The organism is Pontibacter brevis (assembly GCF_054779655.1).
Genome location: NZ_BAAGXV010000012.1, coordinates 1 through 168,704, shown reverse-complemented (window position 1 = coordinate 168,704; position 168,704 = coordinate 1). Strand labels below are relative to the sequence as shown.

The following is a 168,704-nucleotide window of genomic DNA, read 5'->3' as shown; positions in this document are numbered from 1 at the left end:
TGGTCAGAAAAACAGCCTGCTTCTCTAAAAAAGAGCAGAATCACTACAACGCCATGAAGCTAATATTCTATTACCGAAACCATCATACATTCTAGACCACAACCGACTTTTAACGCCTGGTTCCGTTATAAAATCAACTGTTGTCCGTTTGTCAACCTAATGCCGGGTGCGTTAGCGGTTCAAGGTGAGCCGCTGAATTTGATAGTTCTTCTTTCGGGGCAGGAGTTTCCTGCCGGATATTTTTTGTTCTTTCGGAAGGCAAGTGTGAGACAAAAGTTCAGCGTTGTATCTAACTTATAGCGTTTAAATAGCTGTACTAACATAAATTATGGAAATTGGAATTACCACCTTTGTAGAAAACACCCCTGATCCTGCTACCGGGAAACTGCTTAGTCCTCATGAAAGGATGATGAACCTGATGGAAGAAATAGAACTTTCAGACCAGCTGGGCTTGGACGTTTTTTGCGTAGGCGAGCATCACAGGCCTGATTTTATTGTTTCTTCCCCGGCCGTTGTACTAGCAGCTGCGGCTGTTAAAACTAAAAACATCAAGCTCTCCAGCGGGGTTACGGTGCTGAGTTCTGATGATCCGGTTCGGGTTTTCCAGGATTTTGCCCATGTTGATCTGCTTTCGAAAGGCCGTGCTGAAGTGATGGCGGGCCGAGGTTCATTTATAGAGTCTTTCCCGCTTTTTGGCAACGACCTCAAAGATTATAATTCCCTCTTTTCCGAGAAACTCGAACTGCTCCTCGAGCTGAACAAAAGCGAAAAGGTGAGCTGGGAGGGCCAGCACAGGCCAGCCATTAACAACCTGGGCGTTTACCCAAGGCCTTACCAGGAAAAACTGCCTGTCTGGGTAGCAGTAGGTGGCACACCTGAATCAGTGGTGCGGGCAGCAAACTACGGCTTGCCTATGGCCCTGGCCATTATCGGGGGAATGCCGGACCGCTTTGTGCCCTTCACAGACCTATATAAAAAAGCTTACCAGCAGGCGGGGCATGCGCAGGAAAAACTACAGTTGGCCATAAACTCGCACGGGTACATTGCAGATGACTCGCAGCAGGCTGCAAATGAATTTTATGGTCCCTATGCCTATGTCATGAGTAAAATTGGACGGGAACGGGGTTGGTCTGGCATGAACAGAGGCCAGTATGAGGCCATGCGCGCACCGGAAGGCTCATTACTGGTCGGCAGCCCACAGCAGGTGATAGACAAGATCCTCTATAACTATGAATTATTCGGTAACACCCGTTTCCTGTTACACATCAGTGTGGGCACTTTGCCACATGCCAGTGTCCTACGGGCCATCGAATTACTGGGCACTGTGGTGGCACCGGCAGTAAAAAAGGCGGTCGCGAAAGCTCCATAAATGGAAGTGCAGGACAGAAGCAATGAATTTCTTTGTAATTTAGCCTATCACTTATAAGCAATTACTATTTAAGAAAACTTAAACCTTATTACACCATGAAGAACTCTATCTACAAATTACTGTTCGTGCTGTGCCTGCTAACAGGTGTTTCCTGCACCCAGGAGGAGGCAGCCACAACAGAAACTCAGAACGAAACAACTGCTGAGACTGACACTACCGCTACCACAAACGATGATGTTCCCGAATCGCTCATGCATCACTAAATCATATCACAAATCCCCGGTTTCAACAGCCGGGGATTTGTTCGGTTACAGAAGCAGCTTATTCATCTTAGCGCGTTGCCTTGACTGTGGCTCTCGCTTAGGCTTCTTCCTTCCGGTTTCAATGCCTGCATAGCGCTTAAACGGCATACACTTCTCTTAATCATCTCACCATGCCAGAAGGCCCTCAGATGGCTTATTTAAAGGAGCAGACAGAGCAGTTTATTGGCCAGCCTGTTTTAAACGCAACTGGTTCTGCCAGGCACATTCCTTTTGATTTACTTATTGAAAGTGTTTTAACCGATATAAAAACATTCGGAAAAGAGATACTGTTCTGCTTTTCAGATTTCACCATCCGGGTTCACCTGATGCTTTTTGGCAAATATGCCATTAACGGAGCGCTAAACAGGGAACTGCGCTTTGGACTGGAACTGGATACAGGAGAAATCAACTTCTACGCCTGTGATGTCCGCTTCATCTACCAACCGCTGGATCTGGTATATGACTGGAGCACCGATGTCATGCACCCCACCTTTGACAGCAGAAAAGCCTTGAAAAAGCTGGCTGGCAAACCGAAGCTGCTCATTTCAGAGGCGCTGCTGGATCAGGGAATTCTGGCAGGAGTGGGTAACATTATCAAGAATGAAGCTCTGTTTCGCAGGCGTATACATCCGGCAAGCCAGGTGGGAGAAATCCCGGAAAAGGAACTCCTGAACCTGATTACTGAATGTGTCCGGTTTAGTTTTGAATAACTGGAGGGTATACGCGAGGGAGCAGACAAGCTGCACTGGCAGGTATACAGGAAAAAAGTATGCCCGAGAGACCTTATTCCCCTACAAAAAGAAAAGTTTAGTAAGGCAGGCCGGTCCTGCTACTTCTGTGACAAGTGCCAGAGGCTTTATCACCCTGATAGTATTTAGCCTAAACCAAAAATTAACATACTACGCAGAGCGTCACAGCCAGGGGCAAACTATGCGGGAGAAAACAGGCTTAGCGTTGAAAAAGCCATCAACGAAGGACCAGTCAAGCACTTGCCACGCTAGTTAAAAAAACCAGTTCCCCCTTCTCTTCAAAAACGGAAGCATCGAATACCTGTCCAGCACTTCCGGTTCTTTGTTTAAATGTTCAGGCAATTGTTTTAATCTGCAATCGGTTTATCTCGTTTAAGATGGAGTAACAAAACAAACGCGCTTAACTTTCTACCGGCTATGAAATCAGGATATCAAAGCTTCAACACGACAAAAGGCATCGAGGAACAACATTCCACAGAAACGCAGGAAAACCCTTTACCAAGGGCCGTACTACGCCCTAACACGCATTACCTCCTGGACGGGCAGTGGCACTTTGCCCTGGACAATGAAGACCGGGGACTGCAGGAAGCCTGGTACCTGGGGCACCGGTACGAGCACACTGCCCACTGGCCCGGCTCTGTGGAAGCGCATATGGCCGCAGCAAAGGGGCAGCAGTACCAGGCACAACCCTGGCAGGACAAGGTGATTGCCTGGTATGAGCGGGAGTTCCCCCGGCCTGAACGAAGCCCCTCCTCTCCTTCTATGTTTCAGATAACGTTTGGCGCTTGCGGCTACGAGACCCGCGTGTGGCTCAACGGCCGGCTCCTGAGGACTTTAGAGGGAGAAGAAGTGCACTACGGCGAGTATACTTCTTTTACTTACGAAATAGATGAGGAACACCTGCTACCGGTAAACTACCTGACGGTGCGCATTGCCTCGTCTATGGACGCCGAAGTACCCCGTGGGAAGCAGGAATCGCATGTGTACAAGCGCGGCGGCATCTGGTACCAAACGTATACAGGGGCTGTGCGGAGCGTGTGGCTCGAAACAATAGAGCGCAACCGCCTGCGCTCCAGGGTAGGTGTTATCAGTGTGATAGAGGACTCCCTGGTACGGTTTGGCCTGACCACCCGCATCCACGACCCGGGCCTCTACACTGTGCGGCTCAATATCTATGAACGCGATGGCGAGCAGTCGGAGCCAATTTCCTCCTCTGATTTCACCTTGCGCCTGGAGGCAGGGCAAAAGCATCAGTATCTGGTCATGCGTATGCCAGACGCAGAACTGTGGTCTCCGGACAACCCACACCTGTACCGGCTGGAGGCGCAGTTAATCGATGAACAGGGATATTCTGCTGCAATTGAAGCTCACTTTGGTTTAAGAAAATTCGAGGCAAGAGGCCGGCACCTTTACCTGAACAACGAGGAAATCTACATTGACGGCATTCTTTACCAGCCCGGCACAGCCACCTACGAAGAAATGAGGCGCCACCTGTATGCCATGAAAGAACTGGGCTGTAACCTGGTGCGCGTGCATATTGCCGGTGTGGACCCCCGCATCTACAACCTGGCAGATGAGATTGGGCTCCTGCTCTGGGTAGAGGTGCCCAGCCCCCACAGTTCGACCCCGCTTAGCCGTCAGAACCACCGGGCGGAGCTGCTCCGGATGCTGGCTTTAATTGAGACCAATCCCTCTATTGTTATCTGGAGTCTCTATAACGAGGACTGGGGAGCCCAGGACATAGCCACAAATCCGCAGACCCGCCAGTACATCATGGATGCCTTCCATTACATGAAAATCAGGTACCCGCAGTTCCTGGTGGTAGACAACGACGGCTGGCAGCACATTTCTTACGAGGGAAAACTGAAATCTGACTTATTAACGGCTCACCTCTACACCCCGGAACTCCACCGTTGGCAGGAGCTGCTTGATCAGCTAACGGCTGGCCAGATGGAAGGTGTGGCCGCTTTCCCGCTCGTGGTAGGTGACCCTTACTTTTACCGCGGGCAAACCCCGTTAATTGTAAGCGAGTGGGGCGGCTTTGGCTTCTCAGACTACGGTGGGCCGCAGGGCTTAGAAGAACGGGCAGAACGAATACGATTGTTTAAGCAGGAACTTCGCAAGCGGGCTATTGCCGGCGACATTTATACACAGGCCACCAACATAGAAGATGAACGCAACGGACTCATTGATCCGCATACAGGTGAATTATCGGTACCGGCAGGTTTATTAAACTCCCGGGGAGAGGGGGAAGGGTAAGTTTGATGGTACCTGCAGTCGAAATATCCTGCAGATAAGCTTTAGAGTTAACTTCCTGTCACAGAACCCGTTCCTGAAATTAAGTATAACAGATTAAGCACCTGGCGGATCGCTGATACAGTTGTTCTGCCCGTTCCGACTTCGCACATTAAACATTCTAGGTATGCTTCTCCCGGTTTCTATCCTGTTCTGGTTTTTTCTGGTTTCCCCTCCTGTTCAGGAGGATGTTTACAAGGAGAAAAGGGAGGAAATGGTGCGCCAATCCATTGAGGGAAGGGGCATCAAAGACAAAGCGGTGCTACAGGCCATGCGCTCAGTAAAGCGGCACCTGTTTGTTCCTAAGGAGGAAGTTGATGAAGCCTATGCTGATAACCCCTTGCCCATTGGCTCTGGCCAGACCATTTCACAGCCTTATATCGTGGCTTACATGACGGAAATGCTGAAGCCTACCCCGCAGATGAAAGTGCTGGAAATAGGCACAGGTAACGGGTATCAGGCGGCTGTGCTGGCAGAGATTGTGAAAGAGGTTTATACCGTTGAAATTATCCCTGAACTTGGAGAGTCGGCTATCAGGAGGTTGAAGGCATTAGGTTATGACAACGTACAGGTGAAGGTAGGAAATGGCTACCACGGCTGGCAGGAACATGCCCCTTATGATGCTATCATTGTCACTGCTGCTGCTGAAGCCGTTCCGCCTCCCCTGCTGGCGCAGTTAAAAGAAGGAGGCCGGATGGTGATTCCCATTGGCTCCCCAAACAACACACAAACCCTGATGCTGGTAGAAAAAAAGAAAGGCAAAGCTGTGTCCAGAAAACTGATGCCGGTCATCTTCGTTCCTTTCACAGGCGGTGAGAAGTAGTGGCAGGGATTGCTGTCGCTGCTGTCCCTTACAATGCCAACCAAGTGAAAAGCAGACCCGGTGTAGCCCCTCGTGAACTCGCCACACCACAACGTGCCGGATGATTTAAATTATCTCTATTTGGTTGTCTTTTCTAGGCCGCAGGCCCTCAGGCTAAGGCAAGAGATGTTAAAGTGGCAGCATTGCTTTTGTTAAAGTATATCTGGAAAGTTGTTCCTTTGTTCACCTCACTCTGGACTTCTATTTTGCCCTCGTAGTTGTCTATAATGCGCTTGATAACATAAAGCCCTACGCCGCTTCCTTCCACGTGGTCGTGCAGCCGTTTGAAAAGCGAGAATATCTTTTTCCGGTGCTTTGCCAAATCGATGCCTATGCCGTTGTCCTCCACCGTCAGCACCACATACTCCTCTGTTTCCGCTGTACTTAATTTAACATATGAATCCCTTTCAGGAGACCGGTATTTAATGGCATTGGTCAGCAGGTTTTGCAGGATGCTCTGCAGGTGCTGGGGAACAAACCACACAGAAGGCTGGCGGCTGAAGTCTGTTATCACTTTCACCCCTGACTCCTGCACCATGTTCTGTATACTGCCCAGTACCTCTCCCAGCAGCTTCCCAAATTGTATCTCTTCCATTATCTCGTTTTCGGCCCGCCGCTGTATTTTACTTACATCCGACAAGTCCTGGATGGTACGGTTTATTTTATGGACAGAAGTTTCCAGTCGCTTCATAATCGGTTCTACCTCGCCATCCGGAGCTTCCATTTCCTCCCGCAAAGCCAGCAGCAAGCCTTCAATGTTCGACACAGGCGACTTTAGGTCATGGGAGGCACAGTATACAAAGCTGTCCAGATCGCCGTTTATTCGAACCAGGTCGTGGTTTCGGTCCAGCAGGGCTTTCTGGGCCTTTTTCCGCTCCTCAATTTCCGCTTCCAGGTCCAGGTTTACCTTATAGAGTTCTGCTGTACGCTCCTGCACCCGTTTTTCCAGTTCATCTTTTGCCCTGTTCAGCTCAGCCTGTGCTTTTTCCCGCTCCTCTATCTCCTGCTTCAGCTGGCGGTTGGCAGCCTCCAGTTGCACGTTGCTCGGTATTGCCAGCATGGCCGGAATCGATTTGTACAGTACCACTGCCGTGGCAATGGAAACAAGGCCAGTGACCATTTTCACCACTCCCGCCAACCGGTAAGTCGGCACCCAGGCTGTCCAGATGTCCAGCACGTGCGTGGTACCGCACAACAGGATAAATGCCGCAAAGAGAAAAAAGACATGCCTGTGCGCCAGGTCCTGCCGTGTCTTCGCAAAATAAAACAGCATGAGCGGGATAGAATAGTAGGCGGCTGCTGTCAGGGCATCCCCTCCTACCGTCAGCCATAAAATTTCAGGCTTCCAGAAATAGCAATGCCCATGAGGCATGAAGTCAGATTGAAATAACTTTTGTATAAACTCCACGGTTCAGGCTCTCAAGTAAAATTGGGTTCAAAAGTAATCAAATCCTGATGCATAATGCTCAGGTTCCTACGGATAAATTAAGAGGTTAAAAAGGGTAGCGTTACGATACAAAAAGCCAAACGCCTCCTGTACAATGCATGGCAGAAAGAAAAAGTTTTGTCTGGCTCCCATAAAATTTCTGAAGATTTAAACGTACGTTCCTTCCCCGAATTAGTAGATTCCTGCAAGTGTAAAACAGCATTTCCAGGCAGAGAACTTATGCTGTCACCACCCCCTGATCAACACCAGGTGGTACCAGCTTTTAAAATTTACCATTCCTTTTTCCCCTTGATTTTTCTTCCTGTGCCGTATATGTTCTGATAAAAGCAGCGCTAAGCGTAATTCCGGTTACGCATCATATAGTTCCTTATAATAGCACATTATAACCCTGAGATGAAAAAAACAAAGTCTTTTCCTACGCTGACAGAGAAGCAGATAGCCATATTCGAAAAGGAAGGAAAAATCAGAACATACAAAGCAAATGACATCATCATTGATGAGGGAGAGCGGGGGTTTGACTTTTTTATTGTGTTGGAGGGGGAGGTCGACATAGTGGACCCTTTCGATCAGGACAAGCTCATTGCGACGCATAAAAAAGGAGAGTTTACAGGCGACAGTGACATGCTCTCTCAAAGAGCCTCTGTTTTTGAGGCCATCGCAAAAACAGACTGCAAACTGATACAGGTACCGCACGAAAAGCTGACCGAAATACTGTCCACCTACCCTGACCTGAATGATACTCTTATCACAGCTTTTATCTTAAGGCGCAAAGAACAGCTGAAACGGCACAATTCCGGCTTCACATTACTTGGCTCCCGTTATTCCCCTGAAACATACACCATCCGCGAGTTTCTTTCAAAGAATCACCTGAGGTTTATGTGGCTGGATTTAGAAAAAGATAAAAAGGCAGAAGAAATACTGCTGAACTTTAACATCAGGCAGGAGGACACGCCCGTACTGATAGATGCCGATTACAAAGTGTACCGGAAACCCTCCCTGAAGGACATTGCCTACCACACCGGCCTGAGCGCCAGCATACAGGATGATAAATACGACATCCTGATAGTGGGTGCCGGCCCCGGCGGACTGGCGGCCAGTGTATACGGTGCCTCTGAAGGCCTGAAGACCATGACCATTGACAAAATTAGCCCGGGAGGCCAGGCCGGGAGCAGTTCTAAAATAGAAAATTACCTCGGCTTCCCCACTGGTATATCTGGCAGTGAGCTTGCCAACCGGGCTTACACACAGGCTCAGAAGTTTGGCTGCACCATATCAGTACCCGTAGAAGCGCAAACACTCATACGCCACAGAAACCACTTTGAACTGAAGACCAAAGACGGAAAATCTATTTTTGCCAGTACTGTAATTGCCGCTTCCGGGGCGAAGTACCGCAGCCTGGTAGTAGACAACATTGACTTCTACAAAGGCAGGGGCGTGTATTACGGTGCAACCACCACTGAAGCAAACACCTGCCAGAAAGAAGAAGTAGCCATTGTGGGTGGGGGAAACTCAGCTGGGCAGGCGGCCATCTTCCTTTCTTCCTTTGCAGCCAAAGTGCACCTGATTATCAGGGGCGACTCGCTGGAGAAGAGCATGTCTTCCTACCTCATCAAGCGGGTAGAAAACGAGCCTAAAATACAGGTGCACACCAATTCTGAGGTTACTGCCCTGGAAGGGGAAGAGCATCTGGAAAAGGTTATCCTCACCAACAGCAAGACACAGGAAAAAAGCAGCTTACGCCTGCGGAACCTGTTTCTTTTTATTGGTGCTGTGCCGGCCAATGATTGGTTAAAGGATTTAGTTTGTATGGATAGAAAAGGATTTATCCTAACAGGAAATGAGCTTAGCCATTACGACCTGCAGTGCTATAACTGGGATTTGGATCGCCCCCCCTACCCCCTGGAAACCTCGCAACCCGGCCTGTTTGCCGTTGGCGACTTAAGAAGCGGCTCCACCAAACGGGTAGCCTCCAGTGTGGGGGAAGGTGCCATGGCCATCAGCTTTATTCATAACTTTTTCTCCTGACAACCATGGTTTGCGTAGCCCCGGCAGGAAAAATTCGCGTGCAATCCCCAGGAGAAGCATTTATCAGCCAACCTTGTTTCTGGAAGTGTCCGCTCAAACCTTAGCTGCGTAAACCACAGTAGGACCTGTCTTCAAGCACTTTTACATAAAATAAAGTTTGACAAGGAGAAACAGGACAGAATTTTTATACAGGAAACTGAGAGAAAGCTGAAGGAAGAAATATGCGAAAAAAATTAATAAATAAGCAAGATGAGCAGCTAACTGCTGCTGAAAAAAACGGGCTGGACCTGGAAAGTATTGCCCGGGTTGAACTGAGTTCTGAAAGCGAAGACCATCCTATAGAGGCTGCTTTTACAGCTGACACGGAAACAGGCTGGAGAGCGGCACAACCCGGTAAGCAGACAATACGGCTGGTGTTTGATGAACCGCAAAGCATCAGGCGGATTAAGCTTTTGTTCCGGGAACAGGAACAGGAGCGCGCACAGGAGTTTCTGTTGCGCTGGCAGCCTGCCGGTGACAGTTCATACCGGGAAATAGTACGGCAACAATATAACTTTAGTCCTCCGCAAACTACAGAGGAAGCAGAGGAGTATGCTGTTGAGCTAAACGAAGTAAGTACGCTGGAACTGACCATTAACCCAGACACAAACGGAAATGAAGCCTACGCCTTGCTAACGCAGCTGCAACTGAGCTAATGGCTGAAACAGGTGTTTGGTCACAAAGAAGCCCCTGAGATACCAGGGGCTTCTTCTTTTGTAGAATGTGTCCGAATTCCGGTGCGCTTTTATCTCAGCCTTTTTCCTGCACCCAGCCAACCCTGGCAATCTGATGATAAATCAGGCCTATACCTGGAGCTGTTGCATATAAGATGCGCCGACAGGCACGCAGTGCCCTTGTACACACACCTGGTGACGCTCAATTTTATCTATTCTTTCTTTGGCAACAATATAAGAGCGGTGCACACGGGTAAATCTTTCCGGGGGCAGCAGTTCGCTTAGTTCGTTGATGGTCATGCGCGAAAGCAGTTTTTTATCCTCCAGCACAAAGTTCACGTAGTTGCCGGCTGCCTCCATGTAAAGAATCTCATCGTAATGCACCTTTACCTGCTCATAGCCGGTCTTCAGAAACACGTAGTCTTTTTGAGGAATATTATGATGGCGTAGCAGCAACAGCTCCTGGGCTTTGTTGCAGGCTTTCACAAATCTGGCCAGCGAGAAAGGCTTCAGCAAATAATCAATGGCGTCCAGCTCAAAACTGGTGACGGCGTGTTCAGAATAGGCGGTGGTAAAAATCACGAGCGGCTTTTTCTGCAGGCTGGTTACAAACTCCAGCCCCGTAATATCGGGCATCTTGATATCCAGGAAGAGCAGGTCCACCGGCTCCTGCTGCAGGTACTCCAGCGCCTTAAAGGCATCCGTAAAACTGGCTACCAGTTCCAGGTAAGGCACCTTGGCCGCATGAGAGCGCACCACCTCCAGTGCCATTGGTTCATCGTCTATTGCTATCGCCTTCATGGTTAAATTTAGTTAACTGATGGAAGATACTTTTTCCTGAGGAATTTACCATGTTACAACTGGATGGTCAGGTGCACGAAGTAGTCTTCCAGTGTTTCCCTTATAACCAGTTCATGCTTCCCAGGATATAACATTTCCAAACGCTGCCGTACGTTTTCCAACCCGATGCCAGACATTTCTTTTTCCGGGTCTTTCTCCTGCTTCGGATGTGTGCTGTTGTACACGTCAAAAAACAGCTTGTCCTGCTTGTAGTGCAGCATTACTTTAATCCAGGACTTATGCTTCAGGCTGATACCGTGCTTGAAAGCATTTTCTACAAAAGGGATGAGCAGCATGGGTGCTATAAACTTATCTGCCACCACATCTTCAATTTTTGTATGGATGACAATATCAGGTGAGTTCGATATCCGCAGCGACTGCAGCTCAATGTAGTTGCGCATATACTCTATTTCCCGCGACAGCAATATTTTGTGCTGGTGGTTCTCGTGCAGCATAAACCGCATCATGTCGCCCAGCATCTGTATGCCCTGTGCCGTACGCTCGCTGTTTTCCTGAAGGGCAGTGCCGTAGAGCGTATTCAGGGCATTAAACAAAAAGTGTGGGTTAATCTGGGAACGGAGAAAATCTAGGTTGGCATTAGAGCGCCCCAGTTCTTTCTTCAACACATACAATTCTTCATTTCCCTTTAGATGCCTTTTGAAAAGCACCCAGGTCAGCGGCACCGTTATCAGCAGTTGAAAGGCCACGTTAAACAAGGCAATACTTATTGCAGCATCTTCATCTTCTGTCAGGATCTGTATCAGCAAAGCCACGATAGGTATGGAAATAATCAAAACAAGAGCAGACTTCAGGAGGTAATTCCTGAAAGGGTGTTTTTTAGGGAGCGACTTAGGTATAAAAGCATAAAAGGAATAACTGTACAGGAAGATACCAGAAGGAATAACAATTCCCCAGGCTACAATAAGGTCTGTAGGCGCATTCACCATCAACATTAAGAACATACTAATCATCCACAGCACAAAAGCTGTAAGCCCGCCCGGCGTTACAAAACGGTATTTGGTCTGGATCGCTTCTGAGTTAGACAGCAGGTAAATGCCAGCATATTTCAGGGAGGTGTAGAACCCGAACATAAACAACAGCCACAAAGCGTACAGAAAGCTGTTATGGAATATCACATTATATGCTTCCTGCAAAGTGTTGTACCGGTTGAGCAGGTAACTTTTTGTATAGGTGTCGGTAACCCCGAACACAACACCCACCACCAGGAATACAGCAAGTATCAGCAGCAGGCTCTGAAACAGCGCTTCTTTACGAAGCAGGTTTGGGACTACAATAAAATTCAGTAGCAGGAATCCCACATAATAAATAATGTACCTGATTAGCTGAGGAAAGAAGAGGTTTTGGTAGTAATTAAAAGAAACACTCTCTTCATCAAAGAGGCTCTTGTCTGAGCTTACAGCGGACGTAATCAGGAAAAATACCGCAAATACAAAGATGGTGGTCGCTGCCCAAAACTCTACTTTGTTTAAATAAGCGGGCTTGTTAGCAAAATCTTTCATTGTATCATCTTTATAAAACAATGATAATTTAAAGCTTTGATGAAACATAGTGGATAGTATGAAAGGGTAAGAATATATGACAAATGTGGCAGAACAGGGTACTGTTCTCTGATACCGGCCTTCAGGCTCTTACCAGGTGCCGCACGCGCTGCTTCGGCTACGGCTTCCGTTTTGCAGGAAATACCTTCCAGCGCCCCTCATGGTGCTTATAGCCTTCAGCACGTCCGTTCACCATACTGAACACAAGGCAATCATCGTCATCTACCTCCGGGATAAAAGCATGCTCCCCCTGGTAAAGGAGCCGGAAAGGTTTCCCCCCGACAACCTGTGCCTTCAACTGGCCATTCTCGCTGAACACCCGCATAGCACGCGTTCTTTTTTCAGACTGATAGGTATAGGTGCCCTCGTAGCGGACCATCTCTTCTGCCGCAAGGGGCAGGTCCAGTAACTTTACTTTTAGCGCCTCCCGTGCCAGCGCTTCCTCCACCTTAAATGGGTTTGCCTTATTTGAGTTTGTAAGTACCGCAATGGTCAGTCCCTCTTCCGAATAATGAGTGAGAGCGGCCGTAAAGCCATTTGCGCCCCCGCCATGACCGACTTTAGTGTTGCCGCCCAACGCATCGAGGTACAGCCCGAAGCCGTAGCCGATGGTATCGCCGGCAGGAATTATTGTCGGGGTCATCATCTGCTGCAGCGACTCCTGAGAAACCACTTGCCAACTGTGCAGGAGATGAGTCCAGCGGATAAGGTCATTTAACGTAGAGGAAAGAGCACCCGCAGCACCGCCCACCTGCATGCTGATATAGCGGGCGTTTACAAGCCTTCCTTCCTCGTACTCGTATCCTTCTGCCCTGTTCGGAATAATGCGACGGCTTTCACAGTAGAGGGTCTGTTTGAGACCAAGCGGCTGGAGCAACTCTTTCTCCACATAAGTAGACCATGGTGTTCCGGTTACCCTGCCAATGATCTCCCCGAGCAGGTAATAGGCCATGTTGTTGTACTCGAACTTTTTCCCGGGCTTAAAGTCGAAGGGCTGCTTTCCGAATAAATCAACCATCTCCTCATAAGTGAGGTCGAGTCTGAATTTTTGCCGGTTCTCCTCATGCAGTATTCTGAAGCCTTTGATACCAGAGGTATGGTTCAGCAGGTGGCGCACTGTTACATGATGGCCCTGCGAGGGGTAATCCGGAAGGTGTTTCGTAATAGCGTCGTCAAGTGAAATTTTGCCTGCTTCGGCCAAACGCAGGATAGTGGCAGCTGTCATTTGCTTTGTAATAGAGCCAATCACGTAAGCTGTTTCCGGCCCGGCAGCCACTCCCATTTCTACATCTGCCTGTCCATAGCCTTTCGCAAACAGGACTTCACCATACCGTGCTACCGCAACGCTCATACCCGGCACACTACCCGTCTCCAGCTGCGTCCTTGCTGCAGAATCTGCTATCGCCTCCAGGCGCTGCAGGTCAGATGGCGGGGCGGTAGAAGGTTTCTCTGCCAGCTGCGGCACGTCTTCTGAGACATGTGCCTTCGGTGTGCAGCCTAATGTCAGGAGTGCCCCGACCAGGAGGCAGTGAATACTGCCCCTGATGGGTGCGTAAAATAGTGCTTGGAACACAAATCTTTTCATAGTTTTATTTTTTAGTGCAGTTGTTAACTATGACAAGTTTCGGCAGGATTTAACGGACTTTAAACTAAATGTGATGAACGCTGAAAAAGATGTGACGAAACAACGATTGGGGTTTAAGTATATCCATTCATTGCAGCCACAGCCCTGTTAATTGCTAAAAAGCAAACCGTTTATACTCTGACACCCCTGCCCCACCCTGGCAGCCGACGAAACGGCGACTTGTGTCATAAATGTGTAACAAACATGCAGGGAAACAACATCTGCACATTATCTTTGTGCTTGTCCCGGTCCACCAGTGGCAGCCGCGGATAAAGTTTAAGCTGCTCTGCCCAGCGAAGCATGGCGGCTCAAAGTGAAGTATCCAGCACATGTACGATATAATAGGAGACATACACGGGCATGCAGACGCGCTCGAACAGTTGCTGCAAAAACTCGGGTATGAAAACAGCAAGGGCTATTACAGCCATCCCGGAAGGAAGGTCATCTTTGTGGGTGATTACATTGACAGGGGACCTAAGATTAGGGAAACACTGGAATTAGTACGCGCCATGGCAGACCACCAGACGGCTATCGCCCTAATGGGAAACCACGAACTGAACGCTATCCTGTACAATACCCGGGGAACAGACGGCAACTACCTGCGCGAACACTCAGCGCGTAACAAATCGCAGCACGCCAAAACGATGGAGCAGTTTAAAGGAAGAGAAGCTGCCTATCATGATTACGTGGAATGGTTTAAGACGCTCCCGCTTTTTTACGAAGAGGAACACCTGCGGGCAGTACACGCCTGCTGGGATGAGGCACATATCCAGGTCCTGCGGGAACACCTGACAAATGACCGGCTAACGGACGAAGTGCTTCTGCATGGCTACCAGAAAGACTTCAGACTGACCGAGGCCATTGAGGTCACCCTGAAAGGAAAAGAACTGCCGATGCCGCAGGGACTCACATTCCAGGACAAGGACGGACATCCCCGTTCTGCCCTGCGGATAAAGTGGTGGCTCAGCCCGAAACGCATCACATACAGGCAGTACAGCGTCGGCACCTATGACTCCTTAACAGATGAGGTGGTACCGGAAGTACTGGTGGGGAGAAACAAAGCATACCCGGAAACAGAGAAACCCGTTTTCTTTGGCCATTATTGGCTTCCCGGCAACACCGCCACCAGCGTGTACGGGAAAAACGTGTGCTGCGTAGACTACAGCGTAGCAAAGGCAGGCAAACTGGTGGCTTACCGCTGGCAGGGAGAGCAGTGCCTGGACCGCGCGAACCTGCACCAGGTCACACCTCCGGGTTTTTAAGGCAGGTCAGGGAAGGAACAGCGTATTTTAAGCGGATAGTACAGCACATCGCCTGCCCCTGCTTTTGATAATCAGGCAGGAGGTAGTTAACTTGCCGCACACCAATACCACTCTCCTTAAATGAGTCACTCTTTTACCGCCATTGATTTTGAAACGGCGCAAGGCAAGCGCTGGAGCATCTGCCAGGTTGGACTAGTCCGTGTAGAGAACGGGCAGATAACACAAAAGATAAACAAACTGGTTTGCCCGCCGGATAACTTCTACTTTTACCGCAACACAGAGATACACGGCATCACAGCAGCCGATACCTGCCATGCCCCCACCTTCGATGCGGTATGGCAGCATATAAAACCGTACATCCAAAACCAGACGGTGGTCGCCCATAATGGTGCTTTTGATTTCAGCTGCCTGCGCCATACGCTGGATTATTATAAACTGCCACAGCCAACTTACGAGCAGCAGTGCACTTACAAAATTTTCAAAAAAGGGCTGGCTCAGCTTTGCCAGGAATTTAAAATACAGCTGAACCACCACGATGCCCTGAGCGATGCTCTGGCTTGTGCCGCTTTATATAAAAGGCACCTGCACAGTATGGCCTGATACAGCCTCTTATTTGCGGAAAGCTAGATCTGAAAATGACGGGCAGGTTCAAAGCCCCGTTGTGATTTTAAAGTGCTGTCTTTGCTGAAAGTCTGGGAAAGCCCCTTTGTGGCCATCAGGGCAAAACAGAAAATGAAGCTGGCGAACGGGAAGCATGCCTGCCAGGAGAAAAAGCACCTTAAATCATGGCTGAACTGTATGTTGACAAATATTCTCCTCTATTCAATATAAGAGAGAAGTGTTTTCAACTGAATCTGCAGCATTATTTAAAACCACCACATGACATTAGAAGAACGAATCAAACGCTCCGAAACCCGCATTTTTAAAGCGGTGTTTCCTAATACAACCAACCATTACGACACCCTGTTTGGAGGCGCCGCCATGCAGCTCATGGACGAAGTTGCATTTATCACCGCCACCCGTTTCAGCCGCCAGCGCATGGTTACTGTCAGCAGCGACAAAATTGATTTTAACAAGCCCATTCCGGCAGGCACAATCGTAGAACTCATTGGCACTGTGACAAAAGTGGGAAATACAAGCATCAAGGTTCGGGTAAATATCGATGTCGAACAAATGTATTCAGACCACAGGGAAAATGCCGTCAGCGGTGAATTTACTTTTGTAGCCATCGATGAGAACAAACAGCCTGTTTCTATTATAAAGTAGGTATTCCTCCTTTAAACGAGTTTTATTTCTCAATTCTTTCTCAGCTGCAGAAGAGAGGCATTTTACAGGCAGGTATTGGCGCAGGCTGCTGCCCTTCAGTTTTAAACCTATATCTTCATTCTGTGACACGGAGCTTTGGCTTCAAACTGTTACTGACCCAGATCAGATACTCCCTACTATGCCACCCCGGTTTAGTAGGGAGGTTTACCGTATCACATCCTTATAAATTACAGGTTTTTATTACACTATTTATATAAGTATACGTATGATAAACCTGTAGAAGGCAGCGCAAATTTTTTCTAAACCGGATGTTGCACGCTCCTGATTTAGCTAATGCCTGCCTGGCTGCTCCTTTAATGTTGTTGGTTATCTTCATAAAAAAGTTTTGATCAGTCCTAACATGCCGCTGCTTATTCTTGCAGTAATTCGGCAGTAATGGATGCATGTTTTAAAGCAAACGGCGGAGATCATGCCACTGCTATTGCGGTGGATAATGCCGGCGGTGTCTATGTCACCGGTTCGAGCAATGGCACTGACTTTGCGCCTGATTACGCCACCGTACGTTACAATGCCACCTCAGGGGAGCAGACTTGGGTGCAACGCTACAGCGGCGATGTATTTGATGTAGCCCAGGCCATTGCCGTTGACAACACAGGCGGCATCTACGTCACCGGCGCCAGTTACAGCCAAAGCACCTCTTTCGACTTCGCCACAGTACGCTACGCTGCCACCACAAGAGAGCAGACATGGGTTGAACGTTACAGCAGTGGAGGTTCCGCCACTGCTGTGGCAGTGGACACGGCATTGGACACCAGGGGAAACATCATCATCACAGGGTATACTTATGACTACAACGAGGGGGCCGATTTCCTGACCATCAAATACAGCCAGTGCCCTGCCTTTACTGCCGCCGGTATTACAGGTAGCGGCACCGCTGCAGTCGGCACTGCCCGCTCTGTATATACTCTTCCCGGTACAGGTGCCAACTCCTTCACCTGGAGCATCACAGACAGCGAGGGCATGCCCTACACTAATTTCACAGGACAAGGCACTGGTTCTGTTGCTGTCAACTGGCCTTCCGAACCGGATGTCTTCAAAGTGACCGTAACCTATGGCGGTGGCGCTGGCTGCCCCACACAAACAGCCGTTATGTATGTGCATGTGTTCGACGTGGAGGCTGGTTTCGTAACCGGGGGCGGCTGGATACAATCTCCGGCGAACCCGGCGTATGAGTTCATGCAGCAAGGAGGAACGGTACACTGGAGTTTTATGGCCAAGTACATGAAAGGAGCAGAAAACAGGGTAATGGGAGCAACGCAACTCCTGCTGGAAAACGGCTCCCTTGCCTTCAAAGGCACCACTGTTCTGGACAGGTCGCTCGTGATTACAGGTAACACTGCCTACTTCAGGGGCCTCGGCACCCTCACTTACAGGGACAACACAGGGCGATTTGTGACGGATCCGCGGCGGTTTGGCTATTCGGTAGCAGCTACAGACGGCCAGCACCTGAATGGCAACCAACCAGATGAACTTCGGATCATTATATGGGAGATAAACCAGGATGGCACTCAGGGACCGGTAGTCTACGACAACCAGGTCGCCTGCCTGTCTTCCAGCCTGTACGAAAACCTTGAACCCTGCTCAGCTATAGGTCAGGGTGCCATTGTCATTCACACACCGAACACCAGAAGTGTAAGCAGAAAATCAGTGATGGCTGCGGAAGGTGCTCCTGTTCATCCAGGTCTGGAGGCCTACCCTACCGCTTTCCATGACCGCACCACCATTGCTTTTGCTGTAGAGCAAAATGCTACGCCCTACACCCTGGACCTCTATGACCTGAAAGGCACTCTGGTGCAGCGCATTGCTTCCGGAACAGCAGAAACCGAAAGGCAATACGAGCATGAGCTGCTGGTTAGAAATCTCGCGAAAGGTTTGTACCTGGCACGCCTGACTACAGGCAGCAGGGTACAGACCGTGAAGCTGGTTGTACAGCGTTAGAAAAAGTCCCCCGGCTTCTGGTTATGAGAAGCCGGGGGACTTTTTACCTGTAGACTTGATTTAAGGAGAAGATACCCCTGGAAGCCGTTATCACCATGGATGCAAACGCTATTATCACTAGCTGGAGCAAGATAACCAACGGCTGAAAGGATATAGTGTCGGAGCAATAAGGGGCCAGTTCTACCGCACTTTGCTTCCCTATGAATAACAGCACACTGTCAGACCAAAGAGGGTATTAGAAACTCCCTCAAAAAAATGAAGGCTGGCGAAAACGGAAAGATAAATTCTTTTTTAGCAATGGTCTCCCTCACTCCTGTTTTTCTGCAGGGGGAAGCACGTCGGCTACTCAAAAATTACAGGCGATACTAGCGCAAAAAGAACTGCAGGACGAATTTACCGAACGGCAGCCACATACACTTAGAGCATAAAAACTATTAGAAAAGTAATTATAGGTAGCGCTATACATGTACCTGCGATGAACAGATGCATGTATAACGCTACCTACATAATCATAATAAAGCATGTACTCCTGCTAAGCAACACCAGCCATCTGCTTTCCTTTTATCTCTCAGACAGCCTTACTGCTTCAACAGCTTCACACTGACAGGCATATTGTTACCGTCCTGCAGGGTCAGGATATAAACCCCTTTCTTCAGCTGTGCGAGCGAAAGGTGGAGTTCTCCGCCCCTTGCCTCAGCTGTTTGTTCATATACAACCTTTCCTGCGAGGTCTGCTATTATAAGATGCTGTATGCCGCTTACCCCGGTAGGAAGATAAATGGTGACAGAAGTAGAAAAAGGATTCGGCACTACTACCAGGTCACTCGCTGCCAAAGGCTCTGCCTTTTCTGTCGTTGATCTTAAGGTTGCGGTTGCGGTTGCTGCCATATAGGCGGAGAGCCTGTTTCCGGGAATAGGCCGCTCCTGCGTGCCATCCGGCAGCTGCCACCCCACCGCCAGGTGGTCAGCGCCTGCCCCTTCCTTGTGCAGCGCCTCGATGTAGTACTTCCTGCCGGCCTGCAGCGAAACAGCGGCAGACTTCTGCGAAGGGTACCTGGTCCACTCCCTGCTGTTGGTGTGGCTCTCCAGGTAAGCTATCCTCCTTTTGTTTGCCGGGCTCTCGTCCGTGCTCAGCCACAGCTCGCTGTGGTCGTCGCTGGCAATCCAGAAGGTGTAGCTGCCGGTGGCAGGCGCGTGCACGTACGCCCTCACCCTGACGCCGTAGTTGTCGCCGGTGTACTTGGGTGACTCAAACAGGGTCAGCTGCGAGGTGGAGGTGGGCGCGGTGTGCAGCGGGATGTCGGCCACCCGCGTGCCGCTGACACCGGCCCAGAACTCCCTGACAATAGGTGTGCCCGTGGCAGTGGCCGGGTGCACCGTCACCGTGGCCTCATCGGAGGCACTGGCCCCGCCGTTATCTGTCACCGTCAGCCTGAAGACATAGCTGCCCTCCAGCAAGCCGCTGACAGTTGGGGCCGCTACCGTCCTGCTGCTGAAGGTGGCCGTATTCGGCCCGCTCACCTGGCTCCAGCTGTAGGTGCTGACGGTGCCGTCGCTGTCGGTGGCAGAGCCGCTGAGCTGCACGCTGCTGGTGGGCAGGGTGATGGCTTTGTCCGGGCCCGCGCTGGCCACAGGCGGCTGGTTGGTGGTGGTGCTGCCGAAGGGGGAGAGCCTGCCGCCGGGGACAGGGGCCTCTGTGCTCCCGTCGGGCAGCTGCCAGGCCACCGCCAGGTTGTCGNGCCGCTGACGGAGGCAATCTTCTGCTTGTCTGCCGGATTGTCGCTGGTGCTCAGCCACAGCTCCGAGTTGTCGTCGGAGGCAATGAAGAAGGTGTAGCTGCCCGTGAGCGGCGGGCAGATGTAGCCCCGCACCCTCGCCCCGTAGTAGCTGCCCAGGCCGCTGGGCGCCTCGAACAGGCCCAGCTGGCTGGTGCTGCTTGGGCTGGTACCCAGGGGAATGTCAGACACGCTGCTGCCGGTCACGCTGCTCCAGTGCTCCCGCAGAATCGTGCCCGACGCAGTGCAGGTGGTAGTAGGACCTCCTGTAAAGTTGGCTGTTACAAAAATATTGCTGTTCATGTTAAGTACCAGGGGGTTCGCAGTACTGGTTACTCCTCCGCTCCATCCGGAAAACTGGTAGCCCGAAGCTGCTGTAGCGGTAAGGCTGACGCTCGTGCCACTGGCATAAGAAGCCTGATCCGGGTTCTTGCTGACCGTGCCGTTGCCGTTAGTCGTCACCGTCAGGATGTAGCCGGAAGTAGCAGGCTTATCCGCTTTCAACAAGGTCAGGTAAGGACGGCCATCCCCGTTGCCGTCATAATACTCAGTCAGGTACAGATTGCCGGTTAAAATGTCCTCCACCACATCCAGGGGGTTTGAAAAAGGGCGGCGGAGGCCGGGTACTTCAATGCCAGGCGTCGCTTTGATGATTTCTTTGGAGGTGCCCCCTGTCTCCATCACCATCAGGTCATCGCCACCACTAAACCGGCACACCAGTAATTTACCTTTCAGCTTCCCATCAAAGGCGTTGCTTCTGTATTCAATAATGCCGTTTGGGGATATGTTTGGCCCGAAGTCATAGGAAAATCCGCGGTAGTTAGGCTCTTTGGGTGTGCCTGTGGCATACCCATGTGTTACACCATCCACTGTACCCACAACTTCAGCCGGGTCAACACCCGAGGTAGGGTTGCCACCGTTCAGGATGTACTCGTTTCTTTTGGTGTTCGGGTGCCCGTAATATCCCCCCTTCACTACCCTGTACAGGAAATCGTGCATGGTCAGACGCAAATCTGTCAAAGCAGGTATACTGGGTCCTGTATATACCTCGCCGTTAGACCAGACTGTGCCTGAGGGAAGAGCAGGCGTGTTGCCCCCCGCTGAGGAACCATTGGTAGGCACATACAGCTCCCCATTCGAATGCCATACCAGGTCGTAGGCATTCCGGATGCCCGTCGCGAAAATGGTGAGTGGCGCATTGGTTGCAAAAGGATTATAACTGCCACCATCTTCTGTTTTCGCATTCAGCGGCAGGCCCTGTTGCCGCGCCTTCGCAATATCGAGGCGTAAAACCGCGGCTGTCAGGAGACGTTCCGGCCTGTATCCCCAGGCAGCATCTGGTGCTCCAATGGCTGTGTTACTGCCTTGTAAAAAGTATAGGGCCCCGTCATGCCCGAAGTCGATGGAGTTTGTGGTATGATCTTTCTGGGAACGCGGCAGGTTAATAACATAATCCGTCACCTGCGGAGAAGATGGATTGTTCAGGTTGATGCTGGATATCTTGCCTGACCATTCCGGTGCCTGGTAAAAGGAAGGAGAAGAATGGCTCACCCAAACCAGGAGGTTGCTGCTGGTGGCTGCCGGGTCAAAGCGCAGCCCTATCAGCAACCGTTGTTCAACACCGAAAGGCGAAATGGAAACATGGTTCTGAAGCGTTCCGTCTGGTTTTATATCCCAACGCTCAATTTTTCCACCGGAGGAGGCAGCATAGAGCCTGCGGTCAGGCCCTATCGCCAGTGATGTAAAGCCTAAGGTGCCGAAACTGTGATCAACTAAGGTACGCTCGGTAAAGGACACTCCGCTCAGGTCTGTTGGTGTGTCTGTGCCAGTACTTTTAGTCGTAAACTGTGACGTAAACGGAACCAGGGCATATCCTCCCAGGTCTTTCACCTGATCCGAGATATAAAACTCATAAGTTGTTCCGGCTTTGAGCGCAGCCGAAAGCGTAATGGCATCCCCGCCGGCGGTGGAGTTCACAGCGGTGCCGGTCACCTCCGTTTTTACGCCGTTAACTACTGTATACAGCTTAACGGTACCAGAGTTGACAGTGCCGCCCTCCAGAGAATACCCGCTCGGGAAGGCCAACTCAACAGACACAGACTGGTCCAGCGCCACATTAGTAGCCCCGTTGGCAGGGCGCACAACAGTTACATATGGGCGTAGCACATCTGTGCTGGTAGCAGGTATAACAGAAAAATCATCGAAGGTATACGTGACTGGTGTCGTGCTGTAACGATGAGTAGCAAAAATACCGGCATAGGCTGTGCTGCCGGTAATGCCCGTGCCGGACAGGCTGAGGGTAGGTGTTCCGTATGTGGCTCCGACATCTATGAAGGTGCTCCCGTCAGTTGTGTAAAAGCCCTGCGCGGTATTTGTAGCAGGATCTATGATCAGCCGCAGGCGCACCGTCATGTTCTCTAAACCGCTGATGGTACCTGTAATGCGCTGATCAGACCAGGCAGAGGCATCGTTCACCTCCCGGCGCATCTCTATTTTGTTTCCCGTTACAACCAGCTTCAGGAAAGTTTTGTCGCTTAGCCCAAACCAAAGCCCGGCCTGTTGGGAAGAGGTGCCATAAAAAGGATTAATCAGCGTTGTCTCTACCTGCAGTTTTGTACGGGAATCTACCTTCACTCCCAAGGTGTTCAGCTGGTTGTTGTTCGTCTGGTACGCAATCCCGCGGTTACTCAGGAGTTGCAACCTCCCCGCGTTTAAGGCCAACCTGGAGGGCTCATAGCCCGGCACACTGGCATTTGAAGGACTTCCATCATCTGACAGGCGAGCGCCCGAGTACGTGTCCACCATAGTAAAACCGGTGCCCACTCCATTTTTATCAACGAGTGTTCCGGACACGCCCGCGTTAAAGGTAAGGTCTAGAGGCAGGGCTACCTGGAGGTTTTCGCAGGGCAGCGTACTTACAGGCGGACACCCGGCCATGTTCGGGGCTACGGATGCTTTCTTGAATTTCTGGTTGCTGGCACCCCACACTCCTTGGCTGGCATTCCCGTTATTTAAATAAAAAGGATAAGCGCCCAGGAAGAGGATGGCAAGCATAAATGGCAAAAAGAGAGGTTTCAACAAGTGCTGTTGCGGAAATGAATTAGCCAGGTATACCTTCATCTACAAGTTTGCTTAATATATTCTGATGTTTTTGAGCCAAAAAACTAACTGCTCTGGCAGTTCTTCCGGAAATCATGTAAGCGGTCAGGAACAGCCAGGGTTATTTGTTTGCTGTTCCTGCCGCTACATTCGGCCATAGCCTGATGACGTAAACTAATAAGCCATCACAGACTCAGGTTATCTATGCCTGTTATGAAAGCCGGCTTTAACTTCCTTTGCGCGCTTTCACTACTTTATACTGTTTCGCCTCTTTGCCCGCACGTACTATCAGCACATACACACCAGCGGCAAGCTCCTTTCCAATCACCAGCTTTTGGTCAGCCTCTACGCTCTCCAGCTGCCATACCTCCCTGCCCAGCATATCAAACAGTTGCAGGCTATACTTATCTTCTTTTCTGCCGTTCAGTTGAAGCGTGAGCTCATACTCGAAAGGGTTTGGATAATAGGAAATCAGCGGGTCTGTTATCAGTTCACCTGCCGCTATTACCTGCGCCGTAGCAGTCTGGCTCAGATTGTATGGCGAAAGGCGGTTTCCAGGAATAGGACGTTCCTGGGTCCCATCCGGCAGCTGCCATCCCACCGCCAGGTGGTCAGAGCCTGTATGCTCCTTATGCAGCGCCTCGATGTAATACTTCCGCCCTGCCTGCAGCGATATTGCAGCCGACTTTTGCGAAGGGAACCTGGTCCACTCCCTGCTGTTGGTGTGGCTCTCCAGGTAAGCTATCCTCCTTTTGTTTGCCGGGCTCTCGTCGGTGCTCAGCCACAGCTCGCTGTGGTCGTCGCTGGCAATCCAGAAGGTGTAGCTGCCGGTGGCAGGCGCATGCACGTATGCCCTCACCCTGACGCCGTAGTTGTCGCCGGTGTATTTAGGTGACTCAAACAGGGTCAGCTGCGAGGTGGAGGTGGGCGTGGTATTCACAGGTATTTCTGCTACCGTCATGCCTGTTACATTCGCCCAGAACTCCCTCACAATAGGTGTACCCGTGGCAGGTGCCGGATGCACGGTCACGGCAGCCTCATCGGAGGCACTGGCCCCGCCGTTATCTGTCACGGTTAACCGGAACACATAGCTGCCCTCCAGCAAGCCGCTGACAGTCGGGGCCGCTACCGTCCTGCTGCTGAAGGTGGCCGTGTTCGGCCCGCTCACCTGGCTCCAGCTGTAACTGCTGATGGTGCCGTCACTGTCGGTGCCGGAGCCGCTCAGTTGAACACTGTTGGCAGGCAATTCAATGGCTTTGTCAGGCCCAGCGTTGGCTACCGGTGGCAGGTTAGTACCGGAAGTGGTATAGGGGGTTAACCGGTAGCCGGGTATCGGGCGCTCCAGCGTCCCATCCGGCAGCTGCCACCCTACCGCCAGGTTGTCGCCGCCTGTAGCTTCTTTGTGCAGGGCCTCTATATAGTATTTTCGACCCGCCTGCAACGTGATGGTGCCGGATGTCTGGGAAGCGTACCTGGTCCACTGCCTGCTGGAGGTGTAACCTTCCACATAAGCTATCCTCCTTTTGTTTGCCGGGTTCTCGTCCGTGCTCAGCCACAGTTCGCTGTGGTCGTCGCTGGCAATCCAGAAGGTGTAGCTGCCGGTGGCAGGCGCATGCACATACGCCCTTATCCTGGCTCCGTAGTTATCGCCTACGTTGGAAGGTGCTTCAAACAAGGTGAGTTGGGAGGTGCTGCTTGGTGCCGTAGTGACAGGAATAGTCGAAACAGTTTTGCCGCTGACGTTCTCCCAGACTTCCCGCATGATATGCGTCGTAGAAGTCGGAGCCGGATGCACTGTAACAGAGGCATCATCAGAAGCGCTCGCACCTGCGTTGTCCGTCACCGTTAGCCGGAAAACATAGCTGCCCTCCAGTAGGTTACTTGCTGTTAAAGTGGCTGAACTTGCCCCGCTCAGGGAAGCCGAAGGACCACTCACCTTGCTCCAGCTATACGTGCTGATGGTGCCGTCGCTGTCGGTACCAGACCCACTCAGCGTCACACTGTTGGCAGGCAGCGTGACAGCCTTATCCGGTCCCGCATTGGCTGTGGGAGCTACGTTGGTAGTAGAGGGGCTGTAAGCAGAGAGCCTGTTGCCAGGGATAGGCCGTTCCAGCGTGCCGTCCGGCAACTGCCACCCTACCGCCAGGTTGTCGCCGCCTGTAGCTTCTTTGTGCAGGGCCTCTATATAGTATTTTCGACCTGCCTGCAACGTGATGGTGCCGGATGTTTGGGAAGCGTACCTGGTCCACTGCCTGCTGGAGGTGTGACCTTCCACATAGGCTATCCTCCTTTTGTTTGCCGGGTTCTCGTCCGCGCTCAGCCACAGTTCGCTGTGGTCGTCGCTGGCAATCCAGAAGGTGTAGCTGCCGGTGGCAGGCGCGTGCACATACGCCCTTACCCTGGCTCCATAGTTATCCCCCTGATAAGATGGCGCTTCAAAAGAAGTAAGCTGGGAAGTAGAGGTTGGTGTGGTGTTGACAGGAATGTCCGCCACCGTCATGCCTGTTACATTCGCCCAGAACTCCCTCACAATAGGTGTGCCCGTAGCAGGTGCCGGATGCACCGTCACGGCAGCCTCATCGGAGGCACTGGCCCCGCCGTTATCTGTCACGGTTAACCGGAACACATAGCTGCCCTCCAGCAAGCCGCTGACAGTCGGAGCCGCTACCGTCCTGCTGCTGAAGGTGGCCGTGTTCGGCCCGCTCACCTGGCTCCAGCTGTAACTGCTGATGGTGCCGGAGCCGCTCAGTTGAACACTGTTGGCAGGCAATTCAATGGCTTTGTCAGGCCCAGCGTTGGCTACCGGTGGCAGGTTAGTACCGGAAGTGGTATAGGGGGTTAACCGGTAGCCGGGTATCGGGCGCTCCAGCCCCCCATCAGGAAGCCGCCAGCCTACAGCCAGGTTATCTGAACCGGTGCTCTCTTTGTGCAGCGCTTCGATGTAGTATTTCCTGCCAGCCTGGAGGCTGATAAGCGCTGACGTTTGAGAAGCATATTTGGTCCATTCTCTGCTGTTTGTCAGGCCACTGACGGAGGCTATTTTTCGTTTGTTTGACGGGTTCTCATCTGTGCTCAGCCACAATTCACTGTCCTGGTCACTGGCTATCCAGAAGGTATAGTCTCCTGTAGTAGGTGCCTGCACATAGGCCCTTACCCTGGCTCCAAAATTATCCCCTGCGTTGGAAGGTGCTTCAAACAGGCTAAGCTGAGACATGCTGTTTGGTGCCGTAGTGACAGGGATAGCCGAAACTGCCGTCCCGCTGATATTCTCCCACACTTCCCGCACAATAGGAGTCGTGGACATATTACAGTCCGGAACAAGCTTTACTTCTTTCGTGGTGGAAAGGCCTGCCGCATCAGTTACAGTCAGCACAATACGGTAGTAGTATGTTTCTACCCCACACCCTAATGGAGAGACACTGATTGTAGGCTCCGGGGTTGAGACAGATGGTTCAGGATGCTGGTGGTCCTCATGGTGTAAAATGGTCTGCCACCTGTAAGTCAGCTGGCTGCCACTATGCTCCTGGTCGGTTACACTAGCCTTCAGCGTATAACTTGTCTCGCTTGTCATCGGGTACTTGGTACCATCGGCAGGACTGGTGATAGTCACCTGCGGCGGCGTATTATTCACTGAGATAGCAAATGCTGTCTGGTCAGTGGTACCTGGCGGGTCAGACACTGTAAGAGTAACATTAAAAGTAGTTGGAGCCGTGGTGGCCGCGGTAAAGGTGTGAGAAGGATTAACCTGTGTACTTGTTGTACCGTCTCCGAAATCCCACAGGTAAGATATACTCTGCCCGTCCGGGTCATAGGAACCGCTGCCGTTAAACTGCACTGTAAGGGGGCTGTTGCCGTACGTTTTATCAGAGGTAGCCACTGCAATAGGCGTACGGTTTTTGTAGGTCACTTTCCTGATTTCTGAAGGAAAGCTCACATAGTATATCCCGCCCTCAGAAGGATGCGTGGCCATCGACACCACAATAGCTCCGCTGCTAATAAAGTCTCTTACAGCAGTGGGTTTGTCGTTCCCGTCAGACGTGAGGCTGCGGATCCACCTGCCGGAATAATCGCCAAAGAAGAGGGTGTTCCTGAACTCCCTCGGAAAATCGTTGCGGGTATAAAAAACACCTGCCACTGCTGCGTTTCCACCAAACTGGGGCCCTGAAACAGGCGAGCCGGATGCCCCGATGTTTACTTCGGTAGCAGTTTCGCCACTGAAAGTACCTGTTCTGGAAGGCCCTGAAGAGCCATGCCTCCAATCAATAACAGGCCTGCTGTGCAGGAAAGTGCGCACGCTGGCCGGTATGGCCAACGATGTATTGCAGGGGTTTGTAAAAGAAGCCGTGCCACTCGCCGTCTCCTGTTTAATTAAGTCCTGGAAATAAAAGTACTGCTGCGTGCAGCCCCCTGAGCCATACTGCGGGTTTGGCGCATAATAGTTATAGGTTTTCTTGGTGGTGTATCCATTATGTGCAGTCAAACCCTCAAAAAGCGGCCACCCGAAGTTCATTCCCGGCCTGGTTACCACATTCAGGTCCTCCCATGTGCCGTATCCTACATCCCCCACATAGAGCACACCGGGCCTTGCATCAGCAGGATTGGTGCTGCCTGAGTTGGGCCTGAGCGTCATCCGGAACGGATTCCGAAGTCCTAAAGCCCATACCTTAGAGCGGACCGAAGCCGGGTTAGCAGACTCATAATAAGGATTGCTGGAAATACCGTTGCCGGTTTCCGGGTCGATACGCAGAATCTTGCCGTTGTAGCTTTCCAGTTGCTGAGAGCGGAAGGCACCTACGTTTTGCTGGTTGGAAATGATGCCATCAGCCAGAGCCTGTACATAATATGTTTCCGTGGCACTCCCTACATCGTCTGTGACATAGCTGGCGCCGTCTCCGGCAGAAACCAGCAGGGTGCCGTCAGTGCCGAATACAAGCGAGCCAACGCCGTGGCTTTGGTGCAGCACCGGAATACCCGTAGACCTGGTGGCCCCAATCAGCACCTTTCGGCTGCCATTGTTAATGGTATAGCCTGAGGCTGATTTAGAGGCCGTGTAGCGTGTGAGCCTGCCAATGGTCGCATTGAAATATTCATTTGTTGTGGCACTGTATCTGCTGGTGCCGTGGTGCATCAGGTGGTGTCTGTCTACGGTATAAAGCAGGTAAAAATAGCCGTTGGTGTCAAACTGCGGGTGGAGGGCAAAGCCAAGGAGACCAAAGTCCCGCCAGCCGCCCACCTCTTCACTGATGTCGATGAAGAGTTTTTTTTGTCCGTTCTCCACAACCCACACCACACCCGGCCTTTCCCAAACGAACATCTGATTACCGGTACTGTTGAAGGTTACCCCGACTGCCTCATTCCATTGTGTTGAAACTGTAACAGAGGAGAAGCCACTGGGAGGAGTTTGAGCAAGCAGCTGCACGCTGGTGCCTGCCGAGAAGAGCAGAAGTAGTATTAGCTTCAAAAACAGCGAAACCGACCGGGGACCCGACTTTCTTTGTAAATAATTTGCCGGACTACCAGACCTGAAACTGGTGCTGTTTTGGAAGTTTGAACACTGATAGAAAGGGGCAATACTCCCCTGGAACTTGTTAAGTTTGCGAACGAATAGCATAAATAGCGCCAAAATGGGTGAAACGAATAGAAAGAATGTGCATAAGTGCAGCGAATCTCACACTGGCGCAGTATTACGGTTTACCTTTATCCGGAACAAGCAATAAAGCTCTTCTTGCCAGCCTGAAAGGCTAACAGTTTTTTGCCAAAGCTCATTTTTGGTATAAAAGCTGCGCGTTTGTTTTAAAATAGTTAAAAGCAGCCTTAACAAGCGCACTTCAGCATGGCAAGTTTGAAGGTTTAAACATGCTCTTTATCTCCAGGAGCATAGAAAGCAGCTTCCTCCAATAGTAGTAGTAGTAGATAGCATGCCTCTGGACAGGTTCGTAAAGGGTTCAGGAATAATAAAACGCCAGGTGCTTCGAAAACAACGGGTGCATCCACCTCAAAAAAAGGGTGAATTAACAGCGGAGAGCAGAAACAAAATTCCAGAAAAATGGAATTTGAAGGTAATTGAGAATGGCAGGAAGAACACCAGGAAGTATGGTGCCTGCCATGGGTAGACTTGTTATGGGAAGCAACAAGGAAGCTTCAAAAAAATTGAAAATCAATTAAATAAAAGCTTTTCCGGGTATGTAGTTTTTCATCATATAGTTAGCTTTATAGTGGAACGATAGGTAGCCTTGGGAGTTTATGTTTTCACACTTATCTATAGCTTATACGAGCGGGTAACGAAGTTTGGATGAATGAATATTTAAAATATTTCACTTTTTTTTACCAGTATATTTCGTGTTAAACGAAAGGTTGAATCAAACCTGAAGGTATAGGAACATAAAAGATGATGAAACAGCAGGTTGAGACGCCGGCGTCCTGCTGTTGCCCCTTCATTATCCTCCTGAAACGGGCCTCCTGACTTGGGTACAATGCAGGTCGCACGGCAATAAAAGTGCATAAAAAACCTTTTCTTTTGTTACCTTGAGCTTTTTAAAGGTTTCCTTTAACCTAACAGCAATAAGCTTAAGGTGCTTTATAAGCTATGCCTAAAACAGTATTTTTGACATATAACGAAGGCTGAGGCTGATACAGATGCCGGTTCTAATCCCGGTTCATGCTTTGAAATTACGTATAAAATTCATCCAGCCTGTTGGCGTAGAGGGTTTGGAACCAAAGCTTCGAGTGTACTGCTGGATACGACTTTGGCGAACTGAATCTGCACTGTATGGAAGCTGGCTGTGCATGAATAGTATTGCTTCGGTTAAAGTACTTGAGAAAGATAGCATGACGGAAAAAAGAAGAAAAAAGTCAAGCACTTCCTCTGAAAGTTAACTGGTCTGATAATTAAAAGACATCATGCTAGAAAAAAGGCATTCATCTGTATTCAAAACTTCGGCTAAACTAACCTGCGAGGAAAACTGAACATAGCTATATGGAAAAAAATTTACCCACTGAAGACCACATGCATGGCTCCATGTTTGTTTTAATGCGGCGGTTTGTAGAGAATGCGTATGACTTCAGCACCTGGATAAAATTAGTGGAGGCGGCCGGCATACAGCATGCTTATTACCAGATGCATGAAGTGTATCCCACCAAAGAGATGTACGCGATTGTACATAAAGCCTCCGAACTTACGGGTATCCCGGTTTACGAACTGATGGAGAAATACGGGGAATTCCTGGTCTCAGATCTTCTTCTGGTTTACAACAGGTACATAAACCCTGCGTGGCGCACATACGATATGCTCCTGAACACAGAGGCCGCCATGCACGCCGCTGTGAAAAGAGAAGACAACAGGGCAAACCCGCCCATGTTGCTCGTTACGAAGAAAGGCAGTAAGCAGCTGATAGTCGATTACCACTCCCGGCGCAGGATGGCCGGAGTAGCCGTCGGCATCATAAAAGGTATAGCAGGATATTTCCATGAAAGAGATTTGGTGGAGATCACTCTCCTTACCCCTGTTGAAGAGGAAAGAGTACAAATCCGGGTTGATTTTTTAGGAGATGTATGAAATACAGGAAAGGGGGGTTAGTGTGTATGAAACCGCTGTAGCTTTGTAGTATGAATGCTTGTATGTTCCTGTAGCTTACATGGTTCAGGCAAGCGTTGAAATTCTGGCTACCTCTGAATGCAAAAGCTTGTTCTAAACGCAAACTTTGCGCTTCAAAATAAATTTAACAGGTTCACAAGGAAAGAGATACCCGCAGGCATCTAGTATTTTAAAGCTTAATAATGAAGGCCTGCGTAGAAGTTTGGATATGATTCTTTTTCAAAACGGCTTTGTAAAGCTGGACTACGATCCCACCACCGACATCCTGTATGTCGATATGCCCACTGTAGACAACCTTGTTTTGCCTGAGGTGAGGCAAGCGCTAAGAATTATTGTGGAGCATGTCCGTAATTATGATGTAAAAAGGCTACTGATTGATGCCCGGAAAACAGAGGTAGAAGTAAGCGAGGAAACGTATGCCACTATGCTTGCCGATTTCCGCCAGAACCTGATGGCTACCCGCCTCAAGAAGTTAGCTCGCATTGTGTCGGGTAGTACAATAAGGGAAAATGCTGTGAAGAAAGTATACGAGAAACAGAAGCTGACCATAGAAATTAGAAGCTTTACAGAAGTTGCCCCTGCAGTTGAGTGGCTTGTAAGTTAGCGGAAGGTGTTGGTATTCCACGCAAAGAGAGCATTGTAAAGAGACTTGACCAAGCTGTCACAAAAAAAGCTCCCGTATAACAGGAGCCTTCTCTAAAAACTCTTTGGAAGCTTAAAACAAATAATCAGCGGTAACTTCACTACCTATCTTGAGGCTGCCTTTGAGATAAATATATTTTGCAATTCAACGCCCTTGCCACAAAGGCTGGTCCAGCAGGCTGATGACAGCATCAGTAGTAACTCCCAATAAAATGTGCGCAAAGAAGCCCCTGGCGTGTGACTGCCACGGATAGGCAGCGGCCTCCGAGGCGTAGCCAAGAGAAGGCACTATCACTTCATCAAAGCTGATAAAAAGGGTAAAACTATACAGCGGGCCGCGCCAGAAACCGAGTGGCGCAACTCGGTGACGCCATATCGCATACAAAGCGCCAGGTGCAATGCCCATCAGATAATGGATGCTCCTGCCCACCACATACTGTTGTTTCTGAGGCAGGTTTATTTGCAAAGCGTCTGTTAACTGCTTGCCTGCTGTGTTCGGGGCATACCTCCCTCCTTTCATAGCGGCTCTCTCCTGTACTAAGGTTTCAGTGTCTTCGTGGCTATACCAGTACCAGGTAAACCTGTCCATTAACCACACCCCCACAGCGCCGGCAATAGCCCCTTTCACTAATCTGTAAATACCCCTTCCCATAGCAGAAACCGCTAGTTTAAGCTATACTTTGCACCACAAACTTCTGTCCAGCCGGACACACCTGATGCACCTGTTAACAAAGGCCGGCGCAAGGAGCCTGGCTATTCTGGTAAAGCATTATCAAGCAACCTCAGCGCTCCGTCTGTTACCAGCCCTACCGCAAGGTGACCTGCCAGCCCTCTCACGTGCGCCTGCCATGGATAGGCCATCGGGCCAGAGGCAAGGCCTAGTGCCGGCCCCATTACTTCATCCATCACAATAAATAAACCCAGTCCATAAAGCGAGCCATATCCTGCATCCAGGCCCTTCACCTTGTGCCGTAAAGCAGCATAAAGCATACCGGGGGCTATACCCAAAAAATAATGTACACCCTTCCCGGCATAAAAGTGCTGTTTATCCGACAGCTCTGTTCCGGTTGCATGGAGCACCTTATCGACAGCTACATGAGCCACATAATGGTTGTTAACCTGTGCTTTTTTCTCCTGCAGGTAAGCTTCCCTGTCTTCGCGGCTGTACATATACCAGGTTAACCTATCCATCGCCCATACTGAAACCGCTCCGGCGATGGCACCTTTTATCAATTCTGCAGCTATACTGACTCCTCTTTTCGCCATAATATTGTCTAATGTATATTTATCAATCTGTATCTAAGCAACTTATACTACGACAGCACCAGAAGGTAGTTCAAAAAATAGCAACACAGGCAGAGAATTAAAGGAAAACAACGACCTCTTCAACATAAAACTCCTCCGGCCGTTTCTTAGCATTGAATGAATGTACTTTTAACTGACAGACAGACCAGCTATGAAAAGAAAAGATAAAACCGGACAGGTGATGGTGATTACAGGTGCCACCAGCGGCATTGGCAGAGCTACCGCCCTGCAGTGGGCCAGCATGGGCGGAAGTGTGGTGCTGGCTGCACGCAGCAAAGAAGTACTACAAGAGGTTGCGGCGGCCTGTGAACACTCCGGAGGGAAAGCGCATGTTGTGCAGGCAGATGTCACCCAAGAGGATGAAGTGAATAATTTAGCAGCAGAAGCCGTAAGTGCTTTTGGCAAAATAGATGTGTGGCTAAACGACGCTGCGGTGCTGATCTTTGGAGAATTTACACAAATACCGACAGCAGATTTTCGCCGCATCCTGGAGACCAACCTCTTTGGTTTTATTTACGGAGCCCGCGCAGCTGTCCGACAGTTTTATAAACAAGACTACGGGATACTCATCAACATGGGGTCTCTGGCCGGAATCATCGGGCAGCCTTTCTCCACGCCCTACAGCATCAGCAAGGGAGGTGTGAGGAGTTTGAGTATTTCGCTTGGTCAGGAACTGGAAAATCACAAACATATCCATGTCTGCACAGTGCATCCCTCTATCGTTGATACACCCGTTTTTAACCAGGCAGCCAACTATACAGGCCGGGCTATTAACCCTCCTACTTCTGCAACTCCTCCAGAGGAGGTGGTGAAAGCCATTATCAAGCTTACGGAGAAGCCACAGAGAGAAGTATTTGTCGGGAAACTGAACCTGGAAATGCGCCTCGGGCGAAAGTTTACGCCCAAGCTGTTCGATAAAATCATGCGAAAGATCATAACGGAGTTTGAGCTGAAAGATGAGCACGCTCCCAAAACCAGCGGCAATCTCTTTCATCCCATGCCCCGAATGGCTGCCGTAAGAGGGGGTTGGCTGAAGCTGGAAAAGGAGGGCAAGCGAAAAACACTGCGGAAAAGTGCCGGTAAAGCAGCACTGGCAGCAGGCCTGTTGGTGGGAATAGGTTTATTGCTGACAAAGAAATAAAACCCGTGCAGCTTCTCGATAGCTCATTGGAGTGAGAATACTGCCCCCTGATTTTTAGTGTAAGGTTGCCATTTTCTACGTAAGAACAAGGCGGTTCTGCCAGCCATAGAAAAAGCAGGCTTCCTCTAAATTGTAGGGTATGGCAGATACTTTTTCCTGCAGGAGAACAGGAGAAAGAACCTTATATCTTTAATCCTTTTTTGCGCGTACACATAATCCTATTTTGTGCTTTAACTTAAAATTAAATGCGTCCTATAGTTCAAACCTTATGACGCTGAAATTCTTTTATATGTAATAAAGCATCATCGCTTTCTCTAAAACAAATTAGTAGAAGCACATGACATTCTATACAATTTCATCCATACATGCAAACATATATATGCGCCATCGGCACGGCCAACCCGCCACACAAATTACCGCAAATGCAGATTGCGGATTTTATGTCGGCAGCGCTGCAGTTTGATGAGGAAAACACCCGAAAGTTAAAAGCCTTGTACCGCGTTTCAGGTATTGGGCAGCGTTATACAGTACTGGAAGATTATACCCGCCGGAACGGGGAGTTTACCTTTTTCCCTAATACCCCAACCCTGGAGCCGTTTCCAACTGTGCAGCAACGGATGGAGCTATACCGGCAGCATGCGGCAGGCTTATCAGAGGAAGCTATTCGTAACTGTCTTAAGCAGGCTCCCGGTGTTTCCACAGATGAAATCACACACCTTATCACCGTTAGCTGCACAGGCATGTACGCCCCGGGGCTGGGTATTGAACTGGTAGAGCGCCTGGGCCTGCGCCCTTCTGTACAGCGCACCGCTGTCAATTTTATGGGCTGCTATGCCGCCTTCAACGCTTTAAAACTGGCTGATGCTTTATGCAAAGCCGATCCGAAAGCGAAGGTCATGATTGTGTGTACAGAAATCTGCACCATTCATTTTCAAAAGTACACGGAACAGGATCACCTCGTGTCGAACGCTTTGTTCGGGGATGGCTCCGCGGCTGTACTGGTACAGGCACAGCCAAACGAACAGGTGAGCCTGGAGCTGCAATCGTTCCATTGCCACCTGGCACCCGCAGGAAAAGCAGAAATGGCCTGGCATATCGGCGATACCGGCTTTGAGATGACACTCTCTTCTTATGTACCTGCTCTTATCAAAGAAGGCATTAAAGAGCTAACGGATCAGTTGCTGAAAAACCTGAAAACAAAACTCTCCCACATCGGGCTCTTTGCCATACACCCGGGGGGCAGGCGCATACTGGAGGTAATTGAGCAGGAGCTGAGCATGTCGCGCGACGACAACCGCTATGCTTACCAGGTGCTGCGCGATTTTGGAAACATGTCGTCCGCCACGGTGCTTTTCGTGCTGAAGGCGTTGATGGAGAGCCTGACACCGGACAAAAAAGACGAACCGGTACTGAGTTTTGCTTTCGGCCCCGGCCTTACACTGGAATCAATGTTATTGAAAGTACACTATGCTTAAGAAACGGTCTAACGAGCCCGAAATAATGGATGACCTTCAGCTGTCAGGAGATGATATGCGCCGGACGCTGGGAGAACTGGAGGTGATAAACACCCTCCTGGGTGGCCACAAGGTCGTGCTGGATGCCCTTGATAAACTTGTGGCAAAACATGGCAACAACCTGCCACAGCCCCTGCACATCGCAGATATTGGCTGCGGGGGTGGCGATACCCTTATTCATATTGCGAAGTGGGCCAATAGGCGGAAAATTACTGTTAAACTGACAGGTGTAGATGCCAACGATTACATTGTGCAGGTTGCCCGGCAGCGTTGCAGCAGGTTTCCCGCTATTCAGGTAGAACAACACGATGTTTTCTCAGAGAGCTTTGCCCGGCATCCATACGATGTGCTGGTGTGCAGCCTTTTCTGCCATCATTTCACAGACCAACAATTGGTACAAATGTTCGGGCAGCTACACCGGCAGGCCCGCTTGGCTGTCATTATCAACGACCTGCACCGCCACTGGTTTGCCTACCATTCTATAAAGTGGCTGACAGCCCTTTTTTCAAAATCTTACCTGGTAAAGAACGACGGGCCGCTTTCAGTGTGGCGGGCCTTTAAAAAAGGGGAGTTAAAAGAACTTGTACGCAAAGCAGGGATAAAAACGTACAGCCTGCGGTGGATGTGGGCGTTCAGGTGGCAGCTCCTGCTTGAAAAGACTTAAGCCCCGCGATAAACGGCGTGTTATGAAATTGTTCCGGCTCCCATTACGCATAGGTGATATCGGGTTCTTATATATGTTGTCGATCATGCTGTGCTTTCTTTAGAGAAAGATGAGGTAATTGTATTCGTGAAAAGGTCTTAAACGTTGGTACGTGTATATAAGAGGATATCCTCTTTCCCAGGTTTCTGCAGGTTTATAAAGAGGAAGCCTCTATCATTTTTTTCGGGAGAAAAGGGTTGAGCACAATTCCCAAGTACAAAAACTTGCGTATGAGAGAAAATGGCGATTTTAGTTCTAAACAAAGACACCAGCTTATATACTATAGTTTACCCGAATAACGGCAAAGAAACCGTGATTGTGCTGCACGGCGGGCCCGGCGTTCCTGAAAACCTGGACCCGGTCATAGGCTATCTCATGCAGGACTACCAGGTGATTTATTTCCACCAGCGTGGCACCCTGAACTCCCCCTGTTCCTCCGGCAGCTACTCCATGGACAGTTATATTTCAGACATCGACAGTATTGCCGCACATTTCAATTTAGACAGGTTTCACCTGTTTGGCCATTCCTGGGGTGGACTCTATGCCCAGGTGTATGCTGAGAAAAGACAGGGCAAACTGCTGAGCATGTTCGCCTGCAGCCCCGCCACCGGTACTGGCTGGCAATGGGCGAAAACAGTGTTTGAAGTAGGTAAATTTCACAAGAGAAAAAGCACCGGTCCTGAGTGGGCGGCCATGGTGAAGAATTCCACATTGGGGATGCTGGGAAGCTACAAGGCCTATGGTAAATTCTATACCCAGTTCTCCATCAACTGCAACCGGGATTTTCGGGTGAAAAACCCGGTACAGGTCATGGTGGATCATATCAATGCCAAACCTATCACCCGCACCTATTTCTCGCTGCTATTACACCCTGAGCTTCAGCCCTTGCCAGATCCGGGGTTCAGAATAACCGTTCTTTTTGGGGATGATGATATTTTCGGCGACAGCATTGTATATGTAAAAGAGCGGTACCCGACCAGCAACTTTATTATCCTGCCAGCCAGCGGCCACTTCCCATGGCTTCATAATGAGGAAGCATTTTTCAAGGTATTGGCAGATCATTACAGGGTAGAAAGACCTGCCAGCATCACTTTTAAAGAGTAGCGCAGGGAGCTAGCAATTCAAGGGGTTCCCTTACACTAACACCTCCATCCTGGGCATGTTATGCCGGGCATTAAAAGCCAGTTGAAAAGCCTCCAGGGAGGCCAAGATGTCCTGCGGATCCACAGCCCGCATGATGAAAACGAGGCTGGAAACATGTTCCGCTGCAGGCCATGCCTCGAGGTGGTCTGGTGGATGAATAATGTGCTGCACACCATTTAAAACAACGGGTCCGGGACCGCCGATATCCAGAAGCCCTTTCACCCGCATTATGTCCTCTCCCCTTGCATGCAGCAACATACTCAGCCATAAACCAAAGGCAGTCCAGTCCAGAGGGGCCTCAAACGTAATGGAAACGGAAGCTACATCCTGAGCGTGGGGGCTCTTCCCGAACACATCTCCTGACAAATGGCTAGCTCCATGCCTTCTGTTCGTATCTGCGGGTTTAAAGAAAATAGCGGCGTCGATGGCCCCATAAACAGCCGTATGAATTTCAGCAGAAGGATTTAATGACTGCAGTTCTTTTACCAGGGCGTCTGTTTCTCCAGGGGTAGCTAAATCTGTTTTGGTGATGATGATTTTGTCTGCTATCACCGCCTGCTTCACAGATTCTGGTTGGTGCTGCAGGTGGAAATCCCCATTTACAGCATCTACTGTCACAACCACATTTTCAATGTAAAAATGATGCTGCAGCATCGGGTGCGTCATCACGGTAAAGACAATGGGCGCCGGATCAGCCAGGCCGGTGGTCTCGATAAGTACTTTGCTTACTTCAGTGCCTTCTCCCCTTTCCAGCCTGTCCAGCACATTTGTCAATCCCTCTATCAAATCCTCTCGGGTGCTGCAACAAACGCAGCCTCCTCCTAACAATATGGTGCTTTCATCCAGCCGCTGCAGCAGGTGATGGTCCAGTCCTACCTTCCCGAACTCATTTACCAGCACGGCTGTATCCTTCATATCCGGTTCGCGGAGGGCCTTTTGCAATAATGTGGTTTTGCCACTCCCCAGGAAACCGGTGACGATGGTAACAGGCAGTTTATGTCTTTTGCTCATGGTATTTCCTTCTCCTCCCTTTCATGCAGTTGCTTTAATTTCCCGATCAACACTGGGTCCAGTGGGTCGAGCCTGCGGCCAGTTAGTTTTTCAGCAACTGGCCATAAGTCTCCCAGGTCCTCAATTATTTCCTGCCTGCCTTTCCGGTCACTTAAAAGAAACTTGCTCCCATTCCAATCCTCCAGCTTTAACCCGAAATGGCACAGGAGGCTGTTGGCCAGCTTTGCCCGGTACAGCCTGTTCCGCCGAAAGGAGCGCAGCTGCTCGCCTCCTACCACAGCGGCCTCCGTACTATCCCCTGCACCAGCTCTTTTATCGGTCCAGTGCACCCGCATGATAAACCCGGTACATAACACGCACATAAGCTATATTTTAATTAATGAAGAAGAGGAGAATTTCTGCATGAGTTTACATTCTACTTCTGTTCTGGCAGGAGCAATACGATGTTAGCTGAGCGTTTAGAAACTAATTGTTTTAAATCCTGCAAAAAGATAGACAACTACTTCTTTCTTGGATTGCGGCGAGCGAAATCATCGGCCATTTCGTCGCAGGTTGCCCAGCGGATTCCCTCGTGGCTGTTGATATGCTCAATCAGCCTTTCGAGCATGAGCAGGACCTGGGGCCGACCGCTTACGTCGGGGTGAATAGTCATTGGGAAAATGGCATAATCGTATTCCCTGTACACCCAATCAAACTGGTCGCGCCACATCTGCTCAATGTCTCGTGGGTTCACAAAACCATGACTGTTGGGGGCTTTCTTGATGAACATCATTGGCGGTAAATCGTCGAGGTACCAGTTGGCTGGTATCTCTATCAGGTCAGTCTCCTCTCCTCTTTCCAAAGGCTTCATCCAAGATTCAGCTGACTGTTCATAGTTTATCTTTGTCCACTTATCCCCCACGCGCACATAGTAAGGATGGAAGTCGTTGTGCATCAAACTGTGGTCGTACTTAATTCCGTTCTTTAGCAGCAGTTCGTTGGTGATTGGAGAAAATTCCCACCACGGAGCCACATAGCCAGTGGGGCGGCGCCCTGACACTTCTGTTACCAGGTCGATGCATTTCAGGAGCACGTCTTCTTCCTGCTTGGGCGTCATGGCAATCGGGTTTTCGTGGGAATACCCGTGTACGCCTATTTCATGGCCTGCCTCAACCACCATGCGTGTCTGCTCGGGAAAGGTCTCGATAGAATGGCCGGGTATAAACCAGGAGGTTTTAATGTTATACTTGTCGAAGAGTTTTAACAGCCGCGGTGTACCGATTTCACCTGCAAACAAACCCCGGGAGATATCATCCGGTGAGTCTTCTCCGCCATAGGAACCCAGCCAGCCGGCAACTGCATCTACATCTACACCAAATGCCACGAGAATTTCTTTTTTTGCCATGTCTTTTACTTTAACCTCTCTGAAATTTAAATGAAAATTGAGCGGGTGCTTGCATGGAGGTACGCAGGGCGCCATGGCCTTGTTCACAAATCAGCAGATGGAAAGGCTAAGTCAGCGGAAGAGTAGAAAGTATCTATGGTAATTTAAGCTGAACCCGGACAAAATTAATGCTTGTGAGCAAGCCCCCTTTTGAAGGGGACAAAAAAAGCTTCAGCATCTATAAATCCGGAAGGCAATTCAGGGCAGCATGAAAAGGCTTATTTGAACTCCCTGGCAATAAGGGATTTGTTCATATCGCGGAGGTATGGGAGCCGGCGACGCTGTTCCACCACTTCCTGCAAGTCAATCTCTGAAACAATAACCTCGTCATCTTGGCTGGCTTCGGCAAGCAGGTCGCCCCAGGGGTTTACAATGCAGCTTCCGCCACCGAATTCAGTTTCTTCTTTTTCTGTACCGGTGCGGTTAGAGGCAATCACGAAGGCGCCATTTTCCAAAGCGCGCGAGCGGGTGGCAATTTTCCAGGCATATTTTCGGGCCTTTCCGAAGGCAGAAGGATACAAAATGATGTCGGCGCCTTTCAGGGTCAGGATACGGGCACCTTCCGGAAAACCCACTTCGTAGCAAATCTGCAGGCCAATGGTGCCTAATGCTGTCTGGAATACAGGCAATTCGTCTCCTTTTGTAAAGCGGATACTTTCCACATCCCAAAGGTGCGTTTTCCTGTAAGAACCTATCAATCCTTCCGGACCTACAATAACAGCAGTGTCATACACCAGGCCTCTGCTAAGGCCTTGTTCCAGAATGGCAGCAACAAGAAACAAGTTATGCCCGCTGGCTAACTGGTGCATCCAGTCAACGGTGGGGCCCGGAATTGGCTCTGCCATTTCCACATCCCGTTCCTCTACACGGTAACCTGTATTGAACAACTCCGGCAGCACAACCAGCTGTGCTCCCTCCTCTACCGCTCTGGAAATAAGTTTCTCTGCTTTCTGTAAATTCGCCTCTCTGTCACCCAGAATGCAATCCATCTGAACCGCCGCCACTTTTACTTTTCTGTCTTTCATACCCAATGCTCGCTGTTTTCTTCCCTGTTTGTACGGAACAAAAGTAAGTAAGGGCCAAGGATAGTATTATTCACAATGGCAAAGCCTGCATGTTGCCTGGCTGAAGAAGCTGTATTGAAGGGAAAACAGCCTCCAATGATACCTCCATGCGACTGCTATTTTTGGGCATAGCGCTCCCTCGCCTCCACAATCTGGTGCATGTTCAGCTTTGCCCAATCGGCCAGGCTGAGCAATTGCAGCAGCAGGCTTTGCCCCAGCTCTGTCAGTTCATACTCAACTCTCGGCGGTATCTCCGGGTAAATAGTTCGCTTCACCAGGCCGTCCTCTTCTAAGGAACGCAGCGTTACAGTGAGCATGCGCTGCGATATACCTGATATAAGGTTCTTCAACTCGTTAAACCGCAGCTTCCCGTTACGGCCCAGCATCAGAATAGCATAGACAGACCACTTGTCGCCGAAGCGCCCTATTACATCTTTTACAGGGCAACAGGATGCGACCGTTGCCTTCTCATTCATGATTTTATCTATCTTCTCCTGAACCTTAACGTGCTGGTTCTCACCTTTAGTTACTTCCATGATACTGAGTATGTTTAAAGTGCCTTCTTGACTTAAACAAAGATACTAAATACTTTTGAGTTACCAAAAGTAACCTAGTGCTGAATCATTACTTAAACTTCATTGTTAAGCCTATATGAACAAAATAGTAGAATCACTGGAATGGCGCTACGCCTCTAAAAGAATGAACGGGCAGAAAGTGCCTGCCGATAAAGTAGAAAATATACTGGAGGCTATCCGCCTTGCCCCTTCTTCTATGGGACTGCAGCCTTACTCGGTGCTGGTAATAGAGGATGAGGAACTGAAGAAAAAAATACAGCCTATTGCCATGAACCAGCCACAGATTGTGGAGAGTTCGCACCTGCTGGTGTTTGCCGCCTGGGATGATATTACACCGGAACATATCCAGGAGTACATCAGTCACACAGCCACTGTCAGAAATATGCCGGAAGAGGCACTCAGCGATTTCAAAAATACTTTGCTGAACATCGCTCATAACAACACGCAGGAGCAGAACTTTACCTGGGCTGCCAAGCAGGCTTATATTGCCTTTGGTACTGCCCTGGTTGCCGCTGCCGCCGAAAAGGTAGATGCCACCCCGATGGAAGGCTTCGACAGCGCTGCCCTGGACGAATTGCTGAACCTAAAGGAGAAGGGCCTGCGAAGCGTGACCCTGATGCCATTAGGCTACCGTGATACAGAAAATGACTGGCTGGCAAAACTGCCGAAGGTGAGAAGGCAAAAGGAAAAATTATTTATTCTACAGTAAGCACAGCGGGTGCTCCGTAGAATAAAAAGGAAAGGCTGAATTAAAGCAAATAAGTAAAACAAAATAAGACACTGAATTATGACAAAGCAGAAAATAAAAATAGATATTGTATCGGATGTGAATTGCCCATGGTGCTATGTTGGCGAGCAGCGCCTGAACAAGGCCATGACAGAGGCAAACGACAAGTATGAGTTTGACATTAGCTTTAAGCCTTTTGAGTTGAACGCCCAGATTCCGCAGGAAGGCGTGGACAGGTTAGAGTATTTCAAAAACGCCTATGGTCCTTCTATTGTAGACCAGATAGAAGCCATGAACCAGCGCCTGCAGGATGCCGGTTCCCCGGAAGGCATCGAGTTCAACTTCGATAAACTAACGACAGTAAACAACACCTTTAATGGCCACAGACTTATCTGGCTTGCTGGCCAGGCAGGTGTACAGGAAGAAGTAGCTCATGCCCTGTTCTACAGCTACTTTACGGAAGGCAAAAACATGAACGATATTGCTTTACTAAAGGAAATAGGGATTGCCAACGGTATACCAGCCGAGCGACTGAAAGGCTTTTTTGAAGGTGATGAAGGTAAAAAAGAAGTACGTGAGCTGGAGCAATGGGCGCATGCCTCAGGCATTAAGGGCGTACCGGCTTTCATTATTAACGACCAGTACCTTGTAAGCGGCGCACAGCCGGCAGATACTTTCCACCAGGTATTCTCGCAGATAGCTCCTCAGGCGCCAAAGTTTGAGGAAATCTCTACAGAAGGACAAAGCTGTGGAATTGACGGAAATAACTGCTAATAGCGAGGAGAAACCAAATTAATATTAAAGCAAAAGGCCGGGCATGAGTCCGGCCTTTTGCTTTTGTTCCTGGTGGGAATTCTATTTATGTTTACTGCAACGGCAGCCCAATCTGCCGGGCCTGAGCCGCATGGTCCCTGGCACCCCAGCGCTGCAGTATTTTTCCATCCCTTATCACGAACCACTCCATGGCGGCAATCTCATATGTTTTGCCTGTGGGCTCGTTTCCCATAAACGGACCTTTAAAAGTGCCACGCTCTGTATAGCGCACTGCTACTGTATCTTTTTCTGCCACCATGCCCTCTATCGTTAGCTGCATCCCTAGCCCCTCCACCAACTGCCTCCAGACCGGGATGGCTTTGTCCATAAGGGCTTTCCCAAACACACCTTGGATCTCGGCCTTAGGCGCAAATAGTGCCCGTAATGCATCCATATTGCCCTCGTTGAAAGCCGCAACATAGGCCTCCACTATTTTTTTGTTTTCCTCTTGTTGTGTCATGATTTTGTCTTGTGAGGTGGGGTAGAATTTCAGGAGTAAAATAGCAAATTCGACCACACGCTGCAACAGCACATTGCTAATCAAGGTAATAGCAGCTACCTCAACTAACCTTATGAAACAACAGTATCAGTAGAAGAGCAGTTAACCAGTTTGTGAGCCAGTATTTTTGCTTCCTCACATGGATTAGAAGGCATTTTATGGAATCGAACTATACAACCCCACCCCAAACAAGAATTGGGCACGTTCATCTGAAAGTAGCTGACCTGGACAGTGCCCTGAAGTTTTACTGCGGCTTGCTGGGATTTGAACTAACCACCACCTATGGGAAAGACGCGGCATTTATTTCTGCAGGGGGCTATCATCACCACATCGGCCTGAACACATGGTACAGCAAGGATGGCTCCCCTCCTCCGGCAAGCACCACAGGCCTTTTCCATACTGCCATCCTATACCCTACCCGTAAAGATCTGGCTACCATCTTCCGGCGGCTCCGGGAAGCAGATTACCCGTTCACCGGGGCAGCAGACCACGGGGTATCTGAAGCGCTTTACCTGAACGACCCCGACCGCAACGGAGTGGAGCTGTACTGGGACCGCCCAAAGGAGATGTGGCCTACCAAGCCAGACGGGTCGCTGGAAATGTACACGCGCCCGCTGGACCTGGAAAGCCTTCTGAAAGAACTTGATTAGATAAAGCGTATGTTAACTTTCCTGGTAGCCTTTTACCTGCTGCCTTGCAGTTCCCAGTCCATCTATTCCCAGTTCCATCACATCGCCCGGCTTTAAGAAAACCGGTGGCTTTAAACCGTACCCCACACCGGAAGGTGAGCCGGTTGAGATGATATCACCCGGAAGCAGGGTCATAAACTGGCTCATATAGGAAACAATATGCGGTATCTTGAAAATAAAATTGGCGGTGGTGCTGTCCTGCATCAGTTCGCCATTTAGCTTCAGCCACAGGCGCAGGTTGTTTACGTCTTCTATCTCGTCTTTTGTAACCAGGTAAGGTCCCATGGGCGCGAAAGTGTCACAGCCCTTTCCTTTGTCCCAGGTGCCGCCGCGTTCAAACTGGTAAGCCCGCTCCGACACATCATTGTGCAGGCAGTAACCCGCCACGTAGTCCATTACCTCGGCTTCGTCCACATAGCTTGCCTTTTTACCTATCACAAAAGCAAGCTCAATTTCCCAGTCTGTTTTCTCTGAATTCCTGGGAATAATAATATCATCGTTTGGCCCCACCAGCGCCGTGGTAGACTTCATGAATAGGATCGGTTCTGTGGGAATCTCCTTTTTCATCTCTTTCGCATGGTCGGCGTAGTTCAGGCCGGTGCAAAGAATCTTAGAGGGGCGGGCAACCGGGCTTCCCAGGCGGCTGTTCTCCGGTATGCGCTCCAGCTTTCCCTTATTGAAGTCCACAAATTCCTGCAGGCGGGCAAGCCCATCTGTTTCAAAAAACTGCTCGTTATAATCTTCACCAAAAGCGGAAGTGTCATAAAAAGTGTTGTCTATCACAACTCCTGTTTTTTCCTTATTTGGTTCTCCGTATCGTATCAGTTTCATATTTTAAGAGTTTGGTTTATAGAGCAGGAAGAGCCATGATGCAAAAGTTTAGGCAGTAAATTCCTGCTCCTGAAAAAAATTAAGTACGGCAGGGGTATTCGTTTCGTTCAAACGTCTGCCTCCAACGAGCGTAAACAAAGGGCAGTTGCACGTTCAGTTTCAGCACAGCAGGCTTTTCGTACAGATTCAATGCGGCACCTTCTGCAGACTGTAAAAAGCAGTAGTTTAAATCTGACCATGCCAAAGGCACCTGTAAAAAGAAAAAAGGAACCAGCGTGATGTGCCGTTTAGCAGGAGAGGCAAAAGGAACAGCCTTTCGCCCTAAGAGCCTGTTCAAAAAATAAAAGCACCATAGAAGCACCAAATGGGAAAAAGTAGTCTTATTAAAACAGCAGCATACATAAACGGCCAATGGATTGAAGCCCGAAGTGGCAAAACCTTTGAGGTGACCAATCCTGCCACTGGCGAAGTTCTAGGTTCTGTGCCCGATATGAACCGGGAGGACGTGCGCAAAGCCATTGACGCAGCCCATGCAGCCTGGCCTGCTTACCGCGATATGACGGCCAAAGAAAGGTCTGCCATGCTGCGTAACTGGTTTCACCTTATCATGGAAAACAAAGAGGAGCTGGCCCGCATCATGACCCTCGAATCTGGTAAGGTAATGGCAGAAAGCCTGGGCGAAGTGAACTATGGCGCCTCTTTTATTGAATGGTTTGCCGAGGAAGCCAAACGTGCTTACGGCGATGTCATACCACCTCACACAAAAGACAGGCGCCTGGTGGTGATCAAACAAGCTATTGGTGTGACAGCAGCCATCACCCCCTGGAATTTCCCACTGGCCATGATTACGCGCAAAGTGGGTCCTGCACTGGCAGCCGGCAGCCCTGTTGTCATCAAACCACCGCTCGAGACACCCCTGACAGCCCTGGCCCTCTGTAAACTGGCTGAGCAAGCCGGCTTCCCGCCTGGCGTGTACAATACCGTCACCACGACAGACAGCAGCGAGGTCGGCAAGGAACTTTGCGAGAACCCGAAGGTCCGGAAGCTCTCCTTTACAGGGTCTACTCCTGTCGGCAAAATCCTGATGAGCCAGTGCTCCTCCACACTGAAGAAACTCTCGCTGGAATTGGGAGGGAATGCCCCCTTTATTGTTTTTGAAGATGCGGACATAGACGAAGCAGTGAAGGGCGCCCTGGCAGCCAAGTACCGGCACAACGGGCAAACATGCGTGTGCGTAAACCGCATCCTGGTGCAGGACAAGGTATACGATGAATTTGTAGAGAAATTTACCCGTGCTGTGCAGGGGCTTAAAACAGGAAATGTGCTGGACACCAATGTACAGGTAGGGCCGCTTATTAATGAAAAAGGGCTCAAGAAAGTACAGGAACATATACGGGATGCCGTTGAGAAAGGGGCAAAAGTCACAACAGGCGGCAGTGCTATAGAAGGCTTGTTCTTTCAGCCAACCGTACTGGCAGAAGCCACTGAAGACATGGTCATTGCAAAGGAAGAAGTATTCGGGCCTGTAGCCCCCATCTTCCGGTTTAACACTGAGGAAGAAGCTATCCAGATGGCCAACGACACAGAATATGGCCTAGCCTCCTACTTCTACAGCAAAGACGTTAACCGTTGCTGGCGTGTGGCCGAGGCATTGGAGTATGGCATGGTCGGCATCAACGAAGGCATCATCTCCACAGAGGTAGCGCCATTTGGTGGGGTAAAAGAATCCGGCTTCGGACGAGAGGGCTCGAAATACGGCATGGACTATTTCATGGAAATAAAATACATGTGCTTCGGCGGCGTGAATAAATAAAATAAATCTGCTTAACAACTGAAATACAGAACATAGAAAACAAACGACATGATGAAGAAAAGAACATTAGGAAAACATGGACCAGATGTATCCGCGATAGGTTTAGGTTGTATGGGCATGAGCGCCTTTTATGGCGACAGAAACGATGACGAATCAGTAGCAACCATACACCGTGCGCTGGAACTGGGAATCAATTTCCTTGACACTGCCGAACTGTACGGACCACATACAAATGAAATTTTAATAGGTGGAGCCATCAAAGGGAAAAGAGACCAGGTCTTTATTGCTACCAAGTTTGGTGTTGCCATTGATGAAAATGGGGTGCGGATAGACGGCAGACCAGAAACAGTGCGCAAATCTGCAGAGGGAAGCTTAAAAAACCTTGGAGTAGATACCATTGACCTTTACTACCAGCACCGCATGGACCCGAATGTTCCGATTGAAGATACCATTGGGGCCATGGCTGACCTGGTAAAAGAAGGCAAGGTGCGCTACCTGGGCATATCAGAAGCTGAACCGGAACTGATAGAAAGGGCGCACAAGACACACCCTCTGACTGCTGTGCAAACGGAGTACTCCCTTTGGACAAGAGACGTAGAAAACAACGGCGTGCTGGACACAGTGCGCAACTTGGGAATAGGATTTGTACCCTACAGCCCTCTTGGTCGTGGCTTCTTAACAGGTGCCATTAAAAGCCCGGATGACTTTGAAGAAGGTGACTTCCGCAGGCACAACCCGCGCTTTATGGGTGAGAACTTCCAAAAGAACCTCGACATCGTGGACAAGCTAAACAAGCTTGCAGCTGATAAAGGGGTTAGCGCAGCGCAACTGGCACTGGCGTGGGTATTAGCCAAAGGCGATGACATGGTACCTATTCCGGGAACAAAGCGCAGAAAATACCTGGAGGAAAATATCAAGGCGGTAGAAATACTGTTAAGCGTAGAAGAAGTACTTGAAATTGACAGCATCTTCCCTCCCGATATCACGGCGGGTGACCGTTATTAGCGTTAGCAGTGTAGCAGAGGGGCAAATGATGTACACCAGCAAATGTCAGGCAAAGTATTGCAAATTACCTGTTCCCTTCGAGCTAATCCACAACATGTATCATAGCCCTTTCCTGTCCCCGGTTAAATCACACTTACCAAAGGCGGGTCAGGGCTATTTTCAGAAGAAAAAATCTTAAGCCAAACAAGAACAGACAGATGAACCCTAAAAAACTTGCAGCAGGAAAAGCAGTAGCTTATGTACAGGAGGGAATGGTGGTCGGGCTGGGAACCGGCTCCACCGCCACCTGGGCCATAAGGGCATTGGGAGAAAAAGTGAAGGCGGGGCTGAACATAAAAGCTGTTGCCAGTTCTGTAACGTCAGAAAACATGGCAAAAGAATTAGGCATAACATTAGTTGATTTTTCAGAGATCCAGGTGATCGATGTAACTATTGATGGCGCAGATGAAGTGGACGCACAGTTTAACCTGATTAAAGGCGGTGGCGGAGCACTGCTACGGGAAAAAATTATTGCCTATAACAGCCGGCAGTTTATTGTGGTGGTAGATGAAACAAAACTGGTTGATACGTTGGGTAAATTTCCTTTGCCCGTGGAGATAGTGCCTTTTGCAGCTGAACTGACCTTAAAACAATTAAAGGATTTAGGCTGTGAAGCAACCATCCGGCAACAGGAAGGCAAAGATTTTGTAACGGACAATGGCAACCTCATTGCAGATTGTGCTTTTAAGCGGATTGAGGACCCTGAAAAATTGAACACAAGCCTTTTATTGATTCCGGGTGTGGTGGAGAGTGGCTTGTTTCTTCATCCGAAAGTCTCGCAGGTAGTTGTTGGTGATGCTGATGGGAAAGTAGAGGTTTTAATATAGAGTTGGCCTGTGAAGGTATTACCTTCTATCAAGCTATAACAGGGATGAACGTACTTCATTTACCTGGCCTCCCATTTTTAATTCAGGCAGATTTAACTTAGTTTAGTAACGGCTTTAGGGGTGTTCCCATACAGGAACTGAGACAATACCCTTTGAACCTGATCCAGGTCATGCTGGCGAAGGGAAAAGCACGAATGGCTGTTACAGCTATTCCCTCTTTTCATCTCACTCCTCCTCTCCGGGAAGCTCTTTAGCCGCCGTTTTACCATAAAAAGAGAAACCATGAAGGAGCAACTCTGGAATATTTTATCTGCCGTCAGGCAAAACGCACCGTTGGTGCACAACATCACCAACTACGTCGTGATGAATAATACCGCCAATGCTCTGCTGGCTGCAGGTGCGTCTCCGGTTATGGCGCATGCTCACAGCGAGGTAAGCGACATGGTGTCTATCGCCGGTGCCCTTGTTGTGAATATCGGCACGCTGGACGAGTATTGGGTGCAGAGCATGAAGCTGGCCGTAGAGCAGGCAAATGCGCTTCAAAAAGCGTGGGTCCTCGACCCGGTAGGTGCCGGCGCTACCCCTTACCGCAACCAGGTACTGGAAGAATTACTGCGTTACCGCCCCTCCGTTATCAGGGGAAACGCCTCTGAGATCATGGCGCTGGCGAAAGCAAGCTCTAATACCAAAGGAGTAGATAGTACAAACCAGAGCGAAGAAGCCCTTGAGGCCGCGCAACAGCTGAGCAACACCACGGGCGCTGTTGTTTGCGTTTCGGGTGCCTCTGACTTCATTGTTTTTAAGAACCACTACAACACTATCTCCAACGGGCATGCGCTGATGGCGCGGGTAACGGGCATGGGCTGCACGGCCAGTGCGCTGGTAGGAGCCTGCTGTGCCGTAAGCCCCGATGATCCCTTTGCTGCTACCACTGCAGCAATGGCCCTGATGGGTATAGCAGGCGATAAAGCCGCAGAAAAATCACCCGGCCCTGGCTCCTTGCAGCTCCACTTCCTCGACGCGCTATACCAGCTCTCTGAAAATGACTTCATGGAGCGCCTGAAACTAGAGAGAAAGGCATGAGCAGCTTCCCATACAGGCTGTACCTGGTAACGAACCAAGCGTCCTGCTTCGGGCGTGACTTAACCGAGGTGGTGGAAGCAGCAGTGAAAGGGGGCGTAGACCTGGTGCAGATACGTGAAAAGAATCTCACGGAAAAAGCTTTTCTGAAAAAGACGCAGCAGCTGAAAGAGTTGCTGGACCGCTACCAGGTTCCCCTGATTGTGAACGACAACCTGCAGGTAGCCGTGCAGAGCAAGGCGGCAGGCATTCATGTGGGCAACAACGACATGGCACCCGCTGCTATCCTGAAGGAATGGGCTGCCTGTGGCATTCTGGGCTACTCGTTGGAATACGAGGAGCACCTGCACAGCACGCATGCCGCCCTGGCAGACTACCTGGCGCTGAGCCCGGTCTTTTCCACGCCTACCAAACAAGACACTGTGACCGAATGGGGCCTGGATGGCATCAGCCGCATCAGAGCCTTAACAGCTAAACCGCTGGTAGCCATTGGCCGCGTTAGTGAAGCAAACGCCGCTGATATAGTGAAGGCAGGTGCCGACTGCCTGGCTGTGGTATCTGCCATTTGCTCTGCCCCGAACCCGGCACGGGCCGCTGAAAGAATCAGGAACGAAATAGAGAATGCCTTATGAAAAATTATAAATACCCTGCCGTGCTTACTATTGCAGGATCAGACAGTGGCGGTGGTGCGGGCATACAAGCCGACCTGAAAACGTTCTCAGCGCTGGGCTGCTTTGGCACCTCGGCCATTACGGCTATCACCGTGCAGAACACCTGTGGCGTCACCGGCATACACAGTATCCCAGCAGACATCGTGCAGGGCCAGATAAAAGCCGTGATGGACGACATAAAACCTGCTGCCATTAAAATAGGCATGGTGCACAGTGCAGATCTTGTACAGGCAATTGCCGAACAACTGAAAAACTATGCTGTACCGGTTGTTCTGGACCCGGTGATGGTGGCAACAAGTGGCGATAAGCTGATAGAGGACAACACCATTGCACTGCTTAAAAAGGAGCTCCTTCCACTGGCGGAACTGGCTACGCCGAACCTGGATGAGGCAGAAATTTTAGCCGGCAGGCAGATAAAGGATGTAGCCGGAATGAAAGATGCCGCACACCTTATTCTGGAGACAGGCTGCCGCTCGGTATTGGTCAAAGGAGGACACCTGCAGGGGCCACGGCTCTACGATGTATACCTGCATCAAAACGGCGACATGCGGGTATTCCAATCAGAGGCCATCGCCAGTAAGAACACCCATGGCACAGGCTGCACCCTCTCCTCCGCCATCGCCGCCTTTTTAGCAATGCGTGTGGAACTGACAGAGGCCATAGAGCAGGCCAGGGAGTACGTGCACCATGCCATTGACCAGGGTAAAGATGTTCAGACAGGAGAAGGACACGGCCCTTTAAACCATTTCTTTCAACCGCAAAAACTACAAAAACATGAGCTGGAGTAAGAATGCGTGGGAGGCAGGTGCTTCTATATATGAGCAGATAACCGGGATGCCTTTTATCAGTGAGCTGATAAAAGGAACATTGTCGAAGGAAAAGTTTAAATTCTATATTGCCCAGGATTCCCTGTACCTGGCTGATTTTGGCAAAGCCCTCTCTCTTATTGCGGCCCGGGCGCACACCACCGAGCATGCACTGGAGTTCATGCGCTTTGCGGAAGGTGCCATCGTAGTGGAGCATGCCCTCCACGCCGGGTATTTTCAGAAATTAGGCATCCAGGCGGGTACTTCCATTTCCCCTACCTGTCAGCATTATACGCGCTACCTGCTCAGCACTGCAGCACTCGACCAGGTAGAGGTTGCCATGGCGGCCCTGCTCCCCTGCTTCTGGATCTACAAAGAGGTAGGTGACTTTATCTACAAACAGCCGCAGCAGGAAAACAACCCGTACCAGGAATGGATTAACACCTATGCCGGGGAAGAATTTTCGGTTATAGTTGAAAGAGCTATAAAGATTTGTGATGAGGTGGCGCAAAACTGCACCCCTGCGCAGCAACAAGCCATGACAGATGCCTTTGTTACCGCATGCAGGCTGGAGTGGATGTTCTGGGACAGTGCCTGGAGAATGGAAGAGTGGCCGGTGTGAGTGCCTACGGCAGACTAGGCTGTTCTTTTATGGAAGGAGCTTAAGGGAATTTGTATAAGATTCTCCAGGAAATTCCTTCCGGATAAGGAGCAGAAAAATGCCTCCCGGCCTGACGGCCAGGAGGCATTTTCATTCATTCATTTATCTGGAAAACACAGCAGGTTCCATGTAACATAGCTTGCTAATAAGGGAAAAGCCACATCACCAATTTACCTTACTTACTCTTCTGTTCATCCGTCGTTTGCCCCTCAGAAAGTGGCTCCTTTGCATTAAGCTTATTTGTTTCGTCGCCTTTCATGCTCTTCAAAGCTCCTGATTTATCCTCATTTGTTATAATTCCTCCGACACCAACTTTCCCCATCGATTCTGCGCTGTTCTGTGAGGTGGTAGCACTGTTTTTCAAACCTTCTGCGTCTCTGTTATACGTGGCATCTGTTTTAGCAGTGCTTTCTTTCCCCTGGTTCTGATTTTGGTTTTGATTCTGATTTTTATCTGTATTCATAGCTTTCGGGTTTAATGTAAAAATGTGTATCCCTTTATAAAGGGCTACACATTTTTACGGGGCAGAAGCAGAGTGGTTGAAAACAAAGCCATATCCTGTATTCCTGGACACACCCCCTGGACTATTCTTCCATCAGCGAAAGCAGAAAAGCCAGAGAAGAAGATGTTCATTCAGTTAAACATATAGATAGGATGATTGTACCCAGCTTCAATCCGAATAGAACCTTCTAAATAAAAACAAGATGCACTTTTGGCACTTTTTGCTCTCAAAGCCTGAGATTACACCATCTTTGTAGCTGCAGGTTATCTCCAGGCAATTACGGCCGCAGTTCCATCGGCTTACATGTAAGGCATAGCTTGGGTTAAACAGGTCATTTTCTGCTTTCATCAAACGTTCCTCAGGCTTATTTCCAATAAACCCCGTAAATACCGTCTATGATAACACCAGAAGAAAAAATACAAACGCTGGGAATAACGCTTCCTGCTCCTGTTCAACCTGTCGCCAACTATGTTACGCATGTGCAGGCAGGAAACCTGTTGTACCTGTCAGGGCACGGCTACTGCGGGAGCCCGACGGCAGTGGACATCGGTAAACTTGGCCGTGACCTCACCGTGGAGCAGGGATATGAAGCAGCGCGCCATGCAGGCGTATGCGTGCTTGCCACTATCAAGCATGCTCTTGGTGAACTGGGCAGGGTAAAGCGCATTGTGCGGGTACTGGGGATGGTGAATGCCACTGAGGACTTCATGGACCACCCAAAAGTAATAAATGGTTTTTCTGACCTGATGATAGAAGTCTTCGGAGACAAAGGGAAGCACGTCCGCTCGGCTGTTGGTATGGGTTCCCTTCCTGGTGGCATTGCCGTAGAAATAGAAGTCACCTTAGAAATAGAACTATAAGCCGGTTGCCGGGCTATTTAGCATGAGCAGCAAAAGTGAAACACTAAACCGGCTTACTTGAAAAAACATCTCCTGAAAACATGCTGCGCCATGTCAATGGTCTAGTTAAAGCTTCCTTTAAAGAATAAAATACATGTATAGTAAAGAAACAGAATCCGTACGCAACCAGCAGCAGCACCAGGGAGTGAATACCCCTATCTACACTTCTACAGCCAACAGGTATAAAGGCTACGATGAAATACTCTATCCCAGGAACTTCAACACAGAAAACCAACTTGCCATTGTAGACAAACTCTGCAGGTTAGAACAAGGGGAAGACGGGATGATATTCAGTTCCGGAACTGCGGCCATCTCCACCACGCTCTTTGCCTTTCTTAAAGCAGGAGATCATGCCCTGTTCTCACAGGAAATATACGGGGGCACTGTGAAGCTTATTGTAGAGGAATTCCCCAAGTACAACATCGCATACGACTTTGTGTCCAGTGCCGATATGGGCCATATAGAAACCTTGATTCAGGAGAACACGAAAGTCATCTATACAGAAACGCCTTCTAACCCCCTGCTTTCTGTTGTTGACCTGGAAATGGTAAGTGCTGTTGCCAGGAAGCACAACATCCTGTCTGTTGTAGACAACACGTTTGCGACTCCTTTTAACCAGAACCCGATTCCGCTGGGCTTTGATGTGGTGGTGCACAGCGGTACCAAATACCTGGGAGGGCACCACGATCTATGTTTTGGTGCCATCATCACATCCAGAAGGCTGAAAGACATTATCTACGAAAGCGCTTTAAATTTTGGCGGCAGCCTGAACGGACTGGATTGCTACCTGATAGAGCGGAGCCTGAAGACGCTGGCCCTCCGGGTAGAGAAACAGAATGCCAGTGCCATGAAAATAGCTGAAGTACTACAGGAAGAAGCAGGAGTAGCAAAGGTATACTACCCCGGCCTGCCACAGCACCCGAACCACACCATTGCAGTGCGGCAAATGAAAGGAGGATTCGGAGGAATGCTGTCCTTTGAGCTGAAAGACCAGGCAAGGACAGAGGATTTTTTAAACAGGCTGCAGTTAATTATTCCTGCGCTGAGCCTGGGCGGCGTAGATACCACCATCTGCCAACCCTCCAGGTCATCGCATGCCAGTTTACCTGCGGAGGAGCGTTTGGCATTAGGCATTACGGACGGCTTGCTTCGGCTTTCCGTTGGAATAGAAAGCCCGGAGGACCTGCTCTATGACCTCAGGTCAGCCATGAAAAAGTAAAAGTTACAAGAGCCAAAGCGGTTCTTTTTGTAATTAAAAATAAAACAACCTGTCCTATATAGGACAGGCTGTTTTAAAAAGAATAAGCTGCTGTTTAGTAATTGTAGTTTCCGGTGATACGCCTGTCAGAGTTATGCGAAGTGCTGCCGCCGGAACTGCTTTGTCCGCCACCGTAAGTGCTAGCTCCCATAGAACCATAGCCACCGTAATTACCAGACGAATTGCCGTAGAGGTTGCCGCCGAACGAGCCGCCCCTGTTCCCAGTCTGATAACCTGTTCCAGGGCCATAGTTTTTGCCACCATAGGAGCTTCCCATCCCGGTGCCATAATTATCTGCAAAAGTCTGTACAGCGTAGTTCGGTACTCCCCTGTTTGAGTTAGGGAAAGCATCACCTGTACCACCGCCATAGCGCGAACTGCTCAGGTAATCTCTGTTACCGGAATAATAAGGTTGCTCCTCCTGCATATTGCCTCCGCGCTGGTCACTGTTCAGGGTGTTGTACCTGTCGGACGTGCCATCAAAGCTTGATATGCCGTAGCCCTGCCGGATGTCGCCCTGGCTGTTTTCATTGCCCCTGAAATTCGAGGCATAGCTGGTATCCCTGTCATCGTCACGGCTGCGATAGTTATGGTAACGATTTTCCCGCTCGTCGTTTCCCTGATAGCCCCGGTTATAGCGATCCTGTTGGTTGTAACGGTTATCGTTGTTTCTGTAACCGCTGTTCCGATAGTCTCTTTCAAACTGCTGTTTCAAATCCCTGCCTGGTCTCTCGTCGCGGTTGTACCTGTTCTCACGGTAGTACCCGTCATTCCGGTCATACCCATATTGGTTGTCCCGGTCGTAGCGGTTTCTGTTGTTATTGTTGTATTCGTACCTGTCTTCGTTATTGTAGCCACCTCTGTAGTAGCGGTCTCTGTCGTGCCGTTCCATAGCGTTTAATTAGGTTTGCGTTTTCTTTTTATTCTAACGATAGCTTCGCCCTGCGGTTTCCCGCTGCTGTTTTCGCCTCCCAAGGGCACGATATAAGAAAACAGTTCCTAATCTCACCGGTGAATCTGGCTATTTTCTGTTATTTATAGTTTTCCTGTGATGTCAGTCAAAGCATCACCCCCCTGTCCTGTTCAACTCATCCAGGTTGTTGTTGCGGCGTTTGGTATCAAACTTTTCTCCTCTGCTGAAGTTGTAGCGCAAGGTTAATCCAACGGTGCGGTTACGGAAGTATTGGTCAAAGTCATTTACGTTTCCGCTGATATCTGTCGTAAAAACCAGCCTGTAGGTTCTGAAAATGTCGTTGAAGTTCAGGCTCACATCCAGTTTGTCGTCCAGGATGCTTCTCTTGAATGCGGTATGGACCCACCACATCGGCGCAATGCGGTATAAGCCTGATGCCGCTGGCCCCCTGTACACTGCATTTATCTCCATCCTGAGCTTGAGGGGCAGTAGAATGTTGTGGTTGGACTGCAGCATGTAAAACACCTGGTCATTTACTATCAGCTCGTTATTCGCTACCATGCTGTACTCGTTGTAAGAGAGCACCAACGTGTTGTTGGTATCCCAGTTTTTCATGATGCTTAAAGGCACAATGGCGGTTAAACTGATGTTTTGCGCGTCGTCCACATTACCGGTTGTGTAAATGGTGGTGGCTGTTTCCTCCACCAGTATCGGTAACTCCGAAATCACATCCTGGAGGAGCTGATAGTTCAGCGTGAGGTTATAGGTTTTCTTGAACGTATTCGTAATGCCAAAAGCATGGGTAAACTGCGGCCTCAGCCCCGGGTTGCCCTGCACATAAGTATACGGATCGCGGTATATAATAAAAGGATTCATGCTTAAGTAGTTGGGACGCTGAATACGGCGGCTGTAACTGTAGCTGATTTCATAGTTATCCGTCACCTTCTGCTGCAGAAACAGGCTTGGGAACAGGTTCAGGTATTTCCTGTCATTTACCTGTCCTGTAGTAAGCGACTCTCCTCTTGATTTGGTATGTTCTGCACGCAGGCCTCCCTGTAAAGTATAACGCTCCCCCAGCCTGCTGTTCATGTTCACATAAGCAGCGTAGATATCCTCATCATACACAAAATGGTTTGTTCGGTTCAGGTCCAGTACCGGCTCATCCCCGTTGTTGAAGTAAAAGCGCGAATCATTATCAGATAAAACCCTGCTGGCCTTGGCACCCATTTCCAGCTTCCGGTCCTTTGTGAATTGTTTGGTAAAATCAATTTTAGCTGAATAAATGTCAAACTCATTTGGAGTATCGGTATACAGAAAATCCTGTACGGTGGGCGCAGTCGAAGTTAAATCATAAAAATAATTGTAGAAGTTGGCTTCCCCACGGTTCGTGATTCTGACATAGTCCAGGTCAGCCGTCAAACTGGAGCCCAGGGTGTCAAGCTTGCCCACATAATGCACATTCGACGTAAAGTTGGTGAACCGGTTCGTCAGGTAATTATTCGCGTCAATAAACTGCTCCGGCTCGTTTGGGCTGCTTCCGATGTAGGTGTCGGTCAGGAAATCTGTCTCAAGGAAGTTGGTGCCGTAATTGGCCATAAAGCCGACAGTGTGTTTGTCATTCAGGCTGTAGTCGGTACCCAGGCGCACAAACGGCGGTCCCTGCACCATATAATTCCCGGTGGCTACTTGGTCAAAATAGGTGGTGCTTGTTTCACCGTAAAACACTCTTGTAAAGGTTGCCTCGCGGCCTCCTACCCGGCGTGCCATATCCAGGTTCAGAAAAGAATTCCAGTCATTGCTTTTGTAGTTAATGTTGGCGCCTGTGGTATAGCCGTGCTGCTGGCCGTTGTAAGTGTAGCCGGCGTACACGCTGCCGTTCACCCCCTGTTGTGTATTTTTCTTCAGGTTGATGTTCAGGATACCGGAAGAACCCTCTGCATCATACCTGGCAGACGGATTGGTGATGATTTCTATGTTTTTGATGTTCTCTGCAGACATGCCCTCCAGCAAAGTGCGCAGATCCCTTGCCGACAAGTAAGTGAGCTTGCCATCCAGCATGATAGTAGCGCCGGATCGGCCGTTCAGCTGGATGTTGCCATCCTGGTCAATAAACACACCCGGCGACTTTGCCAGCACGTCGTAGGCGGTACTGCCAGCGGCCATAGCGGTGCCCTCCACACTGACCACCATCCGGTCTGCTTCCTGTGTTATGGCAGGCCGAAGCGTCTGCACATTTACCTCCTTCAGCTGGGTAGAGACAGGAGCAAGCACGACGGGGCCGGTCGCCACTTCAGGATTGTCTGCTGTTATAGAAAGCTGCCGGATGGTTTTAGTGTCGTAGCCGATAAAGCTAAAAGTAACGTCATAGTTGCCGGGTGCCAGACTGGTGAAAGCAAAGCGGCCCCCACTATCGGTGAGGGTTCCATTGATAGCCTGTGTGGAGCCACCCTGCAGCAAAGCCACCGTGGCAAATTCAATGGGCTTGCCCGTAAGAGAGTCCAGCAGCGTCCCGGAAATGGCACCAATCCCGTTGCTGGTGCCCGGCGCAGGTTTTTGAGACTGTTCCTGTGCTAACGCTGTAACGGTAAGGCTGAGGCATAGGCATAGCTGTCCCAGCAAAAAGAGGAGACTTTTTTTCATAGTTTATAGCGTAAGTGTTTATGTATTTTACCCGGTCAGCTGCTGCACCTTAAAGACAAGGGAAATTCCGAAGGTTGCACGGGGCGCAGCTTTCCTTAATTCATTTCTTCTCTGGTTATTGCTCAGGCAAGAGTTTCTAGGAGAAGAAAAAGCTGCATCCAAATCAATCAACGGGTAAAAAGTAAAAAGCCTGCCACTGATGTTTTCAGAAGCAGGCTTCAGTTTTGGCTGCGACGCCCTGGGTGCCAGATTTATAATGAAGCATCCTGCTGCATTTCATGCTATATGAAATGCAGCAGGATGTGGTAATGGACAAGTCTCTGTTCACGCAAGTGCTTCCTTCATTCAGGAAGTGAAGCAGCGGGCTTACCCGGCAAAGAAAGCTGCCGCAGGAACAGCAACTCCTCTCAGGCCATACCGGAAAAAAGGCTGTTGTGTGGCTGTTTTATTTTTTCTTATTCAGCGTCAGGCCATATACAATCAGTGCGGCTGCAGCCGCAAAAACCACATATTGTTTGTCTTTTGCGGTAAGGGACTTATAAAAGTCCAGCCCGTACTGCCCCGGATCTTTCATTACCGCATCTAACTCAGATGGATCTGTGAGAATTTTTCCTAAAGATTTAAGAGATTTAGATTCTTTCATTGCCTTAATTTTGTTTTGATTAGCGTACGTTGCTGAACACATTAAGATATAGGGATACGTTAAAAAAGCGCTTAATCTATATTTAACATGGGAGCGCCTGAGCGGGCAGCATATATCAGCCAGCTGCGCAGTTGAAAGAAAAAAAGCTGAGGCACCGGCAATTTTTCTTTTCAGATGCTGTTTCTCCTTAAATAATAAGACTATTACATGATTATCTTATTATTTATGGCTTAAGATCAAGAATTACCAACTTTATGTTGCATATTGTAAGATATAATGAACATATATGCCCGCAGATGTGTAGTAGGTATATAACAAACAAAACAATATGAATAACGGAACAGTAAAATTCTTTAATGAAACCAAAGGATTCGGATTTATTAAAGAAGCAAATTCAGATCAGGAATACTTTGTACATGTATCTGGCCTGGTACACGAGATCAGAGAAAATGACGAAGTTACTTTTGATCTACAGGAAGGTAGAAAAGGACTAAACGCAGTGAATGTGCAGCGTGTTTAGTTTTAAAATATAAGTAACATAAAAAAGCCTTACATGCGTAAGGCTTTTTTATTTGCTCGCACACAATTTCTCTTTTTTCCTCTCACATTCTGCTCCGTTTTCAGCTGAAACCGGGCTTTTACCTCACGCCAATGAACCGAAAATACTTAGTAGATACCACCACACGCGAATACCTGTGCGTTGCTTTGCAAAAAGGACAAGATTGGGAGCCAAACAACCAGGATTCCATGGACAGCTTTATGGGCTCCCGCGCCAATAAGAACCGGTCTGACTTCGAGCTAGTAACAGGCGAGTACAATGACAACACCTTCTTCGAGAAGTGGATACGTAACGGAACGAACTTTCTTTTCCGCTACTAGCAAGGCCGGATAGCCCCCATTTCCGTAGATATTAGAACATAACACCAAAATCCAAAAACTATATATGGGTAGATCTCAAGAAACATTTAGTAAAAAAGAAAAAGAAAAGAAAAAACTAAAGAAAAGACAGGACAAAGAGCAGAAGAAGGAAGAGCGTTTAGCGAATTCTAACAAAGGAAAAGGCATTGACGAAATGCTCGCCTATATAGATGACGAAGGAAACATTACGGATACTCCTCCGGATCCTACAAAAAAGAAGAAAGAGATAAAGCAGGAGGACATCCGGATTGGTGTACCAAAGCTGGAAGAAATTGATCCGGCCGATTTGGTCAGAAAAGGAACAATCACCTTCTTCAACACCTCGAAAGGCTACGGCTTTATCAAGGACCACGACTCACAGGAAAGCATTTTTGTTCACCAGAACAGCCTGGAAGATGCGGTGAAAGAAAATGACAAGGTTAGCTTCGAAGTGGAGAAAGGCCCTAAAGGTCTTAACGCTATCAACGTGAAGTTAGTAAAGTAGAAAATTTACGCAGCGTCCTGTTCATGCCCAATGTGCAACAATGGGAGTGCTGCGTTTTGCCATATAAGTACAGAAGTACTGCTGAAGCTCTGAAAGGCTTTGAACTTAACGCTGTCCGGCGCCAGGTTCAAAGCCTTTTTTTTGAGCCTGGCGCCGGACAGCTGCCTCTTACTCCCCTGCCTTGTCGCTAGCTGGACGTATCATTACCTGAGGCTGGCCGACACCTCAGGAGCCGAGAGGCAGGCTGATATGCACCAGGGTGCCTTGGCCTGGTACAGCATGAATGCGCATGGTGCCGTTCAATAGTTTCACCCGGTCCTGAATGGATTTGAGGCCGATTCCTTTAGTCTGGATGTGCGACGGGTCAAAGCCCTTGCCGTTGTCTTCTGCCAACAGCACCAGGGAGTTCTTATGCTGCCGCAAAAGCAGGCTGGCCTCGGTAGCCCCGGCATGCTTCACAATATTATTCGCCAGCTCCTGCGCAATGCGGTAGACACCTACCTGCAGGTGTTTTTCCAGCTGGCTGCTCAAATTGAAAACAAGGCACTGGAACTCCAGGTCACTTGTATTGAAAGCAACGCAAATCTCTTTAAAGGCCACCTCCAGGCCAAAATGTTCTAGTACAGACGGGGTTAACTCATGCGAAATGCTTCGGACCTGGTTGATGGCCTGCTCCAGCATCTGGTCCGTATAAAGGATAGAGGCCTTTAGGGCATGCTTATCCTGTGTTACCTCCTCGCGCGTAAGCTGGTCCAGGTTGAGCTTGGCACCGTACAGGAGTTGCCCGATACCATTGTGCAATGCTTCGGCAATGCGCCTTCTCTCTGTTTCCTGGGTTTCCATTATAGCCAAAAGCAGCTCTTTCTGCTGGTTTAGCCGCAGCTGAAGGTTTTCCTGCTCCAGTTTCTTTAAAGCCGAAACATCGCGGGCAATTACCAGCACGCTTTGTATACTTCCGTCTTCTGAAGACTCAGGCACCAGGCGGGAATAATAATAAGCCCTTCCATTCGGCAGCTCACAGGAATGATTGTAATCCTGTGTTTCACCTGTCTCGAACACCAGGCTCAGTTTCTCCTTCCAGGACATGCTGCAAGTTTCAGGCTGCTCTGCCTGGCTGTTGCCCTTTAAGTAAAGGAAAGAAACGGACATACCTGTAGCAGCCTCGAAAGCGTTGTTATTAAAGATAAGCCTCCGGTCTTTATCCCACCGGGTAATAATATCCGGCGTGTTATCCAGCAGCGTGCGGAAGTGCAGCTCGCTTTGCCTTATCTTTTCTTCTATCAGCTTCCGCTCGGTAATATCCTGTACAATGCCAATGAATGCCTGGGCATTGCCTTCGCTGTCACATTTCACTTTGCCGGAGCTGTGCATGTACCGCATCTCACCATCTGGCAGGTACACGCGCCGGTAGTACTCATAAGGCTGCTTGTTTCGGATAGCCTGCTCCAGCACCTGCCGGACAACCGGCACGTCATCCGGGTGCGACGCAGCGTCAATTATGTCCAGCGTAGGCGCAAAAGAATCAGGCTCAAGGCCCAACAGCCTGTACATCCCTTCTGAAAAACGAAAGGTGAGCGTGGCAACATCACCATAATAACTGCCGACACGCCCCACCTGCTCTGCCTCGCGTAGCAGCATTTCGCTTTCCCGTATTTTCTGCTGCGCTTTTACCTGCTCGGTAATGTCCTGCACAGTACCATTTACTTTTTGCGGGCTGCCCATCCCAACAAACTCGATCTTCCCCCTAATGTGCAGCACCCGTACCGCCCCGTCTTTCCGGATGATTCTGCAGATGTGATCGAGCTCTTTTTGTTCGGTGTAAAATGCCGCTATGGCTCTTTCATATGCTTCCCTGTCATCCGGATGAATGAGGGCTGCATACTTCTCGTATGTTATTTTCTCCTGCTGTGGCTCATAACCGTGTATGCGGTAGAGTTCGGCTGACCACCGGATGTTCTCATACGGGTATGCAGCCTCAAAACTACCAATATGCCCCAGGGTTTGTGTTTCTTCAAGCCTGCGCTGCTCTTCCTCTAATTTTTGTTTTGTATTGTGGAGCTGTTCAAGTGCAGCCTGCAGCACGTGGTGCTGATAATTTAGCTTTTCTACTTTTCCCTGGCTTTTGACCAGTTCAGTCACGTCAGAAACTTTATGAATGATATAGGCAATCTCTCCTGCCGCATTTAGTACCGGGGTGTTCAGCGGGCTCCAGTACTTTTGTTCAACCCCCCCTTCAGGGTGCGATGGCCTGGGCACATCGTATTGCTGGACAACCATCGTATCAGGTTTTTTGCTACTCAACACCCTATCAAAAGAAGCTTTCAGGTTCTTCACAGCGTTTGACTCTGGCATTGCAGGGTTCTCCGGGAAAACATCAAACAGGGATTTGCCAATGATCTCCTCCCGCCTGCTAAAGGTGGCCGCTAAATAAGCATCGGTGGCCATGCGTATTATCAGGTCCGGGGAGAGGATGAGATAGGCATCCGGAGCAGATTCAAGTATTTGCAGAAGGCAACTCAGATCCTGCCGCACATCAGGCTGGACTTGCGCAGTGGAATTCTCTGTACCGGAACTGGTGCCATTGTAAGGGGTTTTTTCAGTCATGCCTTTACTTTCTCCTGCAATCTCTGTTAAAGCTAAAAATGAGTTGTACCTGTCCCTTAGGTTTGAATGAAAGCGCAAAAAGAGCGCTGAGCAGGCTGACAAAAATCATTTGCTCCCGCTCATCTCTGAAAGCACATTTACTTGCCATGGTACCCACCTTGTGCAGGACAAACAGCAGTGTTGCTTAAGTAAATATAGAGATTTCGTACAAAAAGGACAACAGGTGCAGCTTGCAGGTAGAAAGCGGGGTTGCAGCTCACGCTCACCTGCAGCCCTCTCTTTCAGAGGGCCCTGCTACTTTTTAGGTATTCGGATATAAAAGGTAGAGCCCTTGTTCTCCTCGCTCTCAAACCAGATTTCACCCTGGTGCCAGTCCACAATCGTTCTGATAATGGACATGCCTAAACCCACAGATGGTTCGCCCTTGATGCCGGGTCTTCGGGCATTGGTAAACTTGTTGAACAGAGTATCATGGAACTTTGCCGGTATGCCTATTCCGTTGTCGGCCACTTTAAACAGCACGCTTTCCGCCTCTTCTTCCACACTGATCGTGATGACTCCACCGTCAGGCGAAAACTTAATAGCATTCGAAATCAGGTTGTTGAGGCACTGCATGAACTTGTTGTCGTCCAGTTCCATGTATACACTATCACTGGAGGTCACGAAGCGGAAGGTCTTTCCTGTTGCTTTTTCGTTCTGCTTATACTCCTCCATTACCCGATCTATCCGCTTTACAATGTCCACCCGCTTTTTGATCACATCCGTGGTGGTAGACTCCAGAAACTCCTGGTTCATGAACTCCTGGATCAGTTGTGTCCCCTGCTGGCTGCTTTGCCTGATCAGGTTAATAATATTGCTTATGTCCTTGTTGTTGCCCTGCTTTAGTTCATCCTCTACCATGGCCGACAGGCTTTCGATCAAGGCCAGGGGACCAGCCAAATCATGTGAGAGAATGTTGAGGACGGCATTTTTCTTATCGGAATACTTTTTCAAATAATTATTGTGTTCCTTAGCGGGCGTTATGTCGTCTGCAAAACCTACAATTTTCCCCTTCGCCGGCTCCTCCTCCAGCAGGTAAGGCGTCAGGCACAGCCAGCGCTCCGTATTGTTAGGCAACACGATGCGAAACTCTATGTTTTTGAGAACCTCCCCTTTCAGCACCTGAAGGCACTTATCTTCTACGTGCTGTTGGTCTTCCGGGTGCACCATCGCCAGCAACGATGGAAGATCAGTGGCCATTTCCCGCTTTCTCTTAAAAACCTGCTCAAAGGCAGGGTTCAGGTAGGTGAATGCACCCGTGGCGACATCATACGAAAAGACGATTTGGGAGGTACGCTCAATAAGTGCCTGGCATGCGTCGAAAGTACTATTTAAAGGGAGGCAAGGGGGCATGGCTTCGGGAAACGCTGTTATCCCGTGGGCCGCTTCTGTTTAAAGATACATTTTAAAAAGTATAATAGTTTACCCGGCTGTATTTCTTTGCAACCACAGATGGTTTTCCTTCTATGATCCTCTGAAAAAGTGAGAGAAGTACCAGGGCTGAGAAAGACGCTTACAGGGAGCCTTCCTTGTTCAGCAACCGGTCGAGCATGACCCGGGCATTTATAAAGCATTTGAGATTGGTATAGTCGTGGGAGTTATATGCTATTCTCCCGGCATCATAAAAGAAGGTATGAAGCGACTCATACATGTCCGGCTCAAGGGGTACCAGCTGTTCCAGGCCGGACTGACAGCCTTGCAGGCAAAGGCCATTGTTGCGGAAAGAAACCCAGAAGGAGGATAGTTTTCCATCCTTCACCAATGTCTCGAACTCTTCCAGTGCGCGTGTTATGTTGTTAACCATAAAAGTTTGTTTTCTTGTGCTGTTGTTCCAGAACACCTTCTCAGGACATAGTCTAGAACTATGTTAACCCCTTTGCTTCCGTAACGATTCAAGGAAAAACACTGATTTTTCCACTCCGTATTTCTATAGAAAGCATAAAATACGCAGCCCTGAACAGGGGAGGCAGCTAATTGGCAGCACGCAAATATGGTTATATCAGGAGATTATACGCTACTTCCGTGTTTATCCTTATCTTTTGGGAAAAACACTTAAAAGTAGCCTTCTCCGGCACCAACAACAGGTTTCCCCTGTATAAAGAACCAGGAACCTAAACGCGTGATCTTTTCTTCAAGCCAGCCAGCGATAAGCTACGGCAGGTAGCGGAGAGAATGATAGCAGAGCGGGAGCTATACCCCTTCCTTAGCGGAAACGGCTCACACAGAAGCGAAAAGGTACAGAGTTGAAGAAGTTGGTTTTAGAAATTTTATAATTAAATGGAATTTGTTGATTTAAGGACGGGATATCTGCTCACAGGATTTGGCGATTTCGAGTCGGCGCTTTCTGCCACAGAGCAGCTTTGCGGAAAGGGGTTCAAAGTGGCATACCTGAATGAGGCAAACCATGTACGGGACCGGGAGGTAAGCGAATATACCAGGAGCTTTCGTGAAACAGAAGGGAAAAAATACCAGAACTATCATTACATACTGCGGGAACAGGCAAAAGAAGAGGCCCTGGAGAGCCTGAAAACCGCCATGGAGGTTCTGGAGAAGAAGTGTAGCCAAAAAGCCAAGTTCATTATGGTGGTAAATGTAGTAAAGTAGGATCATATATGCTTATAAGATAAGTATAAGCCTGATAACAAGCGTATGTGCTTAGAAAAGGAAGCGTATGGTAGCAGTAATAACAGGAGCATCGAGTGGCATAGGACGTGCCACTGCTTTGGAGTTCGCCCGCAAAGGGCATGATGTGGTACTGGCAGCACGATTCAACGCCGGCCTGCAGGAGGTAGTAGCGGAGTGTGAGCGCCTAGGGGGCAGGGCGGTCGCAGTGCCTACCAACGTAGCCCTGGAAGAGGAGGTTGATGCCCTCGCAGTCCGGGCCAGGGAGTCCTTCGGAGGTTTCGATGTGTGGGTGAACAACGCCGCGGTCGGACTTTTCGGGCATTTTGAAGAAATCCCTACAGACGATATCCGGCAGTTGCTGGATATAAACCTGCTGGGCTACATCTATGGCGCGAGAACAGCCCTCCGGCAATTCCGCTTCCAGGGCCACGGCACACTCATCAATGTTTCTTCTATGGTGGCGCTTGTAGGGCAGCCTTTCTCTGTGCCATACTCCATTAGCAAGTTTGGCATCCGCGGCATGAGCATCAGCCTGTCACAGGAGCTTGCCGATGAGGAAAAAATTCATTCCTGCTGCGTGTTACCGGCAGTGATAGACACCCCTATTTTTCAGCATGCCGCCAACTACATGGGCAAGGCTATCAAAGCCCCTGATCCTGTTATCCCGGCTAAGCGCGTGGCCAGAACCATTTACAAATTAACCAGGAAACCAAAAGAAGAGGTTACGGTGGGCAACATGTCGCGCATGATGCGCTTTCAGCGGCTGGTTACACCGAACGAGTTGTTCGACAAATACATGCAGAAGATGATTGCCACGAACCACTTTAAAGATGAACACGCTGCGCCATACCAGGGCAACCTCTACGAGCCCCTGACAAACTGGAACAGGGTGAACGGTGGCTGGATACCGGATAACAAGCAAAAGGGCGGCAATACATTTAAAACAGTAGCCGGCATAGCCGCTGTGCTGCTTGCCGGCGTTCTCCTTGGTGCATCCGCTTTATCTGATAAAAGGAACAGGGACTAGCCGCTGCCGCAAAACCCAGGCTGAGGAACATTAAAACAACAAGCGCCCACTTTTAGACAACCTAAACAACTTAAAGCTATGGCAAACTATTTTGACAAATTCGCACAGGAAGGAAACGAATACCTCAACGAGCTGGCTGCTGACATGGGCCACCCGGAGGAACAAGGACAAACTTACATCCTGCTGCGGTCTGTGCTGCACGTCCTGCGCGACCGCATCACCATCAGCGAGTCTTTTCATGTGCTTTCGCAGCTGCCCATGTTCCTGAGGGGTATTTATGCAGAGCAATGGGAGTACAGGGAAACGCCCCTGAAAATCGACAGCCTGGAAGAGTTCAAGGATGCCGTAAAACAGGAACAGGCAAAATTCGGCGAGCAGCAGTTCGACTGGAGCCAGTCCACCGAAGACCTGATTGCAATGATTTTCACCTCGCTGGGCACCCGCTACCTCACAGAAGGACAGCTACAGCACATCGCCACCCAAATGCCGAAGGAACTACAGGGGCTGTTCCCGGTAGAGGCAGAAAACAATCGTTAAACCGGTCCGGATGGAGCGGGCAGCCCGCGGGCCTGAAGCCGGCCCCGCAGCAGGGCGTAAATATTCCGTTGAACCTTACAACAGCTCCAATACAAAATTATAGTATCTATTATGGCAGGAATTTCCTCAGAACTCACCATAGACTTAGCTAAAGAATATCATTCACTCCAGCATGCAGCAGACCTGGACCCGCTGATGGAACGTATCGGCGATGCGAAATATGTCCTGCTCGGAGAGGCCTCGCATGGCACACACGAATACTATACCTGGCGGGCAGCGATATCCAGGAGGCTGATACAGGAGAAAGGCTTCTCCTGTATTGCCGTGGAAGGCGACTGGCCCGATTGCTTTGAGATAAACCGGTGGGTAAAAGGGTACCCGGGGGCACCTGAAACGATAAAGGACGTGCTGAACAAGTTTGACAGGTGGCCTACCTGGATGTGGGCAAACTGGGAGATTGCAGCCCTGGCAGAGTGGATGCGGAACCATAACAGCAACCTGGCACCGGACAAAAAAATCGGTTTCTACGGCCTGGATGTTTACAGCCTCTGGGACTCTATGGAAATTATCGTGGATTACCTTGAAAAAGAAGATCCGGAAGCAGCGGAATACGCGAAAAAAGCGATTGACTGCTTTGAGCCCTACGGTGAGGAAGATGCTTATGCTTCTGCGCTAAGCTTGCTAAAACAAAGCTGCAAAGACGAAGTTCTGAAACTGCTGCAGGCTGTACGGCAGCGGGCCCCGCAGTATGACGGGGAACCGGAGGCAAGCCTCAATGCGGAAATTAATGCATTGGTGGCGGCCAACGGTGAAAAATATTACAGGACCATGGCCTCGTTCGGGGGTAACTCCTGGAATGTAAGGGACCTGCACATGGTGGAAACCCTGAACTCCATTATGAAGTACCATGGACCGGACGCGAAGGTGATTGTCTGGGAGCACAACACGCATATCGGCGACGCCCGCGCCACCAGTATGGCAGATGGGGGCCTGCTGAATGTCGGCCAGCTCGTGCGCGAACAGCATCACCCGGAAGAGGTTGTGCTGGTAGGCTTCGGCTCTTACGAAGGTTCGGTTATAGCTGGCAGTATGTGGGGCGCCCCGATGCAGGAGATGCCCGTGCCACCTGCCATCCAGCACAGCGTGGAAGAAATGCTGCATGCCATGTCCCCGGAAAACAAGCTGCTTATCTTCGACCAAAGCCCTGCCCTGCAGGAACATTTCAGGGGCTGGCTGGGGCACAGGGCAATCGGAGTGGTGTACAACCCGGAAAGGGAAAGAGGCAATTACGTGCCCACCAAACTAACCTCCCGCTACGATGCCTTCCTGTACATAGACAAAACGCAGGCCCTGCATCCGCTGCGCCTGAAACCAAAGGGAGATTTAACCCCGGAAACATATCCGTTTGGGATGTAAGGTATGAACACCTTCATGAGATGGAAAGCGATGGCTTCAGAAATTAATCATGTTGAGAACTGACATTCATTCAGGTCTGGATAAAATAAAGGGGGCAGGTCAATAAGACCTGCCCCCTTTATTTTATACGCTATTTTCGTCTGCCTTTCGGAGGAAAAGCTTTAAAATCCGCTTACATCCAGCCTACCCCCTGTTACTGTCTTGCCAGCTAAAGAAGCAGTAGGAACAGTGCTGCTAAGGATAGCATTTTTCATTTGCGCAGCTGTAGCGCCAGGATTTGAAGCAGCCCACAAGGCTACACCACCGGTTACATGCGGCGTAGCCATAGAGGTTCCGCTGTAAGAAGAGTAGGTATTGAAAGCAGTAGTGGAATAGACACCTGAACCAGGAGCACCTAAATCTACTGTTTTAGCACCGTAATTGGAGAAAGAAGACTTATCACCGGAAGATGTGATAGCGGCAACAGCAATGATGTTGTCCAGTTCATAGTTAGACGGATAACTTGCCGTTACGTCGTTATCATCACCAACACCATCACTGCCACCGTTTCCTGCAGCTGCTACAAAGAGAATTTCCTGCGCATTGGCGCGGCTAATGGCATCATAAAGCGCTTGTGAAAAGCCGCCACCGCCCCAGGAGTTGTTGCTGGCCACGATGTTCATATTGTGGCGCGTCTTCAGGTCAGTAAGGTAATCCACTGCTTTTACGGCGTTTGCGGTAGTACCTCCTCTTCTACCCAGGAACTTGCAGGAGATCATGGTCACGGTCCAGTTCACGCCTACCACACCTGCACCATCCATTTTTGCACCAATGGTGCCGGCTACGTGTGTGCCGTGGTCGTCCAGGCTGCCCCTGGAGCCACCATCATACACTTCATTGTCGTTGCCATCAAAGTCCCAGCCATGGATGTCGTCCACGTATCCGTTTCCGTCGTTATCCACTCCGTCTACCGGGTCATTCGGATTTGTCCAGATGTTTTTATCCAGGTCCGGGTGCGTATACTGTATTCCTTCATCAATGACACCTACCACTACAGAGGCTGACCCTGTATGGCCAGTTGCCCATGCCTCACCGGCCTGGCTGCCGTACTGGTTTGCAGGAGAAGTAGCATCTCCGTACATGCCCCACAAAGAACCGTTGGTGTAGTAAGGGTCGTTAGAGGCAGCATGATGCTGGTAGATATAGTTTGGCTCAGCAAACTCAATTTCAGCCCCACCTTTTATTTTGCTGATTGCCTCAAGAGCGGCCATGGGCGTGTGCACCAGCAGGAAACCTTCCCTGTCGCCGAAGCGCTCCATTGTCTTCGTCAGGATGTGCTCTTTTACCTTGCCGCTGATACGGGCCAGCGCAGCTGCTCTGGCCTCTTCCGACGTACCAGCTTTAAACTTTACCAGCACCTCGTTGGCCACAAACTCCTGGCCCCTGGAGGCCATTGCCTGCGACTCCTCTGTCAGTGCCAGTGTTTCAGTTTCTGAAAATGGTTCCTGCTCGCAACCTGTAAGAAAGGCTACTGATAAAGCCGCCACAGCTACGGCAGATTTGCCCGCTGTAAAATAATTTTTCTTCATGTTTCAATTGTTTAAGGTGAGATGTAACAATGATAAGTACGGGAAAAAAAATTCCGTTAAACAGGAAGGTTCGTACCTAACAGCAACTATGCTTTTAGCAGGAAAATAAATGAATAAAGAAACAGCTGTTACATTTTTACATCAAATGACTTAGGTTTTTTAAATAAAAGTGTTATAGGCCACTATAAAAAAGTAACAAAGCTGCTTAAATTTATTTTTTGCCTTGTTCAGAAAAGGTAAATATTGGAGCTAAAGGTACACGAAAAAACAGATTCCAGAAGAAATTACAACAAAAATTACCACTTTTAATAAAAACCCGGCTGACTGGTAGTTAAAAGCTTATTTTCTCTTCCATTCCATGAAAGAATAGAAATCAGTGGTCAACCAGCTGCAGGTGTTGTGTACCTCTACCTCCGTGCAGCACAGCACCTGTACCTTCTTGCTGAGGGAGCCATTCTTAAACTACAAGCCGAATAGCCAGACACTCGTATGAGCTGCGCACGCTGCGAGGTCTTTAAGCTCTCATTATTCAAGAACTCGTATTGTAGGGAAAACGCGGTTTCTAAACTTTTGTCATTCTGTTCAGCGTGTTGTTTGTATTAGAGGGTCTTTACCACCGGAGGTTAAGATTGAGCAGGAGTTATGTCAAATACTTAAGCTAAACTGTCATTTCGAACATGCCTGAGACGAGAGTAGAAAGGGACCTGCCTAGCAGTGAGAAATCTGTCATATTGTGTGGGGTCATGAAATAACTCAGATTTCTCACTGTGTTCGAAATGACAAAAAAGTTTTTTTGTTGACACTTGAAAGGCAAAGTAAGGTCACCTCTCCCACTCCACCTGCGGGAACACTACTTCCAGCTGGCGTTTGATAACGCGGTAGTTGCCTTTCCAGAACGTAGCCAGGTCAGCCACTCTGGTGATGGGCTTCAGGTCCGGGGTGAGCAGGTGCAGTTCTACCTTCATTTCCCCGGCATCTACTGTAGGGCTCTCTTCCCTGGCCAATATGTCCTGCAGGCGAATTTCCAGCCTGGGTTGTTCACCATCTGGCCGATACTCCAGATCAATCGGAGATCCATCCGGCAGCACCAGGCTGGCAGGAGCCAAGTGGTCTAGCCGGGCAAGTTGCGCCTCGTCCAGGTACTTTGCTTCCAGGATTGGCAGGAGCTCCAGTTCCATGAGTTCATCCGGGTGCTCGATGTCGTAGAGGTGTGGGCGCAGCCATTCCCAGTTGGTCAGGAGCAAGGTGGAGGTGCTCACGTCAGGCCAGCCTTCTGTGGGGCGCCACTTCCGCAGGCTGAGCACGCGGTGCTGCCATTGGGTCACTTCCTCATTAAAGTCCAGCAGGTGCTCGCCTTCCTGCTTAATAGCTTCAGAGATAGCCGGTACGCGGTGCTTCTCGTCGGGTGGTGGCAGCGGCTTGCTTTGCAGCACAATGCTGCCGATGCGGGTATCCAGGGAGGCGGTGAGTTCGCCGTCGTTCACGTCCCAGTGGTAAACCTCCTGCTGCTTTAAGAGCGGGGCCAGGTCGCGCGGGTTGAGCGGCGAGGCCAGGAAAATGCGGCCCGGGTTATCTTCGCCGCCGGCGTGCAGGTGCGCGATGGCCAGCCAAGGCTCGTGCGCCAGGTCGTCGCGGTGGCCGGCGGAGGCATACTTGCCATTGGCCAGCTGGAACTGCGCGTTGTTGCCGGGGCGGGCGTAGGCGATGCGCTCGGGGTAGCAGTGTGCCAGCAGCACCCCCGTTTCATACTCGTCAAAGGTGCTGTTGTCGGCCTCTACCTGGAACAGCTGGCGGTACGAGCGGGCCACCTTCTCTATCTTCCCAAAGCTCTTGCCTTTGCCCTGCTCTTTCCTGTAACGTCGCAGCGCTTCCACTCTCAGGTTAATGTCGATGCCGGCGTTGCGGTCCAGCGGGTCGCGCTCTTCCAGGACGGCGGCAATGTCGCTGGCCAGCGGCACCTGGCCTGTTTCTTCGGCTTTGAGCAGCATGTGCGCAATGCGCGGGTGGCAGGGCAGCGCATGCATGCGTTTGCCGTGTTCGGTGATGCGGCCATGCTCCAGCGCCTGCAGCTGGTGAAGCATTTCGGTGGCATATTGCAGGGCAGCACGCGGTGGCGGGTTCAGCCAGGTCAGGCCACGGATATCCGTGATGCCCCATTGCGCCATGTCCAGCACCAGCGAAGACAGGTCAGCTTCCAGGATTTCAGGGGTACGGTGCGGGGCCATACGCTCCTGCGTGGTTTTGCTCCACATGCGGTAGGCGGTGCCGGGGCCCAAACGTCCGGCGCGACCGGCACGCTGGTCGGCGGCGTCTTTAGAGATGCGCACCGTTTCGAGCCTGGACAAACCGGACTTCGGCTCGAAGCGGGAGGTTTTGCCAAAGCCTGTATCCACCACCACCGAAATGCCTTCTATGGTTAAGCTGGTCTCGGCGATGCTGGTGGCCAGCACCACTTTGCGCCTGCCCTGGCGGTCGGGCATGATGGCGGCGTACTGCTTGCCGAAGGGCAGCATCCCGAACAGCGGGTGTACCTGGAAACCGCGCAGCTGCCGGCGCAGCAGGGTTTCAACTTTCCGGATGTCGTTTTCGCCGGGCAGGAACACCAGGACATCGCCCTCCTGCTCTTTCGCTGCCTGCTCCACCACCTTGGCCGTCATTTCGGGCAGGTGGCGGTCGTCTGCGTCGCCGGTATAAAAGGTTTCGATGGGGTATTGCCGCCCCATGCTTTGCGCCACCGGCGCCTGGAGCAGGCTCGTGAGTTGCGGCATGTCCAGGGTGGCCGACATCACCATAATGCGCAGGTCCGGGCGAAGCGTACCCTGCGCTTCCCGGCTCAGGGCCATGGCGACATCGGCATGGATGCTGCGCTCATGGAACTCATCGAAGATGACAATGCCAACCCCCGTCAGCGAGCGGTCGCTGTGGATCATGCGGGTGAGGATGCCTTCGGTGACTACCTCAATGCGGGTTTGCGCGGAAGTGCGGTTCTCGAAACGGATGCGGTAGCCGACGGTCTGGCCTACCTCCTCGCCCAGCAGCTGCGCCAGGCGCTCGGCAATGGTTTTGGCCGCCAGTCGCCGGGGTTCCAGCATCACGATTTTCTGGTCTTTCAGCCAGGCCTCGTTTAGCAAAGCCAGCGGCAGCAAGGTGCTTTTACCGGCTCCGGGAGGGGCGTTGACAATCAGCGTGTTCTGCGCCGCCAGGTGCTCCCGCACGGCAGGCATAATTTCCCGAACGGGTAAGTCGATGGTAAAGGGGTTGAAAGGCAATTTTTTAAATTTTAGACACAGGTATTAGAAACAGGATTTCAAAATTACAAACTCTTCTTCATGCGAATGCCAGGTTAGGATGTATTAGTTTCTACCTTATGTTGTGCACAAAAAAAACACTAGCAGGAAAATTTACCCTTGGGGATACGGACTTAGATAAAGAAGTGGGACTTATAGACTGAACGGAAAGAAGCCTTCCGCCATGCAGCAAGCAAAAGATTTGATTGAGCTTTGCGCAGCTGAAGCGGGAGCGTGTACAGGTGCAGCAAGGGCAAAAAAAATCGGCAGGCCACTATATGACCTGCCGATTTTTTATTTCATGGTTCTTACCCTTTTTGCCCGACATATATGCCATAGCCTACCAAGCCTGCCGCAGCGGCAAAAAGCAGGTATTGCTTCTGCTTGGAAGGAAGCTTCTGGTAAAAATTAACACCCTTCTCGGCAGGGTCATTCATGATATCTTTTATCTGTGATGGCTCATCCACCAGGTTTTTAATGCTCGTTTTGCTGTTGTTATCCATAGCGTTTTCTTTTAGGTATTTAAAGTTGTATAACATTAGATACGAACCTACGCCTTATTTGATATGCTGTAATTACATTGACAGCTAAACCTGGCTTAAAAAAACAAGCGGCAGCAAGGTACTTTCACCGGCTCCGGAGGGAGCAATCAGCTTGTGCTGCGCGGCTAGGTGCTGCCGAACGGACAAATCAATAATGAATGGGTAACTGGAATGAAAGGCAAATTTTGTGTTTTTATGCTTCATTCAGCTTGGCAGGTCTACTGAATTGCCAGCCCGTAATTGGCAGGAAACCAGGTACGGCCTGTCCATACAGCAGCCTTCATTAGGTACCTGGTTACGCCCAGTGTCACATTCCTGATAATATCCTTAAATAACCCGTTGTTAAATGACTAACCTGCGTATAGTAAGTATGTTAGAAAACTTATTCCCGATTGGATCAGAAGTGTTCGCCAAAGTGAATCCTGATTTAAAATTAACCATCAGACAATACCTGAAACGTATTTACTACTGCACAGTAAACAGCAACCCTTCGCAGAAGGACCTGGTTTATTATGAGCGTGAGTTGATACCTATACCGGTGAAATAAAAAATAAAGCCCCTGCTCAACACAGGGGCTTTTTAATTAATGCCGTCAACATAAGAGAATGTTTGCTGCTACTGTCTCCCTACGCCCTTGCTGTGTCTTTTGACCAGCAAGTTTTGTTGGTGAAAATACACAACAACGGCAGCGTTATCCTTGTGTTAACGGCATGGGGCTTTTTAATTTTCAGCTGCTTCCGGTTTTACGTAGCACCTTTTCCTGTACCAGTTCCTCATAGTTTTCTGGCGTGGCAAGTAGGCTGCATTTTGGGTACAGCACCACACCCCGCCGTACAACCTTGCTTCCAGCTTCTATCTTATCGGCGTTCACTCCCATTGCGCCATACACATGTATCGTGAAGAAATGGTAATTCGTTTTCTTCGCATAGCCCTCTGCCGTAATTCTACCTGTGATGGTCCGCTCCCCCACAAACTCCGACACTTTCCCTTCCACGTAAGGCGTATATACCGACTCCGTCCATTCTACTTTACAACCGACCGTTAAATTCATACTATGTACTATGGTGGATTTGATTTAAGGTTGCGGGTAGTGTAGATGATAGCATGCTGTATGAAGCTCCGGAGCTGCAATAGCACGATTTATTGCCTGTCAACCAAGCTTTTTCCAGCAAAGGTAGTGGCGGCAAGGTGCCTTTATCGGCTCCGGAAGGGGCGTTTTCTCTTGTTTTATAACAGTTTGTTCTTTCATAAAATGAAGCGACTGATGCACTATTTCGATTTCTTAGATTATATAAATTCAGATGAACTTTTGAATCCTGATATTGACAAGTACTTGTATAATGAGTGCAAAATCAATGGCATAATCTATTCATCAATTATATTGAAATCAAAGGAAGAATTTTAAAAATCTGATTCTTATGAACAGAATGTAGATACTGCTGAAGCTGATTCCTCTATCCCACCAGAATAACACCAAAAATGGGTAACATCGCTTAAGTCCGCTAATGACTGCTACCACGATAGAGTGCTAAACAAGATTGGTGAAGGACTCAAAAATTAAATATTTCTATTCGCTATATCGCAGCTAAAATATTTTTAGGTAAATTGTATTGTTTTTAGTTATAAATACGATACAGAAGCTCCAAATATCTCCTGTGTCAGTTATTTAAGACAATATGATCAACTCTGAAAATGTTAAGTATTTTGACAGAATCCTGTCTCACATTCTAAGTACTGCTACAAAGCAACTCAAATTAAAAGAACTTACTGACCTTTGTGACCAGGACAGGGATCTTGCTTTAGTGATAGCCAAAGAATTCAAGGAAAGAGATTTGGTTTTAATCGCAGAAGCAAAAATGGAGTATGCCATCCTTTTAAAAAGGAACGGAGTGGCTGCTACCTTCTTTAAAAATGGTGGTTTTACTGCGGAGTTCGAACGACAACAGGCTGCGCTTAGGCCACCGAAAACGAGGGACGAAAAGATTAAAGATTTCCTAGAACAGATACAGGATAATGGCGGGCGGTACCTTCCAATAGAAGAAGAGTCGAGGGAGGTTTACCGTATGTGGAATACTTTACTTAAGGTAGATCTGCTTGAGCGGGATGGAATTTGGTTAGTGTTGTCTGATGAAGCGGTTGATATGTTAGATAGTGGTGAAACGTACAGCGACTACATCAGCAGAAAAAATACACCTCCGCCTCCTACCATTAATGTGAACGGTAACTATATTGGTGGCTCTAATTACAACTCACCGTTAACTGCTACTAATATTGTGGGTAGCAACAATGTGACTGGAAATATTGTTGCTGCCGTTACCAAAGAAGAAGGTAAAAGACCTCTGTTAGAGAGGCTGAATTGGGGTGCAGGTATAGTTGGCGTATGTTGGGCGATTTGGGAATTCATCGTAAAGAACTTTATAAACTAAATAAAAAGGGAGACTTTTTAGTCTCCCTTTTTATTTACACCTTCTTTATTGTCTGATTTGAAGCCAGTATAGACCTCCGCTGGCGCGAGCTTGTAGCTCGTGTCTTTTCTTTTTCACGCAGCTATACATTCAGCATTAGTAACAGTACGAGCTACAAGCTCGCACTAGCGGACGCCATTTTTATAAGTGTTGACAGGAACATGAGCAGAAAGTATAAGTTTCATAACAACAAAGGGATATACTTTGTCAGCTTCGCGGTAGTGTACTAGATTGACGTTTTTACGCGGGAGGAGGAGTCTTTTAACAGCTGCAAAGCGGCTAAAGCCTTACAACTGTCCCTCGATGGCACGAGCTTGTAGCTCGTGCCTTTTCTTTACCACGCAGCTGTACCTCCAGCATGAGTAATAGTACGAGCTGCAAGCTCGCACCAGCGTGTAACCTACACTAGCGTAATTATACTATAGCGCAAGTTTATACTAGCGCAACACCTCCACGGACAAACCATTATCCGGTTCAAAACCCGACCACCGCTGTTATAAGTATAAGCAGAAACATGAGCAGGAAGTATAAATTTCATAACAAGGAAGGGCTGTACTTTGCCTCCTTTGCGGTAGTGTACTGGATGGATGTGTTCACACGGGAAGAATACTTTGCCATCCTGACCCATAGCCTGGACTACTGCCGGAAAAACAAAGGCAGGGAGATTTATGCCTGGTGCGTCATGCCCAGCCACGTGCACCTCATCTTTCGGGCCAAAGACAACAACCCGAGCGTACTGCTGAAAGAACTGAAAACCTTTACTTCAAAGCAACTACAAAAAGCTATAGCGGAGCACAACCAGGAAAGCCGGAAGGCTTGGATGCTCTGGCTCATGGAGCGGGCGGGCCTGAAGAACAGCAATGTAAAGCACCGGCAATTCTGGCAGCAACACAACAAGCCTACCGAGCTGTGGAGCCACAGCGTGATAGATCAGAAGATTGACTACATCCACCACAACCCCGTGGAGGCTGGCTTTGTGTCGGAACCGCACCATTGGAAGTATAGCAGCGCGGTAGACTTTAGCGGCGGTAAAGGAGTGCTGGAGATGGACCTTGATTAGGAGAGGCACGAGCTGCAAGCTCGCGCCAGCAGTGGGCAGCAGTGGCAGCCAGCTCACACCAGCAGTTGCCAATGGAAAAAGCAAAACTAATAAGCCAGCAAAGGCCCGCAGGCAATCACGACAACCCATACCACCACAGCGCACACCGCCACCGCTTTCGCTCTTCGGGCTGTGTTGCCGTGCCCCCAGCCCGATACCGAACACAAGCTGTACAAATGACATAAACCTGCCTTTATACCTCCTACCCCAAGCCTGTTTGATTCCATACAGGAAGTGCTGCCTTCTTTTACTGAACCTATGGCTTCATGATGATAAATGTGACAATGCCAAAGACTTTCATGCTCATGGCTTCCGTCACCTCTATAGCAGGATAGGCAGCATTGGCAGCTTCCAGGAACAGTTTGCCTTCTCGTTTCCGGATGGTTTTTACAGTAAAGTTATTGTCGAGGTAACAAATCACGATACGTCCATCTTCAGGTTCCAGCAGGCGATCAATAATCAGTATAGCACCATCTTTGATGTTGGCATCTTCCATAGAATTTCCACGCACCTTCAACATAAAGGTAGCGGTGGGATTTTTCACCAGGAACTCATTCAGGTTAATACGCTCGTCCAGGTAATCATCAGCCAGCGATGGAAAGCCCGCTGAAACGCGGGAGGCATAATAAGGTACCTTCAGTACGTCAAACACTTCAATTTTGTACAATTCAAGTCCTTTGGATCGAAGGATATCCACGATAGCATCTTCTTTCATAGCGCAACAAAAACTAATATTTTTAGTATATAACAGTAAGTATAACTAATTTAATTAGTAAAACCAAGTTTACAAATTACCTTTCTATACTGCCGAAGCAGTGCAATTCCTATCACCCTACCGCTATGTTAGATAAGTTTTTAGACAAGATACCCACCGACAAAATTTATGAAGAGCTGCTGCAGCCGAGTTTTAAAAATGTGGGAGAAGCTTTAGGAACCTTGTTCAGTATGGGCAACCTTATTTTGTTACCCCTGAAGCTTTATGAGCAGAAATCCAGGATGAAATTTGAAGTAAATCTGAAGCGTTATGCCAAGAAGCTGGAAGACAGCGATGCGGAGGCTATTTGTGAGGTACCGCCCTATGTAGGCTTACCCATTTTAGATAAGCTGACTTATTTAGACCAACACGAACTATCTGAGGCTTTTATTAACCTGCTGACGAAAGCATCTACAAAAGCTACTGTTAATCTGGCGCATCCGTCTTTTATCAGCACACTAAACAACCTGTGCGCCGACGAGGCCCGGATCCTGTTTCATTATAAGCACAAAGAAAGTATACCCAGGATAGACTTATACATTAAAAAACAACAGCCTGCGGCTCCGGAACCTTTAATCTCACTTCATCCTGACCTAACGCTCCTGGAAGGAGAACAGCGTTTTACGCCGGCACAGGAGGTGCACACGAAAGTAGCCTGGAACCTGACAGGTGTAGAAGTTTTTGTAAAGATGGATTTTCCGGAAAACGTGGATGTATATATCGAAAACCTGGAAAATCTGGGGATTCTTGCACTTGAAACAGAGGTACAACTGAAAAAGGACATCGCTATCTTTAAGCAGTTGGAGCATGAAATTTACAAGACCAACATGATGAACTGCCGGGAATGGGTTGAAAAGCTGAATCAGGAGCGCCAGCACGTGCTTTACTCCTTGTATCCTAAAAACTGCTATTACTACTTTACAGAGTATGGCAAAATGTTTATGAAAGCCTGCATAAAAGAGCTCAACGAGGCTGGCGAATAAAACCAGGAGCCAAAGCAGTATTTCCTTTTCTCCCCCCAATCGTATTCACCCAAGCCATAGAAGTTGTACAAGATACATTTACTTCCCGAACAGCCTTACCCTGCACGAGAAAAGCCCGCTGCTCTTTAAGATTTGCAATCTGATCTGCAAAAAGCATGCTACCTACACCACCTCAGAAGCCCTCCCGAAACTCTTTCAGGTGGGCGTAGCAGGCAGGGCTGCTAAAGTTCCGGGGGTCGTTATTTTCAGAAGGTGCCTGAGCTGGCTGTGCCGGTGTATACTTTGCTACCAGCCTTTTCAGCTTTTCATCGACAGCCGTTTCTACAACTCCTCCATGGTAACAGATGATGCGGTCCACCTCCAGTTGCTGTAGCTTTTGAACAGAGGCTACCGCCTGCTCCAGGTCCATGGTAAAGTGGGGGTTCGCCAGTTCCAGTTCCCCCTGCACCACCACCACCGCATCGGCAGCCAGTAGCGTTTTGCGCTGCGGGAGGTAAACAGAAATATGGCCTGGCATGTGGCCCGGAGTCGGAATGATGTGAATGTCTCCCCATGAAGCCGGCACTTCATTTTTATCTTACCTATTCCACGTAAACATGAGTACTACAAAATCAATATTCCTGATATCCGGGGCTGTGGTGCTGGCAGCCATATTGTATATGGCCATTACATACCAGAGTTCTGACAAAGAAGTAGCGGACTATGTAGTGCCAGAATTACAGCTAGCATATGAACACAGAAATGGTGTTTGATTCGGAGGTGCTGGAAAACAGCGAAATAAGGTTAAATGCTTCAGGTAAACACCAATCTGCCATTGAAGCAGCTAAATCAGTGGCAGATGAAGAGTAGTGCAGGCTACTACTTAACCGGAAATCAGGGCGTAAAAGAGACTTTCCGGAAGTGCCCTACGTATGCAAACAAATGGATGTTTGTTTTATAAAAGGAAAATCAGATGCAAAACACTTCTAATAAACGACCGGCTTTGCTGCTCTTTGATGTGAATGAAACCCTGCTCGACATGTCTGACATGCAGAAGGCGGTGAACAAAGCTTTTAATAACGAACTGGCTTTCAAGTTCTGGTTTGCACAACTCCTGGAGTACTCCCTCGTGGAAAACGTGACAGGCACATACCATGACTTCAGCGAGGTAGGCCAGGCTGCCATGCGGATGACAACAGCCGTGACGGGCCAGGACGTATCAGAGGAAAAGCAAAAGGAACTGGTGGCCATGGTGAAGAGCACACAACCGCACCCTGACGTGATTCCGGGACTGCAAAAGTTGCAGAAGGCGGGGTTCAGGATGGCCACGCTTTCCAACTCCCCGGCCAAATCGAGCGTGCCGCACCTGGAGAAAGTAGGCCTGAAGGACTTCTTTGAAGCGACGCTGAGCGTGGATGGCGTAGAAAAATTTAAGCCGCACCCCAGCCCTTACCAGTATGCAGCAGACCAGCTGGGCGTAAAACTTGAAGAGGTGATGATGGTGGCAGCGCATGGATGGGACATAGCAGGTGCCTTACGCGCCGGTGCCCGTGCAGCCTTTCTTTCCCGCCCTGGCCAGGTGCTGTACCCGCTGGCTCCCACACCAGAACTGACCGCTCCTACCCTATCTGACTTGGCTGATACACTGGTTGCCATGAACGGAGGCTGACCTGCTGCACACGGCCTGGTGGATTCTGAGGAAGGCAATCGCCACAAAGCAAGGGGGCTTCGAAAATAAAGTAAACCGAAACAAAAGAAACATACTGCATGAAAAAGATGAAGAGAAACAAATGGGGCAGTTTTTTACTCCTAATGCTATGGGTTATTCCGCTCGGGTGCAGCCAGACACCGCGACAGGGAGGCCAAAAAGGCGAGAAAACGGTTACCCTGACAATACCGAACCACCCCCTCCGCACTGAAAAAGACCTCGACATCCTGATGCAGGAGATTGGCGATGCACGGGTGGTTTTATTAGGAGAGGCATCGCATGGCACCGCTGAGTATTACACCTGGCGTGCTGCCATCACAAAGCGCCTGGTCCAGGAGAAAGGCTTTGATTTTATAGCCGTAGAGGGAGAATGGGCCGACTCTTATCGGGTAAATAATTTTATCAAAGGAGCGCCGCAGGACAGCGCCGCCACTGTAGCCTTACTTGAGAACTATAACAGGTGGCCTACCTGGATGTGGGGCAACTTCGAGGTTGCCTCTCTTGTGACGTGGCTGAACGCGCATAACCAGCAGGTACCGGAAGCGTCAGAAGTAGGCTTTTATGGCCTGGATGTATACTGTATCTGGGAGTCGATGATGGAGCTGATGCCCTACCTGGAGGAACAGCAACCTGCTCTGGTGAAGGCTGCCATGGAGGTGCACCAGTGTTTTAAACCCTACAGTGCTGATGCGATGGAGTACGCCCGGGCTGTAGCCAGTGCCTCGGCTAATTGCAGGGCGCAAACCAGCCGCCTCTGGAGGGCCATTCAAAAACAAAGCAAAGCCGAAGGCGCAAGCAAAAGCGAGGCCCAGTTTGTGGCAGAACAGAACGCGCTTGTCGCCCTGAATGCAGAGCGCTATTACCGCACGGCCGTCAGCAGCAGCTCTGAGTCCTGGAACATCCGCGACAGGCATATGATGCAAACCCTGAAACGCTTGCTCGACTTTCACGGACCGGAATCGAAGGCAATCGTGTGGCAACACAACACCCACGTGGGCGACGCCCGTTACACCGACATGGCCAGCCAGGGCGAGGTGAATGTCGGGCAGCTGGCGCGGAAGGAATACGGGGAAGAAAATGTTTACATTGTTGGCTTTGGCTCTTACAGCGGCTCTGTGATAGCGGCGAGAGGCTGGGGTGCCCCCATGAAGACAATAGAGGTGCCGCCGGCCACGGAAGGGAGCTGGGAGCAGGTGCTGCATCAGCTCAGCCCGGAAAACAAAATCATTTTGTCAAAAGACATCCGCGATGAAAAGAACCTGAAGCGGCCTATCGGCCATCGGGCCATTGGTGTAGTTTATAACCCGCAGCTGGAACACCTGGGCAACTATGTACCCTCGGTTATACCCAAACGCTACGATGCTTTCCTGTACATTGACAGAACACACGCCCTGCACCCGATAGAGAAGATTACCGTCAGCAACGAGCCACCAGACCTTTTTCCTTTCGGAACATGAGGTGTGCGAACGTTTAAAGCTTATGTGTCATTTCGAACATGCCTGAGACGGGAGTTGAAAGGGACCTGCGAAGCAGAGAGAAATCCGGGATATTGCGGGGTCATGAAAAAAAGCAGATTTCTCACAGTGTTCGAAATGACACATAACTAAACTTCACAAAATAGCTTTACCATTGCTCCCGGATCCGGTCACACACCTGCTTCAGGTTACTTTCAGAAGTTGGATGTTGGCCGCAGGAGTGCGCCATTCAGAAGCCCTGACAGATTTTAGGATGAGCCTTAGAAAATAACTGGCAGGGCTTGCCAGCCGCTCTGCCAAAGCCGCAATTCTTTTGTCACGGTTTGCAATACATAAGTGGTAAGCATCACCTGCTTTCTGACTCAGTTCCCGGGCAAAGCACCAGGCACCCTCCCGGGCCACCACGATACTAAAGCTGGCAAGCAGTTCATCATGGGTTTTACTGTACATGTCCAGCAGCCCCATCAGGGGAGAAATTTTGCCAAGGTTGTCCTGCACCTTGTCCACCATTGCCTTTAAAATGGCATTTATCCTATCAAAGTCATCTTTAATAAGTGAAAGGTGCTGCCCTTTCATTGTCTCTACAGTTGCGATGCCGAGGTCGAGGTTGATGTGGGCGTTGACACCCAGAAGGAGATGCTGCAGGATAATGGGAGGCGCTAGCGCAGCACTTCTAAAGGCAACGCCCCAGGAAGCAGTGGGCTGCCTGCCCGCTTTCCAGAGATGCCATGCCTCCAGGTATCGGTTAGCGAAAAGCACATCAAGCTGCTCCATACGGGCTCCATCGTCAAACTCGTTCCTGAGAATTCCCTCCTTCACCCGGCAGGTCACACAATAGTAGAGCACGGCAAAATACCCTGCCCTGTCGTTGGTGAGCATGCACTGCTGGATAATATCATCCAGTGCAGCAATTACATCGTCCGTTGTTTTACATTCCGCCTGAAGAAGAGCCATTGTGCCCGCATTAAGTTCAAATCAAGTTTATAGCATGCAACAGCCTCTTCCCGCCCTCCATCATACTTCCCTCCGGGCGAAGCCTGCAGAACCTGTAAAGCAGGCCTGCTTAACGACGGCCTTCCGTGTTCACTCCTTCGTCTTTGATAAGTGTGCGGAGTTGTGCGGCCTGCTCTGTTGTTACGTTTACACCGTGCACTTCCCGGGCATGCTGGCTTGCCTGGTTCAGAACTTCTTCGTCACTCTCAGCACGAATGACACCATTACAGTCGAAACCGGCATCGCGGCAGTTTAATCTTTTCATGGTCTTGGATATTATAGGTTGAACTAGCTTTTCTTCTTAAATGTGTCGCTTCATACGAACCTGCCAGGGTAAGCATGCATAAGTGCCGGCAAAGCCGCAGGGTATTCACGGAATCTATGTTTGTACCCCAGACGGTGCTGGGTTTTACACTCCTCCTGCCTGTTAAGTGGCCAGGAGAAACTCCATATCCCGATGATACTCATCTACATATACCCGTTAAAACTTTTAAAAGTTATACTAATCAAATAAATATTTACACCGTACAACTTAACGCTATCAATAACTTGGCAATAGAAAATATTTTGAACGCGCTGCATCCATTCTCACAGTACAATAAAAAAGCGCCCCCCAATGCAAGGGCGGCGCTTCTGATTGTGAAACTGTGCTTTACCTTAATTTATTTTTATTGCTCAGACTGCTTTATCTCATCCAGTTCCTCCATGTCTTCCTCAGTCAGTGAGATGGAAAGCGCCTTGTAGTTTTCTTCCAGGTGCTTTACCTTGGATGTACCGGGTATCAGCAGGATGTTGGGAGACCGGTGCAGGAGCCAGCTGAGGGCAACCTGGTGTGCAGTGGCGTCATACTTCTGCCCTATCTCCTGCAGTTTCTCTACAGCCCCTAAATTACCGGCGTTGATCGGGTTCCAGGGAATAAAGGCAATGTCGTGCTCTGTACAGAACTCCACCTCATCTTCCCACTTCCTGAAATCGACACTGTACTTGTTCTGCACCGACACCACGTCAAAGTATTCCTGCGCCTGCTCTATCTGCTCTATCGTTACCTCTGAAAGGCCAATGTGTTTGACCAGCCCTTCTTCCTGCACCCGCTGCAGGAACTCAAGTGTTTTTTCATACGGTACATCCGGGTCTACCCTATGCAGCTGGTACAGGTCTATGCTGTCCACCTTCAACCGTTTCAGGCTACCTTCCAGTGCCTCCTGCAGGTAATCTGGGTCTGCTTTGATATGCCATTCATTCGGGCCGGATCGGGTTAGTCCTCCCTTGGTGGCAATCACCAAGTCCTTCGGGTACGGATGCAGCGCCTCGGCTATCAGCTCCTCCGAAACATGAGGACCGTAGCTGTCTGCGGTATCTATAAAATTGATACCCAGCTCTATGCTCCGCTTCAGCACACGGATCGCTTCGTCGTGGTCTTTCGGTGGGCCCCAGATACCTTCCCCCGTTATGCGCATCGCCCCGAATCCCATCCTGTTAATGGTGAGGTCTCCTCCGATTGTATATGTTTTTGAAATTGTTTGTTCGTTTGCCATAGTATATGTCGTGAATTTTAAGGTTGCCCCCTTTTGTACGGGTGCAGTGGCTGCTTGTTAAAAAATTTCCTTTCAGTACTGTCTCCCCCGGAGGATGCTGTGGGGTATCAGAAAAACAGGCAGGCCCTGCGCAAGAGGAAGGTTGTTGATGCAGTTCAACCGGGCAGGAACTAAAACAGGACTGAAGCAATAAACAATCTTTGCCATTGTATCAGCAAAGAATGTAGTGCATCTTGCATCTCCGAACATTTTCATATAAGACTACTATGCAATTCAAATACATCCAGTTTGCGGCAGCCTTCAGCCTCTTCTGCTTAAGCTGTACCTCCGTTAGAAACAACACAGGCAGTGCTGCCGAATTACCGGCAACGGCACTGCAGCCATACGGGAGGTACACGCTGAACGAGGCGCAAAACCTGGAGCTGATAAGTTCTGCCATGCATTTTGGCTATACATTTGAGGGAAACGAAAGTCAGCTGTATGCATCCATCCCTGGTGGCAGTGGGCATAACTACCTGCAGTACGAACTGGATGGGGTCTACCAGAAAAGAGTAAGAGTATCCGGCAGTTCGGCTGCGCCAATTATTATCAAAGCCCCTACGGGAGGCAGGCATACGGTGTGGGTGTACAAAGCAACCGAGGCCCATACAGGACCTGTTGCCATTGAAAAAGTAACTGGCCAGAACGTGCAGGCTATTCAAAAACAGGCTGCACCGGTCATTGAGTTTATCGGGAACAGCATTACCTGTGGGGCAGCAGCTGATCCGTCTGAGGTTGCCTGTGGCACCGGCGAATACCACGACCAGCACAACGCCCTGATGGCTTACGGCCCGAGGGTTGCAGCTGTTGTGGGCGCCAATTACATTATCAGCTGTGTGAGTGGCATAGGCGCATACCGCAACTGGAACAGCGACGGCCCCACCATGCCACAGGTGTATGAGAAAACCGATTTCCGGGACAACAGCACGCAACGCTGGGATTTTGGCACCTACACACCGCAGGTGGTGAGCATTGCGCTGGGCACCAACGACTTCAGCAACGGCGATGGCAAAAGAGAAAGACTGCCCTTCGACAGTACCCGGTTTATTAACGAGTATGTGAAATTTGTACAGCTGGTTAAATCAAAATACCCACAGGCTCAGATAGCGCTGCTGAGTAGCCCGATGGTAAAAGGAAATAACAGGCTTGTCCTCCAAAATGCCTTGGCAGCGGTAAAGGAACAGATAGACGCCAGGTATCCTTCTGACAAACCGGTGGCCTTGCATTTTTTCCAGCCCATGCAGGCAAGCGGTTGCACAGGGCACCCAAGCGTGGAGGAACATGCTGTACTGGCCCGGGAGCTGGTGCCTTTCTTTAACCAGCTCCTGCAGCAGGGCACGTAAAGCAGTTGGCTGTTTATGCATACAGGAGCCACTCTCTTTCCAGAGCGTGGCTCTTTTTTTGAAAGAGGGCCTGTTGGTTTACAACACTCTTGAAATAAGGAGCCTCAACCTTTTTTTCACTGTCTGTTCCGGTGTCACACCAAGGTGCCAGAAACACCAAACCTTCAAATAATTATAAACATACAAGCAACAACAGCTACAGCTTCTTCTTTTATTTATAATTAAAGTATTATATCGGTATATAACACTGCTTCTTTGGAATTTTGCCATATCCTTGACAATCCCCTCTTATATATGTAATTTAAAGAACTTTTAGATAGCAACTGTCGTTAATTTTAATATCTCTTTAATGTTTCTGGTATTTAGAGGTTGACTTTGCATTGGCGAAGTGTCAATTATAGACTTAGAAAAGTTATATATTATATCAACAAGCTTCATCATCCTGAAGTTTGTCCTCATATGACTTGTACAATACTGCCCGGTATCTGATTCTGTCCCGATTGACACCTCGTGCACAATCCTGGGAATCTCTAGAGCCTGATCAAAACCATACTATTCGACCATGAAGAACAAGACAAAGGCCTTACCTGTTAAACTTATCTTACTTGTTGCACTATTTATAGCGGGGTGTTCGGCCGAAAGTCAGGTGGTGAATCAAACAGAAACAAAGCAGGTACTGCCTGTTACCCAGATCATTTCGAAAGACACCGTGCTGCACCACGAATATGTGGCCGACATACAGGCCGTCCAGAATGTGGAGCTTCGGGCGCGGGTACCCGGCTTCCTTGAAAAGGTATATGTGGACGAAGGCCAGGAAGTAAAAAAGGGCCAGCTCCTCTTCAAACTCAACGACGAAGAATACAAAGAAGAACTGGCAAAAGCACGGGCAAACCTACAGAGTGCCCTGGCCGAAGCGAAAGGCATAAAGCTTGAAATTGACCGGCTGCGGATGCTGGTAGATAAAAACGTCATATCCAAAACAGAAATTGACGTAGCCAAAGCCAAGCTCGATGCGGCTAACTCCCGGATCGCAGCCGCTCGTTCTACTGCTTCCAATGCAGCCATCAATTTATCTTATACCAGCATTCGGGCCCCCTTCGACGGCATCATCGACCGCATCCCCCACAGAACCGGAAGCTTGATTGACCATGGCACCCTCCTGACCACTGCCTCTAACATCAGCGCCATCTTCGTCTACTTTAATGTTTCTGAAAACGAATACCTGCAGTATATCAAAACACGGGCAGAAGACCCTGAGAAAGAAAACAACAAAGTCAGACTGGTGCTCGCCGATGGCAGCCCTTACCCCTACGAAGGAAAAATCGAGACCGTGGAAAGTGAGTTCAAATCCGGTACAGGTTCCATTGCGTTCAGGGCCCGGTTCCCGAACCCTGACAAGACCCTGAAACACGGCGCCTCCGGTAATATTGTGCTTTCTAATGCAGTTGAAGATGCGGTACTGGTGCCGCAGAAGGCTGTATTCGAGATCCAGGACAAGAACTATGTTTTCCTGGTTGACTCAGCAAACCAGGTCAGCATGAAAAGTTTTGTTCCCCGCACCCGCTTCTCTACTTTCTACATAGTAGAGTCCGGGCTGAAGCCGGGCGACAGGATTGTGTTGGAGGGAATTCAAAGTGTAGAAAGCGGCATGACCATAACGCCAAAACCAGTGGGCATGGATAGCCTGGTAGCCGCCACCCTGTAATTGTTTAAAATTTAGAGAAGATAGCTTTAGAAGAAGATAGAATGTTTGATATTTTTATACGAAGACCGGTACTCTCCCTTGTCATCTCCCTGTTTTTTGTACTGCTGGGAGCACTTGCCTTTTTTACCTTGCCTGTGGCCCTTTTCCCGGATATCGCCCCGCCTTCTGTTTCCGTGAGGGCCAAGTACCGCGGTGCGAACGCCAGTGTGGTAGCCAACACAGTTACCACTCCGCTCGAGAAAGCCATCAATGGTGTGCCGGGCATGACGTATATGTCTTCGGTGTCCAGTAACAGGGGTACGGCCTCCATTAAAGTGTATTTTGAAGCCGGCAAGGACCCCGATCTGGCAGCTGTAGAAGTTCAGAACAGGGTAACTACGGTGGTAAGTGACTTACCGGAGGAGGTAATCAAAGCCGGGGTGACCGTGGAGAAAGAGGTGGAAGGCCTGCTGCTCTACATCAACGTGATGAGCGAAGACCCGGAGCTGGACGAGAAGTTCATCTACAACTTTGCCGACCTGAACATTCTGCAGGAACTGAGAAGAGTAGACGGTGTGGGCTTTGCAGAAATCATGAGTACCAAGGATTACTCCATGCGTGTGTGGCTGAAGCCGGACCGTATGACGGCTTACAAGGTTTCCACTGACGAGGTCATTAAAGCTATCCAAACCCAGAACATAGAGGCTGCCCCGGGTCAGCTGGGTATCAGCTCCGGCAAAGACCCACAGATGCTACAGTATGTGCTGCGCTACACCGGCAAGTTCTATGAGCCTGAGCAGTACAACAAACTGGTGATAAGGGCAAATGAGGATGGTTCGGTGCTCCGCCTGGGAGATGTGGCAGACGTAGAACTAGGTAACCTGAACTATGGCCGTATCTCTAAAACGGATGGCCGCCCTGCCGCCTCGCTCATGATCATTCAGCGTCCGGGTTCCAATGCCCGGGATGTCATTAACCGGGTAAAGGAGCGAATGGCAGAACTGAAGGCCAGCTCCTTCCCTCCCGGCATGGAATATAAAATCACCTATGACGTTTCCCGGTTCCTGGATGCCTCCATCGAGAACGTACTCACGACGCTCCTGGAGGCATTTATCCTCGTGTTCATCGTGGTGTTTATTTTCCTGCAGGACTTCCGCTCTACCCTCATTCCGGCACTTGCCGTGCCTGTGGCGTTGATTGGTACCCTGTTCTTTATGGAGCTGATGGGCTTCTCGCTTAACCTGCTCACCTTATTCGCGATGGTGCTCGCCATTGGTATTGTAGTGGATAATGCCATTGTGGTGGTGGAGGCGGTGCATGCCAAAATGGAAGAGGAACACCTGCCGCCGCGGCAGGCTACCTTTGCGGCCATGCATGAAATAAGCGGAGCCATCCTGGCCATTACACTGGTGATGTCGGCGGTGTTTGTGCCGGTGGCCTTTATGTCAGGCCCCGTAGGTGTTTTCTACCGCCAGTTTTCGCTCACACTGGCTGTGGCCATTGTGATATCGGGTATAAACGCCTTGACACTGACGCCCGCCCTCTGCGCCATCATCCTGAAAAGCACCCACAACGAAAAAAAGAAAAAGAACCTTTTGCAGCGCTTCTTCGGCGGGTTTAACCGGGGCTACAATGCCTTTGCCATGAAGTACAAAAACAGCATCGGCTTTCTGGCCGGCCGCAGGATGATTACGGTGGCGATGCTCCTTTTCTTCTTCGCCGCCACCTGGGGAATCGCCACGGTGCTGCCTACCGGTTTTATCCCGACAGAAGACCAGAGTGTGGTATACCTGAATGTGACTGCCCCGGCCGGAGCTACCGTGGAGCGTACGGAGCGCGTATTGGATGCTATCAACCAGAACACAAAAGATATCAAGGAAGTGAAATCGTTCACCTCCCTGGCTGGCTACAGCCTCTCTACCGGTTTGTCGGGCGCCTCCTTTGGTATGGGTATGGTGGACCTGGCACCATGGGACGAAAGGGAAGCTTCCATCCATGAAACCATCCGGAAGTTAGAAGACAGAACAAAGCATATTACCGATGCGCAGATTAGTTTCTTCCTTCCCCCAACCGTGCCGGGCTTCGGTAACTCTTCTGGCTTCCAGATGAAGGTACTCGACCGCACCGGCAGCGGCAACATGCAGCGGATGGACCAGGTAACAAAGCAGTTTGTGCAGGCACTGGAAGCTGCCCCTGAAATTACGGGCGCATTCTCGGAATTCGACCCGAACTTCCCGCAGTACATGCTACATGTAGACCAGGACATGGCTGCCAAAAACGGGGTGACCATTGAACAGGCCATGAGCACCCTGCAAACGCTGATTGGCGGTTTATATGTTTCTGATTTTGTGCGCTTCGAGCAGATGTATGATGTAATGGTGCAGGCTGACCCCAGCTACCGCGCAAGACCGGAAGATGTGCTGAAACTGCAGGTGAAAAACGACAAGGGGGAAATGGTACCCTACTCCACCTTCATCAGCATGGAAAGAGTGTACGGACCGGAGCAGCTCTCCCGCCACAACATGTATACCTCGGCTAAGGTAAAAGGTGGTCCTGCCCCCGGCTATAGCAGCGGTGATGCCATCGCTGCGATTGAGCGGGTAGCTGCCGAGACACTGCCACGGGGCTACACCTACGACTGGTATGGCATGACGCGGCAGGAGGTGTCGTCCGGGCAGGAGGCGATTTACATCTTTATCATCTGTCTTGTATTTGTGTACCTGTTGCTGGCCGCCCAGTACGAAAGCTTCCTGCTCCCCCTGCCGGTTATCCTTTGTTTGCCTGCCGGTGTGTTTGGTGCCTTTGCGGCCCTGCACCTGCTCGGGCTGCAAAATAACGTGTATGCGCAGGTGGCGCTTATCATGCTCATCGGTTTGTTGGGTAAAAATGCTATACTGATTGTAGAGTTTGCCGTGCAGCGGCGGAAGGAAGGCTTGTCGGTACTGGAGGCGGCGGTAGAAGGCTCTTACGCCAGGCTCCGCCCTATCCTGATGACCTCCTTTGCCTTTATCGCCGGTCTGATACCACTTTGTATGGCCACAGGTGCCGGTGCCCTGGGTAACAGGTCCATTGGTACGGCGGCTGCCGGAGGTATGTTTATCGGTACCATCGTCGGTTTGTTCCTGATTCCGGGGCTATATGTTCTTTTTGCAAAGATGATGGGTAAAAAGAAAGCCAGGCAGAAGCCGGAACCAATTACAGAAGAGATAGAAGAAGTATCCGTTTCCCATAATTAAGTTAAACCACTTTATGTCATTTGATAAATTTTTAAATAAAAACATATACTTCTTTTTCCTGCTGACGCTGATAACGAGCTGCAAGGTTTTTGAGCCACCGCAGCCATCACAGCTGCCGGCTACGGTGAAAACGCCGGATACCTTTATCGGCAACACTGTCGATAGCACCAGCCTGGGAGACGTCTCCTGGAAGACTTTTTTTAATGACAAGTACCTGGTTGGCCTTATTGACACAGCACTCCGCAACAACCCGGATCAGCTGGCAGCGATTCAGCGAATTGAGATGGCACGGGCCAACTACAACATTGCCAGCGGCGCGATGCTGCCCTCGCTCGATGCCCGCTTCAGAGCCCGTTCCGGCAACATCTATAATAACCTGCTCAGCGGCACTATATACGGTGACCGGAACACCGTAACCCAAACCCAGAACCACTTCCTGGGGCTGCAGAGCACCTGGGAAATTGACTTGTGGGGAAGACTGAAGAACCGTAAAAAAGCCGCTTATGCCCGTTTCATCGCCTCCGAGAAGGGGCAGCACCTGCTTACCACAACCCTTGTGGCCGAGATTGCCCGGCTCTACTACGAACTCCTGGGCCTCGACAATGAACTGGAGGCCATAGAGAAAAACATCGAACTGCAGGAAACAGCCTTGGAGATCATCAAGATCCAGAAAATTGGTGGCCGGGCCACCGAGCTGGCCGTGCAGCAGTTTCATGCGCAGTTGCTGCGCACCCAGAGCCTGGGCTATGAAAAACGGCAACGGATTACCGAAGTAGAGAACCAGATTAACCTGCTGCTAGGCCGGTACCCGCAGCCGATTGCCAGGGGCGAGTCAATTTTATTACAACATTTGCCTGTCGTTGTAGATGCAGGTGTTCCCTCGGACCTGCTGCTTCGCAGGCCCGACATACAGCAGGCGGAACTGGAGCTGATAGCGGCCAAAGCAGATTTGGAGGCAGCACGGGCAGCTTTCCTTCCTGCTTTTACCATCACGCCCTATGCCGGTGTGCATACCCGCCACCTCCCCTCCATCTTCAACACACCTGAGTCTTTGGTGATGGGTTTCCTGGGCGGACTGACAGCCCCAATCTTCCAGAACAGGGTTATCCGATCTGAATTTAACCGAAACGTAGCACTGAATAAAGAAGCCTTCTATGCGTATCAAAAGAGCGTTCTGACGGGCTACCAGGAGGTGGTCACTAACTTGCAAAGGATAGAAAACTATAAGAAAGCGTACGCGCTAAGGCAGGAGGAGGCAGAAGTGCTCATGAACGCGGTCAGCACCTCCAACGACTTGTTTATGGCGGGGTATGCCTCCTACCTCGAAGTAATTACAGCGCAGGGAAGCGTGCTGCAGGCTGAACTGGGCAAGGCGAATACCCGCAAAGAGATATTTCTTGCCGTCATTGATTTGTACCGCTCCCTGGGCGGGGGCTGGGAGTAACAGAAGCTGCGCACTATTTTAAAGGTTGGTGTTTCAGTTTCAGATAACTGAAAAGCTGTCGATTTATAATCTGAAACAGTTAAGCTGAGATTTCGCAGTCTGCACCAGGAAGCAGGGTAATCTGCAGTTCAGATTACCCGTTATGATAGGCATTGGTCGTATGATGACGGGTACCGCTTTTTCGGCGGGCAGCATCAACACTCCATATACCGGCACCATGCGCGGCAATGTAGAGGAACAGGAAACAGTACAGTACCGCCTTCTCCCCTTCGTTCGTGACGGGGTTCCAGCCCTGTGGGGCGTGCGCCATAAAAAACGCCACCGCCATCTGACCACTGGCAATAAAGGCAGCCCAGCTGGCAAATACCCCAAAGGCTATCATCAGACCGCCAACAAATTCTATGATTCCAGCCAGACCCATCATGGAGACGAGTTCCACGGTGTTGCCGTCACCTGGCCAGCCAAACAGTTTCTGAGAGCCATGCATGGCAAACATGATGCCTGCTACAAATCGTAAAACAGCAAAGAGGTGCGGGCTATAGTTTCCTAAAAATCTATCCATTCTTATATTTTCTTTTTACAGTTGAACAACTTAAAACATTTAAACAGCTATAAAGCAGGTATTTAAATATTGCATTTAACGTATACTTTTGTATAAAGTTAATGCCTGCCTGCCTCCGCCCTCCCACTGTTCTGGTAGCAAGAAATTTTGCTAAACCTAAGCGGAGTTCTGGCCCGGCATTGTGGTTTTTCCTGTCTCTCCACTATCTGAAGGTTCGCAACATCCTTTTTTTAAGGCCTGCCACTTACAACTCACCCCCTGCTAAACACAAAACCATCATCTCCTACGGCTACTCCTTTCAACCTGCATATCGGAAAAACCAAACTTTTACGGCCCAATATTTGTATATACAAGTATAGCCCCGTTTCAGAAGACACACATGATGCTTCATATTACGAACGAAGGTGTCGGGGCTTATACCAATAGAACCAACAGATAGAAAAACGGAATGAAAGATAAAACTTTACAATTACGCTTACCTCAGCTCCTTTCAAGTCTTATAGTACTGCTTTTGCCCTTACTTGCAGCAGCTAACAGCAACACACCTCCCATCACCGGCTACTCCTCCCCTACTGCCGACGGCAATGAGCCGGCCAAGTTCGACAGTGATTACATACAGCAGTACATCGGCACCGAACAGGAGTTCAGGCACCACCTGAGCCTGGTGAAACAGTTTTACAAGGACCGGGAGTACCAGCTGGCCTGGTTTCAAGACAACAAGCTGATTCCCCAGGCTGATAAGCTGATGCAGGCAATAGATAAGGCGCACAAAGAAGGCCTTAACCCTAGGGATTATAAAGTTAAAAACCTGGGCCAGATGTACCAGGCGTATGAGGCCATACCCGCATCGGACAATAGAAAGCAGCAAAAGAAGCAGGAACTCGACCTTGCCTTAACTGCCTCATACTTTAATTTCGCTTCCGATTTTTATAAAGGAGCCGTAGACCCGCATGATGCCGCTGCCATTGAATGGCAGGTAAAGCGAAATAAAATAAAGCTGAACAAGGCCCTGGAAGCAATTCTGCAGGAGAGAGAAAGCACTTATCCGTATTATGAATTTGAAGCCCTGCACGAGGGCTACCTGAAATTGCGTGACGCCCTGGTACAGTACCGCCAGATACAGGAACGCGGTGGCTGGCCGAAGGTAAACGGTGAAGGCATCGTGAAGCTGAACGATTCGGCCAAAGTAGTGCTGGATGTGCGGAGGCGCCTCTTGCCACAGCAGCAGGTAAATGAACAGGACTCGGTGCTTTATGTGTATGACCAGCAGGTAAAAGACGCTGTGATGAAGTTCCAGAAGCAGCACGGGCTGGTAGTAGATGGCGTCCTGGGTCCGCAGACCTACCAGGCACTCAACGTGCCTGTAGAAGAGCGCATCGACCAGATAGTGCTGAACATGGAACGCTGGAGATGGCTGCCAAAGCGCCTTTCGCCGGAAGGCAAACCTGACCGCTATGTGATGGTGAACATTCCTGCCTTCAGGGTAACGGTCATGGAAAACGGTAAGGAAGCCCTGCGTATGAAGGTCGTAGTCGGTAAAACCATGCATTCTACACCTGTTTTCAGCCACCAGATCCAATACCTCATGTTTGCGCCCTACTGGAATGTGCCAAACAGTATTGTGGAGGATGACATCAAACCGCATCTTCAGGAAAACATAAACTGGCTCGAGAGCCAGAACATGGAGATGGTTACCACATTTGGTCCTAACGCCCGGCGGGTACCTGTCAGCCGTGTAAACTGGAACACCATGACCCAGCATAATTTTGAATACCGTATCCGGCAGCGTCCGGGCCCGAACAACTCCCTGGGGCGGGTAAAGTTCATGTTCCCGAATGAGCATGCCGTATACCTGCACGATACCCCTGCAGACCATTTATTTGATGAGCGCGACCGTGATTTCAGCCACGGCTGTGTGCGGGTAGAACGCCCTGCAGATCTGGCTACCTACCTGCTTCAGAACAAACCCGGCTGGGACAAAAGCCGCGTGCTGCGTGCAATGAATGGCAGGCAGCAGCAGCGTGTAAACCTGGAGGAAAGCGTTCCGGTATACCTTGTGTACTTTACGACCTGGGTAGAGGACGACGGAACAGTACACTTCCGGGATGACCTGTACGGCCACGACAATGCCCTGGCACAACAGCTGTTTTAAGGCTGAAACATATTGAGCTTCCGGGGAATTTCATAGCCCCGGAAGCTCATCCTCATGAAGAGGCTACAGGATGCAAACCGAAAAATGAGGTGTCGACAATTGCAGGAGAATAGTGTAAAGGATATCTTAGTGGTTTCTCTGTAAAGGAAAGCATGGATATACCTCATGCCCATTGACCACTCGCTATCACTTAACCAACATACATGGACAAAAACATAAAGCAATACGCCATAGGAGTAGATATTGGCGGCACTAATACTAAGTACGGCATCGTAAACCACCGCGGGGAAATCAGGAACAGCGGTAGGATGTCTACCAGCGCATACGAGACAGCCGAAGCATTTGTAGAGGCCCTGTATGGTGCACTACTTCCAGCCATTGAGGAAGTAGGCAGAGAAAACATCAAAGGAATTGGTATTGGCGCTCCTAATGCTAATTATTTCACCGGGTCCATAGAACATGCCCCTAACCTGAACTGGAAAGGCATCGTGCCTTTCGCCAGCATGATTAGCGGGAAATTTAACATGCCTTGCGATATCACCAATGATGCCAATGCCGCAGCAGTAGGTGAAATGATGTATGGTGCGGCAAGAGGTATGAAAGACTTTATTGTGATCACGCTGGGTACCGGAGTAGGCAGTGGCATTGTGAGTGGCGGCAGCTTGATTTACGGCCATGATGGCTTTGCTGGCGAATTGGGGCATACCATTATCCGCCATGGAGGCAGAAAGCACTGGTCTACCGGGCTGGTCGGCACCCTGGAAGCCTATGCGTCTGCTACTGGCATCGTGATGACAGCAAGGGAGATGGCCGCGGCCTCAGAGAATACGTCGTTGCTGCACAGCTGTGTTCCGGAAGCCATTGATTCTAAAATGGTATTTGAGTGTGCCGAGAAAGGTGATGAACTTGCGCAGGAAGTATACCGCTACACGGGCCAGATACTAGGTGAAGCACTTGCCAACTTTGTGATGTTCTCCTCCCCGGAGGCCATTATTCTTTTTGGCGGTGTGACCAAAGCCGGCGACATGCTCATGCGCCCTGTGAAGGAACATATGGAAAAGAACTTACTGGCTGTTTTCAGGAACAAGGTGCTCCTAACGTTTAGTGAATTGAAAGAAGCCGATGCTGCTATCCTGGGCGCCAGTGCTCTGGTCTGGGCAATGAAACGGGGCTGATTCCAAACTATTGCTCTAACACCTGCTTCCTGAACAGGAGGCATGAAAGCAAATAAAAGCAAGCTGTGACAAGTTTAGAGGTGACACCAGGAATTATCCGGCAGCAGGTGCCCGCTTTGCCACAGCTTGCTTTCCTGTTTCCGCCAAGTGCTACTCCCTGGGCAAGCTCATTTTTCATATTTAAACCCCTACTCTGCGCGGCAAACTTCCCATACAGGAGCCTGAGGTTATGCTTTTCTAAATTCTGAGCACTGCTCTGAATCCCTGGAACCTCATCGCCAGCACTCTTTCTTTTTGAATTTCCGCCTTCAAAAATGAAACTTGAGCATGCGCTACATTGTAAATCATCCTTGCAGAAAGGCCTTTTAACTTATTTCAGGCGCTGCCGCTTTTACCATGAACCGTTTTCTTTCTAAAGACTTATCCCTCCGGTTACTCCGTACCATCCAAACAGGCTCCTACCCTTCGGTTTATGATCAGGAGAAACATCGGATTATTTTATTGGACGGAGCAGGAAACGAGCAAGTGTATTTCAGGCTGCCCATTGTGCTACCGCCTCCGGGCAAAGGCTCTTCAGAAGAAAAACAGCAGGTAAATTATGTTATTGTGCTTATCCAGTCCGGGAACTGCGCCCTGGGGTATTTCGAGAACGGCCTTAACCTGGACCATAAAGTGTTCCGCTCCTATATGGTGCGGAAAAAGCAAGGCAAAAGCCAGATAAAATACCTCAAAACCAAAGGCAAGTCGCGAGCCGGCTCCAGGGTTCGCTTAGGAGAAACAGTGGAATTTTTTGAGAACATCAACGAACGGCTGCAGGAGTACTTTGAAGAAAATGAAATTCACCGCATCGCCATCAGCTGTTCTAAAACGCTCATCCCTTACTTGTTTAACTCAAAGGTCTCCACTCCCTTCGGTAAAAGCGACCCACGGCTATTGAAGATCCCCAAACACATTCATACGCCTACCTACGAAGTGCTGCTGGATGCAAATAAATTCCTGCTGCGGGGCGAGTTGATTTATGAGGAAGCCCGGCAGGCTTTGGTAGATGAGTTACTGGGGGAATCCGGCGACCTGCCTTACGATGCAGATGATTTTAATGAGGATGATGACACGGATGACTTGCCATACTAACTCTATTCCTTCTCTTCCTGCCCCTTTTATTTTGAGTATTCTCAGTCGGGTTTCCTCCACCCACATGCTAAAGCTTTAAAAAGGCTCTTTTTTTTCTGATTTTAATATCTTTTTAAATTAAAAAAGTTATACTTTTATTAAATAACGTATAACAGGAATAAATTATGTTATCATAATTGCAGCAATGGATTGTTAAACATCTTTTTAACTCCTGTTTGTTATGGATAGCAACGTCATAGTAGCAATTATCAGTGCCATAGCGGGTATTATTACCGGCCTTGTTCCACATTTCCTGGATAAAAGGAAAGAGCGGAAAAACAAAGAGGAGGAAATTGAAAACAAAGACCAACTCTACAAATTTGTGTATGTAAAAGTTATTCACTTAACCCGCAAAAAAGAGGGGCGCTCTTCTGTATATGAAGCCTTTGTGAAACGTTTAAAGAAAAAAGTAAAGGTATTTGACGAATATCATTACTTCCGGCTCAATGTATTCCACACCCCCCAGAAAGAATATTATACTGAAAACAGGTCTAGCGGAGTGGTTGACTTACAAATACTGCACCCCTGGCAAAACAACCTGCAGTTCACAGACCAGGCAGCAGAAAAGGTAGAACAATATATATCGCAAAGTATACCCGGCCCATCCAGCGTGTTCTTCACAAAATGTATTTTCTATAATGGCCTTCAGCAGGAAAATGAAGACATTGGAATAAAGATGGAGCAGAATACGGATGAAGCCCGTATTATAGTGGATTTCTCTTCGCTGCCAAATTATGAAAGATTTTTGAAAGAGCGTCCTACAGCGGTACTGCGTTCAAAAGCACCGAATCTACAGGACAACAAGGAAATCAGTGTTCATACCGACTACCCCGGTTTTTTTTCCGTTCGGGAGACAAATCTAAAAAAGGAAGACGTTATATGTATGAGTTTCGTGTTCGACTGGAACGTGATTGATCAACCCCGTCAACTTGAGCCAGTATGAAAACTTACATATTCGGGTACGGCTCCCTAATCAGCGCAGCCAGTGCGGGCAGAGCGCTTCAACGTGAGATAACTTTAGAGGATATGGAGCCTGCGGTAGTAAAGGGCTGCAAAAGAACCTGGACACTGCGGGAACAGGTATTTTCTGAAAGTTTAGGTAAAACCATATCGGCTGCATTCCTGGATCTCACAGCAACACCATCGTCCTGGGTGAACGGAGTCCTGTTTGAGGTAAGTGAGGACGAACGGCTCTATTTACAAAACAGGGAAAAGAATTATAATGAAGTAGACATCACCTCCTCCCTTCAGGCACCCGGTATCGTTCCTCCAGGCCATGAGGTAAGGGCATTTACTTTTATTGCCAAACCAGAATATCAGGTAAAGCAAACCATGGATGATCTGTATGTCATGGAAAAATACCTGCAACTGGTAGCTGCCGCCTGCGTTGCATTTGGCCCTCAGTTCGAAAAAGACTATGCCGCTTCTACGGAAGAAATCAGGTTCCCCGTTTTAGCAGGAAACTACACCTTTGTTGATCTACAACAGCGCAAATATGTTTAGCAAAAAGCCCCGAAACAAAGTGTCTGTTCCGGGGCTTTTGATTTTATGCACAGAAGATTACTCAGTACCTATTGTTCTGGGTTTACCAGCGGGTTCAGCCTGGTGTAACCGGTAACTGAGGGTCAGGTTAACCTGCCTTCGCCGCCCCTGGTTTTCACTGCTGGTATAAAACGTCACGCCCTCTGCACTTTCGCCACGGAAAACAGACCGGTTGATGCGGGTGTTAAACAAATCCAGGGCATTCAGCGTAATGGTGCCATTCCTGTTCAGTATGGTTTTGCTGATGCCCAGGTCGAGGTAGTACAGGGCTTTCTGGCTACCCTGCGGTGTTTTCTGGGGAGCTTCGTAGTTGCCCCGCACCTGTACATCAATAGCCCTGGGAAGCGTAAACCGGGAGGTGTGGCGGGTAAACCAGCTGTAAGTGTCGGTACTGAAGTTTTCTTCGAAATTACTGCCATCGATAATGGCACGGAAGAAGTTAAAGCTATGGTCAAATTTCCACCAGGTGGTGGGCGTAAAAGAGCCTGTGAATTCAGCCCCGAAGGCATCTTCTGCTGCCAGGTTTTCCGGTCGTAAAGCCGCTACTCCCTCACTGTTTACCCGCCGGATAGTGGTTATTTTATCTGTAGAGCGCCGGTAGAACAAAGAAGAAGAAAGAGAACCTGTTTCAAAATACTTGATGTGCCCGAGGTCGAAGGCGTTTGTGTATTCGGGGTCAAGGTTAGGATTACCACCCATCACGTTCCTGCTGTCAGAAAAGGTAAAATAGGGGCTTAAGTCAAAATACACCGGCCGGCGCACTCTCCGGCTATAGCTGATTTGCACAGCGTTTTCCTTCGGTAAGTTGTAGGTGAGGTGAGCACTTGGAAATAAATTGGTATAGCGGCGCGGGTTCTCCTCGTTTGTTTCCTGAAGAGTGGTTTTGACATCGGTGTGCTCGGCACGCAACCCCACCTGGTAAGACAGCTGCTTCGTTTTATTTCCCAGTATTCCGTATGCAGCGTTAATGTTTTCATTGTAAATAAAGTAATTGTCCAGCCCGGGCAGTGGGGTTATTTCACCGGCGGCATTTTCATCGCCTACCAGGTAGTCGTTTACCATGTCCCGGAAACTGCTTCTTACGCCCACCTCCAGCTTGCCGCCCTCGCCGAAGGGTTGCACGTAATCCACCTGGGTCAGGTACTGCTTTTCATACTCATCGTTCAACGACCGCTGAAACAAAGCACTGGTGGCGTCATGTATGCCATCGGGTGAGAAGGTATTCTGTATGTAAACCTGGTTTGAGCTTTCCCAGTAATCCAGGAACCGGAAATCAGCATTCAGCTCCTGCCCTTTTCTGGCAAAGGTCTTTTTGTAGCTAAGGGCATACTCTGCATTCACTTCCTTTTCATCTTCATCCTGCTTGCGGGCAGTGTAGCTCTGTAACTGCTGCTGGCTGCCTGTATAGTCTTCGTAGCGGATATGGCGGATGCGGTTGCCATCGCTCCTCCGGAACATATAGGAGGCAGTCAGGATGCTGGTCTCTGTGAAAAAATAATCTGCCCCGCCCCGGATGTTGTTATTAAATCCCCGAAGCCGGGTATCATACGTTTGCCTCGAAACAGAGGTGGATGTGTCCGTGGTCAGTTCCTGGTAAAGTGATCCCCGGCTGGGCGTAATGCGGTAGGCCAGGCCGTAGTTTATGAAAAAGTTTATTTTTTTATGGCGGTAGTTTACGTTGGCCGCACCTCCGTAATTGGCAGGCTCCCCTCCAATGGCTTCAAAAGAACCGTTGAACCCGCTTTTACGCTCTTTCTTCAGGACGATGTTAATAATGCCTGACATGCCTTCTGCTTCGTAGCGGGCCGAAGGGTTGGTGATGATTTCAACTTTCTCTATCAAGCTGCCCTGTAACTGCTGCAGGCCGCTGCCTCCTTTAAAACTTACCAGTCCAGATGGTTTCCCGTCAATCAGAATACGCACATTGCCACTGCCGCGCAGCTTTACATTGCCTTCTCCATCCACCGAGACGGAAGGTATATTACTCAGGATTTCGCTGGCGGAACCACCGGCATTTGCCAGGTCCTGCCCCACGTTGAATATCTTTTTATCCAGCGACAACTCCATTGAGCTTTTTTCAGCCCGCACCACTACCTCTCCCAGGGCAGTGGCTTCTGCTGCCTGCAGCTTTAACACACCCAACTGGTGGCCTGGCTTACCGGATGACAGTGAGAAGGCCGGGGTTTTCAAGGCTTTGTAGCCCATAAACTCTACCAGTGTATAAAATTCGCCAAAAGGAGCATCCAGCGTAAACACCCCGGCCTCATCCGTAATATTTCCTGATACCAGGCCATCATCAGCGTTTTTGAACAAGCGCACAGTGGCGTAAGGCAGTGGCTCCCCAGTTGCAGCATCTACTACTTTTCCTTTCACTGCATTCTTTTTACCTACCTGCGCAAACGTCATGAGCGGGAATAGAAGGAAGAGCCAAAAAGTACATACAAAGAAGCGCAGGCTTCCTTTCCTCGAAAGTAAAGTTGATATCATCATGGTCAGCTGGTTAGGGATGCTGTTGTTTCCACCTCTTTATTACTCAGCAAAATACAAACTCTTCCTAATAAAAGTACTGCAATGGAGGAATTTATCTCAGGCAAACCTTTCAGCTTCAGCCGCCTTTAGTTGACTGAAGCCCTTGCGCTTACACAAACAGACCTGCTAAAGGCTTATGACCGCAGAAGGCGCTGCTGACGAAAAGAACAGCTGTTGACCTGACAAGCCTGATACTGGAGGTTGAGCGAAAAAAAAGCTTACAGGCTTGAGTGCCCGTAAGCTTTTATAAGATATAGCTTTCTTACTTAGAACAGAATTAAAACCTGCCCTGCCTGGTAACTTTTTAAAGGCTGAGCAGCAGGTTGGCCTGCAGAATGGACTCGTTCAGCCCCTCGATACCTACTACATTGTTCCAGTAGCGCCATTCAGAACCGAGGAATACTTTGCCGGGCTTGCCCCAGGTATTGCCCAGGTCCAGGAACAGCTGTGGTTGCGTTAAATACTGTGTGCTGCCAGGGCCACGGTCCCCGATAAAGTCCATAAAGCCCCGGAACCTTAGCTTTACTTTCTCTGAAACAGGCAAATTAACATCCCAGCTCGGGGTAATCTGGTAGGTGCCGTCGTACTCCTCGCCATGCTGCTTGTAATAATAGGTCTCGAGCTGCAACAGACCGGAGCCAAGAATTCTGAATTTGAAGGCAGGGCCCGCAGTGTACACAAAAAAGTCTTCGGTGCCTCCGAACAGCACGTTTATACCACCTGACAGCAGCACATCACTTATTGGTCCCAGCCTTACCTCCTTGCCGGTAGCGCGGCTCAGGCTCACTTTCGGGTACCACTCCATGTACAGGTTCGGGCTGGCCAGGCTGACATCGTTAAACAAATCCCCGAACACAAATTGCTCAAGGGCACCATAAGAGCCGAAATGCTCCACCGTGATTGTAGCCAGGTCAGCAGGTTGGTTCAGGCTGCGGCCATAAAGCAGCTGCACATTAGAGCCCCCCTGGTAAATTACCTGCGCCTCCGCCTGCCTGTTGACCAACAGTGTGAGGCCAAACAACACCAGCAACAGCGAGAATCTTTTATTGAAGGAAATACCAGATTTGGTAAAATTAGAATACATGTAGAAATGGATTGGGTTTTAAAGCTAAAATAAGCCGCAAAGGTAAATCCTGTAATCTACATCTGCTACTACCGCAAAACATTTCATCTGCATTCATCTTGTTTACACCTCTTAAACCTGGTCGAATGAGAAACAAACTGTCTGAATCCTCCCTCATTTTCTAAAATCACCTAAAATAAATACGTTTCAATTTCCAGCAAGGAAGCAGCCCCGATGGCAGATACTAAACACTGATAATTACGTCTTTATAAAATGACTAGCGTCATTTTATCGGCAAGGGCAATTAATGATTTTTGCAGAGAACAACCCAGGAAACAGACAACCTTAACCTTTATTAAAATGGCAAAAATCAGTCAAAACCAATTTGCTGGAAAAGTAGCACTGGTAACCGGTGCATCTTCTGGTATCGGAAGAGCAACAGCCCTGCAATATGCACGGGAAGGTGCGAAAGTGATAGTTTCAGACATCCAGCACCCGAAAGGAATGGAAGTGGTGGAAGAGATAAAGCAAAACGGTGGTGGCGCCATCATCAACAACTCCTCGATCTTAGGCCAGGTGAGCTTTGCAAATGCGTCGGCTTACGTGGCCTCCAAGCATGGTGTTGTCGGTCTCACCAAAACTGCAGCGCTGGAGTATTCCACGAAAGGCATACGCTTCAACGCCGTTGGCCCTGCTTTCATAAAAACACCCCTCTTAGCTGAGGCCGGGATCAACGACGATGCCCAGCAGATGTTAGCAGGCTTACACCCCACCGGCAGGTGGGAGAATCTGAAGAAGTGGCCGAACTGGTTATATGGCTGAGTTCTGACAAAGCCTCTTTTGTAACGGGCACATACTATGCAGTAGACGGCGGTTACCTGGCACAGTAAACACTTCACCTTCTGAATGTCAGCCATACCGCATTATCCTAATTGTTGTGCTGGCACAGCTGGGGCAGCAAAGATATTCTTATCCATTGCTCAAGGGTCTCTTAAGCACGCAACAACCCACAATTACTTGTAATAAAGCTTGTTTACACCGTAACCCGTAAAGTTATATGATTACGCTTGAAGAAAAAAAGTACACTGGTATGCCTGTAACAGAAGAACAGATAACAGACAAAGAGCCCTTGACAGCAGACGGGCAACACCCGTGGCACAGCCTGGAAGCAGCGGAAGTACTGGAACTGCTGGAGGTGTCTGCAGACAAGGGCTTATGTGACGGGGAGGTAGCAAAACGTAGAAAGCAGTTTGGGCACAACGTCATGACGCCTAAAAAGCGGCAGAGCGCCTTCATGCGTTTTGTGATGCAGTTTCATCAGCCTTTGATTTATATTCTGCTTGCTGCCACCGTGGTCACCATTTTTTTGGAGGAGTACACAGATGCCATTGTCATTTTCGCCGTGGTGTTCATCAATGCAATTATTGGCTATGTGCAGGAGTCGAAGGCGCTGGAGGCGATTGATGCACTGGCCAAAAGCATGACAGCCAAAGCGCAGGTAATCCGCAACGGCAGCAGGCAGGACCTAGACGCACAGGACCTGGTGCCCGGCGACATTGTCCTGATACAATCTGGCGATAAGTTTCCTGCAGATGTGCGCCTGGTCAGGGAGCGGGACATGAAAGTAGACGAATCGGCACTGACAGGTGAATCTGTGGCGGTGGAAAAGAATGCAGAACCAGTACCCGCCGATAACGTGCTGGGAGATCGGCTTAGCATGGGCTTTTCCTCTACTGTAGTTACCTACGGGCAAGGCAAGGGTGTGGTGGTAGCCACAGGAGACAGGACAGAGGTAGGTAAAATACAGCAATCCATTGCCGGTGCCCAGGACCTGGAGACACCCCTCACCAGGAAAATAAAGGAGTTCAGCCACCTGCTGCTGTGGGTTATTCTGGGGCTTTGCGTGGTGGTGTTTGCGGTGGGGCTGCTACGGGGCGAAGACCTGGGCGAAACATTCATGATAGCGGTTGCCCTGGCGGTGGGAGCTATTCCGGAAGGTTTGCCTGTGGCCGTCACCATCATGCTGGCACTGGGAGTATCTAAAATGGCGGCCCGTAAGGCCATTATTCGCAAACTGGTGGCAGTAGAAACACTGGGCAGCACCAGTGTGATCTGCTCTGATAAAACGGGTACCCTCACCGAAAACCAGATGACGGTGCAGCAGATAGTGGCAGGAGGCAAAGCTTACACAGTGAAAGGACTCGGTTACCGCCCTGAGGGAGAAATACAGGAAAATGATCAGATAGTGGATCTGGCGTCAAACAAAGCCCTGGAGCTTTGTCTTAAAGCTGGTATGCTCTGCAACGACAGTTCATTGAAAGAAAAAGAAGGCGCATGGACCATTGAGGGTGACCCAACAGAAGGCGCAATGGTGGTTGCCGCACGTAAAGCTGGCTTCGAGGCAAAGGAGCTGGAGCAGGAACATCCCCGTCAAGACGCCATTCCTTTTGAGTCGGAACACCAGTACATGGCAACCCTGCATGGCGGCACCCACCCCGCTATATACCTGAAAGGCTCTGTGGAAGCCGTACTGGAACGGTGCAACAAGGCCATGCTACCGGACGGTGAGCTAAGCGCGCTAAACAAGGAAGCTATTCAAAAACAGGTAGAAGAACTGGCAGGACAGGGACTGCGGGTGCTGGCTTTTGCCATGGCAGCGGCACCTGCAGGCATGTCTGGTATCGACCACAACGACACCAAGTCAAACCTCATTTTCCTGGGTGTTCAGGGCATGATCGACCCGCCCCGACAGGAGGCTGTGGAGGCTGTAAAGTTGTGCCAGAAAGCAGGCATCAATGTAAAAATGATTACTGGTGACCATGCTGTTACAGCCGCTGCCATTGCCAGCCAGATAGGATTAGAAGGCCGCCAGGAAAAAGGAAGGTTAGTGGCTGTTACAGGCAGGGAACTGCAACAGATGGAGGACAGGGAGCTGGAAGAAGTAGCTGAACAGACCTCTGTTTTTGCCCGGGTGTCCCCGGACCAGAAGCTACGGCTGGTAAAAGCACTGCAGGCCCGCGATAAAGTAGTAGCCATGACGGGCGACGGCGTGAACGACGGGCCGGCGCTGAAGCAGGCGAACATAGGCATTGCCATGGGCATCACCGGCACCGATGTCGCCAAAGATGCCTCCGACATGGTACTTACCAACGACAACTTCTCCTCTATAGAGGGTGCCGTAGAGGAAGGCAGAAGTGTATTTGATAACCTGACGAAGTTTATCGTCTGGACACTACCTACCAACCTCGGTGAGGGGCTACTTGTGCTGGCTGCGGTCATCGCAGGTACGCAACTGCCGGTGCAACCTGTGCAGATATTGTGGGTGAACATGACAACGGCCGTATTGCTGGGCCTGACGCTGGCATTTGAACCGAAAGAACCAGGCATCATGGACCGGCCTCCGCGCCCTTCTGGAGAACCTATCCTGACAAAGGAATTAATCATGCGTACCTTGCTGGTAGGAGTGCTCCTCTTGATTGTGTCTTTTGGCCTCTACCACTATGAGGTAAGACAAGGTGCTCCCACAGCAGAGGCACAGACAGTAGCCACCACCGTATTGGTCGTGCTGGAGTCTTTTTACCTGCTCAGTTGCCGCTCTCTTGTAAGGCCGATGAGGGAAATTGGCTACTTCACCAACCTGTGGGTCTTCTATGGCATTGCAGCCATGCTTTTTTTCCAGGCCCTGTTCATTTACCTCCCTGTCATGAATACCCTGTTCAGTTCAAGCCCACTGGACGTAATGCAGGTGCTGCGCATTTTTGGCGCCGGCGTTATACTGCTCCTCATCGTGACGGTGGAGAAATACTTCAGGTTTAAGAGCAATGCAAAACATGCCTGAGCCGTCACAAAGAAGAGAAAAGAAAGGACAATTACGAGCAACACATCGACACCTCACTTAATGGCCGCATGACCTGCTGCAGTTGTATCCCCGACAACAAGTGACACCCCTATAAGTGCTGCAGACGGAATGACAGGCCAATCATCGATACAGAACAAAACAGGAGGCACAGCAAAGAGAGCAAATAAACTTCTCATGCGGTGCCTCCTGCGTCATGTCAAAGACATGTACTGCCCGTACAGGCGAACTGGAAAGAGCATCTAGCTTTTTACTGTCATGTCGGTTATCAAATAAATCAAGAGGCGCAGCTGCATTCCCAGGTGCTTTTACCGCCGGTTCCGCTAAACCTAATCTTCTTCTTTCCGGAACAGCATTACGGCTGCGGTTACGACAACGGCTCCCACCACCAGGCTCTGCAACATGCCGGCTTTGTTGTACTTCCACTTGGCGTTCATGCCTTTCTCGGCCCATATATTGGGCATTCTTCCGCTCTTCAGGTCATCCACAACACCTTCTACCACGTTAACGCGGTCTGCCAGTAACAGGGGTAACCAATGGCCAAAACTTCCTTCTCCGTACCGGAAGGCATAACGCCGGAGCATGCCGCTCAGCCCTGTTGGCGGCATGGCCGTACCGAAGACGGCCGTCACGTTGGGGCGCTCAATAGAATGCAGCACTTCGATGTTTACCGGCTGCTGCGGCGGTCTCTTCCAGCTATAGCCGTCTTTGGTGTCGTTGCTGCGGTTGCGCATGGGGTAAGTCGGGTCGTTCTTCGGGTCTGCATCTATGCCCCAGCCTTTAATATGTGCGTAGTCTTTTGCCGTGGCAGGTGCCTCGATGCGCCATTCTTCTATGTTTGCGTTTTCTTTTGCTTTGTTATTCATGATAGTCCTCCTTTAGATTCTAGCTGATGGTGGAACAAGAACGGGTTTGATGCAATTGTCCAGTTTGTCTGAGAAAATGCGGTAAGCATCGGCCACTTCTTCTAAAGGGAAATGGTGCGTTATCATCTCCCTGGGGCTGAATACACCGTTTTGCACGTGCTCAATCATTTTAGGCAACAGGCGTTTCACCGATGCTTGGTTTCCGCGAATGGTAAGCCCTTTGTTCAGGGCGTTGCCAATCGGCACCAGGTTGAGCGTTGGGCCATACACCCCCACAATGGAGATAATGCCTCCTTTTTTCGCGGAGTTGATGGCCCATTGCAGCGCTGTGGCAGAACCCGCCTGCATCAGCGTTTTTCTGCCGGTAATTGTCTGCAGGGCGCTGCCCGCTGCCTCGGCACCAACGGCATCAATACAAACATCAGCTCCCAGCGAGTCAGTTGTTTTCTTCATGAACACCACCGGATCTTCTATCGACCTGAAATTGTATGCTTCACACTGCGCAAATTTCCGAACAAAATCAAGCCTGTACTCCTCCTGGTCAAACACAATGACGCGGCCTGCCCCGAACAACCAGGCACTTTTAGCCGCCATGATACCCACAGGGCCTGCTCCGAAAACAGCCACGGTATCTCCTTTCTGAATACCACCCATCTCGGCAGCCTGGTAGCCAGTCGGGACCACGTCCGTCAGCAACACCGCATCATCCGGGTGCATGTCCTTGGGCATCACAGTAGGACTGACATCGGCATAAGGCACCCGTACATACTCGGCCTGCCCGCCGTTATAACCGCCGGCAATGTGCGAGTAGCCAAAAATACCGCCAACCGCAGTGGCCTGTGGATTGGCTTCGTGGCAGTTTCCGTACATTTCCTGCTTACAGAAAACACACTGGCCGCACGCTATGTTGAAAGGCACGATTACCTGGTCTCCTACTTTGAGTTTGTGCACATCAGGCCCGATTTCTTCCACCACTCCTATGAACTCATGGCCAAAGGTCTCCCCTACCCGGGTATCAGGCACATTGCCATTGTACAAATGCAAATCAGACCCACAAATACAGGAGCGGGTAACCCGAACAATGGCATCCTGGGGATGCAGTATCTCGGGCATTGGTTTATCACGATCGAGGCGGACCCGCTGAGGCCCCCGGTAATTCATTGCCAGCATAAGTTTATTTTCTTAAGGTTAAGTGTGACATTATAAAATAATAAGTTTTCATTTCACTAAAGTTCTGCCTACTGCACAGGCTTTTTATCCTGCAAACAGGTGCTCTTATGCATACTCCCCTACGCAGCAACTGGTTTATGTAAAGGGAGGTTTGCGCTATTTTCTGTGGTGCCTCAAAAGAACCAGGGTAGTGTCTAAGGCCGCTCTCCTACCGTCCAGCCCACCCGCGCCACAGGATGGCGGTATGGCCCCTGAATAAGCATGTCGGCAACAGCGCCTGTGGCAAAGGCGTAAATTGCCTTGTGCAGCAAGTCAATTGCCTGCTCATCTTTTGGCCACGTCCAGGGAGGCGCTCCTACCCCGGTCGCATTCTCCAGGCTCTGGTCGCAGAGCAGGCGCAGGTTTGTGAACATAAAGGATCCCACCGGACCACGAAAACCGTTTTCAGCCATCAGCCCACGTACAGCTCCCATCAGGATGCCCTGCCCCCAGTGCATAGCCCAGTTAAAGCCCAGCCTTTCTGAGTCTGGTTTATGCGGGCGACCCAAAAGCCGCTCCAGTGTATGGGCAGGCACATAAGAGTCAGGCCTCTTTGTTAACTGCTGCTCTAACTTCTCTGCCAGGGTCATGGCGGCCACTCCCGCGGCTCCCGCCAGCATCCCATATAGTACTGCCTTTGCTGTCATGTCTGTTTTCTCCTTTCCCCGCTGCCTTCTGTCCGGGGCTTTTAAATGTTTTTGTATATACCGCACGCTGCTCCTGCAGGTGTTCTTCGCAGAAATTGATGCTATCAGTCTACGCTTTAAGAAGCCTGTGGTTCCGCCACCACCCGGCTGCCCGTGATGGCAGCAAGGCTTTTTGTCTTGTAAAGCAGGCTGCTATAACCGCTCTGGGCGGCCCGCCACAAGGCCGGTGTTGGATGATGCTCTGGTTAGATACTACCGGCTACGGCCTCATTCAGGTAAGAAAGGGCATCCTGCTCGCCAAAAATGAGCGGGTTAAACTGCAGCGTTTTATCGTCGGGGTGGTGAAGCGTGCGCTTTAACACAAAATCAAAAAGCAGTGGATTTCTGCTGTAAATTTCATTGAGCGGGGCCACGTGCTCCTGTTCCAGGTAGCCCATCTGCGCCAGGGCTTTGGTAGACACAACTGAATTGATGGCTGGCAAAGGGTAATCGGTCCCGTTGATAAGGCGGTGGTGGATATCCTGCCGCTCTAATATAGCTTTCAGCGGTTCACCAGAGCGGTTTATTTGCACAAGGCCTGATATGTCGCCCCACAGCTGCCCTACATACCGGGGCTCCTCCATCAGGCGGAGAAACAGCTTGTAGTTTTTTTCCATCGGCTTGTCCTCCCTGTCAAAGGCCTGGTTTGTACCCAGTCCTGCGCAATGCGCCATGATGATTTTAACGCCCATGTCCAGGGGTTTGATAAACAGCAGTGGGTTACCCAGGTGTTGCAGGCCCACCACTTTCAGGGCATCTTCATCTCCGGTATGCGTCAGCAGCACCATGTCCAGTTCCACCATTTTTTCAAAAAAGCTTTCGCATGCGCGACTGGAGGCATCAATCGCCATTTCATTAGGTATCCATTTCACCATTCTGACACCACGGTTTGCCCATTTTTCGAGCTCCTCCAGCGCATCTTTGCGGTAAGGGTGCACCGAAATGCAGGGGCTGAACACCCTGGGGTTCTGCTGGCAGACCTGCATCACGTACTCATTTGGCACATATGCCTTTGTGTTGTTCAGGTTTTCAGTGCCGTCTGTGTTATAGCTTTTATCCAGTGCCAGCACAAATGTTTTAGAAGGGTAAGGCAGGTCGCCGATAAGGTTCAGGAACCGCTGCAGGTATTGTTCGTCCGCCTTCTCCCGGTCTTCAATGCCGGAAGCGCTGATGTAAACGTGTAGCTTTGTTTTATCTTCCGGATGAAGAAAGCTGTCCATTTCAGGGTTCACCCAGATACCGGAACCGCTTGTTCCAAAGCCCAGCATATGAGCATGGTAATCAAAGATTATTCCGTCCGGCACGCCTTCATAGGCTTTCTGTATCAGTTCCTTCGCCTCCCCGCCCAGCACTACATCTGTTGGGTTCTTCTCAAAATCCCCGGCTAGTTTGTCTATTATTTTGTTTTCCATCGCTCTCCCGCTTTTTCTTATTGGCTTACGCACACGCAAAAACATAGGATTAAACCAGCATCTACAGCTACAGCAACAGCTCACAAAGTCCCTGAAGAGGGACAGGGCGGGTATCCCTTAACCTGCTATGAGAGTCTGCTGTACCGCCTCAGTGGGAGTTCTCCTTAACTTTACTTTCGGCACCACCTGAAGCCTGTCCATGTACTGCTTAAACCTGGACTGTATACCGGCACCTTTCTCCCGGTGATGCATTTCAAGTTTGTGCTGCAGGTGCTTTTTTTGACTGAAAAGAAAGGACAGGCTGTGCCATGTGCAGTTTAGCGGCAGCCTGCGGAATGCTTCTGCGCGCTCCCCCTCTCCAAAGATGCAGAACTGAAGAAACAAGAGTATCATAAACATTGCTTATGAATTGTATTAAAAGTATAAATAAAAACTAATATCAATAGCAGTTTATATTTGCACCATCAGGAACATACAATCAGTCTGTATTTTACAATTTCGTTTGATGGCTTCTAAAGGTAAAGATGTTTTAAATGCCAGTCGGCTTCTCTCTGAGGGAAATCTGGTGGCCATACCCACTGAAACGGTTTATGGACTGGCAGCAAATGCGCTTGATGCGACTGCCGTTGCAGAAATATTCAGGGTTAAAAACAGGCCGCACTATAACCCCCTGATCGTCCACATCAAACACAGGAACGAGTTAAAGAATTATGTAACTGCTGTGCCACCGGTTGCGGAGAAACTGATGGAAAGGTTCTGGCCGGGCCCCTTAACCTTGCTGCTCCCTAAAAAAGAGAACATTCCGGCAATTATCACGGCATCACTCCCGCATGTGGCCATCCGGGTTCCGGACCATCCTTTAACACTGGAATTACTGCAGGCGCTACCCTTTCCGCTGGCAGCACCAAGCGCGAACCCTTTCTGCTACATCAGCCCGACACGCGCTTCGCATGTGCAGCAGCAGATAGGAGATAAAATACCCTACATACTGGATGGTGGTCCCTGCCTGCAGGGAGTGGAGTCCACAATTGTAGGTTTCGAGCAGGGCCAACCTGTTGTCTACCGCCTGGGGGCCATTACGCCCGAGGAAATAGAAGAAGTGGCAGGCCCGGTTAAAATGCACGAGCAAGCCGGAAGCAGGCCTGCCACCCCCGGAATGCTGCCCTATCACTATTCACCCAGAACACCGCTCTACCTGACCGACAGGCTGGAGGCTTTACTGGAAAAAACAGACCCTGGATCAACAGGCATCATCACTTTTCACAAAACCATTGAGCGTTTTCCGGAACAGCATCAGGTGGTGCTATCACCTGCTGCCAACCTGCACGAAGCTGCCCGCAACCTGTACCACTCGCTGCACAAGCTGGATGCTATGAACCTGGATTTTATTCTTGCAGAGAAACTTCCTGACGTAGGCCTTGGAAAAACGATGAATGAGCGACTGAAAAAAGCATCCGGAAAAACAACGGCAGGGTCCTTTGCCCAGGCGGCTGAAAACTTAAATTTTTAGCACCCCCATAACCAGAAACCTAAAAGAAAAACAGATAAATGAACGAACAAAAAACAGCCCCTCTCGCCAGTGGCCTGGCTGGCCTGCGTGCAAACCTGAAGAGTGACGCCCTCTCCGGCTTCCTGGTGTTTCTGATTGCCCTGCCCCTCTGCCTGGGCGTCTCTATGGCCAGTGGCTTTCCGCCTGTGGCGGGCATTCTGACTGCCATTATCGGCGGCATGGTTGTCAGCTTTCTGGGTGGTTCTGAGCTGGCGATAAAAGGACCGGCTGCAGGACTGATTGTGATTGCACTGGGAGCTGTGGAAGAACTGGGCCAGGGAGATGCCCTGCTGGGCTATAAACTGGCCCTGGCCACAATTGTGGTGGCAGGCGTCATTCAGATTGTTTTCGGCCTGCTGCGGAGCGGCGTGCTCGGGGATTTTTTCCCGGCAGCTGCCGTTAGCGGCATGATGACCTCCATCGGTATCATCATTATTTCGAAACAGGTCTTCACTTTGGTGGGTGTGAAGCCTGCAGGCAAAGAGCCCCTGGAACTGCTGGCAGAAATACCCCACGGTTTAGCCAACCTCAACCCTCAGATAGCCATCATCGGCATCACCAGCCTGCTCCTCCTCTTTTCTTTCCCGCTCCTGAAAAACAAGTACCTGAAGCGGGTGCCTGCTCCTCTCCTGGTCATACTCCTGTCAATTCCGCTGGGGCACCTGTTTGACCTGGCACACAGCCACACTTACCTTTTCCTGGATAAGCACAACTACAGCATCGGGCCTGAGTTTCTGGTAACATTGCCTAAGAGCCTGCTGAGCGCGGTAACCTTCCCGGACTTTTCGCAGCTGCTGACAGGTACCTCAATCAAGTACATCATTATGTTTGCTGTAGTAGGTTCACTGGAAACTATCCTGAGCACAAAAGCAGTGGACATGCTGGACCCTTATAAACGCAAATCGAACCTGAACCGCGACATGGTGGGTGTGGGCATAGGCAACACACTGGCCGGACTGGTAGGTGGGCTCCCCATGATTTCAGAAATTGTACGCTCTTCTGCCAATGTGAACAACGGAGGCAGGACCCGATGGGCTAACTTTTTTCATGGGCTTTACCTGCTGGTTTTCGTGGCCTTTGCCCCTGGCCTGATTCATCAGATACCGCTTGCCGCACTGGCCGCGATGCTTATTTACACCGGCTTCCGCCTGGCTTCGCCAAGCACTTTTATTCAGACGTTTCACAAAGGCTGGGAGCAGCTGCTTATCTTCCTCATCACCATTGTTTTCACCCTTTCCACTGATTTGCTGGTGGGCATAGGGGCAGGTATAGCTGCTGAGTTGCTCATCCTGTTGTTGAAGGGACTCCCCCTCAAAAGTGTATTCAAGCCCGGTATTGTACTTCAGCAGCACGAAGATAACGACTATCTGCACGTTGCCTTTTCAGATGGGGCTGTGTTCAGCAACTACATTACCCTGAAGAAGTTTCTGGATAGCCTCCCCCGTCAGAAGCACCTGGTGCTCGACTTCTCTGAAACGGTGGTGGTAGACCATACCGTGATGAAGCACCTGCACCAGTACCGGGAGGAGTACATGGCGCAGGGAGGATGGCTGGAGATTTCCGGATTGCATGGCCACAAACCGAATTCACGTCACCCGCTCGCAGCCCGGGTAAAAGTGCAGCACCTGAGAAAAGAAAATGTAGCTGCTTAAGGCAGCAGAACAACAAACGCGAAGGCAGTTCTTCCTAAGAAGAACTGCCTTCGCGTTTGTTGTTCCAGCATCCCCCGCTCTGACCTAAAGAAGCTTCTCTTATGTACTCCCTATGTGTTTGATATTCTTTCTCCGTTCCCCCTGGTGTAAATGCTGAGTGCCCTTCCTATCACCTTGTTTTTTCCTCTCTACCGGCATTAACTCCTGAGAAACATGTTTCCCCGTGCCGAACCTGCCTTTGTTGGTTGAACATTGCTCCCGTTTTTGCGTTTCTTCTCTTCAAATATGCATACTAAAAACATCCATTTCGGCCGGTTCAATAAAAGTTTACTTTCGGTGCTGCTGATATGCCTCGTCCTGTACCTGGGTAAAACATTCCTTATACCGATAGCGATTGCTGCTTTTTTTGCCATGCTGCTCTACCCGATGGTACAAAGGCTACAGCGCTACAACCTGAAAGAGCCTACAGCAGCACTGGTTTCCATCCTGGTGCTGCTTTCTGTTATCGTGGCCCTGGGTGCGCTGGTGTCTTACCAGGTGGGGGTACTTGAGTCTGACCTGCCCCGCTTAGAAGAGCGGGTAGAGGAAAAAACAAACAGGCTCCAACGGCTTCTGTATCAGACCACAGATATAACGGAACATGAGCAGGAAGAAATAATAGAGGAGAAAAAGCCGGATATTGCAAAAGCCGCGTTCAAAAGTGCCCGTGATATTATAATGCAGGGCCTTTTCATCCTGCTCTTTGTTTTCATTGTGCTGACGTACACTTTCTTCCTGATGATTTACCATCGGCGGATTCAGAACTTTTTCGTCAGCCTCCGCTTATTCGAGAGCAGAAAGGAGTCGCGGGTAATGCTCGCCCGGATCTCCATCATCATACATGATTACCTGAAAGGCACCCTGACCGTTATTTCCACTTTAGCAGTGGTGTATGCGCTGGGCTTTTGGGCCATTGGTATTGAGCATGCCATCCTGTTTGCCATGATTACGGCCCTGCTGCGCGTGATTCCGTATTTCGGGTCTTTCCTTGGCATTGCGTTTCCTATTGCGTTCGCCTTCCTGACAAAAGACTCCCTCTGGTACCCGGTTCTGGTACTGATCTTTTTTATGGTAACACAGCTCCTGGAAGCAAACCTGCTGACGCCCTACATTACCGGTTCAAAAGTTAAATTAAACCCACTGGCTACTATCATGGTTATTTTACTGGGCAACCTCCTGTGGGGGGTAGCCGGTATGATCCTGTTTGTTCCTTTGTTCGCCAGCCTGAAAGTAATTTTTGACCGGATACCCCGGTTAAATCATTTTGGGTATATCCTCGGTAAAGAGGAAAAATCCAAAAGTCCCTCCGGCTAGCTTTCAGCTGTGATGATGTTTTGAAAGGCCCAGCCTGACAACCAGTACCTTTGCCTGTCTCTTCTCTACCGGACGTAAACCGCTCAGCTAGTTTAAAAGTGGCAGGAAAGGTCCTGTACCTGTTGCGATGAATTTCAAATTGCGCCCTCCATTCGCCCCATTGTTTTTGGTTTGACAGGCATAAAAAGCCGTAGTTCTATTCTAAAATAAAGCTAAAGGCATCAACCAACAGAATTGCACTCCGTTTTATAGCGTATATCAAAATACAAATGGCAAATGAAAGACACAAAAGGAAGAGCGGCCGAAAAACCTAGTGATATTCCCGGCAAAGGATGGAAAGAAGTGATGTTGAGGGTAAAAGACCAGTTGAGCACCGACAACATCAGCATAGTGGCAGCCGGGGTGGCATTCTACTTCTTCCTGGCTGTTTTTCCCTTGTTGACCGCCACTATCTCTATCTACGGCCTGGTGATGGACCCGGTAGAAGTAGAGCAGCAGATGGAGCAGCTTACCACGGTGTTGCCACAGGAAGCACAGCAAATCATCACAGATAGGTTGCGGAACATTGCAGAATCCTCTGGTACGGCATTGGGTTGGGGCGTCATACTGAGTATACTCCTGAGCTTGTGGTCTGCCAATAACGGTACAAAGTCGTTGTTCGAGGGAATCAACATTGCCTATGACGAAAGGAATGACAGAAGTTTCCTGAAACTGAACGGGATTACGCTACTCTTCACGCTGGGGGGCATTATATTCGGTACTCTTGCCGTACTACTGGTGGTTGCCTTTCCTGCCATCATAGACAGTCTGGGCCTTCCGGATGGGCTGAAAACTGTTCTCCAGCTAGGCAGATGGGTGATATTGGCAGCCATTGTGATGCTGGGACTTTCATTACTTTACAAGATTGCCCCTTACAGAGACAACCCGAAGTTCAGATGGGTGAGCTGGGGATCTGCCATCGCCACTGTTCTGTGGATTATTGGTTCGCTGCTTTTTTCGTGGTACGTGAACAACTTCGGTAGTTATGATGAGATGTATGGCTCTGTAGCTGCTGTCATCATCCTGATGCTCTGGTTTAACCTGACAAGCTTTATTATTCTGTTGGGTGCAGAAATCAATTCTGAGATGGAACATCAAACTGCCAAAGACACAACAGTTGGAAAGGAAGAACCGATGGGAAATCGCGGTGCCTTCCATGCCGACCATGTGGCAGAAGATGGCGAAGAGAAGTAAAGGACGCAGGCAAGCCTTCATTTTACAGGAAGCCGCAGCGGTTTTTGTACCGGCTGCGGCTTCTTTTTACCAGCTGTTTCAAAAGAACTGAAGCGCCTGTTCCCCTGGTGCCGGCTCTTACCTGGCTCCTTAACCACTAAAGAGAAGTGTTGCCACTCCCGGTGAACCATTCCGCAGCACTTTCAGAAATGTTAGTCGGAATTTCATGCCCTCCTTCAAACTCTGTATAGTTCACCTCCAGGCCCTGCCGCTGTAGTTGCGGTAAAATGCGCCTGGCACAGGGGTCGATGGGCAGTACAGCATCATGGGTACCATGAGACATAAATACGGCAGGTTTTCCGCTCTTTTCAAGGGTATAAGCAAAACCCGGTGAGAAGGCAATGATGTGCGTGAACAAGTCTCCGTTCGTCAAACCCAGGCACAGCCCATACGAAGCACCATCTGAAAAGCCCCCGATGGCCACGTGCGCAGAGTCTATTAAATAGTTTTCGAAAGCCAGGGCAAGCGCCTGGTCTATGAAAATAACATCAGGGCCAAAGGCATCGCTCGCAATTATGTCCCAGGAGTAAGACCGGGAAGCAGGTGCTATCAGAATGATGTTTTTCTTATCTGCGTACCGCTGAAGCAGGGAAAGGCCTTGCTCAGCAGGCGCTCCTGCACCATGCAGCATAACAGCAAGCGCGGCAGGTCGGCAGTTATCATACCCAGCCGGAATGTAAATAAAACCATCCTTCTTATTGTCGAGTCCCAGCCGCTGTACCCCCTTTTTGAATTCAGTTTGCCTGTCAGTCTGGACCGGCCTTGTGGTTAAACGTCCTGATTTATACTTCGCTCTTTCCAGCATCCTGCCTCCCTCCTCTTTTTTGTACAAGAAACATGTATACACTTACGGGAAAAAACATAAGAATGTGCGCCTATGGGCAAGGTACAAAACTTAAAATCCCAGAGATTTCCTTCGTTGTTTTAATTAGGAACAGTACCTGCTTTAATGAAACCGGCACGTATACTACACCACCTGTTACACCAAAATGATGTACGATCTTGCTTAAGTCTATCCTGTTTTGTGCCATTTTTCTTTTACTACTATATGTTTTGCTCATGGGCCTTTTATCTTTTCAGCAGGAACGAATGATTTTCTTTCCCCAGAAGCTACCCCAGGATTATGCTTTTAATTTCAGCCAGGAGTTCGAGGAAGTCTATATTCCTGCAAAAGATGGCACCAGGCTGCATGGGGTCCTCTTTAAAGTTGCTTCGCCAAAGGGTTTATTCTTTTATTTACATGGCAACGCCGGTTCTCTGGACTCATGGGGCTGGATAGCCAAAACCTATACTGATTTAGGGTACGATATTTTTATACTGGATTACCGTGGTTACGGCAAAAGTGAAGGGGAAATAAGCAGCGAAAAGCAATTGTACGAAGACGTGCAGGCAGCTTATGATGTCTTAAAAACAAGATATGCCGAAGAAAGCATTATCATAGCTGGTTACTCCATCGGAACAGGCCCGGCAGCCATGCTGGCCTCGGTCAACAAGCCCCGGCTACTACTTTTGCAGGCTCCCTATTATAGCCTCGGGAACCTGATGCAGAACCTGTACCCTTTTGTGCCGGGCTTCCTGCTAAAATATAAGTTCGAAACATTCCGTTTCGTGGAAAAGACAGAGGCTCCTGTTGTGATTTTTCACGGCATGCAGGATGAGATAATTTATGCCGGCTCCTCAGAAAAACTGAAAGCGCACCTGAAGCCTGCAGACAAGGTGATTCTACTGGAGAGGCAGGGGCACAACGGGATGAATGAAAACCCGGTTTATCAGCAGGAATTAGCCGCCTTGCTTTCCCGCATCGAGTAGCAGTCTTTTTCTGGAAGCCTCCGGGCGGACTAGTGAACATGTATTTGCTTTACCAGGGTAATTACTCCTAAAAATTACCATCTCCATTTCTGACGGCACGACCACAGATATAAAAAAAGAGGAGCACATAACTCCTCTTTTTTTATATCTGTGGTTAATTTCTCAGTACCTGTCTGACGTATCTGCCTCGCCCACTTCCTGAAAATGGGTAGCTTGCTTGATGGTTTTTTCTTTGCCATCTGCATCCTCGTACGAACGCTCCTCCACCTCTACCGACAGTGTTTTACCTTTCAGTTCTTTTGAATCCACTTCCGCTTTTTCAATACCCACTGCTTTCAGGAAAGAAGCCAGAATAGGCTGGCCAGGCTCACTCAGGTAAAAACGCTGGTTTACAAATCCATCTTCATTTTCAAGGCGGCAGTTAATAAAAGGCACCTCCTTGTTTTCGCTTTTGCCCTCCTCCACTTCTGTGATCTGTACCACATGACGGCCGTTAGGCAAAAAGGGCTTTTCATCTATCTTCAGTTTCATACTATTCAGGTTAAAGCTTATCAGTTAAACTATTTGCTAATTATTTACGCAAAAGATCCATAATAGTTACTTTAGCAGTATAATTACAGCAGATATTGCTAACTATATTAGCATATCAGGGTTCACTTTTTGCTTTTCTAACCTTAGTCCTTGTTTTGTCCGTACAACATAGTGCTTGCAAGCGCAGAAAGAAGCGGATGTAAGCATTATAACATGTATCAATAAAGACAAGAAGAAAACTATGGCAGACAATAAAGATAACATCAGCAACGAATTGAAAAGTCATGCAGGAAAAGGTGGAAACGTGAGCGGGCAGCAGCCAGGCGACATAACCGGACCTGTCGGTGGCAGCGCCGAAAACACACGCGGAGAAAACAAGCCAAGCCGTGAGGGCCATGGCGGTGGTGCAAAACCAGGAGGAGACAGTCCGGATAAAGAAAGCAACCAAACGAACCTGACAACTACATCCCGCGGCGCAGACAGCACTGACAAAGAGTTCCGTACGGACCAGCCAAACGCCAGCACGCTGAAAGGGCATAAAAGCAACGAAGGCTTAGGTAACGAAAAAGAGTAAATCTTTACAAGACTTAAAGCACATTAGGTTAAGGATAATAAGACCCGGGACATCCCGGGTTTTTGCTTTTCCGGCATTCTTAACACTTCTCATGCACACACCCTTCATCATCCGACAGAGAAATTTTCTCACCTGCTCAAATAAGAACTGCTGTTACTGCATTGCCTCCCCGCGAGGCATAGCAACTGAGCAGGCGCATGAATTCCTCCCGGGGAGGCCCATAAAATCCGGAATATTTTTATATTGCTTTAAATACTGCTTCGGACAAGCTTCGATCGGCTTAGCATAAAGCAGCATGAGCCAGCATAACCCTTGCAGGTTCCGGAATAACACAGAAATTACACTGACACATAAACTGTAATCAACCTTCCTACGCCATGCCATTTCTCCCAATCAACCGCCGAAGTTTTCTGAAAGGTGCAACAGCCACACTAGCCCTCACAGCGCTGGGTGCGCACGGAATAAGCTTTGCCAACCCGGCTAAAACACTGCGTGTCGGTTTAATCGGGACAGGCTGGTACGGGAAAAGCGACTTGTTCCGTTTGATGCAGGTTGCCCCGGTAGAGGTGGTGGCGCTTTGCGATGTAGATAAAAACATGCTGGCAGAGGCGGCATCTCTTGTAAACGAGCGCCAGAAGTTGCGCCGGAAGCCGCGCCTTTACGAGGACTACCGGAAAATGCTGGCCGATAACAAATTTGATATTGTGCTGATCGGCACCCCCGACCACTGGCATGCCCTTCCCACTGTCGCGGCAATAAAAGCCGGCGCACACGTTTACGTGCAAAAGCCAATCAGTGTGGATGTGCTGGAAGGGGAAGCCATGCTGGCCGCTGCCCGCAAATACAACCGCGTGGTGCAGGTGGGTACACAGCGGAGAAGTACCCCTCACCTTATCGAAGCTAAAAAGAACATCATCGATGCCGGGCTGCTCGGTAAAGTGTCGCATGTCGAGATGTACTGCTACTACCACATGCGCAGCAATGCCAACCCACCAGAGCAACCTGTACCTGATTTCCTGAATTATGACTTTTGGGCTGGCCCTGCACCGCTTCGCCCTTACGACGGACTGCCCCACCGCCGCTGGCGCAACTATATGGAGTACAGTAACGGGATTGTCGGCGATATGTGCATCCATATGTTTGATGCTGCGCGCTGGATGCTGCAGCTCGGCTGGCCAAAGCGCATCCACTCCACCGGTGGAATTTATGTTCAGAAAGAAGGGGCGGCAAACACGGCCGATACCCAGACCGCTACCTTCGAGTATGATGGACTCAACTGTGTGTGGCAGCACCGTACCTGGGGCACTCCTGTGAATCCTGATTATCCCTGGGGGCTGACCATCTATGGTGAGAAAGGCACTTTGTTAGCCAGCCCGCATCAATATGACTTTATTCCTGTGGATGAGAGCGGAGAAAAAGTACACCGCGATGCCCTCTATGAAAAGGAAACGTACCCGGAGGATTTAAAAGAAGAAGGTATCGAATTGCATGCCGCGCCGGCAACCAGGCGGCACATGCAGGACTTTCTGGCGGCTATCGATAAAGGCAGCCGGCCAGTAGCCGATATTGAAGAAGGCCATATCTCTACGGCCAGCTGCATCCTGGCCAACCTCTCCATGGCATTGGGCCGGCCCCTCGTGTACGACCCCGTTCGGCAGGAAGTAAAAGGTGATCCGGAGGCGACGGCCTTGTTGCAACGGCCTTACAGGCTACCCTGGGTTCACCCGGATGCAACAAAAGTATAGCGCCAGGTTCCATAGCCGGTCATCAGACAGCCCTCCTGCATGAACAGTTTCAAAGATTTCTGGCCCCTCGTCTGGCTTGCCGTAAAGGGCAAAGAACAGGACTATACCACCCTGAGTGTTAAAAGAAGCATTTTGTTGCTGGCCATTCCGATGATCCTGGAAATGGTGATGGAGTCTTTGTTTGCTGTGGTAGACATCTTCTTTGTGGGGAGACTGGGCTCCGATGCCTTGGCCACGGTAGGGTTGACAGAATCGGTGCTGATGATCATTTATGCTGTTGGCATGGGAATCAGCATTGCGGCAACCGCCATGGTATCGCGCCGCATCGGTGAAAAGAACTATCTGGAAGCAGGCAACATTACCTATCAGCTTTTAGTGACAGGGAGCCTGATAGCCCTGCTCATGGGTGTCCTTGCCACTTTCTTTGCGGCGGAAATACTGGCCCTGATGGGTGCTGCACCACAAATTATCAGGAGTGGCATTCGGTTCACTCAGATCATTTTTGCCGGCAACATCGCCATCATCATCCTTTTTATGGTAAACGGTGCCTTCCGGGGAGCAGGGCAACCACACCTGGCCATGCGCGCGCTTTGGATTGCAAACGGGGCTAATATTGTGCTGGACCCCATCCTGATATTCGGGATTGGCAACATCAACGGGCTGGGACTCGAGGGAGCTGCCTGGGCCACAACAGCCGGGAGAAGCCTGGGAGTTGTTTACCAGCTTTATCACCTGCTCAACGGCCGGCATTTGCTCCGGATTGGGAGGGAGAACCTGGTGATTCGCCTGGCTATGGTGAAGCGTATCCTGCAGGTCTCTTCCGGCGGAATGGGCCAATACCTGATTGATTCCGCCAGCTGGATCTTCCTGACAAGGATTATTGCCGAGTTCGGAAGCCATGCACTGGCTGGCTATACCATTGCTTTCCGTATCATCATCTTTACTATCCTGCCTGCCTGGGGCCTTTCTTCAGCGGCAGCTACCCTGGTGGGGCAAAACCTGGGAGCACAGAAAGCAAAGCGGGCAGAAGTGGCTGTTTGGCTGACCGCCCGCTATAATGTCAATTTCATGGCTGCCCTCACTGTTATTTTTGTTCTGTTCGGAGAGCACCTTTCGGGTTTCTTCACAACAGAGACCGAAGTGGTGGAAGTAGCCTCAGAAGCATTGAAAATTATTACCCTGGGCTATATCTTCTTTGGGCTGGGGATGGTGATGGTGCAGGCATTTAATGGGGCCGGCGATACCCGTACACCCGCCCTTATCAACATCGTGGTACTCTGGATACTGGAAATACCCCTCGCCTACCTGCTTGCTGTGTCCTTTGGTTTTGAAGCTACCGGAATATTCATTGCCATTGCCTTCTGTCATTCTCTGCACGCGCTGGTGAGCTGGTGGCTGTTCCGGCAGGGTAAGTGGAAGGTAATGAGTGTCTGATTGCTTTTATTACTTTCCGGTTAACTGAAACTGGTACGATTGCACCATCAGCTGTTTTCATGCACTCTCCTGACGTGATGTACTTTAGCTTAAATGCATTTATACCGCCTGCACCACCTTTAAATAATCAGTTTAGCCGCAACCTTTGCCAATTATCAGCTGTAGTAGAAAATCAACAAAACCAAGAGGAGTAGCAAATTAAATGGGAATCTTTGACAAAAAGTATACGAAAGCAACAACAGTTTCTTACACCCCCCAGAATGAGCAGGAAGCCTGGATTGCCATTATGCATGCGTGCATTGCAGTAGATGAAGATGTAGCAGACGAAGAGCTGGAAGAGCTGGCGCAGACGCTGGCTTACAAACCCCTGTTTGAGGGGCACAACGTGCGGGAGTATTATAAATCCGTTTTGCTGGCGCACGCCCGGATTGGCAGCAAACAGCTGATCGACAATAGCGTGGAGTACATATCGCCTGAAAAGAAATACGACCTGTTTGCCCTGACAATAGAACTGGTGCTTGCCGATGGTGTTTTAGCCAGCAAAGAAGAAGAACTCATCAGCTATATATCTTCTGCGCTCGATTTAGAGGACCCAATCGCGAAGACAATAGTAGACAAAAGGTTAAGCCACTTTAAAGACTAACCCGGGGCGGACCTCTGCCAGATTTCTATGCAGCCGCTTCACCTCCTCCCCCTCTGGCAGGCTGGTTTAGTCAAAGCGTATGCGTACCTTGCAACAGAATTCATCTTTCCGGCTTCCGGAAGCACAGCACCCGCCATGGCAACCATTTTGCCACGCTGTGACCGGAAGCGAAGGGAAAACATAAGCCCATGAAACTAACAGGCAACATACGCCAGATCAGGAACAGCAGAGACAGCAGGAACAGTGATGTGGCTGTACACCTTAACACGGTGGAATACATTACGCACAAAAAAGACGGCAAATACTACCAGCCTTTTGACTTTGTGGATGAACTGGACACGCCCCTCATTCTTACAGGCGACTGCCTGTCGCTTGCCAATGCAAAGCAGGTAGCGGAAGGAGAATACGAGTTTAACGTGTACGATAAAGTAGGCGACGAATACGAGTTCAACGAGAACAAACTCCTCACCCTCACCCTGGACTATGACTACGATGCCGGCATTACCATTCTAACGGAAGCAACCTATACGGTAACAGTCTCTAACGAGGAGTTCAAGCAGATAAAAGACGAACGGAATAAAGCCAGAAAGAAAAAGCAGGGAAAAGGGCGAAGGAGTAACTAAAAACAGCATGAGAGCCTGCTAATAGAGATCGTTCAAGGTTGCTTAGCAGGTGTGTACAGCGGGTAGCTTGATGGAATAGATACGAATCTTATATTACTTCCTCAGGTACAGCACAAGGTTGGTGTAGTCGATTACCCCTCTTTTGGCAGACAGAATATCGGCGCCAATAATACCGTCCACCTCCTCCAGCTTCATGTTCTGGAAAGCCTTGTTCACATGTTCCAGGCTGACCAGGTAAATGGGAGAGTTTTCGATTTCAAGCTGCCCTATCTCCATCTTATTGCCGACGGACAGCTGCATGCCCATGGCGCCACCTCCTGTTCCTGTCACCACTTTGTTTGATTTGCGGGACGTTAAGTGAAACGCAGACTTTCTTTTTTCCTCTAGTATGGTAGCTCCTGCGCCGGTGTCCAGAATAAAGTTCCCACGCACACCATTCAGGAAAACCTGCATTTGCAGATGTCCGGATGGCATTCTCTTCAACTGTATTCGCTCATACTCCTGGTGCTGCGTGAGTAACTCATCTAAACTGATATTGGTAGCCAAACTTGCCTCGCCTGGCGTATCGGCTGTAATGCCGGAGTCCGGCTGTGGTGCCTCGCAGGCTGCTAACACAGCAACCAGAGCCACTATAAAACAGAAGAAAGTTTTGCTCATATTATTCCTGTTCCAGACATGCTACTTGTTTAAAAGCGCGAGTTCTACTGGTTAAAAACCAGCCACATACTCACCACTATATGAAGCGCAACTGTACAGAAATCGTTTCAAAAAGGGGTAAATTCTATTGTAATGCTCAAGCTTCCGCTAAAAAACCACAAGAGCTACCTGTAAGTGTAGCTCTTGCGGAAAGTCCTTTACTCCATTTTCAGGTTCGTGACCGGGTTTGCTGCGGCGGCTTTCAGGGCCTGGTAACTGATGGTAACAAAGGCCAACAGAGCGGCTACTATACCGGCTGCCAAAAACACCCACACGGGTATATCAATGCGGTAAGCAAAATCCTGCAGCCACTCCTGCATGGCACACCAGGCCAGCGGAAAGGCAATAAGCGCGGCCACCAGAACCAGCTTCAGAAAGTCTTTTGACAGCAACGTAACGATGGAGGATGTTTCGGCACCCAGCACTTTCCGGATACCAATCTCCTTTTTCCTGCGTTCTGCCGCATAGGCCGCCAGTCCGAACAGGCCCAGGCAGGCAACAAAAATGGCAATAGCAGTAAAAATGGTCAGCAGGGTCTTTAACTTATCTTCGGCCCTGTACATCTTCTGGAAATTATCATCTATAAAAATATACTCTAAAGGATAGTCCGGCGAGAAGGTGTCCCAAACCTCCTTTACATGCTCTATGGAGCCCGCAATGTTTCCAGCGCCCATTTTCACGGCTACTTTGTGGTAAGCACCCGGGTAAATCTGCAGCACAGTGGGGTCCATTTTGTCATACAGGCTTTTGAAATGGAAGTCTTTTACAACACCTACTATCTTGCCTTCCTTTAAGGAATCAGGCGCATCCCATCTTGGCCACAGTAAGGTCTGGCCCAGCGCTTTCTCCGGTGTACCGTACCCCAGCTCTCTCACAGCCGTCTCGTTTATCATGAAAGCCTGATCAGCATCTGTTTTAAAGGCCCTGGAGAAAGGCCTTCCTGCCACCACTTTCACATCCAGCGTGTTAATGTAATCAAAGTCTACCATGAGCATGGCAGTAGAAAAAGGCACCTGATCCCCGTTTTTAGGCACCTTGATCCCGTCACCTGCCGTGGCATCACCCGGGAAACCGTAGCCAATCGACACACCCTTTATGCCTGGCCCTTTCAGCACTTCGTTTTTGAATGTCTCGTAGTTGCTGAACATATTTTCTCCCCTCATCTGGAAGAACATGATCTGCTCTTTGTTAAAGCCAAGGTCTTTGTTGTGCAGGTAAGTCACCTGCTTGTATACAACTCCGGCGCTGATGATCAGGAAGATAGACAGGGCAAACTGTACTACAATCAGCCCGTGTCGCAGCCACTGTATGCTTCCGGCTTTATTGTCCACCACAACCGCACTTTTTAAAACGGTTACAGGCTTGAAGCCAGACAAAACCATGGCCGGGTAAAGACCCGCCAGAATGCCGACAACCAGCGTCAGGAGCAGCAGCAAAACAAGGAGAGCTGGTTCCGCAAACACATTGAACCTCATTTCCTTGCCTGTAAACTCATTCAGCGACGGCAACAGCAAGGACGTGAGAGCCGCAGAAAAGATAACACTAATGAGCGTCAGCAGAATTGTTTCTCCCAGGAACTGCAACATTAACTGGCCCCGGCTGGCTCCTATCGCCTTTCGTACCCCCACTTCTTTTGCCCTTTTCATGGACTTGGCAGTAGCCAGGTTCACAAAGTTAAAGCAGGCAATAAGCAAGATAAAAACGGCGATGATACTGAGCGCCCGCACATACGTGATGTTGCCCTTGATTGACTGGTCGTGCTTAAACCCGGCGGAATGAAGGTACACCTCCTGAAGGGGTTGCAGAAAAGGCCGGTATCTGAACGGCTCATTTCTCGCCTCATCAATCTGCTGTGCAACAATGTCCCTGAATTTTGACTCGGCTGCAGCCAGGTTAGCTCCTTCTTCCAGTTTAACATAAGTATAAAACTGCTGCCAACCCCAGCTTTTCATCCTTTCTGCAGGTATCTGGGCGGCTGCCAAAGGAAGCACAAAGTTGACAGGTAAATGGAAGCGTTCTGTTGTACCGAATACCCCTCTTACAATAAAGGGTTCTTTGTTCACCGTTAACTCCTTCCCAACAGGGTCCGTGTCGCCGAACACACGCTTTGAAAATTCATCAGAGATAACAATGGAAGAAGGATCGGCAAGGGCCTTTTCAGGAGAACCGTAAATAAAAGGAAGCTGGAATATGTCAAAAAAGGTTGGGTCGGTATAGAAGCGGCCTTTTTCGTAAATGCTCTTATCCCCGGCCTCCACCAGGTTATTGGCATCAAACTGCAGCATCAGGATACGTACAACGGACTCCACCTCCGGAATACTTTGCTCTAACGTAGACCCGAAGGCGGGAGGCACTACTGCTAAAATGGTACCAGCCTCTTCAGCCGAAATATCGTTGTTGACACGGTATACCCGCTCCCCCTCCGGCAGAAATTTGTCGTACTGCAGCTCATCATACACGAATAAGCCAATCAGCAGGCAGGCTGTGATGCCCAGGGCCAGGCCGGCAATGTTAATAAAGGTAAACCCTTTGTGCCGGAACAGGTTGCGATAAGCGATTTTAAAGTAGTTTCTGAACATATAGCTGAAATTAAGTTTTAAGTCACAAGTAGCAAGGCCCCGGTACAGGAATTTATCTTTCAGAGCTGCCCTATTACCTTCCGGGCTTGCCACTTCAAGTGAAGGCTGCCCTAAAGGCTAATCACTGCTTTCCTGTGCCAGCTAAACAGAACAAGTGCCAAAACCCTATTTATTTGTTTTTCACCGCTTTACAGTTTAATAAGTGCTACAGGGTGTGCAAAAGCGCGCAGCAAGTGTGCGATTTTGCACACCTCCACATTCGCGCATCCTCCCTTCTGCTTCATATTCAGCCTGTTGTATAAATGGCATAATTATAGTTTCTTTCGCTCCTATAGCACATCCGTTTATGCAATTAAAGAAGGCTTCTGTTCTTGTCGTCGATGACGATCCCGATGTACTCACGGCTGTCCGCCTGTTGCTGCGGCCGCAGGTAAAAGAGATAGTAACGGAGAAAAATCCGGAGCACATCCCATCGCTGCTGGCGCACCATGCCTTTGACATAATTCTCCTGGACATGAACTTTGCCAGCTCCATCCATACCGGCAACGAAGGACTTTTCTGGCTTAAGAAGATAAAGGCGCTTAAATCGGGGGCTGCCGTTATCATGATCACCGCTTATGGCGACATTGACCTGGCCATCCGCTCCCTGAAAGAAGGGGCTTATGATTTTGTAGTGAAGCCCTGGCATAACGAAAAGCTGCTGTCCACCATCCAGGAAGCCATCAGCAAAAAAGGCAACGGCTCTAAACTCTCCTCCCCCGGCGAAAGTACGCCCGTGATAGGCTCAGAACTATTAGGCGAGTCTGAGGCCATGCAGGACATTTTCTTCAAGATAAAGAAAGTGGCTCCAACCGATGCCAACATCCTGATACTGGGTGAAAACGGAACGGGCAAGGAACTCATTGCCAAAGCCATTCACCAGTACTCTTTGCGTGCAGACAAACCCTTTATCAAGGTGGATGTGGGCGCACTGACCGAATCACTGTTCGAGAGTGAGTTGTTCGGCCATAAGAAAGGGGCCTTTACCGATGCACGCGAAGACCGCGCCGGGCGTTTTGAAGCAGCGCACAGGGGTACCATCTTTCTCGACGAAATCGGCAACATCTCGCTGCACCAGCAGTCGAAGCTGCTGAGTGTGCTGCAAAACCGCCAGGTGATTCGCGTAGGGGCCAACGATCCTGTAGACATTGATGTGCGCCTGCTGTGTGCCACCAACGTGTCGCTGACAGAAATGGCCAATGAAGCCCGCTTCCGCAAGGACCTTATTTACCGTATCAACACTGTAGAAATTATGATTCCCCCGCTCCGAAAACGCGGGGATGATGTACTCCTGCTGGCGCGGCATTTCATTACGGTGTATGCTAACAAGTACATGAAACCTGCTCCTGAACTGTCTAAACCGGCGCTGGAGAAACTGAAGGCATACCATTTCCCCGGCAATGTGCGGGAACTGCAGTATGCCATAGAGCGGGCAGTTATTATGACGGATAAGAACGTGCTGGAGGCAGGGGATATTATCTTCTCCCCCATAGAGGCAGCCCCGGCAACGGAAGTCATGCCACAGGAAACAAACCTGGAGGAGCTGGAAAAAACGACCATCCTGCGGGTACTGGAAAAACACAACGGCAACCTGTCCAGGGCCTCCAAGGAGTTAGGCATTACGCGCACAGCATTATACCGGCGACTGGGCAAATATGATATTTAGGAACTTTGAAGGAAAGCTGATTCTACGGGTAGTGCTGCTGTGCATCTCCCTAAGCGCCCCTGCCCTTGTGATTGTGAAGGGCTGGCCGGAAACGCTGGTTTTCCTGGTGCCGCTTATCCTGTACCAGGTGTTTGAGCTTATCCGGTTTCTGAAGCAGGCGCAGGAAGAACTGAACCAGTTTGTGGAATCGGTGCATTACCGCGACTTTTCGAGGTACTTTGCCGAGAAGCATGACTCTGCCCTGCTTGATTCGCTGCGGAAGGGTTTCAACGAAATCAACACCACCTTTAAGAGCATTAACCGGGAAAAAGAAACGCAGCACCAGCACCTGCAGAAGATACTGGAAGTGGTGGACACCGGCATCCTGACCTACGACCAGGACAGCGGAGAGGTGCTCCTGATGAATGAAGCCATCAAAAAGCTGCTGCATGTTCCGTTTATGAAAACGGTCCATTACCTGGAAAAAAGAGAGCAGCTTTTGTACGCGGAGGTACTGAACCTGCAGCCCGGTCAAACCAAAATAACCACTGCCCATACAGCCCAGCTGGACAAGAGCAACCTGAAATTGCTGCTGTCGGCAACAGCCTGGCAAAGCAACGGGAACAAATTCAAGCTGGTGGCTTTCCAGAATGTGAACGAAGCGCTGGACGAAACCGAGTCGCAGGCCTGGCAAAAGCTGCTGAACGTGATGACGCACGAAATCATGAATTCTATTGCGCCCATTTCCTCCCTGGCCGACACTCTGAAAAACCGCCTGAAAGAGGCTGTGGTAACAGGCGCCACCACCGAGGACTTCGAGGATCTGGAAGTGGGCGTTGGCACGATCAAAAGAAGAAGCGAAGGCCTGCTCAAGTTTGCCCAGACTTACCGCAACCTGAGCAAAATTACTACACTCAATTTAACAGAGGTTAACATCAGGGAACTGTTCGCAAACCTGCACCGCCTCATGCAGCCCACGCTCGCACAAAAGCAGATTCAGCTGCACATTGAGTTGCCGGACCAGCAAGTTTCCCTGCAAGCCGATCCCAATCTCCTGGACCAGGTCCTGATTAACCTGCTGGTGAATGCCATAGAAGCTGTAAAGGATACCCCTGAACCCGAAGTCACCTTATCCGCCCACATCGGCAGGGACGGCAGAATAGTGCTCAAAGTAGCCGACAATGGCGCAGGTATGTCCAGGGAAGTGCAGGAAAAAATCTTCATTCCTTTTTTCAGCACCAAAAAGCAAGGCAGCGGCATCGGCCTGAGCCTCTGCAAGCAAATTGTGATGCTGCACCGCGGCACCATCCAGGTGCAATCAGAAGAAGGTGTGGGCACCGTTTTTATCCTGCGGTTTCCTTAACAGCTGATCATGTTCACTTAATACCACACCTGGCGCTGTGCCCTGTTTTCTGCCTTTTGTGTGGTGAAAGCAGCGTGTTTTGAGTAGCGTTTGTATGATGAAGTGAAGCTTCTTCCCTATATTTACAAAGCCCAATATAGGTATAAAACGCTTTTTCTTCCTCTATTCAAACAGCTCATGAAAGCAGCTTTACTTCTCCTCCTTATCTTTCTGTCTTGCTTCTTAGCTGCTCCTGCGCAGACGCCAACATACGCTCCGGCTTATGCTTTAGGAAACACACTGAATGATCCTTTCGATCTCGTTATAGGCGATGATGGGCTGCTTTATGTGGCAGATTCTTACTCAACCCGTGTATTCGACTCTTTGGGTAATTTTAAAAATGAACTTTACCTGAATTATCCGGATAATACCCAAAACCAGAAGTACGATGACTACAATCGCCACTACCGGATCAGCCGCGACAAGGAAGGTAACACATACATCTTAACTTCTTTCAGCGGAACTGTCCAAAAATTAAACCCTGCTGGCGAAACAGTCCTGCATTTTGGCGGAAGAGGCAGCTTGCCGGGACAGTTTGAATACCCGGAAGGTATGGTAGTTGACCAGGAGGGATTTATCTACATTGCGGACACCAGGAGTCACAGAATCCAGAAAATCGACCAGCAAGGCAACGTGGTTTACGTGACAGGTTCCTTTGGTGCGGAACCAGGCCAGTTTAGCATGCCAACACAGCTGGCGCTTGATAAAGCGGGCAACCTCTACGTTGTAGATGCAAACAACGGCAGAATCCAGGTACTCAACAAGGAAGGTGGCTTTATCAGGCAGATTGTATCGGATGCTTCTACTATCTTCTTTCATCCATCTGATGTGGCACTTGATGCACAGGGCAATGTGTATGTAACCGATGTGAGTGCTTATAAAGTCATCAAGTTTGATGCAGCGGGCAGGCTGCTTTCCAGTTTTGGTTCTAAAGGCCGGGACAAAGGCCAGATGACGAGCCCGCAACTAAACCTTGCAGTAGACGCTGATGGTTATATTTATGTGGCTGAGGCCTCAGAGCCCTCCCGTATTCAGAAGTTCTCCCCAAACGGAGCCTTTGTACTTGAGTTTGGAGAACCCGGCACCGCAGATGGGCTGGTTCATTATCCTGTAGTAACTGAATCAGATGAAGTAGGCAACTTTTTTGTAGCCAACCATATAGCAGGGCTGGTAAAGAAATTCGATAAAAGCGGCCGGCATCTTTTCACTTTTGGGGGAAGAGCCGATGTAAATGGGCAGTTCAAGGATTTTATCAGTGACATGGCCCTCGACAGGAACGGCGATCTTTATGTGCTGGCACCGGATGTAAAGGGATCTGTTCAGAAATTTAACTACCGGGGTGAATTTATTTCCAGGTTTGCACCCAATACCGGCTCTGCTACAGCGCCGGCTAACCCGGTTCGTATGGCCCTTGACCCGGAGGGGAACATCTACCTCTCTGATGAAACCTTTTTATATAAATACAATCCCGCCGGTGTTTTTGTAACCAGGTTCAACCTCATTCATAACGAAACAGGAAGCCCTATTAACCTCACCCGTGACGCCTTTAACGGGAAGGTTAATTTTAACATCGACAACACGGGGCATATCTATGTTTTGCTGCTGAAAGGAATAAAAAAGTACGACCTGAACGGTCAGTTTGTCGGCGATTTTATACCGGCGGATCATCCTTACGGAATCACAGCACTGGACATAGATTTTGATGCGGAAAACAAGCTTTACCTGTCAGAAAGAGGGTTTATGATTAAGTGTGATCCGGAAACCGGGTCTGTCCTGGCAAGCACCCGCTTTCATGGTAACCTTATCAACTACCTGGGAGCCAGGCTTTCTGTAAATGCCTCCGGAACGCGGGTTTATATTGTCAGCCCTTTTCATGCTGTTACCTGTTTTACCCCGGACACAACAGAAGAATACGTCACAGGAAATCGTATCTCTGGCACCATTTATCATGACCAGAATGAAAACTGCGTAAAGGACAGCGGAGAAAAGGGAATGCCGGGTATCATCGTAGAAGCATCACCAGGCCCCTATTACGCACTTTCAGACAAAGACGGGAACTATACAATAGAAGTAGACACGGGCAGTTACACCCTTACACCACTCCTGCCTGCAAGTACAGGCACCGAAGGGAAGAAAACAGAATCCTGTACGCCGATGCAGCAGGTAAGCTTCTCTTCCATGGGCAACACTTCACGGGGGCATCATTTTGGCACCAAGGTCACCCTCTTCCCCTATCTCGCTGTCAGTGTTTCCTCCGACCGCCGCCGCCGTTGCTTTGAAAGCACCACGAAGATCACTTACTCCAACACAGGCTTTGCCCCTGCCAGCAATGCGAACGTGTATTTAAGGCTTCCGGAGCAGGTAGAACTGCTATCGGCAGACAAACCCTACACCCGCCTGCCCAACGGCACTTATGTTTTTGAAGTTGGCACCGTGGCAGCTGGTCAGAGAAACATCATAACGATACAGGATAGAGTAGTTTGTGGCGACGAGGGTATAAGAGGCATGACCGTCTGCACAAAGGCCTGGATTACACCAGGCAACGAAAGCACAACGGCACCTCCTGCTCCTGTTATTACGGTTACCGGCACCTGTAACACAGAAACAGGCAAGGTGCGCTTTGTGATAAAAAACACCGGCCAGGCAGATATGGAGGAAAGCGAGCAGTTCAGAAAGTACATCAACGGCCTGCTTTCAACGGTAGAGGATTACAGGCTGGCTGCCGGAGACAGTATGGTGCTCTGGGTGCCAGCTGGTGGCAGAACAGTGAGAGTGGAGGCAGACCAACCCGACGGAAACGGCGACAACACCATGGCCAGCAAGACAGTAGAGGCCTGCAGCACGGCTGCCACTGCAACCGCCTTTGATACCGGCTTTGTTAACGCCCTGCCCACCGATGACGAGGAAGCCGAAGTAGCCGAAGAATGCCTGCCCATCCTCGATTCCTACGACCCGAACGACAAGCTGGTAACACCTGCCGGACGCACGGAAGAAAACTACACCCCTACGGGCGTGGCGCTTAAATACAAAATCCGGTTCCAGAATACCGGCACCGACGTGGCTTACCGGGTAGTGGTGGTAGACACGCTCTCCGAACACCTGGACCTGGGCACGCTGCAAATCGGCTCCGCCTCACACAGCTACCGGTATGAACTGAGCGGCAAAGGAAACGCTGTGCTTACCTGGACGTTCGATAATATCATGCTGCCCGACAGCACCACCAACGAGCCAGGCAGCCATGGGTACATCCAGTTCAGCATTAAACCCAAAGCAGACCTGCCGGAAAAAACAGCTGTTGAAAATTACGCTGATATCTTTTTCGACTACAACTCCCCTGTCCGCACGAACGCCACTGTAAACCGCATCTACGACATGCCGCTGGTGATAGATGAATCGGTACGCATGAGCCTGGAGCAGATTGTCGCCAGCCCGGCTGTCAACAGTTTCGCTCCTGCTGCTGGCAAACAAGGCTCCGAAGTGACATTAAGTGGCAAATGGTTTTCAACTGCCCCGGCCAGCAACAAAGTATATTTTAACGGTGTGCCGGCATCCGTTATAAGCGCATCCGAAACTGAACTCAAAGTTTTGGTGCCGGCCAATGCCTCCACAGGTCCTCTTAAAGTCATCACCCTCGATGGCACAGCACACACAGCAGCCGCCTTTGAGGTATACCAGCCGCCTGTACTCAACAGCTTTAGCCCTGCAGAAGGCACGGCAGGTTCCACCGTTACCCTGCGGGGAGAACAGCTTAACGCCAGATTGTTTGAAAGTATCAGGCTTGGCACAAAGGAATGCGACATCATCAGCCACACAGACAATGAATTGGTGGTGCGGGTGCCAGCTGAAGCAGTGACCTCAAAATTTGAGGTAGTGACCAAAGGAGGAGAGGCAGAAAGTACAGTGGAATACGTCGTCTGGCATCAGCCTTCTATCAGTAGCCTGAGCAAAACCACAGGCGCTGTAGGAGCCACCCTTTACATGGACGGCGAGCACTTCGCCCCGGCTGCAGACCGAAACAGGGTGATGTTCGGACAGGCGCAGGCACAGGTTTTACAAGCCACACCAGCGCGACTGACGGTAAAAGTGCCAGCAGGTGCTGCTTCCGGGTTTGTTACTGTAGAAACACCCGGCGGTAAAGCCACAAGCGCTGCTTCCTTTGAAGTGATACCGGCCCCTGTCTTCGTCGCCATGGCACCCACTCAAGGAAGTGTAGGCACCGAAGTTGAAATAACAGGTGCGTATTTCGGCATGCTCGGTGTGCAGGACGAGGTTCATTTTAATGGAGAGAAAGCACTAGTCTTAGAAGCATCAGGTAGCAGCTATAAAGTACGGGTACCGCGTGGCGCCACTTCCGGAAAGGTAACGGTAACAGGGTACGGTGGCATAGCCCAAAGCACTGCTGACTTTGTGGTGGAGGAGCTCACACCGGCACAGGCCATTGCCGTGTATCCTAACCCTACCACTGGCCACTTTACCATCAATTTCCAACATGCCGACTTTGATGTGCAGGCCGTGCAGGTCTTCAGCACCGTGGGAAAGCTGGTACATACGGCAAGCCTTACCAGTCCTAGACCTGAAAAGCTGGAGATGCATGTCGCCTTTGCACAGGCCGGGCTGTACCTCCTCCGGATCAGAACAGACAAAGGCATTGTGATGAAAAAGCTAACGGTATTGTAACCATCCATGAAGATTAGCAAACGAGTTTTAGCGCCTGTTATCATGAATGATGTTATGCTCCTTTTGTAAGCATATTTTGCACCTGCCAGCACGAATTGAATCAGTTTCCAGTCTTTGGGTGGAGCGCCTGGGGGTAGGGGCAAATGAAGGTACGAGCTACAAGCTCGCACCAGCAGCAGTTCAAGCATATGGCTGCATTAAGGCTTAAATTATACCAGCACTGTTATACAAACTCCTTCACCCTATCAAATGGTACAATTATACTATGTTCTGTTTTGATTAAAATATAACTGTTCACCTTAAATCAAGGTTAAAAAGGAGGATAAAGCTGTCTGAACGGCTAAGGCCGACACAGTAACAACCTATTAAACCGGATACCTATGCAAAGCTTAAGCGCAAAAGAATATAAAAAGGAATTTGTCAGTACCTTCGACGGGGATGAAAGCGGAAACCTGCAGCCCCGTAAAACGCCGGGGGTTCTGTACAGCAAAGCCGTACCCACTCCTGTAGCAAAGCCTACCCTGCTGGCCTGGTCCGATGATCTGGCGGAAAAGCTGGGAATACAGAAGCCGGAAAGCCAGGAGGAAATTGACGTATTAGGGGGGAACAACATAACTGCCTCTATGCACCCCTACGCTGCCTGCTATGCGGGGCACCAGTTCGGCCATTGGGCAGGCCAATTGGGCGATGGCCGCGCTATCACACTGGGCGAGTGGGAAACAGCCGAAGGCAAAACCTGGGAACTGCAGCTGAAGGGAGCAGGCCCTACCCCCTACTCCCGCCGTGCCGATGGCCGTGCGGTGCTGCGTTCATCGGTAAGGGAGTATTTAATGAGCGAGGCGATGCATTACCTCGGTGTTCCCACTACCAGAGCACTCAGCCTTGTTTCCACCGGTGAGCCTGTGTTGCGGGACATGTTCTACAACGGGAACGCAGCCTATGAACCGGGCGCCATCGTCATGCGTGTGTCCCCGAGCTTCCTGCGGTTTGGTAATTTTGAGATACTGGCTGCCCGTAAAGAAACCGACAACCTGCGCAAATTGGCCGACTGGACCATCGACCGCTATTACCCGCACCTGCAGGGAGAAGACAGAATACTCCTTTGGTTTAAGGAGGTGATGGAACGCACGGCAGGTATGATTGTGGAGTGGATGCGTGTGGGCTTTGTGCATGGCGTCATGAACACCGATAACATGTCTGTTCTCGGCCTCACCATCGACTATGGCCCCTTCTCCTTTCTCGATGATTTTGACCCGGACTTTACGCCGAATACCACCGATTTGCCAGGCAGAAGGTATGCCTTCGGGAAACAGTCTGCTATTGCCTACTGGAACCTGGGCTGCCTGGCCAGCGCTATTGCACCACTACTGCCTGACACAAAAGAACTGATTGAGGTGCTGGAAGGCTATGGCGATGTGTTCGCAGAAAAGTACCTGGGCATGATGATGAAGAAGCTCGGCCTGGACCAGGTAAAGCAGGAGGACGTTGAGCTCATCGAGCAGTTTGAGGCAACACTCGCCACCCTGAAGCCTGACATGACCATCTTCTACCAGCTGCTCATTGACCTCCCACTCGACCTGGAGGAAGCGCAGGATGTTGTGAAGCATTTCGAGGAGAGCTTTTACCAGGATCCTTCACCAGCAGAAAGAGAAGCCCTTCACAAGCTGATAAGAAGCTACAGTAAGCGGATACAGGAGAATGCTATTTCACGCGAAGACTCCCGGCAACGCATGCGGGAAAGCAATCCCCGTATTATTTTAAGGAACTACATGCTGCACCAGGCCATAGAAGAACTGGCGCAAGGCAAAAATGAGCTGTTCTTAAAACTACAGGAGGCCATGAAAGAACCTTATTCACATAAGTTCGACGAGTTCTTCGCCAAAAGACCGGGTTGGGCCACCCAGAAAGCCGGCTGCTCCATGCTATCCTGCAGTTCATGATAGCAAGCAACACATACAGAAAAGGATAAACACCGTGGCTTGCAACAGGTAATACAGCTTGAGGCTTCTGTGCTTCCAGGAAACGTTCAGAACAGGGAAAGCGCATCTACTGCATAGAAATACAGGCTGCTCACGTAGTTATAAAAGCACCGGCTGCAGCACAGGAACCAGCAGCTGCTACATGAAATTCAGCACCAGCTATGATAGAAGATCTTTGGTACAAGAACGCCATCATTTACAACCTGAATATCAAAACCTATTTAGACGTGAACAGGGACGGCATCGGCGATTTCGAGGGACTTGCCCGCCGGCTCGACTACCTGGATGCTTTAGGTATCGACACTATCTGGCTGGCGCCTTTCCAGCCTACCCCTAATAAGGACAACGGCTACGACATTAAAGATTACTATGGTGTAGACCCCCGCTATGGCTCCAGCGGTGACTTTGTTGAGTTTATACACCAGGCCAAAAAGCACGGTATAAAAGTGCTCCTGGACCTGGTGGTGAACCACACCTCCAGGCAACACCCGTGGTTCCAGGAGGCCCGGAAAGGAAAAAACTCCAGGTACCACGACTGGTATGTGTGGTCCAAAAAAAAACCGGCTAACTGGAACGAGGGCATGGTTTTTCCGGGCGTGCAGAAAAGAACCTGGACCTACGACAGGAAAGCCAAAGCCTGGTACTTCCACCGCTTCTACGACTTTCAACCGGACCTGAACATGGATAACCCGGATGTGCGGACAGAGATAAGCCGTATCATCGGTTATTGGCTGGCACTGGGGGTATCAGGATTCAGGTTAGATGCTGTCCCTTTTATTCTGGAAAGCCCGAACCCGGGCATGGCAGAGCATGAAATGAAGTTTGAGTACCTGCGGGAGATGCGTCGTTTCCTGCAGTGGCGAAAGGGAGGTGCCATCCTGCTGGGAGAGGCAAATGTGCTGCCGCACCAGGCAGAAAATTACTTTGGCACAGAGGGAGACGGCATACACCTGATGTTTAATTTTTATGTGAACCAGTACATGTTTTATGCACTGGCCACCGCCGACACCGCACCCTTGGTGGAGGCGCTGGAATCAACCCGAAATGCATTCCCAACATCGCAGTGGGCGCACTTTCTGCGCAACCACGACGAACTGGACCTGGGCAGACTCACAGAGGAGCAGCGGCAGAAAGTATTTGATCGTTTTGGGCCGGAAGAGCACATGCAAGTCTATCACCGGGGCATCCGCCGCAGGTTAGCGCCAATGCTGGGTAGCAGGCAGCAGATTGAAATGGCCTATAGCCTGATGTTCTCTTTGCCGGGCACTCCCGTGCTACATTATGGCGACGAGATAGGCATGGGCGACAACCTTGACCTGGAAGAGCGGGATGCAGTACGCACGCCCATGCAATGGTCCGACGACCTGAACGCCGGTTTCTCCCAGGCAGATAAGCTGGTACTGCCGGTAATTGAAGAGGGTCCTTATTCTTATAAGCACGTGAACGTGGAGAACCAGCGCCGAAAACCGGATTCCCTGCTCAACTGGATGACCGCCCTGATACGCCTTCGCAAAGAATGCCCGGAAATAGGATGGGGCGAATGGGAAATCCTGGATACCGGCCTGCCCCAGGTACTGGGAATATACTATTGCTGGCGGGGAAATTCGCTGGTGGTGCTCCACAATTTTGAGGAAAAGCCGCATGAAGTAGCCCTGAACCTGAAGCAGAAAAAGGAAGGAAGGCTGATAGACCTGATGGCGCGGGAAGAAAGCACGGCCAATGCCAATGGCATTCACACCATTACCTTAAATGCCTACGGCTACCGCTGGTTCCGTGCAGGCGACCTCAGTCACCTGCTCAAGAGAAAAAAGAATGAGGGGGTTTTACAGGAAGGAAAGCCGTAACAGCTCAATTTCAAAACTGCTCCTTAGGGCTGCCCAGGCTTCTTCTATGTCAGTGCTTTTCCGCTGAAAACTGCCCGCATCAGACATTTCCAGGCTCACGTTCAGAACAGGTATAAAAAGAGCCGCCTCGCAATTTTATGCGAGGCGGCTCTTTTCTGTATTTCCCTTCACTCTTAAGCTTTGCGCTCTATCTCCCGCAGGTTCTCCATCTTCTTGTTTCTCAGGAAACCGTTGATGTCTTCGAAATGCTCTTTGATGCGTTTGTTGCCGAACTCAAAAACCTTGGTGGCCAGCCCGTCCAGGAAATCCCTGTCGTGGGACACGAGGATAAGCGTGCCATCGAAGCTGTTGAGCGCATCTTTCAGGATGTCCTTTGTCTTGATGTCGAGGTGGTTGGTAGGTTCGTCCAGGATCAGGAGGTTTACAGGCTGTAAAAGCAGCTTGATCATCGCCAGGCGGGTTTTCTCACCACCTGATAGCACCTTCACTTTTTTCTCTACCGTTTCGCCGCTGAACATGAAGGCCCCCAGCAGGTCCTTTATTTTAGTCCGGACGTCACCAACAGCAATCTGGTCTATCGTCTGGAAAACAGTCAGGTCTTCGTCGAGCAGGGCAGCCTGGTTCTGTGCAAAGTAGCCCACCATGCAGTTATGGCCCAGCTGCAGCTTTCCTTCGTAGTCTATCTCGCCCATGATCGCTTTTACAAGCGTAGACTTACCTTCCCCGTTTTTACCCACGAAAGCTACTTTCTCACCACGTTCTATGGTAAGCGAGGCATCTTTGAAAACGGTGTAGTCGCCGTACTTCTTTGTCAGGTCCTCCACAATAACCGGGTAGTTACCGGAACGAGGGGCAGGCGGGAATTTCAGGCTCAGGGCAGAGGAATCTACTTCGTCCACTTCTATGATTTCCATTTTCTCCAGCATCTTCACCCGCGACTGCACCTGCAGGGTTTTAGAGTAAGTGCCTTTAAAACGGTCGATGAAGGACTGGATATCGGCAATCTCTTTCTGCTGATCTTCGAATTGCTTCTGCTGCTGCTCACGGCGTTCTTTGCGCAGCTGCAGGTATTGGGTATAGTTTACTTTGTAATCGTAAATACGCCCCATGGTCACCTCTATGGTGCGGTTGGTGATGTTGTCTACGAAGGTTTTGTCGTGCGAAATGACGATTACGGCCTTGGCGTTGTTCACCAGGAAATCCTCAAGCCACTGGATGGATTCAATGTCCAGGTGGTTGGTAGGCTCATCGAGCAGGATAAGGTCCGGCTTCTGCAGCAGGATTTTAGCCAGTTCAATGCGCATGCGCCAGCCCCCGCTGAACTCTGTGGTCGGTCTGCCAAAATCAGCCCTCTCAAAGCCCAGGCCCTTCAGCGTCTTCTCTACCTCTGCATCAAAGTTGATTTCTTCTATGGAATAGTACTTCTCGCCCAGTTCCGACACCTGCTCTATCAGTTTGTAGTAATCATCAGAGTCGTAGTCGGTGCGTGTTTCGAGCTGGGCATTCAGCGCGTCCATCTGCGCTTTCATGTTGAGTACGTCGGCAAAGGCCTTGGAGGCCTCCTCAAACACCGTACAGTTATCTTCTGTTAGCAGGTGCTGGGGCAGGTAGGCAATAACAGCATCTTTGGGAGCCGATATTTTGCCCCGGGTAGGTTTGCTTACGCCTGCTATCACTTTCAGCAGCGTAGACTTGCCCGCGCCGTTTTTGCCCATCAGGGCAATACGGTCGTTTTCGTTAATGTTAAAACCAATATTGCTAAAAAGCGCCGAGCCATTGAACTCGACCGTAACTCCGTCAACTGAAATCATAAGGCTAAAAATAAAGGTGCAAAGATAAGACATTTTTCACCCTCATGCCTCAGATTTTGAAGTAAGATTGGCTGATTTGTATGCTGTTGATGAAGAGGTTGAGGTAATCCAAGGTTGACTAAAATGCCTTGTCCTTAGTAACTATGTCATTTCGAACATTCTTGAGGCGCGAGCCGAAAAGAGCCAGCGAAGCTGTGAGAAATCTGGGATATTGCCTGGTCATGAAAGAACACAGATTTCTCACAGCGTTCGAAATGACAGTTTAATTTATTGATACCGAAACAGGACAGGCAGCGTTGGGTTTAAGTTGTATGCTGCACCTGCCAATGCGCCAGCACCTATCCTTCCCACAGCCCGTTGCCTTAATATGTTTCGCTTTGCGACATCTGCGCCAGTATATTGCGCCGCTCCTCCCTTACAAAAAATAGTTTCACCACATTTTGGTAACTTAGCCGGAGGGAAAAGAAATGGCAGCAACTCACGTACCCCTTATGAAAGGACAGGACATGGCAGCATCAGCTAAACAGGAAAATGAACAACAGGCAGCAGGCAGCAATGCCCGAAGAGAGGCAGAACGGGTGGTATTAGTAGTAATAAGTGGAACTGCCGGTGGGTTGCAGGCGCAGGAAGCACATTTCCCAAACTTAGCACAGGATAACGTGGCGTACGTGATTGTGCAGCACACAGACTCTGATTACCGCAGCTATCTGAGCCAGTTAGTGAAAGAATATGCTCCCCTGAAGGTATTGGAAGCACAGCACAACATGCCTGTGGAGGCTAAGAAAGTGTACGTGATCCCTCATAATCATACATTCACTATAAAAAACAACCTCTTACAGCTTAGCAACAGTACTAACCTTGGCCGCTCCGGAACTGGGGATACGTTTTCCAACTCCCTGGCCGACAACAAAAACGGAGCCAGTGGCGTCACGTTGTCCGACACTGGCAGCGATGGTACGGAAGCTGCCAGTAAAAAGGGCGGGAAGGTTAATGAGCCGGTTCCCGATACGCAGCAGGAGGAAAACATCTCCAATGCAGAGCATTTTCGGATCCTGCTGGAAGCCGTGCCTCATATCACATGGACAAATAAGCCGAATGGCGAAAACATCTCTTTTAATGAGCTATGGTACGAGTACACCGGCTTAACAAGAGAAGAGTCAATAAAATGGGGCTGGAAAAGTGCAATTCACCCGTCGGATTTGGATAACCTGTTGTCAAACTTTCTGTCTGTATTAAGAAACGGGGAGGTTTTTAATACCGAGGCCCGGATTTTCAATAAGGCTACTAACCAGTACCGCTGGCACCTGATTAAAGATGTGCCCATCCGGCACGAGGATGGGGTAATAAGCCTGTGGATTGGCACCGCTACTGATATTCAGGACCAGAAAGATGCCGAAGAAGCTAACATCCAGTTCAGGCTTACGCAGCAACGAGAGATCTTAAGTGCCATATTGCAAACACAGGAGACTGAGCGTAGCCGTATATCAGAGGCACTACATAATGGCCTTGGCCAGATTCTGTACGCTGCCAAACTGAACCTGAACAATTTAGATGCAGCCGACGACAAACAAGAGAAGGGCATAGCCTCCATTGATAAACTGCTTTCAGAGAGTGTTACTATTACCCGAAATATATCGGCAGAACTGTCGCCTGCCGTTCTGAAGGACTTCGGGCTTAAAACAGCCACAGAAGAAGCCATTTCCCGCTTTAACTGTCCGAACCTAAAAATAACCAGTGAAATTAAGGGATTTGACAAACGCCTCGATTATAATGTGGAGCTGTCGTTATACCGGATTGTCCAGGAACTGCTGAACAATATTCTCAAACATGCACAGGCAACAGAAGCGAAGGTAACCATGGTCTGTACCGAAAACGAAATAACCGTGCGTGTGGAAGACAATGGCATTGGAATTAGTAAAGAAGATTTTCATAAGTTAAAGGGAATTGGGCTAAGCAGCATCCAGAACCGCCTTGAACTATTACAGGGAAAAATGGAGGTACAGGAGAGAAAAGGCGGAGGCTCTGTGTTTGAAATCAGGTGTAGCATATAGCCTCAGACACAGGGGTTGCAGCAGATAACTCCACAAGCTCAGCCAGTATTTTTTTAATATCAAAGTCTCAACATGCCTTTACACCACCATACAACTTATAAAGCGGCCCAGGCAGTAGCCAAAACAGTAGAAAACCACTTTGTCCGCCACCTAGCTTCGGCGCGCCAGCTTAGTGAACAGGAACTGGCACCCGAACCGGAGGCCAAGGCTATTGAAATACTCATTGACACAGCCTTCTGGGCAAGCCTGCGGCGCGAAGAGGGCCATTCTACCAGAATCTCGTTGGCCTTACTCCCCCCCGAACTGGCAGGTCAGCCGCTGCTGCTGGAGCACCGGCTCCCGCTAACACCCGGGGTGCTTGCAAAACTTGCCCCGGCCGTGGAGCGCCCCGGCATACACCTGGGCGTGTGGCAGGATGAGGATGCGCTTTATATATGGGGGGCTACCCGAAAAATACCGAGCCTGTGCCTGGTGCTGGATGTATCAGAACCGGGGCTGCTGGTGGTGAAATACCGTAGAACAGGTGGCTTAGGGAAATTTGCCAACATTGCAGTGCTAAAAGGCGATCAGGTAAAAGTGCTGGATGAGGAAAGCATCTTTCTGCAGGAGCGCCCGCCCCTCCTCTCCACCCTGCTCGGTTTTACATCACCCTCCGCCTGGGAAGACCCCGTGAACGTGCTCGTGCAGCTGGCCGTGTCGATGCGCGCCCACAAGCGCGGCGGCATTCTTTTAGTGGTACCTGCCGGCAGCCAGAACTGGCGAAACTCCATCATACATCCTGTGCTGTACTCGGTTTTCCCTGCCTTTGACAAGCTCACAGAGCTGATGCAACAGGATGAGGAACAGAGAACCGAAGGCAAGTGGCAAAGTTCAGTCAACAAAGTAGTGGAGGGCATTGCGGGTGTAACGGCAGTAGACGGGGCAACCGTTATCAGCGACCAGTATGAACTGCTTGCCTTCGGTTCTAAAATTGGCAGGCCACAGGGAAGCACGCCCATAGAAAAGGTGATGGTGACAGAACCGGTTGTCGGCAGCACCCCAACCATTGTTTCTCCCTCTCAGGCAGGCGGCACCCGCCACCTGTCTGCCGCTCAGTTTGTGCACGACCAGCATGATGCCTTCGCGCTTGTGGCATCGCAGGATGGTGCCTTCACCATCTTTTCCTGGTCGCCCCACGACCAGCTGGTGCACGCCCACCGCATCGACGCGCTGCTGTTGTAACTCCTGATGGCTGATTCAGAAGGCAGGCCCGCGCGGACACTATTGTGACCGCGGCTGCATCTTCTTTTAACTGACAGCCAGGCCTGTACCCGCTCCTGGATTTCTACTTATGCTGTTTTTCAGTATTCTCACGTATCCGGAAGCAGTATAAATTCCGGAATTTTACCTATCGGCAGTTGCGTTAGAGTACCTGACAGTGATAAGCAGCACTGTAACCTATGGAACAGATTTTCATGACAACGAAAGTTATCTCAGCACTTCAGGAGCACGAAGAGTTGGTAAAAGACGGCACTATCTCCTCATTCTCAGTTTTTATTCAGCAAGAAGGCATCCTGATAAAGCCGGCCGGATCAGCGGCCGAAAAAGAAGTGAAGCTTATACAGGAGCTGCACACCTCCCTCCGGATATTCTTTTACGGGGTAGATTGCATCGAGCACAATTCTTTTGACTATGCCACGCTCAAGAGCTTTATCAATGCCAGCGTGTGCACCAACAGGTTAGCATCGTAGTACGTCAGGACTTACGCAGCAAGCCCCTACAGCCAGGGCTGCACTTGACCTCCCTATAAAATAAAAAACAGGGCACTTGCAACCCTCCCCCTTGGTGTGAGGGTCTCTCCCATGTCAACACAATCCGGCTTAGGTGCTTGCTCACGTTTGCTGTGCTGGCAGAAAACACATGTTCTACTAACCCTTTAAAACTTTTATGAAAAAAACACCGGGAAAGCTTTTTTTAAGCAAGATCTCATTTCTTTTATGCATGCTGCTCACCTTTTCCTTAAGCTCCTGCCTCGATGTGCAGAACCAGGACAGCGATAACCTGAAGCCTGCTACCTATGTTTCCATTTATCATGGCGCACCTGATGCTCCGGACTTCGACATTTTTGTAGACAACAGCCGCATCAACAGCCAGGCCTTCCGGTACGCGGGGTATTCTGATTACTTTAACTTCATTTCTCCGGGAAACCACAGGATAAAGTTTACCCCGGTAAATGCGGCCAACGCATTCATCGACACCGCCGTAACTTTTGCGGAAGGCAAAATTTACTCCCTGATGGTGATGGACCAGCTGGCAGAAATGGAACTGCTGGTTTTAAAGGACAGCCTGATAACGCCAGGTACAGGCGAGTCAGCCCTGCGAATTGTACAACTCTCTCCTGATGCGCCTGCTGTTGACGTTGTCATGGTAAAAAACAGCACCAGTTCCTCCTTCACCACAAACATGGACTTCAAGGAGTATACGCCGTTCAGGAAAGTAGCAACCGGCACCTACACCATAAAACTGAAAAACGCTGCAAACCAGGAGCAGCTGCTGTCTGTGCCTAACATTACCCTGGAGCAGGGCAGAAACTATTCTTTTATTGTGCGTGGATTTGTAACACCTCCAACCGGCAACCTGAATGTCCTGAGCCTGCAGGTAATCCGGAATTACTAAACCTGCAGGAGGGGTTTCCTTCTCAAACCAGCCACTGTTGCTGACATCATTACCTGGTAAAAAAAGCCGCTTGACTGCAAGGTGAAGCGGCTTATTCATTTTCTGAAAAAGCCTTTTCCGTTGCGCCCCTCCCCTCTTGCACCTGATACCAACGCTGCCTGGCGTGGTAATACATTGGTTTCCTGCAAGGTCAACTCCCTGTGCGTATTTTCGTTCTACCTTAAAAGCCAATCTCCTGAAGCCATGACAACACTCAAAAGACTTTTCGGCCACAAGTTATTTTCCATGGGTTTACTGCTGTTGATGGGCTTTACGGCTCCTCCCTTAACACAGGAAAGGCAGGCCCCGGAAGCTCACACCCTGGTGCAGGCCGTTGAACTGGAAGGAGCCTGGCGGCTCAGCAATCCTGTTAAATTAGAAAAGGCAGCCTTCCCGAACGCCACCGCTGTTAAAATTATGGAAGACGGTTTTTTTTCTGTGGCCTACTATGACAAGGCAGGTAAAAAATTCTTGGGTACCTATGGTGGCACTTATACCGTTGAAGACGGGAAGATAACCCAGAAGTACGAGTTTAACACCTTCGACAGCACTGCTGTTGGAAAAACAGCAACAGGCTCCTACACCCTCATGAACGATAAGTTGCAGTTAAAGGGAGTAAAAGAGGCAAAGGGTACCGAAACATGGGAGAAAATCCAGGCAGAAAGCAGCGCTTCGCCGCTGGCAGGAGCTTGGCGCATACGGGCACGCGCAGACGAGAACGGGCAGATGAGCCCCATGCATCCCGGCCCGCGTAAAACCATCAAAATGTTGGCAGGCAACCGCTTTCAATGGATTGCCTTCAACTCTGAAACAGCGGGATTTTTTGGAACCGGGGGCGGCACCTATACCACCCAAAACGGCAAGTACACTGAAAACATTGAGTTCTTCTCCCGCGACTCCAGCAGAGTGGGCAGCCAGCTGGCCTTCGACTTTGAAGTGAAAGATGGCGACTGGCACCACAGCGGCCTGAGCAGCACCGGTAAGAAAATAAACGAAATCTGGCACCGCCCTTCTAAAAAATAAAACGCTCAACCATCACAAAAAAAGGTCGAAGCGAAGCTGCGGTTATTTTGGCAACTGCAGCACAAACTCCTTTCCTGCGGGCACTGGCAAATCGTAGCTCCTTATCCAGGGGTTATAGTAGCGCAATGTTTTATAGTTGGTGCCTTGTTCTATGGCAAAAGCAGGAAGATCCGAAATGGAAGAAGTGACCACCAGGGAGCGCGTAGGCAAAGGTTCGTAGCCATGTTCCTCTGAAAAGTCAAAGCCATACTTTTGCGGGTTTCCCAGGACCTCTTTCAAAGCCAGGATCCGGAACATGTAGCGCGATGTTTCGTCGTTCAGGTACAGGTCATAGTAAGATTCCACCCCCTGTTTCTTGAGCGCCCGTGAAATGCCGCCCATGCCACGGTTGTAGGCAGCAGCTGCATTCGTCCAGTTGCCAAGGAGTTTTTTGGCCGTCTTCAGGTAGCGGCAGGCAGCCAGTGTGGATTTTTCTACATGGTAGCGCTCGTCCACATCACCGTTCACTATCATACCGTAGCCACGGGCTGTGTCAGGCATCAGCTGCCAGAAGCCTGCTGCACCCGCCGGGGACTTAACATGTCCAAAAAGACTCTCGGCAAGCGCCAGGTAAATAAAATCTTCCGGAATGTCATTTTCTTTGAGCAGGCGTTTTATTTCAGGGACGTAACGCTGCATGCGCTTCAGGCCCATCATGGTACTGTAATGCGCATAGGTGTTCATGAGCAGCTCCTTATCCAGGCGTTCGGCTACATCTGGCAGATGCAGCGGCACCGGTTCGCCGGCAAAGGTTAGTGCATCAGGCATGGCCGGGGGCCGGTAGCCTCTTGCTGTTGCCACGGGGTTCGTTTCTGTCTTTACAGGGGTTTCGGGCCGCAGGGGCTGTTGGCTGCAAAGGTGCAACGAGAGCCCTAACACTACGCTTCCTACCCATCCGAATTTCAAATACTGCTTTGTCATGCGCTCTTCCTTTCCGTTATATTTCCCTTCAGTAGCATTTCAGCCTGTTTACCTTCTTATTCTTAAAGATAAAAAAAATCAAGCAGGTTTGGTAGGACTGCACAGCTAAAAATCATTGTGGAAAGGCCGGAAACAGAAGGTTCAGCGCTGTCCTGCAGAAGGCCCACAGTTCAAAACAAAACCCCTGAAACAGCTGAAGATCAGTCCTAAAACATAAAACCTCCCTGCGCGCACAGGGAGGTTTTATGCAGGTAATCTTTTTTAAGCTGCAGGCAGTGCCTACAGGCTACAGCCCGAATGTTTCATTTTCTGAGAAAGGCATCCTGCGGATTGTGTATTCTTCCTGCGGCGGTTGTACTCCCCCCAACAGTTTGTGCAGGTGGGCATATAAAACATAAACATCATCTCCATATCCTGTAGCGGTTGTCGGGAAAACAGGGCCTGCTACAAAACTGTCGGTCAGGGTACCACTAGCCCACCTGTCGTTGCTTTCAAAAGAAAGCACTCTGCCAGTAGCCTCTCCTCCCGCGTTGTTTACCACAACCAGTTGCTTTCCATTCTGGCTCAGCAACAGCCCGTCCGGCGACTCCAGGGGAGCATTCAGCTGCACTTCGCTGATGGCCGCTGTATTGTGCAGCGGTATCCTGTAAATCGCATTTTCCACGGAGTAAGCCACCAGCAGGTAGCCTGCCGGATGAAAAGCAATCCCATTGAACCCGAAGGCGCCTGGCTGTGTGGCAAAATCATTGTTTTCATAAAAGACAGAGGCATTCCCTCCCACATCTACCTTGTAAATAATCGGAGAGAAACTGTCGGTAACATAAGCATTGCCCTGATGGTCCAGGGTGATGTCGTTCGCGAAGTGAGGCATGCCGGGACGTAACGCCGCCAGGTCTACAAAATGCAGCGGCGTTCCTGTTTCCAGGTCATAAATACCTAACACAGCCGTTTGGCCTGCTGTACCCGGGCTGGAATTAGGTGTTCCCCCTGGATCGGCTCCTGCTACCAGCACCCTTTTCCTGGACTCGTCCACCCTCAGCCCAATGCTCGAAATCAGGCGGTTGTCTGTGATAAAAGGGGAATAGGTGCCGTCATAACGCACAGTTCCCACCGTACCCGTACTGACAGATGAAACAACAAAGCGCCGGTTAACCGCATCATGGCCTACCCCTTCCGGGTACAGGCCGGCTTCATGAAACGTAATAACCTCCGGAACGCCTTTTGATCCATCCACGTCATCCAGAATGTCTTCAAAATCATCCCAGAGCTCTTCAGGAGAGCAGGAAACAGTGCCCAGGCATACCAGGAAAAAAAGCAGGAAGGAAAATCGCTTTCGCAGGAAAGCGGCTGTAGTAACGGATAAATGCTTCATAGCTTAATCAGGTTTTAATATTAGAAATAGAGAACAAATCATCATACAAAAGGCTATCGTCCGTATCAGATGAAACAGCCGCAGAACACCTGCCTTAAGATTTGCCTGGTGTGGCCTGCATACCCTGTGTATACTCCTGGGGCCTGTGGCACAGTCGCTTTCGTTTTATATTTCTTAGTAAAGGTTCGCTTTCACAAGGATGAAAGGCAAGGGATTAAAGCGAATGCCGCGAAGCTTTGCCTTTGTGACATGAAGAAGAGAACAAAATCATTCACCTGAGTTTATGATCACAAAAACACAAGCCTGCATAGGGTGAACCTGTGAATACCTCCGGCAGCACCTCACCTGCAACTCTGCCGGCTGCAAAATCAATAGGCGGTAAACGAACGCTGCATGCCGGGCGGGAAGCGTTTCTTATTACCAAATCTGCTATAAAATGAAGAACTTTGGGTTTGAACCCTTTCCTCTGATTCAGTGCAAATTTTACCTGATTTACCCGTTAAAGAAGCCCTTCCCCGGCTGTTGTCTTCATTGAATGCGAGCCCCCGTGCTGTTCTTGAAGCACCGCCCGGCGCCGGTAAAACCACGCTCGTGCCTCTGGCCCTGCTGGAGGCATCCTGGCTGAACGGAGGGAAAATAATTATGCTGGAACCGCGCCGGCTTGCAGCAAGGGCAGCGGCGCAGCGCATGTCTGACATACTGGGGGAACCCACTGGCCAGACAGTCGGCTACTGGGTAAGGATGGAGCATGTGGTGTCAGCCATAACAAAGATAGAAGTAGTGACAGAGGCCATTCTCACCCGCCTTATCCAGGACGACCCTGCCCTGGAGGGTGTTGCGGCTATTATATTTGATGAGTTTCATGAACGCAGCCTACAGGCTGATTTAGGTTTGGCCCTGGCACTCGATGCCCAGGCTGTGTTGCGGCCAGACCTGCGCCTGCTGGTTATGAGTGCCACACTCGATGCCGCCTCTGTAGGCAAATGGCTTGATGCGCCCGTTGTCCGGAGCGAAGGCCGCCAGTTTCCTGTGGAGACTTTTTACCTGCCTCCGGCAGAGGTGGCTGCTGCCGGTAACCGCCCCATGGAACGGCTTACCAACCTGGTACCGAAAGCGGTGCGGCAGGCCCTGGCAAAACACACCAAAGGCGATGTGCTGGTTTTTTTACCGGGCAAAGGTGAAATACGGAAAGTAGCTCAGCACCTCGAAGCCAGTTTACCGCCCGCAACTGACTTACACCTGCTGCACGGTGAGCTTACCCTCAACAAACAACTCGCCGCCATTCGGCCAGCACCAAAAGGGAAACGGAAAGTAGTGCTCACCACCAGCATAGCAGAAACCAGCTTAACCATAGAGGGCATCACGATTGTGGTGGACGGCGGGTACGCCAGGGTGCCGAAATTTGTTCCCCGCACCGGCCTCACTACGCTGGCCACCATTCCTGTTTCCAGTGCCGCAGCCGATCAGCGCCGGGGGCGGGCGGGCCGGCTGGAGCCAGGGGTGTGCTACCGCCTGTGGTCTTCAGCCGATCAGCTGCAGCTCCCTGATAGGCAGGCCCCGGAAATATGCGAAGCGGATTTAACTGGACTGGTGCTGGAACTGGCGCTTTGGGGAGTAAAAGAAGCATCCGCCCTGAGGTGGCTGGACACTCCTCCTGCGGCAGCAATTGCCCTGGCACGGGACCTGCTGCAGCGCTTGGGTGCCCTTGACCAGGAAAGCAAACCTACACGCCATGGCAAGGCCCTGGCCACCCTGGGCATACACCCGAGGCTGGGCCACCTGGTTATGCGCGGCAAGGAGGCTGGCTTCGGCAGCACCGCCTGTGCCCTGGCCTCTCTCCTTTCTGAACGGGATATGCTCAAGCCTGTGCAGCTCGCGTGGCAGGAACCGCTGCCCGACCTGCAAATACGCCTTGAAATACTGGCGGGCAGGCGACCTCATACTCCGGGCTACGTACTCGATGAAAACGCCCTGCGGCGGGTACGGGAGCAGGAGCAGCACCTACGGCAACGGCTAAGGCTGGCAGACGGCGGGTTCAACACAGATGCTGCCGGTTTACTCACCGCCCTCGCCTACCCCGACCGACTCGCACAGAGGGAAGCATCAGGACGGGTACGGCTGGTGACCGGGCAGCGGGCCAGTTTGCAGACGGAGTTATTCGGGGAAGCAACCTTTTATGCCGTTGCTCACCTGGAAACAGGAAAGCAGGCGCGGGTATTACTGGCAGCGCCGGTTGAGAAAGCAAATATACTGGAGCACTTCTCAGACCAGCTGGAAGAGCTGCAGGAAGTGCGCTGGGATGCCGCCACCCAACGGGTAGTGGCGCGACAGATAGTAAGGCTGGGGGCGCTGGTGCTGGAAGAGTCACAGCTGGCAAAACCTGACCCGGATTTGGTGGCGCAGGCACTGCTGCAAGGCTTACAGGACAAAGGCATAGTCCGGCTGCCCTGGTCCGTTGAAGCACAGCGTACGCGGCAGCGGCTGGCCTTCCTGCACCGGCTGGACCCGGCAACCTGGCCCGATGCCTCGGATGCTGCACTGGCCGACACAATGGAAACCTGGCTGCAACCGCACCTGGCCGGCCTTCGCACCCTGGAGCAGGTAGCCCGCCTGGACTTCAACGAAATCCTGCTGTCGGACCTGACCTGGGAGCAACGGCAGGAAATGGACCGGCTCGCGCCCTCCCACCTGCAGGTGCCCAGTGGCTCCCGGATAGCGGTTGATTATGCAGACCCTTCGGCACCGGTACTTGCGGTGCGGCTACAGGAAGTGTTTGGTATGCTGGACACGCCAAAAGTCGGGGGTGGCAAGGTGCCTTTGCTGATGCACCTGCTTTCCCCTGCCTCACGCCCGGTGCAGGTTACCCAGGACTTACGCAGCTTCTGGAGCACCGGCTATTTTGATGTTCGGAAAGACCTGCGTGGCCGGTATCCCAAACACCACTGGCCTGAAGACCCACTCACGGCCCCACCTACAAGAGGCACCAAGAAAAGGCCGGTGAAGTAAACATATTTAAACTAAAAACCTCATTTCATAAAAAATCCGTAATACCTATATAAGGCTATTACCATGACCTGATAAAAATAAAAAGAAGGGAAAAACCCCATGTCACAACCAGCGAAACCAAGCCTGGGCCGAAAAGTAGGAAAAATAACAGGAATCATACTTGGAGGTATATTTGGTTTCATATTGCTGGCTTCTGTCTTACTCTTCACCTTTTTAGAGCCTCTTGCAGGACGACTGCTGAAGGACCGGGTAAGCGAAGAAACGGAGGGCCTGTATAAATTAGCCTACGAGGATTTGCAGATCAACCTGCTGACGGGTACCCTGACACTGCATCAACTGCAGCTCGATCCGGATACAGCTGTCCAGCGGCAGCAGCGTGGCAATGGTGCTGTATCTAGGCTACTTTATAAAGCAGCAATACAAAAGCTCCGGATCTCGCGGGTTAACCTGGCAGATGCCCTGTTGCACAATCGCCTGGTTATTGGTGCTGTAACGGCAGTGCGTCCCGTTATCACGGCGATGGCTGATGAAAACCTGCAACAGGACACTGCGGAAGAAGACATGGAGTCCTTTCTGGGCTCCCTGGATGCGCTGCATGTAGGGCAGATGAGGCTTCAGGATGCTGCCTTTCGTTACAGAACACTCGGCAGGCCAGGCCGCATACTGCATGAACTACCGCAGGTGTCTCTTAAGATAACAAGCTTAAACATTCCTGCGCGCGGGCAAAAAGGAGCACCCCTTCCTTTTCAGGTAGACGACGTGCAGTTCACAGCAAGCGACTACACCTATCACGCACCCGATAGCGTTTACCAGCTGCACATCGATTCCCTCGCGTACTCATCAACGCAAGCCAGCCTGCTGCTAGAAGGAACTACCCTTCTGCCATATCCCGAAGTCAATGCCGCACTCAAACCAGCGGCAGCCAGAAAAACCCTTTACCATGTACAGCTTCCTGCGCTGCAGATGACCGGTCTTCATCTTTTGGAAGCCTTTCACACGAAGGAACTACTACTGCGTGAGGTTCTCCTGGAAAAGCCGAAGCTCCGTGTTTTACTTAACACCAATGCTGCTGCCACCCCCGAACCTGTAGATTTACCTGCACTTTACCAAAGTATGGCTGAGTACCTGACAGTAATAGGCATTGAGGAACTGCGCCTGTCGGGCGGGAGTCTGAACGTAGCTGAAAAGCTAGAGAAGCTTGTTTCAGTGCACGAGCTGGATGGGGCAAATATCGCACTGCAGGAAATTCGCATTGACTCTAGCACGCTGCATTCACCACGAGACCATTTCTTTGCTGAAGAGCTGCATTTCACTGCTGAAGGGTATTCCTTTCAGCACCCTTTGAATCCACATACTGTTAAAACAGGCAACATTACACTCTCCACCCGGGACAAGCGTTTCCACCTGCGCGCTGTGCAGGTAACAGGAGACAAAGAGAGAAACGACCGGCTGAAACAAAGCGGTAAAGCGCAGGCAGTGGTCTACAACATAAGTACGCCTGGTATCCATTTCAACGGTGTGGACCTGGAACAGGTCTGGGAGGCAAAGGAACTCAACATTGCTACTATAGACGTGCTGCGCCCTGCCGTAGAACTGGTACGGGATAAGTCGGTTGCAAGAGCAGACCTGCCGTTACAGGAAGCTTATGCTTCTGTTTCTGATTTTGTCAGCAAGCTTGTCATCGGAAACATCCGTCTCCAGGATGCCTCTTTCACCCATCTTGCCGGTGGAAGGCGGTTGAAGCGCATACAGGAACTGGAACATGCTTCTCTCAAAGCAACAGGACTGGTAATAGATTCTGCCTTTGTCTACTCTCCTTCCGCTGCAGGTGTCCCGGTGGAGGAGGCAGTTTTAACGGCGCATGGTTATACCTTCCGGACTCCTGACAACCTCTACACCTATACCCTGGATCGAATACATTACTCCACCCGGACTCAGGTGCTTGCTGCACATGCTGTCGCGCTGGCCTCGAACAAGGAAGTACACAGCAGGTTAAAGTCACTGCATGCTGCTAACCGGAACATGTACGATATAGCGGCCAATTATTTCCGCGTAACAGGACTTGATGTTATCAAGGCCATCAACACCGGAGAGTTGCAGGTAGACCAGGTAGTACTCAGGCAACCGGAATTTGCTATGTTGAAAGACAGGACTGTTCCGGAAGCAAGGCAGCAGCAGCCGCAAAGCACCATGGATGGCCTGTACAGTATTGTTGACCCCATTAAAGTAAAGAGCCTCCGGCTGGAAGACGGCACCTTTACTTACCGTGAAAAAAGGGACGAAGTGCTGCGCACGCAAGTGCTGGAGCATGCATCGGCCACGGTACTGGGGCTAAACCTCGGCTCTGCCCGGCTTGGTGCGCTGGACGAAGTGTTTCCTATGGAGGAGATGATACTGACAGCCCGTGACTATACCTACACGTCGCCTGGTGGCATTTACACCGTTACGCTCGACAGCCTGCATTACTCCAGCCGGCAGCAGGAGCTGACAGCCCGCCGCATCGATGTGGTTTCTGACAAAGAAGAAAACCAGCGGCTGAAGCTACAGCACAACGAACAGGTAAACAGAACCCTTTTCGACGTTTCAGCAGAGAAATTCAGGGTCAGGGGCTTGGATCTTATCCGGGCCTACGAAACCGGACAATTTGCCATGGAAGAAATGTTGTTGTCAGCACCGGAAGTAACGATTCTCCAGGATCGGGAAATATCCTCCCAGGCCACGGGTACTGAAGATAAAATTGAAAACCAGGATGATTCGGAAACACTGCAGCAGATTGCTACCGTGGTAGAAACCTTCCGGGTGAATCGCCTGCAAATAAACGATGGTACTGTTCGCCTGAATGTGCTGAAGGGAACTGTATCCGCGAGCCAGACAATAGCGCATGTATCTGTTACCATAGACCAGCTGCGCACCACCCCGCAGGAGACAAGTGACGCCATGGAAATGTTTCAGGTAGATGACATTGGCGTGCTGGTGCGCAACTATTCCTATTTGCTGCCAGACAGTTTGTATGAAGTGCGTGTCGGGGAAATAAGCGCCTCGCTACGCGGGCAGTCTTTGATGATAGAAGATTTGCGCCTGCTGCCGCTTTACGACAAAGAAGAATTTGTGAGCAGGCTGACTTATGAGGAAGACAGGTATGATGTGCATGTTCCGAGAATAACGCTGACGGGGATTAACCTGAACGCTCTCTTCAATAACCAGGACATTATCCTGGAGAAGGCACTTGTTCAAAACCCGGAAGTAAACATATACCGTGACAAGCGTATCCCGGAAGATCCTGACAGACGCCCCCCTACCCTGCAGCAGATGCTCCGCCAGGCTCCCTATTACATTCACGCAGACACCGTTGCCGTGGAGTCCGGCCACCTTGCCTACGCCGAGGTGGCACCGAACGGCACAGCACCCGGTGTGCTGAAATTTATTCATACAACGCTGGAGGCACTGCATGTCACCAACGACACTACCCTCCTGGCCCGGGACAGCCTGGCTATTGTGAGCGGTTCTGCCCTTTTGATGGGCGAAAGCAAGCTCAGTGTCCGTTTCCTTTTTCACCTGGACCACCCGGAGGACCTGTATACTTACGAAGGCACACTGCAATCCATGGATTTCACGGCGCTTAACCCCCTGTTTGAGAACCTGATCTTTGTGCGCATAGAAGATGGGCAGATCAACAAAGCTGCCTTTTCTGTTGAGGCAACAGCGCATGTGGCAACCGGGGAAATGCGTTTGTTCTACAACGATTTTGAGGTGTTGCTACTGAACAAAGACGCCCCGGAAAACCCCGGCTTTCTGCGCAAAGCAGGTAGCTGGTTATTAAATAAACTGGTCATCAAGTCAAACAACCCGGCCGGTAGCAGGGCGGTAAGGATTGGGGCAATTGAAGTGGATCGCGACTATCAGAAGTCAGTTTTCAACCACATGAGCAAGGCACTGGTAGATGGCATTACCTCCAGCCTGATGGTGCCGTTCGTAGAGCGAATAGCAGATAAACTGATAACATTCTAAAGCCGGACCAACGCGATAACCAGCCCCTCTTTTGGCTTCATAACTAAGAATTTATCTAAACTTCCGCTGTATCAAAACTCTGCTTCGGCAATGTTTTCTAATAATTCGCTGCTGCTTTGCACGCTGGCAGAGGGTAACGCCAGAATAGGTGCAAGGGCTTTTGCCACCATTCTTTGGGTAATGCTCTTGTTCAGGATGGTTTCAAGGAACTTTAGCATGCTCTAGTACAGCCAGCACAGGCACCTGAACGTCGCGTATAACACCGATGGTGGTCCGGCCAAGTAAAGCCCGCTGTATTGCTCCTCCTCCCCTTGAGCCCATCACAACCAGTTCAGCCAGGTGCACATCAACTGCCTTCAGTATTTCATCGAAGGCAAAGCCATATTTGCACACACACTTTATCTTTAGCTTAGCTTCTTCAGTTGAAGCCTGGCTTAGTTTCACTGTATGGAACCCGCTTTTGGTCAGTTGCTGCCTGTCTTGATCTGTTGCACCTGTTGTTGCAACTGTGGTTAGAAAGCGTAAAGAGAAGTCTTTAAATAAGGATTCCCTGGCCTGGTGCACATAAGCCTCCAGTTTCTTTACCTTTTCTCTTTCCAGTTCGTGCACCACAGTAGAGAAATCCATGTGGTAAGGGTAAGAGAGGGGCTGGTAGAAAGCATTGAAAAGCACAATATCAGATTTAGTTGCCTTGGCCAGTTCTATGGCATAAAGCAGGGCATTATGTGCATTTTCAGAATAGTCGGTGGGTACTAAGATGGTCCTCATGATTTCCAGTTTTAAGTTAGGTAATCTCCAGCCGCACATCAAAATCAACTGGCTTACAGCACAAATCTATCGCGCACAGCGGCCAGCAGGTATGATGCACATCAGCAGAAAGAAAGATCTTTATCAACTGCCCTCGATGCCCTGGAAAAAACCTAGTTCAGGACGAAGTCTGCCGGAACCCCCTTGTCCCTGTCCCTGTATTACCTGTTCAAACTGTCCCGGCTCCCCCAAGTGGTACTCTTATACTCGTAAGGCATAAACTTTATGGCAGTGTTGCCGTTTCAGAACCTTTGAAAACTGAAATAACGTTCATATAGCAACCCACTAACAATGGCCCTGGAACAAAACGCTGAAAGTATTTTAAGAGACCAACTCGTAGAGCTGCTGAAAGGTGGCTTTGCCCCGAATGTTATCCTGCTGCAGGAATTCGATTATAAAAAAGCGGGCATGATGCTGGACGGCCTGCATTTTTCTGCCTGGGTACTCCTGGGACATATTAAGGCGCGGCAGCACACGCTGCTGAATTTTATGAAGGACCCGGAAAACAACCAGGATGTGTGGCCGGATGCGCACTGGCCTGAAAACCACGCCCCCGAAAGCAAGGAAGAATGGGAGCATGCCATCAGCCAGTACGAGGCAGAGCTGCAGGAAATGATACACCTCGTGGAGCACCCGGAAACGAAGCTATTCCTGAAACAGGCAAACGGCCTGACCATTTCCTGGGCAGCCGTGACCACTTTGCACCATACCGGCTATCATATCGGGCAGCTCAAAACAATCGGAAGGCAGCTGGGTGTCTGGTAGCCGGAAGTATCAGGTATACAGCACCTGCTGCGAAGCGATAATTTCCTGTTTCAGCTGTTCGAAATCATGGTGAGGGGGCTCTGGTGAGAAGGTCATCGGCTGCCCCTTCTGCTGCGGGTAGTTCAGAAAACGAATCAGGGGACCGGCAATAACAGCTGCTTTCTCTGTCTGCTCCGCCGTTAGTTGATCCATCCAGTAGCCCGACTGCCCTTTTTTGAGGTGCTTCGGGTTTTTGCTTTTGAGAGTGGCAAAACTCATTGCTTCCTGTAGTTCATTGCGCTGCTCCTGGTTCACTTCTACCTCAAGGTATGCCAGCAGCCGCTCTAACTCCAGCTGAAAATCAAGCAGGAAGCCTTCATAAAACGCAATATGTATGTTGTGCCTGCGGCTTAGGCGCAGGTGGTCGAACACGTGCCACACCCACTCCAGCATCAGCTTTTCGAAGTTTTGCTCCAGGAAACGCTTCGGGTCTTTCTCTTTCTGGGGGTAGTACTTCAGCATATAATCCGAGCAGTAGTACTTGGAGGCCGATATAGCCCTGTCCCTCGGGTCCCTGACAATGTAGACTTTCTTATCGAACAGATCCAGGAGTTCGCCACTTCTCTTACAGATGGGCGAGTGTGTCCAGACATGGTTGGTGCGGGAAAGGTAGTGCCGGATATCTTCAACAGGCATTCTGAAAATACTGCTGATGCGGTAGCTGTACTGCAGGTCCGTAATCTCCAGCACATCAATGCTGGCCTGGCTGGGGTAGTTCAGGTCCCAGGTTCTGGCCAGATCATATATGGGGTGCTGCTGTATAAAGGTGGTCGTGTCGCGGCCGGTTCTGGCCAGTATTTGCTGGATGATCTGGTAGAGCCAGAAGTTTCCGCACTTGGGTGCGCCACCCTGCAGGATTTTCATCGTCGAAGGTTCTTTTTGTGCCATATCGGACAACTATACGGCAGCAGGAGTCAATTTGCCGATTTTTCCTTCTGTTATTTACCTGGCTTACATGAATACTCCATTACATGAGCTTCATTAAAACTTGTTCGCCCACCCTGCTGCTTACCTCGTCTGCATATTCTTTTGAAGCCAGTCCAGTCCGGTTTGATACAGTGCCGTTGCCAGCCCTACCCTTTTATCGAAATCTTCATTCTGGGTCTGACCCTGCGCTGCGTACTGCCGGATGAGTTGCAGGTTTGCCTCTATTTCCAGGGGCTCCACGTTATCGTCCGCATCTGCCCGGAACCTGGCAAAGCGTTCCTCATCAGCATCTATATTCTCTGTTATAAAAGAACCATCCTGCTGGCGGGCAGCACATAAAATGCCACTGGCCTTAGCTAAGGAGGGGGCTAGGGTTCCTTCCAGCCCCCTTTTCAAAACAATTACACCTGCAAAGCCAGCCATGTCTGCCAGCCGCACCATCTTCTGCATATAGGTGATGTGAAAGACGGAGGTAATCAGGATGTCAGCGCCGCAGGGGTTCAGCACTTTCTCCAGGGTTGCCAGGAACGGCCTTTTAAAAATAGTTCTTCGCCGGACGACCCATGCATCCAAAGCAGGTGACAGATCTCTCTGGTCGAGGGCCCAGCCATAAAGCGGGGGTTCTCCCTTCAGTTCCTGTGTATGCTGCAGAAAGGTACCGCTCAGGGCCTGGTACAAATCCAGCGGGTTCAGGGTTAGCTTCGGACCTGCCGATCGCCCCACTGTCACGATAACTCTGTTGCCTGCTTCCTGTAAAGCTTTTGCCAGTAAAGGGGTGAGCATATAGGAATGCTCCACTCCATCGAAAGGTTCTGCCAGCTGAATGGTGGTACCTGGCACTGCTACCGGCTCCTTAAAGCCTGGGGCGTACGTAGCCTCAATGGCTTTCATCAGGCCATGGTATTCTTCATCTGTCTCGTACCGGATACGCAGCATGCTGGCAGCCATTCCTCTGAATGCTTCCCCGGGCAAATCTGAAAAAATGAAATGGCCCAGCTTCTCTGCTTCAGCCTCTGACAAGTTTTCTTTCCGGAGCAGCTTTACTCCTATGTCTCTCATTTCAGGGGGAGAATCAGCGCACAAGGTGTCATAAAGTTTTCCCACATCAAAAGAGGCAGCATTTTCACCAGTAGGCAACAGCAAGTCCTGCTCCTGTGGCGTAGGCCCTTTCGCCAGTAAAGCTCCGTAAAAGGCACCTTTCTGAATGGGCACCACATCATCCTCAAACTTCAGGTATTCCGCTATTTCATGGAGCAAAGCTTCAGGTAAAGGTTTGCTGCCATGTTTCCCGATCCCAATGATCTTGATCCCGTCTACCAGCGGATTATCATGTGTCGTATAACTTGCATTCATAACGTTGAAAGGGTTTGTTCATAATTCTACGCTTTCGGGTTGATTATGGCCCTCCCTCCCCCCTGGTGAGCGGGAGTATCAGTTAAAGCGCATAACCCAAAATAATAAAGCCAAAGCCTAATAACCAGCTAAATCAAGTTCCTCAGTTTCAATTCTTGGAACCTGCTGGCCCATTTTCTTCTGTATGATCTTGAAGTGGTGTTCATCATCCGGTGTAATAAACGATATCGCTTCACCTTCCGATGCCGCCCTTCCTGTTCTGCCTATTCTGTGCACGTAATCTTTTGGAGAGCGTGGCAGTTCGTAGTTGATAACGTGCGGCAGAAACCTGATATCTATACCACGGGAGGCTAAATCGGTAGCGACCAGCACCCTTAGCTTACCGGCCTTAAACTTACGGAGGGCCTCTGTTCGGGCGCCCTGGCTCTTCTCCCCGTGCAGGGCGGCGGCTTCTATACCGTGTTTGGACAGTTTGCCCACTACGTTGTTGGCCGTTCTGATGGAAGACGCGAACACCAGCACCTGCTGCATATTACCATTTTTTATCAGGTACCGGAGCAAAGGTCCTTTTTTCTCCGGCGCAATGCTGTAGGCCACCTGCTTTATCAGTTCGGGAACAGACGCCTCTTCTTCAACCTGGATTTTTGCAGGGTTAGAAAGCAACTTCGAAACCAGGCCTTCTACCTCCTCTCCCATTGTTGCAGAGTAAAGTAAGTTCTGACGCTTCTCCGGCAGCAGCGAAAATATCCTGCTTACCTCCTCCTTAAAGCCCAGGCTAAGGATTTTATCTGCCTCGTCCAGCACCAGCGTCTGCACCTCCGACAGTTTCACCGCATTATGATCCACCAGGTCCAATAACCTTCCCGGAGTGGCTATCAGTATTTCGGTGCCGCTCAGCTGCATCATCTGTGGGTTAATGGACACACCTCCGTACACGGCAAGTGTTTTGGCTTTGCGGGGGAGCCTGGCATTGAACGAGCGAAACACCTCGTTGATTTGTACAGCAAGTTCTCTTGTCGGCACCAGGATCAGGACTTTGACATACCTGTTGTTAACCTGTTTGTTTCCCTGAAACATCTCCAGAACAGGCAGGGCAAAGCTTGCTGTTTTACCGGAGCCTGTTTGCGCAATTCCCAGCACATCCCTCCCTCTTAAAATGGCTGGAATGGCTTCCCTTTGTATGGGGTAGGGCACTGTATACTGCTGCTCGGCTACCGCTTTCAATAAAGGGGCTGACAAACCTAAAGATGAAAATGACATGTATGCCTGGGATTAAGAAGTAAAAAGCTGCTTATGTGTACAAAGATAGGACTTATAATGTTCTTCAGATGCTATGACAGCTTAATCGCGCAACACACTCAGTACCCGGCGGCAGCGTCATCCCCTCTTGGATCAGCCCCGCCTTCCATTCTTCCATCCGGAAGCATCAGAATGCCGGCGGCTCTTCCTATTCCTTTAGGGTTAGGCGCTATTTTGTGTCCTTTCAGCCACAGGCGCAGCCCCGTACCAGGCCCGAGGGCTCCTATTTCCGTCAGCACCCAGTCGGGCTCCCACTGGTGGTGGAACCTTCCCGAGTTTACTGCACCCTGCATAGGCAAGTCATGCGCAATCACATTCATGATAATCTGGTATACCGTGGTAATGATGGTGGAACCGCCCATGCTACCGACAACCATATAAAGTTCACCGTTCTTCTCCAGTATTGTCGGTGTCATAGAACTCAGCATGCGCTTGCCAGGCGCAATGGCATTGGCCTCCCCACCTATCAGCCCGTAGGAATTAGGATGACCGGGCTTCACACTAAAATCGTCCATCTCGTTGTTGAGCAGAAAGCCTGCGCCATCTACAAACACCAGGGCACCAAAGTTACTGTTTAAAGTGGTGGTCACAGATATAGCATTCCCCATCGGGTCCACGATGCTGTAATGTGTCGTTTCAGTACCTTCTGCAGGAGCCGGCTCTCCGGCGTACACCTCATCGCTGTCTGTGTCGGTTTTCATAGAGAAGTCGCGCATCCGGTTTTTAATGTATGCTGTGTCCAGCAGGCCCTCCACCGGCACATCATAAAAGTCGGGGTCGCCGAGGTGTTTGGCCCGGTCTGCGTAGACTCTTTTTTCTGCCTCAATCATGAAATGGGCTGTTTTGGCTGTTTTCACCCCCCACTCCCCGACGGGATAATCCTCTGAAATAGTTAACAGCTGAATCAGGGCAATGCCGCCACTGGATGGCGGAGGCATGGAAATAACAGTATGCTCCCCAACTTTGGCTGTAATGGGCTCCCGCCAGACAGCGCGGTAATTCGCCAGGTCTTCCTTGCTGATGATGCCTCCCCCCCGCTTCATTTCGTCCACGATGTATTGAGCCGTTTCTCCCTCGTAAAACCCTGCCCTGCCCCGGTCCCGTATCCTGGCCAGGGTCCTGGCCAAATCCACCAAGCGGAGGGTGTCTCCTTCTCTCCACTTGTCTTTCAAAGTAAACTCAGGCCGCCGGCTGCTGTACTTAATAAAGTCTTTCCGGTACTCATTGAGTTTGTCTGCTTCCTTTTTGGTGAGGGGAAAGCCGTTGCCAGCCAGCAGCACTGCCGGTTGTACCAGTTCTTTCCAGGGCATGGTGCCGTACTTCTCATGCAGCTGCACCATGCCGTCTACCGTTCCGGGTACACCCGCTGCCAGGTGGCCGTACATACTCAGCCCTTCTATCACTTCACCCTCTTCGTTGAGGTACATGTCCCGGTGGGCTGCTCCCGGGGCCTCCTCCCTGTAATCAAGGGCATCTACGCTTCCATCCTGTTGTCGTAAAACCAGAAAGCCGCCTCCGCCTATGTTCCCGGCATCAGGATATACCACCGCCAGGGCAAACTGTACGGCAACGGCCGCATCCACCGCATTGCCACCCCGGCGCATGATTTCGGATCCAACTTCTGAGGCAAGCGGATGGGCTGACACTACCATCGCCTCTTCTGTAATGAGGCCCACTTCATGAAGGTCTCTGAACTGACAGCCTGCTGTATAAATAAGCAGGAATAGAAGTAGTACTTTTTTAGTCATAGAAAATCCTGAACGTTTCTAAAGCTTACGAAATGCTGTCTGTATCAGGTTTTCTTGAAAGAATATAGGATATTATTTACAATGCAGGGACGGTTGTTCTGTCCTTTGTTTTTATTACCAGTGGCAGGTACATGGGGCAACCAGGAGGAAGCTTAAAAAAGAAGAGGCACATCCCCACACTAGTTGCCGGATATGCCTCTTCTTTGAAAATCGGTTGGTATAGTTATAACTGGCTTAAGACAGCAATACTCGCAGACTGGCCAGGCTTTTGGGCCTCTTATGAATTTTTATAAAGCTCCAGGGCCTCTTCATTCCCTTGCTGGTAAGCAAGATCTATCGCAGAAAGGCCTCTTACATCCTGTATACGTCTGTCAGCACCAGCCTCCAACAGGAGTTTCACCAACTGGTTTCTTCCGAACAAGGTCGCGAACATCAAAGCTGTGCCACCGTTTCCATTTTGCAAGTTGAGGTCAGCCCCATTGTCTATCAGCGCTTTGGCTATTTCCGGGTATCCTTTAAAGCTTACCCCCATCAGGGCCGTGTTTCCTGTTACGTCCTGCGCATTAGGATCAGCCTTAGCCTTAAGCAGTAATTCTGTTGCCTCTAAATGTCCGTCATAGGAGGCTAAAATCAAGGGTGTAAAACCTTTCGCATTTTGAACATTGATGTCGACGCCCTCCTCAATTAACTGGTTCAGGTAGGCCACATCACCTTTTCGGGCTGCATCAAAAAGGAGGTCTTGCTGGTTGGTGGAGTAGAAAGTCATATAGCGTATGTGTTATATAGTGGGATTAACCGTAACGTACGGTAAAACATTATAAATGGCTGTGCTTTTTCCGGGCATAGTTGTATAAATTTTTTGAGGTCTTTCCTCTTAAAACACACCCCAAAAGCCCTGTTTCTTTCTAAAATGTACGGCTATTGTCATACAAAAAGATAAAATACTTTCTTCTTTTCTAATAATGAAGCCATTTTGGCTATTTGTCGTACTTAATTAACATGAAATAAGTAACTTTAAAAGAAGTGTATTATTTCCGGGTATTTTGTACAGGCTTCTACAATTCTGGCCTTTTTCATGCCCTTTAACCCCTAGTCAGGATACAGCTTAGATACTGGCAAGTACTTTTTGCCACCGCATGGAGAGCTGTGCCAGACGAAGTATTCGATAAACCACTAAAATGAACAAGCTCTTTTATGCCCTTTTTCAGCTGCTCCTCCTGGCAGTTGTTACCCCGCCGGGTAAGGCACAGAATGCACCCTATACGCGCACCCTCACGCTTAAAGATGCCGTTCAGCTGGCAAAGGAAAAATCACCACGATACCGCAGCGCGTCAGTACAGTTTGAAAACAGGCAATGGCAGTACAAAACATACCGCTCTAACTTTTACCCGCAACTGAACCTGAGCGGGGTGCTGCCGGAATACAACAGAACCATCGCCCCCCGCATTACCGACACCGGAAGCCTCATCTTCATCAACACACACAACGCCAACTCCTATCTTCAGCTTTCACTGGGTCAGGAAATATGGCCAACCGGCGGATATATCTCCATCAACACACAACTCAAACGGCTCGACGACTTCCAGGCAGAAGCAAACAGGACCCGATATTCGTCTGTACCAGCCACTATTACGCTGAACCAACCTATCTTCGGTTTCAACTACCGCGCCTGGGACAGGAAGATAGCTCCGCTCCGGTTTGAGGAGGCAAAGCGGGATTTCTGGGAAGAAATGGAAGATATATCCAGTGCTACCACCGACCACTTTTTCAATCTCCTGTTAAGCCAGATAAGCCTGCAGATAGCAGAAAAAAACGTAGCCAACAACGATACACTTTATAAACTAACCCAGGTGCGGTATGAGGCAAATGAAATTCCGGAGGACGAGTTGCTGCAAATGGAACTGACGCTTCTGAATTCCCTGCAAAACCTGGAACAGGCAACACTGGACGTAGAGGCAAATACACTCAGGCTGAAAGTGTTTCTGGGTATTACCGATAATTATCCTATCCGCCTCATTCCGCCAGATGAAACGCCAGCGTTTGAGGTAGACGAAGACATAGCCCTGGAACAGGCCCATAAAAACCGGCAGGTCATTATAGGATATAAAAGAGAGGTGCTGGAGGCCGAAAGGCGTGTGGCGCAGGCCAAGGGAGAAACGGGCTTCACGGCCGATCTCTTTGCCTCTTTCGGGCTCACCCAGCAGGCGCTCGACATCCAGGAAGTATATTCTGATCCTGCACCGCAGCAGCGTGTGAGGGTGGGCTTCAACATTCCGGTTATGGACTGGGGCCGCACAGCCTCCAGGCTGGGCACTGCGACAGCAAACGAGACACTGGTAAAAGAGAATGTAGAGCAGAAGCGCATAAACTTTGACCAGGAGATATACCTGAATGTGAAGCGGTTTAAAGTGCTCCGGAAGCAAATGATAGGGGCAAAACGCGCCAACGAAATTGCCGAAAAGCGCTACAACCTTACAAGGGCCCGTTATTTGAAAGGCCAGTTGAGCCTGCTGGACCTGAATGTGGCCACCGAAGAAAGAGACAAAGCCACCCGCAGCTATGTCAGCTCCCTGGAAGACTTCTGGTCGGCTTACTACCGCATTCGTCGCCTGACCCTCTATGACTTTGAGCGGAATGAGTCTTTGTTAGCAGAGATATAACCCTCCCCTAACGGCAGGAGCCGTTTCGATGGCATACCCCCTCAAAATAAAAACACCCGCCAAAGCACATTTGACGGGTGTTTTATTATTGAAAGCCTGCTGGGTATGAATTACTGCTTTACAGAGATAGCCTTGCTGCCTGATTTCTCCATAGCATCATATACCACCTGCAGCACATTGGTTCGGGTATTTAGCTGGCTGAGCTTGTTGTTTTCACGGGTAGGGTGCACCCGGTTAGACAGGAAAACATACACCAGGTCATTTACCGGGTCGATCCATGTATACGTGCCGGTAAAGCCGGAATGCCCGAAGCTTTCTACAGGTGCACCTGGGGCCGCATTGCTGTTCTGCGCACCCGGTCTGGCAGGGCGGTCGAAGCCAAGGGCCCGGTAATTGCCAAAGTCGCAGAACTGGCACCTGCTGAATTCGCTTACCGTGTTACCCGCTATATATTCTTTCCCTCCATAGTGGCCGTCGTTCAGGTACAGCTGCATGAGTTTGGCCACATCATTCGCATTGCCGAATAAGCCGGCGTGGCCACTGATGCCTCCTAACATAGCCGCTCCTTCATCGTGCACGGTACCGTGCAGCAACTGCTTCCGGAAATGTGGCTCATGCTCTGTTGGCACAACCCGGGAAGGCGGGTACTTCCTGTAAGGGTTGAACGTAAGTGAGGTGGCGCCCAGCGGCTGGTAGATGTTCTGCTGCAGGTATGTTTCAAAGTTTTGCCCCGTGATCTGCTGCACTACCAGCGGTGCCAGAATAAAAGACAAATCACTGTACACATAGCCGGGCTGCTGGTTCATCGGCGAGGCCATGATCTGCTCGTAAATTTTGTCGGTGTATTTGTGGTGCATGTACAGGTTATGCGCCACCTTGATTGGGAAACGGGCAGAGGAATCTGCCTTAAAGGTTCTCCACTTAAACTTGCCATTGCTTCTTACGGTCTCCTTCCAGAACGGAATCCATGCTTTTAGCCGTGCCTGGTGCGTGAGGATGTCGCGGTAGTTGAGGTTTTCTTTGTTCGTGCCGCGTGCCATGGGCAGGTACGTACTCAGGGTCTTGTTCGGGTCAAACTCCCCCTCTCCTTTCAGCTTCATGAAAGCGGCAAGAGAAGTACTTATTTTTGTTACAGATGCCAGGTCGTAGAGGTCGTTGTTGTGCACCGGCACCTCATTTTCGTAGGTGTGGTACCCGAAGGCTTTCCGGTATATGACTTTCCCGTTTTTTGCCACCAGTACCTGCGCACCCGGGGTGGCTTTCTCCTGCATGGCCTGCGCCACCAGGGAGTCTATGCCAGCTAAATCCCTTGTCTTGATACCTACTGCTTCCGGTACGCTGTAAGCCAACCGAATGCCTCCCTCCGTCTTTAAACCGTCACCCAGTTTAAACGCGTTCGAAACTGTAACCGGCAAACTTCCCTTCGCCCCAATGCCACCGAAAATCAACTGCGAGGCCAGGTCCTGGGTCAGGGGTGTCTCCTGGTAAGCTGTCAGCACAGCATTGGCTTTCTCGATGCTTTCGAATTTGGCAAGGCTGTACACGTTACCGAAAACACTCACTACCGTAGGCTTGGTGCGGATGAGGTCTTTCAGGAACAGGTTCATTTCGGCGGTAATACCAAAGTTCGCACTGCCGGCTTTTAACTGCAGCTTATGTACCCCTGCTATCACGAGGTTGTAATCCTGCAGTTTCTCTTTTAGTTGCTGTAGCTCAGCGAGCGTGCTGCTGGCCGGTAAAAAGAAGGTATCTACCTGCATGTACCTGGCCAGCCCCCGCTGGAAGTCTGTTTCCTCCGTTGTCCCGATTGCCAATGCTGCCACCCGTAACGTATCCAGGGAACGGATAGGCAGGATGTTGTCTTTGTTGCGCAGCAGGGTGAGCGAGGCTTCTGTTAGCTGGTGATTCAGGTAAAGGGCATGCGGGTTGTTCAGGTCTTCAATGAGGTGCTCTGTCTCAATAGGCTGCCATTTGTCCAGGCCCACCCATTGCTTGGCAGCCAGCACTTTCCGGCAGCGGGCATCTACTTCTTCCTGCGTTATCTCTTTGTTTTCGATAGCTTTCTTTACCTCCTGGATGGTCATTTTCACATCCATTGAATTGAGGAGCATGTCGTTGCCGGCCAGCAAAGCCTTTACATCTACCACACCCGGAGGGTAGTATTTTGCCACCCCCTGCATGTTCAAAGCATCGGTGAAAATCAATCCCTTATACCCCAGCTCTTCTTTTAACAGTTCACTTACTATCGGCTTAGATAATGTAGAGGCAAGATTGGGGGTGTTGTCCAGCACCGGGATGTTCATATGTGCCACCATCACACTTCCCAGGCCGTTCTGCATCAGCTCCCTGAACGGGTACAGTTCCACAGAGTCGAGGCGAATGCGGGAGAAATTGATGAGAGGCAGCCCGTAATGCGAGTCTACATTGGTATCGCCGTGGCCGGGGAAGTGCTTGGCACTGGCCAGCACATGCTGGTCCTGCATGCCCCTCATATAAGCCAGCGACTTTCGGGTAACATTATACTTGTCTTCCCCGAAAGAGCGGAAGCCGATAACCGGGTTGTTGGCGTTGTTGTTGATGTCTACCGTCGGAGCAAAGTTGACGTGGATTCCCAGGCGCTTGCACTGGCGCGCTATCTCTGCTCCCATTTCATAAATCAGCGCCTCATTTTCTATTCCACCTATCGTCATCTGGTACGGGAAGCGCACGGTGCTGTCAAGGCGCATGGCCAGGCCCCATTCCGCATCGATGGTTACCATCAGGGGAACCTTGCTTTCACGCTGGTAGCGGTTGGTCATTTTAGCCTGCCGCACCGGGCCACCCTGGAAGAAGATAACACCGCCCACCTTGTAGGTCCTGATAAGGTTGCTGATAGAGTCGATGTGCGCCTGGTCGCGGTTGGAGTACACCGGGATCATGATCAGTTGTGCGATGCGTTCCTCTGGTGTCAGGGTAGCAAAAACTGAGTCTACCCATGCCTGCCTTGCATTTAGAAAGGCAGGATCTTTTTGGGGCTCGAAAGCAGGAGTATTTGCTTTTTTCGCAGCAGGCTTCCTGTACTTTGTGCGCGAGTTCTGCCCCTGCAGACTGTGCACTCCGAACATCATCACCAGGATGAGGGCGTAGTAAAAAAGGGGATATTTTCTCAAGGGAATCAGATTGTAAGCAGGTTTTGGCAAATCAGCGTAATACCTCACAAGATAGCCAGAAATACTCACAAATGATAGTTCTCAGGCTGTAGGTTGTATCAGCCATGCCTCGTTATATTCCTGAACTTAAAAGCGCAGAAGCGGAGCAGTAGGTTTGAAAGCAGCTCAACATTAAGTAAAACTAACTATTTGATCATCATGATTTAGTTCTCTGATTTTAATTTGTTTATCTACAAACAGCCAGTCATGAAGCTAAAATAATTAGGTCGTGTTGACAATTAATGAATGATTTTGTTTTACTGTTGTTTAAGTTTCAAAAAGCTTATGCGACGTTACGAAATCAGCGACTATGACTGGCAACGCCT

Annotated in this window: 132 protein-coding genes, 2 pseudogenes and 1 riboswitch; of the genes and pseudogenes, 78 read left to right on the top strand and 56 right to left on the bottom strand. The window is 50.0% G+C overall.

The window, feature by feature from the left end; genetic code table 11:
• The 6 genes and pseudogenes from ACYVB1_RS03705 to ACYVB1_RS03680 all read left to right on the top strand — a co-directional run.
• Nucleotides 1-95: pseudogene (locus tag ACYVB1_RS03705) on the top strand (IS1 family transposase); the annotation flags it as partial.
• Nucleotides 96-328: 233 nt separating this feature from the next.
• On the top strand, nt 329-1,369 hold the full coding sequence (locus ACYVB1_RS03700) for an LLM class flavin-dependent oxidoreductase (protein WP_460920703.1): 1,041 nt from the start codon (nt 329-331) through the stop codon (nt 1,367-1,369).
• A 95-nt stretch (nt 1,370-1,464) separates the two neighbouring features.
• On the top strand, nt 1,465-1,632 hold the full coding sequence (locus ACYVB1_RS03695; RefSeq protein ID WP_460920701.1) for a hypothetical protein: 168 nt from the start codon (nt 1,465-1,467) through the stop codon (nt 1,630-1,632).
• Between the two features lie 188 nt (nt 1,633-1,820).
• The gene (locus tag ACYVB1_RS03690; protein WP_460920699.1) at nt 1,821-2,381 is read left to right on the top strand and encodes an endonuclease; all 561 of its coding nucleotides are present in this window, start codon (nt 1,821-1,823) and stop codon (nt 2,379-2,381) included.
• 456 nt (nt 2,382-2,837) lie between these two features.
• On the top strand, nt 2,838-4,679 hold the full coding sequence (locus tag ACYVB1_RS03685; RefSeq protein WP_460920697.1) for a glycoside hydrolase family 2 protein: 1,842 nt from the start codon (nt 2,838-2,840) through the stop codon (nt 4,677-4,679).
• A 163-nt stretch (nt 4,680-4,842) separates the two neighbouring features.
• Nucleotides 4,843-5,538, top strand: coding sequence for a protein-L-isoaspartate(D-aspartate) O-methyltransferase (locus ACYVB1_RS03680; RefSeq protein WP_460920695.1), 696 nt, complete (start codon nt 4,843-4,845; stop codon nt 5,536-5,538).
• Between the two features lie 148 nt (nt 5,539-5,686).
• Here ACYVB1_RS03680 and ACYVB1_RS03675 read toward each other — a convergent pair whose 3' ends face one another.
• Nucleotides 5,687-6,985, bottom strand: coding sequence for a sensor histidine kinase (locus ACYVB1_RS03675; protein ID WP_460920693.1), 1,299 nt, complete (start codon nt 6,983-6,985; stop codon nt 5,687-5,689).
• 432 nt (nt 6,986-7,417) lie between these two features.
• Here ACYVB1_RS03675 and ACYVB1_RS03670 point away from each other — a divergent pair, with 432 nt between their 5' ends.
• Both ACYVB1_RS03670 and ACYVB1_RS03665 read left to right on the top strand, forming a co-directional pair.
• The gene (locus tag ACYVB1_RS03670) at nt 7,418-9,049 is read left to right on the top strand and encodes an FAD-dependent oxidoreductase (RefSeq protein ID WP_460920691.1); all 1,632 of its coding nucleotides are present in this window, start codon (nt 7,418-7,420) and stop codon (nt 9,047-9,049) included.
• A 221-nt stretch (nt 9,050-9,270) separates the two neighbouring features.
• On the top strand, nt 9,271-9,744 hold the full coding sequence (locus tag ACYVB1_RS03665; RefSeq protein WP_460920689.1) for a discoidin domain-containing protein: 474 nt from the start codon (nt 9,271-9,273) through the stop codon (nt 9,742-9,744).
• Between the two features lie 147 nt (nt 9,745-9,891).
• Here the strand turns inward: ACYVB1_RS03665 and ACYVB1_RS03660 are convergent, their stop codons facing one another.
• The 3 genes from ACYVB1_RS03660 to ACYVB1_RS03650 form a co-directional block, all read right to left on the bottom strand.
• Nucleotides 9,892-10,563: a LytR/AlgR family response regulator transcription factor gene (locus ACYVB1_RS03660; protein ID WP_460920687.1), complete on the bottom strand. Its 672-nt coding sequence runs from the start codon at nt 10,561-10,563 to the stop codon at nt 9,892-9,894.
• Nucleotides 10,564-10,616: 53 nt separating this feature from the next.
• Nucleotides 10,617-12,122 carry a sensor histidine kinase gene (locus ACYVB1_RS03655; protein WP_460920685.1) on the bottom strand — a complete coding sequence of 502 codons (1,506 nt, stop codon included), beginning with the start codon at nt 12,120-12,122 and terminating at the stop codon, nt 10,617-10,619.
• A gap of 157 nt (nt 12,123-12,279) precedes the next feature.
• Nucleotides 12,280-13,746, bottom strand: coding sequence for a serine hydrolase domain-containing protein (locus ACYVB1_RS03650; protein ID WP_460920683.1), 1,467 nt, complete (start codon nt 13,744-13,746; stop codon nt 12,280-12,282).
• A gap of 368 nt (nt 13,747-14,114) precedes the next feature.
• On the opposite strand from ACYVB1_RS03650, the gene ACYVB1_RS03645 reads away from it, so the two are divergent.
• The 4 genes from ACYVB1_RS03645 to ACYVB1_RS03630 all read left to right on the top strand — a co-directional run bounded on the left by ACYVB1_RS03645 (nt 14,115) and on the right by ACYVB1_RS03630 (nt 18,311).
• Nucleotides 14,115-15,047, top strand: coding sequence for a metallophosphoesterase (locus tag ACYVB1_RS03645; RefSeq protein WP_460920681.1), 933 nt, complete (start codon nt 14,115-14,117; stop codon nt 15,045-15,047).
• Between the two features lie 120 nt (nt 15,048-15,167).
• Complete coding sequence (locus tag ACYVB1_RS03640; RefSeq protein ID WP_460920679.1) at nt 15,168-15,647, top strand: 3'-5' exonuclease; 480 nt, start codon at nt 15,168-15,170, stop codon at nt 15,645-15,647.
• 279 nt (nt 15,648-15,926) lie between these two features.
• Entirely contained in the window at nt 15,927-16,313 is a 387-nt protein-coding gene (locus tag ACYVB1_RS03635) for an acyl-CoA thioesterase (protein ID WP_460920677.1), read from the top strand.
• Between the two features lie 435 nt (nt 16,314-16,748).
• On the top strand, nt 16,749-18,311 hold the full coding sequence (locus tag ACYVB1_RS03630) for a T9SS type A sorting domain-containing protein (protein WP_460920675.1): 1,563 nt from the start codon (nt 16,749-16,751) through the stop codon (nt 18,309-18,311).
• Between the two features lie 578 nt (nt 18,312-18,889).
• Here the strand turns inward: ACYVB1_RS03630 and ACYVB1_RS03625 are convergent.
• The 3 genes from ACYVB1_RS03625 to ACYVB1_RS03615 all read right to left on the bottom strand — a co-directional run bounded on the left by ACYVB1_RS03625 (nt 18,890) and on the right by ACYVB1_RS03615 (nt 28,645).
• Complete coding sequence (locus ACYVB1_RS03625) at nt 18,890-19,942, bottom strand: PKD domain-containing protein (RefSeq protein ID WP_460920673.1); 1,053 nt, start codon at nt 19,940-19,942, stop codon at nt 18,890-18,892.
• Nucleotides 19,828-22,497 carry an InlB B-repeat-containing protein gene (locus ACYVB1_RS03620; protein ID WP_460920707.1) on the bottom strand — a complete coding sequence of 890 codons (2,670 nt, stop codon included), beginning with the start codon at nt 22,495-22,497 and terminating at the stop codon, nt 19,828-19,830. Before ACYVB1_RS03620 ends, ACYVB1_RS03625 begins: the two co-directional genes overlap by 115 nt.
• 913 nt (nt 22,498-23,410) lie before the next feature.
• Complete coding sequence (locus ACYVB1_RS03615) at nt 23,411-28,645, bottom strand: PKD domain-containing protein (RefSeq protein WP_460920671.1); 5,235 nt, start codon at nt 28,643-28,645, stop codon at nt 23,411-23,413.
• 1,515 nt (nt 28,646-30,160) lie between these two features.
• Between ACYVB1_RS03615 and ACYVB1_RS03610 the strand changes: the two genes are divergently transcribed.
• Both ACYVB1_RS03610 and ACYVB1_RS03605 read left to right on the top strand, forming a co-directional pair.
• Nucleotides 30,161-30,739, top strand: coding sequence for a heme NO-binding domain-containing protein (locus ACYVB1_RS03610; protein ID WP_460920669.1), 579 nt, complete (start codon nt 30,161-30,163; stop codon nt 30,737-30,739).
• A gap of 247 nt (nt 30,740-30,986) precedes the next feature.
• Nucleotides 30,987-31,382: a hypothetical protein gene (locus tag ACYVB1_RS03605; RefSeq protein ID WP_460920667.1), complete on the top strand. Its 396-nt coding sequence runs from the start codon at nt 30,987-30,989 to the stop codon at nt 31,380-31,382.
• 183 nt (nt 31,383-31,565) lie between these two features.
• Here the strand turns inward: ACYVB1_RS03605 and ACYVB1_RS03600 are convergent, their stop codons facing one another.
• Nucleotides 31,566-32,072 carry a DUF1440 domain-containing protein gene (locus ACYVB1_RS03600; protein ID WP_460920665.1) on the bottom strand — a complete coding sequence of 169 codons (507 nt, stop codon included), beginning with the start codon at nt 32,070-32,072 and terminating at the stop codon, nt 31,566-31,568.
• A gap of 101 nt (nt 32,073-32,173) precedes the next feature.
• Nucleotides 32,174-32,686, bottom strand: coding sequence for a DUF1440 domain-containing protein (locus ACYVB1_RS03595; RefSeq protein WP_460920663.1), 513 nt, complete (start codon nt 32,684-32,686; stop codon nt 32,174-32,176).
• A 190-nt stretch (nt 32,687-32,876) separates the two neighbouring features.
• Between ACYVB1_RS03595 and ACYVB1_RS03590 the strand changes: the two genes are divergently transcribed.
• The 4 genes from ACYVB1_RS03590 (at nt 32,877) to ACYVB1_RS03575 (ending at nt 37,187) form a co-directional block, all read left to right on the top strand.
• Complete coding sequence (locus tag ACYVB1_RS03590) at nt 32,877-33,866, top strand: SDR family oxidoreductase (protein WP_460920661.1); 990 nt, start codon at nt 32,877-32,879, stop codon at nt 33,864-33,866.
• Nucleotides 33,867-34,231: 365 nt separating this feature from the next.
• Nucleotides 34,232-35,341 (top strand): type III polyketide synthase, encoded by a 1,110-nt coding sequence (locus tag ACYVB1_RS03585; protein WP_460920659.1) that lies wholly within the window; start codon nt 34,232-34,234, stop codon nt 35,339-35,341.
• Entirely contained in the window at nt 35,334-36,044 is a 711-nt protein-coding gene (locus ACYVB1_RS03580) for a methyltransferase domain-containing protein (RefSeq protein ID WP_460920657.1), read from the top strand. Before ACYVB1_RS03585 ends, ACYVB1_RS03580 begins: the two co-directional genes overlap by 8 nt.
• A 279-nt stretch (nt 36,045-36,323) precedes the next feature.
• Nucleotides 36,324-37,187 (top strand): alpha/beta fold hydrolase, encoded by an 864-nt coding sequence (locus ACYVB1_RS03575; RefSeq protein ID WP_460920655.1) that lies wholly within the window; start codon nt 36,324-36,326, stop codon nt 37,185-37,187.
• 30 nt (nt 37,188-37,217) lie between these two features.
• Here the strand turns inward: ACYVB1_RS03575 and ACYVB1_RS03570 are convergent, their stop codons facing one another.
• From ACYVB1_RS03570 to ACYVB1_RS03550, 5 genes are all read right to left on the bottom strand, one after another.
• Nucleotides 37,218-38,237, bottom strand: a complete 1,020-nt coding sequence (locus ACYVB1_RS03570) for a CobW family GTP-binding protein (protein ID WP_460920653.1) — start codon at nt 38,235-38,237, stop codon at nt 37,218-37,220.
• Nucleotides 38,234-38,599: a hypothetical protein gene (locus ACYVB1_RS03565; protein ID WP_460920651.1), complete on the bottom strand. Its 366-nt coding sequence runs from the start codon at nt 38,597-38,599 to the stop codon at nt 38,234-38,236. Before ACYVB1_RS03565 ends, ACYVB1_RS03570 begins: the two co-directional genes overlap by 4 nt.
• 137 nt (nt 38,600-38,736) lie before the next feature.
• Nucleotides 38,737-39,621: a polysaccharide deacetylase family protein gene (locus tag ACYVB1_RS03560; protein WP_460920649.1), complete on the bottom strand. Its 885-nt coding sequence runs from the start codon at nt 39,619-39,621 to the stop codon at nt 38,737-38,739.
• 257 nt (nt 39,622-39,878) lie between these two features.
• The gene (locus tag ACYVB1_RS03555; RefSeq protein WP_460920647.1) at nt 39,879-40,685 is read right to left on the bottom strand and encodes a carbon-nitrogen hydrolase family protein; all 807 of its coding nucleotides are present in this window, start codon (nt 40,683-40,685) and stop codon (nt 39,879-39,881) included.
• 155 nt (nt 40,686-40,840) lie between these two features.
• Complete coding sequence (locus tag ACYVB1_RS03550) at nt 40,841-41,260, bottom strand: winged helix-turn-helix transcriptional regulator (protein ID WP_460920645.1); 420 nt, start codon at nt 41,258-41,260, stop codon at nt 40,841-40,843.
• Between the two features lie 115 nt (nt 41,261-41,375).
• Between ACYVB1_RS03550 and ACYVB1_RS03545 the strand changes: the two genes are divergently transcribed.
• Together ACYVB1_RS03545 and ACYVB1_RS03540 are read left to right on the top strand one after the other, a co-directional pair.
• Nucleotides 41,376-42,008, top strand: coding sequence for a nitroreductase family protein (locus ACYVB1_RS03545; RefSeq protein WP_460920643.1), 633 nt, complete (start codon nt 41,376-41,378; stop codon nt 42,006-42,008).
• A 78-nt stretch (nt 42,009-42,086) separates the two neighbouring features.
• The gene (locus ACYVB1_RS03540) at nt 42,087-42,800 is read left to right on the top strand and encodes a DsbA family oxidoreductase (RefSeq protein WP_460920641.1); all 714 of its coding nucleotides are present in this window, start codon (nt 42,087-42,089) and stop codon (nt 42,798-42,800) included.
• Nucleotides 42,801-42,891: 91 nt separating this feature from the next.
• On the opposite strand, the gene ACYVB1_RS03535 is transcribed toward ACYVB1_RS03540, so the two are convergent.
• Nucleotides 42,892-43,299, bottom strand: a complete 408-nt coding sequence (locus ACYVB1_RS03535) for an ester cyclase (protein ID WP_460920639.1) — start codon at nt 43,297-43,299, stop codon at nt 42,892-42,894.
• Nucleotides 43,300-43,496: 197 nt separating this feature from the next.
• On the opposite strand from ACYVB1_RS03535, the gene ACYVB1_RS03530 reads away from it, so the two are divergent.
• Nucleotides 43,497-43,988, top strand: coding sequence for a VOC family protein (locus tag ACYVB1_RS03530; protein ID WP_460920637.1), 492 nt, complete (start codon nt 43,497-43,499; stop codon nt 43,986-43,988).
• Between the two features lie 12 nt (nt 43,989-44,000).
• On the opposite strand, the gene ACYVB1_RS03525 is transcribed toward ACYVB1_RS03530, so the two are convergent.
• Entirely contained in the window at nt 44,001-44,858 is an 858-nt protein-coding gene (locus tag ACYVB1_RS03525; RefSeq protein ID WP_460920635.1) for a fumarylacetoacetate hydrolase family protein, read from the bottom strand.
• Nucleotides 44,859-45,222: 364 nt separating this feature from the next.
• Here ACYVB1_RS03525 and ACYVB1_RS03520 point away from each other — a divergent pair, with 364 nt between their 5' ends.
• From ACYVB1_RS03520 to tenA, 7 genes are all read left to right on the top strand, one after another.
• Entirely contained in the window at nt 45,223-46,671 is a 1,449-nt protein-coding gene (locus tag ACYVB1_RS03520) for an NAD-dependent succinate-semialdehyde dehydrogenase (protein ID WP_460920633.1), read from the top strand.
• A gap of 48 nt (nt 46,672-46,719) precedes the next feature.
• Nucleotides 46,720-47,676, top strand: coding sequence for an aldo/keto reductase (locus ACYVB1_RS03515; RefSeq protein WP_460920631.1), 957 nt, complete (start codon nt 46,720-46,722; stop codon nt 47,674-47,676).
• Nucleotides 47,677-47,873: 197 nt separating this feature from the next.
• Nucleotides 47,874-48,542 (top strand): ribose-5-phosphate isomerase RpiA, encoded by a 669-nt coding sequence (rpiA, locus tag ACYVB1_RS03510; protein ID WP_460920629.1) that lies wholly within the window; start codon nt 47,874-47,876, stop codon nt 48,540-48,542.
• A gap of 106 nt (nt 48,543-48,648) precedes the next feature.
• Nucleotides 48,649-48,744, top strand: a riboswitch (TPP riboswitch).
• A gap of 80 nt (nt 48,745-48,824) precedes the next feature.
• The gene (thiM, locus tag ACYVB1_RS03505) at nt 48,825-49,625 is read left to right on the top strand and encodes a hydroxyethylthiazole kinase (protein ID WP_460920627.1); all 801 of its coding nucleotides are present in this window, start codon (nt 48,825-48,827) and stop codon (nt 49,623-49,625) included.
• A complete protein-coding gene (thiE, locus tag ACYVB1_RS03500) occupies nt 49,622-50,254 on the top strand; it encodes a thiamine phosphate synthase (protein WP_460920625.1) in 633 nt (210 codons plus the stop codon). Before thiM ends, thiE begins: the two co-directional genes overlap by 4 nt.
• The gene (gene thiD, locus ACYVB1_RS03495; protein WP_460920623.1) at nt 50,251-51,081 is read left to right on the top strand and encodes a bifunctional hydroxymethylpyrimidine kinase/phosphomethylpyrimidine kinase; all 831 of its coding nucleotides are present in this window, start codon (nt 50,251-50,253) and stop codon (nt 51,079-51,081) included. Before thiE ends, thiD begins: the two co-directional genes overlap by 4 nt.
• Nucleotides 51,068-51,721 carry a thiaminase II gene (tenA, locus tag ACYVB1_RS03490; RefSeq protein ID WP_460920621.1) on the top strand — a complete coding sequence of 218 codons (654 nt, stop codon included), beginning with the start codon at nt 51,068-51,070 and terminating at the stop codon, nt 51,719-51,721. The genes thiD and tenA overlap by 14 nt, the downstream gene beginning before the upstream one ends.
• Before the next feature lie 214 nt (nt 51,722-51,935).
• On the opposite strand, the gene ACYVB1_RS03485 is transcribed toward tenA, so the two are convergent.
• Nucleotides 51,936-52,223 carry a hypothetical protein gene (locus tag ACYVB1_RS03485; RefSeq protein WP_460920619.1) on the bottom strand — a complete coding sequence of 96 codons (288 nt, stop codon included), beginning with the start codon at nt 52,221-52,223 and terminating at the stop codon, nt 51,936-51,938.
• Between the two features lie 434 nt (nt 52,224-52,657).
• On the opposite strand from ACYVB1_RS03485, the gene ACYVB1_RS03480 reads away from it, so the two are divergent.
• On the top strand, nt 52,658-53,122 hold the full coding sequence (locus ACYVB1_RS03480; protein ID WP_460920617.1) for a RidA family protein: 465 nt from the start codon (nt 52,658-52,660) through the stop codon (nt 53,120-53,122).
• A 133-nt stretch (nt 53,123-53,255) separates the two neighbouring features.
• A complete protein-coding gene (locus tag ACYVB1_RS03475) occupies nt 53,256-54,380 on the top strand; it encodes a trans-sulfuration enzyme family protein (RefSeq protein WP_460920615.1) in 1,125 nt (374 codons plus the stop codon).
• A gap of 94 nt (nt 54,381-54,474) precedes the next feature.
• Here the strand turns inward: ACYVB1_RS03475 and ACYVB1_RS03470 are convergent, their stop codons facing one another.
• From ACYVB1_RS03470 to ACYVB1_RS03460, 3 genes are all read right to left on the bottom strand, one after another.
• Nucleotides 54,475-55,311: a hypothetical protein gene (locus ACYVB1_RS03470; RefSeq protein WP_460920613.1), complete on the bottom strand. Its 837-nt coding sequence runs from the start codon at nt 55,309-55,311 to the stop codon at nt 54,475-54,477.
• A 174-nt stretch (nt 55,312-55,485) separates the two neighbouring features.
• Nucleotides 55,486-57,972 (bottom strand): TonB-dependent receptor domain-containing protein, encoded by a 2,487-nt coding sequence (locus tag ACYVB1_RS03465; protein ID WP_460920611.1) that lies wholly within the window; start codon nt 57,970-57,972, stop codon nt 55,486-55,488.
• Between the two features lie 445 nt (nt 57,973-58,417).
• On the bottom strand, nt 58,418-58,615 hold the full coding sequence (locus tag ACYVB1_RS03460; RefSeq protein ID WP_460920609.1) for a hypothetical protein: 198 nt from the start codon (nt 58,613-58,615) through the stop codon (nt 58,418-58,420).
• Between the two features lie 328 nt (nt 58,616-58,943).
• Here ACYVB1_RS03460 and ACYVB1_RS03455 point away from each other — a divergent pair, with 328 nt between their 5' ends.
• From ACYVB1_RS03455 to ACYVB1_RS03445, 3 genes are all read left to right on the top strand, one after another.
• Nucleotides 58,944-59,135 carry a cold-shock protein gene (locus tag ACYVB1_RS03455; protein ID WP_460920607.1) on the top strand — a complete coding sequence of 64 codons (192 nt, stop codon included), beginning with the start codon at nt 58,944-58,946 and terminating at the stop codon, nt 59,133-59,135.
• A gap of 131 nt (nt 59,136-59,266) precedes the next feature.
• Nucleotides 59,267-59,494, top strand: a complete 228-nt coding sequence (locus tag ACYVB1_RS03450) for a hypothetical protein (RefSeq protein WP_460920605.1) — start codon at nt 59,267-59,269, stop codon at nt 59,492-59,494.
• 64 nt (nt 59,495-59,558) lie between these two features.
• Nucleotides 59,559-60,017: a cold-shock protein gene (locus tag ACYVB1_RS03445; RefSeq protein WP_460920603.1), complete on the top strand. Its 459-nt coding sequence runs from the start codon at nt 59,559-59,561 to the stop codon at nt 60,015-60,017.
• Between the two features lie 225 nt (nt 60,018-60,242).
• Here the strand turns inward: ACYVB1_RS03445 and ACYVB1_RS03440 are convergent, their stop codons facing one another.
• The 3 genes from ACYVB1_RS03440 to ACYVB1_RS03430 all read right to left on the bottom strand — a co-directional run bounded on the left by ACYVB1_RS03440 (nt 60,243) and on the right by ACYVB1_RS03430 (nt 64,464).
• Complete coding sequence (locus tag ACYVB1_RS03440; protein ID WP_460920601.1) at nt 60,243-62,621, bottom strand: PAS domain S-box protein; 2,379 nt, start codon at nt 62,619-62,621, stop codon at nt 60,243-60,245.
• Between the two features lie 294 nt (nt 62,622-62,915).
• Nucleotides 62,916-64,013, bottom strand: a complete 1,098-nt coding sequence (locus tag ACYVB1_RS03435; RefSeq protein ID WP_460920599.1) for a sensor histidine kinase — start codon at nt 64,011-64,013, stop codon at nt 62,916-62,918.
• 160 nt (nt 64,014-64,173) lie between these two features.
• Nucleotides 64,174-64,464 (bottom strand): hypothetical protein, encoded by a 291-nt coding sequence (locus tag ACYVB1_RS03430; protein WP_460920597.1) that lies wholly within the window; start codon nt 64,462-64,464, stop codon nt 64,174-64,176.
• A gap of 473 nt (nt 64,465-64,937) precedes the next feature.
• On the opposite strand from ACYVB1_RS03430, the gene ACYVB1_RS03425 reads away from it, so the two are divergent.
• The 4 genes from ACYVB1_RS03425 to ACYVB1_RS03410 all read left to right on the top strand — a co-directional run bounded on the left by ACYVB1_RS03425 (nt 64,938) and on the right by ACYVB1_RS03410 (nt 68,265).
• Nucleotides 64,938-65,264: a hypothetical protein gene (locus ACYVB1_RS03425; protein ID WP_460920595.1), complete on the top strand. Its 327-nt coding sequence runs from the start codon at nt 64,938-64,940 to the stop codon at nt 65,262-65,264.
• Between the two features lie 67 nt (nt 65,265-65,331).
• Nucleotides 65,332-66,312 (top strand): SDR family oxidoreductase, encoded by a 981-nt coding sequence (locus ACYVB1_RS03420; RefSeq protein ID WP_460920593.1) that lies wholly within the window; start codon nt 65,332-65,334, stop codon nt 66,310-66,312.
• Between the two features lie 78 nt (nt 66,313-66,390).
• Entirely contained in the window at nt 66,391-66,849 is a 459-nt protein-coding gene (locus ACYVB1_RS03415; protein WP_460920591.1) for a DUF2267 domain-containing protein, read from the top strand.
• 111 nt (nt 66,850-66,960) lie between these two features.
• Complete coding sequence (locus ACYVB1_RS03410) at nt 66,961-68,265, top strand: erythromycin esterase family protein (RefSeq protein WP_460920589.1); 1,305 nt, start codon at nt 66,961-66,963, stop codon at nt 68,263-68,265.
• Between the two features lie 161 nt (nt 68,266-68,426).
• On the opposite strand, the gene ACYVB1_RS03405 is transcribed toward ACYVB1_RS03410, so the two are convergent.
• The 3 genes from ACYVB1_RS03405 to ACYVB1_RS03395 all read right to left on the bottom strand — a co-directional run bounded on the left by ACYVB1_RS03405 (nt 68,427) and on the right by ACYVB1_RS03395 (nt 73,623).
• Nucleotides 68,427-69,833: a S8 family peptidase gene (locus tag ACYVB1_RS03405; protein WP_460920587.1), complete on the bottom strand. Its 1,407-nt coding sequence runs from the start codon at nt 69,831-69,833 to the stop codon at nt 68,427-68,429.
• An 821-nt stretch (nt 69,834-70,654) separates the two neighbouring features.
• Nucleotides 70,655-73,102 carry an ATP-dependent helicase HrpB gene (gene hrpB, locus ACYVB1_RS03400; protein ID WP_460920585.1) on the bottom strand — a complete coding sequence of 816 codons (2,448 nt, stop codon included), beginning with the start codon at nt 73,100-73,102 and terminating at the stop codon, nt 70,655-70,657.
• Between the two features lie 326 nt (nt 73,103-73,428).
• Nucleotides 73,429-73,623, bottom strand: coding sequence for a hypothetical protein (locus ACYVB1_RS03395; RefSeq protein ID WP_460920583.1), 195 nt, complete (start codon nt 73,621-73,623; stop codon nt 73,429-73,431).
• Between the two features lie 409 nt (nt 73,624-74,032).
• Between ACYVB1_RS03395 and ACYVB1_RS03390 the strand changes: the two genes are divergently transcribed.
• Nucleotides 74,033-74,209, top strand: a complete 177-nt coding sequence (locus ACYVB1_RS03390) for a hypothetical protein (protein WP_460920581.1) — start codon at nt 74,033-74,035, stop codon at nt 74,207-74,209.
• Between the two features lie 180 nt (nt 74,210-74,389).
• Here ACYVB1_RS03390 and ACYVB1_RS03385 read toward each other — a convergent pair whose 3' ends face one another.
• A complete protein-coding gene (locus ACYVB1_RS03385) occupies nt 74,390-74,713 on the bottom strand; it encodes a hypothetical protein (protein ID WP_460920579.1) in 324 nt (107 codons plus the stop codon).
• 625 nt (nt 74,714-75,338) lie between these two features.
• Here ACYVB1_RS03385 and ACYVB1_RS03380 point away from each other — a divergent pair.
• Together ACYVB1_RS03380 and ACYVB1_RS03375 are read left to right on the top strand one after the other, a co-directional pair.
• Nucleotides 75,339-76,088 (top strand): hypothetical protein, encoded by a 750-nt coding sequence (locus ACYVB1_RS03380; RefSeq protein WP_460920577.1) that lies wholly within the window; start codon nt 75,339-75,341, stop codon nt 76,086-76,088.
• A gap of 553 nt (nt 76,089-76,641) precedes the next feature.
• Complete coding sequence (locus ACYVB1_RS03375) at nt 76,642-77,187, top strand: REP-associated tyrosine transposase (protein WP_460920575.1); 546 nt, start codon at nt 76,642-76,644, stop codon at nt 77,185-77,187.
• A gap of 86 nt (nt 77,188-77,273) precedes the next feature.
• Here the strand turns inward: ACYVB1_RS03375 and ACYVB1_RS03370 are convergent, their stop codons facing one another.
• Both ACYVB1_RS03370 and ACYVB1_RS03365 read right to left on the bottom strand, forming a co-directional pair.
• Nucleotides 77,274-77,453, bottom strand: a complete 180-nt coding sequence (locus tag ACYVB1_RS03370) for a hypothetical protein (RefSeq protein ID WP_460920573.1) — start codon at nt 77,451-77,453, stop codon at nt 77,274-77,276.
• Nucleotides 77,454-77,482: 29 nt separating this feature from the next.
• Nucleotides 77,483-77,941, bottom strand: a complete 459-nt coding sequence (locus ACYVB1_RS03365) for a LexA family protein (RefSeq protein ID WP_460920571.1) — start codon at nt 77,939-77,941, stop codon at nt 77,483-77,485.
• A 125-nt stretch (nt 77,942-78,066) separates the two neighbouring features.
• Here ACYVB1_RS03365 and ACYVB1_RS03360 point away from each other — a divergent pair, with 125 nt between their 5' ends.
• Nucleotides 78,067-78,963, top strand: coding sequence for a DUF4393 domain-containing protein (locus tag ACYVB1_RS03360; RefSeq protein ID WP_460920569.1), 897 nt, complete (start codon nt 78,067-78,069; stop codon nt 78,961-78,963).
• A gap of 172 nt (nt 78,964-79,135) precedes the next feature.
• On the opposite strand, the gene ACYVB1_RS03355 is transcribed toward ACYVB1_RS03360, so the two are convergent.
• On the bottom strand, nt 79,136-79,528 hold the full coding sequence (locus ACYVB1_RS03355; RefSeq protein WP_460920567.1) for an MBL fold metallo-hydrolase: 393 nt from the start codon (nt 79,526-79,528) through the stop codon (nt 79,136-79,138).
• Between the two features lie 387 nt (nt 79,529-79,915).
• On the opposite strand from ACYVB1_RS03355, the gene ACYVB1_RS03350 reads away from it, so the two are divergent.
• Together ACYVB1_RS03350 and ACYVB1_RS03345 are read left to right on the top strand one after the other, a co-directional pair.
• Nucleotides 79,916-80,611, top strand: a complete 696-nt coding sequence (locus ACYVB1_RS03350; protein WP_460920565.1) for a haloacid dehalogenase type II — start codon at nt 79,916-79,918, stop codon at nt 80,609-80,611.
• Nucleotides 80,612-80,709: 98 nt separating this feature from the next.
• Nucleotides 80,710-82,107, top strand: coding sequence for an erythromycin esterase family protein (locus tag ACYVB1_RS03345; RefSeq protein ID WP_460920563.1), 1,398 nt, complete (start codon nt 80,710-80,712; stop codon nt 82,105-82,107).
• A 201-nt stretch (nt 82,108-82,308) separates the two neighbouring features.
• Here ACYVB1_RS03345 and ACYVB1_RS03340 read toward each other — a convergent pair whose 3' ends face one another.
• From ACYVB1_RS03340 to ACYVB1_RS03330, 3 genes are all read right to left on the bottom strand, one after another.
• Nucleotides 82,309-83,079, bottom strand: coding sequence for a DUF5995 family protein (locus ACYVB1_RS03340; protein ID WP_460920561.1), 771 nt, complete (start codon nt 83,077-83,079; stop codon nt 82,309-82,311).
• A 109-nt stretch (nt 83,080-83,188) separates the two neighbouring features.
• Entirely contained in the window at nt 83,189-83,383 is a 195-nt protein-coding gene (locus ACYVB1_RS03335) for a DUF1059 domain-containing protein (RefSeq protein ID WP_460920559.1), read from the bottom strand.
• 403 nt (nt 83,384-83,786) lie between these two features.
• Nucleotides 83,787-84,653: an aldo/keto reductase gene (locus ACYVB1_RS03330; RefSeq protein ID WP_460920557.1), complete on the bottom strand. Its 867-nt coding sequence runs from the start codon at nt 84,651-84,653 to the stop codon at nt 83,787-83,789.
• Between the two features lie 266 nt (nt 84,654-84,919).
• Between ACYVB1_RS03330 and ACYVB1_RS03325 the strand changes: the two genes are divergently transcribed.
• The 4 genes from ACYVB1_RS03325 (at nt 84,920) to ACYVB1_RS03310 (ending at nt 92,399) form a co-directional block, all read left to right on the top strand.
• Nucleotides 84,920-86,035 carry an SGNH/GDSL hydrolase family protein gene (locus ACYVB1_RS03325; RefSeq protein WP_460920555.1) on the top strand — a complete coding sequence of 372 codons (1,116 nt, stop codon included), beginning with the start codon at nt 84,920-84,922 and terminating at the stop codon, nt 86,033-86,035.
• A gap of 562 nt (nt 86,036-86,597) precedes the next feature.
• The gene (locus ACYVB1_RS03320; RefSeq protein ID WP_460920553.1) at nt 86,598-87,740 is read left to right on the top strand and encodes an efflux RND transporter periplasmic adaptor subunit; all 1,143 of its coding nucleotides are present in this window, start codon (nt 86,598-86,600) and stop codon (nt 87,738-87,740) included.
• A gap of 41 nt (nt 87,741-87,781) precedes the next feature.
• The gene (locus ACYVB1_RS03315; protein ID WP_460920551.1) at nt 87,782-90,955 is read left to right on the top strand and encodes an efflux RND transporter permease subunit; all 3,174 of its coding nucleotides are present in this window, start codon (nt 87,782-87,784) and stop codon (nt 90,953-90,955) included.
• A gap of 13 nt (nt 90,956-90,968) precedes the next feature.
• The gene (locus ACYVB1_RS03310) at nt 90,969-92,399 is read left to right on the top strand and encodes a TolC family protein (protein ID WP_460920549.1); all 1,431 of its coding nucleotides are present in this window, start codon (nt 90,969-90,971) and stop codon (nt 92,397-92,399) included.
• Nucleotides 92,400-92,532: 133 nt separating this feature from the next.
• Here the strand turns inward: ACYVB1_RS03310 and ACYVB1_RS03305 are convergent, their stop codons facing one another.
• Nucleotides 92,533-92,961 (bottom strand): DoxX family protein, encoded by a 429-nt coding sequence (locus ACYVB1_RS03305; protein ID WP_460920547.1) that lies wholly within the window; start codon nt 92,959-92,961, stop codon nt 92,533-92,535.
• A 511-nt stretch (nt 92,962-93,472) separates the two neighbouring features.
• Here ACYVB1_RS03305 and ACYVB1_RS03300 point away from each other — a divergent pair.
• The 5 genes from ACYVB1_RS03300 (at nt 93,473) to ACYVB1_RS03280 (ending at nt 98,961) form a co-directional block, all read left to right on the top strand.
• Nucleotides 93,473-95,113: a L,D-transpeptidase family protein gene (locus ACYVB1_RS03300; RefSeq protein WP_460920545.1), complete on the top strand. Its 1,641-nt coding sequence runs from the start codon at nt 93,473-93,475 to the stop codon at nt 95,111-95,113.
• A 203-nt stretch (nt 95,114-95,316) separates the two neighbouring features.
• The gene (locus ACYVB1_RS03295; RefSeq protein ID WP_460920543.1) at nt 95,317-96,288 is read left to right on the top strand and encodes an ROK family protein; all 972 of its coding nucleotides are present in this window, start codon (nt 95,317-95,319) and stop codon (nt 96,286-96,288) included.
• 396 nt (nt 96,289-96,684) lie between these two features.
• Nucleotides 96,685-97,419 carry a hypothetical protein gene (locus tag ACYVB1_RS03290; protein ID WP_460920541.1) on the top strand — a complete coding sequence of 245 codons (735 nt, stop codon included), beginning with the start codon at nt 96,685-96,687 and terminating at the stop codon, nt 97,417-97,419.
• Nucleotides 97,420-97,639: 220 nt separating this feature from the next.
• The gene (locus ACYVB1_RS03285) at nt 97,640-98,401 is read left to right on the top strand and encodes a hypothetical protein (RefSeq protein ID WP_460920539.1); all 762 of its coding nucleotides are present in this window, start codon (nt 97,640-97,642) and stop codon (nt 98,399-98,401) included.
• Nucleotides 98,398-98,961 (top strand): gamma-glutamylcyclotransferase family protein, encoded by a 564-nt coding sequence (locus ACYVB1_RS03280; protein WP_460920537.1) that lies wholly within the window; start codon nt 98,398-98,400, stop codon nt 98,959-98,961. Before ACYVB1_RS03285 ends, ACYVB1_RS03280 begins: the two co-directional genes overlap by 4 nt.
• 57 nt (nt 98,962-99,018) lie before the next feature.
• Here the strand turns inward: ACYVB1_RS03280 and ACYVB1_RS03275 are convergent, their stop codons facing one another.
• A complete protein-coding gene (locus tag ACYVB1_RS03275) occupies nt 99,019-101,490 on the bottom strand; it encodes a TonB-dependent receptor (RefSeq protein ID WP_460920535.1) in 2,472 nt (823 codons plus the stop codon).
• 343 nt (nt 101,491-101,833) lie between these two features.
• Nucleotides 101,834-102,613, bottom strand: coding sequence for a hypothetical protein (locus tag ACYVB1_RS03270; RefSeq protein WP_460920533.1), 780 nt, complete (start codon nt 102,611-102,613; stop codon nt 101,834-101,836).
• A 252-nt stretch (nt 102,614-102,865) separates the two neighbouring features.
• Between ACYVB1_RS03270 and ACYVB1_RS03265 the strand changes: the two are divergent.
• Nucleotides 102,866-103,482, top strand: a pseudogene (locus ACYVB1_RS03265) (SDR family NAD(P)-dependent oxidoreductase).
• Between the two features lie 167 nt (nt 103,483-103,649).
• Nucleotides 103,650-106,430 carry a cation-translocating P-type ATPase gene (locus ACYVB1_RS03260; RefSeq protein ID WP_460920531.1) on the top strand — a complete coding sequence of 927 codons (2,781 nt, stop codon included), beginning with the start codon at nt 103,650-103,652 and terminating at the stop codon, nt 106,428-106,430.
• A 347-nt stretch (nt 106,431-106,777) separates the two neighbouring features.
• Here the strand turns inward: ACYVB1_RS03260 and ACYVB1_RS03255 are convergent, their stop codons facing one another.
• The 5 genes from ACYVB1_RS03255 to ACYVB1_RS03235 all read right to left on the bottom strand — a co-directional run bounded on the left by ACYVB1_RS03255 (nt 106,778) and on the right by ACYVB1_RS03235 (nt 111,014).
• Nucleotides 106,778-107,314, bottom strand: a complete 537-nt coding sequence (locus ACYVB1_RS03255) for a hypothetical protein (RefSeq protein WP_460920529.1) — start codon at nt 107,312-107,314, stop codon at nt 106,778-106,780.
• 12 nt (nt 107,315-107,326) lie between these two features.
• Nucleotides 107,327-108,484 carry a zinc-dependent alcohol dehydrogenase gene (locus ACYVB1_RS03250; protein ID WP_460920527.1) on the bottom strand — a complete coding sequence of 386 codons (1,158 nt, stop codon included), beginning with the start codon at nt 108,482-108,484 and terminating at the stop codon, nt 107,327-107,329.
• 194 nt (nt 108,485-108,678) lie between these two features.
• A complete protein-coding gene (locus tag ACYVB1_RS03245) occupies nt 108,679-109,170 on the bottom strand; it encodes a hypothetical protein (RefSeq protein ID WP_460920525.1) in 492 nt (163 codons plus the stop codon).
• A gap of 245 nt (nt 109,171-109,415) precedes the next feature.
• Nucleotides 109,416-110,621 carry an amidohydrolase family protein gene (locus tag ACYVB1_RS03240; protein ID WP_460920523.1) on the bottom strand — a complete coding sequence of 402 codons (1,206 nt, stop codon included), beginning with the start codon at nt 110,619-110,621 and terminating at the stop codon, nt 109,416-109,418.
• Nucleotides 110,622-110,738: 117 nt separating this feature from the next.
• Entirely contained in the window at nt 110,739-111,014 is a 276-nt protein-coding gene (locus ACYVB1_RS03235) for a hypothetical protein (RefSeq protein WP_460920521.1), read from the bottom strand.
• Nucleotides 111,015-111,126: 112 nt separating this feature from the next.
• On the opposite strand from ACYVB1_RS03235, the gene ACYVB1_RS03230 reads away from it, so the two are divergent.
• The 4 genes from ACYVB1_RS03230 to ACYVB1_RS03215 all read left to right on the top strand — a co-directional run bounded on the left by ACYVB1_RS03230 (nt 111,127) and on the right by ACYVB1_RS03215 (nt 116,408).
• Entirely contained in the window at nt 111,127-112,131 is a 1,005-nt protein-coding gene (locus ACYVB1_RS03230; RefSeq protein WP_460920519.1) for an L-threonylcarbamoyladenylate synthase, read from the top strand.
• Between the two features lie 38 nt (nt 112,132-112,169).
• Complete coding sequence (locus ACYVB1_RS03225; protein ID WP_460920517.1) at nt 112,170-113,822, top strand: SulP family inorganic anion transporter; 1,653 nt, start codon at nt 112,170-112,172, stop codon at nt 113,820-113,822.
• A gap of 285 nt (nt 113,823-114,107) precedes the next feature.
• On the top strand, nt 114,108-115,175 hold the full coding sequence (locus tag ACYVB1_RS03220; RefSeq protein ID WP_460920515.1) for an AI-2E family transporter: 1,068 nt from the start codon (nt 114,108-114,110) through the stop codon (nt 115,173-115,175).
• Between the two features lie 276 nt (nt 115,176-115,451).
• Complete coding sequence (locus tag ACYVB1_RS03215; RefSeq protein WP_460920512.1) at nt 115,452-116,408, top strand: YihY/virulence factor BrkB family protein; 957 nt, start codon at nt 115,452-115,454, stop codon at nt 116,406-116,408.
• Between the two features lie 136 nt (nt 116,409-116,544).
• Here ACYVB1_RS03215 and ACYVB1_RS03210 read toward each other — a convergent pair whose 3' ends face one another.
• Nucleotides 116,545-117,279 (bottom strand): alpha/beta hydrolase, encoded by a 735-nt coding sequence (locus ACYVB1_RS03210; protein ID WP_460920509.1) that lies wholly within the window; start codon nt 117,277-117,279, stop codon nt 116,545-116,547.
• Between the two features lie 257 nt (nt 117,280-117,536).
• Here ACYVB1_RS03210 and ACYVB1_RS03205 point away from each other — a divergent pair, with 257 nt between their 5' ends.
• On the top strand, nt 117,537-118,256 hold the full coding sequence (locus tag ACYVB1_RS03205; RefSeq protein WP_460920506.1) for an alpha/beta hydrolase: 720 nt from the start codon (nt 117,537-117,539) through the stop codon (nt 118,254-118,256).
• A gap of 162 nt (nt 118,257-118,418) precedes the next feature.
• On the opposite strand, the gene ACYVB1_RS03200 is transcribed toward ACYVB1_RS03205, so the two are convergent.
• The gene (locus ACYVB1_RS03200) at nt 118,419-118,787 is read right to left on the bottom strand and encodes a hypothetical protein (RefSeq protein WP_460920503.1); all 369 of its coding nucleotides are present in this window, start codon (nt 118,785-118,787) and stop codon (nt 118,419-118,421) included.
• Between the two features lie 241 nt (nt 118,788-119,028).
• Between ACYVB1_RS03200 and ACYVB1_RS03195 the strand changes: the two genes are divergently transcribed.
• From ACYVB1_RS03195 to ACYVB1_RS03175, 5 genes are all read left to right on the top strand, one after another.
• On the top strand, nt 119,029-119,361 hold the full coding sequence (locus ACYVB1_RS03195) for a hypothetical protein (RefSeq protein WP_460920500.1): 333 nt from the start codon (nt 119,029-119,031) through the stop codon (nt 119,359-119,361).
• Between the two features lie 377 nt (nt 119,362-119,738).
• A complete protein-coding gene (locus ACYVB1_RS03190; protein ID WP_460920497.1) occupies nt 119,739-121,106 on the top strand; it encodes a Gfo/Idh/MocA family protein in 1,368 nt (455 codons plus the stop codon).
• Between the two features lie 39 nt (nt 121,107-121,145).
• Entirely contained in the window at nt 121,146-122,540 is a 1,395-nt protein-coding gene (locus ACYVB1_RS03185; RefSeq protein WP_460920494.1) for an MATE family efflux transporter, read from the top strand.
• A gap of 202 nt (nt 122,541-122,742) precedes the next feature.
• Nucleotides 122,743-123,183 carry a TerB family tellurite resistance protein gene (locus ACYVB1_RS03180; protein WP_460920491.1) on the top strand — a complete coding sequence of 147 codons (441 nt, stop codon included), beginning with the start codon at nt 122,743-122,745 and terminating at the stop codon, nt 123,181-123,183.
• 188 nt (nt 123,184-123,371) lie between these two features.
• Nucleotides 123,372-123,806: a hypothetical protein gene (locus ACYVB1_RS03175; protein ID WP_460920488.1), complete on the top strand. Its 435-nt coding sequence runs from the start codon at nt 123,372-123,374 to the stop codon at nt 123,804-123,806.
• Between the two features lie 93 nt (nt 123,807-123,899).
• On the opposite strand, the gene ACYVB1_RS03170 is transcribed toward ACYVB1_RS03175, so the two are convergent.
• Nucleotides 123,900-124,463, bottom strand: a complete 564-nt coding sequence (locus ACYVB1_RS03170) for a retropepsin-like aspartic protease (protein WP_460920485.1) — start codon at nt 124,461-124,463, stop codon at nt 123,900-123,902.
• A gap of 197 nt (nt 124,464-124,660) precedes the next feature.
• Nucleotides 124,661-127,081: an ABC transporter permease gene (locus ACYVB1_RS03165; RefSeq protein WP_460920482.1), complete on the bottom strand. Its 2,421-nt coding sequence runs from the start codon at nt 127,079-127,081 to the stop codon at nt 124,661-124,663.
• Between the two features lie 346 nt (nt 127,082-127,427).
• Here ACYVB1_RS03165 and ACYVB1_RS03160 point away from each other — a divergent pair, with 346 nt between their 5' ends.
• The 5 genes from ACYVB1_RS03160 to ACYVB1_RS03140 all read left to right on the top strand — a co-directional run bounded on the left by ACYVB1_RS03160 (nt 127,428) and on the right by ACYVB1_RS03140 (nt 138,667).
• Nucleotides 127,428-128,786 carry a sigma-54-dependent transcriptional regulator gene (locus ACYVB1_RS03160; protein ID WP_460920479.1) on the top strand — a complete coding sequence of 453 codons (1,359 nt, stop codon included), beginning with the start codon at nt 127,428-127,430 and terminating at the stop codon, nt 128,784-128,786.
• The gene (locus ACYVB1_RS03155; protein ID WP_460920476.1) at nt 128,776-130,128 is read left to right on the top strand and encodes a sensor histidine kinase; all 1,353 of its coding nucleotides are present in this window, start codon (nt 128,776-128,778) and stop codon (nt 130,126-130,128) included. The genes ACYVB1_RS03160 and ACYVB1_RS03155 overlap by 11 nt, the downstream gene beginning before the upstream one ends.
• A gap of 177 nt (nt 130,129-130,305) precedes the next feature.
• On the top strand, nt 130,306-134,844 hold the full coding sequence (locus ACYVB1_RS03150; RefSeq protein WP_460920473.1) for a DUF7619 domain-containing protein: 4,539 nt from the start codon (nt 130,306-130,308) through the stop codon (nt 134,842-134,844).
• 380 nt (nt 134,845-135,224) lie between these two features.
• Nucleotides 135,225-136,784, top strand: coding sequence for a protein adenylyltransferase SelO (locus ACYVB1_RS03145; RefSeq protein ID WP_460920470.1), 1,560 nt, complete (start codon nt 135,225-135,227; stop codon nt 136,782-136,784).
• Nucleotides 136,785-136,984: 200 nt separating this feature from the next.
• On the top strand, nt 136,985-138,667 hold the full coding sequence (locus ACYVB1_RS03140) for an alpha-amylase family protein (protein ID WP_460920468.1): 1,683 nt from the start codon (nt 136,985-136,987) through the stop codon (nt 138,665-138,667).
• Between the two features lie 173 nt (nt 138,668-138,840).
• Here ACYVB1_RS03140 and ACYVB1_RS03135 read toward each other — a convergent pair whose 3' ends face one another.
• Complete coding sequence (locus ACYVB1_RS03135) at nt 138,841-140,478, bottom strand: ABC-F family ATP-binding cassette domain-containing protein (RefSeq protein WP_460920466.1); 1,638 nt, start codon at nt 140,476-140,478, stop codon at nt 138,841-138,843.
• A 467-nt stretch (nt 140,479-140,945) separates the two neighbouring features.
• Here ACYVB1_RS03135 and ACYVB1_RS03130 point away from each other — a divergent pair, with 467 nt between their 5' ends.
• The 5 genes from ACYVB1_RS03130 (at nt 140,946) to ACYVB1_RS03110 (ending at nt 146,246) form a co-directional block, all read left to right on the top strand.
• Nucleotides 140,946-142,529 (top strand): chemotaxis protein CheB, encoded by a 1,584-nt coding sequence (locus tag ACYVB1_RS03130; RefSeq protein WP_460920464.1) that lies wholly within the window; start codon nt 140,946-140,948, stop codon nt 142,527-142,529.
• A gap of 72 nt (nt 142,530-142,601) precedes the next feature.
• Complete coding sequence (locus ACYVB1_RS03125) at nt 142,602-143,750, top strand: putative sensor domain DACNV-containing protein (protein WP_460920462.1); 1,149 nt, start codon at nt 142,602-142,604, stop codon at nt 143,748-143,750.
• Nucleotides 143,751-143,968: 218 nt separating this feature from the next.
• Entirely contained in the window at nt 143,969-144,259 is a 291-nt protein-coding gene (locus tag ACYVB1_RS03120; protein WP_460920459.1) for a hypothetical protein, read from the top strand.
• Nucleotides 144,260-144,455: 196 nt separating this feature from the next.
• Nucleotides 144,456-145,184, top strand: coding sequence for a DUF4397 domain-containing protein (locus ACYVB1_RS03115; RefSeq protein ID WP_460920457.1), 729 nt, complete (start codon nt 144,456-144,458; stop codon nt 145,182-145,184).
• Nucleotides 145,185-145,427: 243 nt separating this feature from the next.
• The gene (locus ACYVB1_RS03110; protein WP_460920454.1) at nt 145,428-146,246 is read left to right on the top strand and encodes a membrane or secreted protein; all 819 of its coding nucleotides are present in this window, start codon (nt 145,428-145,430) and stop codon (nt 146,244-146,246) included.
• 42 nt (nt 146,247-146,288) lie between these two features.
• Here ACYVB1_RS03110 and ACYVB1_RS03105 read toward each other — a convergent pair whose 3' ends face one another.
• Nucleotides 146,289-147,206, bottom strand: coding sequence for a lytic transglycosylase domain-containing protein (locus tag ACYVB1_RS03105; protein ID WP_460920451.1), 918 nt, complete (start codon nt 147,204-147,206; stop codon nt 146,289-146,291).
• 286 nt (nt 147,207-147,492) lie between these two features.
• Nucleotides 147,493-148,578, bottom strand: coding sequence for a gluconolaconase (locus ACYVB1_RS03100; protein WP_460920448.1), 1,086 nt, complete (start codon nt 148,576-148,578; stop codon nt 147,493-147,495).
• 474 nt (nt 148,579-149,052) lie between these two features.
• Between ACYVB1_RS03100 and hrpB (ACYVB1_RS03095) the strand changes: the two genes are divergently transcribed.
• Nucleotides 149,053-151,584: an ATP-dependent helicase HrpB gene (gene hrpB / locus ACYVB1_RS03095; RefSeq protein ID WP_460920445.1), complete on the top strand. Its 2,532-nt coding sequence runs from the start codon at nt 149,053-149,055 to the stop codon at nt 151,582-151,584.
• 99 nt (nt 151,585-151,683) lie between these two features.
• Nucleotides 151,684-155,592, top strand: coding sequence for an AsmA family protein (locus ACYVB1_RS03090; RefSeq protein ID WP_460920443.1), 3,909 nt, complete (start codon nt 151,684-151,686; stop codon nt 155,590-155,592).
• 71 nt (nt 155,593-155,663) lie between these two features.
• Here the strand turns inward: ACYVB1_RS03090 and ACYVB1_RS03085 are convergent, their stop codons facing one another.
• On the bottom strand, nt 155,664-155,810 hold the full coding sequence (locus ACYVB1_RS03085; RefSeq protein WP_460920440.1) for a hypothetical protein: 147 nt from the start codon (nt 155,808-155,810) through the stop codon (nt 155,664-155,666).
• The gene (locus ACYVB1_RS03080; RefSeq protein ID WP_460920437.1) at nt 155,794-156,360 is read right to left on the bottom strand and encodes a universal stress protein; all 567 of its coding nucleotides are present in this window, start codon (nt 156,358-156,360) and stop codon (nt 155,794-155,796) included. The genes ACYVB1_RS03085 and ACYVB1_RS03080 overlap by 17 nt, the downstream gene beginning before the upstream one ends.
• Nucleotides 156,361-156,690: 330 nt before the next feature.
• On the opposite strand from ACYVB1_RS03080, the gene ACYVB1_RS03075 reads away from it, so the two are divergent.
• Complete coding sequence (locus ACYVB1_RS03075) at nt 156,691-157,164, top strand: hypothetical protein (RefSeq protein WP_460920434.1); 474 nt, start codon at nt 156,691-156,693, stop codon at nt 157,162-157,164.
• A gap of 9 nt (nt 157,165-157,173) precedes the next feature.
• Here the strand turns inward: ACYVB1_RS03075 and ACYVB1_RS03070 are convergent, their stop codons facing one another.
• The 5 genes from ACYVB1_RS03070 to ACYVB1_RS03050 all read right to left on the bottom strand — a co-directional run bounded on the left by ACYVB1_RS03070 (nt 157,174) and on the right by ACYVB1_RS03050 (nt 163,296).
• Entirely contained in the window at nt 157,174-158,091 is a 918-nt protein-coding gene (locus ACYVB1_RS03070; protein WP_460920431.1) for a sulfotransferase domain-containing protein, read from the bottom strand.
• 120 nt (nt 158,092-158,211) lie between these two features.
• Nucleotides 158,212-159,483, bottom strand: coding sequence for an anthranilate phosphoribosyltransferase (locus ACYVB1_RS03065; RefSeq protein ID WP_460920428.1), 1,272 nt, complete (start codon nt 159,481-159,483; stop codon nt 158,212-158,214).
• A 117-nt stretch (nt 159,484-159,600) separates the two neighbouring features.
• Nucleotides 159,601-160,743, bottom strand: coding sequence for a DEAD/DEAH box helicase (locus tag ACYVB1_RS03060; RefSeq protein WP_460920425.1), 1,143 nt, complete (start codon nt 160,741-160,743; stop codon nt 159,601-159,603).
• A gap of 98 nt (nt 160,744-160,841) precedes the next feature.
• Complete coding sequence (gene ggt / locus ACYVB1_RS03055) at nt 160,842-162,530, bottom strand: gamma-glutamyltransferase (RefSeq protein WP_460920422.1); 1,689 nt, start codon at nt 162,528-162,530, stop codon at nt 160,842-160,844.
• 277 nt (nt 162,531-162,807) lie between these two features.
• Nucleotides 162,808-163,296, bottom strand: coding sequence for an ankyrin repeat domain-containing protein (locus tag ACYVB1_RS03050; protein WP_460920419.1), 489 nt, complete (start codon nt 163,294-163,296; stop codon nt 162,808-162,810).
• Nucleotides 163,297-163,708: 412 nt separating this feature from the next.
• Between ACYVB1_RS03050 and ACYVB1_RS03045 the strand changes: the two genes are divergently transcribed.
• Nucleotides 163,709-165,190, top strand: coding sequence for a TolC family protein (locus ACYVB1_RS03045; protein ID WP_460920416.1), 1,482 nt, complete (start codon nt 163,709-163,711; stop codon nt 165,188-165,190).
• Between the two features lie 110 nt (nt 165,191-165,300).
• On the opposite strand, the gene ACYVB1_RS03040 is transcribed toward ACYVB1_RS03045, so the two are convergent.
• On the bottom strand, nt 165,301-168,297 hold the full coding sequence (locus tag ACYVB1_RS03040) for a glycoside hydrolase family 3 N-terminal domain-containing protein (protein WP_460920705.1): 2,997 nt from the start codon (nt 168,295-168,297) through the stop codon (nt 165,301-165,303).
• Nucleotides 168,298-168,704: the final 407 nt, after the last annotated feature.

What these genes read in the sequence shown, in the direction of transcription:
- ACYVB1_RS03700 (WP_460920703.1), top strand. Translation starts at nt 329, where the DNA reads ATGGAAATTGGAATTACCACCTTTGTAGAAAACACCCCTGATCCTGCT.
- ACYVB1_RS03695 (WP_460920701.1), top strand. Translation starts at nt 1,465, where the DNA reads ATGAAGAACTCTATCTACAAATTACTGTTCGTGCTGTGCCTGCTAACA.
- ACYVB1_RS03690 (WP_460920699.1), top strand. Translation starts at nt 1,821, where the DNA reads ATGGCTTATTTAAAGGAGCAGACAGAGCAGTTTATTGGCCAGCCTGTT.
- ACYVB1_RS03685 (WP_460920697.1), top strand. Translation starts at nt 2,838, where the DNA reads ATGAAATCAGGATATCAAAGCTTCAACACGACAAAAGGCATCGAGGAA.
- ACYVB1_RS03680 (WP_460920695.1), top strand. Translation starts at nt 4,843, where the DNA reads ATGCTTCTCCCGGTTTCTATCCTGTTCTGGTTTTTTCTGGTTTCCCCT.
- ACYVB1_RS03670 (WP_460920691.1), top strand. Translation starts at nt 7,418, where the DNA reads ATGAAAAAAACAAAGTCTTTTCCTACGCTGACAGAGAAGCAGATAGCC.
- ACYVB1_RS03665 (WP_460920689.1), top strand. Translation starts at nt 9,271, where the DNA reads ATGCGAAAAAAATTAATAAATAAGCAAGATGAGCAGCTAACTGCTGCT.
- ACYVB1_RS03660 (WP_460920687.1), bottom strand. Translation starts at nt 10,563, where the DNA reads ATGAAGGCGATAGCAATAGACGATGAACCAATGGCACTGGAGGTGGTG.
- ACYVB1_RS03655 (WP_460920685.1), bottom strand. Translation starts at nt 12,122, where the DNA reads ATGAAAGATTTTGCTAACAAGCCCGCTTATTTAAACAAAGTAGAGTTT.
- ACYVB1_RS03650 (WP_460920683.1), bottom strand. Translation starts at nt 13,746, where the DNA reads ATGAAAAGATTTGTGTTCCAAGCACTATTTTACGCACCCATCAGGGGC.
- ACYVB1_RS03645 (WP_460920681.1), top strand. Translation starts at nt 14,115, where the DNA reads ATGTACGATATAATAGGAGACATACACGGGCATGCAGACGCGCTCGAA.
- ACYVB1_RS03640 (WP_460920679.1), top strand. Translation starts at nt 15,168, where the DNA reads ATGAGTCACTCTTTTACCGCCATTGATTTTGAAACGGCGCAAGGCAAG.
- ACYVB1_RS03635 (WP_460920677.1), top strand. Translation starts at nt 15,927, where the DNA reads ATGACATTAGAAGAACGAATCAAACGCTCCGAAACCCGCATTTTTAAA.
- ACYVB1_RS03630 (WP_460920675.1), top strand. Translation starts at nt 16,749, where the DNA reads ATGGATGCATGTTTTAAAGCAAACGGCGGAGATCATGCCACTGCTATT.
- ACYVB1_RS03610 (WP_460920669.1), top strand. Translation starts at nt 30,161, where the DNA reads ATGGAAAAAAATTTACCCACTGAAGACCACATGCATGGCTCCATGTTT.
- ACYVB1_RS03605 (WP_460920667.1), top strand. Translation starts at nt 30,987, where the DNA reads ATGATTCTTTTTCAAAACGGCTTTGTAAAGCTGGACTACGATCCCACC.
- ACYVB1_RS03600 (WP_460920665.1), bottom strand. Translation starts at nt 32,072, where the DNA reads ATGGGAAGGGGTATTTACAGATTAGTGAAAGGGGCTATTGCCGGCGCT.
- ACYVB1_RS03595 (WP_460920663.1), bottom strand. Translation starts at nt 32,686, where the DNA reads ATGGCGAAAAGAGGAGTCAGTATAGCTGCAGAATTGATAAAAGGTGCC.
- ACYVB1_RS03590 (WP_460920661.1), top strand. Translation starts at nt 32,877, where the DNA reads ATGAAAAGAAAAGATAAAACCGGACAGGTGATGGTGATTACAGGTGCC.
- ACYVB1_RS03585 (WP_460920659.1), top strand. Translation starts at nt 34,232, where the DNA reads ATGCAAACATATATATGCGCCATCGGCACGGCCAACCCGCCACACAAA.
- ACYVB1_RS03580 (WP_460920657.1), top strand. Translation starts at nt 35,334, where the DNA reads ATGCTTAAGAAACGGTCTAACGAGCCCGAAATAATGGATGACCTTCAG.
- ACYVB1_RS03575 (WP_460920655.1), top strand. Translation starts at nt 36,324, where the DNA reads ATGGCGATTTTAGTTCTAAACAAAGACACCAGCTTATATACTATAGTT.
- ACYVB1_RS03570 (WP_460920653.1), bottom strand. Translation starts at nt 38,237, where the DNA reads ATGAGCAAAAGACATAAACTGCCTGTTACCATCGTCACCGGTTTCCTG.
- ACYVB1_RS03565 (WP_460920651.1), bottom strand. Translation starts at nt 38,599, where the DNA reads ATGTGCGTGTTATGTACCGGGTTTATCATGCGGGTGCACTGGACCGAT.
- ACYVB1_RS03560 (WP_460920649.1), bottom strand. Translation starts at nt 39,621, where the DNA reads ATGGCAAAAAAAGAAATTCTCGTGGCATTTGGTGTAGATGTAGATGCA.
- ACYVB1_RS03555 (WP_460920647.1), bottom strand. Translation starts at nt 40,685, where the DNA reads ATGAAAGACAGAAAAGTAAAAGTGGCGGCGGTTCAGATGGATTGCATT.
- ACYVB1_RS03550 (WP_460920645.1), bottom strand. Translation starts at nt 41,260, where the DNA reads ATGGAAGTAACTAAAGGTGAGAACCAGCACGTTAAGGTTCAGGAGAAG.
- ACYVB1_RS03545 (WP_460920643.1), top strand. Translation starts at nt 41,376, where the DNA reads ATGAACAAAATAGTAGAATCACTGGAATGGCGCTACGCCTCTAAAAGA.
- ACYVB1_RS03540 (WP_460920641.1), top strand. Translation starts at nt 42,087, where the DNA reads ATGACAAAGCAGAAAATAAAAATAGATATTGTATCGGATGTGAATTGC.
- ACYVB1_RS03535 (WP_460920639.1), bottom strand. Translation starts at nt 43,299, where the DNA reads ATGACACAACAAGAGGAAAACAAAAAAATAGTGGAGGCCTATGTTGCG.
- ACYVB1_RS03530 (WP_460920637.1), top strand. Translation starts at nt 43,497, where the DNA reads ATGGAATCGAACTATACAACCCCACCCCAAACAAGAATTGGGCACGTT.
- ACYVB1_RS03525 (WP_460920635.1), bottom strand. Translation starts at nt 44,858, where the DNA reads ATGAAACTGATACGATACGGAGAACCAAATAAGGAAAAAACAGGAGTT.
- ACYVB1_RS03520 (WP_460920633.1), top strand. Translation starts at nt 45,223, where the DNA reads ATGGGAAAAAGTAGTCTTATTAAAACAGCAGCATACATAAACGGCCAA.
- ACYVB1_RS03515 (WP_460920631.1), top strand. Translation starts at nt 46,720, where the DNA reads ATGATGAAGAAAAGAACATTAGGAAAACATGGACCAGATGTATCCGCG.
- rpiA (WP_460920629.1), top strand. Translation starts at nt 47,874, where the DNA reads ATGAACCCTAAAAAACTTGCAGCAGGAAAAGCAGTAGCTTATGTACAG.
- thiM (WP_460920627.1), top strand. Translation starts at nt 48,825, where the DNA reads ATGAAGGAGCAACTCTGGAATATTTTATCTGCCGTCAGGCAAAACGCA.
- thiE (WP_460920625.1), top strand. Translation starts at nt 49,622, where the DNA reads ATGAGCAGCTTCCCATACAGGCTGTACCTGGTAACGAACCAAGCGTCC.
- thiD (WP_460920623.1), top strand. Translation starts at nt 50,251, where the DNA reads ATGAAAAATTATAAATACCCTGCCGTGCTTACTATTGCAGGATCAGAC.
- tenA (WP_460920621.1), top strand. Translation starts at nt 51,068, where the DNA reads ATGAGCTGGAGTAAGAATGCGTGGGAGGCAGGTGCTTCTATATATGAG.
- ACYVB1_RS03485 (WP_460920619.1), bottom strand. Translation starts at nt 52,223, where the DNA reads ATGAATACAGATAAAAATCAGAATCAAAACCAAAATCAGAACCAGGGG.
- ACYVB1_RS03480 (WP_460920617.1), top strand. Translation starts at nt 52,658, where the DNA reads ATGATAACACCAGAAGAAAAAATACAAACGCTGGGAATAACGCTTCCT.
- ACYVB1_RS03475 (WP_460920615.1), top strand. Translation starts at nt 53,256, where the DNA reads ATGTATAGTAAAGAAACAGAATCCGTACGCAACCAGCAGCAGCACCAG.
- ACYVB1_RS03470 (WP_460920613.1), bottom strand. Translation starts at nt 55,311, where the DNA reads ATGGAACGGCACGACAGAGACCGCTACTACAGAGGTGGCTACAATAAC.
- ACYVB1_RS03465 (WP_460920611.1), bottom strand. Translation starts at nt 57,972, where the DNA reads ATGAAAAAAAGTCTCCTCTTTTTGCTGGGACAGCTATGCCTATGCCTC.
- ACYVB1_RS03460 (WP_460920609.1), bottom strand. Translation starts at nt 58,615, where the DNA reads ATGAAAGAATCTAAATCTCTTAAATCTTTAGGAAAAATTCTCACAGAT.
- ACYVB1_RS03455 (WP_460920607.1), top strand. Translation starts at nt 58,944, where the DNA reads ATGAATAACGGAACAGTAAAATTCTTTAATGAAACCAAAGGATTCGGA.
- ACYVB1_RS03450 (WP_460920605.1), top strand. Translation starts at nt 59,267, where the DNA reads ATGAACCGAAAATACTTAGTAGATACCACCACACGCGAATACCTGTGC.
- ACYVB1_RS03445 (WP_460920603.1), top strand. Translation starts at nt 59,559, where the DNA reads ATGGGTAGATCTCAAGAAACATTTAGTAAAAAAGAAAAAGAAAAGAAA.
- ACYVB1_RS03440 (WP_460920601.1), bottom strand. Translation starts at nt 62,621, where the DNA reads ATGACTGAAAAAACCCCTTACAATGGCACCAGTTCCGGTACAGAGAAT.
- ACYVB1_RS03435 (WP_460920599.1), bottom strand. Translation starts at nt 64,013, where the DNA reads ATGCCCCCTTGCCTCCCTTTAAATAGTACTTTCGACGCATGCCAGGCA.
- ACYVB1_RS03430 (WP_460920597.1), bottom strand. Translation starts at nt 64,464, where the DNA reads ATGGTTAACAACATAACACGCGCACTGGAAGAGTTCGAGACATTGGTG.
- ACYVB1_RS03425 (WP_460920595.1), top strand. Translation starts at nt 64,938, where the DNA reads ATGGAATTTGTTGATTTAAGGACGGGATATCTGCTCACAGGATTTGGC.
- ACYVB1_RS03420 (WP_460920593.1), top strand. Translation starts at nt 65,332, where the DNA reads ATGGTAGCAGTAATAACAGGAGCATCGAGTGGCATAGGACGTGCCACT.
- ACYVB1_RS03415 (WP_460920591.1), top strand. Translation starts at nt 66,391, where the DNA reads ATGGCAAACTATTTTGACAAATTCGCACAGGAAGGAAACGAATACCTC.
- ACYVB1_RS03410 (WP_460920589.1), top strand. Translation starts at nt 66,961, where the DNA reads ATGGCAGGAATTTCCTCAGAACTCACCATAGACTTAGCTAAAGAATAT.
- ACYVB1_RS03405 (WP_460920587.1), bottom strand. Translation starts at nt 69,833, where the DNA reads ATGAAGAAAAATTATTTTACAGCGGGCAAATCTGCCGTAGCTGTGGCG.
- ACYVB1_RS03395 (WP_460920583.1), bottom strand. Translation starts at nt 73,623, where the DNA reads ATGGATAACAACAGCAAAACGAGCATTAAAAACCTGGTGGATGAGCCA.
- ACYVB1_RS03390 (WP_460920581.1), top strand. Translation starts at nt 74,033, where the DNA reads ATGTTAGAAAACTTATTCCCGATTGGATCAGAAGTGTTCGCCAAAGTG.
- ACYVB1_RS03385 (WP_460920579.1), bottom strand. Translation starts at nt 74,713, where the DNA reads ATGAATTTAACGGTCGGTTGTAAAGTAGAATGGACGGAGTCGGTATAT.
- ACYVB1_RS03380 (WP_460920577.1), top strand. Translation starts at nt 75,339, where the DNA reads ATGATCAACTCTGAAAATGTTAAGTATTTTGACAGAATCCTGTCTCAC.
- ACYVB1_RS03375 (WP_460920575.1), top strand. Translation starts at nt 76,642, where the DNA reads ATGAGCAGGAAGTATAAATTTCATAACAAGGAAGGGCTGTACTTTGCC.
- ACYVB1_RS03370 (WP_460920573.1), bottom strand. Translation starts at nt 77,453, where the DNA reads ATGGAATCAAACAGGCTTGGGGTAGGAGGTATAAAGGCAGGTTTATGT.
- ACYVB1_RS03365 (WP_460920571.1), bottom strand. Translation starts at nt 77,941, where the DNA reads ATGAAAGAAGATGCTATCGTGGATATCCTTCGATCCAAAGGACTTGAA.
- ACYVB1_RS03360 (WP_460920569.1), top strand. Translation starts at nt 78,067, where the DNA reads ATGTTAGATAAGTTTTTAGACAAGATACCCACCGACAAAATTTATGAA.
- ACYVB1_RS03350 (WP_460920565.1), top strand. Translation starts at nt 79,916, where the DNA reads ATGCAAAACACTTCTAATAAACGACCGGCTTTGCTGCTCTTTGATGTG.
- ACYVB1_RS03345 (WP_460920563.1), top strand. Translation starts at nt 80,710, where the DNA reads ATGAAAAAGATGAAGAGAAACAAATGGGGCAGTTTTTTACTCCTAATG.
- ACYVB1_RS03340 (WP_460920561.1), bottom strand. Translation starts at nt 83,079, where the DNA reads ATGGCTCTTCTTCAGGCGGAATGTAAAACAACGGACGATGTAATTGCT.
- ACYVB1_RS03335 (WP_460920559.1), bottom strand. Translation starts at nt 83,383, where the DNA reads ATGAAAAGATTAAACTGCCGCGATGCCGGTTTCGACTGTAATGGTGTC.
- ACYVB1_RS03330 (WP_460920557.1), bottom strand. Translation starts at nt 84,653, where the DNA reads ATGGCAAACGAACAAACAATTTCAAAAACATATACAATCGGAGGAGAC.
- ACYVB1_RS03325 (WP_460920555.1), top strand. Translation starts at nt 84,920, where the DNA reads ATGCAATTCAAATACATCCAGTTTGCGGCAGCCTTCAGCCTCTTCTGC.
- ACYVB1_RS03320 (WP_460920553.1), top strand. Translation starts at nt 86,598, where the DNA reads ATGAAGAACAAGACAAAGGCCTTACCTGTTAAACTTATCTTACTTGTT.
- ACYVB1_RS03315 (WP_460920551.1), top strand. Translation starts at nt 87,782, where the DNA reads ATGTTTGATATTTTTATACGAAGACCGGTACTCTCCCTTGTCATCTCC.
- ACYVB1_RS03310 (WP_460920549.1), top strand. Translation starts at nt 90,969, where the DNA reads ATGTCATTTGATAAATTTTTAAATAAAAACATATACTTCTTTTTCCTG.
- ACYVB1_RS03305 (WP_460920547.1), bottom strand. Translation starts at nt 92,961, where the DNA reads ATGGATAGATTTTTAGGAAACTATAGCCCGCACCTCTTTGCTGTTTTA.
- ACYVB1_RS03295 (WP_460920543.1), top strand. Translation starts at nt 95,317, where the DNA reads ATGGACAAAAACATAAAGCAATACGCCATAGGAGTAGATATTGGCGGC.
- ACYVB1_RS03290 (WP_460920541.1), top strand. Translation starts at nt 96,685, where the DNA reads ATGAACCGTTTTCTTTCTAAAGACTTATCCCTCCGGTTACTCCGTACC.
- ACYVB1_RS03285 (WP_460920539.1), top strand. Translation starts at nt 97,640, where the DNA reads ATGGATAGCAACGTCATAGTAGCAATTATCAGTGCCATAGCGGGTATT.
- ACYVB1_RS03280 (WP_460920537.1), top strand. Translation starts at nt 98,398, where the DNA reads ATGAAAACTTACATATTCGGGTACGGCTCCCTAATCAGCGCAGCCAGT.
- ACYVB1_RS03275 (WP_460920535.1), bottom strand. Translation starts at nt 101,490, where the DNA reads ATGATGATATCAACTTTACTTTCGAGGAAAGGAAGCCTGCGCTTCTTT.
- ACYVB1_RS03270 (WP_460920533.1), bottom strand. Translation starts at nt 102,613, where the DNA reads ATGTATTCTAATTTTACCAAATCTGGTATTTCCTTCAATAAAAGATTC.
- ACYVB1_RS03260 (WP_460920531.1), top strand. Translation starts at nt 103,650, where the DNA reads ATGATTACGCTTGAAGAAAAAAAGTACACTGGTATGCCTGTAACAGAA.
- ACYVB1_RS03255 (WP_460920529.1), bottom strand. Translation starts at nt 107,314, where the DNA reads ATGAATAACAAAGCAAAAGAAAACGCAAACATAGAAGAATGGCGCATC.
- ACYVB1_RS03250 (WP_460920527.1), bottom strand. Translation starts at nt 108,484, where the DNA reads ATGCTGGCAATGAATTACCGGGGGCCTCAGCGGGTCCGCCTCGATCGT.
- ACYVB1_RS03245 (WP_460920525.1), bottom strand. Translation starts at nt 109,170, where the DNA reads ATGACAGCAAAGGCAGTACTATATGGGATGCTGGCGGGAGCCGCGGGA.
- ACYVB1_RS03240 (WP_460920523.1), bottom strand. Translation starts at nt 110,621, where the DNA reads ATGGAAAACAAAATAATAGACAAACTAGCCGGGGATTTTGAGAAGAAC.
- ACYVB1_RS03235 (WP_460920521.1), bottom strand. Translation starts at nt 111,014, where the DNA reads ATGATACTCTTGTTTCTTCAGTTCTGCATCTTTGGAGAGGGGGAGCGC.
- ACYVB1_RS03230 (WP_460920519.1), top strand. Translation starts at nt 111,127, where the DNA reads ATGGCTTCTAAAGGTAAAGATGTTTTAAATGCCAGTCGGCTTCTCTCT.
- ACYVB1_RS03225 (WP_460920517.1), top strand. Translation starts at nt 112,170, where the DNA reads ATGAACGAACAAAAAACAGCCCCTCTCGCCAGTGGCCTGGCTGGCCTG.
- ACYVB1_RS03220 (WP_460920515.1), top strand. Translation starts at nt 114,108, where the DNA reads ATGCATACTAAAAACATCCATTTCGGCCGGTTCAATAAAAGTTTACTT.
- ACYVB1_RS03215 (WP_460920512.1), top strand. Translation starts at nt 115,452, where the DNA reads ATGAAAGACACAAAAGGAAGAGCGGCCGAAAAACCTAGTGATATTCCC.
- ACYVB1_RS03205 (WP_460920506.1), top strand. Translation starts at nt 117,537, where the DNA reads ATGATTTTCTTTCCCCAGAAGCTACCCCAGGATTATGCTTTTAATTTC.
- ACYVB1_RS03200 (WP_460920503.1), bottom strand. Translation starts at nt 118,787, where the DNA reads ATGAAACTGAAGATAGATGAAAAGCCCTTTTTGCCTAACGGCCGTCAT.
- ACYVB1_RS03195 (WP_460920500.1), top strand. Translation starts at nt 119,029, where the DNA reads ATGGCAGACAATAAAGATAACATCAGCAACGAATTGAAAAGTCATGCA.
- ACYVB1_RS03190 (WP_460920497.1), top strand. Translation starts at nt 119,739, where the DNA reads ATGCCATTTCTCCCAATCAACCGCCGAAGTTTTCTGAAAGGTGCAACA.
- ACYVB1_RS03185 (WP_460920494.1), top strand. Translation starts at nt 121,146, where the DNA reads ATGAACAGTTTCAAAGATTTCTGGCCCCTCGTCTGGCTTGCCGTAAAG.
- ACYVB1_RS03180 (WP_460920491.1), top strand. Translation starts at nt 122,743, where the DNA reads ATGGGAATCTTTGACAAAAAGTATACGAAAGCAACAACAGTTTCTTAC.
- ACYVB1_RS03175 (WP_460920488.1), top strand. Translation starts at nt 123,372, where the DNA reads ATGAAACTAACAGGCAACATACGCCAGATCAGGAACAGCAGAGACAGC.
- ACYVB1_RS03170 (WP_460920485.1), bottom strand. Translation starts at nt 124,463, where the DNA reads ATGAGCAAAACTTTCTTCTGTTTTATAGTGGCTCTGGTTGCTGTGTTA.
- ACYVB1_RS03165 (WP_460920482.1), bottom strand. Translation starts at nt 127,081, where the DNA reads ATGTTCAGAAACTACTTTAAAATCGCTTATCGCAACCTGTTCCGGCAC.
- ACYVB1_RS03160 (WP_460920479.1), top strand. Translation starts at nt 127,428, where the DNA reads ATGCAATTAAAGAAGGCTTCTGTTCTTGTCGTCGATGACGATCCCGAT.
- ACYVB1_RS03155 (WP_460920476.1), top strand. Translation starts at nt 128,776, where the DNA reads ATGATATTTAGGAACTTTGAAGGAAAGCTGATTCTACGGGTAGTGCTG.
- ACYVB1_RS03150 (WP_460920473.1), top strand. Translation starts at nt 130,306, where the DNA reads ATGAAAGCAGCTTTACTTCTCCTCCTTATCTTTCTGTCTTGCTTCTTA.
- ACYVB1_RS03145 (WP_460920470.1), top strand. Translation starts at nt 135,225, where the DNA reads ATGCAAAGCTTAAGCGCAAAAGAATATAAAAAGGAATTTGTCAGTACC.
- ACYVB1_RS03140 (WP_460920468.1), top strand. Translation starts at nt 136,985, where the DNA reads ATGATAGAAGATCTTTGGTACAAGAACGCCATCATTTACAACCTGAAT.
- ACYVB1_RS03135 (WP_460920466.1), bottom strand. Translation starts at nt 140,478, where the DNA reads ATGATTTCAGTTGACGGAGTTACGGTCGAGTTCAATGGCTCGGCGCTT.
- ACYVB1_RS03130 (WP_460920464.1), top strand. Translation starts at nt 140,946, where the DNA reads ATGGCAGCAACTCACGTACCCCTTATGAAAGGACAGGACATGGCAGCA.
- ACYVB1_RS03125 (WP_460920462.1), top strand. Translation starts at nt 142,602, where the DNA reads ATGCCTTTACACCACCATACAACTTATAAAGCGGCCCAGGCAGTAGCC.
- ACYVB1_RS03120 (WP_460920459.1), top strand. Translation starts at nt 143,969, where the DNA reads ATGGAACAGATTTTCATGACAACGAAAGTTATCTCAGCACTTCAGGAG.
- ACYVB1_RS03115 (WP_460920457.1), top strand. Translation starts at nt 144,456, where the DNA reads ATGAAAAAAACACCGGGAAAGCTTTTTTTAAGCAAGATCTCATTTCTT.
- ACYVB1_RS03110 (WP_460920454.1), top strand. Translation starts at nt 145,428, where the DNA reads ATGACAACACTCAAAAGACTTTTCGGCCACAAGTTATTTTCCATGGGT.
- ACYVB1_RS03105 (WP_460920451.1), bottom strand. Translation starts at nt 147,206, where the DNA reads ATGACAAAGCAGTATTTGAAATTCGGATGGGTAGGAAGCGTAGTGTTA.
- ACYVB1_RS03100 (WP_460920448.1), bottom strand. Translation starts at nt 148,578, where the DNA reads ATGAAGCATTTATCCGTTACTACAGCCGCTTTCCTGCGAAAGCGATTT.
- ACYVB1_RS03090 (WP_460920443.1), top strand. Translation starts at nt 151,684, where the DNA reads ATGTCACAACCAGCGAAACCAAGCCTGGGCCGAAAAGTAGGAAAAATA.
- ACYVB1_RS03085 (WP_460920440.1), bottom strand. Translation starts at nt 155,810, where the DNA reads ATGCTAAAGTTCCTTGAAACCATCCTGAACAAGAGCATTACCCAAAGA.
- ACYVB1_RS03080 (WP_460920437.1), bottom strand. Translation starts at nt 156,360, where the DNA reads ATGAGGACCATCTTAGTACCCACCGACTATTCTGAAAATGCACATAAT.
- ACYVB1_RS03075 (WP_460920434.1), top strand. Translation starts at nt 156,691, where the DNA reads ATGGCCCTGGAACAAAACGCTGAAAGTATTTTAAGAGACCAACTCGTA.
- ACYVB1_RS03070 (WP_460920431.1), bottom strand. Translation starts at nt 158,091, where the DNA reads ATGGCACAAAAAGAACCTTCGACGATGAAAATCCTGCAGGGTGGCGCA.
- ACYVB1_RS03065 (WP_460920428.1), bottom strand. Translation starts at nt 159,483, where the DNA reads ATGAATGCAAGTTATACGACACATGATAATCCGCTGGTAGACGGGATC.
- ACYVB1_RS03060 (WP_460920425.1), bottom strand. Translation starts at nt 160,743, where the DNA reads ATGTCATTTTCATCTTTAGGTTTGTCAGCCCCTTTATTGAAAGCGGTA.
- ggt (WP_460920422.1), bottom strand. Translation starts at nt 162,530, where the DNA reads ATGACTAAAAAAGTACTACTTCTATTCCTGCTTATTTATACAGCAGGC.
- ACYVB1_RS03050 (WP_460920419.1), bottom strand. Translation starts at nt 163,296, where the DNA reads ATGACTTTCTACTCCACCAACCAGCAAGACCTCCTTTTTGATGCAGCC.
- ACYVB1_RS03045 (WP_460920416.1), top strand. Translation starts at nt 163,709, where the DNA reads ATGAACAAGCTCTTTTATGCCCTTTTTCAGCTGCTCCTCCTGGCAGTT.
- ACYVB1_RS03040 (WP_460920705.1), bottom strand. Translation starts at nt 168,297, where the DNA reads ATGATGTTCGGAGTGCACAGTCTGCAGGGGCAGAACTCGCGCACAAAG.